Consider the following 228,736-nt stretch of genomic DNA (forward strand, 5'->3'; position numbering starts at 1 on the left):
CCGAGGAGTCCCGTACCGGTGCCCGCGCCGTGCACCGCGACGGCCGCTGGATCTGCGCGGTCCTCGCCGGACGGGAACTCCTGGCCGGTCTGGTCCTGCACCGGCGTGAACAGCTCGACGACTCCGACCGGCGGCTGTTCGAGCGGGCCTCGGTGGTCACCGGACTCCTTCTGCTGCTGCGGCGCACGGTCGCCGAGACCGAGAACCGGATCCGCGGAGAGCTGATCACCGACCTGCTGACCGACGCGGACCGCGACCCGGCCGGACTCGCCGAACGCGGCCGACGCCTCGGCATCGACCTCGACCGCCCGCATCTGCTGCTGGTGGCCGAGGGCGGCGCCCGGGAGAGACTGGCCCCTGCCGCGATGCGCTATCTGTTCGGCGGGGACATCCACGGGGTGAGCGCCGAACACGCGGGGAACGTGGTGCTGTTGCTGGAGGCCGACGACCCCGGCCCGGCTGCCGGTGACGCGGCACGCGCGGCGGCGGCCCAGCTCGGCCAGCTGATCCAGGCCCCCGTCACCGTCGCCGCCACCGGGCCGGCCCGCGGCGCCCGGGAGCTGGCCTCCGCATACGGGGAGGCCGCCCGCTGCCTGCGCGCCATGCGGGTCCTGGGGCGTGCGGGGGAAGGCGCCTGCATCGAAGAACTGGGCTTTCTCGGTGTGGTGTTGGGCAACGCCCAGGACGTCGACGGCTTCGTCACGGCGACACTGGGGCCGCTGCTGGAGTACGACGCGCAGCGCGGCACGCATCTCGTGCGTACGCTCGGTGCCTATTTCGGGTCCGGGGGCAGTCTCATCCGCGCCAAGGACGAGCTTCACGTGCACGTCAACACGGTGGTGCAGCGGCTGGACCGGGTGCAGGTGCTGCTGGGGCGGGACTGGAACGAGCCCGGCCGGGCGTTGGAGCTGCAACTTGCCTTGCGGTTGCATCTGTTGGCGGGCGGCCGGGAGCGGTAGAGGCCGCCCGGCCGCCCGGGGTGCGTTCCGGTGTCTGTGTCCTCAGGCGCCGGACGGGCCGGGGGTGGCGGCCATGGTCAGCAAGTGGTGTGCGATCTCTCCGGCGCCCGCTTCTCCCGTCAGCAGTGTGTAGTGGTTGACGTCCCGTACCGGCACCGGTGTCACCTCCGTGCCCCCGAGGTCGGCCGCTGCCAGCCGTGTCTCGTCGTACAGGCCCTGGTCCTCGTTCATCAGGCCCCGCCGCGCCCACAGCAGAGTCGCCGGAGCCGGCAGCTTCCGTACCGCCGTCAGCACCTCCTCGTCGAAGAGACCGATGCCGTCGGTGCGTACCGCCTCGATCCGGCAGGTGGAGTGCATGGCGGGTTCGTCCCCGGTCAGGTCGCGCTGGATGTACGCATCCACCTCTGCCGACCACGCACCCGCGAACGCCGGATGCGCCTGCCAGAAGGAGCGGTAGGCGGCCCGGTCGGGGAAGGTCATCGACAGCCGGTCCATGGCCGGGCCGATCACGGCGGTCATCAGCTCGTCCGGGGAGAGATGCGTGGGGGCGGGGAAACCGATGCCGCCGTCGACCAGCAGCAGCGGCCCGAACCGTTCCGGGTGCCGCACGGCGGCCAGCGCCGCCACGAACGCGCCCATCGAATGGCCGGCCAGCACCACCCGGTCCAGACCCAGGGCCTCGGTCAGGGCGGCGATGTCATCGGTGTGCGTGGCGATCCCGTACGGCCCCGGCAGGGCCGAACTCCCGGCCCGGCCACGCAGATCCGGAGCGATCAGGGTGATGCGGCCGTCCAGCAGTCTCGCCACCGGGCCCCAGGACAGCGCGTTGGCCGTGATGCCGTGCAGGGCGACGACGACCGGTGCGTCCGGCTCGCGGGCCGGCCACCTCAGTACCGCCAACTCGCCCCCGGTCACGGGGACCTGTACCTCTTCGTACGCAATCACGGGCGTCCGTTCTCCTTCCGGGCCTTCCTGGCCGGGAGCGTTTCGGTGGTGGCGGGCCTGCGGCGTACCGCCGCCAGCCGGGACGGCAGCCGGGCCAGGCCGCCCGGCAGCAGGTGTACCACGGCCACGAACAGCACGCCGAGCAGGAACAGCGGCTGGGAGAGCGGCACCCGCAGCACCGCGGGCAGATCGGCGACCGCGCCCGACCCGGCCAGATCGCCGAGCCGGTGATCGGCCCAGGTGTAGAGGATGCCGCCGACCATCGGGCCCCAGCGGGTGCCCGATCCGCCCAGCACCACCATCACCAGCAGCGAGAGGGTGAAGTCCGAGGTGGTTGTCTGAGGGGTCGAGCCGCCGGTGAGCAGCAGGTGCACCAGACCGCCCAGCGCGGCCAGCGCGCCCGCCAGGACGAAGGCCGTCAGCTTGAAGCCGTACGGCTTCAAGCCCAGTACCTCCACCCGGCGTTCGTTCTCCTTGATGCCCTCCCAGACCCGTCCGGTGGGGGAGCGGACCGCCCAGTGGACGACGGCGAGGGTGAGGACCAGATAGGCGAGTGCCACCCAGTAGAGGTTCGCGGTGTGCTCGATGCCCACGAGCCCGGACGGCAGCAGATCCGCGGGGGCGGCCCGGCCCTCCTCTCCACCGGTGAGACCACCGGGGTTGCGGGAGACCAGGATCGAGCCCGCCTGGGCGAAGGCCAGCGTCACCATGGAGAAGCCGATGCCGGTGACCCGCAGGCTCACCGACCCCAGGACCAGCGCGAGCGCGGTCCCGAAGCAGAGGCCGAGCAGTGCGGACACGGCGAACGGGAGGCCCGCCTCCAGCAGGAACATGTTGGTGGCGTAGCTGCCCGCGGCGAAGTAGAGCGCATGCCCGAAGGAGAGCAGCCCGGTGCGGCCGAGCAGCAGGTCGTAGCCGGTTGCCAACGCGCCGAACAGCAGGCAGGTGGCAAGGAGTTGGAGACTGCCGGGGCTGCCGAGCGGGCCGTCCAGGAGTCCGGGCAGCGGCAGTGCGCTGTACGGCGCGACGGCGAGGATCAGCAGTGCGGCGGCGGGCCACCAGCGGCGCAGCAGCCGGGCGGTGTTCCCGGGGCCGGGTGCGACCGTGTGTTTTTCGCCGGTGCGGTCGTGTGTCTCGGTGACGGTGCTCACGCGAGCCTCCCGGTCAGTCCGCGCGGCCGCAGAAGCAGCAGCGCGGCGAGCAGGACGACGACGGCCAGGTCGCCGAGGCCCGCTGCGGTGTAGTAGTTGGCGAACTGCTGGACCAGGCCGATGACGGCGGATGCCACGGCGGCGCCGGTCACCGAGCCCATGCCCCCGGTGACCACCACGACGAACGCGAAGATCAGCAGCGAGGTGCCCTGGCGGGGGTCGACCGAGCCGAAGTACAGGCCGCCGAGCGCCCCGCCGAGCGCGGCGGCGCAGCCGCCGATCGCGAAGACGAGTGTGAACGCCTTGCGTACATCGATACCCAGGGCGGTGACCATCGCCCGGTCCTCGACCCCGGCCCGTACGACCAGACCGTGCCGGGTACGGCCGAGGAAGAGCCGCAGTGCGACGAGGACCACGACCGCCGCCGCGACCAGTACCAGACGGTTGACCGGGACCTGGGCGCCGAGCAGCCCGAAGGTGCCGGACAGCGCCTTCGGCCCCGGGAAGGTCCGGGCGTCCGAACCCCAGATGCCCGACAGCAGCGCCGGGACGGCGAGCCCCACCCCGACCGTGGCGAGCACCTGCTCGCGCGGCCGGGTGTAGAGCGGGCGGACGACGGTGAGTTCCAGCAGCACGGCGGCCGCGGTGCCCACCGCCGTACCGAACAGGACCGCGAGGAGGAAGCCCGCTCCGCCCGGGCCGGCGCCGGGCAGATTGCCGGACGCCGCCCACCAGGTGCCGTACGCACCGATGGAGAGCAGCGCCCCGTGCGCGAAGTTGAGCACATCCATCAGGCCGAAGATCAGTGAGAGTCCCGATGCGATCAGGAAGTAGAGCGCCCCCAGACCGAGTCCGGTCATGGTGAGCAGAACGACGGTGGACATCAGGAATCCGCCTCCACGCAAGGTGCTTCGGTGGCCGGGCCGTGTCCCACGCCCAGCAGACGACGTGCCGCTTCCGCATCGCCCAGCAGTTCGGCGGCCGGTCCCTGATGGGCGGTCCGGCCGTCGGCCAGCACCGCACAGTGCTCGGCCAGGCGCCGCACGACGGCGAGGTTCTGCTCCACGAGCAGCACCGGCACCGCCTCGGCGGCCCGCTCCAGCACCTGGGCGACCTCGGTGACCACCTTCGGCGCCAGGCCCTTGGTGGGTTCGTCGGCGATGATCAGCCGGTTGCCGCACAGCAGCGTGCGGCCGATGGCCACCATCTGCTGCTGCCCGCCGGACAATGTGCCCGCCAACTGCCTTTCCCGGCGCTTCAGTTCGGGAAAGAGCTCATGGACGAGCGGGTACGCGGGCTCGCCCGCGCCGCGCCGCTCGGCCAGGCGCAGATTCTCCGCGACGGTCAGCCCGGCGAAGATGCCCCGGTCCTCGGGGGCGTAACCGATGCCGAGGCGCACCACGGTGTGGGTGGGCATCGACACGGTCTCCTCGCCGTCCAGCCGCACGCTGCCGGTGCGCGGGACGAGGCCGAGGACGCCGCGCACGGTCGTGGTCTTCCCTGCGCCGTTGCGGCCGAGGAGCGCGGTCACCCCGTGCCGGGCGACGTCCAGGTTCACGCCGTGCAGGATGTGCCGGCCGCCGATCAGGACCCGCAGGTCCCGTACGGCGAGCAGGTTCCCTGTCGTCACAACCCCTCCCCGAGATAGGCCTGTTGAACGGTCGGGTCGGCGGTCACTGCCTCCGGGGTGTCCAGCGCCAGCAGCCTTCCGTGGTGCATCACAGCGAGCCGGTCGGCCAGGCCCAGCAGGACGTCCATGTGGTGCTCGACCATCAGGACGGTGCGGCCCTCGTCCCGGTGCAGGGTGCGGATCAGTTCGGTCAGCGCGGGTACCTCCTCCGCGCTCACCCCGGCCATCGGCTCGTCGAGCAGCATCAGCCGCGGCTCGCCCACCAGCAGCACCGCCAGCTCCAGCTTCCGTTTCTCGCCGTGCGACAGCTCGGACGCCATCGCCCGGGCCCGGTGGCCGAGGCCGGTGCGTTCCAGTACGCCGTTCACCTCGGCGGTGTACGGGGAGGCGCGCCGCCACAGCCGGTACGAGCCGCCCCGGGCCGCCTGGGCGGCCAGCCGGACGTGGTCGGCCACGCTCATCCCGGGCCAGAGGCTGGATGTCTGGAACGTGCGGCCGATGCCGCGTCTCGCACGCGCGTGCGCGGGGTGGTCCGTCATGTCCGTACCGTCCAGCGCGATCGTGCCCGACGTGGCCATGGTCAGCCCGCTGATCAGGTTGAACAGAGAGGTCTTGCCGGCTCCGTTGGGGCCGATGAAGGCGAGGAACTCGCCCTCGTGGACGCTCAGCGTGACGTCCTCGACGATCGTCGCCCCGCCGACGCCCCAGCCGAGCCCGGCCAGTTGAAGCACCGGGGCGGTGTTCCGCGCCCCGCCCCGGCGCTCCGCGGTGGTGTCCGCTGCGGCCATCGGTCAGCCCGCCGAGGGCTTGGCGGGCGGCGCCACCTCGTCCATCGGTTCGGTGCTCACCAGCTCCGGCCGGGCACCGGCGCCGTTCCCCTTGAGCTTCGCGACGAACATCGGCTGCACCAGTGCGTGGTCCCCGGCACGGACCTGCTCCTTGCCCTTCACCCCGTCGAAGCTCCAGCCCTCGAGGGCCTCGACCATGGCGGCGGAGTCGGTGGCGCCGCCCTCCTCGACGGCGCGCACGACCATCTGTGCCGCGGTGAAGCCGTCGGGGGTGAACAGGTCCGGGGTGCCGCCGGCCTTGGTCACCGAGTCGAGCATGGCCTTCTCCACGGCGTTGCCGCCGCCCGCGCCGGGGAAGTAGTGCGCCAGGAACGACACCTTGGAACCGGCGTTCCCGAAGATCGGGTACGAGGCCGTTCCGGCGAGACCCGTGACGACCTTGCTCGCCTCCAGCACGCCCTGCTGGTCCAGTGCGGTCCACAGCGCCGGTGCGGTGGAGCCGGCCCAGGCGACGAAGACCAGATCGGGCCCGCCCGCCTTGACCTGTCGGGCGAACGGGGTCAGGTCGGTGGCGCTGGGCGGAGCCAGTACGGAGCCCACCTTCGCGCCCTTGGAGCCGAGGACGGCCTTCACGGCGGCGACATTGGCCTGGCCGAAGGTGGAGTCCTGGGCCAGCACCGTGACCTTCTTGCCCTTGGCCTCGCCGAGCATCGTCCCGGCCGTGAGGATGTCCTGGTAGGACTGCCGGCCCGAGCGGAAGGTGTAGTCGTTGATGCCGGTCACGGCGTCGGTGGCGGCGGGGCCGCTGATGTACAGCACCTTGTTCTGGGCGGCGAGCGGCGCCATCTGGAGGGCCACCCCGGAATCGGTGGTGCCGGCCAGCACCTTGTAGCCCTTGCCGATCAGGTTCTTGGCCGCGGAGACCGCCTTGCCCGGGTCGCCCGCGTCGTCCTGCTCGGTGACCTCGATACGGTGCCCGGCGACCTTGCCGGTGCCCTTCGTCGCGTAGTCCAGGCCCGCCATGAACCCGTCGCGGTACTGCTTCCCGTAGTCCGCGAGCAGCCCTGTACGGGAGTAGACCAGGCCCACCTTCACGCTCTGGTCCTTCGCGTCCTTGCCGGACGCGGAATCGGCCTCGCCCGCCTTCCCCGCGGCGGTGCACCCGACCAGCAGCAGGCCGGCCGAGGCCAGCGTGACGACGGCGGAGAGAGATCTGTGGTGACGGACGGTGCCTGTGGCTCTGCGACGCATGGTGACGGGCTCCTCGGCGTATTCATGTGATGTCGCCGAACCGTATGAACACCGTGCCGCCGTCGACATGGTGCAGAGCGCCCCACCTGATGCGGTGCACATGTGGGGGCCGCACATGTCCCGGGGCCGTGGGCCGCGCCCCCGGGACGGGATCCGGACGGGATCCGGTCCCGGGGGGCGCGGCGCGCGAAGCGTCAGCGCCGCGGGCGGTGGCCCGTCACACGGCGGCGACCGCCTGGATCGTGGCCACGGTGAAGCCGAGGGCCGCGAACGCGCAGCCGATGATGCCCATCACCATTCCGGCGGTCGCCTGGCCGCGGCCGCCTCCCTCGCCCCGGTCCGCCATGCGGCGGGCCGAGACGCCGAGGCACAGCGCGATGATCGGCAGGATGATCGGGATCAGCACCAGCCCGAGGATGCCGAGCACCATCGAGGTCGTCGCCTTGCCGCTGGGCAGCGGGGCGCCACCGGGGTACCCGTAACCGACCGGGGGCTGCATGCCGTAACCCGGTCCGCCCGGGGCCTGCGTCCCCATCGCGCCGCCCGTACTGCCTGACTGGTCAGCCATGTCTTCCTCTCCATCGATGCTGGTCATGATCATGATAAGGAGAGGCCTGTGGTCCTTTCGGACGGGACGGTGAGGGATGTGTGATGAAAGGCCATGGATCCGCTGCCGGGGCCGGACGGGCCCTACGCGTCCCGGGGTGCCGTCACGTCGATCAGCCGGCACACCGTCTCGATGTCTATCTTCACCTGGGCGATCGACGCCCGCCCCGACAGCCAGGTGATCAGCGCCGAGTGCCAGGTGTGCTCGATGACCCGGACCGCGGACAGCTGCTCCGGCGTCGGATGCTCCAGGCCCATCGCGTCCAGGATGATCGCCGTCGTGATCCGCGAGACGGTGTCCACCTCCGGGCTGACGCTGCGGTCCGCGAAGGTCAGGGCCCGCACCATCGCATCCGCCAGATGCGGTTCGCGCTGCAGTGCGCGGAACGCCCGCATCAGAGTGTCGGCGACCCGCTGCGCCGCGTCGTCCCCGGCCGGGGGGCGCTTGTGCAGCGTCGTGTGCATGTGCTGGAGCTGGTCCTGCATGGTGGCGACCAGCAGATGGATCTTGGACGGGAAGTAGCGGTACAGCGTGCCCAGGGCGACCTCGGCGGCCTCCGCGACCTCACGCATCTGCACCGCCTCGAACCCGCCCCTGCTGGCGAGCTGGGCGCTGGCGTGCAGGATGCGGCGGCGGCGGGCTTCCTGCCGCTCCGTCAGCGGCGGCGATGCCGGCTTGGCTTCCGCTGTCATGTGTCCCCATCCATGGCTTCTGTCCGCAACCGGAGGGAGGCGCTCGGTCTCCCGGCGGCGCACAGCATGCCAGGGCGGCCGGTCGTGGCGCGAATCACCTGATCCGGCCGTTGCGCCGACGCTACCTGCCGGTAGATTCGTAGCTCATTGAACGATCCAGTCTGAAACTTGTTCTAGATTAGCGTGAGCGGCTACGCTCCGGCGAACACGCAGTGAGAAGGGGGCCGAGTGTGACCGCTGAGGCCGTGGAGACGGGCCCCCGCACGGGCAGCGACACGCAGGGCACCGCCGGCGACCGTCCGTTGCGCATTGCACTCCTCAGCTACAAGGGCAACCCGTTCTGCGGCGGCCAGGGCGTTTACGTACGCCACCTCGGCCGCGAGCTCGCCCGCCTCGGCCACAGCGTCGAAGTGATCGGCGCCCAGCCCTATCCGGTGCTCGACGAGGGCGTCCCGCTCACCGAGTTGCCGAGCCTGGACCTCTACCGCCAGCCCGACCCCTTCCGTACCCCGAAGCGCGGCGAGTACCGGGACTGGATCGACGCCGCGGAGGTCGCCACCATGTGGACCGGCGGCTTCCCGGAGCCCCTCACCTTCAGCCTGCGCGCCCGACGCCATCTCGCCGCACGCCGAGGCGAGTTCGACGTCATCCACGACAACCAGACCCTCGGGTACGGGCTGTTGGCTGACCTCGGCGCCCCGCTCGTCACCACGATCCACCACCCCATAACGGTCGACCGGCAGTTGGACCTGGACGCCGCCGAGACCCGTCGTCGGCGCGCCTCCGTCCGCCGCTGGTACGCCTTCACCCGCATGCAGAAGCGGGTCGCGCGCCGGCTGCCCTCGGTGCTCACCGTCTCCGGCTCCTCCAAGCAGGAGATCGTCGACCATCTCGGGGTGCGGGGGGACCGTATCCACGTCGTGCACATCGGCGCGGACACCGACCTCTGGTCGCCCGACCCGTCGGTCGCCGAGGTTCCCGGCCGGATCGTCACCACCTCCAGCGCCGACGTCCCGTTGAAGGGCCTCGTCCACCTCGTCGAGGCGCTCGCCGAGCTCCGTACCGAGAACCCGCAGGCGCACCTCGTGGTCGTCGGCAAGCGGGCCGAGGACGGGCCGGTTGCGCAGGCCATCGAGCGGCACGGACTCCGGGACGCCGTCGAGTTCGTCAAGGGCATCAGCGACGCCGAATTCGTCGACCTGGTGCGCAGCGCCCAGATCGCCTGCGTCCCCTCGCTGTACGAGGGCTTCTCGCTGCCCGCTGCCGAAGCCATGGCCACCGGCACGCCCCTCGTCGCCACCACCGGCGGTGCGATCCCCGAGGTCGCGGGCCCGGACGGCGAGACCTGCCTGGCCGTCCCACCCGCCGACGCCGGGGCGCTGGCCGGGGCGCTCGCCCGGCTGCTCGGCGATCCGGAACTGCGGGCCCGGCTCGGCGCCGCGGGCCGCGCCCGGGTGCTCTCCCGGTTCACCTGGAAGCAGGCCGCCATCGGCACCGCCGCCCTCTACCGCGAGGCGATCGCCGCCCGCGCCGGTACCGCGCGCCCCGGCGGCCGTCGTTGACACCGCCGCCCGTCCTCGTCGTCCCCGCCCACTGACCCCCCTCGACCGCGAAAGCAGGCATTCGTGCTGACCGTGGACTTCACCCGCTTCCCGCTCGCCGCAGGTGACCGAGTGCTCGACCTGGGCTGCGGCGCCGGACGCCACGCCTTCGAGTGCTACCGGCGCGGCGCCCAGGTCGTGGCACTCGACCGGAACGGCGAGGAGATCCGCGAGGTCGCGAAGTGGTTCGCCGCGATGAAGGAGGCCGGGGAGGCCCCCGAGGGCGCCACCGCCACCGCGATGGAGGGCGACGCGCTCAATCTGCCGTTCCCCGACGAGTCCTTCGACGTCGTGATCATCTCCGAGGTGATGGAGCACATCCCCGACGACAAGGGTGTGCTCGCCGAGATGGTCCGGGTCCTCAAGCCCGGCGGCCGGATCGCGATCACCGTGCCGCGCTACGGCCCCGAGAAGGTCTGCTGGACGCTCTCCGACGCGTACCACGAGGTCGAGGGCGGCCACATCCGCATCTACCGGGCCGACGAACTGCTCGGCAAGATCCGCGGCGCCGGCCTCAAGCCGTACGGAACCCACCACGCGCACGCCCTGCACTCGCCGTACTGGTGGCTGAAGTGTGCGTTCGGGGTGGGCCGCGACGGCAAGGACGCAGCGTTGCCGGTCCGCGCGTACCACAAGCTGCTGGTCTGGGACATCATGAAGAAGCCGGCCGTCACCCGGGTCGCCGAGCAGTTGCTCAACCCGGTCGTCGGCAAGAGCTTCGTGGCGTACGCGACCAAGCCGCACCTGCCCGTGGCCGCCGCTGCCGAGGACCTCTCCAGGGCCGAGGCGTGACCACTCCCGAGCAGACCGAACACCTCGTACTGCCCGGAGTCCTCACCGCCGAGCAGGCCGCCGAAACCGTCGCAGCCCTCCTCGCCGCGCAGTGCGAGGACGGCGCGCTGCCCTGGTTCCGCGGCCACCACCTCGACCCGTGGGACCACACCGAGGCCGCCATGGCTCTCGACGCGGCCGGCGAGCACGCCGCCGCGGAACGCGCGTACGACTGGCTGGCCCGGCATCAGAACGAGGACGGCTCCTGGTACGCCGCCTACCACGACGGAGACCCGGAGCAGCCGACCGACCGCGGTCTGGAGACCAACTTCTGCGCGTACGTGGCCGTCGGTGTCTGGCATCACTACCTCGCCACCGGCGACGACGCGTTCGTCGACCGGATGTGGCCGACGGTCTACGCCGCCGTCGAATTCGTGCTCCGGCTCCAGCAGCCCGGCGGCCAGATCGGCTGGAAGCGCGAAGCCGACGGAACCCCCGTCGAGGACGCGCTGCTGACCGGCTGCTCCTCCATCCACCAGGCGCTGCGCTGCGCACTCGCCCTCGCCGAACAGCGCGAAGAGCCGCAGCCCGACTGGGAGTTGGCGACCGGTGCGCTGGCCCACGCGATCCGCAACCACCCGGAACGCTTCCTGGACAAGAGCCGCTACTCGATGGACTGGTACTACCCGGTCCTCGGCGGCGCGCTCACCGGAGCGGCCGCCAAGGACCGGATCGAGGAGGGCTGGGACCGCTTCGTGGTCCCCGGCCTCGGGGTGCGCTGTGTGCTGCCCAATCCATGGGTGACCGGTGGCGAGAGCTGTGAACTCGCCCTGGCGCTCTGGGTGATGGGTGAGTCCGACCGGGCGCTGGAGATCCTCCAGTCCATCCGGCATCTGCGCGCCGACAACGGCATGTACTGGACGGGGTACGTCTTCGAGGGCAACCGGGCGTTCTGGCCGGAGGAACTCACCACCTGGACCGCCGGTTCGCTGCTGCTCGCGGTGGCCGCGCTCGGCGGCGACGAGGCGACCACCGCGGTCTTCAGCGGCGAACGGCTGCCGCGGGGGCTGGAACCGGACTGCTGCGGTTAGGGCCTGTCCCGCGCAGATCCGCCGGACAGGTCCAGGAGGGTGCTGACTTCAGCACCCTCCCGGCGCCGGATGCGGCCGGCCACCGCGTGGCCCACGAAGAGGTGGACGACGGCGGCCGGCCCGTATCCGGAGACCACCCGCGCCCACGCCTCCTCGAAGGTGGACAGGTCGTACGACCAGTCGGCCGGCCGGCGTGCGGTGTGCCGGACGACATTCACCAGGTCGTTGCCACGGTTGGCCTCCAGCAGGTACATCAGGATCCACAAACCGATGACGAAGGCCATGATGTCGGCCGCGACGGCTATGACACGCGCTGCGGTGGTGCTTCTCGTACTTGTCCGAGGAGACGTGGGTTCCGGGTTGCCGTTTTCCGGCAGGAGAAACCCGGACGGCGGCCCCGAGTGGCACGCTGCCCGGGGCCGGGCGAGCCTTGCGGAGAGTGTCCAGACGCGTCACTCACTGTAAAGATCGCCGTGATGCGCCCGGCCAGGGAGGCCCGCTGTGCTCAGTTCCGCCGTGAACCGTCCCGTACCGCTCCGCCGTCTGCTCGTCTCGCTGATGCTGTCCTGCGCCGTACTGGTGGGCGCCACCGCGTGCGGCGGCGGCAACGAGAGCAAGACCGCGAGCAGCTCCGCCTCCCCGAGTGGCACGTCCTCGGCCGAGGCGCAGAAGTTCGCCAAGACGCGGTTCGTCGCCAATGCGGGGCTCGCGGCCGGTGCGACGTACCAGTGGATCGTGAAGCCGTACCGTGAGGGCAAGTTCAAGAAGGGCGCGGACGGACGGACGTTCGCTCTGGTCAAGGCCGGGCTCGCGGGCGGCTTCGCCTACAACCGGCTGAAGGCCGCGGTGGTCAACGCCAAGGGCGACCCGCTGCTGTCGAAGGCGGTCGCGCCGCTGACGGCGGGCATCGAATCGCTCAAGGGGCTCGGCAGCAAGCTCCGCAAGGGCGAGGCGGGCGCGGGCGACATCGGCGCCTTCGAGAGCGTGATCAGCGGCATCAAGGACGCGGGCAAGAGTGCGGGCGCCGAGGTGAAGGACAAGGTGCCCACCAGCTCGCAACTCGGCGGGTAATCGATGGGATTCCGGCCCTTGATCGAACTAGGGTGCGTGTCATGAGCGCACTCCCACATGACCTCTACTGTGACGAAATCATCGGCCGCACCGACGCGTTGAGGGCGGCGATCAAGGACGCCGACCTCGACGCGACCGTCCCGACCTGCCCCGACTGGACGCTGCGTGACCTCGCCGTCCACGTCGGCCGAGCGCACCGTTGGGCGGGCGAGATCGTACGCACCCGGGCCACCGAAGCGGTCCCGCACGAACGAGTGCCGGATTCCACACCCGAGGGCGACGACCCCGCCGTGCTGGACGCCTGGCTGGCGGACGGCGCGGCGAAGACCGTCGAGGCGCTGCGGGCGGCCGGCCCGGACCAGGAGGTCTGGTCCTGGGGGTGGGAGCGGAGCGCGGGCTTCTGGGCGCGCCGCATGGCGCACGAGACGATCGTCCACCAGGCCGACGCGGCGCTCACCGCGAAGACCGGCTACGAGGTTGCTCCCGAGCTGGCCGCCGACACGATCGAGGAGTGGCTGGAGATCGTCGCCTTCATGCAGGCAGCGGGCATCAAGGAGGTTGCCGGACCGGTCGGCACCGGGCGCTCGATCCATCTGCACGCCACGGACGTGCCCGGCGCCGAGTGGCTGATCGAGTTCGCTGAGGACGGCTTCACCTGGCGGCGCGCCCACGAGAAGGCGACCGTGGCGCTGCGGGGCCCGCTCACCGACGTCATGCTGGTCTTCAACCGGCGCCTCGCTCCGGACAGTGACCGGGTCGAGGTGCTGGGGGACGCGGAACTGCTGGACTTCTGGCTGGAGCGCGCGGCGTTCGGCTGAGCCCCCACCGGCCGCGGCCCGCTGTGCGGTCCCCGTCCGCTGTGCGGGCGCGGCGGTGCTGAGCCAAGCTGGAGGGGAGAGCACGTTGTGTCCGGCGGCCCCTGTGGAGGTGCCGATGGAGCCCGTCCGCGCCCTGAAACGGATCGCCTTCCTGCTGGAACGCGGCAGGGCCGACACCTACCGCGTGCAGGCGTTCCGTACGGCCGCCGACGTGGTCGCGGCGATGACGGACGGCGAGGCCGCACAGCGGGTGGCGGACGGCTCGCTGGAGTCGGTCAGGGGCATCGGGCCGAAGACCGCGCAGGTGATCCGCGAGGCGGTGGCCGGGGAAGTGCCCGGCTACCTGGAGCGACTGGAGGAGGAGGCCGCTGCCGCCCCGCTCCCCGACGGCGGCCGGAGCCTGTTCGCCCTGCTGCGCGGCGACTGCCATCTGCACTCCGACTGGTCGGACGGCGGCAGCCCGATCGAGGAGATGGGCCGCACGGCGGCGGAGCTGGGCCATGAGTGGGCGGTCCTCACCGACCACTCGCCCCGGCTGACCGTGGCGAACGGGCTCTCCCCGGAGCGGCTGCGCCGGCAGCTGGATGTGATCGCCGGGATCAACGCGGGCTGGGCGCCGTTCCGGCTGCTCACCGGCATCGAGTGCGACATACTCCCTGACGGCTCCCTCGACCAGGAGGAGGAGCTGCTGGAGCAGTTGGACGTCGTGGTGGTCTCCGTACACTCCGAACTGCGGATGGCCGCCGCCCAGATGACCAGACGCCTGCTCGCGGCCGTCCGCCATCCCCGGGCGAACGTCCTCGGGCACTGCACCGGGCGGCTGATCACCGGCCGGGGCCGCCCGGAGTCCCGGTTCGACGCGGACGAGGTCTTCGCCGCGTGCGCGCAGGCGGGCACGGCGGTGGAGATCAACAGCCGGCCCGAACGGCTCGACCCGCCCCGCCGGCTGCTGCGCCGGGCCGTCGCCGCGGGCACCCTGTTCTCCATCGACACCGACGCACACGCGCCCGGACAGCTGGACTGGCAGATCCACGGCTGCGCCCGCGCCGAGGAGTGCCACGTCCCGGCGGAACGCGTCATCACCACGTGGTCGGCCGACGAACTGCTGGCCTGGTCGCGCGGGGGCACGACCCCGGAGCGGGCCCGCTCCGGGGCGGACGGGGCGGTCTGCGCAGCCCCGGGACAGGAGCGGTGAACCCATGACGGCCACAAGCGTGCGAGGCATCGACCACATCGGGGTCACGGTCCCCGACCTGGAGACAGCCACCCTCTTTCTTGCCAGGGCGTTCGGCGCCGAGGTGCTGTACGACACCCTGCGCCGCCAGGACCACCCGCAGGGCGGGCGGGACGTCGAGCGGCGGCTCGGAGTCCCGGCGGGCACACAGCAGTTGGCGATCCGGATGCTGGCCCTTCCCGGCGACGGCCCGGGCATCGAGCTGTTCGAGTTCCAGGGCCCCCGCCGGGAACCACCGGTGCTGCCCTGCGACTTCGGCTGGCAGCATGTGGCGCTCTACGCCGACGATCTGGACGCGGCCGTGCGGGACTGTGTCGCCGCGGGGGCCTCGCTGCTCGCACCGGCGCAGCCGCTGTGGGGCCCCGAAGCGGGGGAGCGCAACCGGTTCGCGTATCTGCGCACCCCATGGGGCAGCACGCTGGTACTCCTGACGTACCCCGACCCCCAGCCCTGGGAGCGCACCGCGCCACGACGGCGGGTGCGGCCCGCGCCGGTCGGCACCGGGGCCTGGCCGACGGACCCGGCCCGGCCTAGTTGAGTTCAGCGAGCACCCGCAGGGTGTGCGGGTCCGGTGCTGTCACCAGCAGATCGGTCACCGGCCCCTTGCGCCACAACTCCAGCCGCTCCGCGATCCGTCGACGGGGTCCGACGAGCGAGATCTCATCGGCGAACGCGTCCGGCACGGCCAGCACCGCCTCCTCCTTGCGCCCTTCGAGGAACAGCTGCTGGATCCGCCGCGCCTCCTCCTCGAATCCCATCCGCGCCATCAGATCGGCATGGAAGTTACGGGCCGCGTGTCCCATCCCTCCGATGTAGAAGCCGAGCATCGCCTTCACCGGCAGCAGCCCCTCCGCGACATCGTCACAGACGTGCGCGCGGGCCATCGGCGCGACCATGAAGCCGTCGGGGAGATCGGCCAGCGACGCCTCGTACACCTCGGTGCGCAGCGGTGACCAGTACAGCGGCAGCCAGCCGTCGGCGATCCTCGTCGTCTGCGCGATGTTCTTCGGGCCCTCCGCCCCGAGCAGTACGGGCAGCCGGGACCGCAGCGGATGGGTGATCGGCTTCAGCGGCTTGCCCAGACCGGTGGCGTCCGGACCGTTGTACGGGTGGGAGTGGAAACGTCCGTCCAGCTCAACGGGGGCCTCGCGGCCCAGTACTTGACGGATGACATCGACATACTCGCGGGTCGCGGTCAGCGGGCTCTTCGGGAACGGCCGCCCGTACCAGCCCTCCACCACCTGCGGTCCGGACAGCCCCAGGCCGAGCATCATCCGGCCGCCGGAGAGATGGTCGAGGGTCAGGGCGTGCATGGCGGTCGCCGTCGGGGTGCGCGCCGCCATCTGCGCGATACCGGTGCCGAGCCGGATGCGGGAGGTGTGCGCGGCGATCCAGGTCAGCGGGGTGAACGCGTCGGAGCCCCAGGCCTCCGCCGTCCACACCGAGTCGTACCCCAGCTCCTCCGCCTCCCGGGCGAGCTCGAGATGGGCGGGGTTCGGGCCGCGGCCCCAGTAACCGAGCGCGAGTCCCAGCCGCATTCCGTTGCCTCCCACCATTTCTGACGTCATGTCAGATGACGCACGGACGGAGAGTACGACAGCGGCCCCCCACCCGGAAGGGGCGGGAGGCCGCTGTTCGTGCTACGGAAGCGTGGACTCAGCCGCGCTGGATGCCCGTGGTGTCCTGGAGCACACCACGACGGCCGTCCTGGGTCTGGGCGATGAGGCCCGGACCGCGCTGCTCCACCGCGAGGTACCAGGTGCCGGGCGCCAACTCGGCGATCGGCGACGGCGAACCGTCCTCCGCGTACAGCGGGCGGGCCACCGGCACCGCGAACCAGAACGGTGTGAAGTCACCGGCCGGCGCACCGGCCGCCGGAGCCGGCTGGGCGTTCTGCGGCTCCGGCTGACCGGGCTGCGGCTGGCCGGCCTGCGGCTGCGCACCGTACGGCTGCGGCTGCCCCGGCTGTGCGCCGTACGGCTGCTGCTGGGCGCCGGGGTAGCCGTATCCCTGGCCGGGCTGCGGCTGGCCGCCGTACGGCGACTGCACGGCCTGCGGACGCGGGGCGCTTGCCAGCGGGGCCTTGAGCGCGGGGACCAGCGGAGTGGCGATCGCGCCCGCGGCCAGCGCCAGGGCGGCGATCAGGCCGAGGACGAGACCCGCACCGGCGTCGACCTGACCGAGGTCGATGATCGTCCAGAAGAGGTTCCAGGCGGTGAAGACCGTAGCCGCGACACCGAACTGGCCGAGATCCAGACCCGCGACCTTGCGGGACTGAGGCTGCGAGCGGGACAGGATGATCAGTGCCGCACCGGCCACCCCGACCATGTAGACACCGATCGCGTTGCCCAACGACTCCCAGGCGCTCGGCGCACTTACGTTGAGGTCGCCGTAGGAGAAGTAATCGAGGAAAGAGGCGATGAACAGCACGACCGCTGCTCCGATCACCACGCCATCGCCTCGAGTGAGGGAGCGGATATTCACGTGAAGGTCCTTAGTCGATCGTCTCGTCGGGGCGGTCGTCGCTGCCACCGATAGGGCGGGCACGGCGCGAAGCTCGAGGGCGGCTCCCCATCGTACGGATGAATCTATCGTCTGCCCGGGCGGGTTGTGTCCCTGCCCGGACCTTGGGTGCACATCCCCCCAATTTCGCCTCAGAACTACCTCTTGCTACCCCATCAGATAGCTGCTGATGCCATCGGCAATGCCCTGCGCCGCCTTCTGGCGCCAACTCGCACTGGTGAGCAGGGCGGCGTCCTTCGGGTCACGCATATTGCCGCATTCGATGAACACTTTGGGCACGGTCGACAAATTCAGTCCGCCCAGATCCTTGCGGATGTCCAACCCGGTATTGCCGCCCACGTAATTGGAAGGTGCACTTCCGGTATCGCGGACGAAGAGACCGGCGATCCGGGTGCCGAGATCGCGCGACGGCTCGACGATCTCCGAGGTGTCCGCCGCTCCTCCCCGTACCGGCGCGGGGACGATCACATGGAAGCCGCGGTTGCCGACCGCGGAACCGTCCGCGTGCACCGAGACCACCGCATCGGCCTTGGCGTCGTTGCCGATCCGGGCCCGCTCGTCGACACAGGGCCCGTACGGGCGGTCGTTGTCGTACGTCAACACGACCTTCGCGCCCTGGTCCTGCAGGAGCGTACGCAGCCGGTGCGACACGTCAAGGGTGAACCGGGCTTCCGCGTAGCCGGAGTTGGTCGAGGTTCCGGTGGTGTCGCACTCCTTGTGCGTGGTGCCGATGTCCACCTGGCGGTTGATCTCGCGGGTGTGCAGATGGTTGTTCGGGTTGTGGCCGGGGTCGATGACGACGGTCTTCCCGGACAGCGGCCCGGACACCCGGCCGGGCGCGGACTTCGACGGCTTCGCGGACGGGGTGGGGGAGGCGGACGTCTTCTCCGGCACCGGAGTGCTCGTCGACGGCGGGGCCGACGGCGACGCGGCGGCGCTACCGCTGCTGCCCGGCAGTGCCTGCGCCCCGCCGCCGGCGCCGTCCGCACCGCAGCCCGCGGCACTCAGGCACACGGCTGCGAGCAGGGCGGCGGCGAGCAGGGGCCGGCGGCGTGGGGTGGGGGGAACGCTCTCGTCGTACGGCACCCCGCGATGCTATCGGGGAGCCTCGGACCGACCGGTCCGAACACCGGTACCCGACCGGGACCCGGAGACCCGCACCCGACCGGGGCCGTATCCGGCTGCCCTCAGATCCCCGCTCCGGTACGCCGCAGAACCCGCAGCGAATCCGTCACCGAGACCTCGGTGAACGCGCCCGAGGCCAGCGCCCGCAGATAGACGCGATACGGAGCCTGGCCCCCGTGCGCGGGATCCGGGAACACATCGTGGATCACCAGCAGCCCGCCATCCGCGACATGCGGCGCCCAGCCCTCGTAGTCACCGTTGGCATGCTCGTCGGTGTGACCGCCGTCGATGAAGACGAGGCCGAGCTTCCCGCCCCACACGGCCGCGACCTGCACAGACCGTCCGACCAATGCCACGACATGGTCTTCGAGACCTGCCTCGTGCAGGGTCCGGCGGAACGTCGGCAGCGTGTCCATACGGCCGACCTCCGGGTCCACCACGGTCGGGTCGTGATACTCCCAGCCCGGCTGCTGCTCCTCACTGCCGCGGTGGTGGTCGACGGTGAGAGCCGTCACACCGGCCGCCCGCGCGGCGTCGGCGAGCAGGATGGTGGAGCGCCCGCAGTACGTCCCGACCTCAAGGACCGGCAGCCCCAGCGCGGCGGCCTCGACGGCGGCCCGGTACAGGGCGAGCCCCTCGACCACCGGCATGAAGCCCTTGGCGGCCCGGAAGGCGGCGAGAATCTCGGGCTCGGGCTCGGCGACGGACTCGACGGGCACGGGTTCCTCCTGGTGGGGACGGTTCTGACGGGTACGCGTTCGACGGCGCCCCATCGTGCCGTACGCCCCCGCCGAAGGCATCGGCGGGGGCGTACGAGGGGTGAGCCCGGGTCGGGGCGCCCCCGGCAGGGCTGCGATATGGAGGTCAGCAGCTCTGCCAGAGCCGGGTCATGACGCGGACGCCGAAGCGCAGGCCCTCCAGCGGGACGCGTTCGTCGACGCCGTGGAAGAGACGGCCGTAGTCCAGGTCGTGCGGGAGCTTGAGGCCCTTGAAGCCGAAGCAGCGGATGCCGAGGTGCGTGAAGGCCTTGGCGTCGGTGCCGCCGGGGTTGCAGTACGGGACAGGGTGGCCGTCCGGGTCCTCGGCGCGTACGGCTTCGCACATGGCGTCGACCAGCGGGCCGTCGAACGTCGTCTCCAGCGCGATGTCGTGGTTGACCCACTCGCGGGTGACCGAGGGGAGGAGGAGCTTGTCGACGGTGTCGATCAGCTCCTGCTCGTGGCCGGGGAGGAAGCGGCCGTCCACCCGGGCGGTCGCCTTTCCCGGGATGACGTTGGTCTGGTAGCCCGCGCTGAACATGGTGGGGTTCGCGGAGTTGCGGAGCACCACCTGCATGAAGTCGGAGACCGGGCCCAGCCGGGCGAGGCTGCCCTCGATGTCGTTCTCGTCGAACTCGACACCGTAGAGGCGGGCGGCCTCTTCGAGCAGGGCGCGGACCGGTTCGATCAGGCGGATCGGGAAGGTCTCGCGGCCGATGCGGGTCAGCGTCTCGGCGAGATCGGTGACGGCGTTCTCGTCGTTGGGGGACGAGCCGTGGCCGGCCCGGCCGGTGGCGGTGAGCTCCATCCAGGCCATGCCGCGCTGGGCGTTCTCGATCGGGTAGAGGCGACGGGTGTCGTCGATGGCGAAGGAGAAGCCGCCGCCTTCACCGATCGCCTCGGTGACCCCGGCGAAAAGCTCCGGCCGGTGCTCGACCAGCCAGTGGGCGCCGAACTTCCCGCCCGCCTCCTCGTCGGCGAGGAAGGCGAGGACCAGGTCGCGCGACGGCTTGGTGCCGGTACGGGTGAAGTGGCGGGCGGTGGCCAGCATGACGGCCACCGTGTCCTTCATGTCGATCGCGCCGCGGCCCCAGAGGTAGCCGTCGCGGATCTCGCCGGAGAACGGCGGGACCTGCCACTCGGAGGCGTCAGCGGGTACGACGTCGAGATGGCCGTGGACCAGGAGGGCTCCGCGCGTGGGGTCGACGCCCGCGATACGGGCGATGACATTGGCGCGGCCCGGGGCGGACTCGACCAGTTCGGAGTCGATGCCCGCCTCGGCGAGACGGCCCACCACCCAGTCGGCGCTCGCGCGCTCGTTGCTGGTGGGGTTGGAGGTGTCGAACCTGATCAGTTCGGCGCAGAGATCGATGACCTCGTCCTGGGCCTCGTCGGAGGCCGGGACGAGAGCGGTGGTGGGGCCGGGGGTGCTCATGCTGCTCCCACAGGGGTTGTGGCGCGGGCGGCGGGGGCGGCGGCGTCCTCGTCGTCCAGGGTGGAGGTGCCGTACGGCTTCACCCAGCCCAGCAGGCCGAGGACGCTGTACAGGATGAAGGCGGTGGCCAGCGAGTTCAGGGCCGGTATGCCGCCCTCGTAGAACTTGCCGACGCAGAACGCCGCGATCCAGATGGCGATGGACATCGGTACCCAGGTCGGCGAGGACTTCGGCAGGGTCTCGGACTCCCGGGTGTCGTCCAGCGGCTTGCGCATCCGCTTCACGACCCAGTACTCGGCCACGATGATGCCGCCGATCGGCGGGATCGCGACGCCGAGGACGGAGAGGAACTCGGTGAAGTGGGTCATGATCCCGACCGCGGACAGGATGGTGCCCGCGATGCCGAGGACGATCGTGACCGCGCCGCGGTGCAGCCGCTTGCCGAAGACGACCTGGAAGAAGTTGACGACGCCGAGCGAGGAGCCGTACAGGTTCCAGTCGTTGATCTTGGCGGTGGACATCAGGACCACGATGACACCGAAGGCACCGGAGGTGGAGAGCACGATGTGCGACACCTCGTTGCTTTTCACCAGGTGGCCGAGCAGCACACCGGTCATGCCGACGATGTACTCGGAGAGGATCATCGACGAGGCGCTCTGGATGAAGACGTGCGAGCCCTTGCGGTTGTAGCGGGTCATCTCCGGGGCCACGATCGCGCCGGTCATGAAGCCGCCCGCGATGGCGGTCGCGGCGACGGCGAGCGGAATCGTCTGGCCGGGGGCCGGCGAGTGGATCAGCTCGCTGATGGAGTGGTCCTTCAGCGTCGAGACGATCGACCAGGCGACCATCGCGAAGAAGAGCGGCGTGACGATCTTGGCGAAGACGGCCATGTACTTGAAGCCGAAGATCACCAGTGCGGTGATGGCGACGCCCGCCAGTACGCACCACATCCAGGACGGGCCGCCGACCAGCGCCGAGACACTGTTGCCGAAGATCGTGTTCTGGACGCCGAACCAGCCGACCAGGCTGACCGCGATGACAAAGCTGACCAGCGCCGAGCCATTGCGGCCGAAGCCGACCCAGCGGGTCAGCATCGGGGTCGCCAGGCCCTCGCGCATACCGGCCAGGCCGATCGCGAAGATCACGATCTCCAGGATCACCGCGCCGAGCGTGAAGGCGAGGAAAGCGTTCCCGAAAGTCATCCCGACACCGATGGTGGCGCCGAGCGTGAACTGCGAGATCGAGCCGGACTGGGCCAGCCACTGCAGCAGCATGGACCAGAATCCGAACCTCTTGTCGCGCGGGACGCGCGAGAGGGAGTAGTCGTCGCTGCCGATGCTCTTGGCCTCGGCCTGCGGGGCGGCGGCTGCCATCAGGACTCCTGGGGTGTACGGCCGAAGGTCTGCAGGTGCGTCAGCGACCCGTAGCGGTTGACGAGGTTGTCGAACTCCACCGCGTCGTGGAAGTCCAGATGGCCGCTGCCGTAGGCCTTGGCGACCTCCACGGCGTAGCGGGCGGCGGACGCGATGTCGCTCTCGTGGCTCGCGCCCGTACCGCAGCCGGGCACCGCGGCGGCCGAGGTGATGGCCAGGCCGACGACCGGGGCGGCCGTCGCGGTGGAGGGCTGCAGGATCGAATTGATGTGGTGTGCACCATTACCGTACGGGGTGATGTCCTGCGTGGTCACCGGGTACGTGACCAACGGCTCACCGGTCACCACGGCCAGCAGCTCGCCGAGCTGCTCGCCGACCCGGAGCACCCAGCCCTCCTTGACGGTGGGCGACAGGGCGAGGCCCTTGTGGTTGATGATCCGGTTGCCCTTGGTGGTGTCGATGGAGAGCACGGCCTCCATCTCACCGGTCACCTCGTGGCGGTTCATGGTGGCGATGTCCACGGGCGAGCCCATGAACGGCACCGGGTCGTGCGGCTCCGTCGGCGCGTTCGGGCAGATGTGGGTGGCGACGATCACATCGCCGGGCAGCACATCGCCGCGGCGGCGCATGTCGAGCAGCTTGGCGGCGGTGGCGATCGCGGAGACCGCACCGTCGGCGTCGGAGACCATGCCGGTCACCTCGGGCCGGGCGCCGATGCCGCCGAGCCGCCCGACCACGCCCAGCGTGCGGGCGCTGCCCCCGGACGTACGCCCTTGCGCGCCCGGGATGCGGACCATCACGAAGTCCGTCGAGCCCTGCTCGCCGGCGACCGTGGTGACCTGCGCCTGCGATCCCTCGGCCCCGCTCACGGAGTCGAGGTACCCGGCGACCGTCTTGCCATTGACCTGGGGATCGTCCAGCAGATCGACGATGTCCAGCACGTACTTCAACATGGGGGCCTTTCTCGCTCATCCGGGCACCCGGGCCGGCGCTCGACGGGGGAAGCGCGGGGCGGGGTGCTGAGGCAACATTCGGGATCGGATAGCGTTGAACGCAACTGTTTCCCGTTATTTGCAATTCAGGTCTGAATGGTGAGATGACGATGGCGGACTTCGATCTGGACCGGCGCACGCCCGCCGGGGCGCTGCAAACCGTCGACCGGGCGCTCCTCGTGCTGCTCGCCTTCGAGCGGACCCGGCCCGACTGGGGTGTCACCGAGGTCGCCGAGGAGTTCGGGTGGGACACCTCGGTGGCCCAGCGACTTCTCGCCACCCTCGCCGGGCGTGGCTTCCTGGTCTCGGACCCGGTCACCCGTCGGTATCGCATCGGCCCCGCCGTGCTGCGTCTGGGCAGGCTCTGGGAGCGTTCCGGATCGCTGGAGCTACTGGCCGGGCCGGTCCTGGAGGAGCTGCGCCGGGTCACCGGCGACACGGTCCTGTTCTGTCTGCCGGACAGCTTCCACATGCGGTGCGTCGCAGCGGAGGAGGGGGAGGCCGGGCCGCTGCGCTACTACCCGCTGGTCGGCGAGCTCTACCCGGCGCACGCCGGGGCGACCAGTAAGTCGTACTACGCGTATCTGCCCGATGAGCAGCGCCACCGGCTCTTCCGGGGCCGCCCGATGGCCCGCTTCACCGACCGGACGGTCACCGACCCGGACCGGCTGGAGGAGGAGTTCCTCAAGGTTCGCGCCCAGGGATACGCCTGGACGGTCGGTGAGTACGACACCGGTATCGCGACCGTCGCCGTGCCGGTCTTCCTCGGGCGCGAACCGTACGGGAGCCTCAGCCTCGGCGGTGCCGAGGAGCTCTTCCGCGGGGCGCCCGAGGACCGGCTCGATGCCCTGCGCCACGCGGCCCAGCTGCTGGAGAGGCGGCTCACCCAGCCTCCGCAGCGCCCGAAACCCCGTGCCCGTCGCACGCGCACCACCTGATCCGAAGAGAACCCTTCACCGGAAGAGATCCCTCGCCCGAAGAGAAATCTTCGCGCGAAGAGAACCCAAGAGGAACCTCGTGAATCTGCTGCTGCTCTCCAACTCCACCCAGTACGGCTGCGGTTATCTGGAACACGCCCTGGACACCGTCACCGCGTTCCTGCCCTCCGGCGCCCGACTGGCCTTCGTTCCGTACGCGCTCGCCGACTACACCGCGTACACCGCACGCGTCCGCGACGCCCTCGCGCCCTTCGGCATCAGCGTCCGAGGGGTCCACGAGAACGCCGACCCGGTCGCCGAACTCGCCGCGTCCGACGCCGTGTTCATAGGCGGCGGCAACTCCTTCCGGCTGCTGAGCGCGCTGTACCGGACCGGTCTTCGGGACGCCGTGATCGAAGCGGTGCGGGGCGGGCTGCCGTACATGGGGGCCAGCGCTGGTACGAACATGGCGGCGCCCACCCTCCGTACCACCAACGACATGCCCATCGTGCAGCCGCCGTCCTTCGAGACCCTCGGTCTCGTCCCGTTCCAGATCAACCCGCACTATCTGGACCCGGACCCGGAGAGCACCCACAAGGGCGAGACCCGAGAGGAGCGGCTCACAGAGTTCCTCGAGGAGAACGACGTGCCGGTGCTCGGCCTGCGCGAGGGGTCATGGCTGCGGGTCAACGGGCGCCAGGCCCGGGTGCAGGGCGCCCGCCCCGCCCGGCTGTTCATCCGCGGCGCACAGCCGCAGGAGCTTTTGGCGGGGTCGGACGTCTCTCATCTGCTCACGACGACACCGCGGTTCGACGCTCCCGTGCGCTGACCGCCGGCACCAGATCGGCATCGACCGGCAGCCCGTTGCCCGGGTGGACCGCCGGGCAGGCGCGCGGCGCGTATCCGGTGGCCGATCCGGCCGGAACGAAGTCGCCGCCGGACGGGGCGGCCGGCATGTAGTGGCCGTCCTCGTCCGGGTGGACCGGCCTGGCGGCCCCGGTGGTCGATCAGCGTGACATCGGCGCGGGCCACCGGCGTACCGTCCGTGTCCAGCACCCGGCCGCGGAAGCCGCCGGCGACCAGCGCGGCGGCGGGCAGCGCGAGTCCGCCGCCCACCCCGATCGCGGGCAGCACGGGCCGCCAGGTGTGTGCAGGGTGAAACCTTCCGCATGTCCGAGGTATTCCGGTGAACGCGGTACGAACGGGGCACGGCCGCACACCCGGCCCTGAGGCATGCGGCGATCCGGCGCCACCGGATCCCTCCACTGACCTTCCGTCAGATTGGAACGTGTTCTACTCTTGCGCCGTTCCAGTGGCTGCGACCGGCGAGGATCCGCATGGGCATCGGAATCACCGAAGAACAGAGGGAGTTGGCGCAGGCCGCACGGGGCTGGCTGGCGCGCTCCGTACCGCCTCAGGAGATACGCAAGCTCCTCGACGCGGACGCTCCCGGTACACCCGGCGTGCGCCCCGGGTACTGGGACGGGCTCGTGGAACAGGGTCTCCTCTCTGTCCATCTGCCCGAGGAGTACGGGGGCGGGGGCGGCCGGCTCCTCGATCTGGCCGTGGTCCTGGAGGAGGCGGGCCGGGCCGCGCTCCCCGGCCCGTACCTCGCGAGCGCCCTCGCCTCCGCCGTGCTGCACGCGTCGGGGGCGGGCGCGCTGGTGCGTGACCTCGCGGACGGCACGCGCATCGGCGCCGTCGCCCTCGGCCCCGGCACCCTCACCGCCGTGGAGCACGAGGACGGGCATCTGCTCGACGGGGCGGCCCCGCCCGTCCTCTCCGGCGCCGATGCCGATCTGCTCCTGCTCCCCGCCGAATCGGCCGCCGGCACCCTCTGGTTCGCCGTCGACGCCGCCACGGAAGGGCTGACCGTCCGCCCGCACCGCAGCGCCGACCCGACCCGCCCCACGGCCGGGATGCGCGCCGAGGGCGTACTCGTCCCCGCGGAACGCGTCGTGCGGGCCGACACCGCACGCGTACGGGACCTCGCCGCTGTCCTCTTCTCCGCCGAAGCGTGTGGAATCGCGGCCCGGGCGCTGGACACCGCGGTCGAATACGCCAAGGTCCGCGAACAGTTCGGCCGCCCCATCGGACAGTTCCAGGGCATCAAGCACCTCTGTGCCGACATGCTCGTACGGCTCGAGCGGGCTCGCGCGCTGGTGTGGGACGCGGCCCGCGCCGCCGACGAGGAGGACGACCCGGACGTACGGTCCATGGTCACCGCCCTCGCCGCGTCGGACGCCCTCGACGCCGCGTACGGCTGCGCCAAGGACTGCATCCAGATCCTCGGCGGCATCGGCTTCACCTGGGAGCACGACGCCCATCTGTATCTGCGCCGGGCACTGGTGGCCAGGCAGCTGCTCGGGGCCGGCGACGCCCACCGGCTGCGGGCCGTACGGCTGGCCGAGGGCGGGGCACGTCGCGAACTCACCCTCGAACTCCCCGCCGAGGCCGCAGTCCACCGGGCCGGGGCGCGCGAGGCCGTCGCCGCCGCCCGAGGCCTCGATCCGAAGGCCGCCCGCCGCACCCTCGCACCGACCGGGTACGCGGCCCCGCACCTCCCCGCCCCCTACGGGCTGGGCGCCGGCCCCGTCCAACAACTCGCCATACAGCAGGAGTTGAAGGAACAGGGGGTGAAGCTGAGCGACCTCGGGATCGCCACCTGGGTCGTCCCCTCGCTCATCGCCCACGGGACGGCGCAGCAGCAGGGCCGCTACCTGCTGCCCACCCTGCGCGGCGAACTCCTCTGGTGCCAGCTGTTCTCCGAACCCGGTGCGGGCTCCGACCTCGCGTCGCTCCGGACCAGGGCCGAGCGGACGGCCGAGGGCTGGCGGATCAACGGGCAGAAGGTGTGGACGAGCGCAGCCCAATGGGCCGACCACGGAATTCTGCTGGCCAGGACCGACCCGGACGCGCCCAAGCACCAGGGGATCGGCTACTTCCTCGTCGACATGAAGAACACCGAGGGCATCGACATCCGCCCGCTGAAGGAGATCACCGGCGACTCCCTCTTCAACGAGGTGTACTTCGACAACGTTCTGCTCCCCGCCGACGCCCTCGTCGGCGAGATCGACGACGGCTGGCGGGTCGCCCGCAACACCCTCGGCAACGAACGCGTCCACATGGCCGACCAGATGACCTTCGACACCGGCCTCGAGGCGCTGATCGCCCGCTCCGGCGAACTCGACGGCACATACCGGGCCCGTATCGGAGCACTCGCCGCCGAGGCCCACGCACTCGCCTGCATCGGACTGAGGACCACCCTGCAGCAGGTGTCCGGTCTCGAACCCGGCGCGGGAGCCTCCGTCCGCAAACTCGTCCAGACCACCCACCAGCAGAAGGTCGCCGAACTGGCCCTCGAACTCCTCGGCCCGGCCGGCGCAGCCGGCGAAGGGGCGGCGGAGCGGGCCGTGCACGGCTTCCTGATGTCCCGCTGTCTGACCATCGCGGGCGGCACCACCCAGGTTCAGCTCAATGTCGTCGCCGAGCGCATCCTCGGCCTCCCGCGCGATTGAAGGGACTTGCTCATGAAGGCGTACATCGTCGGTGTCGGAATGACGAAGTTCGAGAAGCCCGAGACACGCGACTGGCAGTACTGGGACATGGCGAAGGAGGCCGGCACGGCGGCGCTCACCGATGCCTCCCTCGCGTACGAGCAGGTACAACAGGTCGCCGTCGGCTACTGCTTCCAGGCATCGACCGCCGGTCAGCGCGCCGTGTACGAACTCGGGCTGACCGGAGTGCCCGTCTACAACGTCAACAACAACTGTGCCACCGGCTCCACCGCGCTGATGATGGCCCGGCAGTTCGTCGAGGGCGGCGGCAGCGACTGCGTCCTCGCGCTCGGCTTCGAGAAGATGGCGCGCGGTGCGCTCGGCGGCAAAGGCGCCGACGGCGGTGCCGCCGACTTCAAGACATCACCCGTCGCCCGGCACTACGGGATCATGGCTGCCGCCCACGGCTTCGAGATGAGCCCGCCCACCGCCCAGATATTCGGCAACGCGGCCCGCGAGCACATGGAGCGGTACGGGACGACCGAGGCACAACTCGCCGCGGTCGGCGCCAAGAACCACCGGCACTCGGTGAACAACCCGTACGCCCAGTTCCAGGACCCGTACACGGTCCAGGAGATCCTCGCCGCGAAGACCGTCCACCGCCCGCTGACCAAACTCCAGTGCTCACCCACCTCCGACGGGTCGGCCGCCGCCGTCGTCGTATCGGAACGCTTCGTCGAGAGCCACGGCCTGGGCGACCGGGCGGTCGAGATCGTCGCCCAGGCGATGACCACCGACACCGGTGACTCCTTCGCCTCCGGGACCTGCATCGACGCCGTCGGACAGCCGATGTCGCGGGCCGCCGCCCAGCAGGTGTACGAGGCCTCCGGGCTCTCGGCCGCCGACCTCGACGTCATCGAGCTGCACGACTGCTTCTCCATCAACGAACTCCTCACCTACGAGGCGCTCGGGCTGTGCGGCGAGGGCGAGTCCGGGAAACTCGTCGAGTCCGGGGCCACCACGTACGGCGGCCGGTGGGTGGTCAACCCGTCCGGCGGGCTGATCTCCAAGGGGCACCCGCTCGGCGCCACCGGAATCGCCCAGGCCGCCGAACTCACCTGGCAGCTGCGGGGAGAGGCGCAGGGCAGGCAGGTGAAGGACGCCCGGGTCGGCCTGGCCCACAACATCGGCCTCGGTGGAGCGGCGGTGGTGACGTTGCTACGGCGTTAGCGGGAGATCGGCGGGCATCGTGCTACGTCGCCGGACCGGGCCCGGGTCGGCCCGAATACCGATGTACGGGGCGCAGGGCGGCTGCGAGTATGACGGTCATGGTTGACGTCACGACGCCCGCACCCCCGCAACAACGACACAGGACCCGCACCTGGGCGGCGGTGCTCGCCGCCTGTGTCGGACAGTTCCTCGTCGTGCTCGATGTATCCGTCGTCAATGTCGCCCTGCCGTCCATGCGTTCCGACCTCGCAATGACCGCCGCCGGACTGCAATGGGTGCTCAACGCCTACTCGATCGCGTTCGCCGGATTCATGCTGCTCGGCGGGCGCGCCGCCGACATCTACGGCCGCAAGCGGATGTTCCTCATAGGCCTCGGCCTGTTCACCGCGGCCTCCCTGGCCGGCGGGCTCGCCCAGGAGGGCTGGCAGTTGCTGGCCGCCCGCGCCGCGCAGGGGCTCGGTGCCGCCGTGCTCGCCCCCGCCACCCTCACCCTGCTCACCACCACCGTTCCCGAGGGCCCGGCCAGGACGAAGGCGATCGGCACCTGGATGGCCGTCGGCGCGGGCGGCGGAGCGGCCGGCGGGCTGATCGGCGGGGTGCTCACCGATCTGCTGTCCTGGCGCTGGGTCCTGCTGATCAATGTGCCGGTCGGCGTGCTCGTCCTGGCCGGCGCGGCGGTCTGGCTCGCCGAGGGCCGGGCGGGCGACCGGCGGCGGATCGACTTCCTGGGCGCGGTCCTCGTCACTGCGGGGCTCGCCCTTGTCGCGTACGGCATCGTGCAGACCGAGGAGTCGGGCTGGACCGCGGCGGCGACCCTGGCGCCGCTGCTCGGTGGGGTGGCCCTGCTGATCGCCTTCGTGGTGGTGGAGGCCAGGACCGCGGAGCCGCTGATGCCGCTCAGGGTGCTCGGGGCGCGGGCGGTGACCTCGGCGAACGCGGCGATGTTCGTGATCGGTTCCGCGACGTTCTCGATGTGGTACTTCATGACCGTGTACGCCCAGACGGTGCTGGGTTACACCCCGTTGCAGGCCGGACTCGCCCTGATGCCCACGTCGTTGGCCGTCGTCATCGGCTCGAAGTGCGCGCCCCGCGTCATGGCCAGGGTCGGCGCGAAGAACCTGGCGCTCATCGGTACGACCGTCGCCGCCGCGGGTTTCGGCTGGCAGTCCACGATGGGTGCCGACGGCTCGTACCTCACCTCGGTCTGTCTGCCCGGCGTCCTGATGATGGCCGGTGCGGGCCTGGCATCCACCCCGCTCGCCTCCCTCGCCATCACGGGGGCTGCCCACGGCGAGGCCGGTCTGGTCTCCGGCCTCGTCAACACCTCCCGCACGATGGGCGGTGCGCTCGGTCTCGCCGTGCTCTCCACCGTCGCCGCCGCACGCACCGCGGGCGGCACCGGGCCCGAGGAGCTCACGGCCGGGTACGCGCTGGCGTTCCGGACGGCCGGCACGGTACTGCTGGGCGGACTGCTGCTGATGGCACTGTGGCTGCCGCGCCACCGGTCGGTTCAGCGCTGAGGCGCAGGGGGCCGGTCAGGACGACTGCTCCGGCGCAGGCGGCAGCACAAGCTCCGCAAGGCTCAGGAAGGCCTCCGTGGTAGCGGGCCGCAGGCGGCCGAGGTTCCAGTCGGGAGACTGGAGCACGGCGTCGAAGGGGACGTGCACCACGTGTTCGGGGCGGATGCGCAGGCGACGAGCCAGGCCGGAGGGCAATCGCCGCCCCGTGAGGCCGTCGACCTCGGTCGTCACCACGATCGCCCGGTCTGCCAGGTGTTCGCGTCCTGCCCTCCGCATGGACGCGAGAGTACGTACCGCCGCCTCCAGGGACACGTCGATGGTGCTGCAGCAGATGATCAGTCGATCGGTGTGGTCGAGGAGCACGTCCGCCGACTGATTGAGGTGCAAGGGGGCCCAGTCGCTCAGCACGAAGGAGTAGTAGGGCGCCGTCTGCGTCAGCACGCGCGCGTAGTCCTGTGCGTGCGTGGGGTTCGGACTGAAGTGACCCCGGTGGTGCGCGACCACCTCCAGGCCCGAAGCCAGGCGTGTGGTGCGTGCGCGGATCTCGGCGTATGAAGGGGCCGGCGGCAGCGCCGCCACGTCGCGCATCACGGCCCGGTTGCGGTGGGTGAGGAACGCGTCCAGGGCCCCCACGGACGCGGCACCGTCGAGAGCCAGGACGGGTTCGCCCCGCACCGCGGCCAGCAGGTTGCCGAGCACCATCGTCGTGGTGGCCCGTCCGCTGTAGTGGTAGGGGCCCGCCAGCGTCAGCCGTCTGCCGTGCGACATCGGGACTCGCAGATGTGCCAGATGTGCCTCCGCCCTTCGGCGGGCGGCCCCGAAACGAGCGATGCGCAATCCGGGCCCGACGGACCTGGAGGGACCGGCGCTCGGAGGCAGGTCGAGCGGGGCGGGCGCCGAGCGGCGGGCGGGGGCGGACGGGGGCAACACCTGAGCACCCTCGCGTTGGGAACGTGTCCGGGCGACGTACTTGCCCAGGACCTCGGCGACCTCGCTCGCGGCGGGGCGCCGCGCCGGATCCGGATCGAGGCAGCGAAGCACGAGCCGGCGCAACTGCTCCCAGGTGTCGCCCTGCCACAGATGCATCCCCTCCGGCATGCTCGGCATGTCCCAGCCGGCCTTGCTGCTGATGATCTGGAGGAGCTCGCCGAGGGAGCGCACGTTGTCCTCGCGGGTCGGCACCGCGCCCGGGCCCAGGAACTCCTCATCCACGACGCAGTCGGAGAGGTTGGCCAGGACCACCGTGCGGCGCAGCACGAAGACACTGTCGGCGTTGAAATCCGCCAGTACCAGCCCGTTGACGTGGCAGAGCGCCAGCGCGTTCGCGAGGTAGAAGGCGACGATGAGCCCGCGGAGGGTGTCGAAGGGGGCCACGCCGTCCAGGAGTGCCCGGGCGAAGATCTCGTCGAGCCGCGGGGGCTGCGTGTGGGGCGCGGCAGCATCTGCGATGGTGGTCATCGCCAGCCACGGTGAGGAGTCCCTCGTCCCGGTGGCGAGCAGCATGGGTGCGTACTGTCCTTGGAGCCGGGCCAGGGCTTCTGCTTCCACTTCGATCAGCCGGGTGTTGACCGCCGGCAGATCGGGGCGCGGGATGCGCAGCACCGCCTCGGTGCCCTGCTCGTCGATGCCCTGGTACACCACGGTGCGGCGTCCACGGCGTCGGCCGCGCAGCACGTAACCGCCGAGCTGACGGGGGTCCTCGGCCACGAGCGGACCCCAGCTGTCGGCATCGAGGACGGCTCGCTCCGGATCCGGGCCGAGACCGGGCGAGGTATCGCCGAACGACACACCGAACCGTGTGAGCAGCCGGCGTTCCACGCTGGTGAAGGGCTGATGAGAGCCGGGTAGCCGGGCCGAGCCGTCAGGATGGGACAGCCATGCCGGGAAGTCAGGTGAATGGCCGGCCAGTTCGTCGAGGCGGCGGCCGATCCGACGGCTCGTATGCAGGAGCTCAGCGGGAGGAATTGCATCAAGGAGTGCGGCCTTGGACTCGTCGGAGAAATCGAAGACCCGGTGCTTGGCCGGCAGCGGTCCCGGCACCGGCGCAGGGTGGGGCCGGATGAGACCTCCGAGGAAGACTTCTGCGAGGTGGGACGTACTGGCCCGCCAGGGCACCGCGGTCTGCACCAGCCGCATCACCGGTACCGACAGCGGTGAGACCGCAGCGAGATGGGCTGCGAGACGGTACGCCTCCGGAGTGGCAGCGTCCCGGAAGTGCTGGGCGCTGCCCGGATCTCGCGACGGGGCAGTGGCCCCGTACTGGCTCGGGCGGACCAGCAGGGGCAGCTCGATGGTCGTGCCGGGCGAGGCGAGCAGGCGTGCCCAGTCGCGCAGTGACGAGGGATTCGGAGCCAGAACCGGCACCGGCACGCCTTCGAAGCGGGCGATCCCCGGCGGCAGCACCGGGTCGACGATCCGCCACGAGGAATTGGCACCGCCGATCCGCCGGGTGGTGGCCTGCCAGACCTCGGCGGAGATCCCCGAAGCCTCCCACATCTCGGAAGGCAACGTGTGCAGCACCGCGACAGGACCCCGGGCTGCCCGCTCCGCGAGCATGTCGTGCATCGAACCGGACCGCCAGGCCGCGCCCATCCCGTCGCTCACCACCAGCAGCAGGGTGCGGCCCAACGGGTCGTTGACCGTGCTCAACGGCAGGTCGGGGCCATCGGACCGGAAGGGCCGCGCGTGCAGGCGTGGCCGTACCTCTCCCGCGTCGAGCCCGAGAACGCGGATGGTGGAGAAGGCACCCAAGCGTTCGAGCAGCGTGCGCAACTCGGCTCCGAGCCGGTGCCACAACAGCATGGACAGGCCGTCGTCGACGAGCAGAACCAGGCTCAGCCAGCGTTCCCGCACCGGCCGTTGCACGACGTCGAGCAGACCGGTCTGCGCGAACTCGGCGGCCGTGAGCTCCTCGTCGATCTCCATGTGGTGGCGGCTGTCCCGACGGCGGCGCAACGGCCGCAGGGCACGTCCGAGCCCCAGCTCGTCGGAGAGTGCCTTCTCCTCCGGGACACGCAGAGGCATGGCCTTGCGGGAATCGCGACCGTGGCGCGGGAGGGGCGACTGCGGTGCAGGGGGCTGACGCGCCGCCGCGTACAAGGACGGCGCCGTCAGGTCGGGCAGGTCCCGGTCGTCGGGTTCCGGCACGGGCCGGCGGAGGGAGACCCGGTCCGGCTCGGGACCGGGGCCGGCACTGGGCTGACCGGTCTCGGGCCGCTCCCGGTGGAGCGGTGCGCCGGGTCCCGCGGGCAGGCTGCGCGCCAGCCACAGCACGTCAAGAAGCTGATCCGCGTCCAGATCGTGGCCGCAGGCCGACAGGACCCGCAGTGCCTCGGCCAGGCGGACCCCACCGCCGGGCATGGTCACATCGCCCCGGTGAGCTGGTGGAGTACGGCATCCAGCAGACCCTCCGCGTCCAGGTCGACTCCGCCGGTACGCAGGAACACGGCGTTGAGCAACTGATCCGTGGCGAGTTCTCCCGGGGCGCGGCGGCGAAGAAAGGCCTCGATGAGATCTTCGGCCGTCCGGAGCGCCTCGCCTCCGAGGTGCGCGGCGACAATGGCACGCAGTCTCTCCTCGTCGGGCACGGGCAGGTCGAGCCGTACACAGCGGCGCAGGAACGCGGGTGGAAAGTCACGCTCACCATTGCTGGTGATGACGACGACCGGGAACTCGGCGCACTGGACGACCCCTTGATGCACGAGGACGGTCCCCCGATGGTCGAGGGTCTGCACCTCCACATCGGCCATGTCCTCCGGGAGCCGGGTCAGCTCCGGAATGTCGTAGACACCTTCCTCGAAGACCGTCAGCAGATCGTTGGGCAGATCGACGTCGCCCTTGTCCATCTCGTCGATGAGCAACGCTCGTGGCGTGGCCGACGGCACCAGCGCGGTCCCGAGCGGGCCGAGCCGCACGAACGTGCCGATGGACGGCTCGCGTTCGCCGCGGTCCCGGCTCAGCGTCGTCTCGCGCAGCCGGCCGATCGCGTCGTACTGGTAGAGGGCGTCCTTCACGGTGGACCGGCTGTTGACGGGCCAGCGCAGCAGTTCGCCCAGGCGGAGCTCATGGGCGACGGCATGGGCGAGCGAGGACTTACCGGTGCCGGCCGGCCCGGTCACCAGGAGCGGACGACGCAGATGCAGCGCCGCGTTCACGATATTCGCGTGCTGCGCCTCGATCACGTAAGGCATGTCGGGCTGCCTCGACCGCCCCGGCGTGAAACACCGCCAGGGCGGGGCCGGAGGGAGGGTCACGGGCCGGGGCTCCCCGTCTCCGCGGAAGAGGCGCCAGTCGGGCCCGGGAGCGGATGTCATGCGCTCTCCTGTGGTTCGGTCAGATGGAGTCGGGGTACGGTGCGATCGGCGTCGGCCCAGGCGAGGACCGGGCGTCCGGGGAACTCGGGAGGACTTGCCTTGGCGTTCGCACGGTAGGTGCGCACTCCGTCGGGCAACTCCCGGGTGGCGACGTCCGCCATGTGCTGAACAAGGTGCGAAGCACCGTCCCGGCCGCGGTCCCACACCACTACAGGAATGCCCAGAGCGAGACATGTCTGAACGATGCCGTCCCGTGGCCCGGGCGGTACGTCCACGGAGACGCGCACCGTGTCGAGTTGGTTGACCAGCTTGGAATAGATGGCATCCGGGTCCATGGACTCCGAGACGACGAAGGTCTTCCCCGAGTCCAGCCGATTCCATCTGCTGCGCCAGTGCGACATGAACCGCCCGTGCCGGCGCAGGAGTTCGGGGCAGTGCACGACCAGGGGAAACTCCACACCGAGTACTCCGGGCACGATCTCGTCGGGGTCGTGCGCAGCCCACTCGTCGACAGGGAGGTTGAGGCTGGCCCGGTCGACGAGTACTTCGACCAGGGGCGGCCGCTCGTCGTCGGCCGGAGGCGTCAGGGACTCCAGAACGCGCAGCACTTCGCGTGCCCCGTCCGTTGCCGAATAGGCTGCGAGGCTGTCCGTGGAGACCTGTCGGGGGCCTGCGCCCTCGTCGCACCAGATCCGCAGCCGGTGGCGGCCCCGTTCGGCGCGCGTCACCTGGACCAGGACACGCATCCGCGCGGAACGGCCGCGCACCGAGCGTCCCCAGGCCTGGGCGTCCGACCGGCGCTCGCCCAGAGCCGCCCGCGCGATGCCGAGGCGCTGGGCGACTCCGTCGGCCCACAAGCGCAGTTCCGCCCGCTTTGGCCCCGGGCAGAGCGCGCCGACATACTCCAGGACCCGCAGCAGTGCCGGGACTCTGCGCTCACCGTTCGCGGAATGGCCGTCTCCGGGCAGTGCCTCCAGCCGGTTGAGGAGCGCGTCCAGGGACTCCCCGCCAGGGAAGGCCGCCACGTGGGGCAGGGCGGCGCGGGCAGCCTCGGGAAACCTCGCGAGCACAGCACGGTCTGTGGTCCGCAGGTGCTTGCGCAGCCCGGCGTACTCCTGCGGGGACAGCATCTTGGGGGTGATGCAGAGGGAACCCGCAGCCAGAACGCGGTCCGCCGCATCCGGGCTGTCACGCCGCAGGATGCCCGAGAAGGCGGCCAGGGCCCGGGGATGGGTGAGAAGGAACATGGCGAATTCCTCGGGTGTGGGCGGGGTTACGTCACTCCCGCACCCGACACCGCAGGCCCGGGCCAGTCGTTTGGCGCAGTCCGTACGCTGACTCGGTGAGAACAGGATGTCTCCGACAGCCTCCATCAGCAGGAGCAGCGCGGGATCCTCGGGGTCGGGAGACTGCGGAGGCAGGACGTCGTGCACGCCCACGGCGGCCAGTTCGCTTCTGACGTGCTGCCAGGGAATCGCCCAGCTGCGCCTGATGAGGTGCTGTGAACTGTGCGGAAGAGGCAGTCCGGTGGCCGCGTCCTGAGGCGGCATGAAGTGCGCCACCACAAGACCGACCACGGCCCGTTCGTGGCGGCACCACAGCGGGCCGCCGCTGTATCCGGGGCCGACCGCCATGCCCGTGGCCTCGCCGTCCAGGTAGCCGTGCGAGCCATGGAGCGAGGCGACGGTGAGCCGTGCCAGGGTGGCGGCACGGCCGCCGCCGTGCCAGGCGCTCACTTCCTGGTCGGTCGACATGGCAGCCCGGTCGGGGGCGGCGGGCAGGCCTCCGGCCGGCCCGTCGATGCGCAACACGGCCAGGTCGCCGAGCCACTCGCTGTCACCCTCGCGCACCGTGCTGCCATCCCTGGCGCGCGGGGCGACCCAGTGGAGCAGGCGCGCGAAGTACTGCTCGGTCGAGGTGCCGCGCACCTCGACCAGGATCTCTTCCAGCTGCGGCGGCCTGGCTTCGAGCATGGGCCGGCCGAGAGCGTCGTTGACGACGTGGGCGCAGGTCAGAACGGTATCGATGCCCAGGACGAAACCTGCGCCCGCCGTACCGCCGTCAGCGGCCCGCCGCACCGTCACGACGAGGCGGGACGGATCGTCGTGGTGCGCACTGCCTGTGACGCCGAACCACCCCATGCGTCACTCTGAGGCCGGAGTCGTGCCGGCCCCCCGGGACGGAGCCGGACGCCAGCTGGCGGTGACGGTGAGGTGGGCCTGTCCGCTGCCGCCCACGATCCCGAACTTGAGGTCCTGTCCGACCTGGATGCCGAACGTCACGCTCAGCTCCGTGGGCGGCTCGGGTGCGGCCACGACGGCATCGTGGACTTCCTGCAGCAGCGGACCGACGGGCTTGAGCGCGCCGCGAAGGGCCCCTGCCGCGAAGTTGGCGACGGACCGCCCCCCGGTGGCTACCGGTATGGCCTTCCCCATGCCTTCAGGAAGGTCCCCGTCGCCCTGCGCAGGGAGTGTCGCCGCACCCCCGCTCGCCCCGGCCGGTGACGTGAGCAGGAAGCGGACGGGCGTACCGTCATCGAGTTCGATGTCAGGTGTTGTGGACACGATCACATTGTCACCGGATCGGCACTGTCGAAACGCGAGCATGCTCAACTCGGTTACGTGATCGATGCATTGCGCCGAAAGTATCGTCCCGGCCGGTACGCGCGCAGCGTCGGCCGGTGAGGGATCCGCGCTCAGAGCCACCCCTGCTGCCGAGCCGCCCGCACCGCCTCCATCCGGTTACGGGTCACCGTCTTCCCGATCGCGGACGACAGATAGTTCCGCACCGTCGACTCGGACAGATGCAGTTTCGCCGCGATGTCGGCGACCGTCGCCCCGTCCACCGAGGCGTTCAGCGCGTCCCGCTCCCGCGCGGTCAGCGGGCTCGGTCCGGCGCTGAGCGCGGCGGCGGCCAGCGCCGGATCGATGACCGTCTCACCGCTCAGCACCCGGCGGATCGCGGCGGCGAGCTCCTCGACCGGGCCGTCCTTGACCAGGAACCCCGCGGCCCCGGCCTCCATCGCCCGGCGCAGATAGCCGGGACGGCCGAACGTGGTGAGGATCAGCACCCGGCAGTCCGGCACCTCCTCGCGCAGATCGGCGGCGGCGTCCAGACCGCTGCGGCCCGGGAGTTCGATGTCCAGGAGCGCCACATCCGGGCGGGACAGCAGCGCGGCAGCCACGATCTCGTCCCCGGCGCCCACCTGCGCCACGACCTCGATGTCAGGTTCCAGGCCGAGCAGCAGGGCGAGCGCACCCCGCATCATGCCCTGGTCCTCGGCGAGCAGAACGCGTACGGACTTGGTCGGACGGTGATCCTGCGGCATCTCGTTCACAGGCCCAGCGTATGGCTCCGGGCGGCACAGGCGGCCGCATCCTCGTCCGCCGGATCCGTCCCGTCCACCGGCAGTTCCGCGGTGAGCACGAAGCCGCGCTCCGGTCCCGGGCACGCCCGGAGCGAGCCGCCCGCCGCTGCGAGGCGCTCGGTGAGGCCGGTCAGTCCGGTGCCGCCGATACCGGGTGTTGCCGGTGCGTCCGGGTCCGGTCCGCAGCCGTCGTCCGTGACCGTGAGCCGGACCCGTTCGGATGTGCTGTCGACGACGAACGAGCAGGTGGTGGCGTTGGAGTGGCGTACGACATTGGTGACGGCCTCCCGCACCACCCAGCCGAGCAGCGCCTCCGCCTGCGGTGCGAGCGGCGGTCCCGAGCGGCGGAGCACCGGTTCGATCCCGGCGGCGGTCAGCGCGGACCGGGCCCGGTCCAGTTCGGTGGCGAGGCTCCCCTCGCGGTAGCCGGTGACGGCCTCACGGATCTCGGTGAGGGCCTGGCGGCCGACGGACTCGATGTCCGCGACCTGGACGAGCGCCGCATCCATGTCGCGCGGCGCGAGCCGGCGCGCGGCCTCCGACTTGACCACGATCACGGAGAGCGTGTGGCCCAGCAGATCGTGCAGATCGCGGGAGAACCGCAGCCGCTCCTTCTCCACGGCGGTGCGGGCCAGTTCCTGCCGGGCGGCGCGCAGTTCCATCACGGTCTCCGCGAGGGATCGTCCACGGCTCCGAGCCGCCGTTTCCGCGCCACATGGCGATGAGGCCGGCGACCACGGCCAGGGAGAGCAGGCCGGCGGCCAGCTGCCGCTGGCGCAGGATGGTGCCGCAGGCCAGCGAGAGCAGCGGGAAGAACAGCAGCCAGCTCCCGCCGTAGCCGATCGCGAGCCCGAACGTGACGGTGGCCATCGTTGCGAGCAGCCAGTACGACACCGGGCTCTCGCGCTTTCTCTTGTCGAAGCCGCGGAACACCACGGAGATGTAGAGGGAGTTGAAGGTGAACAGCCCGAGACCGCCGAGCCAGGGGTTGGGGGTCTCGCCCTGGAAGAGATTGGAGAAGGAGCCCATGCCCATCAGCAGCCAGGGCAGCAGGGTGTACGGTCCGGGCGGGCCGGGGCGCCGGTCGTCGCGCCATCTTCGCCGTTCCCGCCACGTGCACGTCCGCGTACCCGTTCGGTTCCTGGCCATGTCCACTCCTGTCACACGGTCGTCGTGTGTCACACGGTCCTCGCGGAGCGACGGTACGAGATCACGGCGTACACACCGAACAGCAGGAGCCACGCGCAGAGCACGGCGATCGTGCCGGCGCCGGGCGCATGTCCGTCGGTGGTGGCCCAGCCCAGATCGGCGAACCGGTTGGCGGGGGTGAACCTGCCGATGGAACGCAGCCATTCGGGAAGCAGGTCCAGCGGGAACCACAGCCCGCCGACGATCGCGAAGCCCATCAGACAGGCCACGTTGACGACCCCGGTGCCCTGCGGGGTGAGCCGGTAGCCGTTGCCGAGGCCGAGCAGGGTGAACGGCAGCGCGCCGATCCACAGCAGCAGTGCCAGTGCGATCCACTGCCAGGCGTCCAGCCGCACCCCGTTGAGCAGTCCGCCGGCCGACAGCACCGTCAGGATCGTCGGCAGGACGGTCACCGAACCGCTGATCGCCCGGCCCACGACCGCCTGCGAAGGGGCGAGCGGAGTGACCCGCAGCTGTTGAAGCCAGCCGAGCGTCTTGTCGGAGGCGACCCCCGTACCGATCGACATGGCGGAGCCCAGCGCACCGTACGCGGCCATGCCGACCATCGAGGCCGTCTTCCAGCCGTCGACGCCCTCGCCCCCGCCGATGTTGGTGAAGAGCAGATACATCATCACCGGCATCCCGGTCCCGAAGATCAGGAAGAAGCCGTCACGCAGGGTCCTGCGCACCTCGAGCACGATGTAGCGGAACATCACACGGTCTCCCTCTCGGAATCTGTTGCGGGTGCTGCGGCGGCCGGTGCGGTGAGGGCGAGGAACGCGTCCTCCAGCGTGGCCCGGGAGACGCGGAGGTCACGGATCGCGCCGAGGCGGGCCAGCTCGATGACGGTGGCGTCCGAATCGTCGGTGTGCAGCAGCGCCCGGTCCCCGGACACCTCGACGGTGACGACGCCGGGCAGCAGCTCCAGGCCCTCGGTCGGCCGGCCCGCCAGGTCGAAGGAGACGAGACTGCTGCCGGCCGCGCCCCTGATCGTGTCGCCGGTGCCGTCCGCGACGATCCGGCCCCGGTCGATGACGACGATCCGGTCGGCGTTCTCGTCGGCCTCCTCCAGATGGTGGGTGGAGAAGAGGACGGTGTTGCCGCGCCGGGCGTAGGCCCGCATCGAGTCCCAGAACGTCCGGCGTGCCTCCACGTCCAGGGCGGCGGTCGGCTCGTCCAGGACGATCAGCTCGGGGTTGCCGGCCAGCGCGACGGCGAAGCGGACGCGCTGGGTCTGGCCGCCGGAGAGCTTGTCGATGCGTCGGTTCGCGTACGCGGTGACGCCCGCCAGCGAGAGCGCCTCGGCCACCGGCATCGGCTGCGGGTAGGTCGAGGCGACGAAGGTGATCAGTTCGCGGACGGTCACCCGCTGGATGGGCCGGCCGTCCTGGAGCATGGCGCCGACCAGACCGGCCCGTACCGCCTGCTCGGCGGTCCGGCCCAGCACCCGCACACTGCCGGAGTCCGGCCCGTCCAGACCCAGCAGAAGGCCGATGGTGGTGGACTTGCCCGCCCCGTTGCGGCCGAGCAGGGCGACCGTCTCGCCGCGGCCGATGGACAGATCGATCCCGTCCACGGCCCGTATGCTCCGCCCCGTCCGGCCGAAGGTCTTGACCACCGCGGTGAGGACCACCGCGGCCGAGTTCCCCGTCGTCTGCTTCATGACCACGACGCTACGGAAGGTGCCCGAGGCCCCGGCAGAGGTGTGTGTACGGACTTCGCGATGACATATGTCATGGTGCCGGCCCCCGGAGGAGTCATATCTGACACCACGTCAGCAACGGTCTTCACAACTGCTGGGCGCTGCGTTATACATGGGGGTCATCGGCTAGAACGCGTTCTAGAACGGGCGTGAGGCCGGTCCCGCACGACCTCGGTGCGGCCGACGGTGCGGACGGCCGCGCCGAGGTCTTCCCACCATCAAGGAGCAGCTTCCCCATGCCCATTGATGCCGAAAAGGCTGTCGCCGCCGAACCCCGGTCCACCCGGATCAGCTGGGACCACAAGGACGTCCAGCTCTACCACCTGGGGATCGGTGCGGGCGCCGATCCCGACCGGGCCGACCCCGCCACCGACCCCGGTGAGCTGCGCTACACCCTGGAGTCCCGGCTCCAGGTGCTGCCCTCCTTCGCCACCGTCGCGGGAGCGGGAGCGGGCGTCGTCGGCGGACTCTCCTCGCCCGGCATCGACGTCGACCTGGCCGCCGTCCTGCACGGCGGCCAGAGCGTGCGGGTGTACCGGCCGATCCCCGTGAAGGGCAGCGCCGTACAGACCTCGAAGGTCGCCGCCGTGTACGACAAGGGCAAGGCGGCCGTGCTGGTGCTGCGCACCGAGGCCGCCGATGACGAGGGCCCGCTGTGGACCAACGACGCCCAGATCTTCGTCCGGGGCGAGGGCGGCTTCGGCGGTGAACGCGGCCCCTCCGAGCGGGTCGCGTATCCCGCCGTCGCCCCCGACCGCGTGGTGGAGCGGCCGATCCGCCCGGACCAGGCGCTGCTGTACCGCCTCTCCGGGGACTGGAACCCGCTCCACGCCGACCCCGAGTTCGCCCGGCTCGCCGGCTTCGACCGGCCGATCCTGCACGGGCTGTGCACCTACGGCATGACGCTCAAGGCCGTCACCGACACGGTGCTCGGCGGCGATGTGACCCGTATCCGCTCCTACCGCACCCGTTTCGTCGGTGTCGTCTTCCCCGGCGAGACCCTCCGTATCCGGATGTGGACCGGAAAGGACCACGTCCGGGTCGAGGTGCGAGCCGTCGAGCGGGACGACGCCCCGGTCCTCGGCGACACCTTCGTCGAACACTCCTGAACCAACTCCAAGAGGTCCACAGGCCCATGAGGGGAGCCGCACCATGCGCGCAGCCGTACTGCACGAGATCGGTCAGGACAAACTGGAAGTCCTCGACGACGTCGAGGCGGTGGGCTTCGGCCCCGGCAAGGTCAGGCTCCGCATCCGGGCCACCGGACTGTGCCACTCCGATGTCTCCGCGATGAGCGGCGTGCTGCCGCAGCCCGCCCCCTTCATCCCGGGCCACGAGGGCGCGGGCGAGGTCGTCGACATCGGTGACGGCGTCACCGGGCTGAACACGGGGGACCGGGTGCTGGTCTGCTGGCTGCCCGCATGCGGGGCGTGCCCGTCCTGCAAACGCGGCCAGACCCAGCTCTGCCTGGCCGGCTTCATGAATGCGGGAACACCCAACTTCAAGCGCCCCGGGGGAGATGTCTTCGGCTTCGCGGGCACCGGAACCTTCACCGAGGAGGTCGTCGTCGACGCGGGCTGCGCGGTACCGATCCCCGACGACGTACCGTTCGAGATCGCCGCGCTGATCGGCTGTGGGGTGACCACCGGGCTGGGCGCGGCCATCAACACCGCACAGGTGGAGGCCGGTTCGTCGGTCGCCGTCATCGGCTGCGGCGGTGTGGGCATCTCCACGATCCAGGGCGCCAGGGTGCAGGGCGCCGCCCAGATCGTGGCCGTGGACCCGGTCGCATCGCGGCGCGAGGCGGCGCTGCGGTTCGGCGCGACCGAGGCGGTGTCCCCGGACGAACTCGCCGACGCCAAGCAGCGGATCACCGCGGGCGAGGGTTTCGACTACGTCTTCGAAGTCGTCGGCAAGTCGGCCACCGCCCGCACGGCGTACGAGAACACCCGGCGCGGCGGCACTCTCTGCATCGTCGGCGCGGGCGCGATGGACGACAACTTCCAGGTCAACATGTTCGAGCTGTTCTTCGACGAGAAGCGGATCCTGCCCTCCATGTACGGCGGAGGCGATGTGCTCCGGTCGTACGAACGGGCCATCGCGCTCTGGCGGGCCGGCCGGATCGACCTCGAATCGATGATCACCCACCGGGTGCGGCTCGACGGCGTCAACGACGCCCTCGACCAGATGAGGACCGGCGAGTCGCTGCGCACCTGCATCGAACTCTGACCTCACCCTGCTCCCACCCTGCTCCCACCTGAGAGGACTCCGAGATTCCGATGTCACTTCCCCTGGAAGGCATGTCCGCGATCGTCACCGGCGCAGGCCGCGGCCTCGGACGCGCCGAAGCACTGGAACTGGCGCGGCTCGGCGCGTCCGTCGTCGTCAACGACTACGGGCAGCCGGGCCGAGACGGCTCCGGCGAGGCGTCCGCGGCCCCCGCCGAGGAGGTCGCCGAGGAGATCCGGGCAGCGGGCGGCCGGGCGGTCGCGCACCTCGGCGACGTCTCCGACCACGAGCAGGCCCGCGCCCTGGTGGAGCTGGCCGTCGGCACCTACGGAAAGCTCGACATCCTGGTCAACAACGCGGGCATCCTGCGCGACCGGATGGTCTTCTCTATGACCGAGGACGAGTGGGACTCCGTCATCAGGGTCCACCTCAAGGGCCACTTCAACACCACACACTTTGCCGCATCCCACTGGCGCGCCCGCTCCAAGGAGTCCGGCGGCCCGGTCTACGGCCGGATCGTCAACACCTCGTCGGAGGCGTTCCTGGCCGGTTCGGCGGGGCAGCCGAACTACGCGGCGGCCAAGGGCGGCATCGTCGGCCTCACCACCTCCACGGCCCTGGCCCTGGCCAAGTACGGTGTCACCGCCAACGCCATCTGTCCGCGGGCCCGCACCCGGATGACCGAGGACGTCTTCGCGGGCTTCCAGGAACCGACGGACGGCCGGCTCGACGCGCTCGCCCCCGAGCATGTCTCTCCGCTGGTCGGCTATCTGGCCTCCCCGGCGGCCGCCAAGGTCAACGGGCAACTGCTCGTCGTGCACGGCGGGATGGTCGCGATCATCGAACGCCCCAGGGTGGCGGCGAAGTTCGACTCGTCGAAGGAGACGTTCTCCTTCGACGAGCTGGATGAGCTGATCTCCCCCTACTACGAAGGCCGACCGACGGGCGAGACCTTCGCCGCCGCGGAGGTGCTCGGTCTCAAACGGGGCTGACCGCAACGGAAACGGGTGGGCCCCGGCAGCCGATCGGCTGCCGGGGCCCACCCGTTTCTCGTCGATGTTCCGCGCGGTCAGGCCGCCCTGCTGTCCCCCTCGGAGGGGCGGCGGTGGCGACCGTGCGGCTGTGCGGACGCGTCGTCCATCGACACACCCCCTCGGTGCTTTCCGGAGACGTCGGCTTCGGCCCGTTCCGCGTCCGCCCCCGGCGGACGCGTCTGGGTCGTGTCGGTTCGGGCTTCAGACATGTGGGAAGTCACCCCGTTGTGATCGCTTACGTGTGTGTCACCAGGGCCGATCACGCCACCGCAACACGGCGGCTGCGCAGCCCAGGCCCAGGATCTTAACCAGGCACCATGCGCCCCATGAGAGGCGCCTGCCCCAGTGGAATCGGCTTGCACATCGGAAGAGGCGCAGCGGCAGCGGACGGTTGCATACCGCTTTCCGCGCCCGCCTTCGCCGCCGGTCCCGTGCCGCGTTCCCCGTCCACCGGTGCCTCCAGCAGTGCCACCCCGCACGCCACGTTCTCGTTGGCGTACGGAAGTCTGAGTACGCCGTCCCGGGTCCACACCCCGCGACCGGCCTGCCACCCCTCGGGCGCGGTGAGTTGATGCAGCCGGCGCCCCGCCGGGCGCCACACCCCGAGCCAGCTGCCGGCCGCCCCGTCGATCCGCAGGGCCACAGCGCAGCTCTCCGGCATCAGCATCTGCCCCGGCTGTACGGCGAACGGCGTCACCGCCACGTCTGCCGGGCGCAGGCACTCCGGGAAACGCACCGGCAGACAGCTGCCCAGCACCCCCCACCCGAGCCGGTCGTGCCCCGGCGCGTCCGAGCGGATCAGCAGCAGCCCGCTGTCCGCGTCGGCGAGCAGCAGCCGGTCGTTGCTCTCCGGTGCGATCTGCAGCAGCGGTGTCACCTCGCCGCCCCGCTCCAGGTCCACGGCGACCGCCTTGACCGGCCCGCCGCCCGGCATCTCCCGGTCCAGGGCCAGCATCCGCCCCGCCCGGTCCAGCCAGACCCCGCCGGAGCAGCGCCCGGGCACCTCCGCGACCAGCTCGGGCCCGATGGCACCGCCCGTCACCAGCCAGACGGCGGTGGAGCGCGCACCGACCGACAGGGCGTACGCGCTCGCACCGTCCGGTGACGGCGGCAGCAGGGTCAGATCCGCGCATCCGACGGCGCCGAGCGGCAGTTCACCGGTGCCGGGGCCGGTCGGATAGAGCAGCGAGAACGCATTCCGGTCCGCGACCCGGCGACGGATCAGCACCCGTCCGTCGGCCAGTGGCAGCACCTGGGAGTCCGGCTCCTCCGGCTGATCGAGGGGGAGCGGCACGGCGTACGGCTCGTGCCCGTCGAGCGTCCAGCGTTCCACGAACCACGCCTGCGCGGTCTCGTCGGACGCCTCCGCGGCGACGTTGCGAAGGGTGAGCCGGGCCGCGTACGAACCGTCCGCGGCGATCGTGAGCGCGGGCGGGGCGAGGGCTGCCCCGGCGGGCACACCCGATTCACCCCGCGCACCGGCCTGCTCGGGCACGCCGTCGTCCGCTCCGTCCTCGCCGAACCCGGCCCGCTCCCCGGCTGCGTCCGGCTCGTCGTCCTCCAGGACCGCATCCCCGGCGGCCTCGGCCGCCCCCGCGGTCTCGTTCTCGATGGCACAGGCAGTCATGGGCTGGTCACCTCCGGCAACCGAAGCTAGTTTTCGCACTTCCTGCCGAACAACGCGAGACCCGCCACTTCACACATAAGGGTGGCGCTGCCCGGGTTTGCCTGAAGGCGAGGGGGTGCCTGTGCTCGGCGCGAGACGGGTGAGTAAGGTAAGGCATCCCTAAGCGATACCTGTGTGACCTCGAACTGGAGCAAGTGATGTCCCTTCGTCGCCGCGGTACTGCCGCAGTCGGCCTGGCAGTGGTTGCCGCCCTTTCTCTCTCGGCCTGCGGAAGCGACGACCAGGGCGCGGGCGGCTCGGCCAAGTCCGAGGGCGGCGGTGACAAGAAGGCGGCCGTCGCGACGGGCGGCAAGGACTTCGCCGACGCAGCGAAGAAGACGGCGGAGTACGGCACCGACGCCGAGGCCGGCCAGTTCCCCCGGACCCTCACCCACGCCATGGGCAAGACCGAGATCAAGTCCGCCCCCAAGCGCGTCGTCGTGCTGGACGTCGGCGAGCTCGACAACGTCGTCTCGCTGGGCGTGAAGCCGGTCGGCTACACCCCCTCCGAGGGGAGTGCGGCCATGCCCTCGTACCTCAAGAAGGACGCGGGCAACCCCAAGAGCGTCGGCACCATCAACAACCTCAACCTTGAGGCGATCGCCGGCCTGAAGCCCGACCTGATCCTCGGCAGCCAGCTGCGCGCCGCCGACAAGTACGACGCGCTCTCCAAGATCGCGCCGACCGTGTTCTCCATCCGTCCGGGCTTCACCTGGAAGGAGAACTACCTCCTCAACGCCGCGGCGCTGGACAAGACGGCCAAGGCCGAGAGCCAGCTCGACGCCTATGAGGCGAAGGCGAAGAAGCTCGGCGAGGACATCGGCCCGGACAAGCCGACCATCTCCATGGTCCGCTACCTGCCGGACCGGATCCGCCTCTACGCCAAGGCGTCCTTCATCGGCACCATCCTCGAAGACGTCGGTCTGCCGCGGCCCGAGAACCAGCAGATCAACGACCTCGCCGCGGAGATCAGCCCGGAGAAGATCGACGAGGCCGACGCCGACTGGATCTTCACCGGCGTCTACGGCGACGTGAAGGCCACCGAGCGCGACACCGCCCAGTCCAACCCGCTGTGGAAGAACCTCAAGGCGGTCAAGGAGGGCCGGGCCAAGGACGTCTCCGACGAGACCTGGTACCTCGGTCTGGGTGTCACGGCCGCGAACCTGGTCCTCGACGACCTCCGCGCCGACCTCGTGAAGTAACGATTCCCTGGGTCCTGTCGTCGGACTGCCGCCTGCCGTGCGGCGTCCGGGCGACGACGGCAGTCCGACGACGGGACCCAGCAGGCCGTGGCCCGTCCCTACGGGTCGCCGAAGCCATGGGTGACGGGGCACGGAGGGCAGGTAGCCTTTCCTTGTGCCCCGTCTGTCTGAAGTCCTCGCCGAGCTCGACGCTCTCTGGCCGCCCGAGCGGGCCGAAGGCTGGGACGCGGTCGGCACCGTCTGCGGAGACCCGGCGTCGCAGGTCGACCGTGTGCTCTTCGCCGTCGACCCCGTCCAGGAGATCGTCGACGAGGCACTCCGGCTCGGCGCCCAGCTGATCGTCACCCACCACCCGCTCTATCTGCGGGGCACGACGACGGTCGCGGCCGACACCTTCAAGGGCCGGGTCGTGCACACCCTCATCAAGCACGATGTCGCGCTGCACGTCGCCCACACCAACGCCGACACCGCCGATCCGGGCGTCTCCGACGCCCTCGCCGGTGCGCTCGACCTGCGAGTCGAGGGGCCCCTGGTGCCGGACCCGGCCGACCCCAAGGGCCGTCGCGGCCTCGGCCGGATCTGTGTGCTCGACCACCCCGAGAGCCTGGCCGACTTCGCCGCCCGCGCCGCGGCCCGGCTGCCCGCCACCGCGCAGGGCATCCGGCTCGCGGGCGACCCGGCGGCGACGGTGCGTTCCGTCGCGGTCAGCGGCGGCTCCGGTGACAGCCTCTTCGACGCGGTACGCGCTGCCGGTGTCGATGCCTTCCTCACCGCCGACCTGCGCCACCACCCGGCCTCCGAAGCCATCCAGCACTCCCCGCTCGGCCTGGTCGACGCCGCACACTGGGCCACCGAATGGCCCTGGTGCGAACAGGCCGCAGCGCAGCTCGACGCGATTTCCGACCGCCACGGATGGGACCTGCGGGTCCATGTCTCGAAGCAGGTCACCGACCCGTGGACCACCACCACCCATCACTCTTCTGGAGCCCCCAACTGAACGCCGCGCCCGCCGACCAGATCCGACTCCTCGACGTCCAGGCCCTCGACGTACGCCTGTCGCAGCTTGCGCACCGGCGCAAGTCGCTGCCCGAGCACACCGAGATCGAGTCGCTCACCAGCGACCTCGCGCAACTGCGTGACCTGCTGGTCGCCTCGCAGACCGAGGAGAGCGACACCGCCCGCGAGCAGACCAAGGCGGAGCAGGACGTCGACCAGGTGCGCCAGCGCGCCGCCCGCGACCAGCAGCGCCTCGACTCGGGTGCGGTCGCCTCGCCCAAGGACCTGGAAAGCCTCCAGCGCGAGATCACCTCGCTGGCCAAGCGCCAGGGCGACCTGGAGGACGTCGTCCTCGAAGTGATGGAGCGCCGCGAGTCCGCCCAGGAGCGTGTCATCGAGCTGTCCGACCGGGTCTCCGCCGTCCAGGCCAAGGTCGACGACGCGACCGCCCGCCGTGACGCCGCGACCAAGGAGCTCGACGAGGAGGCCGCGACCGTCACCAAGGAGCGCGAGCTCGTCGCCGGGTCCGTCCCCGCGGACCTGCTGAAGCTGTACGACAAGCTCCGCGTCCAGCAGGGCGGGGTCGGCGCCGCCCGCCTCTACCAGCGCCGCTGCGAGGGCTGCCGTCTCGAACTGAACATCACCGAGGTCAACGACGTGAAGGCGGCCTCCCCGGACACCGTCCTGCGCTGCGAGAACTGCCGCCGCATCCTGGTCCGTACGTCGGAGTCGGGCCTGTAATGACCCAGCCGCGCCAGTTCGTCATCGAGGCCGACGGCGGTTCCCGGGGCAACCCCGGGCCCGCCGGTTACGGTGCGGTCGTCGTCGACCCGGTGACGGGGGAGACCCTCGCCGAGGCCGCCGAGTACATCGGCGTCGCGACGAACAATGTCGCCGAGTACAAGGGCCTCATCGCGGGTCTGAAGGCGGCGAAGGCGCTGGTGCCGGACGCCTCGGCGGGCGGTGCGCTCCAGGTGCGGGTCCGGATGGACTCCAAGCTGGTCGTGGAACAGATGTCGGGCCGTTGGAAGATCAAGCACCCCGACATGAAGCCGCTCGCAGCGGAGGCCGCCAGGATTCTGCCAGCCTCCGCCGTGACGTACGAGTGGATCCCGCGCGAGAAGAACAAGCACGCGGACCGGCTCGCCAACGAGGCGATGGACGCGGGCAAGCGTGGCAAGCAGTGGGAACCGTCGGCGTCGACGGCCGCACTCGACACCCCCCGGCCCTCGACGACCGCAGGCCTGCCGCCGGTCTCGGGCCCGCCCGGTGACGCGGCAGCGGGCGCGGCCAGGGCCCGCGCGGCCCTGTCCTCCCGGCCGGGAGCGGCTACGGGCACGGCGCCGGCAGCCGCCCCCACGCCTACGGCATCCTCCACCGCCCCCCAGGTGGGCTGGGCCGCGGCGCCCGATCTCGGGGCGCCCGCCACCTTCGTACTGCTCCGGCACGGCGAGACGGCACTCACCCCCGAGAAGCGGTTCTCGGGCAGCGGCGGCAGCGATCCCGAACTCTCGGCGACCGGCCGCCACCAGGCCGAACGCATCGCCCAGTCGCTGGCCGCCCGCGGCACGATCGAGGAGATCGTCAGCTCCCCGCTGCGCCGCTGCCGCGAGACGGCGGCCGCGGTGGCGGCCCGGCTCGGCTTGGAGGTCCGGATCGAGGACGGCCTGCGCGAGACGGACTTCGGCGCCTGGGAGGGCCTGACGTTCGCCGAGGTGCGTGAGCGCTACGGCCCCGACCTGGACGCCTGGCTCGCCTCCGCGAAGGCAGCCCCCACCGGGGGCGGCGAGAGCTTTGCCGAGGTAGCCCGCCGCGTCGCGGCCACCCGCGACCGCCTCACCGCCCGCTATGCGGGCCGCACGGTCCTCCTGGTCACCCATGTGACGCCGATCAAGACCCTGGTCAGGCTGGCGCTGGGCGCCCCGCCGGAAGCCATGTTCCGGATGGAACTCTCGGCGGCCTCGGTCTCCGCGGTGGCGTACTACTCGGACGGGAACGTGTCGCTCAGGCTGCTGAACGACACATCGCACCTGCGGTAGGGAACGGGGCTCCCGCGTGAGCGTGCGGTGCTCTGGGGCAGCGGAGCCCCGGCGGCGCGAAGCTGCCGCTTCCTCGGGTGGCGGGGGCAGCCCGCACCCCGGTCAGCACCCACCGGGGTCCGGGGCGGAGCCCCGGTTCCGGGAAGGGGCGCGCAGGGGGAAATCAGCCGCGCAGCGCCGCCGCCTCGCTCGCCAGCCGCTCCACCCGCGCCCAGTCCTTATCCGCCACCGCGTCCGCCGGGACCATCCAACTGCCGCCCACGCAGCCGACGTTGGGCAGCGCCAGATAGGACGGTGCAGAGGCGAGCGAGATGCCGCCCGTGGGGCAGAACCGGGCCTGCGGCAGCGGCGAGGAGAGTGCCTTCAGATACGCTGTGCCGCCCGCCGCCTCGGCCGGGAAGAACTTCATCTCGGTGACCCCGCGCTCCAGCAGCGCGACCACCTCGGACGTCGTCGAGACGCCCGGCAGGAACGGCACCCCCGACGCCTTCATCGCGTCCAGCAGCGTGTCCGTCCAGCCGGGGCTGACCAGGAACCGGGCCCCCGCGGCGACGGTGTCGGAGACGTTCCGTACGGAGATCACCGTGCCGGCCCCGACCACCGCGTCCGGCACCTCGGCCGCGATGGCCTTGATCGCATCCAGTGCCGCGGCGGTACGCAGCGTCACCTCGATGGCCGGGAGCCCGCCCGCGACCAGGGCCCGGGCGAGCGGCACCGCGTCGGCGGCGTCCTCCAGGACGACGACGGGGACGACGGGGGCAAGATCCAGCACAGAGGAGGTCATGCGCTCATCTTGCCGCGCACACCGCACACCACGCAACGAGCGTTGCGCATGATGCAACGCGATGGCTTTCCCGGTTCAGTGAATCTCGGTCACCACGACATCGAGCGACCACGCCCGACCGGCCCGCGCGGGGGCCTCGGCCTCCACCGCGTACCCGAGCTCCTGCAATGTCCCCACCAGCTCCGCGGGCCCCTTCGGCCGTGCGCCCGCCAGCAGCAGATCGCGGACCATCCGCCCCTTCGTCGCCTTGTTGAAGTGGCTGACCACAGAGCGCTTCTCGACCCCGTTCACCAGCTGGGAGTGCAGCACCCGCACGCTCGCCGTGCGCCCGGCCACCTCGCCCTTCGGCTTCCAGGCCGCGGTGTAGGCGGAGGACCGCAGGTCCAGGACGAGCCCGTCCCCGGCCGCCTCCGGCATGACCTCCGCCATCGGGTCACGCCAGTACGCCCCGAGCGCGCCCAGCCCCGGCAGCTTCACACCCATCGAGCAGCGGTACGAAGGAATCCGGTCGCCCACCCGCACGGCGCCCCACAGTCCGGAGAAGACCAGCAGCGACTTTCCGGCTCGCCGCCTGGCCGCCGTGTCCAGGGAGGCCAGATCCAGGGCGTCGTACAGCACCCCCGTGTAGATCTCCCCGGCCGGACGCGTTCCCGCCGTCCGCAGCTCGACGTTCTTCGCGATCTCGCCCCGCAGCCCCTCGCTCAGCCCGAGCACCTCGCGGGCCTTCTCCTCGTCCGCCGCACACAGCTCGACCAGCTCGTCGAGGACCGCGGCCCGCGCCGCAGCCAGGCCCGGCAGCGACAGCGACTCCGGCTTCAGGGGTGCTCCGCGCCCCGACGCGGCCTTTCCTTCGGAGGGCGGCAACAGCACGAGCACGGCGGTTCTCCTTCGTACGTACGCACAGGTATACGGGCTCAGAAGGCCCGGGGCCCCGTCGTCGAACTGCCGTCCGCCGTGCGACGACGGCAGACGGCAGTTCGACGACAGGACCTGGCACCAGCGTACGGGGACCGCGGTACCGCACTGGGGCCTGTCCGGCGGATCAGGGCAGGCACTCGCCGCCGGGATGCCGCCCGGCCCGCCCCGCCATACGCTCGGTCCATGCCCCGCCGCCATCTCCATATGACCGGGCCGGCCGAGACCCCGCTGAGGGCGGCCCTGTGCAAACTGCGCACCGAGCTCGAACTGCCCGACAGCTTCCCGCCCGCCGTCCTCGCCGAGGCGGCGCAGACGGCGCGGGCCCCGGCGGTGTCGGCCCACAAGGACGCGACGGACCTGCCGCTCTTCACCATCGACCCGCCCACATCCACCGACCTCGACCAGGCCATGCACCTCGAACGCCGTCGCCACGGCTTCCGCGTGCACTACGCCATCGCCGATGTCGCCGCCTTCGTACGCCCCGGCGGCGCACTCGACACCGAGGCCCACCGTCGGGTGACGACTCTCTACTTCCCCGACGGCAAGGTGCCGCTCCACCCCACCCTGCTCTCCGAGGGCGCCGCCAGCCTCCTCCCCGGACAGACCCGTCCCGCCCTCCTCTGGCAGATCGACCTGGACTCCGAGGGCGGCGCCGTCACCACCTCGGTGCGCAGGGCCCTCGTCCGCAGCCGGGCCAAGCTCGACTACGCGGGCGTCCAGCGGCAGATCGACACCGGCACCGCCGAGGAGCCCCTGGCGCTGCTCCGGGACATCGGACGGCTCCGCGAGGAGCAGGAGGTCGCCCGGGGCGGCATCTCCCTCAACGTGCCCGAGCAGGAGATCGTCGAGCGCGACGGCACATACGGCCTGGAATACCGTGCCACGCTGCCCGCCGACGGCTGGAACGCACAGATCTCCCTCCTGACCGGCATGGCCGCCGCCCACCTCATGGCGCAGACCGGTACCGGCATCCTGCGGACCCTGCCGGTCGCACCCGACGGCGCCGTGGCCCGGCTCCGGCGCTCGGCCGAGGCGCTGCACATCGACTGGCCGCACCATGTCCCGTACGCCCAGGTCGTCCGCTCCCTCGACCCGAGGAGGACAAACCACGCCGCGTTCCTCCAGGAGTGCACCACCCTGTTGCGCGGTGCCGGCTACACCGTCTTCGAACACGGCGGACTCCCCACCCCCGCCGTGCACGCCGCCGTCGCCGACCTGTACACGCACTGCACCGCCCCACTGCGCCGCCTCGTCGACCGGTACGCGGCCGAGCTGTGCCTCGCCGCCGTCGCGGAACAGGACCCGCCCGAGTGGGTCCTTGCCGCGCTGCCCCGCCTGCCGAAGGAGATGGCGGACGGGACCGGCCGGGCCAACACGGTGGAGCGCGAGTGCGTCGACGTGGTCGAGGCCGCGCTGCTCAAGGACCGTGTCGGCGAGGTCTTCGACGCGTACGTGGTCGACGTGAAGGAGCAGGAGCCCACCACGGGCACCGTCCACATCGACGACCCGGCCGTCGTCGCCCGGGTCGAGGGCGCAACGGCGAAGCTCCCGCTGGGGGAGCGGCTGCGGGTCAGGCTCGCCCAGGCGGATCCTGGCTCGGCGAAGGTCCTCTTCGCCCCCGCGTGAGCGCGGCCACGGCGGCACCCGGATCATCCGCATGGAACCGCACCGTCCGCGCCCACCCCCGCTTCCCGAGCGGCCGTACGAACGCGACCGGAGAGACCAGCTCCACGGTCACCGTCGTCTGCCCGCCCACGACGAGGTCGAGCACCCCGTCCGCCTCCGTCCGCACCGGCCCGCCCTCGGGGTATCTCCGCTCGACCCGTGCACCGGCCACCGCGCCGACGGGAACCCGCAGGTCGAACAACCCCCCGTACCGAAGCCGCAGCGCCCCGTCGGCGTCCACGACATGCGGCCGGGTCACACACGCGGCGTGGAGGGCGAGAACCAGGAGCACCCCGTACACATCGAGCACGAGCAGAACCCTGTGCACGACCGGCCACGGGATCAGCAGCGCCAGCATCACCGTCTCGACCAGAGCGACGAGGACCAGGCCGTACATCGTGGCGGTCTGCGGCCCGGAGTACGGGACGGCAAGGGCACCCTCCGGCACGCCATGACGCCGTCGCAGCACCCACAGCCCGAGACTGTGCAGGGCGCGCACCTCGTGGGCGACGAGACGGCGCACCTTCTCCGGCACGACGGTACGCAGCGCCGCACCCATCGCCTCCCGCCGCCCGGCACCCGCGCGCCGGCCCACGAGCCAGAGCCGCCACAGGACCACGCCCTCGAACCCGAGCGCGGCGACCACCAGGGCCTCGGCACCGAGCAGAACCGCACCCGGCACCCGGACCCCCGCCAGCAGACAGCCGACCAGAACCAACTCGACAGCCGGCACAGCCCCCACGGCATACCGCGCAATCCGCACACTCATCCCGTTCCCCTCCCCGCCACGCGTGCCGCCAGGGCCGCCATCACCCGGCGCACCACCTCGGCCTGCGCAGGCGCGTAGTCGTCGAGCAGGGCCTGACCGAACCCCGTCATGACCGGCCCGCCGGAGGGGATCGCCGCCAGTACCTCGTCCGGCACGGCGGCGGCCATATCGGCGGCGAGCGGGACGATCCGCGGATCGTCCAGCGGCGCCGCGGCCAGTGCGTCCAGCCGCTCGTACAGCGCGTGCACGGCCGGGTCCTCGGCCAGTGGCCGCAACGCGGCGTAGACCTCACTGCCGACACCCGTCGTGTCCAGCAGCACCAGGTGCTCACGGTCCTTGGCGGCCATCGGGGAGTCGGTGGCCGGAGCCGTGCCCAGCAGTTCGGCCAGCGCGGGCGATACGACCTCCTCGGCGCTCACCGGGCCGTCCAGCAACCGGGCCAGGCGACGCCGCCGCTCCCGGATCTCGTTCTCCTGCCGGGCCAGATCCGCGTCCAACTCGACGAGCACTTCGACGAGTTCGCGCCCGGCATCATCGGCGAGGACGTCCCGCACCTCGTCCAGACCGAGCCCGAGCTCGGTGAGCCGCCGGATCCGGGCCAGCACCACGGCGTCGCGCACGCTGTAGGCGCGGTAGCCGTTGGCCCGGCGCCCGGGCTCGGGAAGCAGTCCGATGTGGTGGTAGTGCCGGATCGCCCGCGAGGTGACCCCGACGAGCGCGGCGATCTCTCCGATACGCATGGGTCCAGTAGAAACGTTGACGCAACGGCAGGGTCAAGTACTCACCGCACCCGTCCGCATCTGACAACTCCGCACCCTCCTGTGCCACGATCGAAGGAAGTACTCCCATCTCACGGACGGCTGATCCACTGATGTCCCAATCTGGCGAGCGACCGAGGAAGGGGCGTGACATGACTGCCATGCCGCACGAACCGCTCACGCAGGCGGACGTCCTGCTGGAGGGCTTCCTGGCGCTGGATACGCCGGAGGGCTTCCGGGCCGAGCTGATCGAGGGGGAGATCGTCGTGACGCCGCCGCCGGACGGGGACCACGAGGACTACATCAGCCTGATTCTGGAGCAAGTGATCACCCGCTCTCGCATCAAGATGCAGTTTTCCGGGAACAAGGGACTGAAGCTGAAGAGCGGCGGCCGCTGCCCCAGGAACCACGTCATTCCCGACGGCACCTTCGCCCCCACCGAACTGCGTCTGTACCGGGGAGCGGATCCCTGGATGCCATGTGAGGGGGTTGCCCTCGTCGTCGAGGTCACCTCGTCCAAGCCCCGGGCCGACCGCACGGACAAGCGTCACTGCTACGCCCGCGGGCCCGTCCCCCTCTACCTCCTGGTCGACCGTGAGCAGTCTTCGGTGACGCTGTTCAGCGACCCGGAGGGGGACGACTACCGTCAGCACTGCACGATTCCGTTCGGCAAGCCGCTTTCCCTTCCCGCTCCGTTCGCCTTCGACCTGGAGACCGAGGCGTTCATCTGAGCGCCCCCGTCCGGCGGCTCCCGCCAGGCGGGTAGCATGGTCGGCACGGCAGACGAGCCGGGCGGACGGCCGCGTGGGGATCCTCGGATCCCCCCGAGGAACGTCCGGGCTCCACAGGGCAGGGTGATGGCTAACGGCCACCCGGGGTGACCCGCGGGACAGTGCCACAGAAAACAGACCGCCGGGGACTTCGGTCCTCGGTAAGGGTGAAACGGTGGTGTAAGAGACCACCAGCGCCTGAGGTGACTCAGGCGGCTAGGTAAACCCCACCCGGAGCAAGGTCAAGAGGGGCCGTCGCAAGGCGGCCCTGCGCGAATGTCCGAGGGCTGCCCGCCCGAGTTCGCGGGTAGACCGCACGAGGCCGGCAGCAATGCCGGTCCTAGATGGATGGCCGTCTCCCCGGCCGCCGTGAGGCGACCGGGCGACAGAACCCGGCGTACAGCCCGACTCGTCTGCCGCCCAGAGTTTCCGCAGGTCAAGGCGGGATTTCTCTGCGCCGGCATTCTCGCCCGGCCGGATCCGGGGCGTTTGTGACCCGGAAATGGTGCCCGACCGGGCGCACCCACCGCCAGGAAGCGGCTTGCCCACCACCCGCCAGGGAATGCAGAACGGTCCGCCGACTCCGTCGGCAGACCGTCACGCCAGATCGAGGTCAGCCATCCTTCCCGGTCACGCCCCAAAGAGCGTGACCGGACAGCCATTCCCCGCAACCGAATGTCGATTCGTCACAGGATCTGGATGGCGACGACCCTCGGTGGGTGGTTCGGGAAGGTCATGTCGTGCCAGCGCTCGATCTTCACCGAGTCACCGTTGGCGTCGTAGTAGATCAGGTCGTTGTTGCCCGTGGAGATCCGGTCGATCCACCACCCGCCGAAGCCGGTCTTGCCGGCATTCGCGTAGCAGTCGACGCTCTCACGGCCATCGAGGTGTGACCAGATCTTCAAGAAGTTCTCCCCGCCGACACATTGGACGTGGTCGATGGCGAAGGCGTTGCCGCTCGGCATGCTGACGGTGAGCGCGGCAGCCGCGGCGAACGCCACGGCCATGGAACGCGTGACCCTCTTGCTTTTCGAGATCACAGATTCTCCTTCATGCGAAGGCCGGCGTATGGTCCGGCCCGGTTGGCGACGTTGCGTCATGACGGAACGGTGCTTCGTCGAGCCGGCAACCGATGCGACCGCCATGAGAGCCCATTGGGCAGCTCGAACGATGTCGTCTCCACGCTACAAACGGAATGAGGTCATACCGGCTGCAGCCAGGAAAAACACATCAAAAAGGTGATAACTCGGGGTAAGGTCATGGCGTTCGGTCGGGCACGCAACAGCCTGAACCTCCGCAGGCTCCGGCCCACCCGCCGCGCCGGGGGCCGCGCGTGCGTACCGGACTTCGCCTGCCGCCGAGCGCTTGTACTCCTCACCGCCGAATGCGGGAGCGTGCCGGAACACTCTGCTGCGACAAGGGATTTCGGAGCTTCCCCATACATCGGCCGCGTTGCCGTCATCGCCGAAGCAGTTGTCGACGCCGTCCACGGTCGGCCTGCCGAAACAGGTCGGGTCCTTCGCGTCGGTCTCCGGGGCGAGCACCACCGCGAGGTCGTGCAGAGCGGCTGCCGGACGTGGGCATTCGCCGCGTACACGGCGGGCTGGGCCCGGTCTTTGAGGTCGTACGGCATCCAGGCGTCGGAGAGCGTCACCGGATCAGTGGTCACGAAGTCGGCGAATGCGGAGCCCCCGAGCTGGAACAAGCCTTCCTGCAGGGCCTCTCCCGTTTCGTCGATGAGCATGCCGGTGCACTCGACGGATGCGGGTGGATGGGATTGTCGCCGATGTGGGCGGCGTTGTCGGCGGTGTGGGCGCCGACGCCGACCAGGACCGGTTCCGGGTGAGCCGATGCGCGGGGTGTCGGTGTCTGTCGTGTCCGGGGAGCGTTCGGGGCGGGCGTCTTCTGCCTTCTGGAGGACGTTGCCGTTCTCGTCGAGGAGGTTGTACTCGCTGTCGAAGCAACGTGCCGGTGGGCAGCTTCGTGGTGCCCTCGGGCAGGACGGGGGCGCAGTCGGGGAACTTGCAACCCCGGGATCACGGTTGCAATCGCAGGGAACTCCTGTGACACACGCGTGACAGCCGGACGGGGTGTGATGTTCCGGGCCACATCATGGGAGACGATCTCGTTCGGTCCGTCCTCGGGAAAGGTTCTCCATGTCCGATCGCGCCTACGGAAACCGCGGTTCTCTGCTCGCGGTGAGCGACCTTCACGTCGGGATGGCGGACAACCGCCCCATCGTCGAGTCCTTGCGGCCGGATTCGGACGAGGACTGGGTCATCGTCGCCGGTGATGTCGCGGAGAAGGTCGAGGACGTGGAGTGGGCGTTGCGGCTGCTCGCCGGCCGGTACGCCCGGGTGATCTGGACCCCCGGGAACCATGAGCTGTGGACGACCAAGCACGACCCGGTCCAACTGCGGGGCCGGGAACGGTACGAGCACCTGGTCGAGCTGTGCCGGAGCCTCGGGGTGTCCACTCCGGAGGACTCGTATCCGCTGTGGCCCGGCCCCGAAGGGCCGGTGGCCGTCGCGCCTGTGTTCCTGCTGTACGACTACAGCTTCCGGGCGCCGGGCACGACGACCAAGGAGGAGTCCCTGGCGTACGCGCACGAGAGGGGGGTGGTGTGCACCGACGAGTTCCTGCTGCACCCCGACCCGTACCCGAGCCGTGACGCCTGGTGCCGGGCGCGAGTGGTGGAGACCGAGCGGCGTCTCGCCGCGCACGATCCGGAGATTCCGCTGGTCATCGCCAGTCACTGGCCCTTGGTGCGCGAACCGATGGCCGTTCTGACGTATCCCGAGTTCGCCCAGTGGTGCGGCACGGAACTCAGCGCCGACTGGCACCGGCGCTTCAATGTGGCTGCCATGGTCTACGGCCATCTGCACATCCCCCGTACGACCTGGTACGACGGGGTGCGCTTCGAGGAGGTCTCCATCGGTTACCCAAGGGAATGGCGCAAGAGGGGCCACCCCAAGGGGCTCCTGCGGCGGATCCTCCCGTACGACGACGGCGTCACCGGGCCGGCGCCGGTCAGCGATGGCCCAGCACGTTGATCACCCGGCCGTCGGGGGCGCGGACGAAGAAGCGGCGTACGCCCCAGTCCTCGTCGTGCAACGGGTACACGATCTCCGCGCCGCCCTCCTGCATGGCGGTGTAGGCCGCGTCGACGTCCTCCACCTCCATGCTCATGTCCGGTGTCACCGGGGCGGTTGCGTCGGTCTCCACGATGCTGATCTGGGCCGAGGGGTGGGAAGGAGAGGCGAGCGTCATGATCCAGCCGTGGTTCATGACCTCCTGGAGGCCCAGCAAGCCGTAGAACTCCGCGTTCCGCTTCATCGCGGCGGCCACGGCGGCGTTGGCGGTGGCGTCCGACTCGGCCCCGGGGCCGGTGCCGGTCCGAATGTTGGGGACGATCCTGCGGACGGACATCGGCAACTCCTGTCTCGGGACTGACGCTGCGCCACCCGGCCCCGTCGCGGATCAGATGACCGGTGGCCGTCCCAGTTTCGTCATTCGCCACACCGTGCGCCACCGCATGGGCTGCCGCCGCCCGCACGGCGTACGGACCCCCTCGGCGAAGCCGCCGGCCCAGGCGCGCAGCCCCGTCGCCGACCGGGTGCGGGCCACGGTCAGGAGGGTCCAGGTGCCCAGGTAGGCCGGGACCAGGGGGAGGGGCAGATTGCGGCGGGCCAGCCAGACCCGGTTGCGGGCCGTCATCCGGTAGTAGACGGAGTGCCTGGCCGGGGAGGTCTTGGGGTGCTGGAGCAGCAGATCGGGCTCGTACAGGATCTTCCAGCCCGCGTCGAGCGCCCGCCAGGACAGGTCCGTCTCCTCGTGCGTGAAGAAGAACTCCGCGGGCCAGGGCCCCGTCTGGGCGAGCATCTTCATGGAGAGGGCGTGGCCGCCGCCCAGGAACGCGGTGACCGGGCCGCGCCGCATCGGGTCGCCGGCGCGCAGGCGCGGGACGTGGCGGCGCTGGGTCTCGCCGTGCTCGTCGGCGATCCGGAAGCCGACGATGCCGAGCCGCGGGTCGGCGGCGTACAGCTCCTGGACCTTGCGGAACACCCCGCCGTCGACCAGGAGCCCGTCGTCGTCGAGCTCGATGACGACATCCACATCGCCGAACTCCGCCAGCTTGCGCAGGGCGACGTTACGGCCACCGGGGCAGCCCAGGTTCTCGTCGAGTTCGATCACCGTCACACCGCCTGACAGGTCGGACAGACCGGGAAACGCGGTGAAGTCCGGGAGCGGTGAGCCGTTGCCCACGACGACGAGCCGGGCCGGCCGGACGTCCTGTCCGGCCACCGAGGCCAGCAGGGCCTCGACCTGCTGCGGGCGATCGCCCATGGTGACGATGGATACGGCGATGCGCGGTTGGGACACGGTCGGCACTCCTGGTCTCGCTGGGTGCCCGCGATCGTAGCCGCAACTCCTCGTCGCCCGAGGTTCAGCCGATCGTCGCTGCCGTGTCATGTCCCGTGATTCTTCGTCGGTCGGGCCTGGCCCGTCAGTCGGGTGCGCCGGCCTGGCTGGGGACCGATCCGAGGGTGCCGAACAGGCGCTCGCCCCGGTCCTCGGCCATGTCGAGCGTGGCCAGCACGGCAGGGGTCGAGATGCTCGGCAGTACGTAATGCAGAAGGACCGAGATCCGCCGCCCCAAGTCCTCGCGCTTGCACAGGGCTTGAGACATCACCTGAATGCCGGAGAAGGAACCCGCCAGCATTTCGGCGGTCTCGCGGGCATTGACGTGCGGCAGGAGTTCACCCTGGTTCTTCGCGGCGGTCAGCAGATGTTCGAGCCGGTCTATCCAGGCACGGAACGGGGTGCCCCGGTCGAGGCCTTCCACCGCCTGATCCATGGCCAGCCCGACGCTCGCGCGTACCAGTGGCTCATGCCGGAGCCGATGGGCGAGCAGCATGCCCTGATCGACCAATTCCTGAAGCTTCGTCAGTTGGGCGGGAAGTGGATCGCTGTCCAGCTGTACGTCCATCACCCCGAGTGCGAGGTCTTCCTTCGAGGTGAAATGGAAGTAGAGCGCACCCTTTGTCACTCCGGCCCGCGCAAGAATTTCACTGATGGTGGCGCTGCTGTAACCGCGTTCGTCGAAGACGGCGGCGGCCGCCACCAGGATTGACCGTCGAGTCTGGATCGCGCGCGCCTGCTGTGCCATCAGCTACGAGTCTCTCTCAGTCGTGGCGTGGTCAGCACCACTGGGATATGGCTGGATAGGAAAACCGGACTGTCAGTATCTTACTGCGAGGGCGGCCCGCCCTCCCGGTATGGATCCTCTGGGAGGAAAATTCATGGTTCAGCTCACCTCGCACAGCGCATCGGTGTCCGTCGAGGGCGCAGGCGCCGCCGATTTCACCGAATCCCCTGGAGAGGGCGAGACGGCATCCAGGGGCAGACATGGCGAGGCGGACTTCCCGAGACACCTGGTTCACCGGTCCGATGCCGAGGATGTCTTTCCCACCGGATGGACCCCGCAGACCGACACCCAGTTCTCGGTATCGGCCCGTTGGCCGCATGCGCACCGCTTCTTCGCCCCCGTGTCGGGCCGGTATCAGGACCCGCTGCTGATCGCGGAGACCATGCGGCAGACGACGATGCTCCTGGGGCATGCGGCGTTCGACGTCCCGGTCGGGGACCAGTTCGTGATGTGGGAGCTCGCGTACGTCTGCGAGCCCGATCGGCTGCTCCTGGGCCGGGCGCCCTGGGACATCACGGTGGATGTGTCCTGCTCCCGGATCCGGCGGCGCGGCCGGAGCATCGGCTCCATGCATGTCGAGCTGCTCCTGCACCGCCTCGGCACCGTCCTCGCCAGAGGCGGAGGGCGTATCAGCTGCACCTCGGCCAAGGTGTACGAGAGGCTGCGGGGCGACCGGCGGGACGTGATCGGCGCCCCGATACCCCTCCTGCCCGCCGTCGCGCCGGCCGAGGTGGGCAGGACCGATGTACGCGATGTCGTCCTGGCACCGGGTCTGCAGCGGAACGTCTGGCAGCTGCGGCTCGACACCGCACATCCGACATTGTTCGCCCGGCCCAACGACCATGTGCCGGGCATTCTGCTGCTGGAGGCGGCCCGTCAGGCGGCCGTCGCCGTGACCCCCGGCCATGACTTCCTCCCGGCATCGGTGAAGACCGACTTCCTCCGGTACGTGGAACTCGACCGTCCCTGCTGGATCGAGGCCCGTCCCGTCCCGGCCGGCGACCGCAGTATGACCGGGGTGCACGTCTCGGCGATCCAGGACGGCGAGCCGGTCTTCACCTGCACCCTCGGCTCCCCGAGCGGCCCGCACGGCACAGCGGGGAATCAGCGGAGCCGGCCGGACGACCGGCAGAATGACCAGTCATGACACTGCGCATACTCATCACCGGCGCTACCGGTTTCATCGGCAGCCATGTGGTGGCCGCGGCCAGGGCCACCCCCGGTGTCCGGCTGCGGCTGATGACCCACCGGACAGCTCTCACCGCAACGGCAGGCGCCGGGCCCGGCATCGAGACGGTGCACGGGGACCTCGCCGACCCCGCAACGCTGCGCGGCAGCTGCGAGGGCGTCGACGCGGTGATCCACTGCGCCTCACGGATCGGCGGCGACGAACCGACCGCCCGGTCCGTAAATGATCAAGGAACCCGTGCCCTGGCCGAAGAGGCGGCCCGCTGCGGAGTCACCCGGATCGTCCACCTGAGCACGGCATCCGTCTACGGCCGGGGCCCGTTCACCCGGCTGCGGCCCGGACAGACCGAGCCGGACCCGGCCTCGGTCACCAGCCTGACCCGTGCCGCCGCCGAACAGCACGTCCTGGCGGCCGGCGGCGTCGTCGTGCGCCCGCACATCGTGTACGGGGTCGGGGACCGATGGGCCGTGCCCGGCCTGGTCGCGCTCGTCCGGCAGCTCTCGGCCGTACTGACCGGGTGCGAGGCACGGCACTCGCTGATCGACGTACAGACGCTGGGGCGGGCGCTGCTGGGTGCGGCGCTGTCCCCGAAGGAGCCGGCCGGGGTCTACCACGTCAACCACCCCGAACCGGTGAGTTGTTCGCAGCTGCTGTCCACGGTCGTCGACGAGCTGCGGCTGCCCTGGGGAGCCACGGGCATCGATGTGGACACGGCCCGCGAGCGGCTCGCCGACGTCCCGTTCGCGCTGCACCACCTCGGCATGCTCGCCGTGGACCACTGGTTCACCGACGAGCGGGTCGGCCAGGACTTCGACTGGGAGCCGGGCGAAGGGTTCGCGACCGCGTTCGCCCGGCACGCGCCGTGGTACCGCCGGCATCTCGGCGGCTGACGGCGCCGCGGCGCCCCCTTGTCAGGCCTCGATCCGGGTACCGGTACCGCTCACCCGCACCCGTGCGTCGCCCGCCCGCAGTTCGACCGTGAGCGTGCCGGGGCGGCCCATGTCCTCGCCCTGGTGGAGGGTGAGGACCGCGGTGTCCGGGACGAGGCCCAGGGCGCGCACATAGGCGCCGAAGGCGGCCGCCGCCGCGCCCGTGGCGGGGTCCTCCACCACGCCGCCGACCGGGAACGGGTCGCGGACGTGGAAGACGTCCGGCGCCGCCCGCCACACCAGCTGCAGGGTCGTCAGGTCCAGCCGGTGCATCAGGGCTTCGAGGCGTGCGAAGTCGTAACCGAGGTCGGCAAGCCGCTCACGGGTCGCGGCGGCCAGCACCAGGTGGCGGGCGCCCGCGAAGGCGATCCGGGGCGGCAGGGCAGGGTCGAGATCGGAGGCCGGCCAGTCCAGTGCGGCGAGCGCCTCCGCCAGGTCGTCCGGCGCGATGTCCATGACGTCCGGTTCGACGCTGGTGAGCGTGGCACGCAGCTCGCCGCCCTCCTGGGTGACGGTGACCGGGACCGTACCCGCGGGCGTGCTGAACACCAGATCGCCGGGACCGTCGCGCTCGGCGAGTGCGAGGGCCGTCGCGACGGTGGCGTGGCCGCAGAAGGGGACTTCGGCCTTCGGGCTGAAGTAGCGGATCGTGTATTCCCGGGCGGCCGACGGCCCTTCGTCGCCCGGCTCGTCCCGCTCGGTCAGAAAAGCTGATTCGCTGTAACCCAGCTCCGCCGCGACGGCGAGCATCGCCGCGTCGTCGAGACCGGACGCATCAAGGACGACACCTGCCGGATTGCCGCCCTCCGGGTCGGCGGAGAAGGCGGTGTAGCGCAGGATCTCGGTACCTGAATTCTGGCTCATGCCACAGGCCAACCCTGCCGCGGCCCGGGGCATTCCTGCTCCGGCCGGCCGGATGGTGCTCCGAGCCGCGGGTGCCCGGCTCAGTGGCAGTTCTTGGTGCCCTTGCTGGACTTCGTCCAGGAGCAGGAGTCCTGGAGCTTGCCGTTCGGCTTGATCAGCCGGGCCTTGTCACCGGTGTTGTTCCAGACGTACGAACCGCGGTTCCAGTAGACGTGGCCCGAGGAGTTCCTGCCCTTGCCGGTGTGGACCTTGACGGTCTTGCCCGCGCCGATGGTGTAGCTGCCGAAGGTGTACGTGTAACCGGTGTTGTCCTTCAGCTTGTATCCCTTGAGCTGAAGCTTCGACCTGCCGTTGTTGTGGATGTCCACCCACTCGGCGTTGAGGGACGCGTTGGTACGGGTGTCCTTGCCGGGGCTGTCGTACTGGATCTTGCCGAGGTGCAGCCCGCCCTGATGCGAGGCGGCCTGGGCGGGGGCCGTGACGAGCAGTGAGCCGGCCAGGGCGGCGGCCAGTGCGAGCGGCGCGGCGGCACGTATGTGCATGCTGTGATCCCTACGTGGAGTTATGGTGAAGAGCTGTGATCATAGGGGCAGCGCGCGCCGACCTGAAGGGGAGGCGCATATTCCGGCCAGGGTGTGGTCGTTTGGGTGGCAATCGCCCACGCGGGGCGGCCGGTTCGGTCGGTCCCGTCAGCCGCGGCCCACGTACGGCATCGCCGTTGCCAGTACCGTCGCGAACTGCATGTTCGCCTCCAGGGGCAGCTCCGCCATATGGAGCACCGTCCGGGCCACGTCCGCCGCCGCCATCACCGGCTCCACCGCCAGTTCACCATTGGCCTGAAGGGTGCCGGTCCGCATCCGCTCCGTCATGTCCGTGGCGGCGTTGCCGACGTCGATCTGCCCGCAGGCGATCCGGTACGGACGGCCGTCCAGGGACAGCGACTTGGTCAGGCCCGTCATGGCGTGCTTGGTCGCGGTGTAGGCGACCGAATGCGGACGTGGTGCGTGGGCGGAGACAGAGCCGTTGTTGATGATCCGGCCGCCCTGCGGGTCCTGCGCCTTCATCAGCCGGTACGCCGCCTGAGCGCAGAGGAACGCACCCGTCACATTCACGTCCACCACCGAGCGCCAGTCCTCCACGGACAGGTCCTCGACCGGGACGGAACGCGGGCCGAACGCACCCGCGTTGTTGAAGAGCAGATCGAGTCGGCCGAAGCACTCCCGCGCCGAGGAGAAGAGCCCGTCCACGTCCTCGGGGCGTGACACATCGGTGGGGACGGTGATCACCCGGGCGTTCTTCCCGGCCAGTGCGGCGGTCTCGGCGAGGGGTTCCGGGCGCCGGCCCGCGAGCGCCACCGACCAGCCGGCGCCGGTCAGGGCGAGAGCCACCGCGCGGCCGATTCCGGATCCCGCGCCCGTCACGACCGCCGTCTTCGAGGCGGAGTTCAACAGTTTGTTGCTCATGACGCCGCAGCGTACGCCTTACCGTCCTGCGGGGCGTGTGGGGCCACATGGGGCCAAGAAGGCGTGTGGGACGGCGGGTTCACCCGCCGGACGGCCGGCAGCGACAATCATGGTCTGCGTCGCGTATGCGCACTTCGTCCCGTGAACCCATTCCTGCCGCATTCCTCATCCGCGCGACGCCCGAGCGACGCGAACACGACGACCGCTCGATGCGCCGGCCCGGTGCACTTACCGAGTACACCACCAGCCAGGGGAGGGACAGATGACGCACTCATCTCACCAGCAGGAGATGCGCGACGCCGCCAGGCATGTCGGACGCCGCCGCTTCCTCACCGCCACCGGTGCCGCTGCCGCGCTGGCCTTCTCGGTCAATCTGCCGGCCGCGGGCACCGCGAGCGCCGCCGAGCTGGACGGCCGGAGGATCGGCGAGGACCCGTTCACCCTCGGCATCGCCTCGGGCGACCCGCAGCCCGACTCGGTCCTGCTGTGGACGAGACTCGCACCCCGACCGTACGAGACCGGCAGCGGACTTCCCCAGTCCCGTGTCGAGGTGAGCTGGGAACTCGCCCACGACGAGCACTTCTCCCGCATCGTCCAGCGAGGGTCGGCCACCGCCCACCCGGAGTTCAACCACAGCGTCCACGTCGAGGTCAAGGGCCTCGAAGCGGACCGCGTCTTCTACTACCGCTTCCGCAGCGGTACGTGGATCAGCCCCGCCGGCCGGACCCGCACCGCGCCCGCCCCCGACGCCCGCAACAGCGCGCTGCGCCTGGCCGCCGTCTCCTGCCAGGCCTACCACGACGGCTACTTCACCGCGTACAAGCACCTCGCCCAGGAGGACGTCGACGTCGTCTTCCACCTCGGCGACTACCTCTACGAGTACGCCGTCGACGCGACCGGCGGAGCCCGTAACTACACGGACCGCAAACTCCCCGCCCGTTTCAACCGGGAGACGGTCACGCTGGAGGACTACCGGCTGCGGTACGGCCTCTACAAGTCCGACCCCGATCTGCGCGCCGCCCACGCCGCGCACCCCTTCGTCGTCACCTGGGACGACCACGAGACCGAGAACAACTACGCAGGCGACACCCCCGAGAACGGCGTACCGCCGGAGGAATTCCTGCTGCGTCGCGCCGCCGCCTACCGGGCGTACTGGGAGAACCAGCCGCTGCGCACCCCGCAGCAGCCGAGCGGCCCGGACATGAAACTCTACCGGCGCCTGCAGTTCGGAAGGCTTGCCCAGTTCGACATCCTCGACACCCGTCAGTACCGCAGCGACCAGGCCTACGGCGACGGCTGGCACAAGCCCGGACCGGAGTCCGAGGACCCCTCGCGTACCCTGACCGGCGCCACCCAGGAACGCTGGCTGCTCGACGGCTGGCACGCATCACGGGCCACCTGGAACGTCGTACCGCAGCAGGTCGCCTTCGCCCAGCGGCGCGATGTCCCCACCGACGCCTATCTGCTCTCCATGGACGCGTGGGACGGCTACCCCGCCTCCCGGGACCGGATCCTGAAGGGGGCCGGGGCCGCCGGGATCGACAACCTGATGGTGCTGACCGGCGATGTGCACGTCGGCTACGGCTTCGACCTGAAGAAGGACTTCGACGACCCGTCGTCCCGCACCGTCGGTACGGAGATCGTCGCCACATCCATCACGAGCGGCAAGGACGGCACGGACAAGCCGGCCGGCTGGAACAACCAGATGCGGGCCAACCCGCACATGAAGTTCTTCAACGGCCGCCGCGGATACGCGGTCATCACGCTGGGCCTGAAGCAGGCGCGCGCCGACTACCGCACGGTGTCGGCCGTCACCACGCCCGGTGCGCCCGTGACGACGGCCGGATCGTTCGTCACCGAGGTGGGGAACCAGGGCCTCACGCCCGCGTAGGACCGACCGGCACACGGGGGGCGGGAGAAGGAGCGGAGCCGGGTGTGTGCCCGGCCCCGCGACGCCGCCCTCCATCTGCCGGTCGTCCTGGGCCCTTCGCGGACAGGTCCCGGTCAGACGAGGCCGTCGGCCGGGTAGCGGACGCCGATGCGGTCGCGTACCGCGTCGAGCGTCCGCATCACGGCAAGGGAACCGTCCAGCGGCACCAGCGGCGACTCCGTCTCGCCCGCCCGCAGCGCCCGCGCCACCTCGGCCTGCTCGAACTGCATCCCGCGCAGCCCCTCGCCCGCCGCCTGCGCGGTGAACTCCTCCGGCTCGTGACCTTCCCGGTGCAGCACGAACCGCTCCGGGAAGAAGAAGCCACGCGGGAAGTCGATCCGCCCCTTCGTGCCCGTGATCGAGGCGGTCAGCGGCGTGTCCGCGACGATCGAACAGTTCAGCAGCGCCGAGGCGCCCGCCTCCGACCAGCCCAGCAGCATCGCGGTGTTCAGATCGGCGCCCTCCGGGGAGAGCAGCGCGTCGGCCTGTACCCGGTCCGGCTCACCCAGCAGCAGATGTGCGAACGAGACCGGATAGACCCCGAGGTCCAGCAGCGCGCCGCCGCCCAGCGCCGGGTTGCGCAGCCGGTGTTCGGGACCGAAAGGACCCGCGAGTCCGAAGTCGGCCTGCACGGTACGGATATCGCCGATGGCGCCGTCCCGCACCAGCTCCGTCATGCGCCGGATGACCGGGTTGCAGTACATCCACATGGCCTCCATCAGGAAGAGGCCGCGGTCCCGGGCGAGCTTCACCAGCTCGTCCGCCTCCCGCGCGTTGAGCGTGAACGCCTTCTCGCACAGCACGTGCTTTCCGGCCTCCAGACAGAGCGCGGCCGCTTCCCGGTGGGCCGAGTGCGGTGTCGCCACGTACACCACATCGACCTCGTCGTCGGCGGCGAGATCGGCCCAGCTGCCGTACGCCCGGGGTATCCCGAACCGCTGCGCGAACGCCTTCGCCGCGGCGTCCGTACGGGATGCGACGGCCACCACCTCCGCGTCCGGCATCGACCGCAGGTCCTCGGTGAACGTCGCGGCAATACCTCCGGTCGCCAGCACGCCCCAACGCACAGCCCTGCTCATGCCTGTCATGCCTGCTCCCCAAAAAGGTCTCGACCAGTCCGGCTGAGCTGAGAGCATAGGGGCGGATTCAACGACATGGAGATGAGAATGCCGGAGAGCGGCGCAAGCCGGGCCCAGCAGGAACGTACACACATATCGACCACCCAGGCCGTGGCCGCGGAGTCGGCGGCCACCGGCACACCTCCCGGAAATCCGGCCGCCACCGACGCGGCCCGGCGCACCGGACTCCTCGTCACCCTGGTCCTCGGCGGCCTCACCGCACTGCCGCCGCTCTCCATGGACATGTACCTCCCGGCTCTGCCCGCGGTCACCGAGTCCCTGCACGCCTCCGCCGCGACCGTGCAGCTCACCCTCACCGCCTGCCTCACCGGCATGGCGCTCGGGCAGGTCGTCGTCGGACCGATGAGCGACCGGTGGGGCAGGCGCAGGCCGCTGCTCCTCGGCATGATCATCTATGTCGTCGCCACCGCGATCTGCGTCTTCGCCCCCACCACGGAACTCCTCATCGGCTTCCGCCTCCTGCAGGGCCTGGCCGGTGCGGCGGGGATCGTCATCGCCCGTGCCGTGGTGCGCGACATGTACGACGGCGTGGAGATGGCCAGGTTCTTCTCCACCCTGATGCTGATCTCCGGCGTCGCACCGATCGTCGCACCGCTGATCGGCGGACAGGTTCTGCGGTTCACCGACTGGCGGGGGATCTTCGCCGTCCTCACCGTCGTCGGCGTGGTGCTCACCCTGGTCGTCCAGAAGTGGCTGCACGAGACCCTGCCGCCGCAGGACCGGCACACCGGCGGCATCGGCGACGCGCTGCGCACCATGCGCGGGCTGCTCGCCGACCGGGTCTTCACCGGCTACATGATCGCGGGCAGCCTCGCCTTCGCCGCCCTCTTCTCGTACGTGAGCGCCTCGCCGTTCGTCGTGCAGGAGATCTACGGGGCCTCGCCGCAGACGTTCAGCCTGCTCTTCGGCATCAACTCGGTCGGCCTGATCGTCGTGGGCCAGATCAACGGCAAGGTACTGGTCGGCCGGATCAGCCTGGACAAGGCGCTCGCCTTCGGGCTCTCGGTCATCGTGCTGGCCGCGGCCGCGCTGCTGCTGATGACGTCCGGGGTCTTCGGGCACGTGGGCCTGGTCCCGGTCGCGGCCGGGCTCTTCGTGCTGATGTCGGCGATGGGGCTCGCGATGCCCAACACGAACGCACAGGCCCTGATGCGTACGAAGCACGCTGCCGGGTCCGCCTCCGCACTGCTCGGTACGTCGTCATTCCTGATCGGCGCCGTCGCCTCGCCGCTCGTCGGAATCGCGGGCGAGGGGACGGCCGTTCCGATGGCTGTCGTGCAGCTGGTGTGCGCGGTGGGTGCGATGGCCTGCTTCCTGGGGTTGTGCCGGCCCTGGCAGCGGGCTTCGTAGCGGGGCCGGGTCCAGCCCCACGTCCCGCCGCTGATCAGGTCCGGTCCGAGGTGGCGGGAGACGACGGAGACGATCGCCGGTACCGCGCCTTCCCCCGACGCGTGCTTGAAGGTGTGGACCACGCAGGTCCGCACCGGGTGCATCGGCCCGCCGGGGAATCCGCAGTCGTCGGCGTACAGGGGCCGGTGCCGCGGGTGTGCCAGGGCGAAGCAGACGAGCGTGTTTCCGCAGGCCCGGTCGGACCGAGCGGTACACCTAGTTCGCGCTCGGGTAGCCGATCAGATGCGAGCGGTCCTTCTCGTCCGTCCAGCGGAACAGGCCGACGCCGTCCGACGTCACCGCGCCCGGAATCCGTTGGTTCGAGGGCAGGGCACCCGTCGTGCCGCTCCTGATCGCCACCGCGACGGGGGTGCCGCCGCCGGCCAGTACGTCGGCCGCGTTGCGTGCGTTCGCCGCGCCGTACGCGATGCCCTCGTCGTTCACGGACGCGAGCGTCAGCGGCTTCGTGCCGTCCGCCCCCTCGAAGCAGAACCCCCGCTTCGTCAACAGGTCGAAGGCGAGCGGACCGGCCACCAGGAAGTTGCCCGAGGGCGCGGCGACCAGCTGCGGGTACTGGCCCGGCTTGATCGCAGGCTTGCTGCACTCCACCGAGGCGAGGGGCTTGCCCGTCTCCAGGTCCTGCACCGTCCACAGGTCATGGGTGGCGGCCCGCTTCGCCCCCTTCGCGAGCTGCCACTTCGCCAGCACCAGGCCCGGGACCACCGATGTCGGGATTCCGCTGAGCCGGTCGGTGCCCTTGGGGGCGACATTGCGGCTGAACCAGCCACCCTGCACCCAGAATTCCTTGGCCCCGCTGACCAGCAGGCCCTTCTTCGTCAGCCCGCGTACCTCGGTGAGCTGCTTGCAGGTCTTGCAGCCCTTCGGGTACTTGAGCGCGGGGGCGGTGATCTCCGACACCCGGCCGGTCACCGGGTCGACCACCGCGCTGTTCGTCCGGCCGTCGCTGATGAGGATGCCGGGGCCGGTGGTGGTGACCGTGGGGACGGAGTTCCACGGCACCTCGATGCGCCGCCGGGAGCCGTCCTGCACGTCGTAGACATCCAGCGAGACGATCGTGTCGGCGGGGGTCAGCGCGTTCTCGCCGACCTTCCCGTACGACCACGTCACGAAGTACTCGTGGTCGTCCACGGTGACCGGGAGGAGCCTCGGGAAGTGCTGCGGGGACGGGGGCCGCCAGCTCTCCCCGTGCCAGCCGGCCTCCCCGGTCTCCGAGTCGATGGTCCGCAGCTGGTACTTGGTGTCCGAGACCCGCACGAGATAGGCGAGGCTGCCCGTCGTCCGGGAGAGCGCGTAGTCGGGCGAGGTGCCGATGAGCTCCCAGCCGTGCTCGGTTGCGAACACGGAGGGGACGGTGAGCTGTGTCACCGGGGCCGCGCTCGCCTTGGCCCGCTTCTTCGGCTTGTCGGAGCTCTTCTCGCCGCTGCCGCAGGTGGCCAGCAGAAGCAGCATGGCAAGCACGAGCACTCCGCCGACCAGAACCAGGCGCACGATCTTCTGTCTCATGGTTTCCCTCGATGGGCGATCCCGACCTCGCGCCGGTCAGCGTAGCAACTTGCGCAGGCGCCGCGGCAGTTCGCATGCACTGCTGTTCGCTACGGGTGCCGGGTCGGAAGGGGGTCGGCCGCCTTTGCCTACAATTCGTCGGTGAACGCCACCCTCCCCACCGCGGAAACCCTGCGCGCGGCGCTGGCCGGACTGCTCGACGGGCTGCCGCCCAAGCAGGCCGCCCAGGCCGTCGACCGGCTCATCGCCAACTACCGCGGGACCACCCCCACGGACGCCCCGGTGCTGCGCGACCGTTCCGACGTCGCCGCGTACGCCGCGTACCGGATGCCCGCGACCTTCGAAGCGGTACGGTCCGCACTTGCCGCACTCCAGGAGGCAGCCCCGGACTGGGTGCCCGCCACGCACACCGACATCGGCGGCGGCACCGGAGCGGCGAGCTGGGCCGTGGCGGGGGCCTGGGAGGGGCCGAGGACGACTGTCCTGGACTGGGCCGAGCCCGCACTCGCCCTCGGCCGGGAACTGGCCGCGATCTCCGGCATCCCCGCCCTGCGCACCGCCGAGTGGCGCCGGGCCCGGATCGGCACCGGCCTCGAACTCGCCCCCACGGACCTGATCACCGTCTCCTACGTGCTCAAGGAGCTGACGGCGGACGCCCGCGCCGGCCTCGTCGACACCGCGGCGGCCGCCGCACAGGCGGTCGTGGTCGTCGAGCCGGGCACCCCCGACGGCTACGCCCGGATCATCGAGGCCCGCGACCGGCTGATCGCCGCCGGGCTGAAGGTCGCCGCGCCCTGCCCGCACGACGACGCCTGCCCCATCGAGCCGGGCACGGACTGGTGCCACTTCTCGGCCCGGGTCAGCCGCTCCTCGCTGCACCGGCAGGTCAAGGGCGGTTCGCTGCCGTACGAGGACGAGAAGTTCAGCTATGTCGTGGCGACCCGCTTCCGGACGGAACCCGTCCGCGCGCGGGTCACCCGCAAGCCGCAGATCCGCAAGGGGCAGGTGCTGCTGGACCTGTGCACCCGTGACGAGGCTCTGCAGCGCTCCACAGTCACCAAGCGGCACGGCGAGCTGTACCGGGCCGCCCGGGACATCGCGTGGGGCGACGAGTGGCCGCCGCACGACGTGGGTGAGTCCGGCGCCTGAGAGCGGCTGCCGGACCTCCGGCTACCCGCGCAGCTCCTGCGTGCAGCACTTCACGCTGCCGCCGCCCTTCAGCAGCTCGCCCAGATCCATCGGCACCGGCTCGAAGCCGCGCGCCCGCAACGGATCGAAGAGCCCCGTGGCGGCCTGCGGCAGCAGCACATGGAGCCCGTCGCTCACCGCGTTGAGGCCGAGCGCCGCCGCATCCGCCTCCTCGGCGATCAGTGCGTCGGGGAAGAGCCGCGCCAGCACCGACCGGCTGCCCGGCGAGAAGGCGCCCGGGTAGTACATGATCTCGTCGCCCGCGTCGTCGAGCACGGACAGAGCCGTGTCCAGGTGGTAGTAGCGCGGGTCGACCAGATCGAGCCCGACCACCGGGCGCCCGAAGAACTCCTGCGCCTCGTTGTGCGAGAGGGGGCTGGACCGGAAGCCCCGCCCGGCCAGGATGTACGAAGCGGTGACCGCGAAGTCGCCCTCGCCCTCGTTGACGTGGGCCGGTTCATGGATCGCGGTGAAGCCGTTGTCCCGGAACCACTCGCGATGGGCCCCGGCCTCCTCGTACCGCTCCTGGTACGCGAACCGGGCGCCGAGCACCCGGCCGTCGATGACGGTGGCACCGTTGGCGGCGAAGACCATGTCGGGCAGTTCGGGGCGGGGGGTGAGCAGCTCCACGGTGTGTCCGAGGGTGCGGTAACGGTCGCGCAGGTCCTCCCACTGGGTCTGGGCCAGGGGGAGATCCACAGGCTTGCTGGGGTCCATCCACGGGTTGATGGAGTACGTCACCCTGAAGTGGGCCGGGGCGCACATCAGGTAACGGCGGGGTGTGGCTTCACGAGGCAATGAGGGCTCCTCACGAAAAGCAGGGGTTACCTGCCGGGGGACTTCGCACGGGTCTGTGCGTGAGCCCATGGTCCACTTTCCGGGGCCCGCGCGCAGTGATCCGATCGGGTGGTTCCGCACGGTGATGAGACGACACGTATCGACTCGTGCCGCTGCTAGATTTGCCGGCATGGTAGAGAACCGGCCACCCGACCCCAGTCGCCGCAGCGAGCGCTCGCGCCGTGCGATCTACGACGCGGCGCTCGGCCTGGTCGGCGAGGTGGGCTACCCCAGGACCACCGTCGAGGCCATCGCCGCGCGGGCCGGCGTCGGGAAGCAGACGATCTACCGGTGGTGGCCCTCCAAGGCGGCCGTCCTCCTGGAGGCCTTCGTCGCTCTCGGTGACCGGGTCGCCGAGGAGAACGGCGCGGGTGACGCGCGGGGGCTCCCGGACACCGGTGATCTCGCGGCCGACCTCAAAGTCGTCCTGCGGGCCACCGTCGACGAGCTGACCGACCCCGCCTTCGAGGCGCCGACCAGGGCACTGGCCGCCGAGGGGATCGTCGACCCGCAGCTCGGCGCCGAATTCGTCCAGAAGCTGCTCGATCCCTCACTCCGGCTGTACGTCGCACGGCTGCGCGCCGCGCAGGAGGCGGGTCAGGTGCGCGCCGACATCGACCCGCGGATCGCCCTGGAACTCCTCGTGGGTCCGCTCACCCACCGTTGGCTGCTGCGCACCCTCCCGCTCACCCATGAGTACGCGGACGCGATCGTCGACTACACCCTGCACGGGCTGGCGCACCCCTGAGACGCACCCGTCATTTCATGACAAGAAGTGGCATAGTGCGCAGCTCGTGGCGTCGTCCCCCGTACCCCGCTTCGGAACTCCGGCCACCCGAGGCGCAGGATGGTGGGACCATGGGCAGGGCAACGCTGAGGTAAGGGGATTGATGGGCGCCGATTTCGGCCGTTATCGCGGCTCAGAGAGCAAATTTTCCCAATGGCTTCGCCGCCGACCCAAACCCCAGCAGAGCGAGGTCGACGACACCGCCCGGGAGGCGCTGCTCCTGGCTGTCGCCGAAGCCGGAATGCCGATCGCGCCCGCCGCCCATCCGGTCGGCTACCGATGTTCGTGCGAACGCATCGGCTGTCCCACCCCCGCCCGGCACCCCATCTCCTTCGCGTGGCAGACGCAGTCCACCACCGACCGTGCCCAGATCGAGCGCTGGGCCCGCAGCCACCCGCAGGCCAACTTCATCACTGCGACCGGCATGATCCACGACGTTCTCGACGTACCGCTGTCCGCGGGCAGCCAGGCACTGGAACGGCTTCTCGCCGCAGGCATCGACGTCGGCCCCGTCGCACGCTCCGGTGACGACCGGATGCTGTTCTTCACCGCCACCCGCGGTACGCCCGAGGACGAGGACGAGTGGTGGCCGTGCGAGCTGGACTGCCACCCCGAGACCATGGACGAGCATCCGGGACTGCGGTGGCACTGCCGCGGCAGCTACGTACTCCTGCCGCCGGCCAGGCTGCCCGGTGAGCTGGATGTGCAGTGGGTGCGGGGGCCGGAGAACCCGCTGCCCGATCCGCTGACGCTGCTGGAGACGCTCACGGACTCGTGTGCGCAGTACGCGGACGCGGCGGACCAGAGCGATCTGGACCATGACGCGGTGGCGTGGCCGCTGAGCCGCTAGCTCAATGACCGGGGCCGTCCGGTGGTTGCTTGTCAATCGCCGGACGGGCTCGACAATCGCCGGACGGGCCGGGCGGCGTCCTCGATCGCCGGACGGCTTGATTCTGCCCCGGTCACGACCCCTTCGCCGCCGTCAGGCCCGGCAGCCGGTTCAGTATGACCACCTTGCCGTCCCCGGCGCCCTTCTTCGGAACGAACACCAGCTGGCTGGAGACCCGCTCCTTGGTGAGGGTGGACTTCACCTCACCGGTCAGCAGCGCCTCCACATCCGCGTTGAGCGGCGGACGCAGGCCCTTTGCCGCGGTCTGCCGTTCGAAATGCTTGCTGCTGAAGAAGACCAGCGCCCCGCCGTCGTCCGTCTTCAGGCCGAGCGGCGCGAACGTACCGCTGTCCAGCGGCTGGTCGATGTACTGGTACGAGAAGCCCGCCCGACGGGTGGTGCGGCGAGCGTCCCGCCAGCCCGAAGTGGTGGTGCCGGGGGCGAAGACGTCCGGGGTGCCCTTCTGCAAGTACCCCGTGTACTGGGTGCCCAAGTCCTCCGGCGCCACGGCCAGTTCGGAGCTGTCCGCGGCCACCGGCTCGGCCAGGCCGTCGCTGTCCTTCGTGAAACCGGGCAGCTGGGACGGTGCGACGACCGACAGATAGGAGGTCTTCCACCCCGCGTCCGGCCCGGACTTGACGAAGGCGAGCAGCCAGCGGGTGTCCAGCTTTCCGCTGTCCTCGTCGCGGTTGGAGTCCGTGTCCGCGAGGAACCACCGCGGCCAGCCGGCCTTCTTCGGGATGAGATACCTGGCGTCGGTCAGCTCCAACGGCGTGTGGTTCGCGTTGCCGTCCGGATTGTTCTTCTGGCGTGCCTTCAGCCCGGCCTGGTTGATCGCGCCCAGCGGGCCCGCGACCCGGTCCGCGTCCAGAGCCGGGTCGTAGGCCTTGTCCGCCGCGTTGTACGCGGCGGTGAAGGCCTTCAGGGCCTGTGCGGCCTCAGACCTGGTTGCCGCCGGCACCACTTCCAGCTCGCCGTGCACCGTCACGCACCCGCTCGCCGTCATGGACAGCACCGTCGCCGTCGCGAGCCCCGTCGCCAGCCGAATCGGCCTCAGGCTTCTCATCCGTTGCTTTCTGCGCCTTCTGATCCGTCGCCCGCACTGACCGTCCGAACCCTACCGGGGCGAGGAACAGCGCGAGAGTGGGGATCAGATACAGCGCCCACACCGTGATCTGAAGAACGGTCGGGTCGGGCTGGAAGTTGAATGTGCCCTTCAGCAGCGTGCCGTACCAGCTGTCCGGCGGAATCGTGGCGCTGATGTCGAACGCCCGGTTGTGGATACCGCCCAGGAACTCGGCTTCCTGCAGGTCGTGGACGCCGTACGCGAGCACGCCCGCGGCGACGATCACCAGCATGCCGCCGGTCCAGGTGAAGAACTTCGACAGATTGATCCTCAGCGCACCGCGGTAGAACAGCCAGCCCAGCACGACGGCGGCCGCGATGCCGAGGAACGCACCGATCATCGGGTGCCAGCCGTCGTCCGCCGCATGCACCGCACGCCACACGAACAGCGAAGTCTCCAGACCCTCCCGGCCCACCGCGAGGAGCGCCGTGGCGACCAGCGCGCCGGTGCCCATCGAGAGTGCCGCGTCGAGCTTGCCGTGCAGCTCCGTCTTCAGATGCCGCGCGGTGCGCCGCATCCAGAAGACCATCCAGGTGACCAGACCGACCGAGATGATCGACAGCGAACCGCCGAGCGCCTCCTGGGCCTTGAACGTCATCTCCTGCGAACCGAATTCGAGGCCGGCACCGAACGCCAGGCTGACGACGACCGCGATACCGACGCCGATCCAGATCGGCACCAGTTTGTTCTTGTTGCCGGTCTTCACCAGATAGGCGATGAGGATGCAGACGACCAGGCTGGCCTCAAGGCCCTCACGCAGGCCGATCAGGAAGTTGCTGAACACGTCTCGGTTCTCCTTTTCTGCTTCGAGTCCCGTTACGAGAACAGCGCCCGGCCCCACCAGTCGTCCTTGTCGCGGACGCCCGGCGGGACAGCGAAGTGCGCCGAACCCACGTGCTGGATGTACTCGTTGAGTGCGTCGTGCGCCGCGAGGCGCCGCTGCAACGGAATGAATGCCTTGCGGACATCGCGCTGGTAGGCGATGAAGAACAGCCCGGCGTCGAGCCGGCCGAGGCCGTCCGTACCGTCGGTGAACGAGTAGCCGCGGCGCAGGATCGTCGCACCGTCGTTGCTGTCCGGGTGGGCGAGGCGTACGTGCGCGGTCGGCAGCATCGCCTTCAGGAACGGCTCGTCGTGCTCCTTGGACTTGCCGACCGCAGCTCCCTCGCCCTTGTCGCGGCCGAAGACGTCCTCCTGCTCCTGGAGCGAGGTACGGTCCCAGGTCTCGATGTGCATCCGGATGCGCCGGGCCACCAGGTACGACCCCCCGGCCATCCAGCCCGCGTCGTCTTTCCCGCCCACCCACACGTGCTTGTCCAGGGCGGCGGTGTCGGTGCCGGAGATGTTCCGGGTGCCGTCCTTGAAGCCGAACATGTTCCGCGGGGTCTGGGCGTCCGGCGTCGTCGAGGATGTCTTGCCGAAGCCCAGCTGGGACCAGCGGATCGCGGTGCGGCCCATGCCGATCCTGGCGAGGTTGCGGATGGCGTGCACCGCGACCTGCGGGTCGTCCGCACATGCCTGGACGCAGAGGTCGCCGCCGCTGCGCGCCGCGTCGAGGTTGTCGCCGGGGAACTTCGGCAGGTCGACGAGCGCCTCGGGCCGCTTGTCCTCCAGGCCGAACCGGCCCTTGGCGAAGAGCGAGGGCCCGAAGCCGATGGTGAGGGTGAGCCGGGACGGCTTGAGCCCCAGCGCCTCGCCCGTGTCGTCCGGCGGGGCCTCGGCGAGACCGCCGTACGCCCCGTCGCCGACCGCGTGACCGGCCGTCATCCGCTCGGCCGCCCGCGTCCACTCCTTGAGCAGCGCGATCAGCTCGGCGCGGTCCTTCGTCGTCACGTCGAACGCGGCGAAGTGCAGCCGGTCCTGTACGGCGGTGGCGATACCGGCCTGGTGTGCACCGTGGAACGGCACGGCCGCACCACTGTCCGCGGCCGGTACTGCGTCGCTCTCCGTACGCACCGCGGCGACCGCGCCACCGGCCGCGACCGCGCCCAGCGCAAGACCGGCGCCGCCCCAGCCGAGCAGTGCCCGACGGGACGGGGCACGGCCACCGGTCTCGGCAGCGGTTGCCCCGGCGGCGTCGTCCGCGGCGGTGTTCTGCGTCTCCTGCGACATCCCGAAGTCTCCCCGCTCGTTACTTCGTCACCGCGGCGGCGAGCTTGGACAGCGGCTCGGCCAGCGCGTTGACAGAGTCCGAAAGCTCCTTGCGGTCCGCCTTGCCGACCTTCTCGTACGAGGTGAACTCGTAGGAGGTCTTGTCCTTGCGGTACTTGTCCAGCAGCGTGTTCAGCGCCGCGAACTGCTTGTCCAGGGACGCCGTCAGCGCCGGGTCGTTCTTCGACGCGATCGGCTTCAGCAGCTCGTAGGACTTCTCCGCGCCCTCGACGTTGCCCTTGAAGTCGATCAGGTCGGTGTGGCTGTAGCGCTCTTCCTCGCCGGTGACCTTGCCGGTCGCGACCTCGTCGAGGAGTTCCTTGGCACCGTTGGCCATGGAGGTCGGGGTGATCTCCGCCGTGCCGACCCGCTTCTGCCAGTCGAGCAGGTCCTTGTAGAGGACCGGTGCGAGGGCCTTCTCCTCGGCGCCCAGCTTCTTGTCCTGCCACAGCGCCTTCTCCAGGCGGTGCCAGCCCGTCCACTTCTGGCCGTCCTCCAGGCCGTCCTCGCGGATGTCGACCTTCGGGTCGATGTCGCCGAAGGACTCGGCGACCGGCTCGGTGCGCTCCCAGCCGAGACGGGATTCGGCGTAGACCTTCTTGGCGGCCTCGATGTCACCGGCGGCGACGGCGTCCGTGAACTTCTTGGCCTTCGGCAGCGTCTCGTCGGCCTGGGCCTGGACGTAGGTGCGGTACTCCGCGACGGCCTTGTCCATCTCGGGGCTGCGCTCGGCCGCGTTGGCGCCGGTGACCTCGATCTTCTGCCGGATGCCGTGGCCCTTCATGCCGGGCTTGCAGGCGATCTCGTACGAACCGGCCTTGATCTCGGCCGTGATGTTGGCCTTGGTGCCGGGGCCGATGTTCTCGCGCTCGGCGACGATGCGGTCGTCCGGGAACAGGACGTAGACCTCGGTGACCTTGGATCCCTTGTTCTCCACGGCCAGTTCGATGTGACCGGCCGGGAGCTTCTTCTTCGACACCTCGCAGGAGTCGTCCTTCGCGACGACCTGGACGGCGCCGTCACCCTTGCCGTCGCTCTTCTCTGCGCATCCCGTGACGGCGGTCAGAGCGGCCACGGTGGCGGCAGCGGTGACGACGGAGAAACGAACGGCTCGCATACGGGCTCCACATGAGGACGAAGGAGAAGCAGGAGAAGAACGGGACAAAGTCAGGTGAGGCAGACCTAACTTAACCGAGGCTTACCTGAGCGATACCCACCCGTGCCGTGATTCAGCTCTCATCCCGCAGGCCCGGGAACGGGCTGATCACGGACTGGCCATGGGCGCCCCACGGAAAGGTCAAGTAATGGTCAAGCGCCTCTTGTCGGTACGACGAGGGGCGCCCCGGTCCGCGGATGCGGGAACACCTCGACCGGCTGCCGGTAGACCTCGCCGAGCAGCTCGCCCGTGAACACCCCGGCGGGCGGCCCCACCACCGCGATCCGTCCGCCGTGCAGCACGGCCGCCCGGTCTGCGTACGCCGCGGCGAGCCCCAGATCGTGCAGCACCACGACGATCGCGTCCCCGGCGGCGGCCCGCTCCCGGCAGATCCGCAGCACCAGTTCCTGGTGGCGCAGGTCGAGCGCGGCCGTCGGCTCGTCGAGCAACAGCAGCGGGGCGCGCTGCGCCAGCACCCGGGCCAGCGCGACCCGGGCCCGCTCGCCGCCGGACAGGGCGGAGAAGGGGCGCTCGGCGAACTCGGTGACCTCGGTCGCCGCCATCGCCGAGGCGACGGCGGGATCGTCCTCGTCGGCCCGCTCCGTACCGGCCCATGGCGCCCGCCCCATCCGTACGACCTCCGCCACCGGGAACGGGAACGACAGCGCGGCGGACTGGGGCAGCACGGCCCGGCGCAGCGCCAGTTCGGCGGGCGACCAGTCGGTGACCGGACGCCCGTCGATCCGTACCTCGCCCTGCTCGGCGGGCAGATCGGCGGCCAGCGCCGCCAACAGGGTCGACTTGCCCGCCCCGTTGGGCCCCACGAGCGCCAGCACCTCGCCCGCGCGGGCGGTCAGGTCGATGGAGTCGAGCACCGGCCGCTGCCCCAGCCGCACCCGCAGTCCGCGCGCCTCGGCGACGGGGGAGCCGGGAGAGAGGGGAGCGGGAAGCAGGCGCCGTACGCGTACCCGGAAGGGATTCTTCAGAGGCTTCATGCCCAACCACCTTGCTTGCGACGGGTCCTGCGCAGCAGCCAGAAGAAGAACGGGCTGCCGAAGAGCGCGGTCAGCACGCCGAGCGGCAGCTCGGCGGGGTCGGCGACGGTACGGGCCGCGAGATCGCCCACCACCAGGACCAGGGCGCCGCCGAGCGCGCTGCCGGGGATCAGGAAGCGGTGGCCGGGGCCGTTCGCCATCCGCAGCAGATGCGGCACCAGCAGCCCCACGAACGAGATGATCCCGGCGACCGCCACCGCGGCCGCGGTCAGCAGCGCCACGACGAGCACGAGCACGATCCGGAGCCGTTCCACATCGACCCCCAGATGGCGGGCGGACCGCTCACCGAGAGCGAGCAGGTCCAGCTTCCGGGCGTAGAACGGCGCGACGAGCAGCCCGAGCACCGCACAGGGCAGCACGGCGAGCACCTTGGGCCAGGTCGCCTGGGCCAGCGAACCCAGCTGCCAGAAGGTGATCTGCGAGATCTGCGCGTTGTCGGCGAAGAAGACGAACAGCCCGATCAGCGCGCCCGCGAAGGCGTTGACCGCGATCCCGGTCAGGATCAGCGTCACGACCTCGGTCCGCCCGCCCGACCGGGACAGCGCGTACACCAGCAGTACGGTCGCGAGCCCGGCGGCGAACGCGCAGACGGTGACGGTCCAGTTGCCGAAGAAGTTCAGCCCGAGCGCGATCGAGGCGACCGCGCCGACCGCGGCGCCGGAGGAGATCCCGATCACCCCGGGCTCGGCGAGCGGATTGCCGAACACCCCCTGCATCAGGGCGCCCGCGCAGCCCAGCGACGCCCCGACCAGCAGGGCGAGGGCGACCCTGGGCAGCCGTACGTTCCACAGCACGCTCTCGCCGACCCGGTCCAGCGCCGCCCCGCCGAGGCCGAGCCGGTGCTGGACGGAGCCGAGTACGTCGCCGAGCGGGATGCTGTACGCGCCGAGCCCGGCGGAGAGCAGACAGCACAGCAGGAGGGCGGCGAGCAGCCCGGCGGTCAGCGCGAAGGACGGGGAGCGCCGGGGCTTCCCGGTGGCGGTGGCGGTGGTGTCGGTCCGGGGCCGTTCCGGGGACGAGGTCGTCACTTGTCCGCCCCGTCCTGCGGGTGGAGCTGCGCGATCAGTTCGCTCAGCACCCGGTCCGTGCGCGGGCCGTAGTTCAGCAGCACGCCGTCGTCGATGGAGACGATCCGCCGGTCCATCCCGGCCGGGGTCTCGGCGACGCCCGGGATCTTCACCAGACCGTCGACGCCGCCCACCGATTCGAGCCCCTTGGACATCACCAGGATGGCGTCCGGGGCGGCCTTGGCGAGGGCCTCGCTGGTGATGGCGGTGAAGTCCTTCTTCAGCCCGGACGCCTTGCCCGCGTCGACGGCGCCCGCCGCTTCCAGCAGCGAACTCGCCCCGGACTCCCGGCCGCCCAGCAGATATACGGAGGCCGAGCCGCGCAGGTAGAGGAAGGCGACCCGAGGCTTCTTCTGCCCGTCCGCCGGGGTGGGCACGGACTTCTGCACGGCATCGATACGCGACTGGGTGCGCGACTTCAGTTCGGTGCCCGAGTCCGGCACGCCCAGGGCCGCCGCCACGGTCTCGATCCGGCGGCCGACATCGACGAGTTCCTTGGCCGGTTCGACGACGACGAGCGGAATGCCGGCATCCCGGATCTGACCGATGGCCTCGGCGGGACCGGTCGTGGTGTCCGCGAGGACGACCGTCGGCTTCAGCGACAGCACGCTCTCCGCCGAGACGTCATGGGCGCGGGTCACCACCGGGAGTTTCGCCGCCTGTTCGAAGGTGGCGGTGATGTCACGGGCCACGACCTGCTTGCCGAGGCCGAGGGTGAAGACGATCTCGCTCAGGCTGCCGGTCAGCGGAACGATCCGGTCCGTCGAGGCGACGGTGACCTCGGCGCCGTCCGCCGACTTCACCGTGGCCGGCAACTGCGGCTTCGGAGCGGTGGCCAGGGGCTCGACGCGGTCGGCCGCGGCGCTCCTGGAACCGGCGGCGGGAGTCCCCGTATCCGTACTGCCGCCGCAGCCCGTCAGGACGAGGGCCAGGGTGAGGACGGCCGTCGGTGCACCCAGCGGTCCACGGGTCCTGACCGGCCCGCGGCCCGGCCGCCGGGCGCCCGGGCCCGACGGGGCGAAGTCCTGCGAGAAGCGCACTGGGGCACCGTCCTGTCGTTCTGCGGTGAGCAGTTGGCAATGTTTTGCGAGCAATGTGATGGAAGGGGTATCCCCACAAGATCTCCACAGCTTAGGTTAGCCTTACCTGACTTCCCAGACCTCGGAGGGGTCCTCATGCTGCCGTCCAGACCTGCCCGCGCGCCCGGACAGGCCCTGACTGTCGCGCTCCTCGCGGTGCTGCTGGGAGCCCTGCTCCCGGCCACCGCCGCGCAAGCGGCGAGCCGCACGGTGCAGGGCGGCAGACTCGACTGGGGCATCAAGTCCTCTTTCCAGAGCTATGTCACGGGCCCCATCGCGAAAGGAAGTTGGAGCCTGACCGGTGGCGCCGCCACGGTCGGCGGCAGTCAGTTCCGTTTCCACTCCGCCACCGGTTCCTACGACCCGGCGACCGGCGCCTTTGGCTCCGGCTTCTCGGGCGGGGTCCGCTTCATCGGCCACAAGAAGTCCGACGGCGGCTACGAACTGGACCTCACCATCGGCCGGCCCACCGTCCGCATCACGGGCGGCACCGGCACCGTCCTTGCCGACATGGTCAGCAAGGACCGGGGGAGCGGCCGTGTCACCTCGGCCTCCCAGGTGCCACTCGCGACGCTGGGGCTGTCCGGGATCGACATGGCGGGGGGTTCCACCCCCATCACCCTCAACAACATCCCGGCAACACTGACTTCGCAGGGCGCGAAGGCGTTCGCCGGTTACTACACGGCCGGCACACCGCTCGACCCGGTCAGTCTCTCCGTAGACATCTCCGCCCCGGCCGGGAAGCCGGCCATCCCCAAGTCCCCGAAGAAGCCGGCGGAGCCGAAGAAGGCCGAGCGGGCCCAGGGCCGCTTCGAGGACGCCGCCGTCGACTGGGGTGTGCGCCGCACCTTCCGTGAGTACGTCACGGGCTTGGTCGGCAAGGGGAAGTGGACCCTCGCCGACGGCGCCCAGGACGGCGGGGCGCTCTTCCGTTTCCCGCGCGGCAAGGGCACGTACGACCCGAAGAGGCAGACCCTGGACGCCGACTTCGCGGGCAGCGTCCGCTTCACGGGAGCCGACGGACTCGATCTGAAACTTTCGGCGGTCGCGGTCCGGGTGAAGGCGGGCAAGGGCACGCTCTCGGCCGATGTCCTGAGCGACGGCGACCGGCACCCGGCCGTCCCGCTCGTCACCTTCACCGCAAAGGACTTCACGGCGAAGGACGGCCTCGCCGTCCTCACCGAGGCCCCAGCCACTCTCACCGCCGACGGCGCCAAGGCGTTCGGCTCGCTCTACAGGGCGGGCACCGCGATGGACCCGCTCTCGCTGGCCGTCGCCGTCGACACCAAGGCCGAACTGCCCGCCCTGCCCGACCTGGGCAGTGCTCCTGACCCGTCCGGTCCGCCCGCGGAGAAGACCACCACCGCGGCATCGGTGTCCCGCTCCGACTCCGGTTCCCGCGCCGGGCTGCATCTCGGCATCGGCGGCGCGGGCGTGCTCGCCGCCGCGGCAGGCGCGCTGTACCTCGCCCGCCGTCGCAGCACCCGGCAGAACAGCAACTAGACCCGTCCCCCACCCCCCGTTTCATTCCTGAGGAGACCACCGGCCATGACAGCAACCCGCCGTCCCATAGCTCTCGCCGCCGCCGTCGCCACGGCAGCCGCACTCGGTGCGACCGTGTTCGCCCTTCCGGCGCTCGCCGCCGACAGCACCGCGCCCGACGGGGCAGCGGCCGCGGCGCCGAAGCCTGCGCTGAAGGACGGCACGCTGGAATGGGGCATCAAGGAGTCCTTCCGCAAGTACCTCGCCTCGTCGTTCTCCGGCGGGAAGATCACCGTCAAGGACGGTGCCACGCAGGCGCCCGACAACGGTGTGTTCACCTTCGTCAACGGCAGGGGCACCTACGACACGGCCACCCACGGCACCGACACGGCCTTCGAGGGCGGCGTCAACTTCTACGCCCACGGGGGCGTTCTCGACATCACGCTCTCGGACGTGAAGCTCTCCACGACCGGCACCGGCGGCGCGATCACCGCCGACGTCGCGACCCCGGAAGGCACCCGGAACGATGTGGCGTTCGCGGCTCTCGACCTGTCGGCGGTGAAGCCGGGCCAGGGTGCGGGCGGCGCGATGGTCTTCAAGGACATCCCGGCGACGCTCACGAAGGCGGGCTCCGAGGCGTTCAACGGCCAGTACAAGGAGGGCGACGCGCTCGACCCGGCCACGCTCTCGGTGAAGGCGGTCTCGGCCCCGACCACCGAGCCCACCCGGAAGCCGACCACCGAGCCGACCGGGAAGCCCACCACGAAGCCCACCGGGAAGCCGACCACCGAGCCGACCGGGAAGCCCGCCTCGACCGCGTCCCCGTCCCCCTCGGCCGCGGTCACCGACAAGCCGGCCGCCGCCGACCGGGGCGCGATCGGCGACGGCACCCTGGACTGGGGCGTCAAGAAGTCCTTCCGTACGTACGTCACGGGCCCGATCGCCCACGGCAAGGTCGAGACGACGGCCGGCGCCACCGCATCCGGCGACGGCTACCGGTTCCCGGATGCCACCGGTCACTTCGACGCCGACAAGCAGACCCTCGACGCGGACTTCGACGGCAAGGTCCGCTTCCTGGGCCACGAGGAGAACGGCGTCCACACCCTCGACCTCTCCCTCACCGGCATGGAGATCCAGGTGAACGGGACGAAGGGCACTCTGATCGCGGACGTCTCCACCAAGGACCGCGAGACCAGGAAGGTCAGCACATACACCGGCCTGGCCGTCGCCGACCTGAAGCTGCCCAAGGGCGAACTCGCGGCCGAGGGCGGCGTGGTGACCCTCTCGGCCGTCCCGGCGACCCTCACCGCCGACGGCACCAAGGCTTTCGGCGGCATGTACCAGGCGGGCGAGCCGCTCGACGCGCTGACCGTCGCGGTCGCCCTCGACAAGGACGCCGCACTCCCGGGCGGCACGGGCTCCACCGGCTCCACCGGTCCGGCGGGAGGCTCCACGGCCACCGGCGGCGGCAGTGTGGGCGGCGGCTCGGTCGGTGGCTCGGGCTCCCTCGCCGCCACCGGCTCCGACGTCCCGGCCGGTGCCCTGATCGCCGCCTCGGGTGCCGTCGTGGCGACCGGCGCCGGAGCCGTGATCGCCGCCCGCCGTCGCCGTATCGGCTGATCCGTCCGGACCGCCCGACGGCACCGCCCGGGTGACGGCCCAGCTGTACGGCCGTCACCCGGGCGGTGTTTGAATGCCCATGTGAGCGACAGCGACTTCGACGTACCCGCAGGCATCGACGTACTGCGCGTGTTCTGCGGCCCCGACGGCCGGCACGGCAACGCCCTCGGGGTCGTACGCGACGGGCGTACGTACCCCGACGAGGCGTCCCGGCAGGAACTGTCCCGCCGGCTCGGCTTCAGCGAGACCGTGTTCGTCGACGACCCCGAGCGCGGGCACGTCGACATCTACACCCCGGGGCTCCGCCTCCCCTTCGCCGGGCATCCGCTCGTCGGCACCGCATGGCTGCTCGATCTGGAGATCCTGGAGCTGCCGGTCGGGGAGATCTTCGCCCGTCAGGACGGGGAGTTCACCTGGATCACCGCCCGCCCCGAGTGGGCGCCGCCGCGCAAGCTGGAGCGGTACGCATCCGTCGCCGAGGTCGAGGCACTGACCGGGCCGCCACCGGGCGAGGGCTGGCTGTACGTATGGGCCTGGGAGGACGAGGCGGCGGGCCGGGTCAGGGCGCGGGCGTTCCCGCGGCGCGACGACGGGATTACGGAGGACGAGGCGACCGGGGCGGCGGCGCTGCTGCTCAGCGCGGAGCTGGGGCGTGCCCTCAACATCACGCAGGGACGCGGCTCCCAACTCCTCACCGCACCGGCGCCGGACGGCACGGTGGAGATCGGGGGCCGCGTCATGCTGGCTGTCAGTGGCTAGCGCCAATCCAAGCCTGCCCGGCATCGGTCCGAGCCTGTCCGGCAACAATCCGAGCCCGTCCGGCGGAAGATCAAGCCCGTCCGGCGATTGAGGACAGAAGCGGTACGGCGGACCGGGCCGACCGGCGGACCCGGGCCAACCCTCCAGTCGCGCCGCCGAGGCGCTACGCGCTGAGCGGGAACACCTCGCCCAGCTCCCGGAACACTGCCGTGTTCAGTGCGAACGCCTGCTTGCACTCGTCCACGATGCGCTGCTTCTCCAGGTCGTCCGCGTTCACCGCGTCCAGCAGTTCGCGATAACTCCGCTTGAACGAGGCGGGGTTGGAGATCTCCTCGAAGACATAGAACCGGACCCCGTCACCCTTGCGTGCGAAGCCCCAGGTCTTCTCCGCCTTGTCGCGGATGATCTGGCCGCCCGAGAGGTCGCCGAGATAGCGGGTGTAGTGGTGCGCGATGTAACCGGCGGGCCAGGTGCGGGCGCACTCGGCGACCCGCGCGGCGTACGCGGCCGTGGCGGGCAGCGGCGCCAGGCCCTCGCGCCAGCCGGTACCCCGCAGGTGTGCCAGATCGCGCTCCAGCTCGGTGGTGCGCATCAGCTCGGGCTGTATGAACGGACCGGCTACCGGGTCGTTCCGCAGCGCCCGGGCGCCCTCTTCGAGCGCCCGGTACACGAACCACAGCTGCTCGGTGTAACGCGTGTACGCGTCCACTCCGAGGTGTCCGCCCAGCAGGTCGCTCATGAAGGTCGAGGTCTCCGCCTCGGTGTGCTGCTCGTGCGACGCGGTGCGGATGAGCGTCGAGAAGGGCGTGGCGGCGGCGGTTGCGTCCAAGGCGGGCCTCCGGGGACCGATGGGGACAGGAAGTCCGGAAAGGGACAGGAACAGAGACAGAAAAATCGGCAGCGACTGCGTACGGCAGTGGCTGTCGACAACTCCGATCTTCCTACTTAGGCTTACCTAAGTCAACAGTTTCCCGACGGGCTGTCGGTAAAAACGATACGCCTGGTTCCGCTTCCGCGCGGGCGCAGCGGACGCGGGGGGAGCGGCGGGGGAGCACGCGAAAGCGGCCGCCCGGGGGCGGCCGCTTTCGGAGGGGGCTGTCTGCGTGTTTACGGGAGCGTCAGGATCTCGGCGCCCGTCTCCGTCACCACCAGCGTGTGCTCGAACTGAGCGGTGCGCTTGCGGTCCTTCGTCACCACGGTCCAGCCGTCGTCCCACATGTCGTAGTCATGGCTGCCCAACGTCAGCATCGGCTCGATGGTGAACGTCATCCCGGGCTGCATCACGGTGGTCGCGCGCGGGCTGTCGTAGTGCGGAATGATCAGACCGGAGTGGAACGAGGAATTGATCCCGTGCCCGGTGAAGTCCCGCACCACCCCGTACCCGAAGCGCTTCGCGTACGACTCGATGACCCGACCGATCACATTGACCTGTCGGCCCGGCCGGACCGCCTTGATGGCCCGGTTCAGCGACTCCTCGGTGCGCTCCACGAGCAGCCGGGACTCCTCGTCCACGTCGCCGCAGAGGTACGTGGCGTTGTTGTCGCCGTGCACACCGTTGATGTACGCCGTGACGTCGAGGTTCACGATGTCGCCGTCGCGCAGCACCGTGGAGTCCGGGATGCCGTGGCAGATCACCTCGTTGAGCGAGGAGCAGAGCGACTTGGGAAATCCGCGGTAGCCGAGCGTCGACGGATAGGCGCCGTGATCGCACATGAACTCATGGGCGACCCGGTCGAGTTCGTCCGTCGTGACGCCCGGGGCGATGTGCTTCGCGGCCTCCGCCATCGCCTGCGCGGCGATCCGCCCCGCGATGCGCATGCGCTCGATGGTGTCGGCGTCCTGGATCTCCGGTCCGGTGTACGGGGTGGGGGCCGGCTTGCCCACGTATTCGGGGCGCCGGATGTTTCCGGGTACGGAACGGATGGGAGTGATCTCCCCGGGTACGAGCAGCGACTGGCCAGACATGTCAGCGAGTCTAACCAGCGTGCTTGGGGCAGCATGGCCCCGAGGGAAGGAGCCGATGATGGCCCTGTTCAAGAAGCGCACGGTCGGCAAGCCGGGCGAGTGGTACTACTGCCTGCAGCATCAGAAGGTCGAGGAGGGCCCCGAGTGCCCGGCCAAGGACCGCTTCGGGCCGTATGCCTCCCGCCAGGAGGCGGAGCACGCGATGCAGACGGCGCAGGAGCGGAATCTTGAGTGGGAGACGGATCCCAAGTGGCACGACCGGGCCACGCCGCCCGACCCGGAGGCGTGACCGGGGGCCCCGGCCCGGGGGCCCCCGCTCCTCACACGCCGGCGGGGCTGGACTCTCCGGCCGCGCGCCTGCGTACCGCGTCCTCGTCCGTCCCGGAGTCGTACGTCAGCAGCTTCGGCAGCGCTGCGGTGAGCAGCGCGACCGAGGCCACGCACGCCACACCCCCGCTCCAGATCGCGGAGCGGGTCCCCGTCCAGCCCGCCATCGCGCCGGCCCGCACCTGGCCCAGCTGCGGGCCGACGCTGTACGAGAGCACCTCGATGCCCGCCAGCCGGCCCCGCAGCTCCTCCGGGATGGTCTGGTTCCAGATCGTGGAGCGGCCCAGACCGCTGAGCATGTCCCCCGCGCCCGCCACCGCCAGGCAGACCAGCACCAGCCACACATCGCTGAACCATCCGGCCGCCGCGATCGCCAGCCCCCAGGCCGCCGCCCCGAACACGACGAACAGCCCGTGCCGCCGTACCCGTGACGTCCAGCCGCTGGTCAGGCCCAGGACCAGCGAGCCGACCGCCCCCGCCGCGTACATCAGGCCCAGAGACCACTCGGCATCCAGCTCGTCCGCGAGGAACGGGAAGATCGTGTTCGGGAAGGCGAAGAACATCGCCGCCAGATCGACCGCGTACGTCCCCAGCAGCACCGGGCGGCTCCAGGCATACCTCGCCCCCTCGGCAATGCCGCGCAGCGACGGCTTCCGGCTGTCCGGGGCGGGCGGCGCGGGCGCCAGCCGCAGACACAGGATCACGGAGACGGTGAACGTGACCACCGTGACCGTGTATGCCGTGGCGTGCCCGGCGTAGGCCACCACCAGTCCTGCCACCGCCGGGCCGGTGATCTCGCCGAACTGCCAGCGCAGCGAGTTCAGCGCGGCGGCAGCGGTCAGCTGGTCGTGCGGCACGATCCGGGCCATCAGCGAATCCAGCGCGGGCCGCTGGAGCCCGGCGAGCGCGGAGACCCCGCCCGCGACCAGATACAGCGGCCAGAGCATCGGGTCGGGCAGCGCGGCGTTCACCAGGAGTACGAGGGCGAGCAGCCCCAGCCCCGCCTCGGTGCCCAGGATCACCTTGCGGCGATCCGCGGAGTCCGCGAGCGCCCCGCCGTACAGACCGAAGACGACCAGCGGCACCAGCTCGACCGCACCCATCGCGCCGACGGCCAGCGGCGAACCCGTCAGCTCCTTGATCTGGAGCGGCAGCGCGATCAGGGCCATGAAGCTGCCGAAGTAGGTCACCAGGCCCTGGATCCACAGCAGCCGGAAGTCGGCCGAGGAGCGCAGGGGCGAGAGATCGGGCAGCAGAGCGGAGAGCCGGGCGGCCGGGGAGGGAGCTGAGGTCACGAGGGCTCATGGTCCGGCGCCGTAGGTGCCCTCTGCAACAGATTTTCGCGGCGGCCGGGGCGGCCGGCCGACCCCGCCGCGACACCCCGGACGCTCACCACCGGGCCGGTGGCGGCGCCATCAGCTGGTCGGCGAGCCGGGACAGCCGGTCCCGGAAGCGGCGGCGGCCGCGCGGCGCGGGGGCGCTGTTCTCCCCGGCAGCCGCGCTCACCAGATGCTGCACGGTGTCCAGATCGACATCGTCGCTGCCGGTCACCGCGAGCGTCTCGTGGGCGAGCCCCCGCACCTCCGGGTCGCCGTCGTCCAGCGAGAGCACCGTCGCCCCGGCCCGGCGGGCGTCGTGCACCCGCTCCAGCAGCCCGGCGCCGGGCCGCTCCGGGGCCACCAGGAGCAGCGTCTCGCCCCGCCCGGCCGCCTCGATCCGGCACAGACCGACGGCCAGATGCGCCGGAGCGCCCGGCTCCACCCGGTGGCGTACCAGGGTGGGCGTCAGCTCGGGCAGCCCGGACCAGGTCGACTCGTCGACCAGATGAGCCGCCAGATGCCACGGCTCGTACACCGCAGTCCCCACCAGCAGCAGCCCGCCGCCGTGCGGGACGACGGACGACCTGAGCGCCCCGGCGAACCGCCGGGCCGCCGCCGGCCACTCGGTCCCGGTGAGCACTTCACGCAGCAGGGCGACGCGTACGGCATCCATGGCCCGGCATCATGCCCCAGGGTCCGGCCCCGCCACCGGCGAACGACGGCGGAACCATCCGAACGGGCCCTGCGGAGCGATCCGGATCGCTCGGCCGACGACGGAGCGTTCCCCTCCAACGCGCGCAGTAGTGTCGAGGCCATGACTACGAATGACAGTGGCAGCGCACCCAAGCCCCCCGCCAAGGACCCTTGGGATCTCCCCGATGTGTCCGGGCTGACCGTCGGCGTGCTCGGCGGCACCGGACCGCAGGGCCGCGGGCTTGCCTACCGGTTCGCCCGCGCCGGGCAGAAAGTGATCATCGGCTCCCGTGCCGCCGACCGCGCGAAGACCGCCGCCGACGAGCTGGGCCACGGCGTCGAGGGCGCGGACAACGCCGAGTGCGCCCGGCGCAGCGACGTCGTGATCGTCGCCGTGCCGTGGGACGGCCACGCCAAGACCCTGGAGTCGCTGCGCGACGAGCTCGCGGGCAAGCTCGTCATCGACTGCGTCAACCCGCTCGGCTTCGACAAGAAGGGCGCCTACGCCCTGAAGCCCGAGGAGGGCAGCGCCGCCGAGCAGGCCGCCGTCCTGCTGCCGGAGTCCCGGGTCACCGCCGCCTTCCACCACCTCTCGGCGGTGCTGCTTCAGGACGAGGCCATCGAGGAGATCGACACCGATGTGCTGGTGCTGGGCGAGGCCCGCGCCGACACCGACCTGGTACAGGCGCTGGCGGGCCGGATTCCCGGCATGCGCGGCATCTTCGCCGGGCGGCTGCGCAACGCCCACCAGGTCGAGTCGCTGGTCGCCAACCTGATCTCGGTCAACCGCCGCTACAAGGCGCACGCGGGTCTGCGTACCACCGACGTCTGAGCCGGACACGTTCCCGGCACACCCTGCGGTGAGCGGAAAGGGGCATGGGGGACACTGGACGGGACCGTGCATCACCCCGGACAGGAGCCGCCCCCCATGCCCCGCCTCGCTTTCTACGCCGTCGCCGTCTGCGTTCTGGCCGTCGTCGCGGCCGTGATCTCGTTCGTCCAAGGCAGCTGGCTCGGGATCGTCTGGGTGCTGCTGGCCGGGCTCTCGTCCAACATGGCGTGGTACTACCTGCGCCGGCAGCGTGCGTAGACCGCCGGTCAGGGACTGAGCGCACAGACCGGATCGGCCGTTTGCCAGAAGCGGTAGGCGTCGAAACCGCAGTACGTCGTGAAATCGCTGATGCCCAGTGCCCGCAGCAGGGCGTGGATCGCGTCGAAGAACGCGTGGTTGACCTCGGGGATCCACAGGATGCCGAAGACCGCGATCAGCCCGAACGGGGCGAACGGCTCGACCTGCCGGCGGATTCGGTACGAGAGCCAGGGCTCGATCACTCCGTAACCGTCCAGCCCCGGGACCGGGACGAAGTTGAGGATCGCCGCGGTGACCTGGAGCAGTGCCAGGAAGCCCAGCGCGTACTGGAAGACGACCGGGACGCCGTCCAGCGCGTGCAGCCAGAACGGCGCCGTGCAGACGAACGCGAACAGCACATTCGTCAGCGGTCCGGCCGCCGAGATCAGGCTGTGCTTCCAGCGCCCGCTGATCCGGCCCCGCTCGATGAAGACCGCACCACCGGGCAGACCTATACCGCCCATGATCACGAACAGCACCGGCAGCACGATGCTCAGCAGCGTGTGGGTGTAGGCGAACGGATTGAGCGTCAAATAGCCTTTGGCGGTGACTGTCGTGTCGCCACTGTGCAGTGCGGTGCGGGCGTGGGAGTACTCGTGGAGACAGAGTGAGACGACCCACGCTGCCGTGACGAAGACGAAGACCGCGACACCCGAAACCAATGCGAAGCCCGTCCAGACAGCCCAGCCCGAAACGACTATGACCGCGACGATTCCGAGGAAGACCGGGCTGACACGACGCCCTGCTGCGGCGGTGCGAGTGCTCATGGACCGAGAGTAGCGGCGGCTGTTGAGCTGTCCAGAGGGGTGAGGCTGCAGCGGCCCGGGTTACGACAGGTCCAGCGATCGGGCGAAGCGCTGCTTCAGATCCTTGGGTAGACGAAGGACGTGCCCACCTCTGGCCCGAGGGTGGCACTCGACCGTGATGCCTGCCTGAACAAGGTCGTTCGCGACAGTAGTTGTGTCTCTGCCTCGCCACCGCTCGGCGAAGGTCATTCCGATCTCGGCATACTCCCAGCGATCCTGTCTGTCTTCTTCTGATGAGTGCAGTCGATCGAGCTCTTGTCGCAGCCCGGTGAGCGCCTGCTCCCCTTTCGTCCGGAGAGCCTCTGAACTGTAGATGCCACCCGGTAGTAGTTGCGCCACGTGATAGTTGATCGCAGCCTCGATTGCCGCGAGCCGCTCGACCGACCCCTCGCCCGGGACGTAGATCCGCCTGGTGACAGGCTTGTGGCCGATCTCTGAGAGGATCATTTGGGTGACCGGACCGATGATTTCATCGTTCGGTTCGAATACGTACCCCTTGCATGCAGGGGAGCCCACGCGTGACAGGCAGCGGATCTTGCTCGTGACGCGCTCGGAACCGTCTCGCCGTTTCTTCCTGGTGACGTGCAGCTGAAGGTTCTTGCCGCAGCCGCCGCACTTGACCACGCCCAGGAAAGGCGTTCTGGGCGACGCCGGCGGCAGGGACAATAGGCCCGTGCGCTACTGCATCCTCGGGACGACCCAGGCACTCCGCGACGACGGCACGGCCGTCGCCATCGGCGGGGCGCGGCTGCGCGCCCTGCTCTCCGTCCTCGCCCTGCGTCCCGGCCGCACCGTTCCGGCCGCCGTGCTCATCGACGAGGTGTGGGCCGGCGACCCGCCGGCCGACGCGGTGGGCGCCCTGCAGGCACTCGTCGGCCGGCTCCGGCGGGCCCTCGGCCATGCCGCGATCACCTCTGCGGAGAGCGGCTACCGGCTCGCCGCCGAGCCGGACGCGGTCGACCTGTACCGCTTCGAGCGGCTCGCGGGGGAGGGAGCACGGGCGCTGGAGGAGGGTGACGCGGCGAAGGCCCGGGTCGTGCTCGACGACGCGCTCGCCCTGTGGCGCGGGCCCGCCCTGGCCGATCTGCCCGACCGCGGCGCCGTCGCGGCCCGCTGGGCGGCCCGGCGCCTGGACGCCCGCCGCAGCAGGCTCGCCGCGGCCCTCGCGCTCGGCCGCGCGGACGAGGCCCTGCCCGAACTGGTCGCGCTCTGCGCCGAGCACCCGATCGACGAACCCCTCCAGGCGCTGCGGCTGCGGGCCCTGCGCGACGCAGGGCGCACGGCACAGGCACTGGCCGCGTACGACGAGGTGCGCACCGTACTCGCCGACCGCCTGGGCGCCCACCCCGGAGCCGAACTGCGCTCCCTGCACGCGGAGCTGCTCCGCCAGGATTTGGCGCAACCGGTCGCGGCGGCAGTGGTGGCCGAGCCGCACCGGCCCTCCCGTACCCGAACCTCCACCGCCCCGCAGGGAAACCTCCGGGCCAGGCTCACCAGCTTCGTCGGGCGCGAGGACGACATAGAGGCCCTGCGCGAGGACCTCTCGCACGCCCGGCTCGTCACCCTCCTGGGCCCCGGTGGCGCGGGCAAGACCCGGCTCTCCCAGGAGGCCGCCGAATCCGTCGGGCCCGCCTGGCCGGACGGCGTCTGGCTGGCCGAACTCGCCCCCGTCGACGACCCCGAGGCCGTACCGGAGGCCGTGCTGACCGCGCTCGGCGCCCGCGAGACCGTGCTGCGCGGAGCGGGCGCCGAGGAACTCCGGGTGGCCGAGGGGAACGTGGGCGACCCCCTCGTACGCCTCACCGAGCACTGCTCCCGGCGCCGCATGCTGCTGCTCCTGGACAACTGCGAGCACCTCGTCGGGGCCGCCGCCGCCCTCGCCGACCATCTGCTCGCCCACTGCCCGGACGTCACCGTGCTCGCGACCAGCCGTGAACCCCTCGGGGTACCGGGCGAGTTCGTCCGACCCGTCGAACCGCTGCCCGACCCGATGGCGCTGCGGCTGCTCGCCGACCGCGGCGCCGCCGCGAAGCCCGGCTTCCGGATCGACGCGGACGAGGAGACCGCGGCTGCCGCCGCCGAGATCTGCCGCCGCCTCGACGGACTGCCGCTCGCCATCGAACTCGCCGCAGCCCGGCTGCGGATGCTCACCCCGCGCCAGATCGCCGACCGGCTCGACGACCGGTTCCGCCTGCTCACCAGCGGGGCCCGTACCGTACTGCCCCGTCAGCAGACCCTGCGCGCCGTCGTCGACTGGTCCTGGGACATCCTCGACGCCTCCGAACGCGCCGTCCTGCGCCGCCTGTCGGTCTTCGCGGGCGGCTGCACCCTGGCCGCCGCCGAGGCCGTCTGCGCGGACGGGCCGCAGGACGCGCGCGAGGTCGCCGGGCTGCTCGGCTCGCTCGTCGACAAGTCCCTCGTCGTCGCCGCGCCCGCCGACGACGGCGAGATGCGCTACCGGCTGCTGGAGACCGTCGGTGAATACGCCGCCGAACGGCTCGACGGGGCCGGGGAGCGGGACACCGTGGAGCGCCGCCACCTCGTGCACTTCCGGGAGTTGGCCCGTACCGCGGACCCCGAACTCCGCGGCGCCGGACAGCGGTCCGCCATCGACCTCCTGCAGCGCGAGTACGAGAACATCCGCACCGCCCTGCGCCGCGCCGTCGCCGCCCGCGACGAGCAGGAGGCGCTCTGCATGGTGCTGTCGCTCTGCTGGTACTGGCAGATGCGCGATCTGCGCACCGACGCCCTGCAGTGGGCCGACGCGACCGCTGCGCTGGGCCCCGACCCCTTCGCGCCGCCCGCCGAGCCCGCGCCGTCCCTCCACGAACGCTGCACCGACGCGCCGCCGCCCATGTCGCCCGAACTGCTCCAGGAGGCGCGGCGCCAGGTGGCGCTGGTCCAGTTGGTCAGCATGGACCACTCCAAGGACGTGTGGGTCGACGAGAAGGGCATGGCCCGGCTGCGCGTCATCGCGGACACCTACCGGGCGGGCCAGCCGCAGACCTGCCGCACCCCCGCGTCGCTCTGGTTCTTCGCTGTCATGCTCACCGGGGAGCCCGGTGATCTGCGGGAACTGCTGGACGAAACGGTCCGCGCCAGTCGCGAGTACGGCTACGAGTGGGAGCTGGCCGGGGCTCTCCAGATGCGGGCGAACGTGCTGGCCAACCGGGCCGAATGGGCGGGCGACGCGCGGACGGACGCGGACGAGAGCCTGGAGATCTTCAGTCGGCTCGGTGACGACTGGGGTGTCGCCGAAGCGCTCTCCTCCCGCGGCGAGGCCAACGAGAGACGGGGCGACTATCCCCGCGCGGCCGACGACTTCCGGGCGGCTATCGGCTACGCGGAGTGGCTCGGCGCCCAGTCCCAGGTCGCGGTCCTGCGCGCCAGATACGCATCCGTCCTCACCGAAATGGGCCGGGGCGACGAGGGCGAGGAGATCCTCCGCGAGGTGATCGCCGAGGAGCACGGGACGGGGCACGAGGCGAGGCCCGTCGCCCGGCTCCAGCTCGCGCTGTGGCTGGGCCGCAGTGGCCGTACGAGCGAGGCACGCGATCAACTGGCCTTGCTGCGCGAGGAGTTCCGCTCCGAGACCATGGCGATCTTCGAGGGGTTCGTGATGGGCGGGCTGGCCTGGCTGGACAACGAGGACGGACGGTACGCCGAGGCCCTGTCCCGGGGGCGGGAAGCGCTGGCGCGGTCCCACGACCCGCTGTCGCAGATGGTGGCCCCCCAGATGTCCGTTATCCATCTCGTCACTCTCGCACGGGCGTTGGCCGGAATCGGTGGCGAGCGACGGGCCACGCTCGCGGCCCGGCTGCTGGGGGCCGGCCGGCAGCTGCTGCCCCGGGGGCATGTGCCGACGGCGGTGGAGCGGCACGACTACGCCAGAGCGGAGGAAGTGGCCGTCGCCGTCCTCGGCCGGGCCGCCTACGACGCCGCGTACGCCGAGGGCGGCGGCCTCACCCTGGAGGAGGCCACCGCCCTCGTCGACGCGTACCGGGAGTGAACCGCGGCCCGGACCACCGGCCGCCCGCGTACGTACCGGCGCCGACCACCGGCCGCCCGCGTACCGACACGGGCACGGGCACCGGTACCGGCCGGCGTCGGACCGCGCCTCAGGACTTCTTGCGGAACTTGGCAACCGCGAGCGGCCCTGTCACCGCGGTGATCACCGCGGCCCAGCCGAGCGTCACCCACACCGAGTGGGCGATCGGGCCGCCCATCATCAGACCGCGCACCGCGTCCGCCAGATTGGACAGCGGGTTGTAATCGGTGAACGTCTGGAGCCAGCCGGGCATCGTCTTGGTAGGGGCGAAGATCGAGGAGCCGAACTGGAGCGGCATCAGCACGAGCATCCCCATTCCCTGAACCGCCTGGGCCGTCTTCATGGCCAGCCCGAGCAGGATGAAGATCCACATGATTGCGGCGCTGAACACCGCCGACAGCGCGACCGCCCCGATCAGTCCGAACACCGAGGTCTGCAGCTCCATGCCGAGCGCGAAGCCCATGCCCAGCAGGATCAGCGTGGCGACCATCATCCGGCCGAGCTCGACCGTGATCTTCGCGATGAGGACCGAGGAACGGGCGATCGGCATCGTCCGGAACCGGTCCATGACTCCCTTGCGGAAGTCGTCGTTGACACCGGTGCCGACCGCCATGGAGATGTTCATGCCCATCATCGCCATCAGGCCGGGGACCAGGTAGTTCAGATACTCCTGCCGACCGCCGCCCATGCTGCCGCCGACCGAACCGCCGAACACGTACACGAACAGCAGCGTGAAGACGATGGGCATCAGGAGCACATCGAACATCGACTCCGGATCCTTCTTGATCTGGAGGACATTGCGCCGTGCCAGCGCTCCGATGTGCCGCAGATTGGCGCGCAGCCCGATCCGGCCCTCGTCGTGGAGTGCCTTCGCCGGTGCGGTCTCGGTGGGGGTGGGCGTCAGAGTCGCCGTGCTCATGCCGCGACCTCCTCGGGGATCGATGCGGCGGCGGAAGCGGACTTCTCGCCGGTGATGGCCAGGAAGACCTCGTCCAGGCTGGGCAGTGCGGTGGCGACATGCGCCAGCGAGAAGCCCCGGGTGCCGAGCAGGCCGATGACGGCGGTCAGCTGCTCGTCGCTGAGGATCGGCACGTACAGCAGTCCCTCATCCGGGACGGCCTGCGCGCCCGAGACCCCGTCCAGACCGGCCTCCCGGATCGCCTGCGCCATCGCGGGCAGCTGCGCCGGGTCCGACGGCCGGATCTGCAGGGTGCGGCCGCCGACCTTGGCCTTCAGCTCGTTCACCCCGCCGCGGGCGATGATCCTGCCCTTGTCGATGACGGTCAGCTCGTTGGCGAGCTGCTCGGCCTCTTCCATGTACTGGGTGGTGAGCAGCACGGTCGCCCCCTCCGCGACCATCCGCTGCACCTCGTCCCAGACCTCGTTACGGGTCCGGGGGTCGAGCCCCGTCGTCGGCTCGTCCAGATAGAGGACGGCCGGGCTGCCGATCATCGAGGCGGCCAGGTCGAGCCGGCGCCGCATGCCGCCGGAGTAGTCCATCGCGGCGCGCCGGGCCGCGTCGGTGAGCGAGAACCGCTCCAGGAGCTCGTCGGCCCGGGACCGGGCGGTCTTGCGCGGCAGGTCGAGCAGCCGCCCGATCATGTAGAGGTTCTCCCAGCCGGAGAGCTTCTCGTCGACCGAGGCGTACTGCCCGGTCAGACCGATGGTGCGGCGCAGCTGCCGGGGCTGCTTCACCACGTCGTAGCCCGCCACGGTGGCGTGTCCGGCATCGGGGATGATCAGGGTGGACAGGCAGCGTACGAGCGTGGTCTTGCCGGCGCCGTTGGGGCCGAGCACACCGAGTACGGTGCCCTCGCGGACATCGAGGTCCACGCCGTCCAGAGCCTTGGTCGAGCCGTAGTGCTTGACCAGCCCCCGGACCTCGACGGCGTTCGGGCCGCTCCTGGGGTTCTTGTCGATTCGCGTCATGTCCACCATGGGACCAGGCGCCACCGACAGTCCGCCGACAACAGGCCGACAGCCCGCCGATGGGGGATGTCGGCGGGCTGTCGGTGGTGCGGGCAGTGGCCCTGCCCCGGGCCTGATCAGCAGGGTCGGCCCAAGGGTCTTTCCTGCTGATCAGGCCCGGGTGGAACTAGTGGAAGGTGTGCTCAGGGGCCGGGAAGCTGCCTCCCACGACCTCCTCGGCGAACTCCTTCGCCGCGTCACCGAGCACCTTGCGCAGGTTCGCGTACTGCTTGGTGAAGCGCGGCACCTTGCCACCGGTCAGTCCGACCATGTCGGTGTAGACCAGCACCTGGGCGTCCGTGTCGGGACCGGCGCCGATGCCGACGGTCGGGATCTGCAGGGTGCGGGTGACCTCGGCGGCCAACTCGGCCGGTACGAGCTCCAGGACGACGGCGAACGCGCCCGCGTCCTGCACCGCCTTGGCGTCGCGCAGCAACTGCTGGGCCGCCTCCTCGCCGCGGCCCTGCACCCGGTATCCCATCGCGTTGACGGACTGCGGGGTCAGACCGATGTGGGCCATGACCGGGATTCCGGCGTCGACCAGCAGCCGGATCTGCTCGTGGCTGCGCTCACCGCCCTCCAGCTTGACCGCACCGACACCGGACTCCTTGATCAGCCGGGTTGCGTTGCGCAGGGCCTGGACGGGCCCTTCCTGGTACGCCCCGAAGGGCAGGTCGGCGACGATCAGGGCGCGCTTGGTGCCCCGTACGACAGCGGCGGAAAGGATGGCGATCTCGTCCATCGTGACGGGCACGGTGGTCTCGTAACCGAGGTGACAGTTGCCCATGGAATCGCCGACGAGCATGACCGGGATACCGGCCTCGTCGAAGACGGACGCGGTCATCGCGTCGTAGGCGGTGAGCATGGGCCACTTCTCACCGCGCTCGGTGGCGGCGGCGATGTCGTGGATGGAAATACGGCGGGTGCTCTTGCCCCCGTACAGCGCCTTGCTGCTGTCGGTGGGGGCACCCGAGGGGGATGCGGCGGACTTGTTCTGCGCAGCCTGAAGCGACATTGCCAACGGCTCCTTCGTCATCTCGAGGCGCCCTGACGGCGTCCCCGGACCGGTTCCATGGTGGCATCCCGTGGCCGTCCACGGGAAGTGGGCCCGCGCACGTCCCCGGGAGGCGCCCACCCGGTAAAGACTTTACAATACGAGACGGTATCGTATCGAAATCATATAGGCTCCTGGCATGTCAATACCGTCGGGCGCTCGCGACGCCCTGCCCCAGGTCCCCGAGGCGGTCCACCGCCGCCGTTGGGCGATCCTCGTCGTTCTGATGTTCAGCCTGCTCATCGTGGTGCTGGACAACTCGATCCTGAACGTCGCGGTCAAGACCATCGCCGGCCCCGCACCCACCGGCCTCGGAGCCACCCAGAGCGAGCTGGAGTGGGCGATCAACGCCTACACGCTCGTCTTCGCCGGACTCCTCTTCACCGCGGGCCTGCTCGGTGACCGCATCGGCCGCAAGAAGGTGCTGCTCTTCGGCATCGGCCTCTTCGGTGTCGGTTCCGCCCTCGCCGCCATGTCCGGCTCGCCCGGCGAACTGATCACCTGGCGTGCCGTGATGGGCTTCGGCGCGGCGTTCGTCATGCCGGCCACGCTCGCCGTCCTGATGAACGTCTTCGAACGTGACGAGCAGCCCAAGGCCATCGGCATCTGGGCCGGAAGCGTAGGCCTCGCCATCGCCATCGGCCCGATCACCGGCGGACTGCTGCTCGAACACTTCTGGTGGGGCTCGATCTTCCTGGTGAACGTGCCCGTCGTGATCGTCGCGCTGATCGCGATGGTGGTGCTGGTGCCGGACTCCAAGGACCCGAATCCGGGCCGGACCGACCCGCTCGGTGTCGTGCTGTCCTTCGTCGGTCTGGTCCTGCTGGTGTACGGCATCATCCGCGGCGGCCAGCTCGCCGACTTCGCCGACCCCACCGTGCTCCTCCCTGTCATCGGCGGGCTGGTCGTCCTGGCCGCATTTGTCCGGCACGAGAAGCGCACCAGCCACCCGGCCATCGACATCTCGTACTTCAAGCAGCCGTCGTTCTCCGCGGCCGTCGCCTCCATGGCGCTCGTCTTCTTCGCGCTGATGGGCGTGACCTTCTTCTCCGCCTTCTACATGCAGAGCGTGCGCGGCTGGAGCGCGTTGCAGGCCGGTCTGCTGATCCTGCCGCTGGCCGCCGCCCAGATGATCTTCGCGCCGCGCGCCCGGCTGGTCGTCGACCGGTTCGGCGCCCGTGTGGTCTGCACCGTCGGCATGCTGCTGGTCGCGCTCGGCCTCGCGGCGTTCGCACTGTTCGACGCCACCACGCCGGTCTGGGTGCTGTGCGTGCTCTTCTTCGTCCAGGGCACGGGCATGGCGCATGTGATGACGCCGGTCACGGTCTCGGTGATGCAGGCACTGCCCAGGGAGAAGGCCGGTTCAGGATCGGCCATCAACAACACGTTCCGGCAGGTCGGCGGGGCGCTCGGCATAGCAGTGCTCGGCTCGGTGCTCTCCACCGTCTACCGCGGCGAAATCGAGGGGCACCTCGGTGTGCTCCCGGCCGGTGTCAGGGAAGCGGCGGGGGAGTCGATCGAGTCGACGCTCGGCCTCGCGGACAAGCTGGGCCCGGCGGGTGCCCCGCTGGTCGCCGCGGCGAACGACGCGTTCCTGAAGGCGATGCATGTCACCGCCATCGGTTCGGCGACCATCGCCCTGGTGGGCGCTCTCGTCGTCGCGATGTTCCTGCCGGGGAGGACGCCCGCCGGACAGAAGTCCGGCGAGGGCGAACGGTCGGTACGTGCAGGGGTGGGCCGGTGAAAGTCACGGCCCCGGAGAGCTGAAGACGCCGCCCAGGGTTCCGGGCGGCCACCGGAACCCTGGGGCGGCTCACAGAGGCACCGTCGGCGTCGGCGAGAATCGGAACGGCGGACGGTGCGGCGAGAGGTGGATTCACGTGCAGGTGGAGGCAGAGGCACAGGGCGAGGGCCGCCCGGTCCGGGAGGATCCGGAACCGCGAAGGGGCCGGCCGCGCAGTGCGGCGGCCGAGCGGGCGATCCTGGACGCCGTCATCGAACTGCTGGAGGCCGGTGAGCCCCTCGCCGGCCTGTCCATCGAGCGGATAGCCCGGACCGCCGGGGTCGGCAAGGCGACCATCTACCGGCGATGGAGCGGCAAGGAGGAGCTCTTCGTCGATGTCCTGCGAGACATCGAGCCCCCGGAACCGACCGTCTCCGGCACCGCCGGACTCGACGACCTGCGGCTGCTGCTGGAGTCACTGCGCAGGCGCGGTCTGGCCCAGCGCTCCTCCGTCCTGCTCCACAACGTCTTCGCGCAGATGAAGAGTCACCCCAAGCTGTGGTCCGAATACCAGTGCACCGTCATAGCCCCCCGCCGCGCCGCCATGCTGGCCGCCGTGCAGCGGGCGGTCGACGCCGGCGAGCTCCGCGGAGACCTGGACGTGGAACTGATGGACGACCTGTTCCTGGGGCCCATGCTCGTACGCACCATTCACCGGCCCGAAGCGCCGCTGCCCGAGGATCTCGCCGACAGCATCATCCAGGTTCTGACCGAGGGCCTCGCCCCCCGGCCCGCCGCCGACGGCTGACACCCCCGGACCCGCCCGAGTGTGATCGTTCTGTCACAAGCCCCCGCAGATCCCTCCTGGCAGGAACCCGCCGGACCCCGCCCATCGTCCTCGTGGCAGTACAGCCGTCGTGGACGGCAGGAAACACGCCGCCCATCGCCTAGGGTCGAGGGCGCGGCGACATGCACGGCAAGGCAGTGAGGACAGCGCGATGGTGCAGGCGTACGGAGCGGACACCGGGAACGACCGTGCGGAGCCGCGGCGCACCGGGTCCGGATCCCGTTTCCGGGACCTGCGCGACAGATGGACCCGCGACAAGGGCATCTGGCGGCGCGGGATCGTCCTTGCCGTCTGTGCGGTCCTCCTCACCCTCGTGATGGTCTTCCACGCCGACATTCCGAACACCATCGGCAACCTGGGCAGCCTCACCGAGACGTTCCTGCCGTGGATCGGCGTGTTCGTTCCGCTGCTGCTGATCCTGGGCCTGGTGCGCCGCTCGGCGACCGCGCTGATCGCCCTGCTTCTGCCGGTCGTGGTCTGGCTCAATCTCTTCGGCGGGCTGATGCTCTCCGACAAGTCGGGCAGCGGCGGCGACCTCACCGTGGCCACCCACAACGTCAACGCCGACAACCCCGACCCCGCGGGCACCGCCCGGCAGGTCGCGGACTCCGGGGCCGACATCGTCGCCCTGGAGGAACTGCCGAGCGGCAAGGTGTCGGCGTACGCGGCGGCGCTCGCCGACCGCTTCCCGTACCACTCGGTGCAGGGGACCGTCGGCCTGTGGAGCAAGTACCCGATGAGCGACACCCGGCCGGTCGACATCAAGATGGGCTGGACCCGGGCGATGCGTTCCACGGTGACGACTCCCAAGGGCGAAGTCGCCGTCTACGTGGCCCATCTGCCGTCCGTACGGGTCAAGCTGCACGCCGGATTCACCGCCAACCAGCGCGACGACAGCGCGGACGCCCTGGGCGAGGCCATCGCCGACGAACGGCTCGGCAAGGTGATCCTGCTCGGTGACCTCAACGGCACGATGAACGACCGCTCGCTCAACGCGGTCACCTCCCAGATGAGGTCCACCCAGGGCGCGGCCGGCGACGGCTTCGGCTTCAGCTGGCCGGCGTCGTTCCCGATGGCACGGATCGACCAGATCATGGTGAAGGGCGTCGAGCCGATGTCGTCGTGGACGCTCCCGGCGACGGACAGCGACCATCTGCCGATCGCGGCGCGCGTGGAGCTGTGACCGGCGGCCGGTCCGGTTCCAGCGGGCTCGGGGGCGTTCAGTGGTCATGAACAAGGCCGAGGAAGCCCCGACCCCGGCGTCCGCCTCCGACCACTCCGCGTTCAACCTCGCCGACGCGGGTGGCGCATGGCTGGGCGGCGCGGCGATCGCGGCCGGCCGGGTCTGGACGTCGCCGGCCCTGATCGGCCCGGCCCTCGTGGTCGCGGGCCCGGCGGTGGCCGTCACGGCGGGTGTGCTGTGCCGGGAGCGCGGGAGTGTGGCACGGATCGTCGCGAGCGCGGATGCGAGGACCGCGTGAAGCGAGGCCGAGGCGGACGCGCACCGACCCGGGGGGCCGCGCACCCTCCGGGCGCGCTTGTCCTCAGCCGCCGGACGGGCTTGAAATCAAGCCCGTCGAGGGGGTCCCTCCCATGCCCTTGAGGCCATGGGGGAGGCTGAGGACGGAACGGCCGCCGGACGGCCCCGGTCACCCCGACTCGCGCCACCGGTTCGTGATCGGCAGCCGCCGGTCCTTGCCGAAGCCCTTCGGAGAGATCTTCGTGCCCGGCGGGTACTGCCGCCGCTTGTACTCCGCCGTGTCCACCATCCGCAGCGTCTTCGCCACCAGTGCCTCGTCGAACCCGGCCGCGACGATCTCGTCCAGACCCTGGTCCCGGTCGACGTACAGCTCCAGGATCCGGTCAAGTACGTCGTAGTCGGGCAGCGAGTCCGTGTCGACCTGTCCCGGGCGCAGCTCGGCGCTCGGCGGCTTGGTGATGGACGCCTCCGGGATCGGAGGGGTCTGCCCGCGCTCCTCGGCGGCGCGGTTGCGCCACTTCGCGAGGCGGAAGATCGACGTCTTGTAGACATCCTTGATCGGGCCGTACGCCCCGACCGAGTCGCCGTACAGCGTCGAGTAGCCGACCGCCAGTTCGGACTTGTTGCCCGGCGCGAGGACGATCTGGCCCTCCTGGTTGGAGACGGCCATCAGCATCGTGCCGCGCAGCCGGGACTGGAGGTTCTCCTCGGCCAGGCCGGTGAGCCCCAGCGAGCCCATGTACGCGTCGAACATCGGCTCGATCGGTACGGTGCGGAAGTTCAGACCGGTACGGCGGGCCAGCTCGGCCGCGTCGCCCTTGGAGTGGTCCGAGGAGTACTTCGACGGCATCGAGATGCCGTACACGTTCTGTGCGCCCAGCGCGTCGCAGGCGATGGCCGCGACCAGCGCCGAGTCGATCCCGCCGGAGAGCCCGACCAGCACACTGCTGAAGCCGTTCTTGGCAGCGTACGCACGCAGGCCCACGACCAGCGCCGAGTACAGCTCCTCGTCGTCGTCGAGCCGCTCCGCGTAACCGCCGGTCAGCTCCGTGTCGTACGCCGGAAGGGGCTCTTCGGAGAGCACCACGCGGTCGATCCGCAGCCCGTCGTTCACGACACCGGACGGCGCCTCGGCCGTGGCGGCCGGCAGGTCCAGGTCGAGGACGACGCTACCCTCGGCGAACTGCGGGGCGCGGGCGATCACTTCGCCGTTCCGGTCGACGACGATCGAGTCGCCGTCGAACACCAGCTCGTCCTGGCCGCCGATCATCGCCAGATACGCGGTCGTGCAGCCGGCCTCCTGGGCCCGCTTGCGGACCAGTTCCAGCCGGGTGTCGTCCTTGTCCCGCTCGTACGGTGAGGCGTTGATCGACAGCAGCAGTCCGGCGCCGGCTGCCCGCGCGGCCGGCACCCGGCCGCCGTCCTGCCAGAGGTCCTCGCAGATCGCGAGCGCCACATCGACGCCATGGACCCGCACGACCGGCATCGAGTCGCCCGGCACGAAGTACCGGAACTCGTCGAAGACACCGTAATTGGGGAGGTGGTGCTTGGCGAAGGTCAGCGCGACCTGCCCGCGGTGCAGTACCGCGGCGGCGTTCTGCGGGGCACCGGCGGGCTGCCCGTAGCGCGGCTGGGCCGTCTCGGAGCGGTCGAGGTAGCCGAGGACGACCGGGAGTTCTCCGAAGCCCTCCGCGTCGAGACGGGCGGCGAGCGCGCGCAGCGCCTGACGCGAGGCCTCGACGAAGGACGACCGCAGGGCCAGGTCCTCGACGGGGTAGCCGGTCAGCATCATCTCGGGGAACGCCACCAGATGGGCGCCCTGTTCGGCGGAGTGCCGGGTCCAGTGGACGATCGCCTCGGCGTTGCCGGAGAGATCACCGACGGTCGAGTCGATCTGATTCAGTGCGAGGCGTAGTTGAGGCACGCGCACCAGTGTAATCGTCTGACTGACGCGATGTCCTGGCGGGCCGCGCAACAGCGGAGCCGCCCGCCAGGAACGGGTCAGTGGCGGTAGCCGACGACCGTCATCATGCCCACGTCCGAGTGGTAGATGTTGTGGCAGTGGAGCATCCAGAGACCCGGGTTGTCCGCGTCGAACTCCACGGCGATCGAGCTGCTCGGCCGGACGATCGCGGTGTCCTTGCGCGCCCAGGCCGCCTGGCCCCGATGGGAGGCCTTGCGACTGGGCCCCGCCGATCCCACCAGCCCGAACGAGTGTCCGTGCAGATGGATGGGATGCCACATCTCCGTGACGTTGTAGAACTCCATCCTGACCCGCTCGCCCGCCTTGACCGGATGGCGCTGCCCGGGGTTGTACGGCTTGTGATCGAAGCCCCAGTTGTACGCGGCCATGTTGCCGGTCAACTTGAACCGGAGGGTCCGGTCGGGCTCGCGGACGGACAGTGCCACGGATTCGTCCGGCGACAGCTCGCCCGCCTCCACCAGTTTTCCGTCCAGCTCCTTCGGCCGTACGGAGGCGTTGGGCGCCGCGCCCTGTCCGGTACGCAGCAGGGCCAGCGCCGACGCCCTCTTGCCCTCGGCGAGCGCGGTCAGCGGGAACACCCCGTCCCCGGCGGTGACCACCACGTCGTACCGCTCACCCATGCCCAGCAGCAGGGCGTCCGTCGTGGTGTGCCGGACCGGGTAGCCGTCGGTGTGGGTGATCGTCATCCGGTGGCCGCCCAGCGCGACACGGAAAGCGGTGTCGCCGCCCGCGTTGATGATGCGAATCCGGATCCGGTCGCCGGGCTTGGCGGCGAAGGAGGTGGGGGCCTTCGGGATGCGGCCGTTGATCAGGTAGTGCGGGTAGTCGACATTGCCCCCGTGGCTGTCGAGCAGTTCGCTGAACGATTTCTTCATGATCCGAGAGGGGCCGGAGCGGCGCTTGGCGGACTTGGCGGACTTGGGGGAACCCCCGTGCCCGGCGTCGCCCGAATCGCTCTTGTCATCCATGCCGTCATGGCCCATCCCGTGGCCCATCCCGTGGCCCATGCCGCCCCGGCCCCCGCTGAGTTCGTCGAGCACCCCGTCCGGCGTGGAGCCGCCCACCCCGTCGACCCAGTCGTCGAGGACGACGACCCACTCCTTGTCGTACTTGAGGGGCTCCTTGGGGTCGTCGACGATCAGTGGCGCGTACAGACCGCGGTCCTGCTGGACGCCCGTGTGCGGATGGAACCAGTACGTTCCCGGGTGCGGCACCTTGAAGCGGTACGCGTACTCGGCGCCCTGCTTGATGGGCGGCTGGGTCAGGTCGGGTACGCCGTCCATGTTGTTGCGCACATTGAGCCCGTGCCAGTGCAGGCTGGTCGTCGCCGGAAGGTGGTTGGCGAGGGTGAGCGCCAGGGTGTCGCCGACCGCGACCCGGAGTTCCTTGCCGGGCAGCCGGTCTTCGTAGGCCCAGGAGCTGACGACGAGCCCGCCGCCCAGATCGAGGCGGGACGGGGTGGCGGTGAGGTGGATCTTGTGTACGGGACCGGAACCCCGCCCGGCCTCGGCCGCGGCGACCTCCTCCCCGTCGGGGGTGACGTACTCGCCCCTGGGCTTCGCGTGGGGGGCGGTCCCGTGGTTCGCACCGCCGTGACTCGTGCCGCCGGCGTTCGCGCCGCCGGCCTTCGTACCGCTGTGCGCCGTGTCGGATTCGCCGGAGCAGGCGGCCAGGACTGCCGTACCGGCAGTGGCGACAGCGGCGCCGAGCACGGCGCGTCGGGTGGGTGGAGTACGCATGGCGGAAGCACCTCGGGGTCTTGTCGGTATTTCGGTCTGCTGGGGGAGGGGGAGGCACCCCTCCTATATGCACAGCACCGACAACGAAGCGAGAGGGGCCCGGCCGGGCCGGGATACCGGCCCCGCGCCCGGCGACACCCGCGCCACGACGCCCCTGAGGAGGTGAGTGATCCCGATGAGCAGCGCGACGAACGGCAACAACCGTCCGTATGTCGTACGTCCACTCAGGGTCATGTCGAGCACCCTACCCCCGCCCCGTATGCACCGCGCGCGGAAACGTATCGCCGCAGCAACACAGGGCCTGGCGGCGAGAACGCACAGCGACCCGGCACCCCTCGTGGGCGAGGGGTACCGGGCCATTGGGCCGGGTGATCGCGAGCCGGTCAGCCCGGGGCGTAGACCTTCTCCACCCAGAGGGCGATCTGCTCGTCGGAGAGGTGATGCGCGAGATCGGCTTCGCTGATCATGCCGATCAGCTTCTTGTTCTCGACCACGGGAAGCCGGCGGATCCGATGGGTCTGCATCTCCTCCAGAACCATCTCCACACCCGCCCCTGCGTCGATCCAGCGAGGGGTGCCCCGGGCGAGGTCGCCCGCGGTCATCTTCGACGGATCGTGTCCCATCGCCACACAGCCGACCACGATGTCGCGGTCCGTGAGTATGCCGATCATCCGGTCCTGTTCGCCTTCGGCCGAGATGGGCAGCGCGCCCACTTTGTGGTCGCGCATCAGCTGTGCGGCGCGGTCGAGTGTCTCGTGCGCGGGGATCCATGTGGCCCCGGTGTGCATGATGTCCTTGGCGGTGGTCATGAGGGATTCCTCCTGCGTGCCGGTGGGCATGCTGTACGACCCCGAGCGAACCCATCGTCATGGGCCCGTTCGGGGCACGCGAGCGCTATCACCCGTTCGGGTGCATATGTGGCTCGGAGGGAATCTTTCAGGACCGGGGCTTCGCACCTCGTGCCGCCAGCATCCGGGCCATCATGTCCACCTCGGACTGCTGGGCCTCGACCATGCCCTGGGCCAGCCGCTTCTCCACCTTCACCGTGCACAGCCGGGCGCAGCCGCGGGCCATGTCGATGCCGCCCTTGTGGTGGTCGGTCATCAGCTGGAGGTACAGGATCTCGGCCTTCTTGCCGTTCGCCCTGCGGAGCCGGTCCAGTTCGGTCCTGGTGGCCATACCGGGCATGAGGGAGCCGTCATGGGCCCGGTAGCCGGCCCCCATGCCCGCCATCCCGTCCATCGTGTGGCCCTCGTGCCCAGCCGCCATCCAGGCCATCGGCTCCTGCCCGGCGGGTGCCTTCGGCAGCTCCCACAGGTCCAGCCAGCCGAGCATCATGCCCCGCTGATTGGCCTGCGTATTGGCGATGTCGTACGCGAGACGGCGTACCTCCTCGTCCTTCGTACGGTCACGCACGATGAAGGACATCTCGACGGCCTGCTGATGGTGAACCGCCATGTCGCGGGCGAAACCGGCGTCCGCCGATTCCACCGCGGGCGTGCGCGGGGCGGGGGCGGCGGCGTGGTCCGTGCCGTCGTCCCGCGCGGAGGCGACCGTCGCCGCCCCCGCGAACAGCAGCGCGAGCACGACGGCGGAGCCCGCCACCCACTGGATGCGCCGGTCGCCTTTCGCCACGGTCACCGGCCCCCCAGCCCGCCCGTGCACGCGGCACCGGGCTCGGGCGTCTGCGGCCCCTGGACGAACTTGGCGAAGAACTGGTCGACCCGCCGGTCATCGGCGCTGTCCACCGTCACCTGATTGCCCCAGGCACTCAGCATGATCGCCCCGGCCTGGCCCTCGTAAGGGCTCATCAGCGAGTACGGCGTCCTGCCGACCCGCTCGGCGAGCTTCGCCACATCGGCGTCCGAGGCCTTGTCCGTGTACGTCACCCACACCGAACCGTGCTCCAGCGAGTGCACGGCGTTCACGTCGGGGATCGACTTCTTGTACACCTCGCCCTCGCAGTTCATCCATACGGGGTTGTGGTCACCGCCGACCGGGGGCTTCATCGGGTACGTGACGGTCTCGGTGACGTGGTTGCGGGTCAGCTTCTTCGCGTCCCACGTCTTCAGCCCCTCGATCGGCTCGTCGGCGAGCTTCTTCTGCTCCGCCGCGGACGCCTTGGCGTCCTTTGCCTGAACGGCCTTCTCCTTCTCCGACGCCTCGGACTTGTCCAGCACCATGTACGAGCCGAAGCCGACCAGGCCCACGACGACGAGGACGCTCAGGCTTATGGCCAGGACACGGTTGCGGCGCTGCCGCGCGTGGTCGGCGTTGCGCATCTGCTCTATGCGGGTCCTGCGGTCGAAGCTCATGTCGTCAGGTCCTTCTGCGAAGAGGCGGGGAGGGACAAGAAGCGGTCGGGAAAACCGGTGCGTACCGGGCAGTCGCGAAGCCGCTCCGACCCGTGCGCACCATGGGCGCAGATCGTAGTGGGTGGCCGGGTGCTCCATCTCACGTCGTGTGCGTAATCTGGGTGAAATCCCGGGTCGTGATACTGGAGCTTCTCCCCTACCCCGGGCGGTGGTGCACGGACCGTCTGAACTGCAAGGATGTGGCTATGGACAAGCAGCAGGAATTCGTCCTCAGGACGCTTGAGGAGCGCGACATCCGCTTCGTACGGCTGTGGTTCACCGATGTCCTCGGCTACCTCAAGTCCGTTGCCGTGGCCCCCGCCGAGCTGGAACAGGCGTTTGACGAAGGCATCGGCTTCGACGGGTCGGCCATCGAGGGCTTCGCCCGGGTGTACGAGTCCGACATGATCGCCAAGCCGGACCCGGGTACGTTCCAGATCCTGCCGTGGCGCGCGGAGGCCCCCGGCACGGCCCGGATGTTCTGCGACATCCTGATGCCCGATGGTTCGCCGTCCTTCGCGGACCCGCGCTATGTCCTCAAGCGCATCCTCGCCAAGACCTCCGACCTGGGCTTCACCTTCTACACCCACCCCGAGATCGAGTTCTTCCTGCTGAAGGACAAGCCGGTCGACGGCAGCCGCCCCACCCCCGCCGACAGCTCCGGCTACTTCGACCACACCCCGCAGAACGTCGGCATGGACTTCCGCCGCCAGGCGATCACCATGCTCGAATCGATGGGCATCTCGGTCGAGTTCAGCCACCACGAGGGCGCCCCCGGCCAGCAGGAGATCGACCTGCGGTACGCGGACGCGCTCTCCACCGCCGACAACATCATGACCTTCCGCCTGGTGATGAAGCAGGTCGCGCTGGAGCAGGGCGTGCAGGCGACGTTCATGCCGAAGCCGTTCTCCGAGTACCCCGGCTCGGGCATGCACACCCACCTCTCCCTCTTCGAGGGCGACCGCAACGCCTTCTACGAGTCGGGCGCCGAGTACCAGCTGTCCAAGGTCGGCCGCTCCTTCATCGCCGGTCTGCTGACCCACGCCGCGGAGATCTCCGCAGTGACGAACCAGTGGGTCAACTCCTACAAGCGCATCTGGGGCGGCTCCTCCCGCGCCGCGGGCGCCGGCGGCGAGGCCCCCTCGTACATCTGCTGGGGCCACAACAACCGCTCCGCGCTCATCCGTGTCCCGATGTACAAGCCCGGCAAGACCGGCTCCGCCCGCGTCGAGGTCCGCTCCATCGACTCCGGCGCCAACCCCTACCTGACGTACGCGGTGCTGCTCGCCGCGGGCCTCAAGGGCGTGGAGGAGGGCTACGAACTCCCGGCCGGCGCCGACGACGACGTCTGGGCCCTGTCCGACGCCGAGCGCCGCGCGATGGGCATCGAACCCCTGCCGCAGAACCTCGGCGAGGCGATCTCGCTGATGGAGAAGAGCGAGCTGGTCGCCGAGACACTCGGCGAGCACGTCTTCGACTTCTTCCTGCGCAACAAGAAGCAGGAGTGGGAGGAGTACCGCAGCGAGGTCACGGCCTTCGAGCTGAAGGCACTGCTGCCGGTGCTGTAAGGGCTGGTCAGCGCTTGGAGCGCCTTTACGTGGCTTCGGGCCCGACGGTGTCGCACCGTCGGGCCCGAAGCTGTTTCACTCGCTCCGGGCCGTCTGCGGGCCGTCAGGTGCCGCATCGACCACGTGTGGGCCAGAAGCTCCCGCGCGCAAGCGCTTTGACTCGTAGTCGCAGGTCAGATGGGGTTAAGCCGCGAACGCTGCCGTGCGTTGCGCACGGCCGGGCGGTGGCCGGGCCTGTGATCAGCGGAGGTTGCTGTACTTCCCTGCTGTACAGCGCTGTACAGCAGGGATTGTGATCGCCGGTCGCCTGCCGTCACATCAGCCGGCCTCATTGGGCCGGGCCAAGTACTTCGTCGGCGCTGCGTGGTTCTGTGCGTGGCTGCTGGTTGAGCTTGTGGCGCTCGATGGAGGATCGCCGGTAGACCTCCTTGCGGGCCCGCATGATGTTGCCCAGGGGCGTGTGCTCGGCGGTGACCCGCCAGGGCGTGAAGGACAGCGCATCCATCTTCTCCAGATTCTCCGGCTCGGAGATGTCCTGCTGCGGCAGCCGCAGCTTGGCCACGGTGACGGACGGCGAGAGCTGCTCGGGCCACTCCACGGTGGTGTCCTCCACCGGCATGCGCTCCAGGTCGGTGCAGAGCTGGACCTGGATGTCGAAGGCGTAGGGCCGCTCCTGCAACTCGGCTTGCAGGGCCGGTCGGAAGACCTCCGCTGCCGAGGCCGGGTCGAGGGTGCGCCGGACCACCGCGGCGGCGAAGGACGGGTCGGGGGTGATGCGCACCTTGGCGATGTAGTCCCCGTGCCGGACCGCGCCCATCGTCCAGTAGCTCGACAGCAGCACGTTTGCCGGAGGCGTCTTTGACACGCGCAGGAAGGCCAGGAACTCGTCCCACGCCCAGTCGTCCTGGTCCAGCGTTCCCTTCCCGGTCACGAAATCGGTGAAGAAACGATGCGCGCCGGGTCGGCCCTGGGAGAAGTAGGCCGGCGCGTTCAGGAACAGTTCCTGGATGAACAGGTAGTGCTCGACCGTGTTGCAGAAGAAGACTGGTGCGTTGATGTTGGCGTAGTCGAATGTGCCTGTGTCCGGTTCGTCTTCCAGCAGGGTCGGGCCGGGGATGTCGAACATCTTCAGCGCCAGTCCGGTGGCGGCGCCCAGTCGCGCGTCGGCTCCGGCGTGAGGCGAGCCGTTGGAGAAGCGGATGAGCGCATCGTGGGTTCCCGGAGTCGCGTAGATTCCCTGGGCGTACTCGGGGGACAGCCCGTCCAGGATCTCCACTTCCCCTCGGACCAGCCCGTAGCCCTTGGCATGGGCGTCGCGAAGGGCCCGTCCGGTACCACCGGCCTTGACTGAATCGGCGATGTAGCTCTCGGTCTTTTCGATCACCGTCTGCACGTTGCGGTCGAAGTTCAGGTCGTCGTCTTCGACGTCAGGCGTGTAGCGGACGAACTGTGCTGCCATGACTTCGACCTTTCCTCGGAGAGCGTGATCGGACCTCAGGGAGTGTGAATCGCCGTCAGTCCTCCAGCTCGGCGAGCCAGCGCAAGGCGCGCAGACCCGGCAGGAAGCAGTACTCACCGCCGCGGGTTACCACGAAGCTGGGCAGGTTCTGCAGGCGACGCCGGACCGGCTTCTCCGGGATGGTGACGCTGCCGGTTCCACCGTGGTGCCCGGCCACCGGGTCCTTCTCGCCGGGGTAGCCGATGAAGTTGCCGTCGTTGACCCATTCGGCCTTGATGAACTCGAACTGCCGTTCCAGGTGGGCCCCGATGAATGCTCCGACCAGGCCGCGGTCGGCGCCGTCGTCCTCCAGCACGTCCTCGGGCAGCGGCGGGCCGTAGGTGGTGCCGCGGCGGATGAGGCGGTGCATCCGCGCGTTGCCGATGATGGTGGCATCGCGGGGGTTGGTGCGCCGGATGTGCGCACCGGCGGGGCACCGGAACCCTCGGTCGTCGTTCTCCCGGTACAGGAAGTTGTTGACGCGGTGCGGATCGGCCGCCAGCTCCGGGTCATCGTGCTCCGGCGCCAGCGTCAGTGGCGCGCCGCTCGGCCAGCGCCCGACCATCTTGGCCGCCAGGAGTGCCTCCTCCTCGGCGCTGGAGCTGTTGGCGCGCAGGTACCGGCGCCAGGCCGCCACGTTGGTGTGGATCTTGCGAACGGCTACGTAGGTCCCGTTGCGCCCCAGCACATCGGGGCTGGGCATGGGCGGCAGGCTGCCGGTTTCGTCGGGGTAGCCGAGGATGAACTCGCCCGCCTTGATGGGGGCTTCCTGCGGGTTGGAGCCGGGCAGTCCGACGCCCTCGATGTTCGGATGGCTGATGCCGTCACGGAAGCCGAAGGTGGTACGCCCGGTCGGGAGCTGATGGACGTCCTGCTGCCAGATCACCTGGACACCGGGTGTGTCCGCGTAGGCGAAACGGGCCCGCTCCAGCTCCTTGTCCAGCTGTGCCGTATCGGAGGAGAGAGCGCTCAACGCGATGTGGACATCGCCGGTTCCGAACGGTACCTCCCAGTGGGCCGGTGCACTCTCGCCCACGTCGCCGATCAGCTCCGCCCGAGTGGCCATGCCCTCACGAAACGCCCGCGGAAAGCTGTCCAGCGACTCCTGGGGCACCCCCAGGGCCCTCAGCCCCTGAAAGGTGAATGCCACAGCGACCCAGGCATCCTGGCTCCGGTCCGCGCCCAGCAGACCACCCGAGGTCACCGGGAGCAGCCGCCGCACCAGGGCGCGCCCGGCGTGGCGGTCATCGACGCGCAGGAAGACGAACTTTCCCTGGTAGGGCACGGGCCGCGGACGCAGTGCCCCGCTCTGGACGTCGTCGATTTCGACGCTCACGCCGGCCGCGCTGCTGTCCGCTGTGTTCATGGTCGCTTGTGCCTCCGTATCGGTCTCTGTCCGGACAACCCTGCGATGGCCGACCCGCACCGGCCGCCGCGGTCCACCGAGGGTGGGTGGGCTCCGAGGGGCGGCTGTGTCCGGGTTCTAGGCCGAGGCTTCCTCCAGCAGCTTCTGGAAGGCCGACGTGGCCACCAACTCCGCGTTGGCCGGGTTGTCCAGCATCGCCCGGAACTCGGCGGTGTCCAGCACCTCCTGGAACGCGTCGTCCACGCGCTGGTCCTTCCAGATCTGCTGAACGGTCAGATCGGGATACGAGCTGACGAAGACACCTGCGGGGGCTTGGTGGGCGACGAACCAGTCCTTCACCCCTGGGTCGGTTACGCCGGGGAACCCTTTGCTGTGCGAGAAGATCTTGTCGAAGTTTGCCCCGACTACCGTCTGGGCGAAGTCGTCGATGTAGGTGTCCCAGGAGCCGTCGAAGACACTGGCGAACATGAACCGGGTGTCGTTGTCGAAGATCACGTGCCGGGCGTCATGCAGGGTGCCGATCTGGCGCAGCGCCGCACGGGACTTCACGTCAGCGGACCCGCTGGCGAGCGTGGCGAGATCCTCACGCAACGCATCCGCATGGCCCGGCTTGATCTCGGTAATGACAGTGAACTCGCCACAGACCCCGTCCGTCTTGCCGGGACGCTCGGGGGGAGCCGGCTGGGTTGCACCTGTCGTCGCAGTCATCGTGAAATTCTCCTGCCACGGATCGGTGCGAGGGTCGCCAAGCGCCCGAACATGAGGCGCCGTCGCCCCCACAAAACAATCCTCACCGCGGATGTACTGCCTCGCACCCCGGGCCCTGGGCCTGTGGTCACCTGAGGCGGATCCCCGGGAAATTCCGGCACTGCGGGGTCCAGTCCTGATCCCTCCCGTCCCGAGAAAGCTCCCGAGGACAGATTCGGCCAGGCGCAGGAAGATGGAACCGGTGGGACGTGCGGAGTATGTCGTCGTCACCATTCTCGGGCAGCCGCTTCCGCACGGTCGTGAAGACAGTGGCGCAGCCGATCGCGCACCAGCCCGTTGCGCCGCCGAGGCGGTCCGGGCACCCTCTCGCGCCAAGCCCTGATCAACCGGATCGCCACCCCGACCCCACACGGAGGCAACCATGGGCGCAGTTCTTGGTGACGTACTGGGTTTCGCGGCCGCCGTGGCAGTCAGCCCGCTCCCCATCATCGCCATCATCCTCGTACTCGCCACGCCTCGGGGACGTCTCAACGGAGTCCTCTTCACCATCGGCTGGATCCTGGGACTCTCAGCACTGGGCGCGGTGATGCTGGCGATCGCTTCCCCGGCAGGTGCCTCCGCCCACAACCACCCGGCCACCTGGGTGGGAGCCCTCAAGCTCGCCCTGGGCCTGTTCCTCGTCCTCTTCGGTGCCCGGCAATGGCACCGGCGCCCAAAGGATTCCTCACAAGCTCAGCTGCCGAAGTGGATGAGCGCGATCGACCGCCTCACGCCGGTCAAGGTCTTCGCACTCGGACTGGCCCTGGCCGCGCTCAACGCCAAAAACGCCCCGCTGACCATCGCCGCGGGCGCCGCGATCGGCTCAGCCGGACTGCCGGTCGGGCAGCAGATCGCATCGCTGGCAATCTTCGTCCTGATCGCCACCCTCGGCCTGCTGGCCCCACTGGGAGTCTTCCTCCTCGGGGGCGAGCGAGCCAAGACCACGCTCGGCGACTGGAAAGACTGGGCAGCCCAGCACAACGTCGCCGTGATGGCGGCATTGTTCTTCGTCCTCGGACTGAAGCTGCTGGGAGACGGCATCGGCATTCTCACCTCCTGACGGGCTTGCTCGCGTCGCCGTGTTCGAGGTGGCTCGGAGCGCGTACAACTTCCTGCGCAACAAGAAGGCAGGAGTGGGAGGAGTACCGCGGCGAGGTCACGGCCTTCGAGCTGAGAAGGCGCTGCTGCCGACGCTGTCCGAGCGAACGTGAGCGGCTTCGGGCCGACGGTCTCGCACCGTCGGCCCTTCGCCGTATCCCTTATCAGTCGAACCGGCAGGCCATCTCGTCCAGGATCTCGTCGATCACCTCGGCGGGCTCCCGGGCCAGGTCCTCCTCGATCCACATGCGCATGGCGATCCGCAGCGAGGAGAGGAACGCCGCGGCCAGGACCAGGGGGCGGACCGACTTCTGCGACGGGCTCCGGCGGGACGCCACGGCCTCGGCCAAGTCCCGTTCCAGGGCTGCGTGGTTGGCGAGCTGCCGGGCGAGCAGTGAGGGGTGCTGCATCGCCAGCCTGGTCCGCAGGGCCCACTCGCGTTCCGGTGGTGCGACCCGTTCGGCGAACTGTGTCATGGCCGCCCGCAGTGCCGCCCATGCGGTCTCCTCGGCGGGCCGGTCGCGCACGGTGCGGACGAGGTCCCTGATCTGCTGCTCCTCGCCGTGCAGGAGGGCGTCCTCCTTGCCCGTGAAGTAGTTGGAGAATGTTCTGCGGGAGATTCCGGCCGCGTCCGCGACGGCCTCCACCGTGACGTGGTCGAAGCCGTGCTCGACGGTCAGCCGCAATGTCGCCTCGTGCACGGCCTGCCTGGTGGCTTCCTTCTTGCGTTCCCGCAGTCCCACAGAGCTCTCCATGGGTTCAGTATCTCCGCGCCGAGAATAATTGCGCAGTGGGCAATATTGCTCGTACGTCGCCGCGACCCCGCTCTCGCCGTCGTTGCGGGCCTCGCGGCCGGCATGGCGATGTCCGGCGGCGTGGTCTTCCTCGGCCGGTACTTCCGGACAGGCCGCAGCCACTCACCGACCGAGGCCGGTGGCGGTGGGGGCGGAGGGAGAGCCGTCAAAGCGGGGCGCGCCCGAGCACGCGGAGAGCCGGCGATGAGTCAGGCCCGCGCCGCCGCGTCGGACATCTCCGTCAGGTGGCCTTCCCGGCCGGGACACCGTCCGAGGCCGCGACTGGGGTAATGTGACCCCTCCCAACACGGGGACCGACCAAGGAGGTGAGACCCATTACCGCTGTATCAGGCTGGGTGCTCACCCCTCACGATCGCGTGGTCGACCCGACATAATCGACCGCGGAGCGCCCATCGGCTTTCCCGAAAGGCTCCGCTTCATGTCGGTTTCCGCTTCACCGCTCGCCGTTTCCTCCATCGTCACCACACTCCGCGCCGTCGGCTGCGTATTCGCCGAGGACGAGGCGGAGTTGATCGTCTCCACGGCCGCCGACCATGCCGAACTCGCGGCCATGGTCGAACGGCGGGCCGCCGGACTGCCCCTCGAACACGTCCTCGGCTGGGCCGAGTTCAGCGGTCTTCGGATCGCCGTGGACCCCGGCGTCTTCGTACCCCGTCGCCGCACCGAGTTCCTGGTCCGGCAGGCCGCCGCCCTCGCCGGGCCCGGGGCGGTCGTCGTCGACCTCTGCTGCGGTTCGGGAGCCCTCGGCACCGCGCTCGCCGCAACGCTCGACCGGATCGAACTGCACGCCGCCGACGTCGAACCCGCAGCCGTACGGTGCGCCCGGCGCAACGTCGGCGACGGGGGCCGGGTGTACGAGGGCGACCTCTTCGAGCCGCTCCCCGGCTCGTTGCGCGGCCGGGTGGAGATTCTGCTGGCCAATGTGCCGTACGTACCGACGCAGGACGTCGAACTGCTTCCCCCGGAGGCCCGTATCCATGAGCCGCGCGTCGCCCTCGACGGTGGCCGGGACGGCCTCGACGTCCTGCGGCGGGTCACCACCGAGGCTCCGCGATGGCTGGCACCGGGTGGGCATCTGCTGGTCGAGACGAGCGAACGGCAGGCGGCACGGGCCGAGGAGACCATCGCCCGCAGCGGCCTGATCCCGCGCGTGGTCACCTCCGACGAGCTGTACGCGACCGTCGTCATCGCGACCCGGCCGGAGCCGTCCGGGAACTGAGCGCGGACGGACGCAGGGGCGGCTCGGTCCGGTCCGGGCTCAGCATTCCGGCTTCCGCCGGACCACCGCCGTCCCGGCGTCCAGGTCCACCCCCATGCGGGGCGGCGCGCCGTCCAGCGCGTCGTCCTTCAGGACCTGTTCCTCCACCCGGTGCTCGATCTCCACGCGCTTCGCCGAGTCGAGGAACGCGTGCAGCTCATCGGCGACCGAGGCCCCCACGCCCAGCCCATGACGAGGCGTGCGGGCCGCGAGGACACGTCGCAACCAGTCGGGCCGGCCGGTTCAGCCGGTCTCCGTCCGTCACACGCTCCGCCCGGCCCTCGACCACCACGTCGATCCCCTCCGACAGGGTGTTGTCACCGGTGGTCAGTACCCCTTCCGGGTTGGCGGCCAGATTCCGGCCCTCGCGTTCCGACGCGCCCGTGCTGAAGTGCAGCGCGCACTCCGCCCCCCACCCCGATCAGCGGGGTGACATGCGGCCGTCCGGACGGACCGTGCCCAGCCAGTACATCTCCGCCCCTGGTCAAAAGCTCCTTCGCCGCCGACCAGGGGCCGGCCGTGGCGTTCTCGTGGCCGTAGCGGGTATCCGGCTCGGCGAAGGGTTCGAATCCGGACATGCGGGCCTCCCGGTCGGGTCCTTGAGGTGATCGTGCCTGCGAAGTGCGGACGGCGCACCCGCTACGAAATCATCGGTGCGGGGCTAGGCTCGGAATGCTGGATTGTGTGTGGGCGGCGAGCGGGAGAGCACGGAATGACGACGGTGCCGGGGCGCAGGAGCAGTACATTCACCCGACTGCTGCGGCACGGTTTCACCGACCCCTCCGCCGCGGAGCGGCTCCTCGACCTGCCCGAACTGTCGTCCGTACGCTCCGATCCGGTGCTGCTCGACGCCCTCGGGGCCACCGCCGACCCCGATCTGGCACTGCGCGGCGTCGTCCGGCTGGTGGAGGCCGAGGAGCCGGACGAGCGGCAGGTCCTCCTGGACACCCTCGTCACCGCCAAACCGCTGCGGGACCGGCTGCTCGGGGTGCTCGGGGCGTCCGAGGCGCTCGGTGACCATCTCGCCCGCCACCCCCGCGACTGGCACGCGCTCGTCACCTACGAGGCCACCGATCTGCACCCCGGAGTGGCCGAATTCGAGCAGGGGCTCGCCGGGGCCGACGACCCCGACTCGCTGCGCGTCGCCTACCGCCGGTGCCTGCTGGCCATAGCGGCCCGCGACGTGTGCGGTACGACGGACGTCGCCGAGGCCGCCGCCGAACTGGCCGATCTGGCCACGGCGACCCTGCGGGCGGCGCTCGCCATCGCCCGTACGGCCGTGCCCTCCGACGCCGCCCAGTGCCGGCTCGCCGTCATCGCGATGGGCAAGTGCGGCGGGCACGAGCTGAACTACGTCTCCGACGTCGACGTCATCTTCGTCGCGGAGCCCGTCGACGGCTGCGAGGAGAGCGCAGCCGTACAGGCCGCCACCCGGCTGGCCGCGCACATGATGCGGATCTGCTCCGACACGACCGTCGAGGGCACCATCTGGCCCGTCGACGCCAATCTCCGTCCCGAAGGCCGCAACGGGCCCCTCGTACGGACGCTGTCCTCGCACCTCGCGTACTACCAGCGCTGGGCCAAGACCTGGGAGTTCCAGGCGCTCCTCAAGGCCCGGCCGGTGGCCGGCGATCCCGAACTGGGCGCGGAGTACGTCGAGGCAGTCTCGCCGCTCGTATGGCAGGCCGCGGACCGCGAGAACTTCGTCGCCGACGTACAGAAGATGCGCCGACGAGTCGTCGACAACATCCCCGCCGACCGCGTCGAGCGCGAGATCAAGCTCGGTCCCGGCGGGCTGCGGGACGTCGAATTCGCCGTACAGCTGCTCCAGCTGGTGCACGGCCGCAGCGATGCCACCCTGCGCAGCGGCACCACGCTGGAGGCCCTTCGGGCGCTCGCCGCGGGCGGCTATGTCGGGCGGGTGGACGCCGCGCAGCTGGACGACGCGTACCGCTTCCTGCGCGCCATGGAGCACCGGATCCAGCTCTACCGGCTGCGCCGCACCCATCTGGTCCCGGAGGCCGAGTCGGATCTGCGGCGGCTCGGGCGCTCCCTCGGGATGCGTACGGACCCGATCACCGAGCTCGGCCAGGCGTGGAAGCGGCACGCCTCCGTGGTGCGGCGGCTGCACGAGAAGCTGTTCTACCGGCCACTGCTCGACGCCGTCGCCCAGCTTGCGCCCGGTGAGTCGCGGCTCAGCGCGAAGGCGGCCGTGCACCGGCTCGAAGCTCTCGGGTACGCCGACCCGGCCGCCGCGCTCCGGCACCTGGAGGCGCTGTCGTCCGGGGTGTCCCGCAAGGCCGCCATCCAGCGCACCCTGCTGCCGGTGCTGCTCGGCTGGTTCGCGGATTCCGCCGATCCGGACGCCGGGCTGCTCGGCTTCCGCAAGGTGTCCGACGCACTCGGCAAGACCCCGTGGTACCTGCGGCTGCTGAGGGACGAGGGCGCGGCCGCGGAGAACCTCGCCCGGGTGCTCTCGGCCGGCCGGCTCGCCCCCGACCTGCTGCTCCGTGCGCCCGAGGCGGTGGCGATCCTCGGCGATCCGCAGGGGCTGAAGCCGCGCAGCCGGGAGCACCTGGAGCAGGAGGTGCTGGCCGCGGTGGGGCGCGCGGAGGGTGCCGAATCCGCCGTCGCCGTGGTCCGCGGGGTGCGTCGGCGCGAGCTGTTCCGGACCACGGCCGCGGACCTCATCGGCTCGTACGGTACGGAGGAGCGCCCCGCCGAGGAGGACCCCGGGGCCCTCGTCGACCGGGTCGGCAATGCTGTCACCGATCTCAACGCCGTCACGATCGCGGGCGCCCTGCGCGCCGCCGTACGTGAACAGTGGGGGGACACCCTCCCCACCCGGTTCGCGGTCATCGGCATGGGCCGTTTCGGCGGACACGAGCTCGGATACGGCTCCGACGCCGATGTGCTGTTCGTCCACTCACCGCGCGAGGGCGTCGACGAGCAGGAGGCGGGCCGGGCCGCGAACCAGGTGGTGTCCGAGATGCGGAGACTGCTGCAACTGCCCACCGCCGACCCGCCGTTGATCATCGACGCGGATCTGCGGCCGGAGGGCAAGAGCGGGCCGCTGGTGCGTACGCTGAGGTCGTACGAGGCCTACTACCGGCGGTGGTCGCTGGTCTGGGAGAGCCAGGCGCTGCTGCGCGCCGAGCCGATGGCCGGTGACGAGGAACTCGGCCGTGACTTCATCGAGTTGATCGATCCGCTGCGCTACCCGATGGAGGGCCTCGGGGAGGACGCGGTCCGCGAGATCCGCCGTCTGAAGGCCCGGATGGAGTCCGAGCGGCTGCCGCGCGGTGCGGACCCGACGCTCCACACCAAGCTGGGGCGCGGCGGGCTGAGCGATGTCGAGTGGACGGTCCAGCTGATGCAGATGCAGCACGGCTGGGTGGAACCGGGGCTGCGGACGACCCGTACCCGCGAGGCGCTGGCCGCGGCGTGCGCGGCGGAGCTGATCTCGGGCGAGGACGCGCAGACGCTGGACGAGGCGTGGGTGCTGGCGACGCGGGTCCGCAATGCGGTGATGCTGGTGCGGGGGCGGCCGGGCGACACGTTTCCGTCGGGGCCGCGCGAACTCACGGCGGTGGGGCGGTACTTGGGGTACGAGCCGGGGCATGTCGGGGACATGTTGGACGACTACCGGCGGATTACGAGGCGGGCGCGGGCAGTGGTGGAGGAGCGGTTCTACGGTGCGTGAGGGGGGCCCGCCAGGGCGCGGGGCCTTTCGGGGCTCCGCCCCGGAGCCCCGGTTCTCAAGTCCCGGACGGGTTGAAGGGATGCCCTCAAGGCCGGGCGGCTCGGTGCGTCCTCAAGCGCCGCACCGGCTGGAGGGCGCCCTCAAGCCCTGGGCCGGCTTGATGTGTCCTTTGTGTCCAGCAGTGCGCGGCAGTGTCCGATGAACGCGCCCAGCGCCGGTTCGCACGCCGCGTCCGCCCGGCCCGTGCCCCGACAACGAGGCCCTGGACGAGCCGGTACGTGTGCACAGCGAGGCGGGCCGGCTCCGGCGGGCCTCGGCGACGGGCGGGCCGGCCGGGCCTGTCCCCTGCCAGCCCCTTCCCGGCAGCATCGATATGCGGCTCCGCCCCGGACCCCGGTGCTCAAACGCCGGAGGGTCCGAAAGATGTCCTCAAACGCCGGACGGGCTCGAATTGCGTGCTGCCGCGTCCGTCGCCGGGCGTTGCGTCCGGATCGGTGTGCCCGCGGACAGGCCGGCCGGCCGCGACCTCTCCCGCGGCAGCGGAACCCGCTTCGGGAGGTGGTGCGGCAGCGAGCCGTACCAGGCGTACGAGATCGCGTAACCGAAGGCCAGACACGTCATGCCACCCAGCGCGTCCAGCCAGAAGTGGTTGGCGGTCGACACGATCACCAGCAGGGTGAGCGCCGGGTAGAGCAGGCCCAGGATGCGCGCCCAGGGGGCGGAGGCCAGCGCGAAGATGGTCAGGCCGCACCAGAGCGACCAGCCGATGTGCATCGAGGGCATCGCCGCGTACTGGTTCGACATGTTCTTGAAGTTGCCCGAGGCCATCGATCCCCAGGTCTGATGGACCAGGACGGTGTCGATGAAGTGGCCGCCGTTCATCAGGCGGGGCGGTGCCAATGGGTACAAGTAGTAGCCGAGCAGTGCCACGGCCGTGGTCGCGAACAGGGCCAGACGGGCCGCCGCGTAACGGCCGGGGTGACGGTGGAACAGCCACACCAGCACACAGACGGTGACGATGAAGTGCAGTGTCGCGTAGTAGTAGTTCATCGACACGATCAGCCATGTCACGGAATTCACCGCATGGTTGACCGTCTGCTCCACAGCGATGCCCAGGCGGGTCTCGACCGACCAGATCCAGTCGGCATTGTGCAGGGCCTCGGCCTTCTGCTCGGGGACGGCGTTGCGCACCAGCGAGTACACCCAGTAACTGGCTGCAATCAGCAGGATTTCGAACCAGATGCGCGGCCGGCGAGGGGATCGCAGGGAACGCAGTCTCGCCGGGCCGCCGCGTTGCCACCCGGCGTTCTGCCGAGTGTTTGCCGTGGGGGCCGCCTCGTCCACGATGGGTGACGCGGTGGCCTCCGGCCGGCCTTCCTGTGACGTCACGCTCAATTCACCCATAGGCACAGAGTCTGCCAGAAATGTTCCCCCCGCCCGATCATCCTCCGATCGGTTCGGGGCTGCACATCTGAACTGCTGGTACTGCGCGCTAGGAGCGGGCGTGCGATCCTGGAACGGCTCCGGCGGTGGAAGCCGGAGCGGGGCCGGGACCTGCGGCCGTTGAACCGCGAACGACCAGTTCGGGCATGAAGACGAACTCGCTGTGCGGAGCGGGTGTGCCGCCGATCTCCTCCAGGAGGGTGCGCACGGCGGCCTGGCCCATCGCCGTGACCGGCTGACGGATCGTGGTCAACGGCGGATCGGTGAACGCTATGAGCGGCGAATCGTCGTAACCGACCACCGACAGATCGCGCGGCACCTCCAGCGACAGCCGGCGGGCGGCCCTGATCGCGCCGAGCGCCATCATGTCGCTCGCGCACACCACCGCCGTGCAACCCCGCTCCATCAGCGCCGACGCGGCGGCCTGCCCGCCCTCCAGGGTGAACAGCGAGTGCTGGATCAGCTCTTCCACCTCGGCCGGGGCGAGGCCCAACTGCTCCTGCACGGTGGAATGGAAGCCCTCGATCTTGCGCAGGACCGGCACGAACCGCTTGGGCCCTACCGCCAGGCCGATCCGCTGATGGCCCAGCGACACGAGATGTGTCACCGCGAGCCGCATCGCGGCCCGGTCGTCCGGTGAGATGAACGGCGCCTGCACCTTGGGCGAGAAGCCGTTGACCAGGACGAACGGGACGCCTTGGGCGCGCAGTTGCTCGTAGCGCTGCATATCGGCCGAGGTGTCGGCGTGCAGCCCGGAGACGAAGATGATGCCCGAGACGCCACGGTCGACCAGCATCTCGGTCAGCTCGTCCTCGGTGGAGCCGCCGGGGGTCTGGGTCGCCAGCACCGGGGTGTAGCCCTGCCGGGTCAGCGCCTGGCCGATGACCTGGGCCAGCGCCGGAAAGATGGGGTTCTCCAGCTCGGGCGTGATCAGCCCGACCAGTCCCGCGCTGCGCCTGCGCAGCCGTACGGGCCGTTCGTAGCCGAGAACGTCGAGCGCGGCGAGAACGGATTCACGGGTGGCCGCTGCAACACCGGGCTTGCCGTTCAGTACACGGCTGACCGTCGCTTCGCTGACCCCCGCCTGAGTTGCGATATCGGCAAGCCGTGCGGTCATGGAAGTGGACTGTACCGGGCGTATGTCGGATTGCCCACCATCCACAGGAATCGGACGACCGTACCTGTGGGGTGCTCCGGAGTGGGATCGCGGCAACATCTTGCAAGGTCTTGCGAGCCCGGATTGCGGATCGCAGTCAGATCGTCGCACTGCGGCATCGTGGGCTGTGGCCTGCCACTGCCAGGGATTGACGGCTCGCGTCAAGAGGCTTGACGGCAACCGTGAGGACACGCGAATGTAACGATCGCCGAAGCTTGCAGAAATCTTCCGCAAACTCTTTCGGCGTTCTTTCATCCTTGTTACGTTCACGTCGACCCGGCGCCGCGACGGAGCGGTACGGCAGTTGAAGGAGTTCAGATGCGACGTGGCATAACGGCCACCGCCCTGGTCGCGGCCCTGGCGCTCGCGGCGACCGCCTGCGGCAGCGACAGCGAGTCCGACGGCACGAGCAAGGGCTCGGGCGAGCTCTCCGGCACGGTGACGTGGTGGGACACCTCCACCGTGGGCAGCGAGGACAAGGTCTTCAAGAAGATCGCTGAGGACTTCACCAAGCAGCACCCGAAGGTCCACATCAAGTACGTCAACGTGCCCTTCGGCGACGCGCAGAACAAGTTCAAGAACGCGGCCCAGTCCGGCTCCGACGCGCCCGACGTCATCCGCTCCGAGGTCGCCTGGACCCCCGAGTTCGCGGACCTCGACTACCTCGCCCCGCTCGACGGCACTGCCGCGCTGCAGAGGCCGGACGACTTCCTGAAGCAGGCCGCCGCGTCCACCAAGTACAACGGCAAGACGTACGCGGTGCCGCAGGTCATCGACTCCATGGGCATCTTCTACAACAAGAAGATCTTCAAGGAGGCCGGCGTCGAGGTCCCCCAGACCATCGACGAGCTGAAGACCGTCTCCAAGAAGATCAAGGACAAGACCGGCAAGACCGGTATGTACCTGCGCGGCGACGACGCGTACTGGTTCCTCTCCTTCCTGTACGGCGAGGGCGGCGACATGGTCGACGCCTCCACCAAGTCCGTCACCATCGACAACCCCGAGGGCGTCAAGGCGATGAAGGTCGTCAAGGACCTCGTCGACTCCGGTGCGGCCAAGACCGATGCCACGGACGGCTGGGAGAACATGCAGTCGTCCTTCAAGGACGGCAAGGTCGCCATGATGATCAACGGCCCGTGGGCCGTCGCCGACACCTACGCCGGCAAGGAGTTCAAGGACAAGGCCAACCTGGGCATCGCCCCGGTCCCGGCCGGCTCCGCCGCGCAGGGTGCCCCGCAGGGCGGTCACAACCTGGCCGTCTACGCCGGGTCCAAGAACCTCGACGCCTCCTACGCGTTCGTCGACTACATGACGTCCGCCGACACCCAGGCCAAGGTCACCAAGGAGCTGAGCCTCCTGCCGACCCGTACCTCCGCCTACGCCAAGCAGGACGTCGTCGACAACGAGATCGTCGGCTTCTTCAAGCCCGTCGTCGAGACCGCCGTCGAGCGCCCCTGGATCCCGGAGACCGGCAGCCTCTTCGCGCCGCTCGTCACCGAGTACACCAAGGTCCTGACCGGCCAGACCGCGCCGGAGAAGGCCGTCAAGACGACCGGCGACTCCTACCGCAAGCTCCTCAAGGGCTGGAAGTAACAGGAAGGCAGGCCGACTGATGGCTGTCCACACCAGCCAGTCGGTGGCGAAGGCCGCGGGCGACGACGTCGCCCGCGGCCGGAGCCGCGGTACTGGCAACCCCCCGCCGCCGAGCAGGCTCCGGCGGGCTCTGTCGACCCACTGGTACGCCTGGACCATGGTCGCCCCGGTCGTCGTCGTGATCGGCGTGATCATCGGCTACCCGCTGGTCCGCGGCATCTACCTGTCGATGACCGATGCCAATGAGCGCAACGTCGAGCGGTCCATCGGTGTCAACCACTCGCCCGCCACGTACAAGTTCGTGGGCCTGGACAACTACACCGAGGCGCTCACGGGCAATCAGTTCCTCGGCACGCTCGGGTGGACCCTGGTGTGGACGGTCTCCTGTGTGGCCATCACCTTCTCTCTCGGCATGGCCCTCGCCAACATCCTCAACCGCAGGATCGCCGGACGCTCCGCGTACCGGATGGCGCTCATCCTGCCCTGGGCCATCCCCGGCTTCGTCTCCGTGTTCGCCTGGCGCTTCCTCTACAACGAGGACCGCGGGCTGCTCAACAAGATCCTCTCCGGTGGCGGGATCGACGGCATACCCTGGCTGAACGACCCCACCTGGGCGAAGTTCGCCGTCATCGCCGTCAACGTCTGGCTCGGCGTGCCGTTCATGATGGTCGCCCTGCTCGGCGGACTGCAGTCGATCCCCAGCGAGCAGTACGAGGCCGCGGAGATGGACGGCGCCACCGCCTGGCAGCGGTTCCGCCACATCACGCTGCCCGGACTGCGGCCGGTCTCCACCACGGTGATCCTGCTCTCCACCATCTGGACCTTCAACATGTTCCCGGTGATCTACCTGCTGACCCGCGGCGGACCCGGTGAAGCCACCCAGATCCTGGTCACCCAGGCGTACAAGTTCTCCTTCGAGATCAGCCCGCGCGACTTCGCGCAGTCCTCCACCTGGGGCGTGCTGATCCTCGTACTCCTGATGATCTTCGCCGCCGTGTACCGGCGAGTCCTCCGCACACAGGGAGACGACTGGTGACCACCGCCCCCGCAACCACCGTCCCGGCGACCTCCGCACGGCACTCCGCGCGCAAGGTCCGGCTGCGCGGCGAGCGTTCGCCGATCGCCTCCGTCGGGCTGCACCTCACGCTCATCGTCGCGTCCGTGATCGCCGTCTTCCCCGTGCTGTGGGTCCTGCTCACCTCGCTGAAGCCCGCCGCGTACGCGACCACCACGGACTTCTTCAAAGAGACGACGTTCGAGAACTACACGAACCTGATCCAGAACACGAAGTTCCTCACCTGGTTCGGCAACTCCCTGCTCATCGCGGGACTCACCACGCTTCTCGGCGTCATCATCTCCGCCTCCACCGGCTATGCCGTCAGCCGCTTCCGCTTCCCCGGCAAGCGCGGGCTGATGTGGACGCTGCTGATCACCCAGATGTTCCCGGTCGCCGTCCTCATCGTGCCGATCTACAACATCATGGCCGGCATGGGGCTGCTGAATCAGCCCGCCGGCCTCGTCATCACCTACCTCACCATCTCGGTGCCGTTCTGCGCCTGGATGATGAAGGGCTTCTTCGACACCATCCCGCGCGAGATCGACGAGTCCGGGCAGGTCGACGGCCTCACCCCGTTCGGCACGTTCTGGCGGCTCATCCTGCCGCTCGCCAAGCCCGGCCTCGCCGTCACCGCGTTCTACTCCTTCATCACCGCGTGGGGCGAAGTGGCGTACGCCTCCGCCTTCATGGTCGGCGAGGACAACCTCACCCTCGCGGGCGGACTGCAGCTCTTCGTCAACCAGTACGGAGCCCAGTGGGGGCCGATGACCGCCGCGTCCGTGCTCATCGCGATACCCGCGGCCCTGGTCTTCCTCTTCGCCCAGCGCCATCTGGTCACCGGCATGTCCGCCGGAGCCGTGAAGGGCTGACGCGGCCCGCCCCGTACGCCCCGCACGCACCAAGTCACGGCGTCGCCGGAATCCCGACCCGGTCCCGGCGACGCTCCCCACCCAGACACCCCAGGGACGACATGACCCAGCACCTCGCTGCCCCCTCCACCGGCACGTCCGACGACGCTCCGGGCCACCGCACCGGCTGGTGGCAGGACGCGGTGATCTACCAGGTCTATCCGCGGAGCTTCGCCGACGGCAACGGCGACGGCATGGGCGATCTCGCAGGCGTACGGGACAGACTTCCGTACCTCAAGGACCTCGGCGTCGACGCGGTCTGGCTCAGCCCGTTCTACGCGTCCCCGCAGGCCGACGCGGGCTACGACGTCGCCGACTACCGTGCCATCGACCCGATGTTCGGCACCCTGCTGGACGCCGACGCGCTGATCCGGGACGCCCACGACCTGGGCCTGCGGATCATCGTGGACCTGGTGCCCAACCACTCCTCCGACCAGCACGAGTGGTTCAGGCGTGCCCTCGCCGAGGGCCCCGGCTCCGCGCTGCGCGAGCGCTACCACTTCCGCCCCGGCAAGGGCGCGGACGGCGAACTCCCGCCCAACGACTGGGAGTCCATCTTCGGCGGCCCCGCCTGGACCCGGACCGCCGACCCGGACGGCACCCCGGGCGACTGGTACCTCCACCTCTTCGCGCCCGAGCAGCCCGACTTCAACTGGGAACACCCGGCCGTCGCCGACGAGTTCCGCTCGATCCTGCGCTTCTGGCTCGACATGGGTGTCGACGGCTTCCGGGTCGATGTCGCCCACGGCCTCGTCAAGGCCGAGGGCCTGCCCGACCTCGGCACCCACGACCAGCTCAAGCTGCTCGGCAACGACGTCATGCCGTTCTTCGACCAGGACGGGGTCCATGAGATCTACCGCTCCTGGCGCACCATCCTCGACGAGTACCCCGGCGAACGCATTGCCGTCGCCGAGGCCTGGACCCCCACGGTCGAGCGCACCGCCAACTATGTGCGCCCCGATGAGATGCACCAGGCGTTCAACTTCCAGTACCTGTCCACCGCCTGGGACGCCGCCGAGCTCCGCAAGGTAATCGACACCTCGCTGGACGCGATGCGTCCGGTCGGCGCCCCCACCACCTGGGTGCTCTCCAACCACGACGTGACCCGGCACGCCACCCGGTTCGCCAACCCGCCCGGCCTCGGCACCCAGATCCGTGACGCCGGCGACCGCGAGCTGGGCCTGCGCCGGGCCCGCGCCGCCACCCTGCTGATGCTGGCGCTGCCCGGTTCCGCGTACGTCTACCAGGGCGAGGAGCTGGGCCTGCCCGACGTCACCGACCTGCCCGACGAGGTCCGTCAGGACCCGTCGTTCTTCCGCGCGGACGGCCAGGACGGCTTCCGCGACGGCTGCCGGGTGCCGATTCCGTGGACCCGCGACGGCAGCTCGTACGGCTTCGGCACCGGCGGCAGCTGGCTGCCCCAGCCCGACAGCTGGGGCGGGCTGAGCGTCGAGGCGCAGACCGGCGAGGCGGGCTCCACGCTGGAGCTGTACCGGGCCGCGATCGCCGCCCGCCGGGTGCACCCGGGGCTCGGCGCCGGCACCGTGGTGGAGTGGCTCCAGGCCCCCGAGGGTCTGCTGATCTTCGCCCGCCCCGGATTCGTCTGCACCGTCAACACGACAGGCCGTCCGGTACGCATCCCCGTACGCGGCACCGTGCTGCTGTCCAGCACCCCGGTCGCCGCCGACGGTGCCGAGATCGAACTGCCCGCGGACACCACGGTGTGGTGGACGGTGTGACCGTCCCCCTGCCCAGAAGCCCTGGGACCGGCGGTGCGCCGAGACTCTCGGACATCGCCGGCCAGGCAGCGGTCAGCGAGGCGACCGTCAGCCGGGTGCTCAACGGGAAACCGGGCGTCGCGGACACCACGCGTCAGCGGGTGCTCGCCGCGCTGGACATCCTCGGCTACGAACGCCCCGTACGGCTGCGCCGGCGCAGCGCCGGGCTGATCGGACTGGTGACGCCCGAGCTCATCAACCCGATCTTCCCGGCGTTCGCGCAGTCCGTCGAACAGGTACTGGCCGGGCACGGTTACACCCCGGTGCTCTGCACCCAGCTGCCCGGCGGCGCCACCGAGGACGAGCTCGTCGAGCAGCTCGTCGAACGGGGCGTCGGCGGGATCGTCTTCCTCTCCGGGCTGCATGCCGACATGTCGGCCGACCCGGCCAGGTACGCCGCGCTCACCGACCGCGGCGTACCGTTCGTCCTGATCAATGGCTACAACGAACGGATCAGTGCCCCGTTCGTCTCGCCCGACGACTCCGCCGCCGTACGGATGGCCGTCGGACACCTCGCCGATCTCGGTCACCGCAGGGTCGGCCTGGCCATCGGGCCGCAGCGCTATGTGCCGTCCCGCCGCAAACGGGAGGGCTTCGTCGAAGCCGCCGTGAACCTGCTGGGCCTGGGCCGCGCCGAGGCCGAACTCCTCGTCCGTTCCACGCTGTTCAGCGTCGAGGGCGGCCAGGTCGCGGCCGGTGCGCTGCTTGAGCAGGGGTGCACCGGCATCGTCTGCGGCAGCGACCTGATGGCGCTGGGTGTGGTGCGTGCGGCCCGGGAGCGCGGGCTCGACGTGCCGCGCGACGTGTCTGTGGTCGGCTTCGACGACTCGCAACTGATCGCGTTCACCGATCCGCCGCTGACGACGGTGCGCCAGCCCGTACAGGCGATGGCCGCGGCCGCGGTGAGCGCCCTGCTGGAGGAGATCGGCGGCAGCCCCGTGCAGCGTACGGAGTACGTGTTCCAGCCGGAGCTGGTGGTGCGGGGCTCCACCGCCGCGGTCCGCGGCGCCTGAGGCCCGGCCCGTGGGTGTCCGGGCGTACAGGAGAGGCACCGGGAGTCGGCCCTGAATGGGCCGGCGGGGAGTGAGCGACTCCGGGTGCCTCTCTTGTCCGTGACCGGCCCGGCCGGCCGGGCGCGTGGGGTCCGGGGTCACCGAACCCCCGGCCGACCGGACCGGAGTCGGGAGAAACCTAACAGTGCTGCAATGTTTTGCGTAAGACCTTGCAGAAAGAAAACTGCTGGATTTCGTGGATGTGAGCGGGCGGTGTCCAAAGGGTTGACCGAGGCCGGACGGGCTCGTACGGTCTCCACCGCGGCAAGGTTTGCATTCTTGCAGCAAGAACCTTCAGGAGCCTTGAGGGCAGGGCGCGTTGCCACGTGAGGCTGCACCGTCACCCGCATTTCCCCCACAGCAGGAGGAAACATGGCACGCAGACCACTGTCTGCAGCGCTCGCCCTGATAGCAGGCGCCGCCGCTCTCGTGGCCCCCACCACGACCGCCCAGGCCTCCACCCCGGGCGACAAGGACGTCACCGCCGTTCTCTTCGAGTGGAAGTTCGACTCGGTGGCCAAGGCGTGCACGGACTCCCTCGGCCCGGCCGGCTACGGCTACGTACAGGTCTCGCCGCCCCAGGAACACATCCAGGGCGGCCAGTGGTGGACCTCGTACCAGCCGGTCAGCTACAGGATCGCCGGACGGCTCGGCGACCGCACCTCCTTCGCCGACATGGTCAGCACCTGCCACAGCGCGGGAGTCAAGGTCGTCGCAGACTCCGTCATCAACCACATGTCGGCGGGATCGGGCACCGGCACCGGCGGCTCCTCGTACACCAAGTACAACTACCCCGGCGTGTACTCCGCGGCCGACCTGGACGACTGCACCGCGCAGATCAGCAACTACCAGGACCGGGCCAACGTCCAGAACTGCGAACTCGTCGGCCTCGCCGACCTGGACACCGGCGAGGACTACGTCCGCGGCAGGATCGCCGGATACCTGAACGACCTGCTCTCCCTCGGTGTCGACGGCTTCCGCATCGACGCCGCCAAGCACATGCCCGCGGCCGACCTCGCCAACATCAAGTCGCGCCTCAACAACCCCGGCGTCTACTGGAAGCAGGAAGCGATCCACGGAGCGGGCGAGGCCGTCTCGCCCGACGAGTACACCGGCACGGGGGACGTCCAGGAGTTCCGCTACGCCCGCAGCCTCAAGCAGGTCTTCAACAACGAGAACCTCGCCCACCTGAAGAACTTCGGCGAGGGCTGGGGCTTCATGCCGTCGTCGAAGGCCGCGGTCTTCGTCGACAATCACGACACCGAACGCGGCGGCGACACACTGAACTACAAGGACGGCGCCAACTACACCCTCGCCAGTGTCTTCATGCTGGCCTGGCCGTACGGCTCGCCCGACGTCCACTCCGGCTACGAGTGGACCGACAAGGACGCCGGTCCGCCGAGCGGCGGCACGGTGAACGCCTGTTACAGCGACGGCTGGAAGTGCCAGCACGCCTGGCGTGAGATCTCCTCCATGGTCGGCTTCCGCAACACCGCGCGCGGCGAGGCCGTCACCAACTGGTGGGACAACGGCGGCGACCGGATCGCGTTCGGCCGCGGCTCCAAGGCATACGTCGCCATCAACCACGAGGGCTCCTCGCTGACCCGTACGTTCCAGACGTCGCTGCCCGCCGGTGACTACTGCGACATCCAGTCCGGCAACGGCGTCACCGTCAATGGCTCCGGCCAGTTCACCGCGACGCTCGGCGCCAACACGGCCCTGGCGCTCCAGGTGAACGCCCGTACCTGCGCGGGCGGCGGCAGCACGGACCCGGGCACCAGCACCTCCGGTGCCTCGTTCGGCGTCGACGCCACCACACAGCTCGGCCAGAACATCTACGTGACCGGCAACCAGGCCGCCCTCGGCAACTGGAACACCGGCAGCGCACTGAAGCTCGACCCGGCCACGTACCCGGTCTGGAAGCTCGATGTGAACATGCCTGCCGGTACGTCGTTCGAGTACAAGTACCTCCGCAAGGACGCGAGCGGCAACGTCACCTGGGAGAGCGGCGCGAACCGCACCGCGACGGTGCCGTCCTTCGGCAAGGCGACGCTGACGAGCGACGTCTGGCGCGGCTGAACCCGGTGCCCGGGCCGGGGCGGCCGACCACGTCGTCCCGGTCCGGGGGCTGAACCGGGGGCGGTGCCGCATCGGGGTGTCTCCTCGGGCGCCGCAGACTCCCCGGCACCGTGGCGAACCGTCCTATTGCTGCTTCACCCTGCGGGGATCGCCCCGATACGTCCCCTCCCGGCGCGCCGTCCGACAGGGCGTGGTCGCCCCGGGACGGGGGCGCGCCAGGGCGATTCCCGCAGGACGACGCAGTGATTGCACCGTTCCCCTGCGGTGCCGTGGAGCCGCGGCGTCCGAGGAGACGCCCCGGTGGACCCCCGACCCCCGGTCCACCCCACAAGACCGTCCACCCCGAGAACCCCACAACCCTCGCAACCAAGGAGTTCCTGCCCCGTGTCCCGTACCTCCCTCAGACGGGGAGTCGTCGCCGCTCTGTGCGCGGCGCTCATCCCCGTCGTCCCGGCGGCAGCCACCTCCGCTGCGCCCAGGCCCCCGGGCCCGCCGTCGGACGCGGCGCTCGCCGCCGAGCCCGCCCGTCACGATCTGACGCGTGAACAGTTCTACTTCGTCATGCCCGACCGGTTCGCCGACGGCGACACGTCCAACGACCGCGGCGGCCTCACCGGTTCGCGCCTGGAGACCGGCTACGACCCCACGGACAAGGGCTTCTACCAGGGCGGTGACCTCAAGGGCCTGACCGGGCGGCTCGACTACATCAAGGACCTCGGCACCACCGCCATCTGGCTCGCCCCGATCTTCAAGAACCGCCCCGTCCAGGGCACCGGCAAGGACGCATCGGCCGGCTACCACGGCTACTGGATCACCGACTTCACCCAGGTCGACCCGCACTTCGGCACCAACGCCGACCTGTCGAAACTGATCGACAAGGCCCACGGCAAGGGCATGAAGGTCTTCTTCGACGTCATCACCAACCACACCGCGGACACCGTCGACTACGCCGAGAAGACCTACGGCTACCGGCCGAAGGGTGCCTACCCGTACCTCGACAAGGACGGCCGCCCGTTCGACGACGGCAAGGGCCTGGCGAAGGTGGACGCGGACTCGTTCCCGTACACACCGAAGAACACGGGGAACAAGGTCCCGGCCTGGCTCAACGATCCGACGATGTACCACAACCGCGGCGACTCGACCTACGCCGGTGAGTCCACCACGTACGGCGACTTCTCCGGCCTCGACGACCTGTGGACCGAGCGGCCCGAGGTCGTCTCCGGCATGGAGAAGATCTACCAGAAGTGGGTCCGGGACTTCGATATCGACGGCTTCCGGATCGACACCGTCAAACACGTCGACCTGGACTTCTGGACCCAGTGGGCGACCGCCCTGGACGCCTACGCGGCCAAGCACGGGCGCAAGGACTTCTTCATGTTCGGCGAGGTCTACTCCGCCGACACCGCCATCACCTCGCCCTACGTCACCCGGGGCAGGCTCGACGCGACGCTCGACTTCCCGTTCCAGGAAGCGGCACGCCAGTACGCCTCGCAGGGCGCCCCGGCCTCGAAAATCGCCACCGTCTTCGGTGACGACTACCGGTACACCACCGACAAGGCCAACGCCTACGAGCAGGTCACCTTCCTCGGCAACCACGACATGGGACGCATCGGCTCGTTCCTGAAGCAGGACAACCCGAAGGCCGATGACGCGGAACTCGTCAAGCGTGCACAGCTCGCCAACGAGCTGATGTTCCTCAGTCGCGGCAACCCCGTCGTCTACTACGGCGACGAGCAGGGCTTCACCGGCGCGGGCGGCGACAAGGACGCCCGCCAGACCATGTTCGCCTCGAAGACCGCCGACTACCTCGACGACGACGAGCTGGGCACCGACCGCACCCACGCCTTCGACGCGTACGACACGAAGCACCCGCTCTACCGGAACATCGCCGCGCTCTCCGAGCTGACCAGGAAGAACCCGGCTCTGCGCAACGGCGTCCAGACCGAGCGCCACGCGGAAGGGTCCGTGTACGCCTTCTCCCGTACGGACCCCGAGCAGGGACACGAGTACGTCGTAGCCACGAACAACGGCAGCGAGGCCAGGACGGTCGAGCTTCCGACGGCCTCGGCAGGCATGAACTTCCGTACGATCTACGGTGGTTCGTTCTTGACCCGTAGCGGCACCGACAAGAAGCTCACCGTCACCGTGCCCGCGCTCTCCAGCATCGTGCTGCGCGCCGAGAAGCCCCTGGGCACCCCGGCTGCCAAGCCCTCGATCACGCTGACGGCACCCGCCGCCGGGGCCACCGGCACCGTCGAGATCTCCGCGGACGTCGACGGCGGCTCTCTCAACCGGGTCGTCTTCGCAGCCCAGACCGGCAACGGCAAGTGGGTCACCCTCGGCTCCGCCGACCACGCCCCGTACAAGGTCACCCAGACCGTGGGCGACTCGGTTCCCGCCGGAACCCCCCTTCGCTACAAGGCGGTTGTCGTCGACCGTGCCGGTCGCACCGCGAGTGCCCAGGCCTCCTCCACCGCGGGCCAGGCACCCACCGCCGAGAAGCCCGTCGCAGTCGAGCGCGACTACGCCGTCGTCCACTACAAGCGAGCGGACGGCGACTACGACGGACACCAGGTCAAGTCCGGCGACACGACGGCCGACTTCATCGGACGGGACGCCTTCGGCGCCTTCGCCTGGATCAAGCTCGACGAGGGCACCACCTCGGTCCCGTACACCGTGGAGAAGTCCGGCACCCCCGACGGTCCCCGGCGCAGCATCGATCTCGCGAAGACCGGGCAGGTCTGGATCGAGCAGGGCAAGGACGGCCAGGCCGACGAGGCCCCCGACGGCGCCTACCCGCCGCAGGACACCACCAAGGCAGTACTGCACTACTACCGGGCCGACGGCGACTACGACGGCTGGGGGCTGCACACCTGGACCGGTGCCAAGGACCCCACCGACTGGGCCAAGCCGCTCCAGCCGGTGAAGAAGGACGCCTCCGGCGTCACCTTCGAGGTGCCGCTCACCGACGGTGCCACCTCGCTCAGCTACATCCTGCACAAGGGCGACGAGAAGGACCTGCCGAGCGACCAGTCGCTCGACATCGCCACCTACGGTCACGAGGTCTGGATGCTCGGCTCCACGCCCGGCTATCTGCTGCCGCAGACCGGCGGCGTACCCACGCCCGACCTCACCAGGGCCGAGGCGCAGTGGATCGACTCCGACACCGTCGTGTGGAAGGTGAAGGCGACCGAAGCCACCAGCCAGCAGCTCGTCCACGCATCGGGCGGCGGCATCTCCGTCGTCGACGGGGCACTCTCCGACGAGGGGCAGTGGCTGCGGCTCGCACCGTCCGCGCTGACAGACGCGCAGAAGGCGAAGTACCCGCACCTCAAGGACTACCCGGCGTTCACCGTCGACGTCCGCGACCGGGACAGGGTGCGCGAGGCGCTGCGCGGCCAGCTGATCGCCACCCAGCGCGCCGCCAACGGTGCGCTGCTCGCCGCCACCGGCGTACAGAGCGCGGGAGTGCTCGACGACCTCTACGGGAAGAAAGCGGCCACCGCCTCACTCGGCCCGGTCTTCGACCACGGCCGCCCCACGCTGTCCGTCTGGGCCCCCACCGCGCAGACCGTCGCCCTGGAACTCGACGGGAAGAGCGTCCCGATGCGGCGCGACGACCGCACCGGCGTCTGGTCCGTCACGGGCACCGCGAAGTGGACCGGCAAGCCGTACCGCTTCGTGGTGAAGGTGTGGGCGCCCACCGTGCAGAAGATCGTCACCAACAAGGTCACGGACCCGTACTCCACCGCACTGACCACGGACTCCGCGCGCAGCCTCGTGGTCGACCTCGATGACCCGGGCCTCGCACCGAAGGGCTGGTCCGGGCTGGAAAAGCCCGCCGCCGTCCCGCTGCGTGACGCCCAGATCCAGGAGCTGCACATCCGCGACTTCTCGATCGCGGACCCCACCTCGAAGCACCCCGGCGAATACCTCGCCTTCACCGACACCCGCTCCGACGGGATGAAGCACCTCGAGGAGCTGGCCGACTCCGGAACGAGCTACGTCCATCTGCTGCCCGCCTTCGACATCGGCACCATCCCCGAGAAGAAGTCCGCCCAGCAGAAGCCGGCCTGCGATCTGTCCGTGTACGCCCCCGACTCCGAGGAGCAGCAGGCCTGCGTGGCGAAGGCCGCGGCACAGGACGGGTTCAACTGGGGCTACGACCCGCTGCACTACACAGTCCCGGAGGGTTCGTACGCCTCCGACCCGAACGGCACGCGGCGGACCGTCGAGTTCCGGCAGATGGTGCAGGGGCTGAACGGCGCGGGTCTGCGGACCGTCATGGACGTCGTCTACAACCACACCGTGGCCTCCGGCCAGGACGGCAAGTCCGTGCTCGACCGGATCGTGCCCGGCTACTACCAGCGGCTGCTGGAGGACGGCGCCGTCGCCACCTCCACCTGCTGCGCCAACACGGCGCCCGAGAACACCATGATGGGCAAGCTCGTCGTGGACTCGGTCGTCACCTGGGCCAAGGAGTACAAGGTCGACGGCTTCCGCTTCGACCTGATGGGCCACCATCCCAAGGCCAACATCCTTGCGGTCCGCAAGGCGCTCGACGCGCTGACCGTGGCCAAGGACGGCGTCGACGGCAAGAAGATCATTCTGTACGGGGAGGGCTGGAACTTCGGTGAGATCGCCGACGACGCCCGCTTCGTCCAGGCCACCCAGAAGAACATGGCCGGCACCGGCATCGCCACCTTCTCCGACCGGTCCCGCGACGCCGTCCGCGGCGGCAGCCCCTTCGACGAGGACCCGGGCGTGCAGGGCTTCGCCACCGGCCTCTACACCGACCCCAACACCTCGGCCGCCAATGGCACGAAGGCCGATCAGAAGGCCCGGCTGCTCCACTACCAGGACCTGATCAAGGTCGGCCTCACCGGCAACCTCGCCGGCTACACCTTCACCGACTCCTCCGGCAACACGGTCAAGGGGGCCGGCGTCGACTACAACGGCGCCCCGGCCGGATACGCAGCGGCCCCCGGTGACGCCCTCGCCTACGCGGACGCCCACGACAACGAGTCGCTGTACGACGCGCTCGCCTTCAAGCTCCCGGCGGGCACCTCGGCGGCGGACCGGGCCCGTATGCAGGTCCTGGCGATGGCGACGGCCACCCTCTCGCAGGGGCCCTCGCTCTCCCAGGCGGGCACCGATCTGCTGCGCTCCAAGTCCCTGGACCGCAACTCGTACGACAGCGGCGACTGGTTCAACGCCCTGCACTGGGACTGCCGCGACGGCAACGGCTTCGGCCGCGGACTGCCCCCGGCCGCGGACAACGAGTCCAAGTGGTCCTATGCCAGGCCGCTGCTGAGCGCCACCGCGCTCAGCCCCGGCTGCGCACAGATCAACGGCGCGTCCGCCGCGTACCAGGACCTGCTCACCATCCGCTCCACGGAGAAGGACTTCGACCTCTCCACCACCGAGCAGGTCCAGTCCGCCCTGTCCTTCCCGCTCTCCGGGAAGGACGAGACACCGGGTGTGATCACCATGAGGCTCGGAAAGCTGGTGGTCGTCCTCAACGCGACCCCTGGCACCGAGACCCAGAAGATCGCCGGCCTGGCCGGGCAGCAGTACGCCCTGCATCCCATTCAGGCTGCGGGCGCGGATCCTACCGTCAAGGAGTCGACGTACGAGAGGAGTTCGGGAAGCTTCACCGTCCCGGGACGCACAGTGGCGGTGTTTTCCCTGAGCTGAGCCGTACGGGACTACGCTGAGAGGCAGCAGCCGCCGGGGAGTGCCACAACACCGCACTCCCGGGCGTGCCCTCCTACCCCCCGGCCGGTCCCGGCCCCTTTCCGGTACGTCAGGCGTCCTCCCATGCCTGCGCAGTACGGGAATCAGGGGCCGGGACCGGCCGGTCCACCTGTTTCAGCGACGGTGACCATGGCGAGCAACATCCCCGAGGAGACAACGAGCTTTGTCGGACGGAAAGCGGAACTTGCCAGGCTCGAGCACAGCCTCGCCGCGCACCGGCTGACCACACTCATCGGCACCGGCGGTGTCGGCAAGACCAGGCTCGCGGTCCGCGCGGCCCGGCACGCGGCGGCGGGACACCGCGACGGCGCATGGTGGGCGGATCTCTCACCGCTCCACGACGACGGACTGCTCATCGCGACCGTCTCCGACGCGGTCGGGCTCTGCGACCACACCCTGCGCATGCCCATCGACGCGCTGTGCGAATGGCTCGTCGACAAGGAGCTGCTCCTGGTCCTCGACTCGTGCGAGCATCTGCGCTTTGCGTGCGCGCATATGCTCGGCGAAATCCTCACCACGTCACCCGGCCTCACCGTGCTCGCCACCAGCCGGCAGCCCCTGGGCATCAGGGGCGAGCGACTCGTCGAGGTGGAACCGTTGCCCGTCGAGGGCGCGGCCGACGCACTGACCCTGTTCCGGGACCGGGCAGCCGCGGCGGCCCCGGGGCTCGCCCTCGACGCGCCGGGCAACGCCGAGGCCGCCGCCGAGATCTGCCGCCGCCTCGAAGGCATTCCGCTCGCCATCGAACTCGCGGCGGGAGCCCTCGGCCGGGACACCGTCGAACAGGCCGCCGTGCGGATCGGCTCCCGCTTCGACGTACCGGCCGACGAATCGCTCCGGCTGCCGCGCCACCGCACCCTGCGCACCGCCATCGGCTGGAGCCACGAGCTGTGCACACCGCTGGAACGGCTGCTCTGGGCCCGGCTGACCGTCCTGCGCGGCGACTTCGACGAGGCCGCGGCCCGGGAGGTCTGCGCCGAAGGGCCGCTCACCGAGGACGGTGTGACCGAGGCACTGAACGGCCTGGTCGCCAAGTCGGTCGTCGGACGGGACGGAGCACGGCACCGCATGCTCGACACCATCCGCGAGTACGGACGGATGTGGCTCGCCGAGCTCGGCGAGGAACGGGCCGCCGCCGACCGCCACGCCGCCTGCTTCCTCAGCCTTTCACGCCACGCCCACGCGGGCTGGACCGGCGACGAACAGATCACCTGGTACCACCGCATCGCCGAGTCGCACGCAGACCTGTGTGCCGCCCTCGACCACCTGCTGGCCCATGACACCGGGGCCGCCCAGGAGATGGCGGGCCGGATCGGCTTCTTCTGGTGCTGCTGCGGCCATCTGCCGCAGACCCGCGAATACGCTCAGCGCGCCCTGGACGCCGGACCGGCCGAGGGCCCCCACCGCACCCGCGCCCTGTGGGTGCTGGGCATCACCGTCATGCTCCAGGGCGACTATCCGGCCGCCCGGCGCCTGGGCAGGGAGTGCACCAGGGAGGCGGCCCGCGACGGGACGGACGAGGGTATCCTCGCCGCCGCCTATCTGTGCGGCCTCACCCATCTGATGACCGGCCGCCCCGAGGCGAGCCTGCGCCAGGTCGACCGGGTACTGCGCACCACCAAAGCCGCCACCCCGCTCGAAACGGCCTACCGGCTGCGCTGTCACCTCATCACCGTCTTCGCCCTGACCAGCCTCGGCCGGCTGGACGAGGCGGCGGAGGCGGCCATGGTCCTGCGCGCGGCCTGCGAGGCCCAGGACGAGCGCTGGACCCGTAGTTACGTCGACTACCAACTCGCCCTGATCGCGCTGCTGCAGGGCGACGCAGAAGCCTCCGCCGCCCACGCCCGCTCGATGCTCGCGGGCAAGCACCGCCTCCGGGACAGCTTCGGCATCGCGCTCGGCTTGGACATCCTGGCCGCGGCGATCGCCGCCCAGGGCGCGGGCGCCCGCGCCGCCCGGGTGTACGGCACGGGACAGGTCTACTGGCGCATGGTCGGCCACCCGCAACGCGGCACCCCGGAACTGGGCCCCCTGCGCGAGGCCTGCGAACGCCAGGCCCGCGCGGCCGTCGGCGACGCCGCCTACCAACGCGCCTTCGAAAGGGGCCGGGCGGACAACGCGGAGGTGGGTCTCGCGGCCGCGCTCCAGGGCGAACCGCTCTAGGACCTGTCCGGCACCCAGAGCGGGCCGCGCTCCAGGGCGAACCGCTCCAGGACCTGTCCGGCACCCAGAGCATCCGGATCAAGAAACGAATCCTCTTGTGCGGTCATGCCGATCAGCGTAAATGTGAGGTCCGACAACCCGCTGTACCCGCTGTACCCGCACCCAGGAGCGCATGATGCCGCAGATCACCGTCGACTACTCCGCCGAACTCGACGACAGCTTCGACCGCCGCGGCTTCGCACTCGCCCTGCACCCGCTGGTCGCCGAGACGGTCACCACGAAGATCGCCGGCTGCAAGACCCGCTTCCGGCGCATCGAGGAATTCGTGGCGGGCGACGCGGCCACCGGCGACGCGGTCCTGAACATTTCGATCGCCCTGCTGCCCGGCCGTACCGAAGAGCTCAAGGCACAGCTGACCGATTCCGTACTGGAGCTGCTGGCCGCCCACCTCAAGCCCGTCGACGTCACCGTCCACGCGTCGGCGGAGACCCGTGATCTGGACCCGTCCTACCGCAAGCGCTGAGCCGCACAGCCGTCACGGCAGCCGCTGCCCGGGAACGGCCGGCACGGCGGGCGCCAGAGCGGAGAGCCGGTTCAACAGCTCCCCGAACGGTCCGTCCGCCGGCTCCTGCGCGAAGACCCGTAACACGATGCCCGCCATCTCCGTGTTGTACGCGGCACTCACCGCGGCCAGCGCCGCGAAGTCGTGCACCAGCTGCATCTCCAGCTCCTCGCGCGGAATTCGCCGCCCGTCCAGCCAGATCAGCGCCGTCGACTCGGCCAGCGAAACCCACGACCGCACGACCGACTCCAGCCGCGCCGGGGGGTCTTCGACCCCCAGATGGGCCAGGATCTGTTCGTAGGCCGCCTGCCGCACCCCGTCGATCATCGCGTTCGCCGTCGACGACCCGACCGCGGGCCCGCCCCGCATCAGCGCCGAGAACCCCGGACCGTGCTCCTCGACAAAGTCGAAGAACCGCCCCATCACCCTCAACAGCCGTGCCCCGAGCGGCCCTTCACGCGGCTCCACGAACCGCGCGGCCAACTCGTCGGCCGCCCGCCGCAGCGCCGCCTCGTACAGGCTCTGCTTCCCGGGGAAGTAGTGATAGACCAACGGCCGCGAGATCCCCGCAGCGGCCGCGATCTCGTCGATCGACACCTCGTCCGGGGAGCGGTGGCTGAACAACTCCAGCGCGACACCGATCAACTGCTGCCTGCGCTCCTCGACGCCCATCCTGCGCCGCACCCCGGTCGTCATGGTGGACAGGGTACCCAGTGGGGCGGTGGCGGAGGCGTGGTGGGCCGGAGCCGGCCAGGGCGTGGAGCGGCAGCCCACCCCCACGCCTAGAGATCCAGCACCAGCCGCTCCCCGCGGCACCGCGACACGCAGATCAGCATCGAGTCGTCCCGTTCCGAGTCCGCCAGCAGTTCGTCGCGGTGGTCGATCTCGCCCTCCAGGACGCGCTGTTGGCACGTCCCGCAGAAGCCCTGTTCGCAGGAGTACGAGACGTGACTCAGCTCTTCGCGCACCGCGGCCAGTACCGACTGGCCCGCCGCCACCTGGACCGTGCGGCCGGAGCGGTGCAGTTCGACCTCGAAGGGGCCGGAGTCGGCCGAGGACGTGGTCGCTGCCGTGAAGCGTTCCAGATGCAGTGTGCGGCCGGGCGGAAGGGCGGCGGTGACCGCGTCCATCAGGGGCTCGGGGCCGCAGCAGTAGATTGCTGTGCCCTCCGCCGTGTCCGCCAGGGCCGCGGCCGTGTCCGGGTGGCCCGCCTCGTCCCCGGGGACGATCGTCACCCGGTCGCCCTCCGCTCCCAGCTTCTCGATCCCGTCCAGGAACGGCATCGTGGCGCGGGACCGTCCGCCGTACAGCAGCCGCCAGTCGGCGCCCGAGGCGGCGACGGAACGCAGCATCGGCAGGATCGGGGTGATGCCGATGCCGCCCGCGATGAAGAGGTACGCGGGGGCTTCGACGAGGGGGAACCGGTTGCGGGGGGCGCGGACCTCGATCTCCTCGCCCTCGTGGAGCCGGTCGTGGACCTCGCGGGAGCCGCCCCGGCCTTCCTCGACCAGCCGGGTCGCGATGGTGTACGTGTCGGGATCGGCGGGGTTCCCGCAGAGGGAGTACTGGCGGACCAGACCGGAGGGCAGCAGGAGGTCCAGGTGCGCGCCGGGCTGCCAGGCGGGCAGGTCGGGTCCCTCCAGGCGGAGTTGGACCACGCCGTCGGCGGGGGCGGTCCGCTCGGTGATCAGCAGGCGGCGGGTGGTGGTGGAACCGCGGTCGCAGTGGCCCGAGACGGGGTTCTCCAGGGCCGGCAGCGGCCAGAGCGGGGAGTTCTCGATGCGGTGCCGCATGGCCCGCTTCGCGAGCAGCGCGGCGCCGGCGACGAGGACGACGCTGCGCAGGCGGGGCAGGGGGAGGGGCATGGTCAGCTGGTTCCCGTCATACGGGCCTCGGCGGCCGTGGCCGCGGGCGAGTGGGCGAGATAGTCGACTGCCTGGGCCGTACTGCCCTCCTGCGAGGGGTGGTAGGCGTGACTCAGATAGCGGGGGATGGAGCGCAGCAGATCGCCGGTCGCGGGCAGGGTGCCGCGCCGGCCGCTGATGTAGAACTCCTTGAACGACGCCTTGCCGTGCAGCAGGCTCGGGTCGTTCTCCATGAAGAAGCGCGTGCCGCGCTGCCAGAGGAAGAGCAGCGCGGCGAATGCCGCGGCCCAGGTCCGTACCCGCCGCCGGTAGCCGCCGTCGACATGCATGAACACATCGAAGGCGACCGAGCGGTGCTCGACCTCCTCCGCGCCGTGCCAGCGCAGCAGATCCAGCATCGTCGGGTCGGCGCCGCGCCGGTCCAACTCGTCGGCGTTCAGCACCCAGTCGCCGAGGAACGCGGTGTAGTGCTCGATCGCCGCGATCGTCGCCACCCGCTCCATCAGCCACCACTTCCGCGCCCGGCCCGGCGGCAGTGTCCGGTCGCCGAGGAGCTTCTCGAAGAGCCAGTCGACCTGCGCGGTGTACGGCGTCGGATCCAGACCGAGCTGCTTCAGACGGGGCAGGACGTCGTCGTGGGCCTGGGAATGCACGGCCTCCTGGCCGATGAACCCGATGACGTCCTGGCGCAGCTGCTCGTCGTGGATGTACGGCAGCACCTGGCGGTACACATGGATGAACCAGCGCTCCCCGGCGGGCAGCAGCAGATGGAGCACGTTGATGGTGTGCGTGGCGAACGGGTCGCCCGGTACCCAGTGCAGGGGTGTCTTCTCCCAGGCGAAGGAGACCTTGCGGGCCTTGAGCTGCGTGCGCTGCGACGCGACCGGCGCTGGCTGCGTGTTAGACATGTTGTCAATGTACTGATGGGTAAACCGCGGGAACAGGGTCGTGCAGCGAATTCCTGACCCCCGGGTAAGGCCGGGCGTCAGCGCAGGGCGCCCACCCGACTGCCGTCCGTCAGCGTCCCGTTCAGCCGTGCCCGGTCGCCCGCCCTGGCCGGTACGGCGAGAAGACGGCTGTCGGACCGCCCCTCCACCCCGCCCGAGGTGGTCAGCGAGGCGAACTGCTCGCTGCCCGCGGCCAGTACGTACCAGCGCCCGCCGTGCGACTTCCACAGCACACCCGCCAGCACCCGTGGATCGCGCATCCCGCAGGCCGGTGTGTCCTCGGCCCGGGCCGCGACCGCCCCGGGCGGGCCGCCTGTTGCGGCGGACGGTGCCGACGGGGCCTGGAACTGGGCGAGGACCCGGCTTCCGGTGCCGCGCCAGGTCTCCGCCCTGGTGCAGAGCCAGTGCGCGGAGCCGTTGTCCTCGGGCAGCAGCTGCTCGGCGTACTGCCAGGAGTTCACCGACCGTACGCCGTGCGAACGGACCGAGGGCAGCAGGCAGGCGGTCCGCGCCCAGCTGTTTCGCTCCGCCCGCCCGGAGACATCGTGCGCCGCGGACGGCGGGCCCGACGTCAGCCGGGCGGGGGTCAGCTCGCCGAGGTCCGTCAGCAGACGCGTCGCCGAGTCGTCACGCAGCTCGATGGCATCCCAGGCGCGGCAGCTCCCGGCCGTCGCCGGGCTGGTCAGCGCGGCGGTAACGCCGTCGGGGGTGCGGCGCAGCGGCCGCGGGGCGCTGCCCGGCGCGAGCAGATTCCGTACGGAGACCGTATGCACCCAGGGCGCGGTGAGATAGCGGACCCGGTCGCGTGTACGGCCCGCGATCAGGGCGCCCGCCGAGGCCATGTCCGCACCGTCGACCCGGGCGAAGTCGAGCGCCACGCCCCCGGCCGGAGAGGCGTCACGCGGCTCCGCGTACCGCACGATGCGCAGCCCGTCGTAGAACAGCACCACCGTCGCCCGGTCCACCTCGCCCGCGTACAGCAGTTGCGGCGCACCCATCGGCGGGCCGACAGGTGTCCTCTCAGTCGCCGACGCACGCACCGCGCCGTCCGGGTGCGCCCATGCGGTGAGCGCCCGGTGCAGCAGCCGGGTGTCTTCGGCGCGGTCGCCACGGGTGGGCCAGGCAGTGAAATCGGTACGGGGTGAGCGCCGCCAGAACGTTTTCGACACCCGGCGCAACGCACCCGGATCCAGGGCCTGTTCGGCGGCGGCGTTACGGGTGTACGGCGATCCGGGCCCAGTGCCGCGCCCCCGGTCGTTGCCTGCCCAGCCGTTGCCCGGCAGCCCCAGCAGCGCCCCGCACACCAGCAGCGCCGCGACGGCCGCCACCGCCGCCTTCGTGTGCTGTCGGCGGCGCAGCAGATCCGGTGGGCGGGCCTGGAGCGAACAGGGGTCGAACTCCGGGGAGTCGAGCAGCGCGTACGGCGCCGAGACGTCCTCGGCCTCCGCGAGCGCCGCATGCGGGTCGGTCACCCCGGCAGCGGCGAGGACCTGCCGCACCTCCGCATCGGGCAACCGCTCCAGTCCGCGCAGCACGCAGGCGGCGCGGGCGGGAGCGGAGAGGGCCGACAGGGCCTGTTCCAGGGCGAGTTCATCCGATCCGGCGGAATGCGGGAACAGTCGCAGCCCCCACACCAGCGGAAGAAGGGGTGTCACCCGGACGCGGCGCAGTGGACGGCCCGCCTCCAGCGCCCCATGCAGCACCCTCCCGCGGACGTACGCATAGGACGGGTCCACCACCACCGCACCGGCGGGCCTGCGCGGTGGTGGAACGCGGTCCTCGGTCACACACCCTGCGCTGCGCCCCGACAGCAGCGCCCGCTGGGCCAGGGCGTGCGCCGTCAGAACACGGCGATGGCAGCCGAGGGACGGCGGCAGTACGAGGTAGCCGAGCCGGACGAGTCGCGGATAGTGCTCGACGAGCGCGGCCCCGGCCTGCTTCGCATCGGCCGGGGCGGCTGCGGAAGGTACCTCTGGCAGTGGGCGCACGTTCAACTGAACGAGCGAATCGTGCGATGGTCACCCCGGTGTGCTCATGTGCGATGCACCGGGGCACGCCCTCACGACAGCTGCCATCCGCTGAACTCGACAGTGCCGCGCAAACCGCTCCCGCCATTCGTCGCGCTCATGAAGATCCCCACGCCCGAGGCCGCCGCCGCGCCCGGCACGGAGACGGTTCAGGAAGCCTGCGCCGGTGCGGCGACGCCGACCGCAGCAGCGGCGCCGACGGCTCCGGCGGTGCCCAGCAGCGTACGTCGTGAGAGTCGGGAGGAGCTGAAGGGCTGGGAAGGTTCCGTCATGGTCCGCACTCCTCGGTGTTGTTCATGGTGGTGCATGTGACAACAGGCGTGTGCGGTGCGCATGTTAATGACGGGTTGAGGGCGCGGGCAATGGGGCGTACGGCGGTTTGTTCCGATCCAGCTCCTCTCAGGCGAAGGCCGCCATTTGGGGATCCAGCGGCGCCCCGGTCATCCGGTTGCCCAGCGTCGACATCGTGTACGCGCCGATGCCCAGGACCACTTCCAGTGCGTTGCGGGCGGTGTACCCGTGCGCCAGGAACGCCTGGAGTGTCCTGTCGTCGACGGCTCCGGACGTCGCGATCACCGACAGGGTGAACTGCCGTACGGATTCGAGTCGTTCATCGGGCAGGGTGCGTGTCTCCGGTTCGCGCAGGGCCGTGATCAGCTCGGGATCCGCACCGAGTGCGATGAGCTTCGCGGTATGCATCGCCACGCAGACGTGGCAGTCGTTGCGGGTCGCCATCGTCATGATCAGGACCTCTCGGGAGAGCGGGTCCAGGGTGCAGGACTCGAAGATGGCGCCGATCTTCAGGAAGCCGTCGAGCAGCTCCGGTGATGCGGCGAGCCGGGCGACAGCGGCGGGCAGATAGCCCTGCTTCTTCGTCACTGTCTCCATGGTGCGGCGGGCGGCGGCGGGGGCGGATTCGAGGGTGTGGTCGGGGAACGCGGATGCGGGCATGGCTGACCTCTCCTGTGGGTGCTCACGCTAATATCGACAACGTGATTGACGAAAAGGTAAATCGGGTTGTCGAGTTTCGCAATGGCTGAGCGAGGGGTCGAGCCGGGCGCGCGATCGTCCGCGGGTGGCGGGGCGGGCTTCGAGCTGCCCCTGCTGCTGTTCGCCGGATTCCGTTCGATCATCGACGAGTTGCACCGTGAGCTGGCCGAGCACGGCCACCCCGACGTGCGGCCCGCGTACGGCTTCGCACTCCAGGCCGTCGGCCGTGACGGTGCGACGGCCAGTGAGATCGGCCGACGGCTTGGGGTGTCCAAGCAGGCCGCCGGGAAGACCGTCGAGAAGCTCGAAGGCCTCGGGTACGTGGAGCGCGTCGACGACCCCCGGGACGGCCGGCGCAAGCTGGTCCGGCTGACCGCGCGGGGTATCGACGTCCTGGTCAGATCGGCCGAGGGGTTCGACCGGCTGCGCGCCGAGTGGGTCCGGGTGCTCGGTGCCGATCGGGTGCGTGCGATGGAGGCCGATCTGCGTGCCATGGCGCCCGCGAGCGCATTCCGGCTCGATGCGGCGGGGTGGTTCAACGACTGAGGCGGCGCGGGGGTGGTGCTCGGGCCTGCGTACACAAACAGGGTCCGGCACCGTACGCCTTCGACCGGGTCGCCGTCCGTGAGGACATCCGGCGCGGGCAGCGGTTGGAGAAGTTCGCCGTCGAGGCCCGGACCGGCGGGAACCAGCAGCCGATCGCCGAGGGCACGACGATCGGCCACCGCCGCATCCGGCCCCTGGCCGCGCCGGTCACGGCCACTGCGGTACGGGTGAAGGTGCTTGAGTCCCGGGCCACACCGCATCCGGGGGCCACGACGCCGTACCTGAGCACTGCCCCGTAACTTCTGTGGGCTCGCGCGACCCCCACCGGGGTCGCGCGGCCTTCCGGGCCCGAAGTGTGTGATTCAGCCCCGGTCCAGGTAGGCGAGCACCGCGAGAACGCGGCGGTTGTCGTCGTCGGACGGCGGCAGGCCGAGCTTCCCGAAGATGTTCGAGGTGTGCTTGGCCACCGCCCGCTCCGTGATCACCATCTGCGAGGCGATCGCCGCGTTCGAACGGCCCTGTGCCATCAGCTCCATGACCTCCAGTTCACGCGGAGTCAGCCCGCCCATCGGCTTGTCCTGCGAGCGCCGCGACAGCAACTGCGAGATCACCTGCGGGTCCATCGCGGTGCCGCCCGCGGCGACCCTGCGTACCGCATCGATGAACTGCTCCGCGTCGAAGACCCGGTCCTTGAGCAGATAGCCGATACCCCCGTTGCCGTCCGCCAGCAGCTCGCGCGCGTACAGCTGCTCCACATGCTGCGAGAGCACGAGCACCGGCAGCCCCGGCCTGGCCTGCCGGGCCGCCAGCGCGCACTGCAGGCCCTCGTCCGTGTGGGACGGTGGAAGCCGGACGTCGACGACCGCGACGTCCGGCTCCAACTCGTCCAGGGCCCGGGTCAGTTCGGGGCCGGTCTCCACAGCTGCCGCGATCTCGAAGTCGTACGCCTCCAGCAGACGGACCAGCCCGTCGCGCAGCAGGAAGAGATCTTCGGCTAGGACAACTCGCAAGGGATCTCCATGGTCACCATGGTGGGACCGCCCGCAGGGCTGCTGACGGCCATGATGCCGTCGAATGTACCGAGTCGGCGTTCGATTCCGCTCAGGCCCGAGCCGGATCCGACCGCCGCGCCGCCCCTGCCGTTGTCCGTGACGGAGACCCGCAGCATGGCGTCCGCGTGGTGGATGTCCACCCAGACGCGGTCGGCCCCCGAGTGCTTGGCGGTGTTCGTCAGCGTCTCGCTCACCGCGAAGTACGCGGCCGACTCGATCGCGGCGTCCGCCCGGCCGCTCAGCTCCACCCGGACCTGCGACGCGAAGGGCAGCCGTAGCGCCAACGCCCTGACCGCGTCCCCGAGTCCGCGTTCGGCGAGGACCGGCGGGTGGATGCCCCGGACCAGATCGCGCAGCTCCGTGAGGGCCTCGGCCGATGACTCGCGGGCCATGGCGAGGAGTTTCTTCGCCTGCGCCGGATCCTTCTCGATGAGCGCCTCCACGGTGCCCAGGTTCATGCCCATGGCGACCAGCCTGGCCTGCGCACCGTCGTGCAGGTCGCGCTCGATGCGCCGCAGTTCGGAGGCCGCGGTGTCCACGGCCTCGTGCCGGGTCTCGGTCAGGCGGTCGATGCGCCGGGCCAGCTCCTGCTCATGGGTGGGGGCCAGCACTGAGCGGGCGATCACGAAGTGCAGCCGCAGCAGCCGTTCACTGACCAGCACACCGGTGGCGAAGAGCACCACACCGAGCGCGGCGGCGGCAAGCCCCGTCGCCTGGCTGTCGACCGGAACGAACGCGTACCAGTAGCGGTCGTCGGTGAAGACCCGCCACAGGCCCGCCGCCAGGACGAAACCCTCCACCGGGTAGAGCAGCAGTGCGCCGGCCAGGATCGACACCACATAGCCGGCCGTCATGTCGACCAGCAGCCACCGGATGTCCCGCCAGGTCGCCGGGTCCTTCAGGATCAGCCTGGTCCGCTCCACCTGTCCGGTGAATCCGGTGCGCAGATCCTTGGGGAAGGGGCGGTACGGGACCGGAATGCGGATGTCGGACCAGGTGACCGCGAGCAGCCGGCGCCGGTTGGCGTGCTTGCGGACCAGCTCCAGTACGTAGGGGGTGGTGACCAGGCCGATGCCCAGCGGGATGAAGGCGAGGGAGAGCACCGTCCATACGAAGAGGGTGATCGACCCGGCCAGGATGGCGATCGACAGCACGACTCCCCGCCCGGCGGCCAGCAGCGCCGCCCGTACCCGGGCCCGTATCGCGTTCATCTCGGTCCTTCTCCCCTCGCCGGGCCCCGTGTCGGGCCCGTCCGCAGACAGTCTCACCCGGCGGGCTCCCCGGGCGTCAGCCGTTTCGCCACCCGGGCGGGGTGTACCCAGCACCACCCTGCCGACCTCGCCCTACGGCTCCGCGAGAGGGGGCTTCGGCGGCTGGGTCGGGCGGCGTCCCGTTCCTAGATTCATCGACGACGCATTCGACGTCGGCTTCCTCGCACTTCCTCGCACTTCTTCCACTTCCATCTGATTCCGTCTGACTTCTGGGGGCGAACACGCCATGAGGCGCAACCTCGCGGCACGCATCGGTGTGTGGAGCGCACACCACCGCAAGACCGCCATTCTCGGCTGGCTGCTCTTCGTCGTGCTCGCCACGGGCATCGGCGGCGCATCCGGGCTGGTCGAGATGACCGACTCGGAGAACGCCGCGGGTGATTCGGCGCGGGCCGAACAGATCCTCGACGACGCCGGGCTGGGGCAGCCCGCCGGCGAGCTGGTCATGGTGTCCACCGCGAAGGCGGGTGACTGGAAGGACGTCGCCCGCGAGGTCTCCGCCGCCATCGGGAGGACCGGTGAGGTGGCGAACCTCGCGGCGCCGATCCCTTCCGAGGACGGCAAGGACGCGCTGATCACCTTTGACATGAAGGGGGACGCGGCGACGGCGCCGGACCGGGTGCAGCCCGTGCTCGACGCCGTGTCCGCCGTCCGCGCGGACCACCCCGACGTCACCATCCACCAGTTCGGCGAAGCCAGTGCCGGGAAGTGGCTCGGCGATCTGCTCTCGGAGGACTTCAAGAAGGCCGAGTTCACCGCCGTGCCCCTGGCCCTGGGCATTCTGCTGGTCGCCTTCGGCGCCGTCGTCGCGGCGCTGCTCCCCGTCGGGCTGGCCCTGACCGCCTGCATGGCCGCCTTCGGACTGCTGTCGCTCGCCAGCCACCAACTGCACCTGTTCCAGACCACGTACTCCGTGATGTTCCTGATGGGCTTCGCCGTCGGCGTCGACTACTGCCTCTTCTACCTGCGGCGCGAGCGCGACGAGCGGGCGGCGGGACGCGATGCCGAGACTGCGCTGCGGATCGCGGCGGCGACCAGCGGCCGGGCCGTGCTCGTCTCCGGGCTCACGGTCATGGTCGCGATGGGCGGCATGTTCCTGTCCGGGCTGATGCTGTTCAAGGGCTTCGCCCTCGCCACGATCATCGTGGTCTTCATCGCGATGCTGGGCTCGGTGACGGTGCTGCCCGCGCTGCTGTCCTGGCTGGGCGACCGGATCGACGCGGGACGTGTGCCGTTCCTCAACCGGCGGTCGAGCCGACGTGGCAACCGGCGCGCACGCGCCAGTGGCGGGTTCGCCGGCACGGTGCTGAAGCCCGTCCTGGCCAGGCCGAAGATCTTCGCGGCCACCTCGGTCGTCGTGCTGCTCGCCCTGGCCGCGCCCGCCCTCGGCATGAAGACCGAACAGCTGGGCCTGGAGAAGCAGTTCGGCTCCGACTCGCCGCTGTCGGTCTCCTACCGGCAGATCAATGAGAGCTTCCCCGGTGGCCCCGCCCCGGCGCGGGTGGTGGTAAAGGCCGACAACATCGATACGCCCGCACTGCGCAAGGCGTTCGACGGCTTCGACAACGTGACCGTCCACAAGGCGCGGAACGTCGCGGAGATCGAGGTGCCGCTCCCCGACGGCAAGGCAGACCTTGCCGAGCTGCGCAAGGAGCGGTTGCCCGCCGCGTTCGACGGCACCGGGGCCCAGGCGTACGTGACCGGGGAGATTGCCGGGTCCGTCGACTTCAACGACCAGCTGAAGCGCGGCATCGTCCCCGTCTTCGCGTTCATCACGGCGGTGACCTTCCTGCTGATGCTGTTCTGCTTCCGCTCGTACGTCATCGCCGTGACCTCGATCCTGCTCAACCTGCTCTCCGTGGCCGCCGCGTACGGAGTGATGGTCGCCGTCTTCCAGCACGGCTGGGGGGCCTCGCTGATCGGCTCTGAGGGGGTCGGCGCGATCGAGGCGTGGATTCCGCTGTTCGTCCTGGTCGTCCTGTTCGGACTCTCCATGGACTACCACGTGTTCGTGGTCTCCCGGATCCGTGAGGCCCGCGACCGCGGTCTGCACACCCGGGCCGCGATCGACGAGGGCATCCGGCGGACGGCGGGGGCGGTGACCGGCGCGGCCGTGATCATGGTCGCGGTGTTCGCGGTCTTCGGGACGCTGTCGATGCAGGACATGCAGCAGATGGGTGTCGGCCTCGCTGTCGCGGTGCTGCTGGACGCCACGATCGTACGGATGATCCTGCTGCCCTCCGTGATGGCGCTGCTGGGGGAGCGGAACTGGCGGACTCCGCGCGCACTGACCCGACTGCCGGTCCTGGAGCACGGCGAGCCGGAGACGGGCGAGGTTCCGGTGGGGTCGGGAGCGCGGGGCTGACCGGCCGCCCAGTACGTGAGAGCGGCCCTGGTCCGGTACCCACCGGACCAGGGCCGCTCTCACGTGCCTTCAGCGCCGTCAGGGGGCGTACTTGTAGCCGACACGCCGCACCGTCTGGATCGACCGGCGGTGCTCGGCGCCCAGTTTGCGGCGCAGCCGGGCGACATGGACATCCACGGTGCGTCCGTCGCCCACATGTCCGTAGCCCCAGACCGTGGTCACCAACTGGTCGCGGGTGTGCACCCGGTGCGGGTGCGCGACCAGATGCGCGAGCAGCTCGAACTCCAGGAAGGTGAGGTCGAGCGTCTTCCCGTCCACCGCGGCGGTGCGCTGTACGGGGTCGATACGCACCGGACCCGTGGTGGCCGGGTCCTCCACCGGTGCCCGCACCACGTACTGGGCGGCCGCAGCGGCAGCCGCGGTGACGGCCGGCTGCTGATCGGCCGGTACGAGCACCAGGTAGCCGATCATCGGCGGCCGGCCCGGCAACGCCGGAACGGTGTGCTGGGGTGCGGGCAGCCAGGTGGCACCCAGCGGCAGGAACTCGGCCACATCGGCCGGCTGGACGACCTCCTCGGGGTCGACGGCGCGCAGCCGGTGGCGGTTGGGGGAGAGGGAGCGGGCGGAGGTGGTGGCCGCAGCGGTCGCCGAAGGCGCCGCGGTGGCAGCGGCTGCGGCGGAGAAGGTACGAGTGTTCGCCATGAGGGTCAGCTCTTTCGCGCGAAGGAGTCGTCGATGGACGGACTTGCTTGCGTGCGCGCGGACCGAAGGCCGGGTGAGCGGCTTTAGAGGGCCTGCGCGTTCAACGCGCGGCAACACACCCGGTCGAAGTCGTGGTGCTGACGGGACGGCCAGAACGGTTCGAGGTCGCTGCGACCTGTCGAGGTGTACTGGATGCTGGCCATGCCCCCCATTGAACCAGAGAACGCGACGGCGCAGCAGACCTCTCTCACTCGTCGGTACGGACGCTTTGCGTTACGTTCCTCACCCCGGGCTGCCGCACCCGATGAGCCGTCATCCGCCCTCGCCCCTCGGACAGCCGCCCGCCCCAACCGACGTGTGCGAACGCCGCCCGGTCCACGTCGTCCGGCTCGTACAGTCGCCTCGGCATGCGCGTGATGCACGCACGAGGGGGCGCCCACCCGGCCGGGTGGGCGCCCCCTCGTGCGGACGGCGGAACGGGTCAGACCTGGTCGGCCTTCTCCAGCGCGGTGCAGCAGGTGTCCACGATCAGCCGCGTGACGACGTACGGGTCGACGTTGGCGTTCGGGCGGCGGTCCTCGATGTAGCCCTTCTGGTCCTGCTCGACCTGCCACGGGATACGGACCGACGCGCCGCGGTCGGAGACGCCGTAGCTGTACTCGTTCCACGGGGCGGTCTCGTGCAGACCGGTCAGACGGTCGTCGATGCCCGCGCCGTAGTTCTTGACGTGGTCCATCGGCTTCGAGCCCTCGCCCAGGGACTCGCACGCGGTGATGATCGCGGCATAGCCCTCAGGTCCTTCGCGCATCGCCTTGGTGGAGAAGTTGGTGTGCGCGCCCGCGCCGTTCCAGTCGCCCTTGACCGGCTTCGGGTCGAGGGTCGCGGAGACGTTGAAGTCCTCGGCGGTGCGGTACAGCAGCCAGCGGGCGATCCACAGCTGGTCGGAGACCTCCAGCGGGGACAGCGGGCCGACCTGGAACTCCCACTGGCCGGGCATGACCTCGGCGTTGATGCCGCAGATGCCGAGGCCCGCCTTCAGGCAGTTGTCGAGGTGCTTCTCGACGATCTCGCGGCCGAAGATCTCGTCGGCGCCGACACCGCAGTAGTAGCCGCCCTGCGCGGCGGGGAAGCCGCCCTCGGGGAAGCCGAGCGGGCGGTGGCCGTCGAAGAAGGTGTACTCCTGCTCGATGCCGAAGACCGGCTCCTGGCCGGCGAACTGCTCGGCCACCGGACGCAGCACGGCACGGGTGTTGGACTTGTGCGGCGTCATGTCGATGCCGAGGACCTCGCACAGGACGAGAACGTCGTCGTCGCCGCGGATCGGGTCCGGGCACGTGAAGACCGGCTTCAGCACCAGGTCGGAGGCGTGGCCATCGGCCTGGTTGGTGCTCGAACCGTCGAAGCCCCAGATCGGCAGCTCCGCGACATCCTGCGACGGGCTTCCGGCCATGATCTTCGTCTTCGAACGGAGCTTGGCGGTCGGCTCGGTGCCGTCGATCCAGATGTACTCGGCCTTGAACGTCACGGAAGCCATCCTTTGCGGGTGCTGCGGTCCTCTGTGCAGCGCAGCTTCGCAAGACGCGATTTCCCGTCCGTTGCCCGAATGTGAACCCCGTGTTACCGAGGTTTCCTGCGTTGCGCGCCGACCCTGAGCAGCGACTCGAAACCGGCGGCACGGATCCGCCGCACCAGTTCCTCCTCGGTGGTGCCCAGCGTCACGGCCGCCTGCGCGAGCCGCCAGTCCGCGTCGGAGAGCCGGTGCAGCAGATGACCACGTCTGATCTGGGCCTCGGACAGCCGGAACGTCTTCAGATACGCGACCTGCCCCTTGTGATCGGTGATCGTCTCACCGATGTGCTGACCCTCCCCATTGCGCAGGAACGGCGGGAGGAACCGCCACAGTGTGAACGAGCCCATCCGGTACACCCGGTCGAAGGCGTACGAGGTGTCCAGCAGCTCACGCGCGAACAGGGTGTCGTGCGCCTCGGCCCACTCCCGCTCCTGCGCCCGCGCCGCCGCCCGAAGACCGGCGAGCGTCCGCAGATGCGGTCCATCGGAAATCCGCGCCGCGAACTCAGCCACCGGCGCGCCGTACAGCGCGTACTGGTGGACCAGTTCCCCGTACAGATCCTGTACGAGCGAAGGGTGCAGCAGACGGTAGTCGTCCGGGTGCGGCAGAACGAAGGCGGCGGCGAGCGCATCGGCCGCGTACACCATCACCCCGCACTGGCCGGGATGGATCTCGAAGGCCCGCAGCGCGTCGCCGAGCCCGCGCACCGACCACCCCATGTACGCGTCCTCGGCACGCGGCGAGAGCCCGTCGCGCAGCGCCTGCCGAGACCACTCCTCCCAGGCGACCGCGGGGCCACCGAAGTGCAGGGCGAGATAGCCCTCCATCGCGAGGTGCAGCGGCAGGAAGCGCAGCCGGTCGCCCGGCTGCCGCTTGGCCATGCGGTGGTGGCGGTTGCGCTGGAGCCGTGCGGTCCGGGGCGGCGGGTTCCCGGGCGAGGTGCCCGCGCCCAGCTGCGTACCGTACGCGGCGGACCGGGCGCCCTCGCCGGACCAGTCGGCGACGAAGCCGTGCGGGATGTACGAGGTGTAGTGCGTGCGCGGACCGACGTCCACGACGCCGTTCCCGTAACCCGTGTAGACCTCCCGGTGCAGCCGGAGCCCCTCGACCGGCTGCTCGCGCACCAGCGGCACCAGCCGGATGCCGCCCCACACCTGGGCGGGGCGGGCGGCGAGCCCGGCAAGTTCAGGCCTGTTCACGATGCGCTCCCGCCTTCTCCCCACTCACGAAACGTGCCACCTGCCGGTCCAGATAGGCGTACAGGGCCGCCGTTCCCGTGCGTCCCTCGGCGAACTGGGCGATCTCCACCAGCGCCGGCAGGTCCTCCGCGTCCCGTATCCCGGCCGTGGGCACGCCCTGCGCGAGGTGCCGCACATCGAAACCGTCCGCGTCGTATACGGGGTTCATATGAACCACAGCGGTTCGCCGGTCCGGATCGAGCCGGGTCCGCCACACCCGCAGCACCTCGCCCGCGAGTCCGGGCGGTGCGTTGTCCCAGCCGTCCGAGACGATGACCAGCCGGTCCGGGCCGTGCTCCAGGGCGTCCAGTACGCGGGTGCCGAGCGGGGTCGGGCCCCAGGGCCTGACCAGCAGCGGATCGGTGCCGCCCGAGGTCCACAGCGGGATGTACGCGCCCGGCGCGGCCAGCGCCTCCAGCAGGAAGTGGCAGGCCAGGGCCACGGCCAGCGGACGGCGCCGCTTCTCGCCCGACCCGGACGACGAGTAGCTGTCGTCCAGCACGGCGGCGACCCGGCCCCAGCTCCCGGCGTGCGGGCCCGCCGCTCGGCGGGCGGCGGTCCGCAGGGCATGGGTCAGCTCCTTGCGGTGGAGCCCCCGCACCTCGAAGCCGAGCGACAGGACGTACAGGGCGAGCCGGGTCAGCGGCATCACCGTCAGGTCGATATCCGTGGGCAGCCGCACATCGTTTCCGGCGCTGCGCTGCCCCTGGGTCCGCAGCCGCTCCAGGCGGGTCATCCGGGGCACCATCCGTTCCAGGAACACCTCGCGCTTCATCCCGTGCCGGGCGGCGAAGCCCTCGGCGACGGTGAACGGCAGCTTGTCGACGGCGCCCTGCTCGTAATGGGCGCGCCGCCACGCGTCGAGCAGCTGGTGCCGGTAGCGCGGCCGTCGCCCCGGCCGGAACAGGAAGTCCCCGGTCTCGCCCGGCTCACCGGGCCCGCCGAACCGGAGATGGACATGGCGGGCGGCGGTCTTCAGACCGGCGCGGTACTTCACGGCGTCGTGCGCCGGATCCGGCCGGGCGGCCAGCCAGTCGCGCATGATCGCGCGGGTGCGCCGGTTGTTCACCTTGGCCCCGCGCAGCACCCGGAACAGCCGGTACACGCGCTGCGGCGGCAGCTTCGCCAGCCGGGCGGCGATCAGCCGGCCCTCGGTGCGCTTCTCCTCGGCGGTCGCGTCGGCGGCGCTCTCCAGCAGGCCCTGGACGATGCGAACGGCGTTGTGGTCGTTGATGTCGAGGGCGAGCGCGGCGGCGTACACCCGGCGGTAGTTGACCCGTACGTACTCATGGAGGAAGTCCAGCGAAAGCCGCTGCTGATACGCCGTCGAGCGGAACTCACGCTGTCCGGTCGCGGTGATCGCCGCGTTGACGAAGAGGAGTACGTCCTCGGCCGCGACGAGGTCGGCACCGGTCCCGGTGCGAATGGTCTCGGTGCTGGTCGCCATGGTTTCCCCCGTGGTGTCACGCGCCGCCGTACGCAGGGGCGGAGCGCCGGCCGGGGAATGGGGGCGCGAACAGCGAAATCACTGCTTCATAGGCAAGTCCCGGAAGTCGCGCCGGAGTCCCGCGGCCGGCACCGCAAACGTAGCCACTGAAGCCCGCTCTCCGCCAACTCAATACGGGAGTGGTCCGGCGAACCCGGCAGACTTGCCCCATGACGACACTTCCCGCGACCCCCCTGCGCATCGGCCTCGTCGGCACGGGCCCCTGGGCCCGGAACACCCAGGCCCCAGCCCTCGCCGCCCACCCCGGCGTCGCACTGAGCGGCGTGTGGGGCCGACGCCCCGAGGCGGCGAACGCGCTGGCCGCCGCCCACAGCACCACGGCGTACACAGGTGAGGACGGCATCGACGAGCTCTTCGCGGCCAGCGACGCCATCGCGTTCGCCGTGCCGCCGGACATCCAGGCCCCGCTCGCCGCCCGCGCCGCGGCCACCGGCCGCCATCTGCTGCTGGACAAGCCGGTGGCGACCACCGTCGCCGGAGCCCGCGAGGTCGCCCGCGCCGCCGAGGAGTCCGGGGTCGCGTCCGTCGTCTTCTGCACCCTGCGGTTCGCGGCCGAGACGTCCGCCTGGATTGCCGAACAGGCCGCCCTGGAAGGCTGGTTCACCGCCCGCGCCGAGTGGATCGGAGCGCTGTTCGCTCCCGGCACGACCAGCGAGTACGCCGCCTCGCCCTGGCGCCGCGAGAAGGGCGGCCTGTGGGACGTCGGCCCGCATGTCCTGTCGGTCCTGATCCCGGTACTGGGCGACGTGACGCACCTGACCGCGGCCCGCGGCCCGTCCGACACCACCCATCTGATCCTCCGCCACACCTCCGGCGCATCCAGCACGGTGACGCTCGCACTCGGTGCCCCGGTGGGCGCGGTAGGCACGGAGATCGAACTCAAAGGCGAACAGGGAGTCGCCACACTGCCGCGGTGGGGCGACGCGGTCGGTTCCTTCCGGGCAGCGGTGGACGCACTGATCCACTCGGTACGCACGGGGGAGCCGCACCCCTGCGACGTCCGGTTCGGACTACGCCTGACGGAACTGCTGGCCGAGGCGGAGAGGCAGGCGGGGGTGTAGGGAGGCGGGGCTCGGGGGCCGGGCCGGTACGAGGAGGCGGGGCGGCCCGCCCCGTACGGGCTCCGCGGCTACATCAACCGCGTCCGGAGTCGCAGCCAGGCCTCCACCTCGGCCCTCAGCGCCAAGTCCTGCCCACCCCGGCGCAGTTGCTCACCTGCGGCCATGGAGAGAGCCTTGGCCCGGCGGGACCTGTTGATCGCCGTGATGTGCTCCCGGGTGTACGCGGTGGTGTCCCGGGTCGCCACCTCGGCCCGGGACACCGGGATGGCGTCCAGACACATCCGCACGGTCTCGTCCGGCGGGAGCAGCGAGTAGTCGGCTATCTGCAGGGCCGTCTCCGTACGGTCGAGCACTCCGGCCGTCTCGCACTTCCTGACCAGCCAGAGTGCGAGCTCCGCCCAGGGGCCCCGCTCCTCGCCCGACCCCCGGGGAATCCGCTGCCGACAGGCAACCAGAAGGAACCACCACCACCGGGCCTGTTCCTCTCCCGACTCGGGCTGCCGCCGAACGGCCCACCGCTCCCGCTCGTCGCGGTCCAGCTTCATCAGGTGCTCCACCCAGCCCTTCCCGGTCTCCCGTGACCAGGCCGGCTTCTCGTACCTCGGGCCGGGCCCGAACCAGGTCGGCGCCGAGATCTTGAGGACGGCCCCGGTGTCCTCGTCGACGAGCAGGCCGACGCGGCTGTCCTCCCGTACGAAGCGACGGCACCCGAGCCCGTCGGGCGCCACCTCGACGACCGGGAATCCCACCCGCTCCAGATCCCTTGCCAAGTCATCGATCAGCAAGGGAACTTCGAGCCGATGCGCCTGCACCATGACGTAGAGGCCGATCCACGGGTCCTCGTGCGACACCCGCTGCCAGGCGAACTCGACGAGTTCGTAACCGCGCAGCCGCCGGCTCTCGTCGCCGCTCTCCACGAAGTCGTCGCCGAGCAGTGCCGTGACCTCGCCGGGAGTGGAAGTGGCATCGGCGCCGCCCACCGTGCCGGTGACGACGAAGTCGCTGAAGAAGGTCGTGCCGGGGGAGCCGGGGTGGGCCATGCGAGGATCTCCGCTTCGTCGAGCAGTCGGTCCGAGTGGTGGGCGGGGGCAGGCTCACGGACTGTCCCCTCTGCCGTTTTGGCAGTCAGGGAACGATGGTGACCGCCTGGTGCGCGGCGGACAGGAAGCGCCTGACCGCGGCCGTCTCGCTCTCGTCGAACTCGCGCAGCACGGCCACCGTGTCGTCGATCAGCGGCCCGAAGAAGGACCGTCCCAGCTCCACCGCCCGTGGCGTCACGCTCAGCAGCACCCGTCGCCGGTCACGAGGATCACGCGTGCGTTCGAGGTGGCCCAGGCGCTCCAGGCGGTCGATGACCGAGGTGGTGCCCGCCGAGTTGAGGCCGAGCTGCGCGCCGAGCCATCCGGCGGTGGCGTCCGTACCGGCCCGCTCGGCGTCCAGCAGGCAGATCAGGGCCCGTACATCGGTGGAGTGCATGCCGTGCCGGGCCGCGAATTCGGCCTGGCGCAGACCGAATTCGACCGTCACCTTGCGCAGCAGATGGACGATCTCCATTTCGGGTCCTTGGCCGATCACCCTGGTCCCTCCCTCTCGACCCGCCGATATTATCTCGCTGAGCGAGATAATATCGGAAGGCATCCGACCGGGGAGGCATCCCATGTCCACCACCACGTCATTCCTCGCTGCGTACGACGCAGTCCTGACGGCCAAGTGGCCGGCCGGTACTCACAGCAGCCGGCTCCCCACCTCGTACGGCATCACCCACGTCAACAGTTGCGGCCCCGAGGATGCTCCGCCCCTGGTGCTGCTGGCCGGTGGCGGGTCCACCTCCACCGTCTGGTACGCACAGGCCGCCCACCTGGGCCGCACCCATCGAGTCCATGCCGTCGACCTCATCGGTGACCCGGGCCGCAGCGTTGCGGGGGAGCGCCCGATCCGTACGGTGGAGGACCTGACAGCGTGGCTCGACGCGGTGCTGGACGGCTTGGGAGCCGGCCGCAGCGCGCTGTGCGGGCATTCGTACGGGGCCTGGATCGCCCTCCACTACGCCCTGCACGCGCCGCCCCACCGGGTCCGGAAGCTGATCCTCCTCGACCCGACCCAGTGCTTCGCCGGCTTCCGGCCCGGCTATCTGCTGCACGCGCTGCCGATGCTGCTCCGCCCCGGCGCGAAACGGACGCGGACCTTCCTGGAGTGGGAGACAGGCCGCGCCGCGCTCGACCGGACGTGGCTGCGACTGCGCTGCGCGGCAGCCGACTTCCCGTCCGTCCGTCCCGTCACCGGACCCCGCCCCGAACCCGAGGCCCTGGGCGCACTGGACGTGCCGACCCTGATCCTGCTTGCCGAACACAGCCGGGCCCATGACCCGGCCCGCGTCGCCGCCGCGGCGGCCCGGCTGCTTCCGCACGCGCGGACGGCGACGATTCCCGGTGCGACGCACCACACCCTGCCGCTGCACGAGCCGACGGCCGGCGAACTGAACCGCAGGATCGAGGACTTCCTGATGACCCGGTAGCTCTCGCCGCGAGGGGTGCTCAGCGTTTCATGGCGTCCCGTACCGCCTCGTCCGTGCGCGCCACGACGGCGGTGCCGTCGTCCGCCGTGATGATCGGCCGCTGGATCAGCTTCGGATGCCCGGCGAGGGCCGAGATCCACCGTTCCCTCGAACCGGCCTCGCGCGGCCACTCCTCGAGTCCGAGCTCCTTCGCGTCCGCTTCCTGCGTCCGCGTGATGTCCCACGGCTCCAGCCCGAGCCGGTCGAGCACGGCCCGGATCTCGTCCGGTGACGGCACATCCTCCAGATAGCGGCGGACGGTGTACTCGGCGCCCTCCGCATCGAGCACCTGCACTGCGCTGCGGCACTTGGAACAGGCGGGATTGATCCAGATCTCCATGGGGCCAACGATACGGGAGGGACAGTGCGAAAGCCCTTCTGGCCAGGGGTGATTGTCAGTGGTGGACCGTAAAATGGAGGTAGTTCGTGAGGGTTTCACGACCGTGCCAGGAGGTTGCCCATGGCCGTTGCCGCAGTCACGACCAAGCCGCTCCACAAGCCCCTGCAGAAGAAGCCGCTCCCCGCGGGCCGGCCCCGCGAGTGGTATGTCTCCCACAACCGCCGCCTGAAGGCCATGCGCCTGGCGATCGCCCTGCTCGACACGGGCGTCTACTACCCGTCGACCGCGACCAACGACAAGATACGTACGACTGCCGAGCGCATCGGCATCCACCCGCCGTCCGACACGACCTGCCGCATGGTCCGCGCCCTGATCCGCTACGGCCGCTGACGGCTGACCATCGACTGCTCACGCACGCGAAGCCTGTGCCTCCGGAAATCCCGGGGGCACAGGCACGTACGACCGCACCCGGCTCAGAACCCGCTGCAGATGGCGGTGGCAAAGGCCCCGGACGCCGAGGCCGTCCGGACGGTCCCGTCGTCCACCGTCACGGCGCAGGCGACCTCGCCACCCGATTCCCCGAGCGTGACGGCGAAGGAGCCGCCCTTCATGAAGCCCTTGGTCTTCAGCTCCCCGGTCCACGGCAGCGTCCTCAGTGTCAGCCGTGCGGTCGACAGGTCGCCGTCCTGCCAGGTGGGGTAGGTGACGTCGACGTCCTTGGCGGTGCCGGTGACCTCGTACGTGATCCACAGGGGCTTCGTCCCCTCCCTCGACAACTCACCGGCGACCACCGCGACGGCCGCGGCACCACCACACGCCAGTACCAGCACGACGACCAGCGCCACCCAACGCCACTGCCACGGCCGACTGGGCTGTGGCTGCGGCTGGGGCCATGGCTGGTCCGGGACACTGCCCGGGTCCTGGTCGCTCATGCCACCAGACTCGGCCGTCGCCCGGTACGCCGCGACTCCACGGGGCAGCCGCTCCCTGACGTACGACGTTCGCGCCGGCCCGGTCCATCACCCGTCCGGCGTGCACGGCATGCGGCCCCGCCCGCGGCCCCTTTGACTGGGGCGATGGGCCAGTACCGGGAGGCACGATGACGAGGAAAGCCGCAGGAGGTCTGTGGGCCGTACTGCTGACGACTGCCGTGATGTCGACGGCCGCCGCGTGTTCCGACGACGGCGGCAAGGCCTCCAGCACGGCGTCCAAAGCCGCGTCCGCCGCGGCGTCGGTGGCATCCAGGGGTTCCGATGTGGTGGCTTCGGCGACGGCGGCCGCAGGCGAGAAGCTGAAGGGCTTCAAGAACGGTGTGAACGCCAAGGGCGACGTCAGGCTGGGCTCGCCGAGCACCGGCCACGACGGCCGCGCCACCGCGAAGGTCACGGTGACGAACAGCGCCGACTCGGCGAAGTCGTACGCCGTGCAGATCAACTTCCGCGACCCGAGCGGCAACCTGCTCGACACGGTGGTGGTGACGGTCGACGACGTCGGCCCGAAGGCCTCCAAGGACGCCACGGCCCGCAGCAACCGCAAGCTGTCGGGCGACATCAAGGCCGACGTGGGAACCGCACTGCGACACTGATCGCAGATTGCGCAACAACCGCCTCCACTTCACGGGCAGTTACCCTGCTGCTCACCCAGCAGGCGGCGCTGCTCGGCCGCTGCGGGTGCGTACGCATCCCTGCCAGGCAGCCCCGTCAGTAATGGTTGTTGTTCCGCCGTTCCATTGAGGCCGGCCTCCGAAGCGCGGACCACGGCGGAGTCTGCACCCGGTGAGGCCGGCAGGAAAGCGCCGTCAGCTTGTTCTCGGTGCCGGTGCCGGGTTGCGGGATCTCGAGAATGATCCGTCGATCCGAGCAGTCGTCGACAATGAGCGCGCTCTCCTCCAGCACCATACGGCCGACGAAAGGATGGCGCACTTCCCGAGCGGTGGCATGGTGCCTCTCGATTTCGTGCTGCTGCCACCAATTGCGGAATTCCTGGCTGCTCTGGCTCAGCTCACCGACCAGTGTGGTGAACCACGGTTCGTGGACGTACAAACCGGTGGCCGCGCGGAACTTGGCCAGTATGGATCGGGCGCTCGGCTCCCAGTTCTGAATCAGTTCATGCATATAGCCGCCGAAGAACAGCCACAGCATGTGACGGTGTTCAGGGGGGATTTTGATGAGATCGCCGTAGACATCGGTTCTTGCCTGGTTCCAGGCAAGAATGTTGAATCGGGGACCGAGAACGAATGCCGGATGCGGATGCTGGCTGTCCAGGATGCGCTGGAGTGCCGGAGACACACCGTCCGCGGGAACGCTCGCGCTGGAACGGGCGTCACTGTTCGCCAAGGCCAGGAGATAGTCGCGCTCGTCGGCGCTGAGGCGAAGGGCTTCGGCCAACGAATTGAGGACCTGATCGGAGACCCGGATGTTCCGGGCCTGTTCGAGGCGGGTGTACCAGCAGGCGCTGATCCCCGCAAGGTCGGCGACGTCTTCCCGCCGCAGGCCCGGGGTTCGCCGCGATGCTCGTGACGGAAGGCCGACCTCTTCCGGCTGAAGGGCCAGCCGTCGTGTTTTGAGGAAGTCCGCGAGCTGCGCTCGCCGTTGGTCGCAATTCATCCGTTGTCCCCTCTGCTGGGCGACTACTGCGGATGGTCATTACCTGGGACCTCTGCTCCCAGGATAGTCGGTTTCCGGATGCGCGCTCTGCGACGTGTGGTCGCCGGTGCTGCAACGCCGCAGGGCCCGGTGCTGCGGCGTTGCAGCACCGGGCCCTGGTTACGTCCGGTCAGACCACAAAGGGTCCGGCAGCGAGCTGACAGACCCTTCATGTGGGGTTGAGTCAGCGGATTGCGGTGTTTTGCTGGCCCTGTGCCTGGCCCACCTGCTCGCCGAGGAGATTGTTGATCCCGGTCTGCTGGACCCCTCGCCCTTCTTCGCGGTTACCCTGCCCATGCTTCTTGCCCTGCTCCTGCTTCTGGGTCTGGCCCTGGCCCTGGGTCGTCTGGCCCTGGGTCTGACCCTGGCCCTGGCCTTGGGTCGTCTGGCCTTGGGTCGTCTGGCCCTGGGTCTGGCCGGCCGGGACTCCCGACCGAAGCTGCGCCAGCATCGCCGAGCAGCCGACAGTGGCTGCCACCTTGTTGTTGAATCCGGTGGCGTAATCCGCCCGGAAGGCCGCGCTCTTGTCGGCGTTGTTCTTGAACAGGTCGACCTTCTGCCTGCACGTTGCGTCGCCGTCGTTCTCCCCGGCGGCGAGCGCCTGTTCCCGATCGGCGGTGCCCGGAACCTGTGTGCCGGTTCCAGGGGGGACCTGCGTGCCCGTCGTCTCGGCCGGTTTGACAAGGTTCAGGCACGCCAGTTGGTTCAGGCCTCCGACGGCTGTAACAGCGTCGTTGGCCCCGACCACCGCTCGTGTGCTGGCAAATCCACCGGCATCTGCAGTGGCCCTGGCGATCGTGCGCTTCCCGCTGCTGAAGTCGACATTCTCCCCAGCGGTGAAACCGTTGGCGGTAAGGCTCTGGCTCTCAAAGGGGCCTTCTTTTCCTGTGATCGAACAGGTGGCCGTCGGAACGGTCGAAGGCTGCGAAGCGGCCCCCGATGCTGTGCTCTTGCCAGGAGTTGAGGCGTGCGCCTCGGCGGACATTGCTGGTGCCAGCGCGAGTGACGCACCCAGCGGGACGCCGACCAGGGCGAGAATTCGCTTCTTTCCGTGCATGAGATTCCCCTTTGTGATGGGTCCGTGCATGGAAAGCGTTGCATCAGGGCTGATGCACAACAAGAGACCACTTATCCTGGGAGTGGCAGTGTCAGGTTTATCCCGTGCGGTTGCGAATTCGGGGGCGACGCATTACTCGTCCAGGGAGAATGGCCTGGCCGCGACCACTGGGAGGGCGGTTGATTCCGTCCTCCCCCATCCAATCGGGTGACGCCCGATCGGTCATCGCGCGGGGCGCGTTCGCGTCCCGTGCTCCCCGACACCGCTGCCATGCACGGGAGTTCGGGGTCACCGGTGAAGAACGCGGCCTTCGATGCCATGGCCGAGTTCGGTGAGCGCCGGACCGGCGGATCAAAAAAGAACAGGCCGGGGTAGGCCCCGGCCTGTTCTCCTTCACCGTCACGGTGCGGCTCGCCCGGCTGAAGGCCGCCGGCCGGGCCGCAGTGGACCCGACCACGCCGAACGCCGCCCGCTGGGGGCCCGGCGAGGCCGACCCAGCGGTTTAGAGGTCGAAGTACAGCTCGAACTCGTGCGGGTGCGGACGCAGCTGGATCGGGGCGATCTCGTTGGTGCGCTTGTAGTCGATCCACGTCTCGATCAGGTCGGACGTGAAGACGCCGCCGGCCTGCAGGTACTCGTTGTCCGCCTCCAGCGCCTCCAGGACGGCCGGGAGGGAGGTCGGGACCTGCTGGACGTTCGCGTGCTCCTCGGGAGCCAGCTCGTACAGGTCCTTGTCGATCGGCTCGGCGGGCTCGATCTTGTTCTTGACGCCGTCGAGGCCGGCCATCAGCAGAGCGGAGAAGGCGAGGTAAGGGTTGGACGACGGGTCCGGGGCGCGGAACTCGACGCGCTTGGCCTTCGGGTTCGAGCCCGTGATCGGGATACGCATGGCGGCCGAGCGGTTGCGCTGCGAGTACACCATGTTGACCGGGGCCTCGAAGCCGGGGACCAGGCGGTGGTACGAGTTCACCGTCGGGTTGGTGAAGGCCAGCAGCGACGGGGCGTGCTTGAGGATGCCGCCGATGTAGTAGCGGGCGATGTCCGAGAGGCCCGCGTAGCCCTGCTCGTCGTAGAACAGCGGGTCGCCGCCGGCCCACAGGGACTGGTGGACGTGCATGCCCGAGCCGTTGTCGCCGAAGATCGGCTTCGGCATGAAGGTCGCGGTCTTGCCGTTGCGCCAGGCGACGTTCTTCACGATGTACTTGAAGAGCATCAGGTCGTCGGCCGCGGCGAGCAGCGTGTTGAACTTGTAGTTGATCTCCGCCTGGCCGGCGGTGCCGACCTCGTGGTGCTGGCGCTCGATCTGAAGGCCGCTCTTCTCCAGCTCCAGGGACATCTCGGCACGCAGGTCGGCGAAGTGGTCGACCGGCGGGACCGGGAAGTAGCCGCCCTTGTAGCGGACCTTGTAGCCGCGGTTGTTCACTTCCGACCCGGTGTTCCAGGCGCCGGCCTCGGAGTCGATGTGGTAGAAGCTCTCGTTCGCCGAGGTCTGGAAGCGGACATTGTCGAACACGTAGAACTCGGCCTCGGGGCCGAAGTACGCGGTGTCGGCGATGCCCGTGGAGGTGAGGTACGCCTCGGCCTTCTTGGCCACGTTCCGCGGGTCACGGCTGTACTGCTCGCCCGTGATCGGGTCGTGGATGAAGAAGTTGATGTTGACGGTCTTGTCGCGGCGGAACGGGTCGACGCGGGCGGTCGACAGGTCCGCGCGCAGCGCCATGTCGGACTCGTGGATGGCCTGGAAGCCGCGGATCGACGAGCCGTCGAAGGCAAGCTCGTCGGCCGGTTCGAAGGTTGCCGCCGGTACGGTGACGTGCTGCATCACACCGGGCAGGTCACAGAACCGGACATCGATGAACTTGACGTCTTCGTCGGCGATGTACTTCTTCGCGTCGTCGGCGTTCTGGAACATCCAACTCCTCCTACTCCCGGCCCGGGAGGGACGGGGTTGCAGCTCGTGGTGCGGCCGGTGCGGTGGCACACGCTGGACCCGACCATAGGCAGACCGGATTTCTCAAGCATGACCCATTTGTTTCGCAGAAGTTAACCGAGCCGGGTGTGAGCGGCACCTCGTGGCCGGTCCGTGGCCCCTGTTCCTGCCGGGCGGGAGCCCGCAGCGGCCCCCGCCCGGCAGGGCGCGCGGGCGGGCGCAGTACCGTGGTCGGGTGGACAATAGGCAAGCAATCGGATCGTGGCTCTCCGGGCCGCGCGCGGCCGCCGAGGAGATGGGGGCCGACTTCGGCCACCGGGGCAAGCGGCTCGGTCTGCCCGAGCACGGGCCGGGATCCGTGGCGCCGCTCGGCCGGCGTTTCGGTGCGCTCTTCATCGACTGGGCCCTGTGCATGGTGATCGCATACGGGCTGTTCGCTCGCGGTGACCAGCAGGCGGCCGGGAACTGGGCGCTCGGCGTCTTTCTCGTGCTGAGTGTGCTCACCGTCGGGACCCTCGGCTGCACGCCCGGCAAGCGCCTCATGGGCATCAGGGTCGTCGCCGAGAACGGCGGCCGGCTCACTTTCGGGCGGGTGATCGTCCGGAGCGTGCTGGTGTGTCTGGCGATTCCGGCCCTGGTCTGGGACCGCGACGGCCGGGGCCTGCACGACCGGCTGGCCCGCGCTGTTCAGGTGCGTATCTGAACCGAGGACGGATACCGCAGACGGCATGAGAAGAGGGCGGGCTGCGAACCGAACCGGTTCGCAGCCCGCCCTCTTCGCGCGTACAGCGGATATGTACGAGGAAGCGTCAGCGCATCTTTCCGCCGCGCGGCATCCGCATGCCCTTCGGCATCGGGCCCTTGGGCAGCGGCATGTTGCTCATCAGGTCGCCCATCGCGCGCAGCCGGTCATTGGCGGCCGTCACCTGCGGGCCGGCCAGGACGCGCGGCAGCTTCAGCATCTTGGTGCGCACCTTCTTGAGCGGCACCTGGCCCTCGTCGTTGCCGACGACGATGTCGTGCACCGGCACGTCGACCAGGATGCGCGCCATCTTCTTCTTCTCGGCCGCGAGCAACAGCTTCACCCGGTTCGGGTTGCCCTCGCCGACCAGGACGATGCCCGCCTTGCCCACGGCGCGGTGGACGACGTCCTGGCTGCGGTTCATCGCGACCGCAGGGGTCGTGGTCCAGCCACGGCCCACCCGGTCCAGCACTGCCGCCGCAGCGCCCGGCTGTCCCTCCATCTGCCCGAAGGCCGCGCGCTCGGCACGCCGTCCGAAGACGATCGCCATCGCGAGGAGGGCCAGCACGAAGCCCAGGATGCCCAGGTAGATCGGGTGGTCGATCAGAAAACCGACCGCGAGGAGGACACCGAAGGTGACGATTCCCACACCCGCGACGACAAGACCGATCTTGGAGTCGGTCCGCCGGGTCATCTTGTAGGTCAGGGCGATCTGCTTGAGCCGCCCCGCGTTCTCGGCGCTGTTCGCGCCTTCAGTGTTTGCCTTCCTCGCCATGTACGGAAGTTTACGTGGCTCAGGAACGGTGGTCGGCCGCGGCCTCCAGTACGTACTCGGTCTCGACCCGGTCCTTTGCCCGGCGCCGGTCCTCCAGGACGGCTGTCCAGGCGTTGCGGCGGGCGGTGCGCTGGCCGCTGCTCAGCAGCAGCGACTCGACGGCACGGAGAGCATCGGTGACGGAAGGGATGGCGGTGGCGCGTACCGGCACGGCCTGCATCGTGGAAATCTCCTCGGAGCGGATGTGCGGACTGAGTTGCGTGGACTCAGCTGCCCGGGCCGATCTGCCCGGGACTGCGTTGCGCGAAGTGGGTGGCGTGCGCTGGGTGCGGGAAGCAGGGGTGGTAGCGGCCCGCAGAGTCGCTGCGCCGTTGCACCCAGCGTCATTGCTCGGTGTTACCAGCGCATGACCGGTCGGTCAAACACCAATGAAACCTTGATATGAGCGCAGCGCACGCCGACGCGGCCCATACGCGCCCTCGACCTGCGAGGAGCGTATGGGCCGCGTCGAATCAGCTATTACCGCTCGGTAGCTTCTTGTGCTCGGATTCACACAGTGGGCGCCGCTGCTACGGCGCCGCGCCGCTCGATCGCCTGCTGGAAAAGGCGCCCGGCGCGGTACGAGGAACGGACCAGCGGCCCGGACATCACGCCGGAGTAGCCGATCTCGTCGGCCTCCTCCTTGAGCTCCACGAACTCGTGCGGCTTCACCCAGCGCTCGACCGGGTGGTGGCGCACGGAGGGCCGCAGGTACTGCGTGATCGTGATGAGCTCGCAACCCGCGTCGTACAGATCCTGGAGCGCCTCGCTGACTTCCTCGCGGGTCTCGCCCATGCCGAGGATCAGGTTGGACTTGGTCACCAGGCCGGCCTCGCGGGCCCGCGTGATGACGTCCAGGGAGCGCTCGTAACGGAAACCGGGGCGGATCCGCTTGAAGATCCGCGGCACCGTCTCGACATTGTGCGCGAGCACCTCGGGGCGCGAGGAGAAGACCTCGGCGAGCTGCTCGGGCACCGCGTTGAAGTCGGGGATCAGCAGCTCGACCTTGGTGCGGCCGGCCTCCCGGTCCGCGGTCAGCGCGTGGATCTGGCGCACGGTCTCCGCGTACAGCCAGGCACCGCCGTCCTCCAGGTCGTCGCGTGCGACGCCGGTGATGGTGGCGTAGTTCAGGTCCATCGTGACGACGGACTCGCCGACCCTGCGGGGCTCGTCCCGGTCCAGCGCCTGCGGCTTGCCCGTGTCGATCTGGCAGAAGTCACAGCGCCGGGTGCACTGGTCGCCGCCGATGAGGAACGTGGCCTCGCGGTCCTCCCAGCACTCGAAGATGTTGGGGCAGCCGGCCTCCTGGCACACCGTGTGCAGACCCTCGCTCTTCACGAGCTTCTGCAGCTGGTTGTACTCGGGGCCCATCTTCGCCCGGGTTTTGATCCACTCGGGCTTGCGCTCGATGGGGGTCTGGCTGTTCCGGACCTCAAGGCGCAGCATCTTGCGCCCGTCGGGTGCGACAGCGGACACTCCGGCACTCCCCTTTGCTTTCACTGCATTGGATTCTTCGGCGAACACCAGGGTACGCCCGTGGTTCAAACGGCTTTACGTCTGGCCAACCTGTGGCCGGCAGGGCCTATTCCCCGCCGGGTGTCCAGGCTGTCATGCCGTGGCCACGGCATCCGACGGGCGCTCGATGGTGCGCGGGGCGAGCTGCGCGTTCTCCAGGATGTCCTTGAGGTGCTTCTCGACGACCGGGAGCACCTCCGCGATCGCGATGTCGCGACCCAGTTCGTACGCGAGTGACGTGACGCCCGCGTCCCGGATGCCGCACGGCACGATGCGGTCGAACCAGGTGTTGTCCGGGTTCACATTGAGCGAGAAGCCGTGCATGGTCACGCCCTTGGCCACCCGGATGCCGATCGCGGCCAGCTTGCGGTCCTCGCGGCGCTGCCCGGCGTTGGACGGGGCGTACTCGGGGCCGTTCAGCCGCGGGTCGAATTCCTCGTCCTGCAGCCGCGGGTCGAAGTCGAGGGAGAGGCCGCCGATCGACGGACGGTCCTCGACCGGGTCGCCGAGGACCCAGACCCCGCTGCGGCCCTCGACCCGGGAGGTCTCCAGCCCGAATTCGGCGGCGGTACGGATCAGCGCGTCCTCCAGCCGGCGGACATGCGCGACGACATCCACCGGGCGGGGCAGCTTCTGGATCGGGTAGCCGACCAGCTGTCCGGGACCGTGCCAGGTGATCTTCCCGCCGCGGTCCACATCGATGACCGGGGTGCCGTCCAGCGGGCGCTCACTGTCGGTCGTGCGCCGCCCCGCCGTGTAGACGGGCAGGTGTTCCAGCAGCAGACAGGTGTCCGGGACGGTGTCCTCGAATCTGGCCGCGTGCACCTCGCGCTGCTTCTGCCAGGCCTCCTGGTAGTCGACGGCTTCCTCGCCGAATCCCAGCCGGACGAACCGAAGCTCAGTCACGACAGATGCCTCCCTACTCGCGGTGCCGGGGCCGGGGGTGCCCGGAGCCACGCCACCATGCACTGAATCAGCCCCGAGCCACTGTACGACCGGACTCCGGGCGGTGGCCCAGCAGGTCGTTCCCGTCAGCGCCACCCCCAATCCTCACACGATCGGATGAAAGTGAAGTGAAGGCGCCTGCGACCGCCGCAGAGGCCGCTAAATTCACGCCGTTCCATTAGGGCTGCCCGCCCGGCCCCGAAGGCAGGAGACCGTACAGCTGATGTCGGAACGACCTCCGCAGCGCACCCCCAACCGCCGACTCGCCTCGCTCATCACCGAGGCCGGCTTCTCCAACGCCGGCCTCGCCCGCAGGGTGGACCAACTCGGCCTGGAACACGGCCTCGACCTGCGGTACGACAAGACTTCCGTGACCCGCTGGCTGCGCGGCCAGCAGCCGCGCGGAACCACCCCCGCGCTGATCGCCGAGGTCTTCACCCGGCGGCTCGGGCGCCGCCTCTCCGCGCAGGACCTGGGCCTCGACTCATGTGCCCCTGTCTACGCGGGCCTGGAGTTCGCGGCCACGCCCGCCGAGGCGGTCGACATCGTCAGCGGACTGTGGCGGAAGGACTCGGGCAGCCAAGCGGAGCTGCGCAAGATCGCCTTCACCCCGGCCGGGCTCGTCGTCCCCAGCAGGGACTGGCTGATCGGCCGGGCCGATGAGTGGGTGGGACGGGGGAGCGAGTCCTCGCCCCCGGTGCCGGGCGGCGCCGGTGGTGCTCGCGCGGCTGGTGGGCTCGGCAGGTCCGGCGGGGCCTCTGGGGCCGCGGGGGCTCCAGGGGCCGCTGAGGCCGGCGGTTCGGCGCGGCCCGGCGGTCCCGGCGGGGCGCGCGGGATCGGGGCACAGGGGTTGCACGGGTCGCACTGGCCCGGCGGCAGTGGGTACGGTGCGACGGGGGCGTCCGGCGTCAGTGGCCGCGGCGCGGTCCGTGGGCCCGTACCGTCCCGGCCTTCCGGACCGCCCGCGCCACCCGGGTCCCCAGCACCCTCGACCGCTCCCGCCTCCCTGGGAACAGGGCTGTCGGGCGCCCCCGGCGTCCCCCGGCAACGGCAGAGCGACCGCCTCCCCGGCCAACGGGTCAGCAGCGGTGATGTCGCCGCCCTGCGTTCGGTCGGCGAACTCTTCCGTGCCCTCGACAACGCCTACGGCGGCGGCCACGCCCGGCAGGCCCTCGTCCGGTATCTGGAGCACGAGACGGAGCCGATGCTTCGTGGGACCTACGGGGAGGCCACCGGGCGCCGGCTCTTCTCCGCCGTCGCCGATCTGACCCGGCTGGCGGGCTGGACCTCGTACGACATCGCGGCCCACGGCCTGGCCCAGCGGTACTTCGTCCAGGCGCTGCGGCTCGCCCAGGCCGCGGGGGACCGTGCGTACGGCGCTTACGTCCTGATCACCATGAGCCGGCAGGCGGTCTACCTCGGGCACGGCAGGGAAGCCGTACAGCTGGCCCGCGTCGCCCAGCAGGGCATCGGATCGGCGCCGCCCGTCGTCCAGGCCCTGCTGCACGCCGTGGAGGCACGCGGTCACGGGGTGCTCGGCGATGCGAGGCTCTGCACCGGCTCGCTCGCACGGGCGGAACGCGCGCTGGAGACCACCCGCACCGGGGACGAGGCGCCGCACTGGGCGCGGTACTTCGACGAGGCCCAGCTCGCCGACGAGTTCGGCCACTGCCACCGGGATCTGCAGCAGTACCGGGCCGCGGCGCAGCACGCCGAGCGCTCCCTCCAGCTGCGCGCCCCGGCGTACGCCCGCAGCAGGCTCTTCTGCCGGGTGGTGCTGGCCTCCGCGCGGCTCGGACTCGGTGAGCTCGACCAGGCGTGCGCGCTCGGCGCCGAGGCCGCCCAGCAGGCGGCGGAGATGCGGTCGGTACGGGCGACGGAGTACGTACGGGACTTCGAGCGACGTCTGGAGCCGTACCGGGACGCGGCCGCGGTACGGGGATACCGCGAGCGGGTCGCGGCCCTCGGGTGATCTCCCCGGTGTGACCACGGGCGACTCCTGTGCGTGAATCCTCCGCGCCGCAGCACGGGGGGTGGCCCGGACCGGAAGCGATTCGGTCCGGGCCACCACCCGTTTCGGCAGGGCTCGCTCAGTGCCCGCGCACCTCGACCTCCGCCAGCGACAGCGGGTTGGTGCCGGACGTCAGCTGCACGCGGACGTACCTGCCGGAGGTGCCCGCCGGGAGCTGCACGGTGGACGGCCGTCCGGCCTGGCCGGTGACATGCACCGCCGCCACACCGGGTGCGGTCCGTGCCTCATCGAGTCCGTCGGCCGTGATCGGGGTGTCCGAGGTCAGGACCCAGAAGTCCTTCAGCCGGTCGGAGCAGCAGTCGGTGCGGTTCCAGATGTCGACTGCGGACAGTGACTTCGAGGCGCCCAGGTCGACCTGCCACCACGCCTGCGACGAGGGCTCCGCGGTGTGGGTCACCGAGCCCGACCCGAAGGAGCCGTCGGTGTTCCCGTCGACGGCGCGGGAGGCAGGGGCGTCCCACGCGGTGCTCTTCTGGGTGGCCGGCTTGTTCCGGGCGAGGTTCTCCGGGGCCACCGTGACCTTGACCGCCGTGGTGGTCGTGAGACGGCCGTGGCGCAGGGTGATGTTCAGTGTGTACGTACCGGGAGCCGCGGACGCGGGCGGCGTCACGGTGAACGGGACCTTCGCGTCCGCGCCCGGCGCCAGCGGGTGCACCCGGGTGGCTGCCGGAGTGACGGTCCAGCCCTCGGGTCCGGACAGCCCGACCCCGGTCCCGGATGCACGTGTGCGGGCGGTGTTGGTGAGGGTCAGGGTGCCGTCGGCGGCGCGCCCGGGGTTGAGTTCCTTGGGCAGCTCGGTCCTCGTGCGGACGAGGGTGTTCACGCCAGGGGTGGTGACCTTGAAGACGTACGCGCTCGTGCTCCTGGTGGCCGACGCCCCGTCCTTCGGCGTCTCGACGATCACGCGGCCCGCGTCGTCCTTGTGCCAGGGCAGTGCGCTGCCGTCCGAACCGAGCAGCGTGATACGGGAGCCGGCGGCGACGGGCGTGTCGGCACCGAGGGTGAGTTCGGCTCCGGGCCACTCCAGAGCGGTCGCGTACAGCGTGCCGTCCTTCACCGTGTAGCGGACCTTGTCGTCGCCGGACGGCTCCTCGGCGTGGTGCCAGTAGGTCGTCCCGTAGATCGCCTCACCGTTGATCTTCAGCCAGGCCCCGATGTCGAGCAGCCGCTGCTGCTGGATCTCGGGGATGGTGCCGTCGGCGCGCGGGCCGATGTCGAGCAGCAGATTGCCGTTCTTGCTGACGATGTCGGTGAGCGAGTCGATCAGCTGGTCGGAGGTGAGGTGGTCCTCCTCGGGCTCGTTCTGGTTGTAGCCGTAGGAGTGCGCGATGCCCCGGCTCGCCTCCCACTTGTTCGGGTCGATGTCCGGCTTGACCGTGTACTCGGGTGTCTGGAAGTCGAGTTCCTTGCTGTCCAGCGCACCGGTTTCGATCTTGCAGCGGTTGGCGACCGCGACTTCCTTCGGGTGCGCCCGGTTCTTCGCGCGGTTGTAGTAGTCGGCGATGACGGGCGCGGTCTTCCAGTACGACGCGGGTCTGTCCCACTGCCCGTCGCACCAGATGATGTCGGGATCGTACTGATCGACCAGCTCGTTCAGTTGCGGGACCATGTAGTCGCCGACGTAGTCCTTGACCGACGGGGCTCCGGTGTACGGGACTTCGGCTCCGGTGTACGGGTTGCGGACCGGGCTGCCGGTGTACGACGGGTTGTACCACTCGTACAGCGAGTAGTAGAAGCCCGCCTTCAGCTGCCCGCCCTCGGTGTCCTTGCGCGCCGCCTTGAACAGGTCGCCCGCCAGGTCGCGCTTCGGGCCGAGGTTTACGGTGTCGCGGCCGCTGACCTTGCTGTCGAACAGTGCGACGCCTTCATGGTGCTTGGAGGTCAGCACGAAGTATTTGGCACCGGCATCCTTGAACAGCTTCACCCAGGCGTCCGGGTCGTACTTCTCGGCCTTCCACCGGCCGATGAAGTCGTCGTAGTTCGCGGCCGTGCCGTAGGTGTCCTTCTGGTGGGTGTTGGTGGCGCTGCCCTTGCTGTTCATGTAGTTCCAGTACCACTCGGCGTAGCTGCCGCGCGGGCCCCAGGCGGGCACCGAATAGGCGCCCCAGTGGATGAAGATGCCGAACTTGTCGTCGTTGAACCACGTCGGCGTCGGGTGGCTGTTGAGGGACTCCACCGTCGGCTCGTAGTCCTTCGACGGGGGTTCGGGCGCGGCGGAGGCCGGGGTGGTCAGGAAGCCGGCGAGGGCCGCCAGAGCCGTCGCTCCGACGAGTCTGGTACGGGTACGGGTACGGGTACGGGTGCGGGTCACTGCGGGTTCCCTTCGGGTCAGCGGTCGTAGTGCGCGTAGTCGGCCCGGACCTGTTCGGGGCTCAACGCCTCGTCCCAGGTGGTGACTTCGTCGAGATCTCCGCGCAGCCCGGCCTTCTCGGTGCCGATCGAGCGCAGCGGGAGCGCAATGGACGCGTCGATGGTGCCGACGCGCTCGCCGTTCGCGTACAGGGTGGTGCGGCCCGGCTCGGTGACCCAGGTCAGCTGGACCCACTGGTTCAGCGGCAGGGTGTAGTCGAAGCTGTGGTCGGCCGCGCCGTAGCCGGTGAAGCCGACCTTGCCGGTGCCCCGCTGCTGGAGTTTGAGCGCGCCGGCCTTCGAGCTGAGCAGCACCTGGTCACTGGTCCTGCCCGTCGTCCTGACCCAGCCGGAGACGGTCCACGGCTCGGTCAGGTCGAGGCCGCCGAAGCCCACCCCGTCGCGGTCGCTGTCGAAGCGCCAGGCCTGGCCGCTCACCCCGTCCGGGACCGGAGTGGGGTTGTCGATGATGTACGAGGTGCCGGGCAGGTTCCCCGCGGTGTCCTCGGCGAAGATCGTGTTGCCGGGGCTGCCGGCCCACGTCCAGCCGCTCGGGTAGGAGGCCTGGTCGAAGGTCCAGTGGTGGCTCGGGCGGCCGTCGTCGACCCGGGGTGTCACCGGGTCGGGCCGCAGGCCGGGCGGGTCGCCGAGCCGGGCGACCAGCGTCCGGAAGTCCTGCACGGTGTCCGGGGTGGCGGAGGCGTTCCAGGAGCGGTCCGCCATGATCGCGCGGGCGGTGGCCATCTGTTGCTCGAAGTAGCCGTCGTCGGCCCAGAAGTTGTAGTCGGCCCAGTTCATCAGACCGGATCCGAGGAGATCCGGTGCGGTGCTGGGCACCCAGGAGTCGTACATCCACGGCTCGTCGGGGTACAAGTGGTGATAGTTGTTCGGCGTGTCGTAGAACGGGCCGATGGCGATCTCGTCGTGGCCGGGGATGACGGGTTCGGTGCCGGTCCCCTCCCAGGTCAGGAACACCACGGGCGCGTGGACCTGCTGCTGGGGTGCGGCGAGGTGCTCGGAGCCGTTGTAGATCGCGGTGCGCTTGCCGTGCTCGGCGACGACGTCGTCGAGGGTGTTGATGTAGCCGTTCAGCAGGTCACCGAGGGTGCTGGTGTCCGGATCGGCGGCGAGATGGTTCTTGACGCGGGGGCAGTTGGCGAGCTGGCCGGGCAGCTCGTCGGCGCCGATGCTGAACAGCGGGGCGTCGAACCAGCCGGCGAACTCGTCCACGATCCGGCGGGTCGTCGCGACCGCCTTCTCGCTGGTGAGGTCGACCATCCAGTTCGGTGTGAGGTGCGAGTGGGTGTGTGCCCGGGTGCACGGTTCGGGGCCGTCGCCGAAGCCGATTCCGAAGGCGTCGGTGATCACGGTCGCGTGTCCGGGCACGTCGATACCGGGCATCACCTGCACGTGATAGCGGGCGGCGACGCGCTTCAGCCGCTCGATGTCGGCGCGGTCGTAGCTGTGCGCGGGGTCCGCGAGTCCGGGGAACTCCGGGCTGAAGAGACGGAAGCCCTCGGAGTCGGAGAACTGCAGGAACAGGGTGTTGAGCTTCTGGTCGGCCATCCGGCGGACCAGCTTCTCCAGGTACTCCGGCTGCCAGTACTTGCGGCCCGCGTCGAGCATGGTCATCCGGACCGGCTGGGCGGGACGGTCGGTGGAGCGGGCCTTCGGCACGGTCAGGTGACCGGGGGCGGTGCGCAGCAGCTGCAGGAGCGTACGCGTCCCGTAGAACAGGCCGTGGGTGGAGGCGGCTTCGATGTGGACGGTGTCCGTGCTCTCGAACCGGTAGCCCTCCGCGCCCAGTGCCCCGTGCTCGGTGAGCGTCAGCACGATGTCGCCGGTCCGCGCGTGCCGGATGTCGCTGCTGACGGTCGGAGTGACCCCGCTGACCTGGGCCACCTCCGTACGCAACTGCTTGGCCAGGTCCTGCACGGACTGCCGTGCGGGGCCCGGGAGTTCGGCCCGTCCGGTGGGGAGTGCGGTCGTGGACCGGGACCGGGGGTCCACCAGGATGCGGGTCTTCGCCGACAGCTGTGTGTGGCCGCCGAGGCCGGTCCACCGGGTCGGTCCGGGGACAACGGGAGGCCCTGGAGCGGCCGTTGTGGCGCTTGTGCTCGACGCGGGTTCGTCCGGAGGCTCGTTGGCCACCGCGACGGGAGAGATAGATCCGATGACTAGAGCTGTGAGGAGCGGCAGAATGGGCATGATTCGGCGCACTACGGTCTCCTGAAGTCCGGCTTCGCCAGGACCGTAGCGGTAGACGTATTGCACGACAAGGGTGTTTGCGGGAGTGGTGTGGACCACTCCCGGAAACGGGAGGTGGGACGAGAGATCCGATCTGTAAGGAGTGTTGGGGGTTGAGATCGGCCTGTCGGGGCAGGATGTGCGCGGGCGGGCTCAGGCCGCTTCGCGCAGCTCCGCCTCCAGGTGGCCGGGCCGGACGCCCAGATCGCCGAGGATGGCGTGCGCCGCGCGGCGGCCCGAGAGCAGGGCGCCCTGCACCGTGCTCGTGTCCCGGTGGTCGCCGCACACGTACAGCCCGGCGAGCAGCCGGACCGGGCGGCGCAGATCGTGCGGGGGTGGCATGGCGGGTACCGCCTCCGGGTCGTGGTGGGCGGTCAGCAGCTCCCAGTCGTCCGTGGGGGTGCCGTACAGCGAGGCGAGGTGGGCGCGGACCGACCGGTCGAGGTCGGGCGGCGGGGTGCCGAGCACCGTCGATGTGATCAGGGTCCGGCCGTGCGGGGCGCGCGAGGGGTCGACCTCGCTCATCACGCAGGTGTGCGCGACCGGGCCCGAGCGGTCGGCGTCCAGCAGCAGTGAGGCGCCGGTCGGCGGGGGAGCGGGGGCGGTGTGGTGCAGGACCGTCACCGGATGGAAGGGCGGCACCCGCAGACCGGGGAGCAGCTCGGCCGCGGCGCTCGCGCCGGTGGCCAGCAACAGGGAACGGCAGCCCAGTTCACCGTGTTCCTTGGTGCGTACGGAGGTGATGCCGGCGGTGGTGACATGGACGCCGGTCCGTACGGTGCCGGGCGGCAGGGCCGCCGCCAGCAGCTCGGGCAGCGTGGCCGAGCCGCCGGACGGTACGCACAGTCGGCCGCGTGCGTAGCCGCGCAGGGCGAGATCGGCGCAGCGGCTCGATGCGGTGAGCCCGGGGTCGCTGAGCAGCGCCGTGAGCAGCGGGCGCAGAAAGCCGTTGACCGTACGGGACGGCAGGCCGCGGCTGGACAGGGCGGCGAGCGCGGTCTGTTCCGGCCGGGCCAGGATGCGGGACGCCGGGGTGGTGGCGAGCCGGGCCAGGGCGGCGCCGAGCCGGGCCTGGTCGATCGGCCCGCCCATCGGCGGGCGGGGGGCGCTCGCCAGGGCGCGTGCTGCCTTGAGTGCGCCCCGTGCGCTCCGTGTGTGCCGTACGTCGCCGGTCCGGTACTGGCGGCCCTCGCTGTGGACGAGGACCCCCGGTGCGAAGTTCCTCAGCAGGAGCCCTTCGAGGCCGGGCGCGGTGCGCAGTTCCGGGTACGAGGTGTTGAGGAGCGGGCCGACGTGGTCGAGCCGGAACCCGTCCACCTCTTCGGTGGTCATCCGGCCGCCGACGCGTGGGCCGGCCTCCAGAACGCTGACGCTGACCCCTGCACTGGTCAATTGATGGGCTGCTGACAGGCCGGCGATCCCGGCACCGATGATGACGACGTCCGCGTGGTGTGCCGTGCTGAGCACGTGCCCCTCCCCGAGTCGGCGCAACTGCTGGGAGGCTCTTGCCCCCAACAGGCCCCCGGAATGCCCGAGTTCGCCACGAGGCTAGGAGGGGGGCCGGTTCGGGCACAGTCGCGCGCGGCCCGGGGCACCGTTGCACGGGGTCGCACATCCGTGTGAATTCGACCGTTCGTGGTCAGCGCAGCGCCGCGCGAATGGCGCCGTCGATGCCGGGGAAGGCGAAGGTGAACCCCGAGTCCAGCAGCCGTGCGGGCAGCACCCGTTGGCTGCCCAGCACGTCCTTCGCGAAGTCCCCGAGGGCGATCCGGAGCGCGGGCGCCGGGACGGAGAACAGCGTCGGACGGTGCAGCACGCGCCCCATTGCGGCTGTCACCTCGCCGTTGGTCACGGGGTCGGGGCCGGTCAGGTTCACCGGTCCGGACAGCGACTGCGTGTCGAGGAGGTGCCGCAGGGCCGCGATGTGGTCGTGCAGCGCGATGAAGCTCCAGTACTGGCGCCCGTTGCCGAGCCGCCCGCCGAGCCCCGCCCGGAACAGTGGGAACAGGCGCCCCCAGGCCCCGCCCTCCCGGGCGACGACCAGACCCGTGCGCGCGTACACCGTCCGGATACCTGCCGCTGCCGCCGGGGCCGCGGCAGCCTCCCAGTCCACGCAGACGGACGGCAGGAAGCCCGTGCCGTGCGGCGCGCTCTCGTCGACCGCGCGGTCCCCGGTGTCGCCGTAGTAGCCGATGGCCGACCCGCACAGCAGCACCTTCGGCGGTACGCCGAGGGAGGCCACCGCCTCGGCGATCGCCGCTGTGCCCAGCACCCGGCTGTCCCGGATCTCCCGCTTGTACTCCTCCGTCCAGCGGTGGTCGCCGACCCCGGCGCCGGCGAGATGGACGACGGCGTCGCAGCCGACCAGGCCCGCTCCGTCGACGTAACCCCTCTTCGGGTCCCACTCGACCTCGTCCCCGGCGCGCGCCGGGTGCCGGACCAGGCGCACGACCTCGTGCCCGTCGGCCCGCAGCGAGCGCACCAGCGCGGCTCCGATGAGTCCGGTGGATCCGGTGACAGCGATACGGGAGTACACCATGGCCCCATCCTGCCGCAGCGGCGCAGGGGGCGCCTCGCCCGTATCACTCATCACGCCCGAATCACTCGAACAGCAGTTGCAGGGCGACATCCCGGTAGTGGCGCACATGCCGCAGCGTGCAGACCGCCGCCGCCTCGCTGTCCGCCGCGGTGATGGCGGCGGCAACCGGTACGTCGACGACCTGCCGCCCGTGATGTCCGACAAGCACGCGCACAACAGCCGGGGGTACGTGGGCCCGCGTCAGCCGGAACAGGACCGGCGCGACCGGTTCGACGGGGTCCGCCGTGAGCTCGACTGCGCGGTTCTGCCCATCACCCTGCACGTTCGCGGCGGCGCGGAGTGACGGGGCGAACCGGATGACGCTGCGGGGGCTCGGGCACGACGCACCCGCGCGGGCGTCGCAGGAGTCGGAGGGGTTCGGCGTCGAGGGTGTGCTGCCCGGCGAGTTCTTTCTGGGCGGACGTTACGCCGACGACGTGATGACGGGCCGCTCGCCGGCGTCGTCACGCCTTGTTTTCCGCTCGGCCCTTGAACAGTCGCATGCCACCCATGAGTTCATGGAGGCAGCGCACCGCCAGATCGGAAGGTGAGCCGGGCCCGCTCGTCGGCGCGTCCGTCTCCGCCCAGGCTTCCAGCGCGACGCGTACCGCGTCCGTGGCGGCGGCTGCGGCGAGCCGGACCTCCAGCGGGTCCGCCCCGTCGCCCGCCAGCCGGGTCAGCACCGGCAGCAGCCGTTCCTCCGAATCCTGATTGACCCGGTACCAGACGGCACGCAACGCCGGGTCCGCCACCGCCGCCCGCAGCAGCCCGCGCGTCCAGCCGAGCTGTTCGGCGGCGTCCGCGCCCGGCACCCGGAGCGCCTCGGTGACCGCCTGCTCCAGCACCCCGGCGAGCGCATCCCCCGGCTCGGCCGCCTCCAGCAGCGCCCGCCAGCGCTCGGCGCCGCCGGAGAGCAGTGGGCCCACCGCGTCCTGCTTGGAGCGGAAGTACCGGTAGAAGGTACGCAGCGCCACGCCCGCCCGATGGGCGATGTCCTCCGCCGTGGTGCCTTCGGGCCCGCGCTCGGCGAAGAGCGCGGCGGCGGCGCGCGCGATGTCCAGCTGGGTTGCGGCCTTACGGCGTTCGGTGAGGGACGGCTGACTCGGCTCGGTGCTCATTCCCAGGAGATTACCCCGGCCGGGGAGAGGTGTGCATGAAATGACGTTATGGCAAAACGTGCCACTTAGGCGTACGGTGGACATCGATCGAGGAAGTATCGAGACAGCTTCGGGACAGCAGTCACCGGGATAGGGAGAGAACAGACATGAACCGCTACGAAGGCCGCCGCGCACTCATCACCGGTGGTGGCTCCGGCATCGGCCAGGCCACCGTCCACCGTGTCCTCGCCGAGGGCGGCCGCGTCGTCGCGGCCGATGTCAACGAGGCCGGGCTGAAGGCCACGTACGCGACAGCCGTGGCGGACGGCACCGCCGACCGCCTCACCACCCTCGTCCTCGACATCTCGGACGAGGCGGCCGTCCAGGCGGGCGTCGCCTCCGCCGTGGCCACCCTCGGGGGGCTCGACGTACTGGTCAACGCGGCCGGCATTCTGCGTTCCGAGCACACCCACAAGACGTCGCTGGAATTCTTCAACAAGATCCTCGCGGTCAACCTCACGGGGACGTTCCTGATGATCCGTGAGGCGATACCGGCCCTGCTGGCGGGCGACAAGCCGGTCGTCGTGAACTTCTCCTCCACCTCGGCGAGCTTCGCGCACCCCTACATGTCGGCGTACGCGGCGAGCAAGGGCGGCGTCCAGTCGATGACGCACGCGCTGGCGAGCGAGTACAGCAAGCAGGGGCTGCGGGTCGTCGCTGTCGCGCCCGGCTCGATCTCCTCCGACATGACCAGCGGCAACGGCCCGGGGCTGCCCGCCGATGCCGACATGTCGCTCTTCATGAAGCTGTCTCCGGCGCTCGGGGAGGGCTTCGCCAGCCCGGACACCGTCGCAGGCGTCGTCGCGATGCTCGGATCGCAGGACGGGGCGTTCATCACGGGTACGGAGATCCGGATCGACGGCGGAACCCACTTCTGACGGGCGGCGGCAGGGCCCCGGGCGCGTTCAGCCGGCCCCGAACCGCTCCCAGAGCAGGGGGAAGCGTTCGGCCAGCGCCGCGTCGTCCTCGAAACTGACGGGGGTGCCCTCCGGCTCGGAGGCCTGGGGCGGCAGCCCGAGGTCCGGGGTGACCACGCCGGTGAGCTGCTCGTACGCCTCGTCGGCGGCATAGCCGAGATCCTCGGCGTCCCCGTCGATCTCCTCGTCGAAGTCGTCGAGGAGAGCGGCGAGGCTGTCCGGATCGTGCAGAGCGCCCTCGAAGATCTCCCGGCCCTGCCCGATCAGCCAGCAGCGGAAGAAGTCGAAGGCGTCGTCGCTCGCGCCGCCGAGCAGTACGGCGGCGGCGCCCCACAGCTCCCAGCGGTAGGCGCGGTTGTAACGGGCCTCGAAGTGCCTGGCGAAATCCAGCACGGCTTCGGGATCGAGCCGCACCAGCCGTTCGACGAGCAGATCGGCCTGGTCCTCGGGGTCGCCCCCGGCGGCCTCGCGAGTGCTGTCGATGATCTCCCAGAACTCCGTCTCGTCCATCACGGGACAAGCATCGGCCTTGACGGCGGGCGACGCACGCGGACGCGGCGAAAAGAAGCCTTCAGCGATAGAGGTCGCGCAGGCGTACGGCGGCAGCGGTGAAACGCGCCCGCAGAGCGGCCGGTTCGAGGATCTCCAACTCCGGCCCCAGGGTCATCAGTTGGCTGAACGCGACATCGAGGGACTCGACCGGCAGGGTGACGGTGAGCCGTTCCTCTGCGTCGGGCGGGCCGGCCGCTTCCAGCGCATCGCGGACCGCCGAACGGTCCATGGCATACGGCAGTCGGCGTACACCCTCCTCCGTCACCCGTACCGTCACCTCGGTACGCAGGAGCGAGCGGGCGAACTGGGCGGCCCGCTCGTCCCAGAAGCCCGGAAGATCGAACTGCTCGTCGCGTTCGAACCGTTCGTCCGACACCGCGACGGCCGAGAACCGGTCGATCCGGTACACCCGGAAGTCGTCCGCCACGCGGGCGCAGAGGTACCAGACCCCGGCCTTCAGGACGAGTCCGTACGGGGCCAGCTCCCGCTCCACCTCGCCGTCCCGGCCGCTGCGGCGGTAGCGGGCGTGGACGATCCGGTCGTCCCAGACCGCCTCCGCGACGGCGGGCAGCAGTTCGGGGGTGACCGGCTCCTGGTACCAGCCGGGAGCGTCCAGGTGGAAGCGCTGGGCGGCGCTGTCCGAGGCGTCGCGCAGGGACGGCAGCAGGGCCGCCGACACCTTGAGCCTGGCGGCGGACGCGGCGTCGTCCAGGCCCATCTCGCGCAGGGCGGACGGCAGCCCGGAGAGGAAGAGTGCCTCGGCCTCGTTACGGGCGAGTCCGGTGAGGCGCGTGCGGTACCCGCCGACCAGCCGGTAGCCCCCGGCCCGGCCCCGGTCCGCGTACACCGGGACGCCCGCTTCGGAGAGTGCCTGTGCGTCCCGGGTGACGGTCCGTTCGGAGACCTCGAGCTCCTGGGCGAGCTCGGCGGCGGTCATTGCTGGGCGGGACTGCAGGAGCAGCACCATTTTGATGAGACGGGCAGCACGCATGCGGCCATTGTGGCCGCGGTGTGCGGGCCCCGGCCCGCAGGCCCGGGGTGGCCTCGATCGCCGGCCGGGCTCAAGAGATGTCCTCGATCGCCGGGCGGGCCTGATTTCCGAGCCCGCCCCGCGATCGAGGACAGTGCCCCCGCCCGGTTGTGGGCGAGGCGGCGGCCGGGCGTACCCGGCCGCCTTCACGCGTCAGAGCCCGTACCGCTCCCGGGCCTCCTTGACCGCGGACGCGGTCACCTCGCCGCGGCGGGCCAGCTGGGCCAGGGCCGCGACCGTGACCGACTGGGCGTCGACACCGAAGTGGCGGCGGGCCGCGTCACGGGTGTCGGAGAGCCCGAAGCCGTCCGTGCCGAGCGAGGACCAGTCCTGCTCCACCCACTGGCTGATCTGGTCCGGAACCTGCCGCATCCAGTCGCTGACCGCGAGGACCGGGCCGGGTGCGCCTTCCAGCGCCTGGGTCACGTACGGCACCCGCTGCTCACCGCGGAGCAGCGCCTCGTCGCACTCCAGCGCCTCACGGCGCAGCTCGCCCCACGAGGTGGCGGACCAGACGTCGGCCGTCACACCCCAGTCGGCGGACAGCAGCTCCTGGGCCTCCAGGGCCCAGTGGATCGCCGTACCGGAGGCGAGCAGCTGGACGCGCGGCGCGTCCGCCGTCGCGGGCGTGCCCTCCTTGAAGCGGTAGAGGCCCTTGACGATGCCCTCCTCGACGCCTTCCGGCATCGCGGGCTGAGGCTTCGGCTCGTTGTAGACCGTCAGGTAGTAGAAGACGTTCTCGGCCTCGGGGCCGTACATCCGGCGCAGACCGTCCTTGACGATCACCGCGATCTCGTACGCGAACGCCGGGTCGTAGTTGAGCGAGGCCGGGTTCGTGGACGCGATCAGGTGCGAATGGCCGTCCGCGTGCTGGAGGCCCTCGCCGGTCAGCGTCGTCCGGCCGGCCGTGGCGCCGACGATGAAGCCCTTGCCGAGCTGGTCGGCGAGCTGCCACATCTGGTCGCCGGTCCGCTGCCAGCCGAACATCGAGTAGAAGATGTAGAAGGGGATCATCGTCTCGCCGTGCGTCGCGTACGACGTCGACGCGGCGATGAAGTCGGCCATGGCCCCGGCCTCGGTGATCCCCTCGTTGAGGATCTGGCCGTCCTTGGCCTCCTTGTAGTACATCAGCTGGTCGCGGTCGACCGGCTCGTACGTCTGGCCCAGCGGGGAGTAGATACCGGCCGAGGGGAACAGCGACTCCATACCGAAGGTACGGGCCTCGTCCGGGACGATCGGCACCCAGCGCCTACCGGTCTCCTTGTCCCGCATCAGGTCCTTGACCAGGCGCACGAACGCCATGGTGGTGGCCATCTCCTGCTTGCCGGACCCCTTCTTGAGCGTGGCGAACGCCCGCTCCTCCGGCTGCGGCAGAGCCACCGCGTGCACCCGGCGGGCCGGCGCGGGACCGCCCAGGGCCGCACGGCGCTCCTGGAGGTAGCGGACCTCGGGGGAGTCGGCGCCGGGGTGGCCGTAGGGAACCAGCCCGTCCACGAAGGCACTGTCGGGGATCGGGAGTCCGAGCAGCTCGCGCATGTCCTTGAACTCGTCGACGGACAGCTTCTTCATCTGGTGGTTGGCGTTCTTGGACTCGAAGCCCTTGCCGAGCGTGAAGCCCTTCACCGTCTGAGCGAGGATCACGGTCGGCGCGCCCTTGTGCTCAAGAGCCGCGCGGTAGGCCGCGTAGACCTTGCGGGCCTCGTGGCCACCGCGGGAGGTGTAGAAGCACTCGCCGATCTTCGCGTCGCTGAACAGCTTCGCCAGCTCGGCGAGCGCGGGGTCGGCGCCGAAGAAGTGCTCACGGATGTACGCGACGTCGCGGGTGGCGTACGTCTGGAACTGCGCGTCCGGGACCTCCCGGAGCCGACGGACCAGCGCACCGGTGGTGTCCAGCCGGAACAGCTCGTCCCAGGCGCTGCCCCAGAGCGTCTTGACGACGTTCCAGCCGGCGCCGCGGAACGCGCCCTCCAGCTCCTGGACCACGCGGAAGTTGGCGCGGACCGGACCGTCGAGGCGCTGCAGGTTGCAGTTGATGACGAAGGTCAGGTTGTCGAGCCGCTCACGGGCCGCGAGGGCGAGGGCGGCGGTCGCCTCGGGCTCGTCCATCTCGCCGTCGCCGAGGAAGGCCCAGACGTGCGAGTTCGACGTGTCCTTGATGTTGCGGTTGGCCAGGTAGCGGTTGAAGCGGGCCTGGTAGATGGCCGAGAGCGGGCCGAGGCCCATCGACACGGTGGGGAACTCCCACAGCCAGGGCAGCCGCCGCGGGTGCGGGTAGGACGGCAGACCGTCGCCGCCCGCCTCCTGGCGGAAGTTGTCGAGCTGCTGCTCGCTGAGCCGGCCGTCGAGGAAGGCGCGGGCGTAGATGCCGGGGGAGGCGTGGCCCTGGATGTAGAGCTGGTCGCCGGAGCCGTCCCCCTCCTTGCCGCGGAAGAAGTGGTTGAAGCCGGTCTCGTACAGCCAGGCGGCCGAGGCGAAGGTGGCGATGTGGCCGCCGACGCCGTACCGGGCGCCGCGGGTGACCATCGCGGCCGCGTTCCAGCGGTTCCAGGCGGTGATCTTGGACTCCATCTCCAGGTCGCCGTCGAACGCGGGCTCGGCGGCGGTCGGGATGGAGTTGACGTAATCGGTCTCCAGCAGCTTGGGCAGCGCGAGACCGGCGCCCTCGGCGTGCTGGAGCGAGCGGCGCATCAGGTACGCGGCGCGGTGCGGGCCCGCGGCCTTGGTGACGGCATCCAGGGAGGCCGCCCATTCGGCGGTCTCCTCGGGGTCACGGTCCGGGAGCTGGTCGAGCTCGCTCGGAAGCTTTCCTACGGGGTCGGTCATGATCGCCGCCTTCCGGAGTGGAGGGGGGTGGAGAAAGGCCCTGACTGGCAGGACAGGGCGATGGGGCCGGTGGGCCCGCGGAGTGAACTGTAAGTCGCCGATCGATGATCGATCAAAGGGCGAAGGGCAAAACTTCTCGATATGAAGAAATTGGCATTCGGTGCCGTGAAACGGGGCACGGAGTGACGGGATTTAACGTATAAAAGGGGCGCTCGCCTGCACAGGTGAGCGCCCTTTACGACAGATGCGCACGCCTCTCAGGCGCGCGGTGCGCACCCGAGCACATGCGCCTTGACCAGCACGCCGATGTCCGGGTCCTTTCGCAGGAACGCCTCGATGAGCGCCTCGTGCTCCTCCGCGTACGACTTCTGGACCGTGCCCAGCCACCGGATGGACAGGGCGGTGAACACCTCGATGCCCAGCCCCTCCCAGGTGTGCAGCAGCACGGCGTTCCCGGCGGCCCGCACCATCTCGCGGTGGAACCCCACGGTGTGCCGCACCTGCGCCTCACCGTCGGCCAGCCGGTCCGCCTCGTAGAGCGCCGTCACATGCGGCGCGAGGCGCGAGCAGTCCTCGCCGAGGACCGGAGCCGCCAGCTCGGCCGCGATCTGCTCCAGACCGGCCCGTACCGGATAGCTCTCCTCCAGATCGGCCGCGGTGAGATTGCGGACCCGTACGCCCTTGTTGGGGGCCGACTCGATCAGCCGGAGCGTCTCCAGCTCCCGCAGCGCCTCGCGCACGGGTGTCTGGCTGACCTCCAGCTCGGTGGCGATCCGGCGCTCCACGATCCGCTCGCCCGGTTTCCATCGCCCGCTGACGATCCCGTCCACGATGTGCTCGCGGATCTGTTCGCGCAGCGAGTGGACGACGGGCGGGGTCATGAGGGGCTCCTTCGGGGCGAACCGGTGCTGTCGGCTGCCGGGGCGACCGGTGGTGTCTAGACAATACGGCGGCGCCCCCGCCCGGAAGTGATCCGGACGGGGGCGCCGCTGGTGAGGCTGGTTACAACCGTGGTGCTCAGAGGCCGAGCTCGACCTCGAACTCACCGGCCTCCAGGATCGCCTTGACCGCGGTCAGGTAACGGGCGGCGTCCGCGCCGTCCACCAGACGGTGGTCGTAGGAGAGCGAGAGGTACGTCATGTCCCGCACCGCGATCGTCTCGCCGAGGTCCGGGTGGTCGATGACCACCGGGCGGCGGACCGTGGCACCGATGCCCAGGATGGCTGCCTGGTTCGGGGGCACGATGACGGTGTCGAACAGCGCACCGCGCGAGCCGGTGTTGCTGATGGTGAAGGTGGCGCCGGACATGTCGTCCGGCGTCAGGCCACCACCGCGGGCCTTCCCGGCCAGCTCGGCGGTCTTCTTCGAGATGCCGGCGATGTTCAGGTCGCCCGCGCCCTTGATGACCGGGGTCATCAGACCCTTCTCGGCGTCCACGGCGATGCCGATGTTCTCCGAGTCGAAGTACGTGATGGTGCCCTCGTCCTCGTTGATCCGGGCGTTGATGACCGGGTGGGCCTTCAGCGCCTGGGCCGCCGCCTTCACGAAGAACGGCATCGGGGACAGCTTGACGCCCTCACGGGCGGCGAACGCGGCCTTCGCCTGGTTGCGCAGCTTCATCAGCTTCGTGATGTCGACCTCGAGGACCGAGGTCAGCTGGGCCTGCGAGTGCAGCGCCTTCATCATGTTGTCGCCGATGACCTTGCGCATGCGGGTCATCTTGACCGTCTGACCGCGCAGCGGGGAGACCTCGAGCTTCGGCGCCTTCGCGGCCGCCGGGGCAGCCGCGACGGGGGCCGGAGCAGCGGCGGCGGCCTTGGCGGCCTCCGCGGCGGCGACGACGTCCTGCTTGCGGATACGGCCACCGACGCCGGTGCCCTTGACCGCGCCCAGGTCGACGCCGCTCTCGGCGGCGAGCTTGCGGACCAGCGGCGTGACGTACGCGCCCTCGTCGACGGGGGCCGTCGGGGCGACCGGAGCCGGAGCGGCCACGGGCGCCGGAGCGGCCGGGGCCACCGGAGCGGCCGGGGCCACCGGGGCCGGAGCGGCGACCGGGGCGGCGGGCGCCACCGGGGCCGGAGCCGGTGCGGGGGCGGCCGGAGCGACCGGTGCCGGTGCGGGGGCAGCGGCGGCCGGAGCCGGAGCCGGGGCGGCGACGGGCGCCGGAGCGGCGACGGGCGCCGGAGCGGCCGGGGCCGGGGCAGCCGCCGGAGCGGCACCGGCGGCACCGATGACGGCGAGCTTGGCGCCGACCTCGGCGGTCTCGTCCTCGGCGACGACGATCTCCAGCAGCACACCGGAAACCGGGGCCGGGATCTCGGTGTCGACCTTGTCCGTGGAGACCTCCAGGAGGGGCTCGTCCTCCGTGACCTCCTCGCCGACCTCCTTCAGCCAGCGGGTGACGGTGCCCTCGGTGACGCTCTCGCCGAGCGCCGGGAGGGTGACGTCGGTACCGGCGGCGCCACCGGCCGGTGCGGCGGCGGCCGGAGCCTCGGCCACGGGGGCCGGAGCGGCGGCAGCGGGGGCAGCGGGGGCCTCGGCCACCGGCGCCTGGGCCGGGACGGCCGCGGGCTCGGCGGCCGGGGCCGCGGCGGCAGCAGGCGCACCCGTGCCGTCGTCGATGACGGCCAGCTCGGCGCCGACCTCGACGGTCTCGTCCTCGGCGACCTTGATGGCGGCGAGGATGCCGGCAGCGGGGGCCGGGATCTCGGTGTCGACCTTGTCGGTCGAAACCTCGAGCAACGGCTCGTCGGCCTCGACGCGCTCGCCCTCGGCCTTCAGCCAGCGGGTGACAGTGCCCTCGGTGACGCTCTCGCCGAGCGCCGGAAGGGTTACGGAAACCGACATGGTTTCAGTTGCTCCTTACGAAAGTGCGGAAGTAGGTCGGTCGTCGCGCCCGGTCGACAGATCAGTCGTGGGAGTGCAGGGGCTTGCCGGCCAGGGCCAGGTGGGCCTCGCCGAGCGCCTCGCTCTGGGTCGGGTGGGCGTGGATGAGCTGCGCGACCTCGGCGGGCAGCGCCTCCCAGTTGTAGATCAGCTGGGCTTCGCCGACCTGCTCGCCCATACGGTCACCGACCATGTGGACGCCGACCACGGCACCGTCCTTGACCTGGACGAGCTTGATCTCGCCCGCGGTCTTGAGGATCTTGCTCTTGCCGTTGCCCGCGAGGTTGTACTTCAGAGCGACGACCTTGTCCGCGCCGTAGAGCTCCTTGGCCTTGGCCTCGGTGATGCCCACGGAGGCGACCTCGGGGTGGCAGTACGTCACCCGCGGGACACCGTCGTAGTCGATCGGAACGGTCTTCAGACCGGCCAGCCGCTCCGCCACCAGGATGCCCTCGGCGAAGCCGACGTGCGCGAGCTGGAGCGTCGGGGCCAGGTCACCCACGGCCGAGATGGTGGGCACGTTGGTCTGCATGTACTCGTCGACGAGGACGTAGCCGCGGTCCGTCGCGACGCCGGCCTCCTCGTAGCCCAGGCCCTGCGAGACCGGGCCGCGGCCGATGGCGACCAGCAGCACCTCGGCCTCGAAGGTCTTGCCGTCGGCGAGGGTCACGCGGACGCCGTCCTGCGTGTACTCCGCGCTCTGGAAGAACGTACCGAGGTTGAACTTGATGCCGCGCTTGCGGAAGGCGCGCTCAAGAAGCTTCGAGCTGTTCTCGTCCTCGACCGGGACGAGGTGCTTCAGGCCCTCGATGATCGTGACGTCGGTGCCGAAGGACGTCCACGCCGAGGCGAACTCGACGCCGATGACGCCGCCGCCCAGCACGATCGCGGACTTCGGGACACGGTCCAGCTTCAGCGCGTGGTCCGAGGAGATGATGCGGTTGCCGTCGATCTCCAGGCCCGGCAGCGACTTCGGCACGGAGCCGGTCGCGAGCAGCACGTGGCGGCCCTGGACGCGCTGGCCGTTCACATCCACCGAAGTGGGGGAGGAGAGCCGCCCCTCACCCTCGATGTAGGTGACCTTGCGCGAGGCGATGAGACCCTGCAGACCCTTGTACAGGCCCGAGATCACGTCGTCCTTGTACTTGTGGACGGCCTTGATGTCGATGCCCTCGAAGGTGGCCTTGACACCGAACTGGTCGGCCTCGCGCGCCTGGTCGGCGATCTCGCCGGCGTGCAGCAGAGCCTTCGTGGGGATGCAGCCGTTGTGCAGGCAGGTGCCGCCGACCTTGCCCTTCTCGATCAGAGCGACGTCCAGGCCCAGCTGCGCTCCGCGCAGGGCCGCGGCGTAACCGCCGCTACCACCGCCGAGGATCACTAGGTCGAAAACGGTGCTGGCGTCGTTCGCCACGTCACGTCCTCCATGCATGTGCGCCGTACGCCGGGCCCCGTCGCTGGGGGATGACCGGCCGGTCGGCTGGTGTTCGGCCGCTTTTGTTATTCGGCCCTGTGGTGGGGGCCCTGTCCTGCCGAGAACCCATCTTCGCACTTGTTGACGGTGGGCGGGACGCGGGGCCCGGGTCTGAGACGGATGATCAACCGTCTCGGGTGGTTACCGCTGCGTAGAGACCTACTGATTTCGTTGAGAGCGAAACCTGCCGGATCCGTGCCGCGATGCCACCGGGGGAACACTTACGGCCCCGGACGTATGCCCGGGGCCGTATGTCGGCTGCGACCTCAGCCGAGGTCTCCGGCGGCGGTGCGCTCCGCCAGCTTCACCAGCGTGCGGATCGCGGAACCGGTGCCGCCCTTCGGCGTGTAGCCGTACGGCGCGCCCTCGTGGAAGGCCGGGCCCGCGATGTCCAGGTGCGCCCAGGTGATGCCCTCGCCCACGAACTCCTTCAGGAACAGACCGGCCACCAGGCCGCCGCCCATCCGCTCGCCCATGTTGGCGATGTCGGCGGTCGGGGAGTCCATGCCCTTGCGCAGGTCGGCGGGGAGCGGCATCGGCCAGGAGGCCTCGCCGACCTCCTCGGCGATCTCGTGGATGGAGGTACGGAAGGCGTCGTCGTTCGCCATGATGCCGAAGGTGCGGTTGCCCAGCGCCAGCACCATCGCGCCGGTCAGGGTCGCCACGTCGACGATCGCGTCCGGGTTCTCCTCACTGGCGCGGGTCAGCGCGTCGGCGAGGACGAGCCGGCCCTCGGCGTCCGTGTTGAGGACCTCGACGGTCTTGCCGCTGTACATGCGCAGCACGTCACCGGGGCGGGTGGCGTTGCCGGACGGCATGTTCTCGGCGAGCGCCAGCCAGCCGGTGACATTGACCTGGAGGCCGAGACGGGCGGCCGCGACGACGGCTGCGAACACGGAGGCGGCGCCGCTCATGTCGCACTTCATCGTCTCGTTGTGGCCGGCCGGCTTCAGCGAGATGCCGCCCGAGTCGTAGGTGATGCCCTTGCCGACCAGGGCCAGGGTCTTCTCCGCCTTCGGGTGCGTGTAGGCGAGCTTCACCAGACGCGGGCCGTGGGTCGAGCCCTGGCCGACGCCCAGCAGACCGCCGAAGCCGCCCTTGACGAGAGCCTTCTCGTCGAGGACCTGGACCTTGATGCCGTGCTCCTTGCCGGCGGCGGTGGCCACGGCGGCGAAGGACTCGGGGTACAGGTCGTTCGGCGGGGTGTTGATCAGGTCGCGGGCGCGGTTGATCTCCTCGACGACGGCGACGGCACGCTCGGCGGCCGCCTTGAACGCCTTGTCGCGCGGCTTGGCGCCGAGCAGGGCGACCTCGCCGAGCGGCAGCTTCGCGCCGTTGCCGTTCTTCTTGTCCTTGGGCGCCAGCTTGTTCTCGCCGCCCTGGTAGGCGGTGAAGGCGTACGCGCCGAGGAGCGCGCCCTCGGCGATCGCCTCGGCGTCCTCGGTGGACTCGATGGGCAGCGCGAAGCCGGCCTTCTTCGCACCGCTCAGGGCACGGGCGGCCGAGCCCGCGGCCCGGCGCAGCGCCTCGGCGTCGTACGCCGCGTCCTTCTCCGGGGCGGAGCCGAGTCCGGCCGCGATGACGACCGGGACCTTGAGGCCGGCGGGCGCGGGGAGCTTGGTCACCTCGCCCTCGGCACCTGTGGCGCCCAGGGCCTTCAGAACGGTGGCGAGCTTTCCGTCGAACGCCTTGTCCACGGCCTCGGCGCCCGGTGCGAGGACCAGGTCCCCAGACTTGGATCCAGCGCCCTTGGCGACGCCGACGACGAGTGCGTCGGCGCGCAGCGTCGCCGCACCGGCAGTGCTGAGAGTGAGAGCAGTCACGGTGGTGAAATCTCGCTTCCGTTGAGTTCGTTGTCGGTCGAGGGGTGGGCCGACCGTGCCCGGCGCATCGTAGACGCCGCCGCAATGTGCCGGGAATGAGCCTACGCGCGCCTTTGCTGCGGGATCACGTCGGCGGGCCGTCGGCGGCCCGCTGTGGCGACGATGCCCCGGTTCCCGATGACCGGGTCAGGGGCCGTTCGGCTGGAACGGGCCGTGGAAGTAGGGTCGTTGGTGGTGCCGGACCGTTGGGGGGAGAACCATGCGCGCCCGTGGGGCTGCACGCGTGACGTGGCCTGGACCGGCGCTGCCGGTCACCGTGGCGATTCTGCTGGCCCTGCTGGCCGGCTGCACCTCGGCGCCGGAACCCACCGGCACGGGCCGGTGGGGCCCGGAGCCGGGCATCGGCTGGCAGTGGCAGCTCTCAGGCCGGCTGGACCCCACGGTGGACGTCCCGGTGTACGACATCGACGGCTTCGAGCACAAGGCTTCGGCCGTCGCCGACCTGCACCGCCGGGGCCGCAAGGTGATCTGCTACCTCTCCACCGGTGCCTGGGAGGAGTTCCGCCCGGACGCCGGGAAGTTCCCCGCCTCGGTACGGGGAAAGAGCAACGGCTGGGCGGGGGAGCGGTGGCTCGACATCCGCCGCACGGACGTCCTGGAGCCGCTGATGGAGGCGCGGATCGCGATGTGCGCAAAGAAGGGTTTCGACGCGGTGGAGCCCGACAACATGGACGGCTACCGCAACCGCACGGGCTTCCCGCTGACCGCCGCCGACCAGTTGCGCTACAACCGGCTCATCGCCCGTATCGCCCACCGCCATGGACTCGCCGTCGGTCTGAAGAACGACCTCGGCCAGATCCCGGAGCTGGAGCCGGACTTCGATTTTGCGGTCAATGAGCAGTGTGCGCAGTACGGGGAGTGCGATGCCCTCACACCGTTCGTGAAGGCGGGCAAGGCCGTCTTCCATGTGGAGTACGAGCTGCCGGTCGCCCGGTTCTGCGCCGGGTCGAAGCGGCTCGGGCTCAGTTCGCTGCGGAAGAGGTACGAACTGGGCGTGTGGCGCCAGGAGTGCCCGAAGGGCCGCTCCTAACCGAGCGCCAGGACCACCAGGGCCGCCGTCGCCGCCGTCTCCGCCAGTGCGCCGAAGACATCGCCGGTCACCCCGCCGAAGCGTCGTACACAGTGCCGCAGCAGGAGTTGGGCGACGCCGAGGGCGGCCAGCGCGGCGAGCGCATGGTGCAGCGCCCCGTACCCGCCGAGGAGCGCACCCGCACCCGCACAGGCCGCGACCGTGACGGCCCCGACCGCCACCGCGGCCCGGACCGTGACCGTTCCCGCCACCGCCGCACCCAGTCCTTCCGGACGGGCCGCCGGTACGCCCTGACGGGAAGCCAGGGTGAGCGCCAGCCGGGCGGTGACCGCGGCGACGGCCGCCGCCACCGCGCCGTGCGCCCAGCTCTGCCCGTAGAGCTGGTGGAGGACCGCGACTTGGGCCAGCAGCACGAACAGCAGGGTGATCACACCGAACGGGCCGATGTCCGACTGCTTCATGATCCGCAGGGCGTCGTCGGCGGGCTTGCCGCTGCCCAGGCCGTCGGCGGTGTCCGCGAGACCGTCCAGATGCAGACCCCGGGTCAGCACCGCCGGCACGGCGGCGGAGGCGACCGCGGCCGGCAGCGGGCCGGAGCCGAGCAGCAGCAACAGACAGCCGGGCACAGCCGCGAGCAGCCCCACGACGAGACCGGCCACCGGCGCGCACAGCATCCCGGCGCGGGCGGCCTGACGGTCCCAGCGGGTGACGCGGACGGGGAGCACGGTCAGGGTGCCGAAGGCGAAGCGCAGGCCATGGCTGTTCAGGGAGGTCACGGCGCGCAGGCTAATCGGTGTGACGGGCCGATAGATTGTGCAGAACACAGCAGACCGTGACAAAAGCGGCTTATCGGGAGTGGGTGGCATGGGTCACTGGTTCGATCAGAACATCGTCGAGCCGGGAAAGCTGCCGCTGCTCCTCGCGCTGGCGGCCTTCGTGCTCACCTTCGCCATCACCCGGTTGATCACGCGGATGATCCGGGCCGGGAAGGGCCCGTTCCGCAACATCACTCCCGGCGGAGTGCATGTCCACCATGTGGTGCCCGGTGTGGTGCTGAGCGTCATCGGTGGCTTCGGGGCGGTCGCCAGTGGCCGCCAGGGTGTCACCGCCGGGGTCTGCGCGGTGATCTTCGGTATGGGTGCGGGTCTGGTGCTGGACGAGTTCGCCCTGATCCTCCACCTCGACGATGTGTACTGGACCGAGGAGGGCCGCCAGAGCGTGGAGGTCGTGGTCCTCACCGCGGCGCTGGTGCTGCTGGTCCTGGCCGGTTTCTCACCGCTCGGCGTGAACGAGCTGAGCAGCGACCAGCAGCAGGACAGGCTCGGCGTCATCCTGACCCTGGTCGTCAACTTCTGCTTCGTGCTGATCGCGCTGTTCAAGGGCAAGGCGCGGCTCGCGGTCGTCGGCACCCTCGTCCCGTTCGTCGCGCTGATCGGGGCGATCCGGCTGGCCCGGCCGACCTCGATGTGGGCGAAGCGCTTCTACCGCAACCGTCACCGCGCCCGTGCCCGGGCGGTGCTGCGCGCCTACCACCACGATGTGCGCTGGGCGGGCCCGCGCCGCAGATTTCAGGACCTGATCGGTGGTGCACCGGACCGGGATCCGGCCCCCGTACGCAAGCCCTGAGCATGGCGGCGAGGCTGCCGGTGCCGGCCCCGGCCGACCATGACGGCGCACAGCACGAGCACCGCGGCGATCGCCGCCAGATGTTCCTTGCCGGCCAGATTGTTCTTGAAGATCACCTCGACGAGCATCGCCACGACCACCAGCGCCCCGGTGAACCAGGCCCGGTAGGCGCAGCACACATAGACGGCGAGAGCGACCACCGCCGCCGACGGACCGGTGTCGACGACCCGGGCGTCGGAGGCGGGCAGTCCGAGCAGCCCGTCAGGACCGAGTGCGACACCGATCCGTGCGTACAGTGTCCCGGCCAGCGTCGCGACGTACGCGATCAGGAGTGTGCGCCACCGGCCCAGACAGATCTCGGCGCTCCCGAACACCACCAGGATCTGCACCAGCGCCCCCCACGCCGGCAGATCCAGCGCCGGGACGAACAGCGACAACGGGGTACGCAGCAGGGCCTCTCCCAACGGATCCTCGGCCCGCACCGCCCCGAACTCGCGTACCACCCCGAAGCCCCATGACTGGTTCTGCACCACGTGGAGCAGCGCCGTCAGACAGACCGAAGCCAGCGTCATCGGGACAGCCCGCAGCCGGGAGGCGGCGAGCCCCGCGCATACGGTCCCCGCGAGCGGACCCCACTCGCGGCGAGCCGCCCGGCCCAGCGCGCGTACGGGTCTCATCCACCGGCTCCGAGATGCGAGCGGTGCATCCACTTGGGCAGACCGGGTGCCTCCAGGAACCCTTCGGCGCGGCCCGCGGCGAGGCCGATGCGCAGGAGGTCGGAGCTCTTCTCGAAGAGCATGAAGCGCGGCTCCCAGATCGGTCGGTACTTGGCGTTGGCGCGGTAGAGCGACTCGATCTGCCACCAGCGGGAGAAGAAGCTGAGCATGGAGCGCCACAGCCTCAGCACCGGCCCGGCGCCGAGCCGTGAACCCCGCTCGAAGACGGACCGGAACATCGCGAAGTTCAGTGAGACCTGGGTGATCCCGATCTCGTCGGCACGCTGCAGGAGTTCGATGACCATGAACTCCATCAGGCCGTTCTCGGCGTCCCGGTCACGGCGCATCAGGTCCAGCGAGAGGCCGTTCGGTCCCCATGGCACAAAGCTCAGTACGGCGCGCAACTCGCCGGGTTCGCCGCCCTCTTCGGTGGGCGAGTTGCGGCATTCGAGCATCACGCACTGCCCGTCTGCCGGATCGCCGAGCCGGCCCAGAGCCATCGAGAAGCCGCGCTCGGTCGCCCCGTCGCGCCAGTCGTCGGCGCGCCGCACCAGTTCGGCCATCTCGTCGTCAGGGATGTCGGCGTGCCGGCGCACGGTCACTTCGTACCCGGCGCGCCTGATCCGGTTGTACGCCTGGCGGACGGTCCGCATCGCGCGTCCTTCGAGGGTGAACTCGGCGGTCTCCACGATTGCTTCGTCGCCCAGCTCCAGGGCGTCGAGGCCGTGCCGCGCGTAGACGGTGCCGCCCTCCTCGCTCACGCCCATCACCGCCGGGATCCAGCCGTGCTCGCGGGCCTCGGCCAGCCATGGCTCGATCGCTCCGGGCCAGGCCTCCGGGTCGCCGATGGGATCACCGGAGGCGAGCGAGACCCCGCCGACCACCCGGTAGGCGACGGCGGCCTTCCCGGTCGGTGACCAGACGACGCTCTTCTCCCGGCGCAGCGCGAAGTAGCCGAGCGAGTCGCGGTCGCCGTGCTTGTCGAGCAGCGCCCGCAGCCGGGCCTCGTCCTCGGGGGTGATCGGGTCGACGGCCCGGCGGGCCCGGAACGCCGCGTACACGACGGCGATCAGCAGCAGTGTGGAGAGGATGTTGATGGTGACATTGACCCAGCCGGGGGTGGTGATTCCGGGGAAGTGGGCCTCGTTGGCGGCGACCGAGACGAGCCGCAGGGCGCCGTAGTGCCAGCGGTCCAGGAAGGACGAGCGGTATTCGTCGTGCGCGGTGTTGGTGAGGGTGACCAGGCCGGCGGCGATCAGCGAGGTGACCAGCAGCCCGCCGACCGCGACGGCGGCGGCCAGCTTCGGGTTGGACCGGTCGCCCTTCGCGTAGAACTCGCGACGGCCGAGGGCGAGCGCCAGGACGAAGACGGCGGTCAGTACCAGCGAGACCCAGTTCTGCGGGTACTGCCGGACTTCCGGGAACGGGATCACCAGCGCGAAGAGCAGCAGCAGAAGACTGCTCACCACCATGTTCACGATCCAGGCGGCCCGCTTGCGGCGGCGCATGGTGATCGCGAGGAAGAGCGCGACCACCCCGGAGGAGAAGCCCGCGGTGAGCAGGTACGGGGTGAAGTAGTTCGCGGTGTTGTGACGGCGCAGATCGTTGCCGAGAGTGACCCAGACGGCGCTCAGGAAATTGATGAACGACACGACGCGCAGGTACCAGATGGCGAACGCGGCGCCGCGGCGTGACCGGACGGTGCTCGGTGGCCGGGTGCTGCCCCGCCCGGATTCCTCGGTGGCCAATCGGACCTCTCCCATGAAAAGCGATCATATGGTGCATCGCGCTGCATGAGGGGACTGTGCTGCGGCCGGTGCTCGGCGGCCGCAGCTCTGCCGGGTCCGTCAGCCGTCGGTCGCGTCGCCGTCCGCGTCGCTTCCGTCGGCCCCTTCGCCGACACCGTCCTTCTCATCGGTGACGGGTGCACGCTCGGGCAGCTCCGCCGCCAGCGCGGCCGCGGCCCGAACAAGCGGAAGTGCGAGCAATGCCCCACTTCCTTCGCCCACGATGACGCCGTGGTCCAGCAACGGGTTGAGTGCCATCCGGTCCAGCGCCTTGGTCTGCGCCGGCTCGCCGCTCGCCTGACCCGCCAGCCACCAGTCCGGCGCCCGGAAGGCCGCCCGCTGACCCACCAGCGCACAGGCCGAGGAGACCACACCGTCCAGAATGACCGGCAGCCTGCGCACCGCGCACTGCAGCAGGAACCCGGTCATCGCCGCCAGGTCCGCACCGCCCACCGTGGCCAGCAGCTCCAGCTGATCACCGAGGACCGGCCTGGCCCGCCGCAGCGCGTCCCGGATCGCCGCGCACTTGCGCATCCACGCCAGATCGTCGATCCCCGCACCGCCGCGCCCGGTGACCACCGAGGCGTCCGTGCCGCACAGCGCCGCGATCAGCGTGGCCGCGGCCGTCGTACCGCCGACGCTCAGATCGCCGAGCACCACCAGATCGGTGCCCGAGTCGGCCTCCTCATCGGCGATCGCGATGCCGAGACGTACCGCCTGCTCGGCCTCCTCGGCCGTCAGTGCGTCCTCGATGTCGATCCGGCCGCTGCCGCGCCGCACCCGGTGACGTACCACCGACTCGGGCAGCAGCTCGGGGTCGCAGTCCAGAGCGGCGTCGACGATCCGTACCGGTACCGAGAACTGGCGCGCCAGCACGGCGAGCGGAGTCGCACCCTCCAGCGTGGCCCGAACCAGCTCGTACGCACTACCGGCCGCTCGCCCGGAGACACCCAGTTCGGCAACCCCGTGGTCACCGGCGAAGAGCACCACGCGCGGCTGCTCGATCGCCTTGACCGGTACGGACTGCTGGGCGGCCGAGAGCCATGCTCCCAGCTCGTCCAGGCGGCCGAGGGCGCCGGGGGGAACGACCAGGCGCTCCCGCCGTTCCTCGGCGTCGCGCCGTACGCCGCCGTCGGGGCGTTCGATCAGGTCGGAGAAGTCGTCCAGATTCACGGGGGTCTGCCTCGCGGGTCGATACGTGGAGTGGGCCGGTGAGCCCGGCGGCGGGCTCACTGCGGAACAGTACCCGCCAGGTTTCTGACACCGGGTCAGTGCGAGGTTCTGCCCCCGAACCGCAGCTGCGTCATCGCGGGCGTCAGGGTCCGCAGCCCCGGAAGCAGCGACTGGATCCGGATCAGCTCGCCCATCGCGCCCCGTCCCCGCGGCAGCCGCAGCGCCCGCACCTCGGTGATCCCCGGGTGCGCACTGCGCAGCTTGTGCCGCTCGCCGGGGTTCATCGCCCAGCGCATCGGCGGAATGGTCATCCCGCCGGCCTTCGACGTGCCGGCCACCGTGCCCCTGGCCAGCCAGCGCGCCATCGTGTCCAGCACGAGGACGCCGCCGGGCAGCCGTTCGGCACACGCCGCCAGGATCCTCCGTACCTCCTTGGGGGGCAGATACATCAGCAGACCCTGCGTCGTGACGACAACACCGCGGCCCTCCGGGTCCTCGATCTCGTCCAGCCAGGACAGATCGGTCGCCGAACGGGACAGGGTGCGCAGCCGGTCCGAGGCGGGCAGCAGCGCCCGGCGCAGCTCGGCGACCTCGGGCAGTTCCACGCTCAGCCAGTTCAGGCGGCCGTTGTCGACCCTCCAGAAGCCGGTCTCCAGACCGTCGCCGAGCGCGACCACAGTGGCCTGCGGCCGGTCGGCGAGATACCCCTGCACGGCCAGGTCGAAGCAGCGCGAGCGCAGCCCCTGGGCCTGTGAGTGGAACGCGTTCGGCCGCCCGAACCGTTCCTCGAAGGGGTAGTCCAGATCCTTCAGCAGCCGGAGCGCCACCGGATCATCCAGCACGGGATAGGGCTGCCCCGCCTCGTACGCCCGGTTGTAGAGCGTCCACAACAAGGTCTCCGGAACCCCGTTCAGTATCGGTCGCACACGTGCCATGTCCGCTCCTCCTGTTCTCGCGTTCCGTTCCTGCGTACCCGAGTCCCGGTCAGCCGCGCAGCGTCAGCACCTGCCCGGACACCACCAGCAGCACCTGTTCGCACTCGTCGGCGAACGCGGCGTTCAAGCGGCCCAGCTCGTCGCGGAACCGCCGCCCGGCGGCCGTCGCGGGCACCACCCCCGAGCCGGTCTCATTGGTCACGGCGACCACCGTGCGCCGCGTTCCGCGCACCGCGGCGACCAGCTCGGCGGTCCGCTCCCGCAGCGCGCTCTCGCCGCCGTTCGCCCATGCCGCGTCGTCCCAGGCATCCACCCGGTCCATCGCATCCGTCAGCCACAGCGACAGACAGTCGATCAGCAGCGGCGGCCCGTCCGACTCCAGCAGCTCCACCAGCTCACACGTCTCCTCGGTGCGCCAGGCGGCCGGCCTGCGGTCCCGGTGCAGCCCGATCCGGGCCGCCCACTCCGCGTCCCCTTCCCTGCCGCCACCGGTCGCCACGTACACCACCTCGGGGAACGTCTCCAGGCGCCGCTCGGCCTCCACCGACTTCCCCGACCTGGCACCGCCCGTCACCAGCGTGCGCCGCGGCACGTCCGGCACCGAGCGGTACTCGCCCACCACCAGCGTCGTCCCGTCCGGCACGGCCCGCGCGCCGGCCGCCGCGAGCCGGCGGTCCAGCTCGGCGCCGGGCGGTGCGTCATGGTCCAGATGGACGGCGATGACCTCGGTGGCCGGCCCGATCGCCTCGACGGCCCGCAGCCGCGCCACCGCGTCCGGCCGCCCGACCACATCGCCGACCACCATGTCGTAGGGCTGTGCCACCCGGTCCGTGAGACCGGAGGGCGCGGCGCCCGGCGGCAGGTAGAGCAGCCGTGCGCCCTCCGGAGCCGTCACCTCGTAGCCCGTCCCCGGCGCGTCCATCGGCACCGCCCTCACCCGGTGACCGCTGATCAGTGTCAGTTCCCTCCCGTCCGGCACCCGTCCCGCCGGAGGCAGTCCGGCGGGCAGCTCCACGGCGGGCCCGTCGTGCGGATGGGTGAGCAGCACCTGCCGTACGCCGGTGAGCGAATGCCCCGCACGGGCTGCGGCGAACACGGCCCCCGGGGTGAGATCGAGCAGCAGCGCGTCGTCGACGAGCAGCGCGGTCGCGGCCCGCGAGCGCATACCGCGGGCGGTGGCGCAGGCGGCGCAGGGACATTCGGGCCGCGGCAGCCCGTCGGGGGCTCCGGTGCCCAGCAGAGTCAGTTCCACGCCTCCGATCCTCCCGCGTCCGCGCAGCGGGTGCGCGACTTGGGGGTGTTCGCGCGGACGCAGGACCCGTTCCCGCACTGGTTGGAGGCACTAGGCTGCGGGCAGCAAAGTGACCCAGGAGGCGGACATGGCGTGGACGTGGCGGTTCGAGAAGTCCGACGGTACGGAGACGGAGCCGGCCCTGCAGCCGGAGGAATTCACTACGCAGGGCGATGCGGAGTCCTGGATCGGTGAGTACTGGAAGGAACTCCTCGACGGCGGGGCGGACCAGGTGACGCTCTTCGACGACACGACAAAGATCTACGGCCCCATGAGTCTCCAGGCCGACCAGGGCTGATCCGCCCCGGCCCGTGAGCAGCCGTACGGGCTCGGGCCGGTCTCCGAACCCGTACGGACGGCTGACGAGCGGGGTCGTACGGCGGCCATTGGACCCGTACGGCCCCGCTCGGGCCCGTACGGCGACGCCCCGGCCTGCACAGCCGCGACCGGGCGGGCAGCGACGACCGGCGGCTAGATCTCGCCCAGAGTGACCTGCGCCGTCTTCTCCGCCCCGTTGCGCAGATACGTCACCGTGACCTTCTCGCCCGGCTTGTCCGAGGCCAGTGCCTCCGCCAGGGACGTGATCGTCGGGACCGGCAGATCTCCGACCTTGGTGATGACATCGCCGACCCGCAGCCCCGCCTTGTCCGCGGCGCCGCCCTTCGTCACGCCGACCAGCGCCACCCCGGCCGGTTGGTAGGCGTCGTTGACGACCGTGCGTCCGGTGATGTTCAGCGCCGCCCGGCCCGAGTCGGTGACCTTGCCGCTCTTGATGATCTGATCGGCGATCGTCTTCACCATCGACACGGGGATCGCGAACCCGATCCCCGGCGCCGCGCTGTCACCGATCTGCGGGTCGATGGCCCCCAGTGTCGGGATGCCGATCACCTCGCTGTTCAGGTTGACCAGCGCACCGCCGCTGTTGCCCGGGTTGATCGCCGCCGAGGTCTGCACCATGTTCGCGATCGTCGCGCCCGTGCCACCGCCCGCGCTGCTTTCGCTGACGGTCCGGCCGAGCGCCGAGACGATGCCCTGGGTGACGCTGGAGGACAGCCCGAGCGGCGAGCCCATCGCCAGCACGATCTGTCCCACCTCGACCTTCTCCGAGTCGCCGAACTTCGCGGGCTTCAGCCCTGCCGGGACGCCGGCGAGCTTGATGACGGCCAGATCCTGTTCCGGATAGGCGGCGACCAGTGAGGCCCGCAGCACCTTCTCGCCGGTGGCGACGGTGACCTTGAACGTCTTTTCGTTGCCGACCACATGGGCGTTGGTGACGATATGGCCCTTGGAGTCGTAGATGACGCCGGAGCCCAGGCTGTTGGAGGCTTCGATCTGCACGACCGACGGCAGGACGTTCTTGATCACGTCCTGGTATTCGTTCTGCAGATCGGCGACGGTCCGGGAAGCGGAGGCCGACGTGGTGGGTCGGGCCGCCGGAGAATCGGAGTTCGCGTCCGAGCAGCCGCTCACCAGGGCGACTGCGCAGACACCTGCGGTCAGAGGCAGCAGCAGACGGCGTACACGGCTACGGGAGTGGGATGCATCCATGTCCGAATTATTGCTTTTAACCCTATTGGGGACCTGCTGGGTTCGGCCGACCGGGTACGCCGCCGGACAACTCCGGCGGCGTAACGCAAGGTTCTAGCCCCGCACTCCGCACAGATGAAGCAGCGCGGCCACCCGGCGGTACGGATCGGTCCGTCCGGCGCGGTCCTCCGCGGCCAGTATCCGCTCCAGTTCGTCGGCGGCCGGCAGTTCCACGTCGTTGCTCACGTTGTCCGTGAAGACGCGCACCCCGTACCAGGCATGCAGGGGCGCGGCGATACCGGCGAGCGTGGCCGTCAGTGCGTCCAGCCGGTCGGCCCTCACCGCGAGCCCCAGCCGATTGGTGTACACATCCGTGTCGAAGGCGGCCAGCGCCGTGTCCCAGTCCCCGGCGGTCCCGGGCCGCATCGCCAGCGCGTCGGCGTTCCGTACGAGCAGCGAGAGCAGTCCGCCCGGGGCCAGCATCCGGGCAAGTCCGGCCAGCATCGCGTCCGGCTCCCGGACATACATCAGCACGCCGTGGCAGAGCACCACGTCGAAGCTGCCGGGCAGGAAGTGCACCCCGGTGTCCAGGCCGTTGCCCTCGATGAGCCGGACCCGCTCGCGGATGCCCGCGGGCTCGCTGCCGAGCGCCTCACGGGCCACCCGCAGCATCTCGGCGTCGGACTCCAGGCCCGTCACGCTGTGACCGGCCCTGGCCAGGCGCAGTGCCTGGGTGCCCTGGCCCATGCCGACGTCGAGGATGCGCAGCCGCTGCCCGACCGGGAAGCGGGCCGCGATCTGCTCGTCGATCTGCCGGGCGACGAGCTCCTGGCGGACGGTGTTGCGCAGCCCGCCGAGCCCTTTCAGCCACACCGAGGAGGCTCCCGAGAATCCGGTGACGGTGGCGGGGGCAGCGCCAGCGGACGGACCGCCGGCCGAGCCGGAGATATCCGTACTCAGGGCCGCTCTCCACGCTTGACCTGCGGCTTCGGCAGCCGGAGCCGACGCATCTGAAGCGTACGCATCAGACCGTAGGCGACCGCGCCACGCTTCGGCGTATCGGGGAAGCGCTCGTTCAGCTGCTTCTTCAGGCGGAACGCGAGCCCGATCGAGTCGATGACGATCAGCACGATCACGATGAGCCAGAGCAGCAGCGAGATGGTCTGGATGTTCTGCACCTGGATCACGCTGAGGATCAGAATGATCACGGCGAGCGGCAGGAAGAACTCCGCGATGCAGAAACGCGAGTCCACGTAATCGCGGACGAAGCGCCGCACCGGGCCCTTGTCGCGAACCGGCAGATAGCGCTCGTCGCCACTGGCGAGCGCCTCACGCTGCTTGGCCATGTCCACACGGCGCGCTTCGCGCTGCCGCTTCATGGCCTCCTTGCGGTCGAGCGGCGCGCCACTGGAGGCACGGCGGCGCTGCGACTGGGCATCGCTGCGCTTGGGGGTGGGGCGACCTTTGGGGGCCTGCGGGTCGCGGGGCTGCGTGGAGAGGTCCGCCGTCACCTTGCCGGTGGGCGCCTTCTCTTCCTTCGAACGGCTACGGAACACAAGGCCCAAGGGTACGGGTTCGATCGCCGCTGCCCCAGGCCGGTCGGGAACGATCCGGCAACGGCCTGCGTCCTCGCAGGTGTCCCCATGGGTCCGCCGTTGACGTCTCGACCGGTTTCCCTGACCGCCACCTACTCCCTGGGCCGGAGCGGTGACCGGGTGCAGTCGTCCTTGGGGAGGAGCACATCTGTGCTCGAACAGTGCGGTAATAGAGGCAGGGCCCGTACTGTGGGTTCTGTTGGAGTGCTGGAGCTCAGTCCGTCAGAAGGGGGCGCGCGAAGCCCATGAGCGGTGTCATGAAGCGTATGGGGATGATCTTCCGCGCGAAGGCAAACAAGGCCCTTGACCGGGCCGAGGATCCGCGCGAGACCCTCGATTACTCGTACCAGAAGCAGCTGGAGCTGCTTCAGAAGGTGCGCCGCGGCGTCGCCGATGTGGCGACCTCGCGCAAGCGGCTGGAGCTGCAGCTGAATCAGCTGCAGGGCCAGTCGTCCAAGCTGGAGGACCAGGGCCGCAAGGCGCTCGCGCTCGGCCGCGAGGACCTGGCCCGCGAGGCGCTGTCCCGGCGCGCCGCACTCCAGCAGCAGGTCACCGACCTGGAGACGCAGCACAGCACGCTGCAGGGCGAGGAGGAGAAGCTCACTCTCGCGGCCCAGCGGCTGCAGGCCAAGGTCGATGCCTTCCGTACCAAGAAGGAGACCATCAAGGCCACCTACACCGCAGCCCAGGCGCAGACCCGGATCGGCGAGGCCTTCTCCGGGATCTCCGAGGAGATGGGCGATGTCGGCCTGGCGATCCAGCGTGCCGAGGACAAGACCCAGCAGTTGCAGGCCCGGGCCGGTGCGATCGACGAGCTGCTCGCCTCCGGCGCCCTGGACGACCCGACCGGGACGGCGAAGGACGACATCGCCGCCGAGCTGGACCGGATCTCCGGTGGTACGGATGTGGAGCTGGAGCTGCAGCGCATGAAGGCCGAGCTGGCCGGCGGCTCCACCCAGCAGCAGGCGATCGAGGGCGGCCCGCAGGATGCGGCGCAGCAGCAGTCGTCGCAGTCCCCGCACAGGTTCGACAAGAGTTAAGGCAGCGTCATGATCGTACGGATCATGGGGGAGGGCCAGGTCGCACTGGCCGACAGCCATCTCGCCGAGCTCGACAGGCTCGACGACGAACTGCTCGCCGAGATGGAGAGCGGCGACGGCCCCGGCTTCCGCTCCACTCTCCATGCGCTCCTCGCAAGGGTGCGCGAGTTCGGCACACCCTTGCCGGACGACTCCCTGGAGCCGTCCGAGCTGATCCTGCCGTCGTCCGACGCGACCCTTGAAGAGGTGCGCGCCATGCTCCGGGACGACGGTCTGATCCCCGGCTGACGCCGGTCGCTCTCCAGCACCCGCACAAGTCCGTGCCCCGTGTCCGGTCCGCCGGACGCGGGGCACGGCTGCGTCCGCGGCACGGCGCTGTGGCGGTTCGGCGCGCTCCGTGCCGGTCTCTCCGTACGACCCGGACCGATTCGCGCGCGACACGCCGTAACGTAGCTTGACGTGACCACCCTCGGAACCGGGGTTCTGCGCATCCGGCACTGGCTGCGCGACCATCCCCTCGCGCTGGACACCGCGCTCGCCCTGGCCGTACTGGTGGCCATGATCATCGGGTCGTTCGTCCGCCCGGGCGTACCGAACGGTCCCACCTTCGGCGCTCGCAGGCCCGAGCCGAGCGGTGTGGTCCTGATGGTGCTCGGTGCCGTGGTGCTCATCTGGCGGCGGCGCAGACCCATGGCGGTGCTCGCGGCCACCGCCGGGCTGACGGTCGTCGAGCTGGTGAGGTCCGACCCGCCCGCGCCCGTGGTGATGAGTACCGTCATCGCGCTGTACACCGTCGCCGCCCGCACCGACCGGCCCACCACCTGGCGGGTCGGTCTGCTGACCATGGCCGCGCTGACAGCCGCCGCGATGTCCTTCGGTGCGGCGCCCTGGTACAGCCAGGAGAACTTCGGCGTTTTCGCCTGGACCGGCATGGCCGGCGCCGTGGGGGACGCCGTACGCTCCAGGCGCGCCTTCGTCGACGCGATCAGGGAGCGCGCCGAACGGGCCGAGCGCACCCGTGACGAGGAGGCCCGGCGCCGGGTCGCCGAGGAGCGGCTGCGGATCGCCCGCGATCTGCACGACGTCGTCGCCCACCACATCGCCCTGGTCAATGTCCAGGCCGGGGTGGCCGCCCACGTCATGGACAAGCGCCCCGACCAGGCCAAGGAGGCGCTGGCCCACGTCCGGGAGGCCAGCCGCTCCGCGCTCAACGAACTGCGGGCCACCGTCGGGCTGCTGCGCCAGTCCGGCGACCCGGAGGCGCCGACCGAACCGGCCCCGGGGCTCGCGGTCCTGGACGAGCTGGTGGACACCGTCCGGCGGGCCGGGCTTCCGGTCGAGGTGGCCTGCACCGACCGGCGGCCCCCGCTGCCCGCGGCCGTCGACCTGGCCGCGTACCGGGTGATCCAGGAGGCGCTGACCAATGTGCGCAAACATGCGGGCCCCGGGGCGAAGGCCGAGGTGAGCGTCGTACGGGTCGGCGCCACGGCCGAGGTCACCGTGATCGACAACGGCTCGGGCGGAGGCGTCCGCAACGGGGACGGCGGCGGTCACGGCCTCCTCGGCATGCGCGAACGCGTCACCGCACTCGGCGGCTCCCTCACCGCGGGGCCCCGCTACGGCGGCGGATTCCGGGTTCATGCGATCCTGCCCGTCAAGGCCCGCACGGCAGAGCCCAAGGAGCCGGGCGCGGCGGGCCGGACGGGGGAAAACACATGACACCGCCCATCAAGGTGCTGCTCGTCGACGACCAGGCGCTGCTGCGCAGCGCGTTCCGGGTGCTGGTGGACTCGGAGGCCGACATGGAGGTGGTCGGCGAGGCGGCGGACGGCGCACAGGCCGTGGAACTGGCCCGCTCGACGCGTGCCGACGTGGTGCTGATGGACATCCGGATGCCCGGTACGGACGGACTCACCGCGACCCGGATGATCAGCGCCGATCCGGAACTGGCGGACGTACGGGTCGTCATGCTCACCACCTTCGAGGTGGACGAGTACGTGGTGCAGTCGCTGCGGGCCGGAGCGTCCGGCTTCCTCGGCAAAGGGGCGGAACCGGAGGAGCTGCTCAATGCCATCCGTGTCGCCGCGGGCGGTGAGGCGCTGCTCTCGCCGGCCGCGACCAAGGGCCTGATCGCCACCTTCCTTGCGCAGGGCGGCAGTTCGGGCGGTGACGGGCCGAGCGCCGCGGAGTACTCCGAGCGGCTCGCCGCGCTCACCGGCCGCGAACGCGAGGTGCTGGTCCTGGTCGCGGGCGGGCACTCCAACGACGAGATCGCCGAGCGGCTCGTCGTCAGCCCGCTCACCGTCAAGACCCATGTGAACAGGGCGATGGCGAAGCTGGGCGCCCGGGACCGGGCCCAATTGGTGGTAACTGCGTATGAATCGGGCCTGGTGCGCCCCAGGGTGGAGTGACGGGTGGAGATACGGCGTACTCCACCTGCGGTATGCGCGGCATAAAGAAGCGACCTTGGGTCGACGCTTTCGGCTTTGCGGGTGGGTGATCGTATAGATGGGCCGGGTCTGTCCCGCAGCCCCCGCCCATCTGCCGCGCAAGCCACAGAAGAGAGACTCCACCCATGTCCTGGCTGTCCAGATTCAGCCTCGCGCAACGGGCCCTGATCGGGCTGATCTCGATTGTCGCCCTCGTATTCGGAGCGATCGCGATCCCGCAGCTCAAGCAGCAGCTGCTGCCCACCATCGAACTCCCGATGGTGTCGGTGCTCGCCCCCTATCAGGGTGCGTCCCCCGATGTGGTCGAGAAGCAGGTCGTCGAACCCCTCGAGAACTCCATCAAGGCTGTCGACGGCGTCACCGGCACCACCTCGACCGCCAGCGAGGGCAACGCCGTCATCATGGCGTCCTTCGACTTCGGCAGCGAGGGCACCAAGCAGCTCGTCGCCGACATCCAGCAGGCGGTGAACCGCGCCCGCGCCCAGCTTCCCGACGACGTCGACCCGCAGGTCATCGCCGGTTCGACGGACGACATTCCGGCCGTCGTCCTCGCCGTCACCTCCGACAAGGACCAGCAGGCGCTCGCCGACCAACTGGACCGCACGGTCGTCCCCGCCCTGGAGGACATCAGCGGTGTCGGCCAGGTCACCGTCGACGGTGTGCAGGACCTCCAGGTCTCCATCACCCCCGACGACAAGAAGCTCGCCGCCGCCGGTCTGAACGCCGGCACGCTCTCCCAGGCGCTCCAGGCGGGCGGCGCGACCGTCCCCGCCGGTTCCTTCTCCGAGTCGGGCAAGAGCCGCACCGTCCAGGTCGGCGGTGCCTTCACCTCCCTGAAGCAGATCGAGGACCTGCGGGTCACCGGTCAGGACCCGGCCACGGGCAAGCCCGGCGAGCCGGTCCGCGTCGGTGACGTCGCCACCGTGAAGCAGGAGCCGTCCACCGCGGTCTCCATCACGCGTACGAACGGCAAGCCGAGCCTTGCCGTGATGGCCACGATGGACAAGGACGGCAGCGCCGTCGCCATCTCGGACGCGGTCAAGGACAAGCTCCCCGACCTCCGCAAGGACCTCGGAGCCGGTGCCGAACTGACCGTCGTCTCCGACCAGGGCCCCGCCGTTTCCAAGGCGATCTCCGGTCTGACCACCGAGGGCGCGCTCGGTCTGCTCTTCGCCGTCATCGTGATCCTGGTCTTCCTCGCCTCGCTGCGCTCGACCCTGGTCACCGCGGTCTCCATCCCGCTCTCCGTGGTCCTCGCGCTGATCGTGCTCTGGACCCGTGACCTCTCGCTCAACATGCTCACGCTGGGCGCGCTGACCATCGCGATCGGCCGCGTCGTCGACGACTCGATCGTGGTCCTGGAGAACATCAAGCGTCACCTCGGCTACGGCGAGGAGCGCCAGTCGGCGATCATCACCGCGGTGAAGGAAGTGGCCGGCGCGGTCACCTCCTCGACCCTCACCACGGTCGCCGTCTTCCTGCCGATCGGTCTCGTCGGCGGCATGGTCGGCGAGCTCTTCGGTTCCTTCTCGCTGACCGTCACCGCGGCCCTGCTGGCATCCCTGCTGGTCTCGCTGACCGTCGTCCCCGTCCTGTCGTACTGGTTCCTGCGCGCCCCGAAGGGCGCCACGGAGAACCCGGACGAGGCCCGTCGCGAGGCCGAGGAGAAGGAGGCCCGCAGCCGGCTCCAGAAGCTGTACGTCCCGGTGCTGCGCTTCGCCACCCGGCGCCGCATCACCAGCATCGTCATCGCGATCGTGGTGTTCCTCGCCACCTTCGGCATGGCCCCGCTGCTGAAGACCAACTTCTTCGACCAGGGCGAGCAGGAGGTCCTCTCCATCAAGCAGGAGCTGGCCCCCGGCACCAGCCTGGCGGCCGCCGACAAGGCGGCCAGGAAGGTCGAGAAGGTCCTCACCGAGGACGAGGGCGTCAAGGACTACCAGGTCACCGTCGGCTCCTCCGGCTTCATGGCGGCCTTCGGCGGCGGCACCAGCGCCAACCAGGCCTCGTACCAGGTCACCCTGAAGGACTCGGGCGACTTCGACGCCACGCAGAAGCGCATCGACACCGCGCTCGGCAAGCTCGACGGCATCGGTGACACCACCATCGCCGCGGGCGACGGCTTCGGCAGCCAGGACCTCAGCGTCGTCGTCAAGGCCGCCGACGCGGACGTCCTGAGGAAGGCGTCCGAAGAGGTACGGGCCGAGGTGGCCAAGCTGAAGGACGTCACCGACGTCCAGAGCGACCTGGCGCAGAGCGTGCCGCGGATCTCGGTCAAGGCCAACGCCAAGGCCGCCGACGCCGGTTTCAACCAGGCCACGCTCGGCGCGGCCGTCGCCGGAGCGGTGCGCGGCACCCCGTCCGGCAAGGCGATCATGGACGACACCGAGCGTGATGTCGTCATCAAGTCCGCCCACCCGGCCACCACGATGGCCGAGCTGAAGAACCTCTCCCTCGGCCCGGTCGAACTCGGTCGGATCGCCGACGTCGAGCTGGTCCCCGGGCCGGTCTCGATGACGAGGATCGACGGCCAGCGCGCCGCGACCATCACCGCCAAGCCCACCGGTGACAACACCGGCGCGGTCAGCGCCTCGCTCCAGACGAAGATCAACGCGCTGAAGCTCCCGGACGGCGCCACCGCCACCATCGGTGGTGTCTCCGAGGACCAGAACGACGCGTTCCTGAAGCTCGGCCTGGCCATGCTGGCCGCGATCGCGATCGTCTTCATGCTGCTGGTGGCGACCTTCAAGTCCCTCATCCAGCCGCTGATCCTGCTGGTCTCCATCCCGTTCGCGGCGACCGGCGCCATCGGCCTGCTCGTGATCACCGGCACCCCGATGGGCGTCCCGGCGATGATCGGCATGCTGATGCTGATCGGCATCGTGGTCACCAACGCGATCGTGCTGATCGACCTGATCAACCAGTACCGGGCCCAGGGCATGGGCGTCGTCGAAGCGGTCATCGAGGGCGGCCGCCACCGGCTCCGCCCGATCCTGATGACCGCGCTCGCGACCATCTTCGCCCTGCTCCCGATGGCACTCGGCGTCACCGGCGAGGGCGGCTTCATCTCGCAGCCGCTCGCCGTGGTCGTGATCGGCGGCCTGGTCACCTCGACCCTGCTGACGCTGCTCCTGGTGCCGACGCTCTACGCGATGGTGGAGCTCCGCAAGGAGCGCCGCGCGAAGAAGAAGGCGGCCAAGCGCGCGAAGAAGGCGGGCCTGCCCGCCCCGGCCCCCGCGGAGGCGACCGCCTCCGAGGAGCCGGAGCCCGCGAAGGCCTGACCCGCCTGGCATGACGAGGGGCCTGTCCCACACGAGTGTGTGGGACAGGCCCCTTCGGGTTTCCGCTTGCTGCTTGAGCGAGACCGTGGTGGGGGAGCAGGAGCTACGGTTCGCGGGCACCCGGCTCGCCGAGTCGCTGGGGGATACCCTGCGGATCGCGGAGAGCCGGGGCGGGCGGCTGGAGAGCGGCGGGAACGCCGGCTGACGGCGGGGTGGTGAGCGTCAGGCGGCCCCGCTGAGAGCCTGGACGATCCGGAGCCACGTCTCGCCGTGCGGGTGGGCGTGCCGGACACTGAGGGCGAGGATCTCCCTCAGCAGCCGGGCACGGGTCTCCTCGGGTGCGCGGGGGAGGAGCGTGGCCAGCTCGTCCGGTTCGATGTCTTCGACGACCCCCGAGAGCACCATGCCCGCCTGGGCGTGGGCGAGGGAGGACAGGCTGTCGTCGAATACCTGTCCCTCGATGGCCGCCGCGTGCAGCAGCGCGTTGCCGTCCCCGGCTGCCAACGCCCTTTCCACGTACGCCTGGAGGGCGTCGCGGTCCTCGACGAGGCGGTACGCGGCGTCCAGTCCTTCGGTGCGGGCGACGTCGAGGACGGCGACGTGCGCGAGCGGGGTGGCCTCGGACGGCTGGGCCTGGAGGATGCGGGGGTGGTCCTGGAGGAAGACCCGTGACTCCGCCCAGGTGGCGCAGTCCACCCACTCCGCCACCTGCTCAGCGAGGATCAGCGGATCGTAGGCGGCGGTCACGCCGTGGACGAGGACGGCCTCGCGGAGTGCGGCGTGCTGCTGTGCGGTGCGGGGGTCCAGGAGTGCCAGCTCTTCGAGGGCTGTTGCTGTCTCCTCGCTGCTGAGCACTTCAGCATTCCGGGACCAGACATCGCGTGACTGGGGCCAGTTGGGTGCGAACATCCAGGAACTGACGAGGTCCAGAGTCTCCGGCGACAGGGCGAGCCAGGCCGGTGCGGGGGCGAAGGTCTCTTCTTCCCACGCGGTGCGTACGGCCTCGGTGTCGCTGTAGGCGCGAAGCGCCCGCCTGGCCCGTACGGTCACGACGTCCGCGCCGCCGTCCGGCGTGGATTCGCCATCGAGAAAGGACACGAGTTCGCGTACGCCGATCGAGGCCTGGGGGTCGGGACAGTCCAGGAGGAAAACACTCCGCTCGACACCGAGACGCCGGGCGGTCGCGGGGTGGGCGGAAGCGAACTCCGCCACGACCTCGTCGAATTGCCGGATCGCCGAGGCGCGGTCGTCGGTGCGGACGAGTGCCCGCGCCAGGTTGGCGAGAGCGGAGACCAGGTCCCTTTCGAAGGCACCGGGGTTCTCCAGTGCCAGAGTCCGGTAGGCGGCCACTGCTTCCTGCGCCGTGCTCACGGCTCCTTCGGCGTCCTGGTTCCGTCCCAGGTGCTTGCTGAAATTCTGAAGGGCGAGAGCCAGATCAGGAAGGTGGGTGCTGCTGAGTTCGTCGACGAGTCCGCGCAGGAGCCGGACGCCCTCCTCAGCCGGCACCAGGGCTTCCTTCCGGCTGCCGGTGTCGGCGAGGTTCTGTGCCAGAGTGCCGAGTGAGCCCGCGAGAGCGAAGCGGAAGGCGGGCTGCCGTTCGGCGAGTTCACGGTGGAGAGCGACACTTTCCTCCGCGGCTCGCAGTCCCGCCGTCGGGTCCCCGGCCCTGTTCAGGTGAGCGGCCAGGTTGTTGAGTGCCGTGGCCAGGTCCTGCCGGAAGACGGCGGGCTGTTGTGCGGCGAGTACGCGGCGGATGGAGACGGCTTCCCGGCCCGATGCGAGCGCCCCGGAAACATCGCCCAGGGTCACACGGTGGTTGCCGAGGTTGTTGAGGGCCGTGGCGAACTCCGGGAGGAAGGCGCTCGGATCCTCGGCGGCGAGGCGCCCGTAGATGCCGGTCGCCTCCTCGGCGTGGAGCAGGGCTGTCCCGGAGTCACCTGCGGAGACGAGGTGCATCGCGAGGTTGTTGAGCATCGCGGCGAGGCCCGGGAGGGACGCTGTCGGCCGGCTTTCCGCCAGTTCGCGCTGGATGCGTACGGCCTCGCGGGCGAACAGCACCGCTGCCGCCCGGTCTCCCGCGGCGGCCGTCTTGTTGGCCAAGGAGGTCAGGGACCGGGCGAGATCCGGATGGAAGGCGTCCGGGTGCTGCGAAGCGAGCCCGGCGTACAGGCGCGCGGCATCCCGTGCCGGAGCGAGCGCGCCCTCGCGGTCCCCGGTGGCGGAGATCCTGTCCGCCAGGTTGTGGAGGGCGCCTGCCAGCTCGGACTGAAAGGCGGCCGGATGACGCGCAACGAGTTCCCGGCAGATCTCCACCGCCTCCTGCGCGGGCGCGAGGCAGCCCGCAAGGTCACCGACGTCCTCGCGGTGCACGGACAGATTGGTCAGGGAACCGGCCAGGGCGGACCGCAGGACGGCGGGGTGGCGTTCGGCCACCTTCCGGTTGGCCCGGACCGCCGCCTCCGCGTGACGAAGAGCCTCCGCGTGGCTCCCGATGGCCTTGAGACTGCTGGCCAGATTGGTCAGCGCGGAGGCGAGCCGGGCCATGAACTCATCGGGGTGCGACGCGGCGAGCTCCATGTGGATCTTCACCGCCTCCCGCGCGGGCGGTACGGCGGCCCGGCGTTCCCCGACGGCTGCGAGATTCGCCGCCAGGTTGCTCAGCGCGGCGGCGAGGCCGGGGCGGAACGCCGTGGGCGTTCGTGCGGCGAGCTGCCGGTAGATGGCGACGGCGTCCCGCGTGAGTGCGAGCGCCCCCTCGCGGTCGCCGATGTCGCGGACTCGCGGGCCGAGAGTGCCGAGGGCGAGAGCCAGGTCGGGGAGGGACTCGCTTCCTCCCGCGTCGGCAAGGTCCCGTTGGAGCTTGACCGCCTCGCGCGCCGGCGGCAGCGCCCCTTCGCGGTCACCGATGTCGGCGTGCCGGTTGGCGACGGTGACGAGCGTGCGCACCACCGCCGTCCTGAAGACCCCGGGGGAGGCCTGGTCCAGCTCCTTGTACAGAGCGAGCGCCTTCCGCGCCGCACCCAGAGCACCGTCCAGATCCCCCTCCGCCCCGAGCCTCTCGGAGAAGCGATGCAACGCCTGGGCCAGAAACGGCGTCGCGCCCGCCCCGCCCCGCTCCACCAGCCCCCGCAGCATCCCGATTCCCGTCGCACCCGCCCGCGCCGCATGCCGCGCCAGCCCCCGTACCACGTACGGATCGACCGCGCCCCGGTCGCCGCCCACCGCTCGCCGCTCGACGTGTGCGATGAGCGCGGCCAAAGTCACTTCGCCGGCTTCAGAACCCCCTGGCCGCTCGTGCCCCGCGAGATAAGACACGAACTCGCGGTGGTACAGCCGGTACACCGCCTGCCCGTCCTCGGAGTCCTCGACGATGTAGCGGCCGTACGCGGACAGCGCCCAGTCCACGTCGCTCTCGTCGTACGACACGTCACGGCCGCCCAGCGCTCCGGCGACCTCCTCCCACACGCCCCCGGCGGGCATGCCGCGCCCGACCGTCCAGGCCAGCGCGGTCAGCAGATCCCGCGCGGCGGACGGCAGTTCGGTGCCGTCCGCCAGGACCCGCACCGGCCCCGCCCGCAAGTCCTCCTCGAACGCGGCCTCGATGGAGCCGGGCAGACCGGACAACCACTGGTCCTCGTCGACACCACCGGACGCCCCTGCCAGCAGCGAGCCCGTCACCAGGCGCGCGAACAGGAACCCGCCGCCCACCGTCGTGGCACGCGCCGCGACCGCGTCGCCCGCCTCCCGCGCCCGGTCCTTCGGGACGCCGGCCGCCGCGCACCGGCGGAACACGTACTCACCGATGTCCTCCTGCGTGTGCGGCTCCCGCTCCAGGTCCGCCATGGTGACCCCCGTACCGATCAGCCGGGCCAGAGCGTCCGGCAGGGTTTCGTTCCCCTGCCCGTTCTCCTCGATACGGCTGCGGAACGCGCGGTCGCGGGAGGCGAGCAGGACCGGGCCCGTCCGGCTGAGCGGGAAGACCAGTTCCTCGATCACGGCACGGAGGTGCTCGGTGGGTACTTCGTCCAGGCCGTCGAGCACCAGCACCGGCTGCGGGGACAACTCACGGAGCTCGCCCCGGAAGTCGTCCGCGTTGCGGGGTTCCGGCAGCCCGAGTTGCCGGGCCAGCTCCGAGGCCGCCTGGAGAGGGCTCAGGCCTCGCAGATGTACGGAGGCGAGGGAGCGGTCGGGGCGCAGGCCCGGGTCCGGGTCGTCCTCGCGCAGACCCTCGTGCGCCTCGGTCTCCTTGCGCTGCACGGGATCGGTGAGCGTCGCGATCCGGCCCAGCACGGCCGACTTGCCGCAGCCTGCCGGGCCGGTCACCAGGAAGAGCCCGGCCTCGTCCGACTCCAGCCATGCGGCGATCCGGCCCAGCACCTCCTTCCGGCCCGTGAAGAACCAGCCCTCCTCGCGGTACCCGACCCCGCGCGCCGCGAGCATCAGGTGCTCCACCAGCCGGGCGGGGGCCCCGGGCACATGGCGCGGGTTCGGGAAGGCCGGCTGCCCGGTGCCGAGGGTGGCGGGCACCGGTGTCTGGCCCTCGCCGCGCCATCGCTCACCCAGTGCGGCCAGCAGGTCCGGGCCGCTGACCAGCTCGTTGTGGGCGCTCCATGCCGAGCGGTACTCGGTGGTGGCAGGGCCGGCCTTCAGCACCTCCTCCAACGCGGTGAGCAGAGGGCCGCTGCCGTCCGACGTCTCGTTGCGACGACAGCTCGCCATGATCCCGAACCACTTGACCTGGCCGGGCGGCGTGGACATGGCCTCCCAGCGCCGCAGAGCCTTCTCCAGGCCCCGGCCCACCGCGTCCCCCGCGTGGCAGGTGTCGATGATCACCAGGATCTGGTCCGCGCCCGACGCCACCGCGTCATTGACCAGCGTCTCGGCCGAGACGCCCCGCTTGAGGGCGCGTGCGTCACGAATCACCTGCTCGACATCGAGATCCAGGTCGCAGAGCGCGAGGCGCAGTTCGTCGTCGATCAGCACGCCGTGCCCCGACCAGATGATGATCGCGGGCTTCGCCGCCCCTGTCTCCCGCCGGCCCTCGCTCCAGGAGGTGAGGGCCTCGTCGAAGGTCGCCCAGGACGGGTTCCCGCCGCCCACCACATGCGCCGCAATCCCCAGACCCTCCAGCAGTCCGGCGATCCCCTCCATCTGGGCCACCGCCCCGGTCAGCCGGGGAAAGCTCCGTCTGTCGGCATACTCCTCGCACACCACGCACAGCGCCGTCCCCGCCGGCTCGCGTCCGTCGTCACCCGCCGCGCCCGTCTCACTCACCATCGCCCGCCCCGTCCTCCAGTACCAGCACCAGCGCGGTCATCACGACATGGCCCGCGTTCCCTGTACTCACCCGCACCCGGTGCGGCCCGGGCGGCAGCCCGGCCAGGCGTGCGACGTAACGGCCCCCGCCCAGGTTGTTCAGCGTCCGCACCGGTCCGCCGTCGGCCGTCGCGAAGACGGCCACCCGGTCGTGGCCTCGTATGTCCGGCGGGACCGTGGCCCGCAGCTCGTACACCTCACCCTCGACGATCGCGTCCGGGGCGTCCACCACCAGCGGGATGTCCGCGACCTCCGGGCCGCGGTGGACCGGCGGGTCAGGGGTGAGCCAGTTGTAGAGGGCCTGGCGCAGCGCCGTGTTGTTCTGGAGCGAGCCGTGCTTCTCCCAGGGCGTGTACGCGGGCCGCCGAGCCGCCCCCACGTGGGCGCTGGAGAGCCTGGGCACGCGGCCGTCGCCGCCCTCGTCGGCCCCGTCGATCGTGAGCAGTCCGGTCAGCTTCTCGCCCTGGACCTCGGCGGTGGTCGGGGTCGGCTGGAGCACCCCGCTGATCGGTACGTACTCCACTCCGTACGCCGTTCCCGCCCCGGACTCCCGCAGCGCCTCGTGGAAGCGGGCGGCGTCCTTGAGCAGTGCAGCGTCGGTCCCGGGCAGGCCGGTCACTTCGCGGGCGTATCGCAGCGGCTCGCCCGGCGCGGTGATCAGCGCGGCGTAGTCGGGGACGAGCTGGTGGAGGGACGGAAGGCCGCGGGCGAACGCGGTGAGGCCGATACCGGCCGGGCCCACCCCGTTGACCAAAGAGAGCATGGCGTCCAGGGAGCCCCGGTACGGGGTTCCGAGCGTGATCACGCGGCGCGTCACCTCCGCGCCGCCGCACCGCTCCACGTACTGGCGGGTGACCAGGCCGCCCATCGAGTGGCAGACGAAGACGACCCGAGCCTCCGCCCGCTCCGGCGCCGAGGCCCGCCAGCGGCCGAGCTCCTCGTCCACCCGCTCGGCGAGCCGGTCCGCGTTGTAGCGGCAGGACAGCCGCCAGTCGTAGGCGAAGTCGATCAGGTTGGCGGGGTCCGCTTCGTCCTTCTCGCCCCGGCGCCGGAGCGTGAAGTTGTTTTCCAGCCACTCCAGGAAGCCGTCGTAGCCGTCCACGAGCGTCCCGATGCCCAGCAGTCCATGCAGGTCGCGCATCGGACCGAGCGGGCGCACACCGTCGCCCGGGTGTTCGTCGCCCAGGTCCGGGGGCAGCGCCAGACCCTTGACGGACCGGCCGAACGTACGGATCCCGCGGAGGAGGGCCGAGCCCGAGAGGCCCCAGACCTCGTGCCCGTCCGCGTCCGCCAGCCGACTGCCGAGAATGCCCGGGACGACGACCACCATGTCGTCGACCCGGCTGCGAGACGTCATGTGGCGCCGTACCCCCGTGAATGTGCGCTGCTGCCGTGGATAAAGCAGCGTAATTACGCAGAGGGCTGTTCGAGTGCCATATGGAGGAAACCAGGCGGCTCGGGACGTTTCCCTACCTCTACCGAGCGGAAGGCCCGGTCCACCGACCGTCCAGCGGTGGACCGGGCCTCACGGCCATGCCGCGAGCAGTACCCCCTACGGCAGCGCCAGCATCCGCTCCAGCGCCAGCTTCGCGTACTTCTCCGTCTCCGGGTCGACCTCGATCCGGTTGACCGGGTTCCCCTCGGCCAGCGACTCCAGGGCCCACACCAGGTGCGGCAGGTCGATCCGGTTCATCGTCGAGCAGAAGCACACCGTCTTGTCGAGGAAGACGATCTCCTTGTCCTCGGCCGCGAACCGGTTCGCCAGGCGGCGTACCAGGTTCAGCTCGGTGCCGATCGCCCACTTCGAGCCGGCCGGCGCCGCCTCCAGGGCCTTGATGATGTACTCCGTCGAGCCGACGTAGTCCGCCGCCGCCACGACCTCGTGCTTGCACTCCGGGTGCACCAGCACATTGACGCCCGGAATCCGCTCGCGCACATCGTTGACGGACTCGACGGAGAAGCGTCCGTGCACCGAGCAGTGCCCGCGCCACAGGATCATCTTGGCGTTGCGCAGCTCCTCGGCGGTCAGGCCGCCGTTCGGCTTGTGCGGGTTGTAGAGGACACAGTCCTCCAGCGACATCCCCATGTCCCGGACCGCGGTGTTCCGCCCCAGGTGCTGGTCGGGCAGGAAGAGCACCTTGGTGGCCGAGGGCTCCCCCTGCTCGAAGGCCCACTCCAGCGCCCGCTTCGCGTTGGAAGAGGTGCAGATCGTGCCGCCGTGCCTGCCGGTGAAGGCCTTGATGTCGGCGGAGGAGTTCATGTACGAGACGGGTACGACCTGCTCCGCGACCCCGGCCTCGGTCAGTACGTCCCAGCACTCGGCGACCTGCTCGGCGGTGGCCATGTCGGCCATGGAACAGCCCGCGGCCAGGTCCGGCAGCACGACCTTCTGGTCGTCGGTGGTCAGGATGTCCGCCGACTCGGCCATGAAGTGCACACCGCAGAAGACGATGTACTCGGCCTCCGGGCGCGCGGCCGCGTCCCGGGCGAGCTTGAACGAGTCGCCGGTGACGTCCGCGAACTGGATGACCTCGTCGCGCTGGTAGTGGTGGCCGAGGACGAACACCTTGTCCCCGAGCTTCTCCTTGGCCGCGCGGGCACGCTCCACCAGGTCCGGGTCGGACGGGGAGGGCAGGTCGCCGGGGCACTCGACGCCGCGCTCGCTCTTCGGGTCGGCCTCACGGCCGAGCAGGAGCAGGGCGAGGGGCGTCGGCTGGACGTCGAAATCCTGGACGGGGTGGGCCGTGGTCACGTCACGCACCCTTTCTTCTTTGCGGAAAGCCTTTTCGTCTAATTGACGTTATCTATCATATCCGGTTCACGTCACTTTGACGATGGCCATAGTGTCGATGTGACGCATCCCCCCGGAGGGCCGGTGTGCGAGCATGAATGGAACAGGCAAGCGCTCGGCCCGGAATGAATCCGCGGTCCCGACGGTTGCAACGTCGGCAAGCAGTCTCCGTACAACCCGGGAGAGAAGCAGATGTCCGTATCGGACGAGACCACCACCGTGAGCGACGGCATCCTCCTGTCCGACGCCGCCGCAGCCAAGGTCAAGGGCCTGCTGGAGCAGGAAGGCCGTGACGACCTGGCGCTGCGCGTCGCCGTTCAGCCCGGCGGCTGCTCGGGCCTGCGCTACCAGCTCTTCTTCGACGAGCGTTCGCTCGACGGCGATGTCGTGAAGGACTTCGACGGCGTCAAGGTCGTCACCGACCGGATGAGTGCTCCGTACCTGGGTGGCGCTTCCATCGACTTCGTCGACACCATCGAGAAGCAGGGCTTCACGATCGACAACCCGAACGCCACGGGCTCCTGCGCCTGCGGCGACTCCTTCAGCTAGGCCCTGAAGGCAGCGGCAGAACAGCAACACGGCGGCGGCCCCGGATTCCGGGGCCGCCGCCGTTGTCGTACGCAGGGCTCAGGCGTCAGGCGCGGGGCACGTCGCCGCCCGACGCCGCGTCGACCACCGTCCGGTCACCGAGCGGGGCGTCCAGCGTCACCGTCCGGGTCAGCTTCTCGGCGATCATGATGCAGACCTTCTTCTCGGCCGGCTGCGACTCCGTCACCGTCACCCGCACCGTCTTCCCGTCCTCGGCCGCGCTCGCCGCGTACTTACTGCACACCCCGCCCCAGAACGTCACCGACAGGGTTCGCCCGTCGGCGCTGTACGACAGGATCTGCTGCCGGGACTTCTCCGTGTCCCCCGGGGGCGGGGTCGTCGCCGACGGTGCGTCCTTCGCCAGATACGCGGGGTCCACGGCGATCTGCGACACGGTGCCACCGGTGCCGCCCGCGGCCGGCCGCACCGAGAAGAGCCACGACGGTACGAGCGTCTGCTTGCCCGCCACGTACTGCTTGGTCAGGCCGAACACCGCCTTGTCGACCGTCACGGTCGTCGTCGGCCGCTCCGCCCCGGTCCGCGTCCCGCAGTGGACCTTCGGCGACTTCAGGTCATCCTCCAGCGGTACGGGAGTGGCACACCCGCCGACGTCCGCGCGCCCGCCCGTCCTGGATGCCGCCCCGTTCAGCTGCTTCAGCGCCTCGCCCGCGCTGATCACCGGATAGCTGTCGCCCTTCTCCAGGCCCTTCAACTGCCCGCTGCCGCCTACCACTTCGCCGTCCGGGCCCACCTGGATGCCGGTCGACCAGCCGTAGGTGGGAAGCCCGTCGATCACCGGGTCGGCATTCACCACCCGTACCGAGCCCATGAGTTGGCGGGTGTCGAGAGTGGCGTCGTCCTGACCCACCGCCTTCAGGACCGGTGTCGCGGCAGCCCTGGCGGCGCTCTCGCTCACCGGGGAGCCGGTGCCCCCCGGCGCGACCTCCTGGGTCGAACAGGTCGCGCCCTTCGGGCAGTTGTCCGTTCCCCCGGAGCCGTACCGGGCGAAGCTCCAGGTGCCCGGAGCCTGCTTGTTCACCCGGAGGACCGGGCCCGAGCCGTCCCCGTCGGACCCCACCTTCCAGGACGTTCCCTCCGCCTGCGGCGTGCCCTGCACCCCCAGTGCCTTCGCCAGCCGGGCCACCTCCGCCGCGGAGACGGTCCCCTCCGCGCGCTGCACCGCGGCCGTACGCGGTCCCTCGGGCAGCTTGCCGGACGCGCGGTAGACCACCTGGCCGCCGTGCGGATCGGGCTCGCCGGGTGCGATGCCGGGTGCGATGCCCGGCGAGGACCCGTCGGGCGCCGTCGGGTCGCCCGCACGTTCGTCCAGGGCAAGCAGGGAAGGGGTGTGCTCCCCGCTGCCCGCCGCGCTGCCGCTGCTTCCGCCCTCCCCGTCCGCGGCGGTCGCGGCCCAGTACGCGCCGCCGCCCCCGGCCAGCAGTACGGCGGCCGCCACCGAGGCCACGGCGAGCGGTGAACGCCGCCGGGGGCCGGTCACATCGTTGTCGGGTCGCTCGGTGCTCACCGGATCGCTCCTTCGCCTGGATCGCCGTCACAGGCCGTCACCCGGCCTGCCGTCCGTCCCGCGGGTGGGGACAACGGTGGGACGGGGCACAGGGGCGCACGGTTCCCTCAGGGGGTGTCGGACGCGTTCGGTGCCGGTCTCAGTCGCCGTATTCGGACATGGCGTCGATCAGCCGGGCGGAGGCGGCGGGCACGGTGACCCCGTGAATCAGGGACGGCGCCACCCGAACGGGGGCAGACTTCGCGGGGACCACCCAGTGCGGAGCCATCCGTGCGCAGTCACCGCGCAGCTCGGCCAGGCTGATCTCGGACTCGCGTGTGGCGCTGTGGTTCGACATAGCCGCACCGTAGGCACCGCACACCTCAGGAAGAAAGACCTACTATCGGGTAGTTTTCCCCCCTTCAGGGCGAGTGCGGGGAACGGGTAGCGTGAACTGTCACGCCGCCCCGGGAACGCAGTCACCCGTTCCCCCCGATCTCCGCAGGAGCAGTCTCCCCGTGCGAATCGCAGTCACCGGCTCCATCGCCACCGATCACCTCATGACCTTCCCCGGCCGTTTCGCCGACCAGCTGGTCGCGGATCAGCTGCACACGGTCTCGCTCTCCTTCCTGGTCGACAACCTCGACGTGCGCCGGGGCGGTGTCGCCGCCAATATCTGCTTCGGCATGGGTCTGCTGGGCACGAACCCGGTCCTGGTCGGCGCCGCGGGCTCCGACTTCGACGAGTACCGTGCCTGGCTCGACCGCCACGGCGTCGACACCGGTTCGGTCCGGATCTCCGAGGTCCTGCACACCGCCCGGTTCGTCTGCACGACGGACGCCGACCACAACCAGATCGGCTCCTTCTACACGGGCGCGATGAGCGAGGCCCGGCTCATCGAGCTGAAGGCCGTCGCCGACCGTGTCGGCGGCCTCGACCTCGTCTCGATCGGCGCCGACGACCCCGAGGGGATGCTCCGCCACACCGAGGAGTGCCGCTCCCGCGGAATCCCGTTCGCCGCGGACTTCTCGCAGCAGATCGCCCGGATGGACGGCGACGAGATCCGGATCCTCCTCGACGGCGCCACGTACCTCTTCTCCAACGAGTACGAGAAGGGGCTCATCGAGTCCAAGACCGGCTGGAGCGACGAGGAGATCCTGGCCAAGGTCGGCCACCGGGTCACCACGCTGGGCGCCCGCGGTGTCCGGATCGAGCGGGCCGGCCAGGAGACGATCGAGGTCGGCTGCCCGGAGGAGGAGACCAAGGCCGACCCGACCGGTGTCGGCGACGCCTTCCGGGCCGGTTTCCTCTCCGGTCTCGCCTGGGGCGTCGGCCTGGAGCGCGCCGCCCAGGTCGGCTGCATGCTCGCCACCCTGGTGATCGAGACGGTCGGTACCCAGGAGTACACCCTGCGCCGCGCCCACTTCATGGACCGCTTCACCAAGGCGTACGGCCACGACGCCGCCGCCGAGGTCCGCGCGCACCTGAGCTGAGCCGAAGAGGAACCTCAGGTCAGCCGGCGGACCACATAGGCCGAGCCACGGTCCGCCGGCTCCTCGCCCACGTACTCCTGCTCGCGCATCGCACACCAGGCCGGGATGTCCAGGCGCGCCGCCTCGTCGTCACTGAGCACGGTCACCGTCCCGCCCAGCGGTACCTCCCCGATCACCTTTGCCAGCTCGATCACAGGGATCGGGCAGCGCTTCCCGAGGGCGTCGACCACCAGGGACGCGGTCACGGCAGGGGAGGGGGGCGCGGAAACGGGAGCACCCAGCCTCTCCCGTACCTCTGCCACCACCCGCGGCAGCACGTCCAGGAAGCGCTCGACCTCCTCGCCCGCGGTGCCGGTCGGCAGCGACACCCGTACGTTCCCCTCCGACAGCACCCCCATCGCCCTGAGCACGTGGCTCGGCGCCAGCGTGCTGCTGGTGCAGGACGAACCGGATGATACGGAGAATTCGGCTCGATCCAGTTCGTGGAGCAGTGTCTCTCCGTCGACATAGAGACAGGAGAAGGTCACCAGATGCGGCAGCCGCCGCACCGGATCTCCGACCACCTCCACATCGGGCACCAACTGCGGCACCCGGGCCCTGATGCGGTCCACCAGGGCCCGCAGCCGCACGGACTCCGCCGCCGCCTCCGCCCGCACCGCCCGCAGCGATGCCGCCGCGGCCACGATCGCGGGAAGGTTCTCGAACCCCGCGGCCCGGCCCGCCTCCCGCTCGTCGGCCGGTCCTTGAACCGTGAACCGCACCCCCTTGCGTACTGCCAGCAGCCCGACACCCGAGGGCCCGCCCCACTTGTGCGCGCTGGCCGCCAGCAGCGACCAGCCGCCCGGCACCGGCCCCCAGCCCAACGACTGCGCGGCATCCACCAGCAGCGGCACCCCCGCCGCCCGGCACAGCTCCGCGACCTCGGCCACCGGCTGTTCGGTGCCGACCTCGTGATTGGCGGACTGCAGACAGGCCAGCGAGGTGTCCTCGCGCAGCACCTCCGCGTACGCCTGTGCACTCACCGCCCCCGACCGGTCCACCGCGACCTCGGAGACCGATCCGCCCTGCGCCTCATGGGCGGCGGCCGAATGGAGCACCGACGAGTGCTCCACCGCGGAGAAGACCAGATGGCGGCCGACACGCCGACGCCCCGCGAGAGCCCCGGAAATTCCGGAGTGCACCGCCCGGGTACCCGAAGGAGTGAATGTGAGCTCGTCCGGCCGGCACCCGACGGCCTCCGCGGCGGCCTCCCGGGCCGCGTCCAGCAACAGCCGGGCCCGCCGCCCCTCGCGGTAGAGCCTGGCCGGGTCGGCCCACCCCTCGTCCAGCGCGGCAAGCAGCGCCTGGCGGGCGACGGGGTGCAGGGGTGCGGAGGATGCGGCGTCGAAGTAGGGCACGCGGCCACGCTAGCCCGCGTCGGGTCCGCACCCGGGGACGGGGCCGCCCGCCCAGCCAGGAGAGAGGGCGTCAGATGGCGGCCGGAGGCCCGTATTCCACCCCTTCGGGGTGTCGGGCGGCGCGTTGGGCACCCTCCCCGCGCGACCCCAAATAGCGTCCAGTAGGGTTTGGTCCGCATAAACATCCAAACCCCTGCCCGCGTCAGGGCGGCGACCGACCAGAGAGACGGCCGCGCCGACCGCGCGGGCGAGACTCTCGGGAAGGCGCTACGTGAGTCCCAACGGCTCCGACCGCTCGTCGCGGCGCCCGATGCGGCGGAAGCTGCCGCAGGTGCTGACTGCGGGCCTGGTCCTGGCAACCGCCACCGGTTGCACATACAAGGACTTCCCCCGCCTCGGTATGCCTACGCCGGTAACGGAAGAGGCACCACGGATCCTTTCCCTCTGGCAGGGCTCGTGGGCGGCAGCGCTCGCCACGGGCGTGCTGGTCTGGGGCCTGATCCTGTGGAGCGTCATCTTCCACCGGCGCAGCCGCACCAAGGTCGAGGTTCCTACGCAGACCAGGTACAACATGCCCATCGAGGCGCTGTACACCGTGGTCCCTCTGATCATTGTCTCGGTGTTGTTCTACTTCACCGCGCGCGATGAATCGAAGCTCCTCTCGCTCTCCCCGAAGCCTGCCCACACCATCAACGTGGTCGGCTACCAGTGGAGCTGGGCCTTCAACTACATCGAGAACGTGGACGGGTCCTCCGCCACGGGCAACGAGATCCCCAAGGAACTCGACGCCATCCCGGACAAGTTCCGGAAGGATTTCCCCAAGAGTGCCGAAGGCGTCTACGACTACGGCGTCCCGGGAACCCGGAACCCGCAGAACGGCAACCCGGGTCCGACCCTGTGGCTGCCGAAGGGCGAGAAGGTCCGCTTCGTTCTGACTTCGCGTGACGTCATCCACTCCTTCTGGGTGGTGCCGTTCCTCATGAAGCAGGACGTCTTTCCGGGCCACACCAACGCCTTCGAGGTGACTCCCAAGGAGGAGGGCACCTACATGGGCAAGTGCGCCGAGCTCTGCGGCGCCGACCACTCCCGGATGCTCTTCAACGTCAAGATCGTCTCTCCGGAGCGCTACCAGGCGCACCTCAAGGAGCTGGCGAAGAAGGGCCAGACGGGCTACGTGCCGGCCGGCATCGAGCAGACTGACCCGGCCAGGAATGCGGAGACGAACAAACTGTGAGCATCCTCAACGAACCTCAGGGTGCCGCGGCAGCAGACGACTCGTACGAGGACGAGCTGCCGGTCCGGCGGAAGCAGCCGGGAAACATCGTCATCAAGTGGTTGACCACCACTGACCACAAGACGATCGGCACGATGTACCTGGTCACATCGTTCGCGTTCTTCTGCATCGGCGGTCTGATGGCGCTCTTCATGCGCGCCGAACTGGCCCGTCCCGGCACGCAGATCATGTCGAACGAGCAGTTCAACCAGGCGTTCACGATGCACGGCACGATCATGCTGCTGATGTTCGCGACGCCGCTGTTCGCCGGGTTCGCGAACTGGATCATGCCGCTGCAGATCGGCGCGCCCGACGTGGCGTTCCCGCGGTTGAACATGTTCGCGTACTGGCTGTACCTCTTCGGCTCGATCATCGCGGTGGCCGGCTTCCTCACCCCGCAGGGTGCGGCCGACTTCGGCTGGTTCGCCTACTCCCCGCTCTCGGACGCCGTCCGCTCGCCGGGAATCGGCGCCGACATGTGGATCATGGGTCTGGCCTTCTCCGGCTTCGGCACGATCCTCGGTTCGGTCAACTTCATCACCACGATCATCTGCATGCGCGCCCCCGGCATGACGATGTTCCGCATGCCGATCTTCGTCTGGAACGTTCTGCTGACCGGTGTGCTGGTCCTGCTGGCCTTCCCGGTCCTCGCCGCCGCGCTCTTCGCGCTGGAGGCGGACCGCAAGTTCGGTGCGCATGTATTCGACGCGGCCAATGGCGGCGCATTGCTCTGGCAGCACCTCTTCTGGTTCTTCGGCCATCCAGAGGTGTACATCATTGCCTTGCCATTCTTCGGAATCATTTCCGAAGTGATCCCGGTGTTCAGCCGGAAGCCGATGTTCGGCTACATCGGTCTGATCAGTGCGACGATCGCCATTGCAGGCCTCTCCGTGACCGTGTGGGCGCACCACATGTACGTCACCGGCGGTGTGCTGTTGCCGTTCTTCTCGTTCATGACATTCCTCATCGCGGTACCGACCGGTGTGAAGTTCTTCAACTGGATCGGCACGATGTGGAAGGGGTCGCTGTCCTTCGAGACACCGATGCTCTGGGCCGTCGGCTTCCTGATCACCTTCACCTTCGGTGGTCTGACCGGCGTGATCCTGGCGTCGCCCCCGCTGGACTTCCACGTCTCGGACTCGTACTTCGTCGTCGCGCACTTCCACTACGTCATCTTCGGCACCGTGGTCTTCGCGATGTTCTCCGGATTCCACTTCTGGTGGCCGAAGTTCACCGGCAAGATGCTGGACGAGCGGCTCGGCAAGATCACGTTCTGGACGCTGTTCGTGGGCTTCCACGGCACGTTCCTGGTGCAGCACTGGCTGGGTGCCGAGGGCATGCCGCGTCGTTACGCGGACTACCTCGCCGCGGACGGCTTCACCGCGCTGAACACGATCTCGACGATCTCCTCGTTCCTGCTCGGCCTGTCGATGCTGCCGTTCTTCTACAACGTGTGGAAGACCGCGAAGTACGGCAAGAAGATCGAGGTCGACGACCCGTGGGGCTACGGCCGCTCGCTGGAGTGGGCGACCTCCTGCCCGCCGCCGCGGCACAACTTCCTCACGCTGCCGCGGATCCGTTCCGAATCCCCGGCGTTCGACCTGCATCACCCGGAGATCTCGGCGCTCGAGCAGCTGGAGCACCACTCCGCGGATGACAAGGCCCTCGCTGGTGGCAAGGAGGCCGGTAAGTGAAGATCCAGGGCAAGATGTTCCTCTGGCTGAGCGTCTTCATGCTCGCCATGGCCATCACGTACGGCGTGTGGTCGAAGGAGCCGGCCGGTACCACCGCGCTCGTCCTGGGCTTCGGCCTGAGCGTCATGATCGGCTTCTACCTGGCCTTCACGGCGCAGCGGGTCGACGCCATGGCTCAGGACAACAAGGAAGCCGATATCGCGGACGAGGCCGGCGAGGTGGGGTTCTTCTCCCCGCACAGCTGGCAGCCGCTCTCGTTGGCCGTCGGTGGTGCCCTCGCCTTCCTGGGCATCATCTTCGGCTGGTGGCTGCTCTACTTCTCGCTCCCGGTGATCCTGATCGGCCTGTTCGGCTGGGTCTTCGAGTACTACCGCGGTGAGAACCGCACCCAGTGACAGCGAGTCACCGCTCCACCTGACGGGGGGCCTGTACTTCTCCACCAAGGGAAGTGCAGGCCCCCTGTTTGGCGTGTACTTCTCCGCCAAAAGAAGTGCAAACCCCCCGTTTGGAGTCACATTGCGCGCTTATAGGGATGAATCTTCATAGCGTGTGTTCATGAACCACGTGCCGCGCTTCCGCCCCGTAGTGAGCTGCACTCTGCTGGTCGTGACCCTGGTCGCAGGTGTGACCGCCTGCGGTGGGTCCAATGGCCACCCGCTCGCGGCGAAACCGTACGATGCGGCGGACGAGATCTCCTCCAACGTCCCCGAGGGCGACGAGAAGGCCGACTCCGACAAGCCGCTCGAGGTAACCGTCAACGACGACGACGGCCGGATCACGGACGTGTCGGCCGTGGACGCGATCGGACGCCATCTGGCTGGCGAGCTCGATGCCGACGGGAAGCGCTGGCACTCCATCTCCCCGCTCGCCGCCGGCGCCCGCTACACGGTCCGGGTCAGCATGGAGGACGGCGACGGCGCCCCGGGCAGCCGCACGCTCTCCTTCGAGACCGCCTCCGCCAATGCCAAGAAGCTCCTGAAGGTCACCTTCGGCCCTCAGGCGGGCACCTACGGCGTCGGACAGCCCATCACGGCGGAACTCAGCGCTCCGGTCAAGGACAAGGCGTCCAGGGCCATCGTGGAGCGTGCCCTGCGGGTCCGCTCCACACCCGCCGTGACCGGCTCCTGGTACTGGGTCGACGACAAGATCCTGCACTACCGCCCCAAGGACTACTGGCCCGCCAAGGCCGCCATCGAGGTCACCAGCGGCCTGGCGGGCATCAAGGTCACCGACACGCTGTACGGAGCCCCCGCGAAGGCGCTGAAGCTCACCACGGGCGACCGTGTCGAGGCCATCACCGACGCCGCGGCGCACACGATGTCCGTCAAGCGCAACGGGAAAGTGATCAACACCATTCCGGTGACCACCGGCAA

General features: G+C 70.3%; 197 protein-coding genes, 1 other RNA gene and 4 pseudogenes (2 of these 202 only partly in view). 82 read left to right on the forward strand and 120 right to left on the reverse strand.

Translation table 11 applies throughout. The features are described 5' to 3' along the window. A protein-coding gene (locus tag IEZ15_RS15815) for a helix-turn-helix domain-containing protein (RefSeq protein ID WP_189277405.1) crosses the window boundary here: on the forward strand, positions 1–959 show its final stretch. It extends 1,018 nt beyond the left edge of the window; the window shows 959 of its 1,977 coding nt (coding positions 1,019–1,977); its start codon lies beyond the left edge, outside the window; it ends in the stop codon at positions 957–959. Between the two features lie 42 nt (positions 960–1,001). Here the strand turns inward: IEZ15_RS15815 and IEZ15_RS15820 are convergent, their stop codons facing one another. From IEZ15_RS15820 to IEZ15_RS15855, 8 genes are all read right to left on the reverse strand, one after another. Beyond that, positions 1,002–1,904 (reverse strand): alpha/beta hydrolase, encoded by a 903-nt coding sequence (locus IEZ15_RS15820; RefSeq protein ID WP_189277406.1) that lies wholly within the window; start codon positions 1,902–1,904, stop codon positions 1,002–1,004. After that, positions 1,901–3,055, reverse strand: coding sequence for a branched-chain amino acid ABC transporter permease (locus IEZ15_RS15825; protein ID WP_229845911.1), 1,155 nt, complete (start codon positions 3,053–3,055; stop codon positions 1,901–1,903). The genes IEZ15_RS15820 and IEZ15_RS15825 overlap by 4 nt, the downstream gene beginning before the upstream one ends. Next, positions 3,052–3,939: a branched-chain amino acid ABC transporter permease gene (locus IEZ15_RS15830; protein WP_189277408.1), complete on the reverse strand. Its 888-nt coding sequence runs from the start codon at positions 3,937–3,939 to the stop codon at positions 3,052–3,054. The genes IEZ15_RS15825 and IEZ15_RS15830 overlap by 4 nt, the downstream gene beginning before the upstream one ends. After that, positions 3,939–4,685 (reverse strand): ABC transporter ATP-binding protein, encoded by a 747-nt coding sequence (locus IEZ15_RS15835; protein WP_189277410.1) that lies wholly within the window; start codon positions 4,683–4,685, stop codon positions 3,939–3,941. Before IEZ15_RS15835 ends, IEZ15_RS15830 begins: the two co-directional genes overlap by 1 nt. Next, positions 4,682–5,473 (reverse strand): ABC transporter ATP-binding protein, encoded by a 792-nt coding sequence (locus IEZ15_RS15840; RefSeq protein ID WP_189277412.1) that lies wholly within the window; start codon positions 5,471–5,473, stop codon positions 4,682–4,684. Before IEZ15_RS15840 ends, IEZ15_RS15835 begins: the two co-directional genes overlap by 4 nt. Before the next feature lie 3 nt (positions 5,474–5,476). Next, positions 5,477–6,724, reverse strand: a complete 1,248-nt coding sequence (locus IEZ15_RS15845) for a substrate-binding domain-containing protein (RefSeq protein ID WP_114244291.1) — start codon at positions 6,722–6,724, stop codon at positions 5,477–5,479. A gap of 217 nt (positions 6,725–6,941) precedes the next feature. After that, positions 6,942–7,292 carry a DUF4190 domain-containing protein gene (locus IEZ15_RS15850; protein ID WP_189277413.1) on the reverse strand — a complete coding sequence of 117 codons (351 nt, stop codon included), beginning with the start codon at positions 7,290–7,292 and terminating at the stop codon, positions 6,942–6,944. A 122-nt stretch (positions 7,293–7,414) separates the two neighbouring features. After that, complete coding sequence (locus IEZ15_RS15855) at positions 7,415–8,023, reverse strand: TetR family transcriptional regulator (protein WP_114244290.1); 609 nt, start codon at positions 8,021–8,023, stop codon at positions 7,415–7,417. Positions 8,024–8,253: 230 nt separating this feature from the next. On the opposite strand from IEZ15_RS15855, the gene IEZ15_RS15860 reads away from it, so the two are divergent. From IEZ15_RS15860 to IEZ15_RS15870, 3 genes are all read left to right on the forward strand, one after another. After that, a complete protein-coding gene (locus tag IEZ15_RS15860) occupies positions 8,254–9,585 on the forward strand; it encodes a glycosyltransferase family 4 protein (RefSeq protein ID WP_189277415.1) in 1,332 nt (443 codons plus the stop codon). Between the two features lie 63 nt (positions 9,586–9,648). After that, positions 9,649–10,416: a class I SAM-dependent methyltransferase gene (locus IEZ15_RS15865; protein WP_189277416.1), complete on the forward strand. Its 768-nt coding sequence runs from the start codon at positions 9,649–9,651 to the stop codon at positions 10,414–10,416. After that, positions 10,413–11,486, forward strand: a complete 1,074-nt coding sequence (locus IEZ15_RS15870) for a prenyltransferase/squalene oxidase repeat-containing protein (RefSeq protein WP_189277418.1) — start codon at positions 10,413–10,415, stop codon at positions 11,484–11,486. Before IEZ15_RS15865 ends, IEZ15_RS15870 begins: the two co-directional genes overlap by 4 nt. Positions 11,487–11,548: 62 nt before the next feature. Here the strand turns inward: IEZ15_RS15870 and IEZ15_RS15875 are convergent. Then, positions 11,549–11,863, reverse strand: a pseudogene (locus IEZ15_RS15875) (hypothetical protein); the annotation flags it as partial. 139 nt (positions 11,864–12,002) lie between these two features. On the opposite strand from IEZ15_RS15875, the gene IEZ15_RS15880 reads away from it, so the two are divergent. From IEZ15_RS15880 to IEZ15_RS15895, 4 genes are all read left to right on the forward strand, one after another. Beyond that, the gene (locus IEZ15_RS15880; RefSeq protein ID WP_114248963.1) at positions 12,003–12,557 is read left to right on the forward strand and encodes a hypothetical protein; all 555 of its coding nucleotides are present in this window, start codon (positions 12,003–12,005) and stop codon (positions 12,555–12,557) included. 41 nt (positions 12,558–12,598) lie between these two features. Further along, positions 12,599–13,375, forward strand: coding sequence for a maleylpyruvate isomerase family mycothiol-dependent enzyme (locus IEZ15_RS15885; RefSeq protein ID WP_189277420.1), 777 nt, complete (start codon positions 12,599–12,601; stop codon positions 13,373–13,375). 115 nt (positions 13,376–13,490) lie between these two features. Continuing rightward, on the forward strand, positions 13,491–14,570 hold the full coding sequence (locus tag IEZ15_RS15890) for a PHP domain-containing protein (protein ID WP_114244285.1): 1,080 nt from the start codon (positions 13,491–13,493) through the stop codon (positions 14,568–14,570). Between the two features lie 4 nt (positions 14,571–14,574). Then, a complete protein-coding gene (locus IEZ15_RS15895; RefSeq protein WP_114244284.1) occupies positions 14,575–15,147 on the forward strand; it encodes a VOC family protein in 573 nt (190 codons plus the stop codon). On the opposite strand, the gene IEZ15_RS15900 is transcribed toward IEZ15_RS15895, so the two are convergent. From IEZ15_RS15900 to IEZ15_RS15930, 7 genes are all read right to left on the reverse strand, one after another. After that, positions 15,140–16,147: an LLM class F420-dependent oxidoreductase gene (locus IEZ15_RS15900; protein ID WP_189277422.1), complete on the reverse strand. Its 1,008-nt coding sequence runs from the start codon at positions 16,145–16,147 to the stop codon at positions 15,140–15,142. The genes IEZ15_RS15895 and IEZ15_RS15900 overlap by 8 nt on opposite strands. 118 nt (positions 16,148–16,265) lie before the next feature. After that, a complete protein-coding gene (locus IEZ15_RS15905; protein WP_229845912.1) occupies positions 16,266–17,093 on the reverse strand; it encodes a hypothetical protein in 828 nt (275 codons plus the stop codon). 186 nt (positions 17,094–17,279) lie between these two features. Further along, positions 17,280–18,218, reverse strand: coding sequence for an N-acetylmuramoyl-L-alanine amidase (locus IEZ15_RS15910; RefSeq protein ID WP_189277424.1), 939 nt, complete (start codon positions 18,216–18,218; stop codon positions 17,280–17,282). Between the two features lie 101 nt (positions 18,219–18,319). After that, positions 18,320–18,976: a class I SAM-dependent methyltransferase gene (locus IEZ15_RS15915; protein WP_189277426.1), complete on the reverse strand. Its 657-nt coding sequence runs from the start codon at positions 18,974–18,976 to the stop codon at positions 18,320–18,322. Positions 18,977–19,121: 145 nt separating this feature from the next. Continuing rightward, on the reverse strand, positions 19,122–20,450 hold the full coding sequence (locus tag IEZ15_RS15920; RefSeq protein WP_189277428.1) for a M20/M25/M40 family metallo-hydrolase: 1,329 nt from the start codon (positions 20,448–20,450) through the stop codon (positions 19,122–19,124). Next, a complete protein-coding gene (locus tag IEZ15_RS15925; protein WP_189277430.1) occupies positions 20,447–21,823 on the reverse strand; it encodes a cytosine permease in 1,377 nt (458 codons plus the stop codon). The genes IEZ15_RS15920 and IEZ15_RS15925 overlap by 4 nt, the downstream gene beginning before the upstream one ends. Then, a complete protein-coding gene (locus IEZ15_RS15930; protein WP_189277432.1) occupies positions 21,823–22,776 on the reverse strand; it encodes a DUF1177 domain-containing protein in 954 nt (317 codons plus the stop codon). Before IEZ15_RS15930 ends, IEZ15_RS15925 begins: the two co-directional genes overlap by 1 nt. Before the next feature lie 149 nt (positions 22,777–22,925). Here IEZ15_RS15930 and IEZ15_RS15935 point away from each other — a divergent pair, with 149 nt between their 5' ends. The 5 genes from IEZ15_RS15935 to IEZ15_RS15955 all read left to right on the forward strand — a co-directional run bounded on the left by IEZ15_RS15935 (position 22,926) and on the right by IEZ15_RS15955 (position 29,979). Beyond that, complete coding sequence (locus IEZ15_RS15935) at positions 22,926–23,753, forward strand: IclR family transcriptional regulator (protein WP_189277434.1); 828 nt, start codon at positions 22,926–22,928, stop codon at positions 23,751–23,753. Positions 23,754–23,832: 79 nt separating this feature from the next. Beyond that, complete coding sequence (gene pepE / locus IEZ15_RS15940; protein WP_189277436.1) at positions 23,833–24,561, forward strand: dipeptidase PepE; 729 nt, start codon at positions 23,833–23,835, stop codon at positions 24,559–24,561. A 508-nt stretch (positions 24,562–25,069) separates the two neighbouring features. Next, positions 25,070–27,250 carry an acyl-CoA dehydrogenase family protein gene (locus IEZ15_RS15945; protein WP_189277438.1) on the forward strand — a complete coding sequence of 727 codons (2,181 nt, stop codon included), beginning with the start codon at positions 25,070–25,072 and terminating at the stop codon, positions 27,248–27,250. A gap of 12 nt (positions 27,251–27,262) precedes the next feature. Then, entirely contained in the window at positions 27,263–28,459 is a 1,197-nt protein-coding gene (locus IEZ15_RS15950) for a lipid-transfer protein (RefSeq protein WP_114244273.1), read from the forward strand. A gap of 98 nt (positions 28,460–28,557) precedes the next feature. Next, positions 28,558–29,979 carry a DHA2 family efflux MFS transporter permease subunit gene (locus IEZ15_RS15955; protein WP_373302571.1) on the forward strand — a complete coding sequence of 474 codons (1,422 nt, stop codon included), beginning with the start codon at positions 28,558–28,560 and terminating at the stop codon, positions 29,977–29,979. Between the two features lie 15 nt (positions 29,980–29,994). Here IEZ15_RS15955 and IEZ15_RS15960 read toward each other — a convergent pair whose 3' ends face one another. From IEZ15_RS15960 to IEZ15_RS15995, 8 genes and pseudogenes are all read right to left on the reverse strand, one after another. Beyond that, positions 29,995–33,339, reverse strand: coding sequence for an SAV_2336 N-terminal domain-related protein (locus IEZ15_RS15960; RefSeq protein WP_189277442.1), 3,345 nt, complete (start codon positions 33,337–33,339; stop codon positions 29,995–29,997). Between the two features lie 2 nt (positions 33,340–33,341). Next, the gene (locus tag IEZ15_RS15965; protein WP_189277444.1) at positions 33,342–34,292 is read right to left on the reverse strand and encodes an AAA family ATPase; all 951 of its coding nucleotides are present in this window, start codon (positions 34,290–34,292) and stop codon (positions 33,342–33,344) included. Beyond that, positions 34,289–36,433 carry a VMAP-C domain-containing protein gene (locus IEZ15_RS15970; protein WP_189277446.1) on the reverse strand — a complete coding sequence of 715 codons (2,145 nt, stop codon included), beginning with the start codon at positions 36,431–36,433 and terminating at the stop codon, positions 34,289–34,291. The genes IEZ15_RS15965 and IEZ15_RS15970 overlap by 4 nt, the downstream gene beginning before the upstream one ends. 3 nt (positions 36,434–36,436) lie before the next feature. Then, positions 36,437–36,856: a CU044_2847 family protein gene (locus IEZ15_RS15975; protein WP_189277448.1), complete on the reverse strand. Its 420-nt coding sequence runs from the start codon at positions 36,854–36,856 to the stop codon at positions 36,437–36,439. Positions 36,857–36,987: 131 nt separating this feature from the next. Further along, positions 36,988–37,620, reverse strand: a complete 633-nt coding sequence (locus IEZ15_RS15980) for a response regulator transcription factor (protein WP_189277759.1) — start codon at positions 37,618–37,620, stop codon at positions 36,988–36,990. 5 nt (positions 37,621–37,625) lie between these two features. Further along, a pseudogene (locus tag IEZ15_RS15985) lies at positions 37,626–38,808 on the reverse strand (sensor histidine kinase). Between the two features lie 29 nt (positions 38,809–38,837). Further along, a complete protein-coding gene (locus IEZ15_RS15990; RefSeq protein WP_189277451.1) occupies positions 38,838–39,560 on the reverse strand; it encodes an ABC transporter permease in 723 nt (240 codons plus the stop codon). Beyond that, positions 39,560–40,510 (reverse strand): ABC transporter ATP-binding protein, encoded by a 951-nt coding sequence (locus IEZ15_RS15995; RefSeq protein ID WP_189277452.1) that lies wholly within the window; start codon positions 40,508–40,510, stop codon positions 39,560–39,562. The genes IEZ15_RS15990 and IEZ15_RS15995 overlap by 1 nt, the downstream gene beginning before the upstream one ends. A 275-nt stretch (positions 40,511–40,785) precedes the next feature. Between IEZ15_RS15995 and chsH3 the strand changes: the two genes are divergently transcribed. Genes chsH3 through IEZ15_RS16010 form a run of 3 tightly spaced genes read left to right on the forward strand, consistent with a single transcriptional unit; the run spans position 40,786 to position 43,770 of the window. Beyond that, positions 40,786–41,658, forward strand: a complete 873-nt coding sequence (chsH3, locus tag IEZ15_RS16000) for an enoyl-CoA hydratase ChsH3 (protein ID WP_189277454.1) — start codon at positions 40,786–40,788, stop codon at positions 41,656–41,658. A gap of 43 nt (positions 41,659–41,701) precedes the next feature. Beyond that, positions 41,702–42,778, forward strand: coding sequence for a Zn-dependent alcohol dehydrogenase (locus IEZ15_RS16005; RefSeq protein WP_189277456.1), 1,077 nt, complete (start codon positions 41,702–41,704; stop codon positions 42,776–42,778). 50 nt (positions 42,779–42,828) lie between these two features. Continuing rightward, positions 42,829–43,770, forward strand: a complete 942-nt coding sequence (locus IEZ15_RS16010; RefSeq protein ID WP_114244264.1) for a 3-oxoacyl-ACP reductase — start codon at positions 42,829–42,831, stop codon at positions 43,768–43,770. A gap of 77 nt (positions 43,771–43,847) precedes the next feature. Here IEZ15_RS16010 and IEZ15_RS16015 read toward each other — a convergent pair whose 3' ends face one another. Continuing rightward, positions 43,848–44,021 carry a hypothetical protein gene (locus tag IEZ15_RS16015; RefSeq protein ID WP_189277458.1) on the reverse strand — a complete coding sequence of 58 codons (174 nt, stop codon included), beginning with the start codon at positions 44,019–44,021 and terminating at the stop codon, positions 43,848–43,850. Between the two features lie 95 nt (positions 44,022–44,116). Beyond that, positions 44,117–45,439, reverse strand: coding sequence for a hypothetical protein (locus IEZ15_RS16020; RefSeq protein ID WP_189277460.1), 1,323 nt, complete (start codon positions 45,437–45,439; stop codon positions 44,117–44,119). A gap of 197 nt (positions 45,440–45,636) precedes the next feature. On the opposite strand from IEZ15_RS16020, the gene IEZ15_RS16025 reads away from it, so the two are divergent. The 4 genes from IEZ15_RS16025 to IEZ15_RS16040 all read left to right on the forward strand — a co-directional run bounded on the left by IEZ15_RS16025 (position 45,637) and on the right by IEZ15_RS16040 (position 49,715). Continuing rightward, positions 45,637–46,680 (forward strand): ABC transporter substrate-binding protein, encoded by a 1,044-nt coding sequence (locus IEZ15_RS16025; protein WP_189277462.1) that lies wholly within the window; start codon positions 45,637–45,639, stop codon positions 46,678–46,680. Between the two features lie 154 nt (positions 46,681–46,834). Next, complete coding sequence (locus IEZ15_RS16030) at positions 46,835–47,677, forward strand: Nif3-like dinuclear metal center hexameric protein (RefSeq protein ID WP_114244261.1); 843 nt, start codon at positions 46,835–46,837, stop codon at positions 47,675–47,677. Further along, positions 47,674–48,417, forward strand: a complete 744-nt coding sequence (locus tag IEZ15_RS16035) for a zinc ribbon domain-containing protein (RefSeq protein WP_189277761.1) — start codon at positions 47,674–47,676, stop codon at positions 48,415–48,417. The genes IEZ15_RS16030 and IEZ15_RS16035 overlap by 4 nt, the downstream gene beginning before the upstream one ends. After that, entirely contained in the window at positions 48,417–49,715 is a 1,299-nt protein-coding gene (locus IEZ15_RS16040) for a bifunctional RNase H/acid phosphatase (RefSeq protein ID WP_189277464.1), read from the forward strand. The genes IEZ15_RS16035 and IEZ15_RS16040 overlap by 1 nt, the downstream gene beginning before the upstream one ends. Before the next feature lie 163 nt (positions 49,716–49,878). Here IEZ15_RS16040 and eda read toward each other — a convergent pair whose 3' ends face one another. Beyond that, the gene (gene eda / locus IEZ15_RS16045) at positions 49,879–50,499 is read right to left on the reverse strand and encodes a bifunctional 4-hydroxy-2-oxoglutarate aldolase/2-dehydro-3-deoxy-phosphogluconate aldolase (protein ID WP_189277466.1); all 621 of its coding nucleotides are present in this window, start codon (positions 50,497–50,499) and stop codon (positions 49,879–49,881) included. A gap of 75 nt (positions 50,500–50,574) precedes the next feature. Beyond that, the gene (gene yaaA, locus IEZ15_RS16050) at positions 50,575–51,375 is read right to left on the reverse strand and encodes a peroxide stress protein YaaA (protein WP_189277468.1); all 801 of its coding nucleotides are present in this window, start codon (positions 51,373–51,375) and stop codon (positions 50,575–50,577) included. Positions 51,376–51,600: 225 nt separating this feature from the next. Here yaaA and IEZ15_RS16055 point away from each other — a divergent pair, with 225 nt between their 5' ends. Further along, entirely contained in the window at positions 51,601–53,043 is a 1,443-nt protein-coding gene (locus IEZ15_RS16055) for an RNB domain-containing ribonuclease (protein WP_229845913.1), read from the forward strand. Here IEZ15_RS16055 and IEZ15_RS16060 read toward each other — a convergent pair. Continuing rightward, on the reverse strand, positions 52,988–53,851 hold the full coding sequence (locus tag IEZ15_RS16060; protein ID WP_189277470.1) for a hypothetical protein: 864 nt from the start codon (positions 53,849–53,851) through the stop codon (positions 52,988–52,990). The genes IEZ15_RS16055 and IEZ15_RS16060 overlap by 56 nt on opposite strands. Continuing rightward, a complete protein-coding gene (locus IEZ15_RS16065) occupies positions 53,848–54,591 on the reverse strand; it encodes a MerR family transcriptional regulator (protein WP_189277471.1) in 744 nt (247 codons plus the stop codon). The genes IEZ15_RS16060 and IEZ15_RS16065 overlap by 4 nt, the downstream gene beginning before the upstream one ends. 179 nt (positions 54,592–54,770) lie before the next feature. Between IEZ15_RS16065 and IEZ15_RS16070 the strand changes: the two genes are divergently transcribed. Both IEZ15_RS16070 and rnpB read left to right on the forward strand, forming a co-directional pair. Further along, positions 54,771–55,340 carry a Uma2 family endonuclease gene (locus tag IEZ15_RS16070; protein ID WP_189277765.1) on the forward strand — a complete coding sequence of 190 codons (570 nt, stop codon included), beginning with the start codon at positions 54,771–54,773 and terminating at the stop codon, positions 55,338–55,340. Between the two features lie 53 nt (positions 55,341–55,393). Beyond that, positions 55,394–55,795: RNase P RNA component class A (gene rnpB / locus IEZ15_RS16075), an RNA gene on the forward strand. Between the two features lie 270 nt (positions 55,796–56,065). On the opposite strand, the gene IEZ15_RS16080 is transcribed toward rnpB, so the two are convergent. Beyond that, a complete protein-coding gene (locus IEZ15_RS16080; protein WP_229845914.1) occupies positions 56,066–56,419 on the reverse strand; it encodes a beta/gamma crystallin domain-containing protein in 354 nt (117 codons plus the stop codon). Between the two features lie 144 nt (positions 56,420–56,563). Beyond that, entirely contained in the window at positions 56,564–56,926 is a 363-nt protein-coding gene (locus IEZ15_RS16085) for a hypothetical protein (protein ID WP_189277475.1), read from the reverse strand. Positions 56,927–57,535: 609 nt separating this feature from the next. Here IEZ15_RS16085 and IEZ15_RS16090 point away from each other — a divergent pair. After that, complete coding sequence (locus IEZ15_RS16090; RefSeq protein ID WP_189277477.1) at positions 57,536–58,432, forward strand: metallophosphoesterase family protein; 897 nt, start codon at positions 57,536–57,538, stop codon at positions 58,430–58,432. Here the strand turns inward: IEZ15_RS16090 and IEZ15_RS16095 are convergent. The 3 genes from IEZ15_RS16095 to IEZ15_RS16105 form a co-directional block, all read right to left on the reverse strand. Next, positions 58,410–58,715 (reverse strand): VOC family protein, encoded by a 306-nt coding sequence (locus tag IEZ15_RS16095; RefSeq protein WP_373302576.1) that lies wholly within the window; start codon positions 58,713–58,715, stop codon positions 58,410–58,412. The two genes, IEZ15_RS16090 and IEZ15_RS16095, sit on opposite strands and share 23 nt — an antisense overlap. Positions 58,716–58,859: 144 nt before the next feature. Further along, positions 58,860–59,762, reverse strand: a complete 903-nt coding sequence (locus IEZ15_RS16100) for a glycosyltransferase family 2 protein (protein ID WP_189277481.1) — start codon at positions 59,760–59,762, stop codon at positions 58,860–58,862. Positions 59,763–59,886: 124 nt separating this feature from the next. Beyond that, positions 59,887–60,549: a ScbR family autoregulator-binding transcription factor gene (locus tag IEZ15_RS16105; RefSeq protein ID WP_114244250.1), complete on the reverse strand. Its 663-nt coding sequence runs from the start codon at positions 60,547–60,549 to the stop codon at positions 59,887–59,889. A gap of 133 nt (positions 60,550–60,682) precedes the next feature. Between IEZ15_RS16105 and IEZ15_RS16110 the strand changes: the two genes are divergently transcribed. Continuing rightward, on the forward strand, positions 60,683–61,735 hold the full coding sequence (locus IEZ15_RS16110; protein ID WP_189277482.1) for a ScbA/BarX family gamma-butyrolactone biosynthesis protein: 1,053 nt from the start codon (positions 60,683–60,685) through the stop codon (positions 61,733–61,735). After that, positions 61,732–62,667 (forward strand): NAD-dependent epimerase/dehydratase family protein, encoded by a 936-nt coding sequence (locus IEZ15_RS16115; protein ID WP_189277483.1) that lies wholly within the window; start codon positions 61,732–61,734, stop codon positions 62,665–62,667. The genes IEZ15_RS16110 and IEZ15_RS16115 overlap by 4 nt, the downstream gene beginning before the upstream one ends. A 21-nt stretch (positions 62,668–62,688) precedes the next feature. On the opposite strand, the gene IEZ15_RS16120 is transcribed toward IEZ15_RS16115, so the two are convergent. The 3 genes from IEZ15_RS16120 to IEZ15_RS16130 form a co-directional block, all read right to left on the reverse strand. Beyond that, complete coding sequence (locus tag IEZ15_RS16120; protein ID WP_189277484.1) at positions 62,689–63,570, reverse strand: PhzF family phenazine biosynthesis protein; 882 nt, start codon at positions 63,568–63,570, stop codon at positions 62,689–62,691. 80 nt (positions 63,571–63,650) lie between these two features. Next, the gene (locus tag IEZ15_RS16125) at positions 63,651–64,112 is read right to left on the reverse strand and encodes a lamin tail domain-containing protein (protein WP_114244246.1); all 462 of its coding nucleotides are present in this window, start codon (positions 64,110–64,112) and stop codon (positions 63,651–63,653) included. A 147-nt stretch (positions 64,113–64,259) separates the two neighbouring features. Continuing rightward, positions 64,260–65,033 carry an SDR family oxidoreductase gene (locus IEZ15_RS16130; protein ID WP_189277485.1) on the reverse strand — a complete coding sequence of 258 codons (774 nt, stop codon included), beginning with the start codon at positions 65,031–65,033 and terminating at the stop codon, positions 64,260–64,262. 262 nt (positions 65,034–65,295) lie between these two features. Here IEZ15_RS16130 and IEZ15_RS16135 point away from each other — a divergent pair, with 262 nt between their 5' ends. Further along, the gene (locus IEZ15_RS16135; RefSeq protein WP_189277486.1) at positions 65,296–66,924 is read left to right on the forward strand and encodes an alkaline phosphatase D family protein; all 1,629 of its coding nucleotides are present in this window, start codon (positions 65,296–65,298) and stop codon (positions 66,922–66,924) included. A gap of 113 nt (positions 66,925–67,037) precedes the next feature. Here IEZ15_RS16135 and IEZ15_RS16140 read toward each other — a convergent pair whose 3' ends face one another. Continuing rightward, complete coding sequence (locus IEZ15_RS16140; RefSeq protein ID WP_189277487.1) at positions 67,038–68,042, reverse strand: Gfo/Idh/MocA family protein; 1,005 nt, start codon at positions 68,040–68,042, stop codon at positions 67,038–67,040. Between the two features lie 87 nt (positions 68,043–68,129). Here IEZ15_RS16140 and IEZ15_RS16145 point away from each other — a divergent pair, with 87 nt between their 5' ends. Beyond that, positions 68,130–69,452: a multidrug effflux MFS transporter gene (locus tag IEZ15_RS16145; protein ID WP_114244243.1), complete on the forward strand. Its 1,323-nt coding sequence runs from the start codon at positions 68,130–68,132 to the stop codon at positions 69,450–69,452. A 255-nt stretch (positions 69,453–69,707) separates the two neighbouring features. Here the strand turns inward: IEZ15_RS16145 and IEZ15_RS16150 are convergent, their stop codons facing one another. Then, positions 69,708–71,015, reverse strand: coding sequence for a hypothetical protein (locus IEZ15_RS16150; RefSeq protein ID WP_189277489.1), 1,308 nt, complete (start codon positions 71,013–71,015; stop codon positions 69,708–69,710). Positions 71,016–71,156: 141 nt separating this feature from the next. Between IEZ15_RS16150 and IEZ15_RS16155 the strand changes: the two genes are divergently transcribed. Next, positions 71,157–72,164 carry a small ribosomal subunit Rsm22 family protein gene (locus IEZ15_RS16155; RefSeq protein ID WP_189277491.1) on the forward strand — a complete coding sequence of 336 codons (1,008 nt, stop codon included), beginning with the start codon at positions 71,157–71,159 and terminating at the stop codon, positions 72,162–72,164. A 21-nt stretch (positions 72,165–72,185) separates the two neighbouring features. On the opposite strand, the gene ddaH is transcribed toward IEZ15_RS16155, so the two are convergent. Next, positions 72,186–73,001 (reverse strand): dimethylargininase, encoded by an 816-nt coding sequence (ddaH, locus tag IEZ15_RS16160; protein WP_189277493.1) that lies wholly within the window; start codon positions 72,999–73,001, stop codon positions 72,186–72,188. 169 nt (positions 73,002–73,170) lie between these two features. On the opposite strand from ddaH, the gene IEZ15_RS16165 reads away from it, so the two are divergent. Further along, on the forward strand, positions 73,171–73,788 hold the full coding sequence (locus IEZ15_RS16165) for a TetR/AcrR family transcriptional regulator (protein WP_114244239.1): 618 nt from the start codon (positions 73,171–73,173) through the stop codon (positions 73,786–73,788). Between the two features lie 142 nt (positions 73,789–73,930). Continuing rightward, positions 73,931–74,677, forward strand: a complete 747-nt coding sequence (locus IEZ15_RS16170; protein ID WP_189277495.1) for a bifunctional DNA primase/polymerase — start codon at positions 73,931–73,933, stop codon at positions 74,675–74,677. A 112-nt stretch (positions 74,678–74,789) separates the two neighbouring features. Here the strand turns inward: IEZ15_RS16170 and IEZ15_RS16175 are convergent, their stop codons facing one another. From IEZ15_RS16175 to IEZ15_RS16205, 7 genes are all read right to left on the reverse strand, one after another. Then, a complete protein-coding gene (locus IEZ15_RS16175) occupies positions 74,790–75,722 on the reverse strand; it encodes an SCO2278 family lipoprotein (protein ID WP_189277496.1) in 933 nt (310 codons plus the stop codon). Then, complete coding sequence (efeU, locus tag IEZ15_RS16180) at positions 75,655–76,626, reverse strand: iron uptake transporter permease EfeU (RefSeq protein WP_189277498.1); 972 nt, start codon at positions 76,624–76,626, stop codon at positions 75,655–75,657. Before efeU ends, IEZ15_RS16175 begins: the two co-directional genes overlap by 68 nt. Positions 76,627–76,658: 32 nt before the next feature. Beyond that, positions 76,659–77,954: an iron uptake transporter deferrochelatase/peroxidase subunit gene (gene efeB / locus IEZ15_RS16185; protein WP_189277500.1), complete on the reverse strand. Its 1,296-nt coding sequence runs from the start codon at positions 77,952–77,954 to the stop codon at positions 76,659–76,661. A 19-nt stretch (positions 77,955–77,973) separates the two neighbouring features. Continuing rightward, positions 77,974–79,110: an iron uptake system protein EfeO gene (gene efeO / locus IEZ15_RS16190; protein WP_189277502.1), complete on the reverse strand. Its 1,137-nt coding sequence runs from the start codon at positions 79,108–79,110 to the stop codon at positions 77,974–77,976. Positions 79,111–79,301: 191 nt separating this feature from the next. Beyond that, positions 79,302–80,144, reverse strand: a complete 843-nt coding sequence (locus tag IEZ15_RS16195) for a heme ABC transporter ATP-binding protein (RefSeq protein ID WP_189277504.1) — start codon at positions 80,142–80,144, stop codon at positions 79,302–79,304. Next, complete coding sequence (locus IEZ15_RS16200) at positions 80,141–81,232, reverse strand: FecCD family ABC transporter permease (protein ID WP_189277506.1); 1,092 nt, start codon at positions 81,230–81,232, stop codon at positions 80,141–80,143. Before IEZ15_RS16200 ends, IEZ15_RS16195 begins: the two co-directional genes overlap by 4 nt. Continuing rightward, a complete protein-coding gene (locus tag IEZ15_RS16205; RefSeq protein WP_189277508.1) occupies positions 81,229–82,311 on the reverse strand; it encodes a heme/hemin ABC transporter substrate-binding protein in 1,083 nt (360 codons plus the stop codon). Before IEZ15_RS16205 ends, IEZ15_RS16200 begins: the two co-directional genes overlap by 4 nt. A 135-nt stretch (positions 82,312–82,446) precedes the next feature. Between IEZ15_RS16205 and IEZ15_RS16210 the strand changes: the two genes are divergently transcribed. The 3 genes from IEZ15_RS16210 to IEZ15_RS16220 all read left to right on the forward strand — a co-directional run bounded on the left by IEZ15_RS16210 (position 82,447) and on the right by IEZ15_RS16220 (position 86,211). Further along, positions 82,447–83,853: an HtaA domain-containing protein gene (locus IEZ15_RS16210; protein ID WP_189277510.1), complete on the forward strand. Its 1,407-nt coding sequence runs from the start codon at positions 82,447–82,449 to the stop codon at positions 83,851–83,853. Between the two features lie 45 nt (positions 83,854–83,898). Then, on the forward strand, positions 83,899–85,452 hold the full coding sequence (locus IEZ15_RS16215; RefSeq protein WP_189277512.1) for an HtaA domain-containing protein: 1,554 nt from the start codon (positions 83,899–83,901) through the stop codon (positions 85,450–85,452). An 81-nt stretch (positions 85,453–85,533) separates the two neighbouring features. Further along, positions 85,534–86,211, forward strand: a complete 678-nt coding sequence (locus tag IEZ15_RS16220; protein ID WP_229845915.1) for a PhzF family phenazine biosynthesis protein — start codon at positions 85,534–85,536, stop codon at positions 86,209–86,211. A 163-nt stretch (positions 86,212–86,374) separates the two neighbouring features. Here the strand turns inward: IEZ15_RS16220 and IEZ15_RS16225 are convergent, their stop codons facing one another. After that, complete coding sequence (locus IEZ15_RS16225) at positions 86,375–87,040, reverse strand: biliverdin-producing heme oxygenase (protein WP_189277514.1); 666 nt, start codon at positions 87,038–87,040, stop codon at positions 86,375–86,377. 278 nt (positions 87,041–87,318) lie between these two features. After that, positions 87,319–88,176 (reverse strand): type I methionyl aminopeptidase, encoded by an 858-nt coding sequence (gene map, locus IEZ15_RS16230; RefSeq protein WP_189277516.1) that lies wholly within the window; start codon positions 88,174–88,176, stop codon positions 87,319–87,321. 58 nt (positions 88,177–88,234) lie between these two features. On the opposite strand from map, the gene IEZ15_RS16235 reads away from it, so the two are divergent. After that, the gene (locus IEZ15_RS16235; RefSeq protein ID WP_189277518.1) at positions 88,235–88,465 is read left to right on the forward strand and encodes a hypothetical protein; all 231 of its coding nucleotides are present in this window, start codon (positions 88,235–88,237) and stop codon (positions 88,463–88,465) included. A gap of 31 nt (positions 88,466–88,496) precedes the next feature. On the opposite strand, the gene IEZ15_RS16240 is transcribed toward IEZ15_RS16235, so the two are convergent. Together IEZ15_RS16240 and IEZ15_RS16245 are read right to left on the reverse strand one after the other, a co-directional pair. Continuing rightward, positions 88,497–89,798: an MFS transporter gene (locus IEZ15_RS16240; RefSeq protein ID WP_189277520.1), complete on the reverse strand. Its 1,302-nt coding sequence runs from the start codon at positions 89,796–89,798 to the stop codon at positions 88,497–88,499. 94 nt (positions 89,799–89,892) lie between these two features. After that, positions 89,893–90,495, reverse strand: coding sequence for a hypothetical protein (locus tag IEZ15_RS16245; protein ID WP_114244222.1), 603 nt, complete (start codon positions 90,493–90,495; stop codon positions 89,893–89,895). 141 nt (positions 90,496–90,636) lie between these two features. Between IEZ15_RS16245 and npdG the strand changes: the two genes are divergently transcribed. Together npdG and IEZ15_RS16255 are read left to right on the forward strand one after the other, a co-directional pair. Further along, entirely contained in the window at positions 90,637–91,347 is a 711-nt protein-coding gene (gene npdG, locus IEZ15_RS16250) for an NADPH-dependent F420 reductase (protein ID WP_114244221.1), read from the forward strand. A gap of 96 nt (positions 91,348–91,443) precedes the next feature. Continuing rightward, positions 91,444–91,605, forward strand: coding sequence for a hypothetical protein (locus IEZ15_RS16255; RefSeq protein WP_189277522.1), 162 nt, complete (start codon positions 91,444–91,446; stop codon positions 91,603–91,605). 8 nt (positions 91,606–91,613) lie between these two features. On the opposite strand, the gene IEZ15_RS16260 is transcribed toward IEZ15_RS16255, so the two are convergent. Together IEZ15_RS16260 and IEZ15_RS16265 are read right to left on the reverse strand one after the other, a co-directional pair. Next, on the reverse strand, positions 91,614–92,411 hold the full coding sequence (locus IEZ15_RS16260; RefSeq protein WP_189277523.1) for a site-2 protease family protein: 798 nt from the start codon (positions 92,409–92,411) through the stop codon (positions 91,614–91,616). 60 nt (positions 92,412–92,471) lie between these two features. Then, positions 92,472–93,074 carry a hypothetical protein gene (locus IEZ15_RS16265; RefSeq protein ID WP_189277525.1) on the reverse strand — a complete coding sequence of 201 codons (603 nt, stop codon included), beginning with the start codon at positions 93,072–93,074 and terminating at the stop codon, positions 92,472–92,474. A gap of 49 nt (positions 93,075–93,123) precedes the next feature. Here IEZ15_RS16265 and IEZ15_RS16270 point away from each other — a divergent pair, with 49 nt between their 5' ends. Then, positions 93,124–96,459: an ATP-binding protein gene (locus tag IEZ15_RS16270; protein WP_189277527.1), complete on the forward strand. Its 3,336-nt coding sequence runs from the start codon at positions 93,124–93,126 to the stop codon at positions 96,457–96,459. A 109-nt stretch (positions 96,460–96,568) separates the two neighbouring features. Here the strand turns inward: IEZ15_RS16270 and IEZ15_RS16275 are convergent, their stop codons facing one another. From IEZ15_RS16275 to panB, 3 genes are all read right to left on the reverse strand, one after another. Continuing rightward, the gene (locus IEZ15_RS16275; RefSeq protein ID WP_114244218.1) at positions 96,569–97,417 is read right to left on the reverse strand and encodes an ABC transporter permease; all 849 of its coding nucleotides are present in this window, start codon (positions 97,415–97,417) and stop codon (positions 96,569–96,571) included. After that, positions 97,414–98,436: an ATP-binding cassette domain-containing protein gene (locus IEZ15_RS16280; protein WP_114244217.1), complete on the reverse strand. Its 1,023-nt coding sequence runs from the start codon at positions 98,434–98,436 to the stop codon at positions 97,414–97,416. The genes IEZ15_RS16275 and IEZ15_RS16280 overlap by 4 nt, the downstream gene beginning before the upstream one ends. Before the next feature lie 157 nt (positions 98,437–98,593). Then, the gene (gene panB / locus IEZ15_RS16285) at positions 98,594–99,481 is read right to left on the reverse strand and encodes a 3-methyl-2-oxobutanoate hydroxymethyltransferase (RefSeq protein ID WP_189277529.1); all 888 of its coding nucleotides are present in this window, start codon (positions 99,479–99,481) and stop codon (positions 98,594–98,596) included. 178 nt (positions 99,482–99,659) lie between these two features. Here panB and IEZ15_RS16290 point away from each other — a divergent pair, with 178 nt between their 5' ends. The 4 genes and pseudogenes from IEZ15_RS16290 to IEZ15_RS16305 all read left to right on the forward strand — a co-directional run. After that, positions 99,660–101,264, forward strand: coding sequence for a DHA2 family efflux MFS transporter permease subunit (locus IEZ15_RS16290; protein ID WP_189277531.1), 1,605 nt, complete (start codon positions 99,660–99,662; stop codon positions 101,262–101,264). A 136-nt stretch (positions 101,265–101,400) separates the two neighbouring features. Then, a complete protein-coding gene (locus IEZ15_RS16295) occupies positions 101,401–102,051 on the forward strand; it encodes a TetR/AcrR family transcriptional regulator (RefSeq protein ID WP_229845916.1) in 651 nt (216 codons plus the stop codon). Positions 102,052–102,241: 190 nt separating this feature from the next. Continuing rightward, a complete protein-coding gene (locus tag IEZ15_RS16300; protein WP_114244215.1) occupies positions 102,242–103,273 on the forward strand; it encodes an endonuclease/exonuclease/phosphatase family protein in 1,032 nt (343 codons plus the stop codon). Between the two features lie 40 nt (positions 103,274–103,313). Continuing rightward, positions 103,314–103,571, forward strand: a pseudogene (locus tag IEZ15_RS16305) (MFS transporter); the annotation flags it as partial. A gap of 168 nt (positions 103,572–103,739) precedes the next feature. Here IEZ15_RS16305 and IEZ15_RS16310 read toward each other — a convergent pair. The 6 genes from IEZ15_RS16310 to IEZ15_RS16335 form a co-directional block, all read right to left on the reverse strand. Beyond that, positions 103,740–105,494 carry an NAD+ synthase gene (locus IEZ15_RS16310; RefSeq protein WP_189277533.1) on the reverse strand — a complete coding sequence of 585 codons (1,755 nt, stop codon included), beginning with the start codon at positions 105,492–105,494 and terminating at the stop codon, positions 103,740–103,742. Between the two features lie 77 nt (positions 105,495–105,571). Beyond that, on the reverse strand, positions 105,572–107,293 hold the full coding sequence (locus tag IEZ15_RS16315) for a multicopper oxidase family protein (RefSeq protein WP_189277535.1): 1,722 nt from the start codon (positions 107,291–107,293) through the stop codon (positions 105,572–105,574). A 63-nt stretch (positions 107,294–107,356) separates the two neighbouring features. Then, entirely contained in the window at positions 107,357–107,527 is a 171-nt protein-coding gene (locus IEZ15_RS16320) for a hypothetical protein (protein WP_189277537.1), read from the reverse strand. A 149-nt stretch (positions 107,528–107,676) separates the two neighbouring features. Beyond that, positions 107,677–108,102 (reverse strand): CBS domain-containing protein, encoded by a 426-nt coding sequence (locus IEZ15_RS16325; protein ID WP_114244212.1) that lies wholly within the window; start codon positions 108,100–108,102, stop codon positions 107,677–107,679. Positions 108,103–108,229: 127 nt separating this feature from the next. Then, positions 108,230–108,934, reverse strand: a complete 705-nt coding sequence (locus tag IEZ15_RS16330) for a DUF305 domain-containing protein (protein WP_373302572.1) — start codon at positions 108,932–108,934, stop codon at positions 108,230–108,232. Beyond that, positions 108,931–109,608 (reverse strand): thioredoxin-like domain-containing protein, encoded by a 678-nt coding sequence (locus tag IEZ15_RS16335; RefSeq protein ID WP_189277539.1) that lies wholly within the window; start codon positions 109,606–109,608, stop codon positions 108,931–108,933. Before IEZ15_RS16335 ends, IEZ15_RS16330 begins: the two co-directional genes overlap by 4 nt. Positions 109,609–109,853: 245 nt before the next feature. Between IEZ15_RS16335 and glnA2 the strand changes: the two genes are divergently transcribed. After that, a complete protein-coding gene (glnA2, locus tag IEZ15_RS16340) occupies positions 109,854–111,215 on the forward strand; it encodes a gamma-glutamylpolyamine synthetase GlnA2 (RefSeq protein WP_114244210.1) in 1,362 nt (453 codons plus the stop codon). Between the two features lie 328 nt (positions 111,216–111,543). On the opposite strand, the gene IEZ15_RS16345 is transcribed toward glnA2, so the two are convergent. From IEZ15_RS16345 to IEZ15_RS16355, 3 genes are all read right to left on the reverse strand, one after another. Further along, complete coding sequence (locus tag IEZ15_RS16345) at positions 111,544–112,674, reverse strand: catalase family protein (RefSeq protein ID WP_189277540.1); 1,131 nt, start codon at positions 112,672–112,674, stop codon at positions 111,544–111,546. Between the two features lie 55 nt (positions 112,675–112,729). After that, positions 112,730–114,079 (reverse strand): Dyp-type peroxidase, encoded by a 1,350-nt coding sequence (locus IEZ15_RS16350; protein WP_189277543.1) that lies wholly within the window; start codon positions 114,077–114,079, stop codon positions 112,730–112,732. A gap of 117 nt (positions 114,080–114,196) precedes the next feature. Further along, positions 114,197–114,787 (reverse strand): hypothetical protein, encoded by a 591-nt coding sequence (locus IEZ15_RS16355; protein ID WP_229845917.1) that lies wholly within the window; start codon positions 114,785–114,787, stop codon positions 114,197–114,199. A 421-nt stretch (positions 114,788–115,208) separates the two neighbouring features. Here IEZ15_RS16355 and IEZ15_RS16360 point away from each other — a divergent pair, with 421 nt between their 5' ends. Beyond that, positions 115,209–115,886, forward strand: a complete 678-nt coding sequence (locus tag IEZ15_RS16360) for a GAP family protein (RefSeq protein ID WP_189277547.1) — start codon at positions 115,209–115,211, stop codon at positions 115,884–115,886. Between the two features lie 202 nt (positions 115,887–116,088). On the opposite strand, the gene IEZ15_RS16365 is transcribed toward IEZ15_RS16360, so the two are convergent. After that, on the reverse strand, positions 116,089–116,679 hold the full coding sequence (locus tag IEZ15_RS16365; RefSeq protein WP_114248952.1) for an acyl-CoA-like ligand-binding transcription factor: 591 nt from the start codon (positions 116,677–116,679) through the stop codon (positions 116,089–116,091). Between the two features lie 478 nt (positions 116,680–117,157). Between IEZ15_RS16365 and IEZ15_RS16370 the strand changes: the two genes are divergently transcribed. Continuing rightward, positions 117,158–117,958 (forward strand): putative protein N(5)-glutamine methyltransferase, encoded by an 801-nt coding sequence (locus tag IEZ15_RS16370; RefSeq protein WP_189277549.1) that lies wholly within the window; start codon positions 117,158–117,160, stop codon positions 117,956–117,958. A 39-nt stretch (positions 117,959–117,997) separates the two neighbouring features. Here IEZ15_RS16370 and IEZ15_RS16375 read toward each other — a convergent pair whose 3' ends face one another. Beyond that, complete coding sequence (locus tag IEZ15_RS16375; RefSeq protein ID WP_189277551.1) at positions 117,998–118,177, reverse strand: DUF6191 domain-containing protein; 180 nt, start codon at positions 118,175–118,177, stop codon at positions 117,998–118,000. A gap of 532 nt (positions 118,178–118,709) precedes the next feature. Between IEZ15_RS16375 and IEZ15_RS16385 the strand changes: the two genes are divergently transcribed. Next, positions 118,710–121,700, forward strand: a complete 2,991-nt coding sequence (locus IEZ15_RS16385) for a bifunctional [glutamine synthetase] adenylyltransferase/[glutamine synthetase]-adenylyl-L-tyrosine phosphorylase (RefSeq protein ID WP_189277552.1) — start codon at positions 118,710–118,712, stop codon at positions 121,698–121,700. Positions 121,701–122,129: 429 nt separating this feature from the next. Here IEZ15_RS16385 and IEZ15_RS16390 read toward each other — a convergent pair whose 3' ends face one another. Continuing rightward, positions 122,130–123,104, reverse strand: a complete 975-nt coding sequence (locus tag IEZ15_RS16390; protein ID WP_189277554.1) for a phosphatase PAP2 family protein — start codon at positions 123,102–123,104, stop codon at positions 122,130–122,132. Between the two features lie 88 nt (positions 123,105–123,192). Beyond that, on the reverse strand, positions 123,193–124,260 hold the full coding sequence (locus tag IEZ15_RS16395) for a LacI family DNA-binding transcriptional regulator (RefSeq protein WP_189277557.1): 1,068 nt from the start codon (positions 124,258–124,260) through the stop codon (positions 123,193–123,195). 357 nt (positions 124,261–124,617) lie between these two features. Here IEZ15_RS16395 and IEZ15_RS16400 point away from each other — a divergent pair, with 357 nt between their 5' ends. The 9 genes from IEZ15_RS16400 to IEZ15_RS16440 all read left to right on the forward strand — a co-directional run bounded on the left by IEZ15_RS16400 (position 124,618) and on the right by IEZ15_RS16440 (position 141,209). Beyond that, positions 124,618–125,892, forward strand: a complete 1,275-nt coding sequence (locus IEZ15_RS16400) for an extracellular solute-binding protein (protein ID WP_114244196.1) — start codon at positions 124,618–124,620, stop codon at positions 125,890–125,892. 19 nt (positions 125,893–125,911) lie between these two features. Then, entirely contained in the window at positions 125,912–126,928 is a 1,017-nt protein-coding gene (locus IEZ15_RS16405; protein WP_189277559.1) for a carbohydrate ABC transporter permease, read from the forward strand. Further along, positions 126,925–127,818: a sugar ABC transporter permease gene (locus tag IEZ15_RS16410; RefSeq protein WP_189277562.1), complete on the forward strand. Its 894-nt coding sequence runs from the start codon at positions 126,925–126,927 to the stop codon at positions 127,816–127,818. Before IEZ15_RS16405 ends, IEZ15_RS16410 begins: the two co-directional genes overlap by 4 nt. A gap of 101 nt (positions 127,819–127,919) precedes the next feature. Then, a complete protein-coding gene (locus IEZ15_RS16415) occupies positions 127,920–129,596 on the forward strand; it encodes a glycoside hydrolase family 13 protein (protein WP_189277564.1) in 1,677 nt (558 codons plus the stop codon). Beyond that, the gene (locus IEZ15_RS16420) at positions 129,581–130,648 is read left to right on the forward strand and encodes a LacI family DNA-binding transcriptional regulator (RefSeq protein WP_189277566.1); all 1,068 of its coding nucleotides are present in this window, start codon (positions 129,581–129,583) and stop codon (positions 130,646–130,648) included. Before IEZ15_RS16415 ends, IEZ15_RS16420 begins: the two co-directional genes overlap by 16 nt. A gap of 411 nt (positions 130,649–131,059) precedes the next feature. Beyond that, positions 131,060–132,766 (forward strand): carbohydrate-binding module family 20 domain-containing protein, encoded by a 1,707-nt coding sequence (locus IEZ15_RS16425; protein ID WP_189277568.1) that lies wholly within the window; start codon positions 131,060–131,062, stop codon positions 132,764–132,766. A 384-nt stretch (positions 132,767–133,150) separates the two neighbouring features. Further along, positions 133,151–138,463, forward strand: a complete 5,313-nt coding sequence (pulA, locus tag IEZ15_RS16430; RefSeq protein WP_189277570.1) for a pullulanase-type alpha-1,6-glucosidase — start codon at positions 133,151–133,153, stop codon at positions 138,461–138,463. A 189-nt stretch (positions 138,464–138,652) separates the two neighbouring features. Continuing rightward, positions 138,653–140,686 (forward strand): ATP-binding protein, encoded by a 2,034-nt coding sequence (locus IEZ15_RS16435; protein WP_189277572.1) that lies wholly within the window; start codon positions 138,653–138,655, stop codon positions 140,684–140,686. Between the two features lie 175 nt (positions 140,687–140,861). Next, positions 140,862–141,209: a 5-carboxymethyl-2-hydroxymuconate Delta-isomerase gene (locus IEZ15_RS16440; protein WP_189277574.1), complete on the forward strand. Its 348-nt coding sequence runs from the start codon at positions 140,862–140,864 to the stop codon at positions 141,207–141,209. A gap of 12 nt (positions 141,210–141,221) precedes the next feature. Here the strand turns inward: IEZ15_RS16440 and IEZ15_RS16445 are convergent, their stop codons facing one another. The 6 genes from IEZ15_RS16445 to IEZ15_RS16470 all read right to left on the reverse strand — a co-directional run bounded on the left by IEZ15_RS16445 (position 141,222) and on the right by IEZ15_RS16470 (position 147,038). Further along, positions 141,222–141,944: a TetR/AcrR family transcriptional regulator gene (locus IEZ15_RS16445; RefSeq protein ID WP_189277576.1), complete on the reverse strand. Its 723-nt coding sequence runs from the start codon at positions 141,942–141,944 to the stop codon at positions 141,222–141,224. Between the two features lie 86 nt (positions 141,945–142,030). After that, a complete protein-coding gene (locus tag IEZ15_RS16450) occupies positions 142,031–143,113 on the reverse strand; it encodes a PDR/VanB family oxidoreductase (protein WP_189277578.1) in 1,083 nt (360 codons plus the stop codon). A gap of 2 nt (positions 143,114–143,115) precedes the next feature. Further along, complete coding sequence (locus tag IEZ15_RS16455) at positions 143,116–144,021, reverse strand: metal-dependent hydrolase (RefSeq protein WP_189277580.1); 906 nt, start codon at positions 144,019–144,021, stop codon at positions 143,116–143,118. Positions 144,022–144,098: 77 nt separating this feature from the next. Then, positions 144,099–146,048 carry a hypothetical protein gene (locus IEZ15_RS16460; protein WP_189277582.1) on the reverse strand — a complete coding sequence of 650 codons (1,950 nt, stop codon included), beginning with the start codon at positions 146,046–146,048 and terminating at the stop codon, positions 144,099–144,101. A gap of 188 nt (positions 146,049–146,236) precedes the next feature. Beyond that, on the reverse strand, positions 146,237–146,359 hold the full coding sequence (locus tag IEZ15_RS16465; protein ID WP_189277584.1) for a twin-arginine translocation signal domain-containing protein: 123 nt from the start codon (positions 146,357–146,359) through the stop codon (positions 146,237–146,239). 127 nt (positions 146,360–146,486) lie between these two features. Beyond that, complete coding sequence (locus IEZ15_RS16470; RefSeq protein WP_189277585.1) at positions 146,487–147,038, reverse strand: carboxymuconolactone decarboxylase family protein; 552 nt, start codon at positions 147,036–147,038, stop codon at positions 146,487–146,489. Between the two features lie 81 nt (positions 147,039–147,119). Between IEZ15_RS16470 and IEZ15_RS16475 the strand changes: the two genes are divergently transcribed. Both IEZ15_RS16475 and IEZ15_RS16480 read left to right on the forward strand, forming a co-directional pair. Then, a complete protein-coding gene (locus tag IEZ15_RS16475; protein WP_189277586.1) occupies positions 147,120–147,623 on the forward strand; it encodes a MarR family winged helix-turn-helix transcriptional regulator in 504 nt (167 codons plus the stop codon). Next, the gene (locus tag IEZ15_RS16480; protein WP_373302573.1) at positions 147,608–147,922 is read left to right on the forward strand and encodes a hypothetical protein; all 315 of its coding nucleotides are present in this window, start codon (positions 147,608–147,610) and stop codon (positions 147,920–147,922) included. The genes IEZ15_RS16475 and IEZ15_RS16480 overlap by 16 nt, the downstream gene beginning before the upstream one ends. A 63-nt stretch (positions 147,923–147,985) precedes the next feature. On the opposite strand, the gene IEZ15_RS16485 is transcribed toward IEZ15_RS16480, so the two are convergent. Both IEZ15_RS16485 and IEZ15_RS16490 read right to left on the reverse strand, forming a co-directional pair. Further along, on the reverse strand, positions 147,986–148,633 hold the full coding sequence (locus tag IEZ15_RS16485) for a LuxR C-terminal-related transcriptional regulator (RefSeq protein ID WP_093897596.1): 648 nt from the start codon (positions 148,631–148,633) through the stop codon (positions 147,986–147,988). Then, positions 148,618–149,886, reverse strand: coding sequence for a sensor histidine kinase (locus IEZ15_RS16490; protein ID WP_189277587.1), 1,269 nt, complete (start codon positions 149,884–149,886; stop codon positions 148,618–148,620). Before IEZ15_RS16490 ends, IEZ15_RS16485 begins: the two co-directional genes overlap by 16 nt. A 286-nt stretch (positions 149,887–150,172) precedes the next feature. Here IEZ15_RS16490 and IEZ15_RS16495 point away from each other — a divergent pair, with 286 nt between their 5' ends. After that, positions 150,173–152,311: an MMPL family transporter gene (locus IEZ15_RS16495; protein ID WP_189277588.1), complete on the forward strand. Its 2,139-nt coding sequence runs from the start codon at positions 150,173–150,175 to the stop codon at positions 152,309–152,311. A gap of 78 nt (positions 152,312–152,389) precedes the next feature. Here IEZ15_RS16495 and IEZ15_RS16500 read toward each other — a convergent pair whose 3' ends face one another. The 4 genes from IEZ15_RS16500 to IEZ15_RS16515 all read right to left on the reverse strand — a co-directional run bounded on the left by IEZ15_RS16500 (position 152,390) and on the right by IEZ15_RS16515 (position 157,268). Further along, the gene (locus IEZ15_RS16500) at positions 152,390–153,013 is read right to left on the reverse strand and encodes a winged helix-turn-helix domain-containing protein (protein ID WP_189277589.1); all 624 of its coding nucleotides are present in this window, start codon (positions 153,011–153,013) and stop codon (positions 152,390–152,392) included. 481 nt (positions 153,014–153,494) lie between these two features. Continuing rightward, complete coding sequence (glnII, locus tag IEZ15_RS16505; RefSeq protein WP_189277590.1) at positions 153,495–154,538, reverse strand: glutamine synthetase; 1,044 nt, start codon at positions 154,536–154,538, stop codon at positions 153,495–153,497. 92 nt (positions 154,539–154,630) lie between these two features. Then, positions 154,631–155,782, reverse strand: coding sequence for an ARPP-2 domain-containing protein (locus IEZ15_RS16510; RefSeq protein ID WP_189277591.1), 1,152 nt, complete (start codon positions 155,780–155,782; stop codon positions 154,631–154,633). After that, entirely contained in the window at positions 155,769–157,268 is a 1,500-nt protein-coding gene (locus tag IEZ15_RS16515; RefSeq protein ID WP_189277592.1) for a hypothetical protein, read from the reverse strand. The genes IEZ15_RS16510 and IEZ15_RS16515 overlap by 14 nt, the downstream gene beginning before the upstream one ends. 209 nt (positions 157,269–157,477) lie before the next feature. On the opposite strand from IEZ15_RS16515, the gene IEZ15_RS16520 reads away from it, so the two are divergent. Next, positions 157,478–158,389: a Gfo/Idh/MocA family protein gene (locus IEZ15_RS16520; RefSeq protein ID WP_189277594.1), complete on the forward strand. Its 912-nt coding sequence runs from the start codon at positions 157,478–157,480 to the stop codon at positions 158,387–158,389. A gap of 68 nt (positions 158,390–158,457) precedes the next feature. Here IEZ15_RS16520 and IEZ15_RS16525 read toward each other — a convergent pair whose 3' ends face one another. Continuing rightward, positions 158,458–159,429: a hypothetical protein gene (locus IEZ15_RS16525; protein WP_189277596.1), complete on the reverse strand. Its 972-nt coding sequence runs from the start codon at positions 159,427–159,429 to the stop codon at positions 158,458–158,460. Between the two features lie 85 nt (positions 159,430–159,514). Beyond that, positions 159,515–159,943: a MarR family transcriptional regulator gene (locus IEZ15_RS16530; protein WP_229845918.1), complete on the reverse strand. Its 429-nt coding sequence runs from the start codon at positions 159,941–159,943 to the stop codon at positions 159,515–159,517. 103 nt (positions 159,944–160,046) lie between these two features. Here IEZ15_RS16530 and IEZ15_RS16535 point away from each other — a divergent pair, with 103 nt between their 5' ends. Continuing rightward, on the forward strand, positions 160,047–160,904 hold the full coding sequence (locus tag IEZ15_RS16535) for an alpha/beta fold hydrolase (RefSeq protein WP_189277598.1): 858 nt from the start codon (positions 160,047–160,049) through the stop codon (positions 160,902–160,904). 19 nt (positions 160,905–160,923) lie between these two features. On the opposite strand, the gene IEZ15_RS16540 is transcribed toward IEZ15_RS16535, so the two are convergent. Continuing rightward, positions 160,924–161,283 (reverse strand): arsenate reductase family protein, encoded by a 360-nt coding sequence (locus IEZ15_RS16540; protein WP_189277600.1) that lies wholly within the window; start codon positions 161,281–161,283, stop codon positions 160,924–160,926. A gap of 120 nt (positions 161,284–161,403) precedes the next feature. Between IEZ15_RS16540 and IEZ15_RS16545 the strand changes: the two genes are divergently transcribed. Then, positions 161,404–161,673: a hypothetical protein gene (locus IEZ15_RS16545; RefSeq protein ID WP_093897585.1), complete on the forward strand. Its 270-nt coding sequence runs from the start codon at positions 161,404–161,406 to the stop codon at positions 161,671–161,673. Positions 161,674–161,756: 83 nt separating this feature from the next. Here IEZ15_RS16545 and IEZ15_RS16550 read toward each other — a convergent pair whose 3' ends face one another. Next, on the reverse strand, positions 161,757–162,215 hold the full coding sequence (locus tag IEZ15_RS16550; RefSeq protein ID WP_189277602.1) for a hypothetical protein: 459 nt from the start codon (positions 162,213–162,215) through the stop codon (positions 161,757–161,759). A 167-nt stretch (positions 162,216–162,382) separates the two neighbouring features. Between IEZ15_RS16550 and IEZ15_RS16555 the strand changes: the two genes are divergently transcribed. Continuing rightward, entirely contained in the window at positions 162,383–162,868 is a 486-nt protein-coding gene (locus IEZ15_RS16555; protein WP_229845919.1) for a hypothetical protein, read from the forward strand. A gap of 115 nt (positions 162,869–162,983) precedes the next feature. Here IEZ15_RS16555 and IEZ15_RS16560 read toward each other — a convergent pair whose 3' ends face one another. The 3 genes from IEZ15_RS16560 to glnA form a co-directional block, all read right to left on the reverse strand. Further along, positions 162,984–163,889, reverse strand: a complete 906-nt coding sequence (locus IEZ15_RS16560; RefSeq protein ID WP_189277604.1) for a helix-turn-helix transcriptional regulator — start codon at positions 163,887–163,889, stop codon at positions 162,984–162,986. A 223-nt stretch (positions 163,890–164,112) separates the two neighbouring features. Continuing rightward, positions 164,113–164,985: a hypothetical protein gene (locus tag IEZ15_RS16565; protein ID WP_189277606.1), complete on the reverse strand. Its 873-nt coding sequence runs from the start codon at positions 164,983–164,985 to the stop codon at positions 164,113–164,115. Positions 164,986–165,487: 502 nt separating this feature from the next. Continuing rightward, positions 165,488–166,897, reverse strand: coding sequence for a type I glutamate--ammonia ligase (gene glnA / locus IEZ15_RS16570; protein ID WP_189277608.1), 1,410 nt, complete (start codon positions 166,895–166,897; stop codon positions 165,488–165,490). Between the two features lie 253 nt (positions 166,898–167,150). On the opposite strand from glnA, the gene IEZ15_RS16575 reads away from it, so the two are divergent. Then, positions 167,151–167,618 (forward strand): RDD family protein, encoded by a 468-nt coding sequence (locus IEZ15_RS16575; RefSeq protein ID WP_114244167.1) that lies wholly within the window; start codon positions 167,151–167,153, stop codon positions 167,616–167,618. Positions 167,619–167,724: 106 nt separating this feature from the next. On the opposite strand, the gene IEZ15_RS16580 is transcribed toward IEZ15_RS16575, so the two are convergent. From IEZ15_RS16580 to lipB, 4 genes are all read right to left on the reverse strand, one after another. Beyond that, positions 167,725–168,432: a DUF4191 domain-containing protein gene (locus tag IEZ15_RS16580; protein WP_189277610.1), complete on the reverse strand. Its 708-nt coding sequence runs from the start codon at positions 168,430–168,432 to the stop codon at positions 167,725–167,727. A 19-nt stretch (positions 168,433–168,451) separates the two neighbouring features. Then, positions 168,452–168,652 carry an SCO2195 family GlnR-regulated protein gene (locus IEZ15_RS16585; protein WP_114244165.1) on the reverse strand — a complete coding sequence of 67 codons (201 nt, stop codon included), beginning with the start codon at positions 168,650–168,652 and terminating at the stop codon, positions 168,452–168,454. Between the two features lie 329 nt (positions 168,653–168,981). After that, the gene (gene lipA, locus IEZ15_RS16590; RefSeq protein WP_189277612.1) at positions 168,982–169,947 is read right to left on the reverse strand and encodes a lipoyl synthase; all 966 of its coding nucleotides are present in this window, start codon (positions 169,945–169,947) and stop codon (positions 168,982–168,984) included. A gap of 132 nt (positions 169,948–170,079) precedes the next feature. Next, positions 170,080–170,892, reverse strand: coding sequence for a lipoyl(octanoyl) transferase LipB (gene lipB, locus IEZ15_RS16595; RefSeq protein WP_189277614.1), 813 nt, complete (start codon positions 170,890–170,892; stop codon positions 170,080–170,082). Positions 170,893–171,154: 262 nt separating this feature from the next. On the opposite strand from lipB, the gene IEZ15_RS16600 reads away from it, so the two are divergent. After that, positions 171,155–172,903 carry an NsdA family TPR-like regulatory protein gene (locus tag IEZ15_RS16600; RefSeq protein WP_189277616.1) on the forward strand — a complete coding sequence of 583 codons (1,749 nt, stop codon included), beginning with the start codon at positions 171,155–171,157 and terminating at the stop codon, positions 172,901–172,903. Between the two features lie 118 nt (positions 172,904–173,021). Here the strand turns inward: IEZ15_RS16600 and IEZ15_RS16605 are convergent, their stop codons facing one another. The 4 genes from IEZ15_RS16605 to IEZ15_RS16620 form a co-directional block, all read right to left on the reverse strand. Then, entirely contained in the window at positions 173,022–175,274 is a 2,253-nt protein-coding gene (locus IEZ15_RS16605) for an alpha-L-fucosidase (protein ID WP_189277617.1), read from the reverse strand. A gap of 17 nt (positions 175,275–175,291) precedes the next feature. Further along, on the reverse strand, positions 175,292–177,520 hold the full coding sequence (locus IEZ15_RS16610) for a family 20 glycosylhydrolase (protein WP_189277619.1): 2,229 nt from the start codon (positions 177,518–177,520) through the stop codon (positions 175,292–175,294). Positions 177,521–177,712: 192 nt separating this feature from the next. After that, entirely contained in the window at positions 177,713–179,026 is a 1,314-nt protein-coding gene (locus IEZ15_RS16615) for an NAD(P)/FAD-dependent oxidoreductase (RefSeq protein ID WP_189277621.1), read from the reverse strand. A 172-nt stretch (positions 179,027–179,198) separates the two neighbouring features. After that, positions 179,199–180,098 carry a TIGR01777 family oxidoreductase gene (locus IEZ15_RS16620; protein ID WP_189277624.1) on the reverse strand — a complete coding sequence of 300 codons (900 nt, stop codon included), beginning with the start codon at positions 180,096–180,098 and terminating at the stop codon, positions 179,199–179,201. Here IEZ15_RS16620 and IEZ15_RS16625 point away from each other — a divergent pair. After that, the gene (locus IEZ15_RS16625; RefSeq protein ID WP_189277626.1) at positions 180,097–180,441 is read left to right on the forward strand and encodes a polysaccharide deacetylase family protein; all 345 of its coding nucleotides are present in this window, start codon (positions 180,097–180,099) and stop codon (positions 180,439–180,441) included. The two genes, IEZ15_RS16620 and IEZ15_RS16625, sit on opposite strands and share 2 nt — an antisense overlap. Further along, positions 180,425–180,592: pseudogene (locus IEZ15_RS44690) on the forward strand (GNAT family N-acetyltransferase); the annotation flags it as partial. The gene IEZ15_RS16625 and the pseudogene IEZ15_RS44690, both read left to right, overlap by 17 nt. Before the next feature lie 9 nt (positions 180,593–180,601). On the opposite strand, the gene IEZ15_RS16630 reads toward IEZ15_RS44690, so the two are convergent. Beyond that, positions 180,602–181,255: a TetR/AcrR family transcriptional regulator gene (locus tag IEZ15_RS16630; RefSeq protein ID WP_189277628.1), complete on the reverse strand. Its 654-nt coding sequence runs from the start codon at positions 181,253–181,255 to the stop codon at positions 180,602–180,604. A 146-nt stretch (positions 181,256–181,401) separates the two neighbouring features. Between IEZ15_RS16630 and IEZ15_RS16635 the strand changes: the two genes are divergently transcribed. Beyond that, complete coding sequence (locus IEZ15_RS16635) at positions 181,402–182,172, forward strand: SDR family NAD(P)-dependent oxidoreductase (protein ID WP_114244157.1); 771 nt, start codon at positions 181,402–181,404, stop codon at positions 182,170–182,172. Between the two features lie 27 nt (positions 182,173–182,199). Here the strand turns inward: IEZ15_RS16635 and IEZ15_RS16640 are convergent, their stop codons facing one another. From IEZ15_RS16640 to IEZ15_RS16670, 7 genes are all read right to left on the reverse strand, one after another. Then, complete coding sequence (locus IEZ15_RS16640; RefSeq protein ID WP_189277774.1) at positions 182,200–182,721, reverse strand: DUF4240 domain-containing protein; 522 nt, start codon at positions 182,719–182,721, stop codon at positions 182,200–182,202. Between the two features lie 61 nt (positions 182,722–182,782). After that, positions 182,783–183,754 carry a helix-turn-helix transcriptional regulator gene (locus tag IEZ15_RS16645; protein ID WP_189277630.1) on the reverse strand — a complete coding sequence of 324 codons (972 nt, stop codon included), beginning with the start codon at positions 183,752–183,754 and terminating at the stop codon, positions 182,783–182,785. 192 nt (positions 183,755–183,946) lie between these two features. Then, a complete protein-coding gene (gene aceE / locus IEZ15_RS16650) occupies positions 183,947–186,616 on the reverse strand; it encodes a pyruvate dehydrogenase (acetyl-transferring), homodimeric type (RefSeq protein ID WP_114244154.1) in 2,670 nt (889 codons plus the stop codon). A gap of 257 nt (positions 186,617–186,873) precedes the next feature. After that, positions 186,874–187,497: a GntR family transcriptional regulator gene (locus IEZ15_RS16655; RefSeq protein ID WP_093895367.1), complete on the reverse strand. Its 624-nt coding sequence runs from the start codon at positions 187,495–187,497 to the stop codon at positions 186,874–186,876. A gap of 136 nt (positions 187,498–187,633) precedes the next feature. Beyond that, entirely contained in the window at positions 187,634–189,463 is a 1,830-nt protein-coding gene (gene sucB / locus IEZ15_RS16660) for a 2-oxoglutarate dehydrogenase, E2 component, dihydrolipoamide succinyltransferase (protein WP_189277632.1), read from the reverse strand. A 61-nt stretch (positions 189,464–189,524) separates the two neighbouring features. Further along, positions 189,525–190,913 carry a dihydrolipoyl dehydrogenase gene (lpdA, locus tag IEZ15_RS16665; RefSeq protein ID WP_189277634.1) on the reverse strand — a complete coding sequence of 463 codons (1,389 nt, stop codon included), beginning with the start codon at positions 190,911–190,913 and terminating at the stop codon, positions 189,525–189,527. A 326-nt stretch (positions 190,914–191,239) separates the two neighbouring features. Next, complete coding sequence (locus IEZ15_RS16670) at positions 191,240–192,796, reverse strand: leucyl aminopeptidase (RefSeq protein ID WP_114244151.1); 1,557 nt, start codon at positions 192,794–192,796, stop codon at positions 191,240–191,242. Positions 192,797–193,055: 259 nt separating this feature from the next. Between IEZ15_RS16670 and IEZ15_RS16675 the strand changes: the two genes are divergently transcribed. After that, entirely contained in the window at positions 193,056–193,886 is an 831-nt protein-coding gene (locus IEZ15_RS16675; protein ID WP_189277636.1) for an endo alpha-1,4 polygalactosaminidase, read from the forward strand. Here IEZ15_RS16675 and IEZ15_RS16680 read toward each other — a convergent pair. Then, complete coding sequence (locus IEZ15_RS16680; protein WP_189277637.1) at positions 193,883–194,662, reverse strand: adenosylcobinamide-GDP ribazoletransferase; 780 nt, start codon at positions 194,660–194,662, stop codon at positions 193,883–193,885. The two genes, IEZ15_RS16675 and IEZ15_RS16680, sit on opposite strands and share 4 nt — an antisense overlap. Positions 194,663–194,750: 88 nt before the next feature. Between IEZ15_RS16680 and IEZ15_RS16685 the strand changes: the two genes are divergently transcribed. Further along, positions 194,751–195,512, forward strand: coding sequence for a hypothetical protein (locus tag IEZ15_RS16685; RefSeq protein WP_114244148.1), 762 nt, complete (start codon positions 194,751–194,753; stop codon positions 195,510–195,512). Here the strand turns inward: IEZ15_RS16685 and IEZ15_RS16690 are convergent. The 5 genes from IEZ15_RS16690 to IEZ15_RS16710 form a co-directional block, all read right to left on the reverse strand. Further along, entirely contained in the window at positions 195,455–196,189 is a 735-nt protein-coding gene (locus IEZ15_RS16690) for a hypothetical protein (protein ID WP_189277639.1), read from the reverse strand. The genes IEZ15_RS16685 and IEZ15_RS16690 overlap by 58 nt on opposite strands. Beyond that, the gene (locus IEZ15_RS16695; RefSeq protein ID WP_189277641.1) at positions 196,186–197,991 is read right to left on the reverse strand and encodes a phosphatidylglycerol lysyltransferase domain-containing protein; all 1,806 of its coding nucleotides are present in this window, start codon (positions 197,989–197,991) and stop codon (positions 196,186–196,188) included. Before IEZ15_RS16695 ends, IEZ15_RS16690 begins: the two co-directional genes overlap by 4 nt. Positions 197,992–198,075: 84 nt before the next feature. Beyond that, positions 198,076–199,188 (reverse strand): nicotinate-nucleotide--dimethylbenzimidazole phosphoribosyltransferase, encoded by a 1,113-nt coding sequence (gene cobT / locus IEZ15_RS16700; RefSeq protein WP_189277643.1) that lies wholly within the window; start codon positions 199,186–199,188, stop codon positions 198,076–198,078. Positions 199,189–199,283: 95 nt separating this feature from the next. Beyond that, positions 199,284–200,123: a class I SAM-dependent methyltransferase gene (locus IEZ15_RS16705; protein ID WP_114244145.1), complete on the reverse strand. Its 840-nt coding sequence runs from the start codon at positions 200,121–200,123 to the stop codon at positions 199,284–199,286. Between the two features lie 49 nt (positions 200,124–200,172). Next, positions 200,173–201,375: a bifunctional adenosylcobinamide kinase/adenosylcobinamide-phosphate guanylyltransferase gene (locus IEZ15_RS16710; RefSeq protein WP_189277645.1), complete on the reverse strand. Its 1,203-nt coding sequence runs from the start codon at positions 201,373–201,375 to the stop codon at positions 200,173–200,175. Positions 201,376–201,502: 127 nt separating this feature from the next. On the opposite strand from IEZ15_RS16710, the gene IEZ15_RS16715 reads away from it, so the two are divergent. Then, entirely contained in the window at positions 201,503–201,712 is a 210-nt protein-coding gene (locus IEZ15_RS16715) for a hypothetical protein (RefSeq protein ID WP_093893560.1), read from the forward strand. A gap of 173 nt (positions 201,713–201,885) precedes the next feature. Here IEZ15_RS16715 and IEZ15_RS16720 read toward each other — a convergent pair whose 3' ends face one another. From IEZ15_RS16720 to IEZ15_RS16730, 3 genes are all read right to left on the reverse strand, one after another. Next, on the reverse strand, positions 201,886–202,962 hold the full coding sequence (locus tag IEZ15_RS16720; RefSeq protein WP_114244143.1) for a S1C family serine protease: 1,077 nt from the start codon (positions 202,960–202,962) through the stop codon (positions 201,886–201,888). Positions 202,963–203,055: 93 nt separating this feature from the next. Next, a complete protein-coding gene (locus IEZ15_RS16725) occupies positions 203,056–203,814 on the reverse strand; it encodes a class I SAM-dependent methyltransferase (protein ID WP_373302574.1) in 759 nt (252 codons plus the stop codon). Positions 203,815–203,897: 83 nt separating this feature from the next. Continuing rightward, on the reverse strand, positions 203,898–204,497 hold the full coding sequence (locus IEZ15_RS16730; protein ID WP_114244142.1) for a DUF3043 domain-containing protein: 600 nt from the start codon (positions 204,495–204,497) through the stop codon (positions 203,898–203,900). A gap of 296 nt (positions 204,498–204,793) precedes the next feature. Between IEZ15_RS16730 and IEZ15_RS16735 the strand changes: the two genes are divergently transcribed. From IEZ15_RS16735 to IEZ15_RS46405, 6 genes are all read left to right on the forward strand, one after another. After that, a complete protein-coding gene (locus IEZ15_RS16735) occupies positions 204,794–205,576 on the forward strand; it encodes a PspA/IM30 family protein (RefSeq protein WP_114248945.1) in 783 nt (260 codons plus the stop codon). Positions 205,577–205,585: 9 nt separating this feature from the next. Beyond that, entirely contained in the window at positions 205,586–205,864 is a 279-nt protein-coding gene (gene pspAA / locus IEZ15_RS16740; protein ID WP_114244141.1) for a PspA-associated protein PspAA, read from the forward strand. Between the two features lie 171 nt (positions 205,865–206,035). Beyond that, positions 206,036–207,295 (forward strand): sensor histidine kinase, encoded by a 1,260-nt coding sequence (locus IEZ15_RS16745; RefSeq protein WP_189277647.1) that lies wholly within the window; start codon positions 206,036–206,038, stop codon positions 207,293–207,295. After that, positions 207,292–207,987, forward strand: coding sequence for a response regulator (locus tag IEZ15_RS16750; RefSeq protein ID WP_189277649.1), 696 nt, complete (start codon positions 207,292–207,294; stop codon positions 207,985–207,987). Before IEZ15_RS16745 ends, IEZ15_RS16750 begins: the two co-directional genes overlap by 4 nt. Positions 207,988–208,151: 164 nt before the next feature. Next, positions 208,152–211,307 carry an efflux RND transporter permease subunit gene (locus IEZ15_RS16755; protein ID WP_189277651.1) on the forward strand — a complete coding sequence of 1,052 codons (3,156 nt, stop codon included), beginning with the start codon at positions 208,152–208,154 and terminating at the stop codon, positions 211,305–211,307. 73 nt (positions 211,308–211,380) lie between these two features. Further along, positions 211,381–211,512: a hypothetical protein gene (locus IEZ15_RS46405; RefSeq protein WP_373302575.1), complete on the forward strand. Its 132-nt coding sequence runs from the start codon at positions 211,381–211,383 to the stop codon at positions 211,510–211,512. A 17-nt stretch (positions 211,513–211,529) separates the two neighbouring features. Here IEZ15_RS46405 and IEZ15_RS16760 read toward each other — a convergent pair whose 3' ends face one another. The 3 genes from IEZ15_RS16760 to nadA all read right to left on the reverse strand — a co-directional run bounded on the left by IEZ15_RS16760 (position 211,530) and on the right by nadA (position 219,384). Continuing rightward, positions 211,530–216,584, reverse strand: a complete 5,055-nt coding sequence (locus tag IEZ15_RS16760) for a tetratricopeptide repeat protein (protein WP_189277653.1) — start codon at positions 216,582–216,584, stop codon at positions 211,530–211,532. After that, positions 216,574–217,980, reverse strand: coding sequence for an esterase/lipase family protein (locus tag IEZ15_RS16765; protein WP_189277655.1), 1,407 nt, complete (start codon positions 217,978–217,980; stop codon positions 216,574–216,576). Before IEZ15_RS16765 ends, IEZ15_RS16760 begins: the two co-directional genes overlap by 11 nt. 195 nt (positions 217,981–218,175) lie before the next feature. Then, on the reverse strand, positions 218,176–219,384 hold the full coding sequence (nadA, locus tag IEZ15_RS16770; protein ID WP_189277656.1) for a quinolinate synthase NadA: 1,209 nt from the start codon (positions 219,382–219,384) through the stop codon (positions 218,176–218,178). A gap of 222 nt (positions 219,385–219,606) precedes the next feature. On the opposite strand from nadA, the gene IEZ15_RS16775 reads away from it, so the two are divergent. Further along, a complete protein-coding gene (locus IEZ15_RS16775; RefSeq protein WP_030933606.1) occupies positions 219,607–219,963 on the forward strand; it encodes a HesB/IscA family protein in 357 nt (118 codons plus the stop codon). Positions 219,964–220,048: 85 nt separating this feature from the next. Here the strand turns inward: IEZ15_RS16775 and IEZ15_RS16780 are convergent, their stop codons facing one another. Beyond that, a complete protein-coding gene (locus tag IEZ15_RS16780; RefSeq protein WP_189277658.1) occupies positions 220,049–221,527 on the reverse strand; it encodes a hypothetical protein in 1,479 nt (492 codons plus the stop codon). Between the two features lie 139 nt (positions 221,528–221,666). Further along, positions 221,667–221,864 carry a hypothetical protein gene (locus tag IEZ15_RS16785; protein ID WP_093893628.1) on the reverse strand — a complete coding sequence of 66 codons (198 nt, stop codon included), beginning with the start codon at positions 221,862–221,864 and terminating at the stop codon, positions 221,667–221,669. A 160-nt stretch (positions 221,865–222,024) separates the two neighbouring features. Here IEZ15_RS16785 and IEZ15_RS16790 point away from each other — a divergent pair, with 160 nt between their 5' ends. Then, positions 222,025–222,999 (forward strand): carbohydrate kinase family protein, encoded by a 975-nt coding sequence (locus tag IEZ15_RS16790; RefSeq protein ID WP_189277660.1) that lies wholly within the window; start codon positions 222,025–222,027, stop codon positions 222,997–222,999. 14 nt (positions 223,000–223,013) lie between these two features. Here the strand turns inward: IEZ15_RS16790 and IEZ15_RS16795 are convergent, their stop codons facing one another. Next, positions 223,014–224,396 (reverse strand): cysteine desulfurase/sulfurtransferase TusA family protein, encoded by a 1,383-nt coding sequence (locus tag IEZ15_RS16795; protein ID WP_189277661.1) that lies wholly within the window; start codon positions 224,394–224,396, stop codon positions 223,014–223,016. A 271-nt stretch (positions 224,397–224,667) separates the two neighbouring features. Between IEZ15_RS16795 and ctaC the strand changes: the two genes are divergently transcribed. From ctaC to IEZ15_RS16815, 4 genes are all read left to right on the forward strand, one after another. Then, positions 224,668–225,630, forward strand: a complete 963-nt coding sequence (gene ctaC / locus IEZ15_RS16800; protein ID WP_189277663.1) for an aa3-type cytochrome oxidase subunit II — start codon at positions 224,668–224,670, stop codon at positions 225,628–225,630. Continuing rightward, positions 225,627–227,363, forward strand: a complete 1,737-nt coding sequence (gene ctaD / locus IEZ15_RS16805) for an aa3-type cytochrome oxidase subunit I (protein ID WP_189277665.1) — start codon at positions 225,627–225,629, stop codon at positions 227,361–227,363. Before ctaC ends, ctaD begins: the two co-directional genes overlap by 4 nt. Next, the gene (locus IEZ15_RS16810) at positions 227,360–227,758 is read left to right on the forward strand and encodes a cytochrome c oxidase subunit 4 (RefSeq protein WP_189277667.1); all 399 of its coding nucleotides are present in this window, start codon (positions 227,360–227,362) and stop codon (positions 227,756–227,758) included. Before ctaD ends, IEZ15_RS16810 begins: the two co-directional genes overlap by 4 nt. 160 nt (positions 227,759–227,918) lie before the next feature. Beyond that, positions 227,919–228,736: the 5' portion of a L,D-transpeptidase gene (locus tag IEZ15_RS16815; protein ID WP_189277669.1), read on the forward strand. 445 nt of this gene lie beyond the right edge of the window; only the first 818 of its 1,263 coding nucleotides appear in the window; its start codon is at positions 227,919–227,921; its stop codon lies off the right edge, out of view.

The organism is Streptomyces atratus (assembly GCF_014648655.1).
Taxonomy (GTDB): Bacteria; Actinomycetota; Actinomycetes; order Streptomycetales; family Streptomycetaceae; genus Streptomyces; species Streptomyces atratus.

Coding starts and splice junctions, on each gene's coding strand:
- IEZ15_RS15830 (WP_189277408.1), bottom strand. CDS start 3,939: ATGTCCACCGTCGTTCTGCTCACCATGACCGGACTCGGTCTGGGGGCG.
- IEZ15_RS15840 (WP_189277412.1), bottom strand. CDS start 5,473: ATGGCCGCAGCGGACACCACCGCGGAGCGCCGGGGCGGGGCGCGGAAC.
- IEZ15_RS15845 (WP_114244291.1), bottom strand. CDS start 6,724: ATGCGTCGCAGAGCCACAGGCACCGTCCGTCACCACAGATCTCTCTCC.
- IEZ15_RS15850 (WP_189277413.1), bottom strand. CDS start 7,292: ATGGCTGACCAGTCAGGCAGTACGGGCGGCGCGATGGGGACGCAGGCC.
- IEZ15_RS15855 (WP_114244290.1), bottom strand. CDS start 8,023: ATGACAGCGGAAGCCAAGCCGGCATCGCCGCCGCTGACGGAGCGGCAG.
- IEZ15_RS15885 (WP_189277420.1), top strand. CDS start 12,599: ATGAGCGCACTCCCACATGACCTCTACTGTGACGAAATCATCGGCCGC.
- IEZ15_RS15890 (WP_114244285.1), top strand. CDS start 13,491: ATGGAGCCCGTCCGCGCCCTGAAACGGATCGCCTTCCTGCTGGAACGC.
- IEZ15_RS15895 (WP_114244284.1), top strand. CDS start 14,575: ATGACGGCCACAAGCGTGCGAGGCATCGACCACATCGGGGTCACGGTC.
- IEZ15_RS15900 (WP_189277422.1), bottom strand. CDS start 16,147: ATGCGGCTGGGACTCGCGCTCGGTTACTGGGGCCGCGGCCCGAACCCC.
- IEZ15_RS15920 (WP_189277428.1), bottom strand. CDS start 20,450: ATGAGCACCCCCGGCCCCACCACCGCTCTCGTCCCGGCCTCCGACGAG.
- IEZ15_RS15925 (WP_189277430.1), bottom strand. CDS start 21,823: ATGGCAGCCGCCGCCCCGCAGGCCGAGGCCAAGAGCATCGGCAGCGAC.
- IEZ15_RS15930 (WP_189277432.1), bottom strand. CDS start 22,776: ATGTTGAAGTACGTGCTGGACATCGTCGATCTGCTGGACGATCCCCAG.
- IEZ15_RS15935 (WP_189277434.1), top strand. CDS start 22,926: ATGGCGGACTTCGATCTGGACCGGCGCACGCCCGCCGGGGCGCTGCAA.
- IEZ15_RS15945 (WP_189277438.1), top strand. CDS start 25,070: ATGGGCATCGGAATCACCGAAGAACAGAGGGAGTTGGCGCAGGCCGCA.
- IEZ15_RS15950 (WP_114244273.1), top strand. CDS start 27,263: ATGAAGGCGTACATCGTCGGTGTCGGAATGACGAAGTTCGAGAAGCCC.
- IEZ15_RS15955 (WP_373302571.1), top strand. CDS start 28,558: ATGGTTGACGTCACGACGCCCGCACCCCCGCAACAACGACACAGGACC.
- IEZ15_RS15960 (WP_189277442.1), bottom strand. CDS start 33,339: ATGCCCGGCGGTGGGGTCCGCCTGGCCGAGGCACTGCGGGTCCTGTCG.
- IEZ15_RS15965 (WP_189277444.1), bottom strand. CDS start 34,292: ATGACATCCGCTCCCGGGCCCGACTGGCGCCTCTTCCGCGGAGACGGG.
- IEZ15_RS15970 (WP_189277446.1), bottom strand. CDS start 36,433: ATGGGGTGGTTCGGCGTCACAGGCAGTGCGCACCACGACGATCCGTCC.
- IEZ15_RS15980 (WP_189277759.1), bottom strand. CDS start 37,620: ATGCCGCAGGATCACCGTCCGACCAAGTCCGTACGCGTTCTGCTCGCC.
- IEZ15_RS15990 (WP_189277451.1), bottom strand. CDS start 39,560: ATGTTCCGCTACATCGTGCTCGAGGTGCGCAGGACCCTGCGTGACGGC.
- IEZ15_RS15995 (WP_189277452.1), bottom strand. CDS start 40,510: ATGAAGCAGACGACGGGGAACTCGGCCGCGGTGGTCCTCACCGCGGTG.
- chsH3 (WP_189277454.1), top strand. CDS start 40,786: ATGCCCATTGATGCCGAAAAGGCTGTCGCCGCCGAACCCCGGTCCACC.
- IEZ15_RS16005 (WP_189277456.1), top strand. CDS start 41,702: ATGCGCGCAGCCGTACTGCACGAGATCGGTCAGGACAAACTGGAAGTC.
- IEZ15_RS16010 (WP_114244264.1), top strand. CDS start 42,829: ATGTCACTTCCCCTGGAAGGCATGTCCGCGATCGTCACCGGCGCAGGC.
- IEZ15_RS16015 (WP_189277458.1), bottom strand. CDS start 44,021: ATGTCTGAAGCCCGAACCGACACGACCCAGACGCGTCCGCCGGGGGCG.
- IEZ15_RS16020 (WP_189277460.1), bottom strand. CDS start 45,439: ATGACTGCCTGTGCCATCGAGAACGAGACCGCGGGGGCGGCCGAGGCC.
- IEZ15_RS16025 (WP_189277462.1), top strand. CDS start 45,637: ATGTCCCTTCGTCGCCGCGGTACTGCCGCAGTCGGCCTGGCAGTGGTT.
- IEZ15_RS16040 (WP_189277464.1), top strand. CDS start 48,417: ATGACCCAGCCGCGCCAGTTCGTCATCGAGGCCGACGGCGGTTCCCGG.
- eda (WP_189277466.1), bottom strand. CDS start 50,499: ATGACCTCCTCTGTGCTGGATCTTGCCCCCGTCGTCCCCGTCGTCGTC.
- IEZ15_RS16055 (WP_229845913.1), top strand. CDS start 51,601: ATGCCCCGCCGCCATCTCCATATGACCGGGCCGGCCGAGACCCCGCTG.
- IEZ15_RS16060 (WP_189277470.1), bottom strand. CDS start 53,851: ATGAGTGTGCGGATTGCGCGGTATGCCGTGGGGGCTGTGCCGGCTGTC.
- IEZ15_RS16065 (WP_189277471.1), bottom strand. CDS start 54,591: ATGCGTATCGGAGAGATCGCCGCGCTCGTCGGGGTCACCTCGCGGGCG.
- IEZ15_RS16070 (WP_189277765.1), top strand. CDS start 54,771: ATGCCGCACGAACCGCTCACGCAGGCGGACGTCCTGCTGGAGGGCTTC.
- IEZ15_RS16090 (WP_189277477.1), top strand. CDS start 57,536: ATGTCCGATCGCGCCTACGGAAACCGCGGTTCTCTGCTCGCGGTGAGC.
- IEZ15_RS16095 (WP_373302576.1), bottom strand. CDS start 58,715: ATGAAGCGGAACGCGGAGTTCTACGGCTTGCTGGGCCTCCAGGAGGTC.
- IEZ15_RS16105 (WP_114244250.1), bottom strand. CDS start 60,549: ATGGCACAGCAGGCGCGCGCGATCCAGACTCGACGGTCAATCCTGGTG.
- IEZ15_RS16110 (WP_189277482.1), top strand. CDS start 60,683: ATGGTTCAGCTCACCTCGCACAGCGCATCGGTGTCCGTCGAGGGCGCA.
- IEZ15_RS16115 (WP_189277483.1), top strand. CDS start 61,732: ATGACACTGCGCATACTCATCACCGGCGCTACCGGTTTCATCGGCAGC.
- IEZ15_RS16120 (WP_189277484.1), bottom strand. CDS start 63,570: ATGAGCCAGAATTCAGGTACCGAGATCCTGCGCTACACCGCCTTCTCC.
- IEZ15_RS16125 (WP_114244246.1), bottom strand. CDS start 64,112: ATGCACATACGTGCCGCCGCGCCGCTCGCACTGGCCGCCGCCCTGGCC.
- IEZ15_RS16130 (WP_189277485.1), bottom strand. CDS start 65,033: ATGAGCAACAAACTGTTGAACTCCGCCTCGAAGACGGCGGTCGTGACG.
- IEZ15_RS16135 (WP_189277486.1), top strand. CDS start 65,296: ATGACGCACTCATCTCACCAGCAGGAGATGCGCGACGCCGCCAGGCAT.
- IEZ15_RS16140 (WP_189277487.1), bottom strand. CDS start 68,042: ATGAGCAGGGCTGTGCGTTGGGGCGTGCTGGCGACCGGAGGTATTGCC.
- IEZ15_RS16145 (WP_114244243.1), top strand. CDS start 68,130: ATGCCGGAGAGCGGCGCAAGCCGGGCCCAGCAGGAACGTACACACATA.
- IEZ15_RS16150 (WP_189277489.1), bottom strand. CDS start 71,015: ATGAGACAGAAGATCGTGCGCCTGGTTCTGGTCGGCGGAGTGCTCGTG.
- IEZ15_RS16165 (WP_114244239.1), top strand. CDS start 73,171: ATGGTAGAGAACCGGCCACCCGACCCCAGTCGCCGCAGCGAGCGCTCG.
- IEZ15_RS16170 (WP_189277495.1), top strand. CDS start 73,931: ATGGGCGCCGATTTCGGCCGTTATCGCGGCTCAGAGAGCAAATTTTCC.
- IEZ15_RS16175 (WP_189277496.1), bottom strand. CDS start 75,722: ATGACGGCGAGCGGGTGCGTGACGGTGCACGGCGAGCTGGAAGTGGTG.
- efeB (WP_189277500.1), bottom strand. CDS start 77,954: ATGTCGCAGGAGACGCAGAACACCGCCGCGGACGACGCCGCCGGGGCA.
- efeO (WP_189277502.1), bottom strand. CDS start 79,110: ATGCGAGCCGTTCGTTTCTCCGTCGTCACCGCTGCCGCCACCGTGGCC.
- IEZ15_RS16195 (WP_189277504.1), bottom strand. CDS start 80,144: ATGAAGCCTCTGAAGAATCCCTTCCGGGTACGCGTACGGCGCCTGCTT.
- IEZ15_RS16210 (WP_189277510.1), top strand. CDS start 82,447: ATGCTGCCGTCCAGACCTGCCCGCGCGCCCGGACAGGCCCTGACTGTC.
- IEZ15_RS16215 (WP_189277512.1), top strand. CDS start 83,899: ATGACAGCAACCCGCCGTCCCATAGCTCTCGCCGCCGCCGTCGCCACG.
- map (WP_189277516.1), bottom strand. CDS start 88,176: ATGTCTGGCCAGTCGCTGCTCGTACCCGGGGAGATCACTCCCATCCGT.
- IEZ15_RS16235 (WP_189277518.1), top strand. CDS start 88,235: ATGGCCCTGTTCAAGAAGCGCACGGTCGGCAAGCCGGGCGAGTGGTAC.
- IEZ15_RS16245 (WP_114244222.1), bottom strand. CDS start 90,495: ATGGATGCCGTACGCGTCGCCCTGCTGCGTGAAGTGCTCACCGGGACC.
- npdG (WP_114244221.1), top strand. CDS start 90,637: ATGACTACGAATGACAGTGGCAGCGCACCCAAGCCCCCCGCCAAGGAC.
- IEZ15_RS16255 (WP_189277522.1), top strand. CDS start 91,444: ATGCCCCGCCTCGCTTTCTACGCCGTCGCCGTCTGCGTTCTGGCCGTC.
- IEZ15_RS16260 (WP_189277523.1), bottom strand. CDS start 92,411: ATGAGCACTCGCACCGCCGCAGCAGGGCGTCGTGTCAGCCCGGTCTTC.
- IEZ15_RS16275 (WP_114244218.1), bottom strand. CDS start 97,417: ATGAGCACGGCGACTCTGACGCCCACCCCCACCGAGACCGCACCGGCG.
- IEZ15_RS16280 (WP_114244217.1), bottom strand. CDS start 98,436: ATGGTGGACATGACGCGAATCGACAAGAACCCCAGGAGCGGCCCGAAC.
- panB (WP_189277529.1), bottom strand. CDS start 99,481: ATGTCGCTTCAGGCTGCGCAGAACAAGTCCGCCGCATCCCCCTCGGGT.
- IEZ15_RS16290 (WP_189277531.1), top strand. CDS start 99,660: ATGTCAATACCGTCGGGCGCTCGCGACGCCCTGCCCCAGGTCCCCGAG.
- IEZ15_RS16300 (WP_114244215.1), top strand. CDS start 102,242: ATGGTGCAGGCGTACGGAGCGGACACCGGGAACGACCGTGCGGAGCCG.
- IEZ15_RS16315 (WP_189277535.1), bottom strand. CDS start 107,293: ATGCGTACTCCACCCACCCGACGCGCCGTGCTCGGCGCCGCTGTCGCC.
- IEZ15_RS16320 (WP_189277537.1), bottom strand. CDS start 107,527: ATGACCCTGAGTGGACGTACGACATACGGACGGTTGTTGCCGTTCGTC.
- IEZ15_RS16325 (WP_114244212.1), bottom strand. CDS start 108,102: ATGACCACCGCCAAGGACATCATGCACACCGGGGCCACATGGATCCCC.
- IEZ15_RS16335 (WP_189277539.1), bottom strand. CDS start 109,608: ATGAGCTTCGACCGCAGGACCCGCATAGAGCAGATGCGCAACGCCGAC.
- glnA2 (WP_114244210.1), top strand. CDS start 109,854: ATGGACAAGCAGCAGGAATTCGTCCTCAGGACGCTTGAGGAGCGCGAC.
- IEZ15_RS16345 (WP_189277540.1), bottom strand. CDS start 112,674: ATGGCAGCACAGTTCGTCCGCTACACGCCTGACGTCGAAGACGACGAC.
- IEZ15_RS16350 (WP_189277543.1), bottom strand. CDS start 114,079: ATGAACACAGCGGACAGCAGCGCGGCCGGCGTGAGCGTCGAAATCGAC.
- IEZ15_RS16355 (WP_229845917.1), bottom strand. CDS start 114,787: ATGACTGCGACGACAGGTGCAACCCAGCCGGCTCCCCCCGAGCGTCCC.
- IEZ15_RS16360 (WP_189277547.1), top strand. CDS start 115,209: ATGGGCGCAGTTCTTGGTGACGTACTGGGTTTCGCGGCCGCCGTGGCA.
- IEZ15_RS16365 (WP_114248952.1), bottom strand. CDS start 116,679: ATGGAGAGCTCTGTGGGACTGCGGGAACGCAAGAAGGAAGCCACCAGG.
- IEZ15_RS16370 (WP_189277549.1), top strand. CDS start 117,158: ATGTCGGTTTCCGCTTCACCGCTCGCCGTTTCCTCCATCGTCACCACA.
- IEZ15_RS16385 (WP_189277552.1), top strand. CDS start 118,710: ATGACGACGGTGCCGGGGCGCAGGAGCAGTACATTCACCCGACTGCTG.
- IEZ15_RS16390 (WP_189277554.1), bottom strand. CDS start 123,104: ATGGGTGAATTGAGCGTGACGTCACAGGAAGGCCGGCCGGAGGCCACC.
- IEZ15_RS16395 (WP_189277557.1), bottom strand. CDS start 124,260: ATGACCGCACGGCTTGCCGATATCGCAACTCAGGCGGGGGTCAGCGAA.
- IEZ15_RS16400 (WP_114244196.1), top strand. CDS start 124,618: ATGCGACGTGGCATAACGGCCACCGCCCTGGTCGCGGCCCTGGCGCTC.
- IEZ15_RS16405 (WP_189277559.1), top strand. CDS start 125,912: ATGGCTGTCCACACCAGCCAGTCGGTGGCGAAGGCCGCGGGCGACGAC.
- IEZ15_RS16415 (WP_189277564.1), top strand. CDS start 127,920: ATGACCCAGCACCTCGCTGCCCCCTCCACCGGCACGTCCGACGACGCT.
- IEZ15_RS16425 (WP_189277568.1), top strand. CDS start 131,060: ATGGCACGCAGACCACTGTCTGCAGCGCTCGCCCTGATAGCAGGCGCC.
- IEZ15_RS16435 (WP_189277572.1), top strand. CDS start 138,653: ATGGCGAGCAACATCCCCGAGGAGACAACGAGCTTTGTCGGACGGAAA.
- IEZ15_RS16440 (WP_189277574.1), top strand. CDS start 140,862: ATGCCGCAGATCACCGTCGACTACTCCGCCGAACTCGACGACAGCTTC.
- IEZ15_RS16445 (WP_189277576.1), bottom strand. CDS start 141,944: ATGACGACCGGGGTGCGGCGCAGGATGGGCGTCGAGGAGCGCAGGCAG.
- IEZ15_RS16450 (WP_189277578.1), bottom strand. CDS start 143,113: ATGCCCCTCCCCCTGCCCCGCCTGCGCAGCGTCGTCCTCGTCGCCGGC.
- IEZ15_RS16455 (WP_189277580.1), bottom strand. CDS start 144,021: ATGTCTAACACGCAGCCAGCGCCGGTCGCGTCGCAGCGCACGCAGCTC.
- IEZ15_RS16465 (WP_189277584.1), bottom strand. CDS start 146,359: ATGACGGAACCTTCCCAGCCCTTCAGCTCCTCCCGACTCTCACGACGT.
- IEZ15_RS16470 (WP_189277585.1), bottom strand. CDS start 147,038: ATGCCCGCATCCGCGTTCCCCGACCACACCCTCGAATCCGCCCCCGCC.
- IEZ15_RS16475 (WP_189277586.1), top strand. CDS start 147,120: ATGGCTGAGCGAGGGGTCGAGCCGGGCGCGCGATCGTCCGCGGGTGGC.
- IEZ15_RS16490 (WP_189277587.1), bottom strand. CDS start 149,886: ATGAACGCGATACGGGCCCGGGTACGGGCGGCGCTGCTGGCCGCCGGG.
- IEZ15_RS16495 (WP_189277588.1), top strand. CDS start 150,173: ATGAGGCGCAACCTCGCGGCACGCATCGGTGTGTGGAGCGCACACCAC.
- IEZ15_RS16500 (WP_189277589.1), bottom strand. CDS start 153,013: ATGGCGAACACTCGTACCTTCTCCGCCGCAGCCGCTGCCACCGCGGCG.
- IEZ15_RS16515 (WP_189277592.1), bottom strand. CDS start 157,268: ATGGCGACCAGCACCGAGACCATTCGCACCGGGACCGGTGCCGACCTC.
- IEZ15_RS16520 (WP_189277594.1), top strand. CDS start 157,478: ATGACGACACTTCCCGCGACCCCCCTGCGCATCGGCCTCGTCGGCACG.
- IEZ15_RS16525 (WP_189277596.1), bottom strand. CDS start 159,429: ATGGCCCACCCCGGCTCCCCCGGCACGACCTTCTTCAGCGACTTCGTC.
- IEZ15_RS16530 (WP_229845918.1), bottom strand. CDS start 159,943: ATGGAGATCGTCCATCTGCTGCGCAAGGTGACGGTCGAATTCGGTCTG.
- IEZ15_RS16535 (WP_189277598.1), top strand. CDS start 160,047: ATGTCCACCACCACGTCATTCCTCGCTGCGTACGACGCAGTCCTGACG.
- IEZ15_RS16540 (WP_189277600.1), bottom strand. CDS start 161,283: ATGGAGATCTGGATCAATCCCGCCTGTTCCAAGTGCCGCAGCGCAGTG.
- IEZ15_RS16545 (WP_093897585.1), top strand. CDS start 161,404: ATGGCCGTTGCCGCAGTCACGACCAAGCCGCTCCACAAGCCCCTGCAG.
- IEZ15_RS16550 (WP_189277602.1), bottom strand. CDS start 162,215: ATGAGCGACCAGGACCCGGGCAGTGTCCCGGACCAGCCATGGCCCCAG.
- IEZ15_RS16555 (WP_229845919.1), top strand. CDS start 162,383: ATGACGAGGAAAGCCGCAGGAGGTCTGTGGGCCGTACTGCTGACGACT.
- IEZ15_RS16560 (WP_189277604.1), bottom strand. CDS start 163,889: ATGAATTGCGACCAACGGCGAGCGCAGCTCGCGGACTTCCTCAAAACA.
- IEZ15_RS16565 (WP_189277606.1), bottom strand. CDS start 164,985: ATGCACGGAAAGAAGCGAATTCTCGCCCTGGTCGGCGTCCCGCTGGGT.
- glnA (WP_189277608.1), bottom strand. CDS start 166,897: ATGTTCCAGAACGCCGACGACGCGAAGAAGTACATCGCCGACGAAGAC.
- IEZ15_RS16580 (WP_189277610.1), bottom strand. CDS start 168,432: ATGGCGAGGAAGGCAAACACTGAAGGCGCGAACAGCGCCGAGAACGCG.
- IEZ15_RS16585 (WP_114244165.1), bottom strand. CDS start 168,652: ATGCAGGCCGTGCCGGTACGCGCCACCGCCATCCCTTCCGTCACCGAT.
- IEZ15_RS16600 (WP_189277616.1), top strand. CDS start 171,155: ATGTCGGAACGACCTCCGCAGCGCACCCCCAACCGCCGACTCGCCTCG.
- IEZ15_RS16610 (WP_189277619.1), bottom strand. CDS start 177,520: ATGCCCATTCTGCCGCTCCTCACAGCTCTAGTCATCGGATCTATCTCT.
- IEZ15_RS16625 (WP_189277626.1), top strand. CDS start 180,097: ATGGCCCCATCCTGCCGCAGCGGCGCAGGGGGCGCCTCGCCCGTATCA.
- IEZ15_RS16620 (WP_189277624.1), bottom strand. CDS start 180,098: ATGGTGTACTCCCGTATCGCTGTCACCGGATCCACCGGACTCATCGGA.
- IEZ15_RS16630 (WP_189277628.1), bottom strand. CDS start 181,255: ATGAGCACCGAGCCGAGTCAGCCGTCCCTCACCGAACGCCGTAAGGCC.
- IEZ15_RS16635 (WP_114244157.1), top strand. CDS start 181,402: ATGAACCGCTACGAAGGCCGCCGCGCACTCATCACCGGTGGTGGCTCC.
- IEZ15_RS16640 (WP_189277774.1), bottom strand. CDS start 182,721: ATGGACGAGACGGAGTTCTGGGAGATCATCGACAGCACTCGCGAGGCC.
- IEZ15_RS16645 (WP_189277630.1), bottom strand. CDS start 183,754: ATGCGTGCTGCCCGTCTCATCAAAATGGTGCTGCTCCTGCAGTCCCGC.
- aceE (WP_114244154.1), bottom strand. CDS start 186,616: ATGACCGACCCCGTAGGAAAGCTTCCGAGCGAGCTCGACCAGCTCCCG.
- IEZ15_RS16655 (WP_093895367.1), bottom strand. CDS start 187,497: ATGACCCCGCCCGTCGTCCACTCGCTGCGCGAACAGATCCGCGAGCAC.
- sucB (WP_189277632.1), bottom strand. CDS start 189,463: ATGTCGGTTTCCGTAACCCTTCCGGCGCTCGGCGAGAGCGTCACCGAG.
- IEZ15_RS16675 (WP_189277636.1), top strand. CDS start 193,056: ATGCGCGCCCGTGGGGCTGCACGCGTGACGTGGCCTGGACCGGCGCTG.
- IEZ15_RS16685 (WP_114244148.1), top strand. CDS start 194,751: ATGGGTCACTGGTTCGATCAGAACATCGTCGAGCCGGGAAAGCTGCCG.
- IEZ15_RS16690 (WP_189277639.1), bottom strand. CDS start 196,189: ATGAGACCCGTACGCGCGCTGGGCCGGGCGGCTCGCCGCGAGTGGGGT.
- IEZ15_RS16695 (WP_189277641.1), bottom strand. CDS start 197,991: ATGGGAGAGGTCCGATTGGCCACCGAGGAATCCGGGCGGGGCAGCACC.
- IEZ15_RS16705 (WP_114244145.1), bottom strand. CDS start 200,123: ATGGCACGTGTGCGACCGATACTGAACGGGGTTCCGGAGACCTTGTTG.
- IEZ15_RS16715 (WP_093893560.1), top strand. CDS start 201,503: ATGGCGTGGACGTGGCGGTTCGAGAAGTCCGACGGTACGGAGACGGAG.
- IEZ15_RS16720 (WP_114244143.1), bottom strand. CDS start 202,962: ATGGATGCATCCCACTCCCGTAGCCGTGTACGCCGTCTGCTGCTGCCT.
- IEZ15_RS16735 (WP_114248945.1), top strand. CDS start 204,794: ATGAAGCGTATGGGGATGATCTTCCGCGCGAAGGCAAACAAGGCCCTT.
- pspAA (WP_114244141.1), top strand. CDS start 205,586: ATGATCGTACGGATCATGGGGGAGGGCCAGGTCGCACTGGCCGACAGC.
- IEZ15_RS16750 (WP_189277649.1), top strand. CDS start 207,292: ATGACACCGCCCATCAAGGTGCTGCTCGTCGACGACCAGGCGCTGCTG.
- IEZ15_RS16755 (WP_189277651.1), top strand. CDS start 208,152: ATGTCCTGGCTGTCCAGATTCAGCCTCGCGCAACGGGCCCTGATCGGG.
- IEZ15_RS16760 (WP_189277653.1), bottom strand. CDS start 216,584: ATGGTGAGTGAGACGGGCGCGGCGGGTGACGACGGACGCGAGCCGGCG.
- IEZ15_RS16765 (WP_189277655.1), bottom strand. CDS start 217,980: ATGACGTCTCGCAGCCGGGTCGACGACATGGTGGTCGTCGTCCCGGGC.
- IEZ15_RS16775 (WP_030933606.1), top strand. CDS start 219,607: ATGTCCGTATCGGACGAGACCACCACCGTGAGCGACGGCATCCTCCTG.
- IEZ15_RS16785 (WP_093893628.1), bottom strand. CDS start 221,864: ATGTCGAACCACAGCGCCACACGCGAGTCCGAGATCAGCCTGGCCGAG.